Genomic DNA, 230,686 nt, shown 5'->3' on the forward strand with positions numbered 1-230,686 from the left:
CCTGGCGATCCAGCGCCTGGATCTGGTGATTTCCGACAGTCCGATGCCAAGTCATCTGGATATCAAGGGCTACAGCCAGAAACTGGGGGAATGCGGAATCAGCTTTTTCGCCACCCCGGCGTTGGCCGAACATCATGGGCAGGACTTCCCCCACGGCCTGCATGACGCACCGCTGCTGATCCCCGGGCCGGAGACAGTCGTGCGCAGCCGGCTGCAACGCTGGTTCGCTGAACAGCAGATCCAACCGCGCATCGTCGGTGAATTCGATGACAGCGCATTGATGCAGGCGTTTGGGCAATCCGGCAGCGGGATCTTCATCGGTCCCAGCGTGATCGCTGAAGAAGTCCAACAGCAATACGGGGTACAGGTGATCGGCCAGACCGATGCGGTGAGCGAGTCTTTCTACGCCATCTCCGTGGAGCGCAAGGTCAGCCACCCGGGCATCGTCGCGATCGCCGAGGGGGCGCGGCGCGAGCTGTTCAGCGCTTAGCGCTGCACACAGGCGGCGCGGGGCTTGAACGTCATCAGCAATAACGCCAGCAGGATCGACACCAGAATGAACCCGGCCGCGGCGAAACCGACCTTACCCAGCCCAAGGGTATCGATGACCCGACCGCCAACCATCGCGCCCAGGCCTATACCCAGGTTCGCCCCCGCGATATTCAGCGACGCGGCAAAGGCCGGAGCTTCTGGTGCGGCCTTCATCAGCCGGACATGGCTGACCAAAAACAGCGCCGCCTGGGTCACGCCCCATATGCCAAGGGCGGCGGCTAGCCCAAGAGTCGAATGGATACTCGGCACCAGCGCGACCATGCCGCCGATCATGAACAGGCAGAACACCATCGAGGCGATCAAGGGATGCCGGTCCACCGCGCGACCGCCCAGGGAATTGCCGAGCAGGCCTACCGCGCCAAAACCCATCAGGCACCAGCCCACCAGCGTGCCATCGAAGCCGGCCAGGCGTTCAAGGATATCCGCGAGGTAGGTGTAGGCGGTGAACATGCCGCTGAACACCAGGATCGACAACAACACATGCCCTTGCATCAACGGGCTGTGCAGGATCTTGAATTGCGAGCGAAAGCTCACCTGGTGTTGATGCAGGTTTGTCCTAGGCAAGTAGATGAACAGCAGCAGCGCCTTGGCGAACGCAATGACGGCCAGGATCGCAAAGGCGCTTCGCCAGCCGAATGCATCGCTGATCAGCGTACCCACCGGGATACCAAACACCGTGGCGCAGACGATACCGAAGCCGATCCGGGCGATGGCCCTCCCGGCGAACTGCGGCCCGACTATGTCCACTGCCGTTTCGCTGGCCAATGCCCAGAACACAGGCAAGCCTAGGGCCGGGATCAATCGGGCAACTGCCATGACCCAGATGTTGGGCGCCAGCGCCGCCAGGGTGTTGGCCAACGCGAACATCACCAGCACGCTGATAAACAATTTGCGCCGTTCAACCCGGGCGAACCAGGCGGTGAGGAACGGCCCGAACGCCGCGACAGTAAACGCAAACAGCGTCACTAACAGCCCCGCCTGGGGAATGGTGACGTGCAGGTCGCGGGCAATGGAAGGCAGCAGGCCGACGATGATGAATTCCGTGGTCAACACCGTAAAACCGGCGGCGGACAACAGGAAAATGGGTAACAGCATGCGCGACTCCGGGGAAAACGACGACACCAGCGATAGCCATAGGCCCGCTGGCGGTATTGGAAAGTGAGAAGGACAAAGCCTACCAGAATGTGCCCGTCAGAAAAACGTGCTCAAACATGGGGGTGACGGATCGTCACGGGTCCGTCAGATTTTTCGTCGGGCTGTGATAAAGTCCGCGACCTGCAAACGCTCTACCTTCTTTCGGTCCCGTCCATGTGGCCTGCCGGCTTATAGCCCCGTTCGGCTGACCGTTACACATAAAAAAATCAGAGATACCGTTATGACAGCTGTCTCCCCTTCTCCATTGCACCGCCTCAAAAGCACCGGCCTGGTCACGCAGATCATTATTGGCCTGATCGCCGGTATTGTCCTGGCATGGCTGGCGCCGGACCTGGCGAAATCCACTGAATTCATCGGCAAGGTTTTTGTGTCCGCGCTCAAGGCGGTGGCACCGATCCTGGTGTTCGTGCTGGTCATGGCCTCTATCGCCAACCATAAGCACGGCCAGGAGACCCATATCCGGCCGATCCTGTTCCTTTATCTGTTGGGTACTTTCGCGGCCGCGGTGGTCGCGGTCATCGCCAGCACGCTGTTTCCCTCCAGCCTTGTGCTGAGCACCCAGGACGTTGCGGTCACCGCACCGGGTGGCATCAGCGAAGTGCTGCAAAGCCTGGCGTTGAGCGTCGTTGACAACCCGGTCCGTGCATTGATGACCGGCAACTTCATCGGCATCCTGGCCTGGGCCATCGGCATGGGCATCGCCATTCGCCATGCCGGCCAAACCACGCGCACTGTGCTCGAAGACCTGTCCAACGGCGTGACCGTGATCGTGCGCCTGGTCATCCGCTTCGCCCCGCTGGGGATTTTCGGGCTGGTGGCCTCGACGCTCGCCACTTCTGGCTTCAGCGCCCTGCTCGGCTACCTGCATCTGCTGATCGTACTGATCGGTTGCATGCTGTTCGTGGCGCTGGTGGTCAACCCACTCATCGTGTTCTGGAAACTGCGTCGCAACCCTTACCCGCTGGTGTTTACCTGCCTGCGTGAAAGCGGCATCACCGCGTTCTTCACCCGCAGCTCCGCGGCGAACATCCCCGTGAACCTGGAGCTCAGCAGACGCCTCGGCCTGCATGAGGATACGTACTCGGTTTCGATCCCGCTGGGTGCGACCATCAACATGGCGGGCGCCGCCATTACCATCACGGTCCTGACACTGGCCGCCGTGCATACCCTGGGTATCGTGGTGGATATCCCCACCGCCGTGCTGCTCAGTGTCGTTGCCGCCGTCTGCGCTTGCGGTGCTTCCGGGGTCGCGGGCGGGTCGCTGTTGTTGATTCCCCTGGCGTGCAGCCTGTTTGGCATTCCCAGCGAAATCGCCATGCAGGTGGTCGCCGTAGGGTTCATCATCGGCGTGCTGCAGGATTCGGCTGAAACGGCGTTGAATTCGTCCACCGATGTCTTGTTCACGGCGGCGGCCTGCCTGGGTGAAGAAGAGCGGGCGCGGGGCGCGGCGTAAACGCTTGGTGGCCTGACAGCCAGCCATAAAAAAGCCCGGGACGGCTCCACCGCCCCGGGCTTTTTCATGCCTGCGGGAGTTAGAACGCGCCCATGTAATCGCGCTTGCCTACTTCCACGCCATTGTGACGCAACAATGCATATGCGGTGGTCACGTGGAAGAAGAACTGCGGCAAGCCGTAGGTCAGCAGATAATTCTGGCCAGTGAAGCGTTTCTCCTTCGGCGTGCCCGGACGGGTCACGATTTCGATGCCTTCCTTGCCGTCGATCTGCTGGGCATTGATGCCATCGATGAAAGCCAGCACCTTGGCGATCAATGCCTGCAGATCAGCGAAGGTGGTCTCGCTGTCGTCATACTTCGGCACTTCGATCTCCGCCAGGCGCGCGGACACGCCCTTGGCGAAGTCCACGGCAATCTGCACCTGGCGTACCAACGGGAACATGTCCGGGAACAGGCGCGCTTGCAAGAGCGCGTTCGGATCGATGTTCTTGGAGGTGGCGTGGGCCTCGGCCTTGTTCAAAACATCGCTCAGGGCATTGAGCATTTGCTTGAAAACCGGGACGGAGGCAGCGTACAGGGAAATAGTCATGGCGATCTCATGGAGTAATGGAAGGAAACGAATCAAACGTGGGCGATTATAGCCACGGCTTGTTGCGCACCTTGTCTTTTATTGCGCAAGGATTAGGCTAGGCGGCTTCCACAGCATAGGGAACGCGCGATGAGCATCGAAGAACAAAGCCCGGCCGAAGAACCGCGGCTCAACAGCACGGAAATCCGCATTCTTGGCGCCCTGATCGAAAAGCAGGCCACCAATCCCGAGACTTACCCCCTCACCCTCAACGCGCTGGTGTTGGCTTGCAACCAGAAAACCAGCCGCGAACCGGTGATGAACCTCAACCCAGGGCCAGTCGGCCAAAGCCTGCGAGCCCTGGAAGGACGTGGTTTCACCCGGTTGGTGATGGGCAGTCGCGCCGACCGCTGGGAGCACCGGGTCGACAAGGCGCTGGAACTGGTGCCGGCCCAGGTGATCCTGATGGGATTGCTGTTCCTGCGCGGCCCGCAAACCGTCAATGAGCTGCTGACCCGCAGCGGCCGCATGCATGATTTCGAGGACACCGAGCAGGTGGTGCATCAGCTGGAGCGCCTGATCGCTCGTGGCCTGGCGTTGCTGGTGCCGCGCCAGGCCGGCCAACGGGAAGACCGTTACATGCATGCCATGGGCGACCCGGCAGACATCGAGGCGATCCTCGCCGCGCGTCACCAGCCGACCGAACGCAGCGCGGCCGGCGGCGTATCGCTGGAGCGTATCGAAGAGCTAGAAGCGCGAATCGCGGCGCTGGAAGAACGGCTGGCACGATTGGAATGACAGGGCCTACACCGCTCGGGCAAACGCCACGGCCTTGTCGAATTGTTCCAGGTTGGGCCGAACGCCGGTGTACAGGACAAACTGCTCCAACGCCTGGATCGCAATGACCTCAAGGCCAGTGATCACCCGTTTGCCTTCCGCTCTGGCATGCACGATCAACGGCGTTTCCGAAGGAATCGCCACGACATCGAACACAGTGTCGGCGGCAGCGATGGCGGCGGGCTCGAATGCCAACAGGTCCGCTTCCGCCCCGCCGGTCATGCCGATCGGCGTGACGTTGATGAGCATCCGCGGCCGTCGGTCACCCAACTCGGCTTGCCATTCGTAACCCAGCGTGTCGGCCAGCGCTCGGCCGGTGGTTTCGTTGCGGGCAACGATCAAGCCGTTTGTATAGCCGCCGTCGCGCAAGGCGCTGGCGACTGCCTTGGCCATGCCACCGCTGCCGCGCAAGGCAAACGTTGACTCCTTGGGCACGGCATGGCTTTGCAACAGTTGCGCGATGGCGATGTAGTCCGTGTTGTAGGCCTTCAAATGACCATTGGTATTGACGATGGTGTTGATCGACTGGATGGCAGCGGCGGAAGGATCCAGCTCATCGACCAAGGCAATGCAGGCCTCCTTGAATGGCATCGACACACCGCACCCGCGGATACCCAGAGCACGGATCCCGCCCACTGCCCCGGCCAGGTCCTGGCTGGTGAACGCCTTGTAGTAGAAGTTGAGCCCCAACTGCTCATACAGGTGATTGTGAAAACGCAGGCCGAAATTGCCCGGGCGCCCCGATAGCGACATGCATAGCTGGGTGTCTTTGTTGGGGTTCATCTGCATGTGCGTCTCCTTCAAGCCACTTTCGGATGGACGGGAGTGTCGTCCCGACCGGTTCATCGATGATCAGACACCGTGCGCAGCGAACCGACTCGGTGTTCGTAAAAAAAATCTGTCGCAGACCTTACACAACCTTTACCCAACAGCGCCGCAAATCCTGGGAAAATCGCTGTCATAGCAAGTATCCCCGCGCCCTTATTCGGGTCTGTAGCAGGCCACAGGCGCCGGGGTCGGAACGAGGAAACGCCATGAAACGCAAACTCCCTATCATCGCCCTGCTCGTGGGGGCACTCGCGGTCACCGGCCAGGCATCCGCCCATGGTCGCGGTGGTTGGGAGGGGCCCGCAGTGTTCGGCGCCATCGTCGGCTCTGCCATTGTCGGCTCCGCGCTCATCAACCGAGACCGGCCGGTTTACGTACAACAGCCCGTCTACGTTCAGCCACAGCCGGTCTACGTGCAGCAACCTCCACCGGTCTACTACCAGCCACAGCCGGTGTATATCGAGCAGCCGATCTATTATCGCCCGGCCCCGGTGTATTACGGGCCACCGAGGGGCTATTACTACGGTCCGCCACGTGGGCACTACGGGCGCTGGTAAACGGCCCCTCTAAAGCGAAACAAAAAAACAGCCTGTGATTGATCATCGCAGGCTGCTTTTTGTTGGGCTGGGGTTTCGCCAAGGCTAGACGTGCTCACCGCTTTTCAATCGCACCGGGCCATGATCCCCAGTGGGATGCTCAGGTGCGGCTACGACGGGGATTTCGTTACCGTCGCAGTCGTGCAACTTGCCGTCGCTGAAATAGTCACCTTCCCGTAGCGCCGCCAGGTCCTGATAACGCAGCACCCGCTCGGTGCCGGCGGCGAATACCGATTGTTGATCGGAGTTGCCGGTGGTGAAGTGGTTGAAGGCCAGGTTCAACATGATGGCCATGATGGCCGATGAGCTGATGCCGGAGTGAAAGATCGTCGCGAACCAGCTCGGGAAATGATCGTAGAAGTTCGGTGCGGCGATGGGAATCATGCCGAAGCCAATGGACGTGGCGACAATGATCAGGTTGACGTTGTTGCGGTAATCGACCTTCGACAGCGTCCGGATTCCGCTGGCGGCAACGGTACCGAACAACACGATACCAGCGCCTCCGAGCACGGAGGTCGGCACGGCGGCGATTACCCGGCCCATGAAGGGCAACAGCCCAAGCACCACCAGGAACACACCCCCTGTCGCCACCACGAAACGACTCTTGATTCCAGTCACTGCCACCAGGCCGACGTTCTGGGCAAAGGCGCTCTGGGTGAACGATCCGAAGATCGGCGCGATCATGCTCGACAACATATCTGCTCGCAGGCCGTTGCCCAAACGCCGGGAATCGACCTTGGTGTCGATAATCTCGCCCACTGCCAGGATATCGGCCGAGGTTTCCACCAGCGTCACCATGATCACGATGCACATCGACAGAATCGCGGCGATATGAAAGGTTGGCATGCCGAAGTGAAAAGGTGTCGGGAAGCCGAACATTGGCCCCTCACCCACTGACGAAAAATCGGCCATGCCGAGGAACACCGCGATGACCGTACCGATGACCATCGCCAGCAGGATCGATAACCGCGAAATCGTCGCGCTGCCCATCTTGCTCAGCACCAGTACCAACACCAGGGTCACCGCGGCCAGGCCAATGTTGGCCATGCTGCCAAAATCCGGCGCATGGCTGTTGCCGCCCATTGCCCAGCGTGCCGCCACCGGCATCAACGTCAGGCCAATGGTGGTGATGACGATGCCGGTCACCAGAGGTGGGAAAAAACGCGTGATGCGGGAAAACACCGGCGTGATAAGCAGGCCGATCAAGGAGGCGGCAATCACCGCGCCGAGGATGGCCTGGAAGCCGCCCTCCCCACCGGTGCCGACAATTGCAACCATGGTTGCGACGCCGGAGAACGAAACGCCTTGGACCAGCGGCAGCTGGCAACCAAAAAACGGCAGGCCCAGGGTCTGCAACAACGTCGCCAGCCCCCCTGCAAACAACGAAGCCGCGATCAGCAGACCGATGTCGGCCGGGGACAACCCGGCCGCCTGGCCGATGATCAACGGCACCGCGACGATGCCACCGTACATGGTCAGGACATGTTGCAGGCCGTAAGCCATATTCGCGCCGACCCCGAGGTTTTCGTCCTCGGGCCGTGGGAGTGAAACATGGGGCGTTTTCATGGTTCGGGGGTTCCCTGTTTTTTGTTATGCGCACACTGTATTCAAAAGTCAGGACAAATGTCCATAGAGTTGTATACAACTTGTTGCGCATCCGTCGCTGACAGGGAATGCAATTGCTAAACCAAAACGCTCAAGGCATCACACCAACAGCCCTTCGATTGCGGGTCGCAGCAGTTCCCGGGGCGGCACCGTGAGGCTGAATTCATTTTCCAGCAACGTGATCAGCTCATCCGCGTCGTTGATGGTGCGTCGCTCACTTTCGTGCCCGATCCGGTGCACGGCATAGCTGTTGCCGTTGAGCGTCCTACGGAGTCCCTCACCGGTACGGGCGACCATCAGCCTTCCCATGAACGGTGATTCGGGATGGGAGCAGACGTACCAATTGCCCACGGTATAGTCGATTTCCTCCTGGCGTTGCAGGTCGAAAAGATACATCGGGCGCCATTCATCGCCGACCTGGGCGCGCAGCAGGTAGCCATCCGGGTTGACGTCGATGCGATACGGCTCATGGGGCGTGTGCTGGATATCGCGGCTATCCAGCAAAAGCGGCGCGGTGGGCACCATACCGCCGAAACCGACGTCGGTGATATAGCGCACGCCACTGAGCGTCACCACGCTCAAGCGATGGGTGCGCGCTGTCCAGGCGCCCTCGGCGGCGTTCATCACAACGCGTCCAGTGATGCCCTGGGCATCAAAGCCCAGGGTTTGCAACAGCGCCAGGAACAACTGGTTGAGTTCATAGCAATAACCGCCACGGCCCTGTTCGAAAACCTTCCGCTCGACGGATTCAAGGTCGATGGCGACCGGCTGGCGCAACAGTGTCGAGAGGGTTTCGAAGGGAAACTCGGCCGTATGGCGCTTTTGAAGCTGACGCAGCGTTTCCAGCGTTGGAGGCGGCGCCGTGTCAAAGCCCAGGCGTCGTAGATAGCGACCGGTGTCGCTCAGTCGAGGTTGGCTCATGGGGATGTCCTTTCCTGTCAAGGCAGGGCTTTGGGTTAGCGCGCTGCGATTGGGCAGGTATAAGGCATTTCCTTCCTACGGACAAATCCCACGAGTGCTTGGTCCGCTCGCCCCTTCAGCGTCGCTTGCGCGAAGACAAGCGAATCCAGGTAGGCGCATGGTCACTGGGATGCTCCTGGTTCCTGACCCAGGCATCCACGCCCGCGTCGCTCAGGTATGCACTGGCCACGGGGTTGAGCAGCAGGTGATCGATGCGCAGCCCGGAGTTCTTTTGCCAATGCTGGCGAAAATAGTCCCAGAACGTATAGATCCGCTCTTCTGGGTAGAGGTGACGCAGGGAGTCCGTCCACCCCTGGTCCAGCAGTCGTTGGTAGCACTCCCGGCTTTCGGGCTGCAACAACGCGTCCTTGAGCCAGGAGCGTGGGTTGTAGATATCCATGTCGGTTGGCACCACGTTGTAGTCCCCAGCCAACACCACCGGATGATCACTCGCCTGGAGTGCCTGCGCATAGTCGATCAGGCGCTCGAACCATGCCAGCTTGTAGTCGAACTTCGGACCGGGCTGGGGATTGCCATTGGGCAAATAGAGGCAGCCCACCAGCACGCCATGCACCGCCGCCTCCAGATAACGACTGTGACTGTCTTCCTCTCCTCCTGGCAGCCCGCGTCTACTCTCCAGGGGTTGCGCATCACGGGCCAGGATCGCCACACCGTTCCATGAAGCCTGGCCATGCCAGATCGATCCATATCCCACCGACTCCAACTCGGCGGCAGGAAAGTCCTTGTCCGCAGCCTTGAGCTCTTGCAGGCAGGCAATATCGGGTTTTTCCCGCTCCAGCCATTCCAGCAGGTTAGGCAACCGCGCCCGAATGCCGTTGATGTTGAACGTCGCGATCCGCAGGTTCTTCATGGGCGAATAATTCCTGAATGCCAAGACATAGCTGTGACCGGCGACAGGCCTCGGGGGTTGCAATCATTGCTCAGGAACCGGTTCTTGACATGGACTGGCTGCTTTCAAGCAAGGCAGCAAATGCCTGCTTGTCGATTGGCCGGCTAAGGAAATAGCCCTGCACTTCGTGGCATTCATCGGTGCCCAATGAACCCAATTGTGCCAGGGTCTCCACGCCCTCCGCCGTGACGGTCAAGCCCATCGCCTTGCCCAGGTTGATAATCGCCTGGACCACGGCGCGGTCGTTGCTGCTATTGCTCATCGAGGCAATGAAGCGCTTGTCGATCTTGATGCCGTCGAACGGGTATGTGCGCAGGTAGCCGAGGGATGAGTAACCGGTACCAAAATCGTCCATGTTCAAGCGCACCCCCAATTCCTTGAGCGCATTCATCACCTGGAGCGCGCCATCCACGTCGTTCAGCATGACGTTTTCGGTGATCTCCAGCTCCAGGCGACTCGCCGGGAAGTGGGTTTCGATCAATACCTGGCGGACATCCTCGACCACATCGCTGCGTTCGAATTGCGCCGGTGACAGGTTGACCGAAACCATCAGCGATCCCGGCCAGGTGAGCGCGGTTTCGCACGCCTCGCGCAGTACCCAGCGCGACAGCGGGACGATCAGGTCGGTTTGCTCGGCCAGCGGAATGAAGGCATCGGGGCTCAACAGACCCTGGGTTGGATGTTGCCAGCGCACCAGCGATTCCACCGCGACGATCTCTTGGCCGTCGACCGTGTAGCGAGGCTGGAAATGCAGGATGAATTCGTTGTTCTTCACCGCTTGGCGCAGGTCGTTTTCCAACTGACGACGATGCTGGATCTGATCGTTCATGTGCGAGGCGAAATAGCACCAGGTCTTTTTACCCTCGGACTTGGCCTGGTACAGGGCTATGTCGGCGCAGCGGATCAACTCGCCTGGTACGTAGCCTTGTCGTCGGCTCACGGCAACGCCGATGCTCGCACCAATGTGCAGGGAATGGGACTCGTAGTGGATCGGTTGCTGCAGGCTGTCGATGAGCCGCGTACAGAATCGGTCGATCTCAGTGGAGTGCTCCACGCCACTGAGCACTATCACGAACTCATCCCCTCCCAGGCGCGCCACCAGGTCCTGTTCACGCGTGCTGTCGCGCAGGCGCTGGGCGACTTCCAGCAACACAGCATCGCCCGCCGCATGGCCCAGGGAATCGTTGATCGGCTTGAAGTTGTCCAGGTCCACCATCAGCAGGGCCAACGGCGCGGAATGCTCCTTGGCGATCAACGCGTCGTCCAGGTGTCGCGCCAACTTGTTGCGATTCGGCAGTCCGGTCAGCGCATCATGCAGCGACAGATGCTGGACTTGAGCGTGGGCGGCCACCTCATCGGTGATGTCGCTGGCCGTGCCGCGATAGCCCGTCACGGTTGCCTTGTCCTGGATCGGTCGCGCCGAGACCCGACAGAATCGCAATTGCCCGGAATGATCGCGGTAAGAGCAGCGCAGGTTGCTGGCGTTCTGTTCTTCGACCAGGTTGCCCAGCCAGGAAGCAATGGGCAGGGTGTCGCAGAACAGCAACTGCTCGATCTCCTGGCCTAGCCACTGCTGGTCGGAAAAACCCGTGACGGCGTTAAAGCGAGCCGATAGATAGGTGATGCGTTGCTGGCTGTCGATCTCCCATATCCAGTCGGACGCCGCCTCGGCCACGGCGCGAAAACGTTCTTCGCTGGCCTCGAGCGCTTGTTTCGATTTTTCAAGGCTGTCGTAGCTGGCGTCCACCTGTCGAGCCGTGCGCATGGCATACCGGAAAAAATAGGCAGTGAGCAACGCCAGGATCAGCAATGCGCCTCCCAACGGCGGAGCCAGTGACCACAGCAAATGCTGGCCCGGCCGCTGCAGCTGCGATATCAAGCTGTAGCCGGTACTGTCCAACGGCACCGCGGGCTGGCCGGGCTCCAATGTGGTGTCTTTCACCAGGGTCAGGTCGGTCAGGCCGTAACCCATGCCCACCTTGCGCAGTTTCACCGGCGTCAGTTGGTCGACGAACAGGAGGATCGACGTCTCCCTGGCGTTGACCTGGGGACGTTCGTCGTTGGGCACAATCACCGAAGCCGTGACGACGGCCGGCCAGCCTTCGAACAAGGTGTAGCGGATCATCGGCCTGGTCAGGTCAGGTTGTGCCTGGAGCTCATCCACGAGGTCCTTCAGCGGCATATTCATGAACGACGCCGCGTCTGCCTGGACCTGCTGGCCCCGCACCACGGCATATTTGGTGCGCTCATGGTCAATGACAAACACACCTTCTAGTTCATCGTTGGTGAACAGGGTCTTGCCCATGTTCTGGTCGGCATAGGCCCACTGCACATCGACCTCGCCGCTTAGGTGCTCGTAGGCAGTGGTCCAGTAGGCGTAGCTGGTGATGTAGTTTTTCGTGGCTGTGATGCGATTATCGAGGGCACGCTGGATATAGAAGCGGGTCTCATCCACATCCTGTGCATCCAGCTTTTGCGCGATGTTGAACAGCGCGGCGACGGCCACCAGAACCCCCAGGACAAACAACACGCCAAGGGCCGCCACCAGGCGACGGGTGATCGGCGTATGACGCGAGACATCAGAGGGGGTATCGGCAGTGGTATCCATTGACCTGTTCCTATCCTTTCGGCGCTGGCTTCGCCGTGCAAAGGTCACGGCGTGAACCGCATCGGACCGTTGCGCTTTCTTAACCTTAGCAGCCATCGTCCAGCCAGATGATGAGCCCACAAGATTTGACGAAAGGGCCCACGCCTAGCCTGCATGTTGACCAATGGACCGTTATCCGCCGCCGATGATTCCAACGGATCTCAACGGTCGGAACGCTCCAGCGCATCCAGCGCGCCTTCCCTGGATAGGACCGCGACACAGTTGCGACCGCTGTGCTTGGCCTGATAGAGCGCAGCGTCCGCCCGTTGGATAAACACTTCGGTACTGTCCAGGCTGCTCGGCACGAAGGCATAGCAGCCGAGGCTGACCGTCAGGTAGCCAGAGGGGGAAGCGGAGTGGCTGATGTGCTTGTCGATGACACAGCTGCGGATCTGCTCGGCCAATGCCATGGCACCGTGCAGGTTGGTGTCGGGCAGCAGGACGGCGAACTCCTCGCCGCCGTAGCGCACCGCCAGGTCGGCCTTGCGATGACAGCAACTCTTGAGCACCTTCGCCACCTCGGCCAGGCAGTGGTCCCCCGCAACATGCCCATAGGTGTCGTTGTAGCGTTTGAAAAAATCGATGTCGAGCATGATCAGGCTCAGGGGGCTGCGCTGGCGAGCGCCTCGCCCGAATTCGATGTCCAGGGCACGTTCGAATAAACGCCGATTCGCCAGGCCGGTCAGGCTGTCGTGGGTGGCGATCAGCTCCAGCGCTTCCTGGGCCTTGCGCAAGTCTGCCTCGATCCGCTCGCTGTTGCGCACCTGGCGCACGAAGACCCAACCAAACAGGCAAACGCCCAACACCACCAAGGCCACGATAAGGCTGGACTGGAACGCCCTGTCGTACCAGCCCGCCAGGATCGCTTGTTCGGACATCGCGGCGGTCACCATCAGCGGATAAGCCTGCAGATGCCGGTGCCCATATAACCGGACGATGCCGTCGGGCGCCGGGCGGAGCACCGTATCGCCGGCGCCCATGCTTGCGTGCTGGTGTTCGTAAACGTACTCATCGGCAAGCGGACGACCGATCTGTCCCTCATCGAAAGGACGACGCGCCAGCAACGTACCGTCGGACAGCGCCAAAGACATTTCGCCTTTGGCGTCGAGACTGAAGCTTTTAAAGAATTGATCGAAATAGGACATCTTGATGCCGGCCAGCAGCACGCCCTGGAAGTTGCCCTTCTGGTCATTCAATCGACGGGAAACCGGAATGATCCATTCACCGTTCTGTCGGCTTCGAACCGCTGGGCCGACGTGGGCGATCAGCGAGGCGTTCTGCTGGTGGAACTTGAAATAGTCCCGATCGGCCACCCCCGCCCCCCTGTGCAGGTGTTCGAAAGAAGTAATGATCCACTGGCCGTTCTTGTCGAACAGGAACAGACCATGCAACTGCTCCAGGGACTGCACCCGCCGGGCAAATGTCTGGTGCAGGCGTGGACGTGTCGACGGACCGAACCCGTCGTTTTGAATCCAGTCGGCCAGGCTGGCAAGCGCCAGGTCGGCTTGCAGGAATGTGTCCTGGGCCTGTTGGGCCATGGCCCGGGTGAGGTTGGCCGAAGCGAGGCGCGCCGACTCCAGGTCATGCCGACGGGACTGCTCCAGTTGCAAGAAGAGCAAACCGCAGAGGCACAGGCACACGGCTGCGATGAACATCACTGCGGCCTTGAGCAAAGGCAGGCGTTTCAAGGCACCGCCAGGCGCATGGTTCGGATCGTGGATGGGGATAGGCAAGCGAAATCCTGGGGAGGGCAAAACAGTGAGCGAGTCGCTCAAAAGCCCCCAATAATCGCGAGCTTAGCGTACCGCTTGGGGGGCGGCAATTTGCCTTTAGGAGTAAGTCGATGGATGGCGCAATGGATCCAAAACAAGCCAAGCGCAAGGCACGCGCCGCGCCCGGAGAATAAATTTGAACGGCCCCTGGCCCACATGAACTAACAAAGTTCATGGCCCGGCCCGTGCCTTGCGCGAATCGGCCAGGGCACAACCTGAACAGCAATGGCACAGGTGATCCCGACCCATGGATTCAAGCTCTCTCGACATTTTTACCGACACCCAACTGCTCGGCATTTCCATCGCCAATTGGTTACTGGCACTCAGCGTGATGACGGTGAGTTTCATCGTTGCCAGAGCCGGCATCGGCTTCCTGTTGAAAAACGTACGGGCACGGGCGCAAAGGCCCGATGCCTACGTCAGCCATATTGCTGTCGAGGTCTTGTCCAGCACCAGCAACACCCTGCTATTGCTGGCCTCGATTCTGATCGGCATCGGTGTTCTGGACCTGCCGGAACGCTGGCTGGGTCGGGTCAGCAGCCTTTGGTTCGTCGTCGCCGCCTTGCAGGTGGGGTTATGGGCAAACCGGGCGATCGCCCTGGCCTTGCTGCACTATTTCGCGCGTCACAGCCACAGCGACATCCATCAGAAAAGCGCCTTGGCCACCTTGAGCCTCTGGGGCGCAAAAGTGTTCCTGTGGGCAGTGGTGCTGCTGGCGATGCTTTCCAACCTGGGCGTGAACATCACAGCATTCGTTGCCAGCCTCGGCGTTGGCGGCATTGCCGTAGCGCTCGCCGTGCAGAACATTCTCGGCGACCTGTTCGCCTCGCTGTCCATTGCCGTGGACAAACCCTTCGAAGTCGGCGACTTCATCGTGGTCGGTTCCCTGGCGGGCACCGTGGAACATGTCGGCCTGAAGACCACCCGGATCCGCAGCCTGGGCGGCGAGCAGATCGTCATGGCCAACGCGGGGATGATCAGCACCACCATCCAGAACTACAAACGCCTGCAGGAGCGCCGCATCGTCTTCGAATTCGCCCTGCCTCAGGAATGCTCGACCGAACAACTTCGGCAAGTGCCCGTCATCGTCGAAAACATCATCAGGGCCCAGGAGAAAACCCGCTTCGACCGCGCGCACTTTCGCGGTTTCGGCGAAAGCACGTTGGAATTCGAAACGGTCTACATCGTGCTGGACCCCAGCTACAACGTCTATATGGACATCCAGCAAGCCATCAACCTGGGGATGATGGACGAGTTCGCCAAGATCGGCGTGCGCTTCGCCATGCCGTCCCGCGCCGTGCACGTGGCTTCGTTGCCGGAGATGCCTGAGCAATTCGCCAGGGGGAACAGTGAAAGGATGCCGCTACGAACCGATGGGGCAGGCGCCAAGCATTAACCGTCAATTGCGCTTCCATGACCCAGCGCAAACGCCCACCCTGCCCCTTCGGCTAAGCTCAACCCATCACCACGACAGGGAATCGACATGAGCAAGGCAGACGAACTCGCAGCAAAGCTGAGGCAGGCCCAACGCGCGCCGGCCGACACTGACCATTGCGCCGACCTGGCGATTGAACACTGGCCTGGCCAGGTGTACGAGCTGTACCGCCAGATTGAAAGCTGGCTGGCGCCGGTCTGTGAGGCGGGCCTGGTTATCCGGCGTAACCCCACCCATGTGTTTGAAAGCCATTCCAGCGGGTCGACTTACAACTATGCCATCGACCAATTGGTGATCGAGGGCAATCACCGCCGTATCTTGCTCGACCCGATCGCTCGCTTTTCCCCCGATGCCGAGGGATGCATCGAAATCCATACGAAGGGATTGGAGCGCTGCATCCTGCGCACGGTGGGGATGCATGGCGAATCCCATTGGCATCTGCGGCCAACCGGCCAGCAGAAGCCCGAACCCGTGACCCTCGATGAAGACACTTTCCTGTCGTTCATCGAGGAAGGCTTGGGCCTTTAAGCACAAACGGGATTCAACGGATTGCCCGTTCTCAGAGTCGATTCGATTCAAATGCCGCATCAGGCCCGCTTTTGATTGGCGTCCCTGTTTGCCGGTCAATGAGGATCGCCATGGCATTGTCGATCTCGTCGGCGGCACGCTCCGCATGTTGGGCATCCGCCCAGGTCCAGTGTTGTTCGGACACCAGGCCGCCCACCGCCTGGGCGCATAACTCATCGCAACTGATGCCCATTTTTCCCGCAGCAGCTATTACCGCCAGAAGGGCCTGCTCCAAGGGTTGAATTCTCTCAGTAGACACAACTAACCAACTCGGTAGATAACGAGTCCAAAGTCTACCAAGATATCAATGTGCCACCAACCGCAGCCGCCCAACGGCTCCCAAGTCAACGCCCCGTGCTGTATGTCACGGTGGGCGACGCTTGTGTCGATGGTCGAGCCGACGCCCGAGCTGCCAGAATGGTGAGGATTGCGGCTACGACCAAGACCGCGGCACTGGTTTCGAAGGTCGCGCGATAACCGCTCAAGTCAAACAGCACGCCGCCCACCGTGGCCCCCGAGGCAATGGCGAGTTGAACGATCGCGACCATCAATCCACCCCCTGCCTCGGCATCGTCCGGCAACGTCCTTGCCAGCCAGGTCCACCAGCCCACAGGCGCGGCCGTGGCCACCAGGCCCCAGAGGCCGAGCAGTAAGGCTGTGATGGACGCGGAATCGCCGAACCCCACCAAGGCCAGGGCGATCGCGGCCATGAGCAGCGGGATGATGATCAGCGTGCGATACAGGCCTTTTTTGAGGAGCGCACCGATCAGGAAGGTGCCGAGCAATCCCGCCAGACCAATCGCCAGCAACATCAGCGAAAGCAACGAGACGTCCACCCGCGTCACGCTCTCCAGGAACGGCCGCAGGTAGGTAAACAACATGAACTGGCCCATGAAGAACGTGCTGACCGCCAGCATGCCCAACGCAACCGGCGCCCGGGCCATCAGCCTGAAAGGATTGGCGGCGCCCCGTTTCGCCTGGATGGGCATCGACGGCAGGCTCATCAGCAGCCATGCCAGGGCGAGCGCAGCGACGGGCACGATGCAGAAAAACGCACCACGCCAGCCGATGATCGCTCCCAGGAAACTGCCCAACGGCGCGGCCACGACCGTGGCCAAGGCATTGCCGCCGTTGACGATGGCAAGGGCCCGGGGGACTTTATCCTGCGGCACCAGGCGCATGGCCGTCGCCGCCGACAACGACCAGAAGCCGCCAATCGCAACGCCGATCAGTGCCCGCCCGACCATGAAAACCAGATAACTGGGCGCCAGTGCCGCCACCGTTCCGGAGATGATCATCAACAGCGTCAGCGCCGAGAGCAGCCACTTGCGTTCGATGCGCGCCGCGATCGACGCGATGAACAGGCTGGTGACTAACGCAAAGGCACCGGAAACGGCGATGCCCTGACCAGCCTGCCCTTCGCTGATGTGCAGGTCTGCGGCCACCGGTGTGAGCAGGCTGACCGGCATGAATTCCGAAGCAACGAGTGCAAAGGCCGCCAACGACATGGCGAGCACAGCGCCCCATGCAGGTTTGCCCTGTGGTTTTGGCAATGAGGTATCGGTCATGAAAATCCTGAAATTGCTTGATGGGCTCGGAGCCCCTCTCTTGGGTCTAGTGATTGCACCGAGCATGGACCCGGCGAGCGAGCGCCGTTCCGGATGAGCTTAATGTGACGTGCAGTTTTAACGACCGGCAAGGGCGACCGGTAGAACATTTCGCTGGAGTTCTTGCCCGATCCTGTGAACCCGCCTGTTTGCCATAGGCAACGCTTCGCTTGGCGGGGTAATGTTCTGCCTATAGCTCTCAATCCCGCAGATATCGACATGACCGCCCAAGACAGATCGCTCCAACAGAGGCTCGCCAACCTCATCGATAACCGGACGACAGGACCGGGCGACTTTGAAACGTCAATTGCCGGTCTTTGTTTTTTCCGCCGCGACGCCCCTGCCCCACCCATGACCTGCATGATCGAACCGAGCATCGTCCTCGTCGCCCAAGGGATGAAACAGGTGTGGATTGGGGGGCAGGCGTATGGGTACGACACCGCACGTTTCCTTATGACTTCGCTGGATATGCCTGCGAACTCGGAAGTGTTGGCCGCCAGCCCGCAACAGCCCTGCCTGGGGCTGGTCATGCGACTCGATTTGCGCATGGTGGCGGATCTGATCGCCCAGGGCAGCGTGATACCACGGGTCGAGCGCGCCGTCGGGATAGGTGCGGGGATCGGCACGGCCACCCAGGATTTTCTCGAGCCGTTCGTGCGCCTGCTGGCCCTGCTCGATGAACCCGACGCCATCCCGGTGCTGGCGCCCTTGATCCAGCGAGAAATTCACTATCGGTTGTTGATGGGCGACCAGGCCGCGCGGCTAAGGCAGATTGCCTCCGTCGACAGCCAAGGCTACCGGATCGCCAAGGCCATCGACTGGTTGAAGCTCAACTACACCGGGCCTGTCCGTGTGGAGGACCTCGCGTCGCGCGTGCAGATGAGCGCCCCGACGTTCCATCACCATTTCCGCCAGCTCACGGCTATGAGCCCACTGCAATACCAGAAATGGCTGCGGTTGAACGAAGCAAAGCGCCTGATGCTCAACGAGCACTTGGACGTGGCGAGCGCGGCCTACCAGGTGGGCTATGAAAGCCCCTCGCAGTTCAGCCGAGAATACAGCCGTCTCTTCGGCGCGTCCCCGAAGCGGGATATCGCGGCGTTGCGCAGGCCGGCAAATGCCATTAAAGCTGATTGACTCGTGGTGCCCGGCTCCACCTTGGCGACTCGGCCTCATCCTACGGGTCCGCCAGCGCAATACATTTGCGCGCCAGGATCAGGGGGATTGCATTGCACCTACACCAACCGCAAGCCAACCATGCGCAAGCCATGGAATACCTTGGAGCGCGCTTCGTTGTGCTCATCCGCCTGACACTGCGCGGTAATACTGCGTCATGTACTCCACGAACACGCGCACCTTGGCCGGCAGATGCCGGGCATGAGGGTAAAGCGCGTAGTAGTGCCGTTCCCCAAGGGTGTGCTCAGGCAGGATTCGCACCAGCCTGCCGGCCAACAGGTCATCTTGCACCGTCGCCAGGGTAAACGCGGCTATGCCGCCGCCTGCCAAGGCATAAGCGTGCAAGGCAGTGATGGTGTCTGTATGAAAAATGCCCTGGCAATCCAGACTGACGGGGCCTTCCCAGGCGCTGGTGAGCGTCCACTGAGGAGTCGCCCCATACGTCAGCAACCGATGCTCGTTGAGTTCGGCAGCACTGCGAGGCAAACCGCACTTGAACACGTAAGCCGGCGCCGCTACCAGCACCAGCGGTGAAACGCTGAGCAAACGGGCGACCAGGCTGCTGTCGGCCAAGGGCCCGCAAATCCGCAACGCGACGTCGAAGCCATCGGCCACCAGATCGACCAACGGATCAGAGCAAGACAAATCGATCTGGATCTCCGGATACCGCGCCTGGAAGGCCGGCAACCAATGCGCCAACTCCAAGGTGCCTACCACCAGCGGCGCGCTGATCCGAAGCAGCCCGAAGGGACGCTCGTGTTCCAGCGCGACGGCTTGGGACGCGGCATCGACTCGGTCAAGGATATCCACGCAGGCTGCGTAGTACCTTTCCCCTGCTGCCGTAAGGCTCATGCGGCGGGTATTGCGATTGACCAGACGCACGCCCAACGTGGATTCCAACTGATGCAAATGCCGGGAAACCGACGAGTGCGTGGTGTTCAGCCGCTCAGCTGCGGCTGAGAATCCCTGGGCCTCAGCGATGCAGCGGAACACACGCATGGCGAGCATCTGATTCATAGGGGGCTTAGCGCACCGGTAGCTTGACGATTTCGGCGGTGTTCATCACATCGCCGAACGTATCCTCAATCTCGGCGAGGGCAGCCTTGTGCAAGGCGTCCTTGTCGATCGATTCCCCATTGACCCGGGTAATCGCACGCGTAGCCGATGCATCGGCCGCCACCAACACGTTATAGCTCAGCGGTGCCGCATCCCGAGCAGCGCCCGCCACGCACGCATGGGTCATGAGGCCGGAGACGATCACGTTCTCGATACCCCCGGCTTTCAGACGCTTGTCCAGATCGGTACTGCCGAACACGCTGACGGTGTTTTTTTGCAAGACCGGGTCATTGGGCCTGGGCTGCATATCAGGATGGAATTTCACGGTTTCACCGTCGATGGCAAACACAGGGGAGCCGGCGGGTGCGATGTGCTGAACGTGGTAGACCGGCATTTGGTGTTCATCGGCGAATTCGATCAGCTTCCGGGCGTTGGCCAGCGCTGCCGGGCCGTCAGGGATCGGCATCTTACCGGTGAAGTATTCATTCTGAAAATCGATCACCAGTAACGCGGTTTTACCGGCAGGCAACTGGCTCACGGGCACTGCGCCAGACATTGCACGAATGGTTGGATGACTCTCGGCCGAGGCGCCGGCACTGGCGAGAACGCCTGAGAATACACAGGCGGTGAGCAATCGACGGGTAAAGCTTTGCATGGGCAGTTCCTTCTTTCATGGAGTGAATGAAGGGAATCCTAGGTGGATGGCTGGCGCCGGAACACAGCGCGGACGGCACAGAACTTGTTTGGAATCTGCACAAGTGAACCATGATCGAGCGCTCAGGACTGTCTACAGCCCCGTACCTCTGCCCCACTGCCCGCGATTATCCGCTTCCCCACTTTCTCCCCCACTTCCAATGCCTGCCCATCCCTCTGCTTGCCCTGCCGCGCCTGCCCCACCAGCTGAGGAATCAAACCCCCTTCCGGTAAGTGCTTCCAGAATCGCCCCGGCATGTGCTGGCGCAACGCGGTGGGGTTGAGCCTCGCCGGATTGAAGATGTGTCGATAATAGGTGCGCCACAATTCCGCGCCGGGATCTTCGGCGTGGCGGGCCCATTGTTGCCATTGCTCAGGGCAACGGCGTTGATAGTCCAGCGAATGCCCATCGAAACGAATGCCATCGCGGGGCGTTGCGATCAGCCAGCGTTGCCGGCCCAATCGCTCGGCAAAATGCCCGCTCGCGCTTTCAAGGATGTCGTGGGCGGGCTGGTGGAAAGCCACAAGATCCAACTGCAGTTGTTCGGCGACCGCCGGCGGCAGCGGTACGAAACGCACGAACGCATGAAGGTGATGGGCTTCGCGGCTGACCTGTTTGATACGCCGTTGCAATTCGCTGCCCAATCGATCGCCAGCGAGCATTGCGGTGCGGTCGCCATGGGCGACGCGCCAGAGCACTTCGTACAGCAGATTCCAGCGTTGTTCGCCCTGGTAGCGGCTGGCCTGTTCCAATTGCCCCAACAACCCCGCCGGCACGCGCGTCTGGAACGGCCCCGGGCCCTGTGGCAGCGGCGTCGGCACAGCCAGCAGGTCGGCGATCGGGCCCTGGGCCCATGTCACGTCGCTGGGGTCGATTCCGTGGCCCAGCAGCGTTCGGGCCTGGTCACGCCAGGTGCTGAAAACGTCGTCACAATCGAGGGCGATCATGCCCACAGCCCCATTTGCACCGGCCGCTGTGGGTCGCGCAAGCGCGCTCGGAGCAGCCCGCTGCGCACTTGGCCGTCAGCGGGGCGGTAATCGCTGGTCACGATAAACGGACGCGCCTTTTCCAACACGCAACGCAACTGCACCAAGTCGTCGTAGCGAATCCGCCGCTCCCTGCGCAGTGTCACCAGCCGCTGGACACTGCGCAGGCCGATGCCGGGAATGCGCGCGAGCAAAGCCGGCTCGGCGCGGTTGAGGTCGAGTGGAAACACATCACGATTGGCCAATGCCCAGGCCAGCTTGGGGTCGATGTCCAGGTCCAGGTTGGTGGATGTGCTCAATAGTTCGCCTGCCTTATAGCCGTAGCCTCGCATGAGGAAGTCGGCCTGATACAACCGATGCTCCCGCAGCAAAGGTGGCGCGGCCAGTGGCACGCTGGCGGGGCTCTCGGGGATCGGGCTGAAGGCGGAGTAATAGACTCGCCGCAGGCCGTAGCCCTGGTAAAGCGACTCGGCGTTGCTGAGGATGGCGTGGTCATCGGTGGCATCGGCCCCGACGATCACTTGCGTGCTCTGCCCGGCCGGGGCAAAACGAGGCGCCCGCGGCTCGCCCGCCACCGCCTGTTGGCCGTCGTGGATGGTGCCCATCGCCTGACGGATGGTAGCCAGTTGCTTCTCCGGCGCCAGGCGCTTGAGGCTGATCTCCGAGGACAATTCGATATTCACGCTCAGGCGATCCGCCAGCCGCCCGGCCTCTTCGATCAATAGCGGGTCGGCGTCGGGAATGGTCTTGAGATGGATATATCCACGGAACTGGTGCTCTTCGCGCAGCAACCGCGCGACTCGAACCAACTGCTCCATGGTGTAATCGGCCGAGCGAATGATGCCAGAGCTCAGGAAAAGGCCGCTGATGCAATTACGTCGATAGAAATCCAGGGTCAGCCGGACCACTTCTTCGGGTGAGAATCGCGCCCTCGGCACATTGCTGGAGCGGCGGTTCACGCAGTACTGGCAGTCGTACAAGCAGAAATTGGTCAACAACACCTTGAGCAGCGATACACAGCGACCATCCGGCGTGTAGCTATGGCAGATACCCATGCCATCCGTGGCCCCAAGCCCGTCCCGCCCCCGCGAACTGCGCTTGGGGGCGCCACTGCTGGCGCAGGATGCGTCATATTTGGCGGCATCGGCAAGAATGCCCAGCTTGGCAATGAGTTGCATGGAAAACACTCGAACACTGGATGCATGAACAGTATTCGCAGATGCGCCGTGTTGCAAGCTCCGTTGGTCAATCCAGCCGCCGAACCGACAGTGACAGATGGGCTCATTGGCTACGCGATGGGCTATAATCCGCTCACCCACGTGATTCGAGGTCCAACCCCATGGGCACTGTCAGCCTTGAAACAAAGAAGGCCTACGCAGCCAGGACTCGTAGGTCCAACTACGCAGCGAGCCTGCGCCTGGAGGGCTTCAAGGTGTCTTTCGAGGACGGCGAACGCAAGCTGCCATCCCGTGAAGACGTGTTGAAGACCTTCACCAAGACCCGAGCCTGATGCCCGACAAATATGGCGTCGGCGAGGACGCCTACTGCTATCCCGGCTCCACGGTCCTGCGCAACAAACTCGATATCCACGACGAACCCACCCTGGGCGAAGCCGAACAACAGCTTTCGGCGATCGCGGCGAGCAGTGTTGAATTCAACCCGCCCCCTTACAGCCTGGCTTACCTTCAGAACATCCATCACGCATTGTTCGCAGATCTGTTCGAATGGGCCGGACAGCTGCGGACCGTTGGCATGGCCAAGCAGGACACTCGCTTCTGCCAACCGGAATACATGGAGAAGGAAGCCGAAAAGATTTTCGCCCGCATAGCGGCAGCGAATTGGTTCGAAGCAATGGGCCGGGATGAACTCATAGTCGCCGTGGCGGACGCCTACTCCGATATCAACGTCATCCATCCCTTTCGTGAAGGCAACGGCCGCGCCCAACGCATCCTGTTTGAGCACCTCATCATGAATGTCGGGTTCGAAATAAGTTGGTGGGGAATCGAAAAAGACGAATGGATCAATGCCAATATCGCGGCTTATAACTGCGTGCTCGATCCCATGGAAACCGTTTTCAAGAAGTGTATTGGACAGCCGATACAATCTCGACCATAAGTTACCTGCGCTCTTTGCTTAAGCGATACATTCCGTGCCAGCCAACCCTGCCGAAAGACGATGTATGAACCAGACCGCCTCGTTCCCCCCGAATGAACGAGGCCGAGACTTTGTCGTGGGCGACGTCCACGGGCATTTCAAGCTTCTGGAAAGGGCCTTGGTGAAACTCGAGTTCAATACCGAAGTAGACCGGGTTTTTTCCGTGGGGGACCTCATCGATCGCGGTCCCGACTCAGAGGACGTATTGAATTGGCTTGGGCAACCCTGGTTTCATGCGGTACGCGGCAACCATGAGCAAATGGTTATCGATGGTATCTGCGGCCACGGAGACAGACACAGGCACATCCGCAACGGCGGCGCCTGGCTCTATGAGTTGAGCCCGACCACCCAGGAGCAACTTCTAGCAGCGTTTCAGCAACTTCCGATCATTATCGAAGTTAAGTTATCCGACGATAAAACAGTTGGGATAGTACATGCCCAAGCGCCAGCTGTCGGGCTTGAAAATGAATGGCAGAATGCGAAGGAAGCCATTACCGGAACGCGAGGAAAGCAGTCCGAACAACAAGCCTTGGCGCAAGCCCTTTATGCCCGGGACAAAATCGAACAGCAGGACCCGACTCCAATCAAAGGCATCCACGAAGTTTATGTCGGACATTCATCAGTCCCGCGCGTCACCCGCCTCGGCAATGTTGTCTACATGGATACTGGCTGCTCCTTTTCCGACGGAGCACTGAGCCTCATGGAAATCGGCAGCCAATCGGTTTTCAGCATAGGGATGACGCAGTGAATGGGTGGGCTGCCTAGTCCGGGGTGAATGCATTCGCTGCCGTCCCATACCTGATAAACTGTGCGGCCTCCGCATTTGCCTCCAGATTCCCATGCCTCTTCAAGAAACTTTGCGACAGTCCGTTTCCCGCCGCTTCAGCGTGGCCCCGATGATGGATTGGACCGACGCCCACTGTCGCTTCTTCCTACGCATCCTCTCCAAGCACGCCCTGCTTTACACCGAAATGGTCACCACCGGTGCCTTGCTCAACGGCGACCACGAACGCTTCCTGCGCCACCATGAAACCGAGCATCCGCTGGCCCTGCAACTGGGCGGCAGCGTCCCCGGCGACTTGGCGGCCTGCGCCCGAATGGCCCAGGAACATGGCTACGACGAGGTGAATCTCAACGTCGGCTGCCCGAGCGATCGGGTGCAGAACAACATGATCGGCGCCTGCTTGATGGGGCATCCGGAATTGGTGGCCGATTGCGTGAAAGCGATGCGCGACGCCGTGTCGATTCCGGTGACGGTCAAGCATCGGATCGGGATCAATGGTCGCGACAGTTATGAGCAATTGTGCGAGTTCGTCGGGACCGTGCGTGACGCCGGTTGCAACAGTTTTACCGTGCATGCGCGGATTGCGATCCTGGAGGGGTTGTCGCCGAAGGAGAATCGCAACATTCCGCCATTGCGCTATGACGTGGTGGCCCGATTGAAAGCGGACTTCCCTGAGCTGGAGATCGTACTCAACGGTGGAATCAAGACACTGGAGGCCTGCCACGAACATCTGCAAACGTTCGATGGTGTCATGCTGGGCCGCGAGGCGTACCACAACCCGTATCTGCTGGCCGAAGTGGACCAACAGTTGTTCGGCAGCACTGCGCCGCTCATTACTCGTGCCGAGGCCTTGGCACAGCTGCGGCCTTATATTGCCGATCACTTGGCACAAGGCGGTGCCATGCACCACATCACCCGTCACGTGCTGGGGCTGGGCACTGGGTTCCCGGGCGCGCGGCGGTTCCGGCAGTTGTTGTCGGTGGATATCCACAAGACCAAGGATCCGTTGGCCTTGCTCGATCAGGCGGGCCAGTTGCTGGAAGGGCGTTAACCATCACTTGCTTTGAACCTGCGCGCTGTTTTGGCATCGTATCTACCGGTAGTTGCCCCGGCCTTTCAAACACCCGTTTTCAGGTTGTTGCCGCTGGGGCCATCGATACCTCTTCACGCCCTTGAGTGGCTGCCGGCCCTCGGGTAATGTCAACGGACCCATAGGACAGAGCACGCTCATGACTTCCAAGCTGGAACAACTCAAGCAGTTCACCACCGTCGTGGCCGATACGGGCGACTTCGAAGCCATCGCCCGCATCAAACCCGTCGACGCCACCACCAACCCATCCCTGCTGCTCAAGGCTTCGGCCATCCACGGTTATGCCGAGCTGCTGAACGCTTGCGTGGCGGACTGCAAGGGCGACGTGGGCCTGGCCAGCGACCGCTTTGGTGTTGCGGTGGGCCAGGAAATCCTGAAAGTGATTCCGGGGCGCATTTCCACCGAAGTGGATGCACGCCTTTCGTTCGATACCGAAGCCATGCTCAAGCGCGCGCATCGGCTGGTCGATCTGTACGAAAAGGCCGGCGTTGGCCGTGACCGCGTGCTGATCAAGATCGCTTCGACCTGGGAAGGCATCCGCGCTGCCGAGAAACTGGAGCGCGAAGGCATCCAGTGCAACCTGACCCTGCTGTTCTCCTTCGCCCAGGCCGCTGCCTGTGCAGATGCCGGGGTTTTCCTGATCTCGCCGTTCGTGGGCCGTATCTACGATTGGTACAAGAAGGCCAACGGCAACGACTACACCGGCGCCGATGATCCGGGCGTGCAGTCCGTGACGCGCATCTATAACTATTACAAGGCCAATGACTACAAGACCGTGGTTATGGGCGCGAGCTTCCGCAACCTCAACCAGATCGAGCAATTGGCCGGTTGCGATCGCTTGACTGTCAGCCCTGAGCTGCTGGAGAAACTGGCCGCCGACGAAGGCAAGCTGGAGCGCAAACTGGCACCTGGGCAAGCTGGAGAAGCTCGCCTGAGCCTCAATGAGCCCCAGTTCCGCTGGTTGTCCAACGAAGACGCCATGGCGACCGAGAAACTGGCTGAAGGCATCCGTCAGTTCGCTCGTGACCAGGAGAAGCTGGAAGCGTTGCTGCAAGCCAAGCTTTGAGCTGATTCGCAAGGCATGCAAAAGGGCGAACCCTGATGGGTTCGCCCTTTTTTATGCGGCTCGGCCTGAGAAATCTGGCGTCTGACCAGGCCATTCGCAAGCAGGCTCGCGAAAGCGTCAGTCCGGCCTACGCAGGCTCAAGAATCAAGGCCGCTCCAGCGCATTCACCAAGTCATGGAACGCTTCGCGATTGGAGTCGTTCAGCCCCATGAGGATCTTGTGGGCTTCGAGTACCTTGATCCGCACTTCTTCCTCGGATTGGTCCTGGTCAGGCAGGTCGTCCAGGCAATCGGGGCATGGCACCGGATCGCCGACGATGTTGAACACCTGGTCGAAACCCATCGATTGCAGAAGACGGGTGATGTCGTTGTGGGTAGTGACGACAGTCGGCAGCAGGCCGACTTTCTGCCGCGACAGTATCGACAGCTTGGCCAGTAGGCCCAGCGTAGTGCTGTCGATGCTGCGGGTTTCGGTCAGGTCGATCACGATGGCGCTGAAATTCAGCGCGGTGAAGATCTTTTCTATTGTCGCATCCAGCGCCGAACACAAGGTCAGGCGCACCTCACCGACAAACTTCAGGACAAAAGTGCCGTCCTGCTCGGCGAACTGGATTCTACCGGTACTCATCAAAGGTTCCTGCTCAACACTAACAGGGCGATATCATCCGGCATCTCCCCTAGCGTGGCTAATCCAAACACTTGCCGCAGGCCTTCCAGGCTGCCGCCCGCTGCACTCACCCGCTCGGGCAAGGCCGCTTCTTTCTCTTTGAGTGTAGGCTCTGACAAAAGGTCCAGAATGCCATCAGACATCAGCGTCAGGCTGAATGTCGGTGGCAGCTCCAATACGTGGTCCTCATAGGTCGCCTCGTTGAACAGGCCTACCGGCAAACCACGCCCTTCCAGGTAACGAACACTGTCTGGTGTATATAACACAGGCAACGGCAGGTGACCGCCGATGCTATAGGTCAACAAACCAGTCTCCTCGTCGATGACTCCACCGACCATCGTGACGTGCTTGCCCAGCTTACAACTGATCAGGCCCCGGTTGATATGCCCAAGGACCTCCGAAGGCTTGAATTCCGGCAATGTACCGTTGCGCTTGGATTCGAACAGCAGGCGCGTGGTCATGAACTTCAGCAACACCGTGACGAACGCCGACGAAGCACCGTGCCCGGAAACGTCCGCCAGGTAGAACGCCACGCGACGCTCATCTACACGAAAATAATCGACGAAGTCCCCCGACAGGTACAACGACGGGATGATCTGATGGGCAAAACGGAAACCATCGACCGTCCAGGGGCTCACCGGCAGCATGTTCATTTGCACCTGGCGCCCGGCGTTCTGGTCCTCTTGCAACAGGTTCAGGCTGGCTTCGAGCTCGCGATTGGCGGTCTCCAGCTTTTCCCTGTAGCGCTGGTTCTCCACCAGCAGTCGCGAGCGATCCAGGGCTCGGCGCACCGAGTGCTCAAGCACCGCGAGGTCTTCGAGGGGCTTGATCAGGTAGTCCGCCGCGCCCAGGCGCAACGCCTCGACCGCGTCGTTCATCACACCCGCGCCCGAAACGACGATGACCGGGGTCTGCGACGACAGCTCGGTGACCTGGCGAATGAGTTCGAGTCCGCCCATCTGCGGCATGCGCAAGTCGCAGATGACCAGGTCGGGCTTCTCCTGCTCGAATACCTGAAGACCCTGTTGGCCGTTACTGGCCTGCAAGACGCTGAAACCACTGTCTTCCAAGTAGGCCGCGAGACTGGCTCGCACCACTTCGTCATCATCGATTATCAGCAGCGTGGCACTGGTTTTTGGCATGTGGGCAAACGGCGCCAGAATTAGGTTGGCGTAGCGGGCTTGGCGTTGGGCCTGCGCGCACTACTGGATTCGCTTTCTAGCCTCTCTGCCGTACCGGCTTCAGGCCTTCGCCCTACACACGGTTACACCAGAGGTGCCCTTCTAAGGCGCAGACGGTACTCCCATCCGCGGGGCGTTTCAAGCTCATGCGAATCGCCGCTTGCCGTCTTTATTTGTCAAAGCACGGAGAGTTATAAGAACCGAGCGAAGCGTAACTCAATGGAAGGACAAATCTGCGCTTGAACCCTACCAAAGCAAAGAAGGCGGCCATCTGGGCCGCCTCCGCAACTTACAATTGGAAATCAAAAATCATCTTCGACTTGACCATCCTTGACCTTGAATTCGCGGTTTTGCAGGAAGGCATTGCGGATGAACACATACTTGTCGCCGCTGACGAGCTTTTCCGCCGAGAGCAGGCTGGCACGGGTGTCGACGATGTTCAGGCCCCAGATCGAATTGCGGACCGAGACATTATCGATATAAGGGTAAGGGGTGGCGTAGCTGTCGACCCACTTGGCCGGCGCGTCACGCAGGGTACTCGGCCCCAGCAGTGGCAGCATCAGGTACGGTCCGCTGCCCAGCCCCCAATACCCGAGGGTCTGGCCGAAATCTTCGTCGTTACGTTGCAGGCCCATCTTGGTGCCCACGTCGAAAAACCCCAGGAGACCGAACGTGGTATTGAAAATCAAACGGGCTGTGTCGACTCCCGCAGCGGCCGGTTTGGCTTGCAACAGGTCGTTGGCCAGGTTGCCCACGTCACCGATGTTGCGAAACATGTTGTGGATGCCGTCTTCGAGGAATCGCGGCGTCACGTACTGATAACCCTGGGCCAGCGGTTTGAGCGCATAGGTATCAATGGTGTCGTTGAAGGTGAAGATTGGACGGTTGATGCTTTCCCATGGATCTTCTTCCGTGGCGGCCTGGGCGGCAAACGGTACCAGCAGGATACTGGCAGATAGACACAGCTGAGCTAGACGATGGCTCCAGCGCATAGGGAAAACTCCTTGGATTATTCAGGCAAGGGCGCCGAGCCCAGGCGGTAAGGCCGCTAGTATAAGACGGAAAACGTGGATAGGCAGCACTGAAGCAAGAAGCTCGCTGTAGGAATATTCCACAACTAACTCGCATCATGGTGCTGTCACCGGACTGTCATCCGCGCTCGCTAGGCTGCTGGTTATTTCAAGGACGTTCCCATGCCGCGCGCCGAAGCACTGCCCCTCCCTGCCCCCAGCCTTACCGCCGTACTGTTTGGCCTGAGTGGATGCCTGGTGGATTTCGGGGCGCGCGTACGCCAGCCAGGCACCCAGCCATCGGATCATGCCCATCCGACCCCAGGCGCGCTGGAAAGCCTGCAACGCTTGCAGCATCTGGATATCCCCTGCGCCTGGCTCGACGACCTGCCCCCCGCCGTCAGCCATGGCCTGGCGACTTCGTTGCCTACGTCCATCAAGGCGCCGCAACTTCCCGCAACGAATCAACCTTGGCCGGCGCCGCATGCCTGCTGGCAAGCCCTCATGGCGCTGAACGTCCAACAATTGGACGGCTGCGTGTTGGTGAGTGGCGAACCCAAGTTGCTGCAGTCCGGGCTCAACGCCGGGTTGTGGACCATTGGACTGGCGTCCTGCGGCTCATTGTGCGGGCTGTCCCCTTCCGAATGGCAAGCCCTGAGCCAGCAGGAACGGGAAATCAAACGGGCCAAGGCCACGGTGCAGCTCTTCAGCCTCGGCGTGCATTCGGTGATCGACCACCTGGGCGAACTGGACACTTGCCTGGCCGACATCAGCCTGCGCAGACAAAAAGGCGAGAAGCCCTGAGCCGGATCATGCAGGGTGCGTGAGTGTGGATTACTCTTAAGGCAGGCCAAGGACCTTTGACGCAGCGTCGCGGTCCATGTCTGTGCCTATCAATAAAGGGAGTACGCCAATGCCTGCCAGCCGGGAATTGCAAGAACAACTCGATACCTTGCGCGAGCAATTGGAACAGGACCCGCCGTTGTCCGAATTGGAGCGAGAGAATCTGCAAGAGCTCATGGTTCAACTTGAAGGCGAGATCCAGTTGGAAAATGCCCTTCAAAATCCCAGTTTGGCCGATGGCGTGAACTTGGCCGTGGAGCGCTTTGAAGTTGACCACCCGGGTATCGCGGGCACCTTGCGCAACATCATGCTGACGTTGGGTAACATGGGAATCTGAATGACCGGATGCAAAAGCCCCGCTGGCGATAGTGGGGCTTTTACTGTTGACCTACATATCCTTGAAGGGAGGTTTATTGACGAACCAAGCGCTGGTTCGGCAGCTGCACCTCGTCGGTACTGCGATACGGATTGATATCCAACCCACCACGCCGCACATACCGCGCATACACCGTCAGTTTCTCCGGCTTGAGCAAGCGCTGCAGGTCGAGGAAGATCCGCTCCACGCACTGCTCATGGAAATCCGAGTGCTGGCGAAAGCTGACGATGTAGGCCAACAAGCTCGCATGATCCAACGCAGCGCCGCGATACTCCACCGCTACGCTGCCCCAATCCGGCTGGCTCGTCACCGGGCAGTTGGACTTGAGCAAATGGCTGTGCAGGCTTTCCTCGACGATGCGCGAGTCATCGCAACGCAACAGTTCCGGGCGCGGGTGCTCATAGGAATCGACGCTGATGTCCAATTCGTCGATGCACGCACCGGGCAGCGCCACGATGCCTTCGTTTTCCACATCCTTGAGACTGCGGACCCGCACACCCACTGGCTTGCCGGCAGCCGCCGAAAGGTCCTGGCGCAAGGTCGCTTCCAGGCTCGCGGTGTCGGTGAATGGGGTCTGGTTCAACGAGTTCAAGTAAAGCTTGAAGGATTTGGACTCGATAATGTTCGGCGAATCCGCCGCGATGGCGAACTCGCCGATGGCCACCACCGGCTTGCCGGAAGGCAACAGCCAGGACAATTCGAAACAGTTCCAGAAATCTACGCCTTTGTACGGCAGGGTCTCGGCCGTCAGGCCCAGCTCCGCCCACTTCGCGGCGCGCGGAATCGGGAACAGCAATGACGGCGTGTACGTGGCGATGTATTCGCTGGATTTGCCCAGCGGCGAATGTTCGGCTGCGGGATGCATGACGGAAACCTGACTGAAGAATCAGCGGATTCTACCAGTCTTTGCCGCAGCCTTTGAGTGCTTACTGACTGACTGTCAGCTCGCCCCTCATGCCAGCCTGGTAATGGCCGGGAACATTACAGGCGAATTCCAGGCGCGTGGCCTTGCTGAAGGTCCAGGTCAGCTCGGCGGTCTTGCCCGGCTCCACCAGCACGCTGTTGGGATCATCGTGGCGCATCTTCGCCTCGCCGTGGCCCATGGCGGCATGATCCAACCCCGGCTTCATCGTGGTCGGCATCAACTGGCCGCTCTGCTGCATCTTGAGCATTTGCTTTTGGTGCTCCACGTGCGTTGCAGCGTTGCCGAGGTTGAACTCATGAAGCAGCTGGCCTTTGTTGATGAGTACGAATCGAACCGTCTCGCCGGCCTTGACGCCCAGCGCACCGGGATCGAACGTCATGTCGCCCATCACCACATCGATGCTGCGACCGGCCTTGGCCGCTGGCGCAGGCTGACCGAAATCAAAATGGCCCGGCGATGCCCACGACAGCGCACTGAGGGTCAATGCGCAAACAGCCAGGATCAAGCGTACTCCCATCAACATGTCCATACTCCAGTCAGATTCAGCGTGTGGGAAAATCCATCGTCGCAGGCCTGCCAGTCGGCTTACAACTCGATTACAACTTTGTCAGGTTGTGCCACGAACCCGCCTGCCGGACTCAATCCCGGTGGCGAGGGAGCTTGCTCCCGCTGGAGGGCGAAGCGCTCCCAAAATCCAAACGCTGCTTATCATTTCGATGAGTGAGATTTTTGGGCTGCGGCGAAGCCCAGCGGGAGCAAGCTCCCTCGCCACGTAAGCCGGTTCAGCCTCAAGAATACCGCAACGCCTGCGCCGGTTCGATTTTCGCCGCGCGCCACGCCGGGTACACGGTGGCGAGGAAGCTGAAGATGAACCCGGCAGAACAGATCAGCACCACGTCGCCACGCTGAAGCTCAGACGGCAGGTTGCTGACGAAATACACATCGGAACTGAAAATGTGCTGACCGCTGACCCGCTCCAGCCAACCCACCAACTCACTGACGTTCAACGCGGCGATCACGCCCAGCACGCCGCCAATGAGCGTGCCGACGATACCGATCACCGTTCCCTGGACCATGAAGATCGCCATGATCTGCCGCGGCGTGGCGCCGATGGTGCGCAGGATGGCGATGTCGGCGCCTTTATCGTTCACCACCATGATCAACGTGGCGATGATGTTGAACGCCGCCACCGCGACGATCATCAGCAACAGCAAGCCAATCATGGTCTTTTCCATTTTCATGGCGCTGAACAGGCTGCCCTGGGTGTGGGTCCAGTCGTCGGCCTTGTAGTTCGCGCCGAGACCGGTGGCGATGTCACCGGAAACCTTCGGCGCTGCGTACAAGTCCTTCACCGCCAGGCGCACGCTTTGCACCTGGTTCGGCTGCCAATGCTGCATCTGGGCGGCGTCGGCCAGGTGAATCAACGCCATGGAACCGTCCAGCTCGGCACCGACCTTGAACACACCGACCACGTTCAAACGCTGCATCCGTGGCGTGATGCCGCCGGGCGCAGTGCTGACTTCCGGCACGATCAGGGTCAGTTTATCGCCTACGTTCAGGCGGAAACGCCGGGCAGTGATCTCGCCGATTACCACGCCAAACTCCCCCGGTTTCAGGGCGTCGAGACGGCCCTGGACGATGTGCTGGGCGACGATGGAAACCTTGCCTTCCTGGGCCGGGTCCACGCCGCTGATCTGGATCGGCTGCATCGAACCTTTATGGCTCAGCATGCCTTCCATCTCGGTGAACGGAACGGCCGCGAGGACTTCAGGATTTTTCAATGCGGCGGCGGCCACTGGCTGCCAGTCATCGATCGGGTTAACGCCAACGATGGTGGCGTGCGGAACCATGCCGAGGATGCGCGAACTCATTTCGCGCTGGAAGCCATTCATCACCGACAACACGACGATCATCGCCAGTACGCCAAGGGCGAGGCCGATCATCGATGTCATGGAAATGAACGAGACAAAACGATTGCGGCGCTTGGCGCGGGTATAGCGCGTGCCGATGAAAATCGATAACGGTCTGAACATTCGTTGGGCACCGTATGAAAATAAAAGACCCGGCGCTTGCGACAAGCGCCGGGTTTCGGTCGATCAGATGGGCGTCAGGCAACCTTCCTGCAAGTGCAGGACGCGGTCCATCTGGCGGGCCAGGTTCATATCATGGGTCACCACCAGGAACGCCGTGCGCATCGAGGTGCTGAGCTCCAGCATCAAGTCCTGGATGCCCTGGGCGGTGTGGGAATCGAGGTTGCCGGTCGGCTCGTCGAGCATCACCAGGCCGGGCTTGTTGACCAGGGCGCGGGCAATCGCCACGCGCTGGCGCTCGCCACCGGACAGTTCGGCCGGCTTGTGCTCCAGGCGATGCCCCAGCCCTACCCGCTCCAACAGTGCAGTGGCGCGCTGACGGGCCTCGGGAATCGCCGTGCGACCGATCAACAGCGGCATGCAGACGTTTTCCAGGGCCGTGAACTCGGGCAGCAGATGGTGGAACTGATAGACGAAACCCAGGGAACGGTTACGCAACAGGCCGCGGGCTTTCTCATTCAATGCCGAGAGTTCTTCGCCCGCCAGCCAGACACTGCCGGCGGTGGGCGTATCGAGGCCACCGAGCAGGTTCAGCAAGGTGCTTTTGCCCGAGCCGGAAGTTCCGACGATCGCCACGCGCTCGCCGGGATGCAGCTCCAGCTGCAGGCCCGACAACACCACCACCGACTCCGGGCCTTCCTCGTAGGATTTGCCCAGGTCGCGGCAACTCAAGATTGCTTTTTCACTCATGCCCGACTCACTCATAACGTAACGCCTCCGCAGGCTGGGTGCGCGCGGCACGCCAGGCTGGATACAGGGTGGCGAGGAAACTCAGGATCAACGCGGCGCCGCAGACCATCAACACGTCATCGGCCTGCAATTGCGAAGGCAAGTAATCGATGAAGTACACGTCGGCGTTGAGAAACTTGTGCCCGATCAGGGTTTCGAGACCGGCAATCGCGGCGCTGACATTCAGCGCGGCGAACATTCCGACCAGGGCCCCGACGAACGTACCGATAACGCCGATGACGGTGCCCTGGACCATGAAGATGCGCATGATCTGCCCCGGCGTGGCGCCGAGGGTACGCAGGATGGCGATATCGCCTTTCTTGTCGTTCACCACCATCACCAGCGTCGAGATGATGTTGAACGCCGCCACGGCGACAATCAGCAACAGCAGCAGGCCGATCATGGCTTTTTCCATGCGGATCGCCTGGTACAGGTTGCCGTGTGTGCGGGTCCAATCGCGGGCGTAGTAACGGTCTTCGCCGAGTTGCTGGGCAATGTTCCAGGCAACACGTGGCGCCTGGAACAGGTCATCGAACTTCAATCGCAGGCCTTGGACCTGGTCCGGTTTCCAGCGATGCAGGCGGGCGAGATCCTGAAGATTGGTCACGCCCAGGTAGCCGTCCAGCTCGCCGGCGCCGACGTGGAAGATGCCTACCACGGTAAAGCGTTTCATGCGCGGGAACATGCCGCCCGGGGTGACGGTGACTTCTGGCGCGACGAAGGTCAGCTTGTCGCCGATGGCCACGCCGAGCTTGGCCGCGGCTTTGTCGCCGATCACGATGCCGAAGCTGCCTGGCGCCAGGTCGTCGAGTTTGCCCTGCTTCATGAAGTTGTCGATGATCGACACCTGCCGCTCCAGCCCGGGGTCGATGCCGTTGAGCAAGACCTTGGAAACCTTGCCGTCGTTGGTCAGCAGCCCCTGCATCTGGGTGAAAGGCGCCACGGCCAGCACCTGCGGGTTCCGCTTGACGTTGGCGGCCAGGCTCGGCCAATCGCTGATGGCTTCGCCGGTTTCGAGGGTCGCGTGAGGCACCATGCCCAGTACGCGGGTGCGCATTTCATGATCGAAGCCGTTCATCACCGACAACACGACGATCATCACGACCACGCCAAGGGCCAGTCCGATGATGGACGTCAGGGAAATGAACGATACGAAATGATTGCGACGCTTTGCACGGGTATAACGCGTGCCGATGAATACGAAGAGAGGTCTGAACATGTCGGGGCTTGTTCGGAGGGAAAAGGAACGTCCTTGTGGCGGGGGTCACAAACCAGCTTTACACTCAGACCACCGCCGCTACCATGGGTTCGCCATGTCGACATTAGATGAAGAAGATCGCCGCGAATACTACCGTATCGAGGACACGATCGCACTGGAAATTCGGCCCCTGTCCGTTCCTGAAGCCGCCAGCCAGGAAGTGTTGCAGGATGAGTCCCCATTGTTCAATCTGCTCAGCGAATTGCACCTGAGCGAATTCGAGTCACAGCACCTGTTGCGCCAGATCAGCGAGCGCGAACGCAGCATCGCCGCCTACCTGAAGGCCATGAACAAACGCATCGACTTGCTCAGCCAGGTCATCGCGGTGACCGTGCTTGGGGAAATCGGCGAACCACAGCCTGTGATCATCTCCGAAGGCGGCATTGATTTCCAATACCCCTCCCCCGTTGCGGTCGGCGCGCACCTGTCGATCAAGCTGGTGCTGATGCCCCAGGCCCTGGGCCTGTTGCTCCGAGCCCGCGTCACGCATTGCGATCCCAAGGGCGATGGCTACGACGTGGGAACAGAGTTTGAACACCCGACCGACGCCCAGCGCCAATTGCTGGCCCGCTACATCCTGCAAAAACAGGCGCAAGAACGGCGCCTGGCGCGGGAACTGAACGAATCTGGCATCAATAAGGAAGAACCGTGACCCTCATCTATGGCCACCGCGGCGCCAAGGGCGAAGCACCGGAAAATACCCTCACCGGGTTCCAGGAATGCCTCAAGCACGGCGTGCGCCGTTGCGAGCTGGACTTGCACCTGTCCATGGACGGCGAATTGATGGTGATCCACGACCCGACCCTCAAGCGCACCACCGATCGCCGGGGCAAAGTCGTCGAACACACCGCCGCCGAACTGGTGACCTACGATGCGCGCAAAGGTGGCCCAGGCTGGATCAAGCCGTGCCCGATTCCTCGGCTGGAAGAGCTGTTCGAGCAATGCGATTTCGAGCACTGGCAACTTGAAGTGAAAAGCGCGTCACGCACCCGCGCCGCCGCAACCGTGCTGGGCATTCGCGAGATGGCCCAACGCTTCGGGCTGCTGGATAAGATCACCATCACCTCCAGTTCCCGGGAAGTGCTCAAGGCGGCCCTGGACCTGACCCCGGACATTTCCCGCGGACTGGTGGCCGAATACGCCTGGCTCGACCCGTTGAAGGTAGCCCAGAGTTATGGCTGCGAGATTCTGGCGCTGAACTGGACCCTGTGCACGCCGGAACGCCTTATCAAGGCGCAGCGCCAGGGGCTGCATGTGTCGGTGTGGACGGTCAACGAGCCCGCGCTCATGCGCAGGCTCGCCGACTTTGGCGTTGACAGCCTGATTACAGACTTTCCCGGTTTGGCCACTGCCACCCTCGAGAATTGCTGAAATCGGTCTCCCCGGCCGGCTCAGGCCACCGGCCGGAGCCGCTCAAAAAAGCCGGTTGAGCCCGTCATAGGCGGCTACCCGATAGGCTTCAGCCATGGTCGGGTAGTTGAACGTGGTGTTCACGAAGTATTTCAACGTGTTCAGTTCGCCCGGCTGGTTCATGATCGCCTGGCCGATGTGAACGATCTCCGACGCCTGATAGCCGAAGCAGTGCACACCGAGCACTTCCAGCGTCTCGCGATGGAAGAGGATCTTCAGCATGCCTTGCGGCTCGCCGGCGATCTGTGCCCGCGCCATGCTCTTGAAAAAGGCCTTGCCCACTTCATAAGGCACCTTGGCCTGGGTCAGTTCCTGCTCGTTCTTGCCGATCGAGCTGATCTCCGGAATGGTGTAGATGCCAGTCGGTACATCGTTGACGAAGCGCCAGCTGCCGTTGTCGACAATACTGCCGGCGGCCGAACGGCCCTGGTCGTGGGCGGCACTGGCCAGGCTCGGCCAGCCGATCACATCACCGGCACCGTAGATATTCGGTACGCAGGTGCGGTAGTTCTCGTCGACCTCGATCTGGCCACGGCTGTTGACCTTTACGCCAATGTTCTCCAGGCCCAGGGTGTCCGTGTTGCCGGTACGGCCGTTGCACCAGAGCAAGGCGTCGGCCTTGATCTTCTTGCCAGACTTGAGGTGCAGGATCACACCGTTGTCGACGCCTTCCACGCGGTCGTATTCCTCGTTGTGGCGCACGGTAATGTTGTTGTTGCTGAAGTGGTAGCTCAAGGCCTGGGAGATTTCCGAGTCAAGGAAGCTCAGCAACTGGCCGCGGTTGTCCACCAGCTCCACCAGCACGCCCAGGCCGCTGAAGATCGAGGCGTATTCGCAACCGATCACCCCGGCGCCGTAGACGATGAGCTTACGTGGGGTGTGACCCAGGCTCAGGATAGTGTCGCTATCGTAGATACGTGCGTGGTTGAAATCGATATCAGCCGGACGATATGGGCGCGAACCGGTAGCGATGATGATGTGCTTGGCCACCAGCTTCTCGACCACGCCATTGCCACAGACTACTTCGACAGTCTGCTCGTCGGCGAAGCTGCCAGTGCCGAAGAACACATCGACACGGTTGCGAGCGTAGTAGCCGGTACGCGAGGCCACTTGCTTGGAGATCACCTTCTCGGCGCTCTTGAGCACGTCCGGAAAGGAGAACCAGCGCGGCTCGCCGATGGCCCGGAACATCGGGTTGGTGTTGAACTGCATGATCTGCCGGACCGAGTGACGCAAGGCCTTGGACGGGATGGTGCCCAAGTGGGTGCAGTTGCCGCCGACCTGCCGACGGCTGTCGACCATCGCCACTTTGCGCCCTGCCTTGGCAGCGTTCATTGCCGCGCCTTCCCCAGCAGGGCCGGAACCCAGTACTACCACGTCGTAGTTGTAGACAGCCATGCGTACTCCTCAGAACAGGCCGCGATGCCACGCTTGGCACCGACGGCTAAATCATGCCGACCGGCGACATGAAGGAACAATTTGGGGCCGGTTCACGCGCCCGGCCACAGTCTATAGAAGCGTCAACGCCGCGCACATTACCCCTTGGTCGCGTCGTAGGCTAGGGGGCGTTCTCAATTAGTTTCCCCACCGCGTTGTGGGTAAATTAATTGAGAATGCCCCCTTTGCCTGCGCTATTTCGCCACGGGAGCCTTTCAGCACCCTGTCATTGCATGACACTGATCTCAAGTACGCTTGGATCATGTGGCGAGGGAGCTTGCTCCCGCTGGGGTGCGTAGCGCCCCCTCCATTTTTGTGAGCGCTTCGCACTCAAGCGGGAGCAAGCTCCCTCGCCACGGTAATTCCACTTCAATGATCATTGGTTTTTTCCACGGGTCATCCGTTCAAAGATGTCGTTGGTGCGGCTGACGAAACGCTCCCCATCCCGCAATACGAAAAATACCCCGACGCCATGTTCCTGGGCATAGTCCCAACCTCGTTCAGGACCGAGAATCAGCAACAGCGTCGATAGTCCATCGGCCATCATCGCCGAAGGATGAATCACCGTGACGGACGCCAGGTTGTGTAGGACCGGCGCACCAGTACGCGCATCAAAGGTGTGGGAATAACGCTTGCCGCCCTGCTCGAAGTATTTTCGGTAATCACCTGACGTTGAAATCCCGTAGCCGTTGACCTCGATGACCCGCTCCGCCACTTGCCGGTCGTCCCGTGGTTCTTCCAGAGCGATGCGCCAGGGCGAACCATCCGGCTTGCGCCCGATAGCCTTGAGTTCACCGGTGGCTTCGGCCAGGTAGCTGTCGATGCCCAGGGCCTGAAGCCTGGCGGCGATGCGGTCGACGGCGTAACCGGCCGCGATGCTGTTGAAATCGACTTCCACCGCGGCGTCCTTGCACAGTTGGTCGCGCTCAATGCGCAGATGTCTATGACCTACGCGCTGACGAGTTTCAGCCAGGGCCTCGGCGCTCGGCATCTGTTCTTCCCGGGACTGCGGACCGAACCCCCACAGGTTCAATAAAGGCTCAACCGTCAAATCGAAGGCACCTGCGCTTTGCGAGGAGAGTTGCTCGCCCGCTCGGATCAGCTCGAGCACTGGCTCCGGCATCACTCGGCAACTATCAGCAGGCATCGTATTGAAACGCTCGATGTCCGAGTCACTGCGATAGGTGGACAACTGTCTATCTACTTCGGCCAGGATCTTTTCCACCTCGCCCTGCACCACTTTCGGACCGGGGGTAGCGACATGCCTGACGTACTGGATGGAATAGCGGCTGCCCATGGTCGGGCCGTCGAAGCGCTCCAAGGTGTCGCCGTTGCCGCAAGCGGATAACACGCCAGCAAGCATCACACCCCCTATCCATCGTCCAGTTAACAAATCTTCATCTCCCGACAAAACCGCGCCAGCCATTATGGGCTACAGACACGCGCAAAAAACCTGTGGGAGCGAGCTTGCTCGCGGCGGCGGGGGCTCATCGACAATGCGCTACCTGACACACCGCTATTACGAGCAAGCTCGCTCCCACAGGGGCTGCAGCGTTTTCATACATGATTTGCCAAAGTGGGTACTTAACCATGTCTTCCAACACGAGCAACGGCAAGGCGATTTTCCGCGTCGTCAGCGGCAACTTCCTCGAGATGTTCGACTTCATGGTCTACGGCTTCTACGCCACGGCCATCGCCAAGACATTTTTCCCAACAGACAGCGCCTTTGCCTCGCTGATGCTGTCCCTGGCCACGTTCGGCGCGGGATTCCTGATGCGTCCGCTGGGCGCGATTTTCCTCGGCGCCTACATCGACCGCCACGGCCGCCGCAAAGGCCTGATCATCACCCTGGCGATGATGGCCGCCGGCACGGTGCTGATCGCCTGCGTTCCGGGCTACGCCACATTGGGCGTGGCGGCACCGTTACTGGTGTTGCTGGGTCGATTGCTGCAAGGCTTTTCCGCTGGCGTGGAGCTGGGTGGGGTGTCGGTGTACCTGGCGGAAATTTCCACGCCAGGGCGCAAGGGCTTTTTCGTCAGTTGGCAGTCCGCCAGCCAACAGGCCGCGGTGGTGTTCGCCGGTCTGCTGGGGGTCGGTCTCAATCATTGGTTGAGCCCCCAGGAGATGGGCGAATGGGGCTGGCGCGTGCCGTTCCTGGTCGGCTGTCTGATCGTACCGGTCATCTTCGTGATTCGCCGCTCCCTGGAGGAGACGGCTGAATTCCAGGCCAGAAAACACCGCCCTACCTTGTCAGAAATTGTCCGCTCCATCGGTCAGAACTTCGGCATCGTATTGGCAGGCATGGCGTTGGTAGTGATGACCACAGTGTCGTTCTACCTGATCACGGCTTACACACCGACCTTCGGCAAGGCCGAATTGAACCTTTCGGACCTGGACGCGCTATTAGTCACCGTGTGCATCGGCTTGTCGAACTTCTTCTGGCTGCCCGTGATGGGCGCGTTTTCCGACAGGATCGGGCGTAAACCCCTACTGCTCGGTGCGACGATGCTGGCGATCCTGACCGCGTACCCAGCACTGTCCTGGCTGGTGGCGAACCCCAGTTTCAGCCATCTGCTGATCGTCGAGTTGTGGCTATCGTTCCTGTATGGATCCTACAACGGCGCAATGGTCGTGGCCTTGACGGAAATCATGCCAGTCGAGGTGCGTACCACTGGTTTTTCCCTGGCCTATAGCCTCGCCACCGCGACCTTCGGCGGATTTACCCCAGCGGCCTGCACCTACCTGATCCACGTGCTCGGCAACAAGGCTGCACCGGGAATCTGGCTCAGCGGCGCGGCGGTGTTGGGGTTGATTGCGACCTTGGTGCTGTTCAAGGGTAACCGGCATGAGCTGCGGACCGCCCAAGCTTCTGCCGTTAGTGGCGCCTGACAAATCCCAGGCAAAAAAACGCCCCGACAAGTCGGGGCGTTTTCACAAGCAGTTAACGCTTAGCGCGGGAATGCAGGCGGATTCACATCAGCCATGTCTTCCATCACGCGAACCACCTGGCAGCTGTAACCGAACTCGTTGTCGTACCAGACGTAAAGGACAACACGGTTATCCTGGACGATGGTCGCTTCTGCGTCGACGACACCGGCGTGGCGGGAGCCAACGAAGTCGGTGGACACCACTTCCTGCGAGTTGACGAAGTCGATTTGCTTATGCAGATCGGAGTGCAGCGCCATGTAGCGCAGGTAGTCGTTCATCTCTTCGCGAGTCGCGGCTTTCTCAAGGTTCAGGTTGAGAATGGCCATCGACACGTTCGGCGTCGGCACGCGGATCGCGTTACCGGTCAGCTTGCCGGCCAGCTCAGGCAGGGCCTTGGCTGCAGCAGTGGCGGCACCGGTCTCGGTGATGACCATGTTCAGCGCGGCGCTACGACCACGGCGATCGCCCTTGTGGAAGTTGTCGATCAAGTTCTGGTCGTTGGTGTACGAGTGAACGGTTTCGACGTGACCGTTGATGATGCCGAACTTGTCGTTCACGGCCTTGAGCACCGGCACGATGGCGTTGGTGGTGCAGGACGCGGCGGAGACGATCTTGTCGTCAGCGGTGATTTCGTTGTGGTTGATACCGTGAACGATGTTCTTCAGCTTGCCCTTGCCAGGCGCGGTCAGGACAACGCGGTCGATACCCGGGCACGCCAGGTGCTGGCCCAGGCCATCGGCGTCACGCCATACGCCGGTGTTGTCCACCAGCAGCGCGTCCTTGATGCCGTACTGGGTGTAATCCACCTCGGTCGGGTTCTTCGCGTAGATCACCTGGATCAGGTTGCCGTTGGCGGTGATGGTGTTGTTTTCTTCGTCGATGGTAATGGTGCCATTGAACGAACCGTGGACCGAATCGCGACGCAGCAGGCTGGCGCGCTTGGTCAGGTCGTTCTCGGCGCCTTTGCGCACGACGATGGCACGCAGGCGCAGGCCGTCGCCACCACCGGTTTTCTCGATCAGGATGCGCGCCAGCAGACGACCGATACGGCCAAAGCCGTAGAGCACGACGTCAGTGCCTTTGCGCGGCGAAGCGTTCTGTTGACCAACCACATCGGCCATCTCTTCGCGAACGAACTGCTCGGCGCTACGGCCATTGCCTTCGTTACGGAATTTGAACGCCAACTTGCCCAGGTCCACCGAAGCCGCGCCGAGCTTGAGCTCGCTCATGGCCTTGAGCAGGGGGAATGTTTCGTGGACGGAGAGTTCGCTGTCGTCGGAAGAACGGTGGCGAGCAAAGCGGTGGGCCTTGAGGATCGCGATGACAGACTGGTTGATCAGGCTGCGGCCATAGATCGAGCTCACCACATTGTTATTGCGGTAGAGCTGACCGATGAGAGGGATCATCGCTTCTGCGAGTGCTTCACGATCAATCCATTCACCAAGACACTGGTCGGGCTTCTGAGTCACGGTAACCTTCCACATGTAGGGGCTGAAAAAAGGGGCTACATTATGCCGCCGAGTCCTCTGCGGAGCAATGCGCGCCCGTCGCGCCGTGGTTTTGCGTTCTGACAGAGTAGTCCGCGACTGACAGCCGGGCACTTCCCCCGCTACAATTGTCGACTTTGTCGCAACGCTGGAGCTCAACCTTCCGTGCCCGTTCTGCGTCTTCCGCTTCTCCCTGCCGCGGCAGGTAAACAGCACTGGGGCAACCTGCCCGGTGCCGCCCTGAGCCTGGCTATCGCCGAGGCCGCCAGCGCTGCAAAGCGCTTCACCCTGTTGTTGACCGCCGACAGCCAGAGCGCCGAGCGGCTGGAACAGGAGCTGGGTTTCTTCGCCCCGGATTTGCCAGTGCTGCATTTCCCGGATTGGGAAACCCTGCCCTACGACCTTTTTTCGCCGCACCAGGACATCATTTCCCAGCGCATCGCCAGCCTCTACCGGCTGCCGGAGCTCAGTCATGGCGTTTTGGTAGTGCCGATCACCACAGCCCTACATCGCCTCGCACCGACTCAGTTCCTGCTGGGCAGCAGCCTGGTGCTGGACATCGGCCAGAAGCTTGACGTCGAGCAGATGCGCAGCCGGCTCGAGGCCAGTGGCTATCGCTACGTCGATACCGTTTACGAGCACGGTGAGTTCGCGGTCCGTGGCGCCCTGATCGACCTCTTCCCGATGGGCAGCAAATTGCCGTATCGCATCGACCTGTTCGATGACGAAATCGAGACCCTGCGCACTTTCGATCCGGAAAACCAGCGTTCCATCGACAAGGTCCAATCGATCCGCCTGTTGCCCGCCAAGGAATTCCCGCTGCAAAAAGACGCGGTCACCCGGTTCAAAGCGCGTTTTCGCGAGCGTTTCGACGTGGACTTCCGCCGTTGCCCGATCTTCCAGGACCTGAGCAGCGGAATCACGCCGGCCGGCATCGAGTATTACTTGCCGCTGTTCTTCGAAGAAACGTCCACGCTGTTCGATTATCTGCCCCAGGACACCCAGGTGTTTTCCCTTCCGGGCATCGAGCAGGCGGCGGAAAACTTCTGGAACGATGTACGTAATCGCTACGAAGAACGTCGTGTCGATCCGTCTCGCCCTTTGTTGCCGCCTGCCGAGCTGTTCTTGCCGGTGGAAGACTGCTTCGCCCGCCTCAAGAGTTGGCCCCGTGTGGTGGCGAGCCAGCAGGACGTGGAAACCGGCGCCGGGCGTGAACGCTTCCCTGCCAAGCCTTTGCCGGACCTGGCAATTGAAGCCAAGGCCACGCAACCGCTGGCGGCCCTGGCCGGTTTCCTCGACGGTTTCCCTGGCCGTGTGCTGTTTACCGCCGAGTCCGCGGGCCGCCGCGAAGTGTTGCTGGAGCTGCTCGAACGCCTGAAGTTGCGTCCGAAGACCGTCGACAGCTGGCCTGACTTTGTCGCGGGCAAGGATCGCCTGGCGATCACCATCGCACCGCTCAACGACGGCTTGATCCTTGACGATCCGGCCTTGGCCCTGGTGGCTGAAAGCCCATTGTTCGGCCAGCGTGTCATGCAGCGTCGTCGCCGGGAAAAACGCGCCGACGCAGCCAACGACGCAGTCATCAAGAACCTCACGGAACTGCGTGAAGGCGCGCCGGTGGTGCACATCGACCACGGCGTGGGCCGCTACCTGGGCTTGGCGACCCTGGAGATCGAAAACCAGGCCGCCGAGTTCCTGACCCTCGAATACGCCGAGGGCGCGAAACTGTACGTGCCGGTGGCCAACCTGCACCTCATCGCCCGCTACACCGGCAGCGACGACGCCTTGGCCCCGCTCCATCGCCTGGGCTCGGAAACCTGGCAGAAAGCCAAGCGCAAGGCCGCCGAACAGGTCCGCGACGTGGCAGCGGAATTGCTGGATATCTATGCTCGCCGGGCCGCACGCGAGGGTTATGCATTCGCGGACCCGAAAGCCGACTACGAAACCTTCAGCGCCGGCTTCCCCTTCGAAGAAACCGTCGACCAGCAGACCACCATCGAAGCCGTGCGCGCCGACATGCTCGCGCCCAAGCCCATGGACCGGCTGGTGTGTGGCGACGTGGGTTTCGGCAAGACCGAAGTGGCGATGCGTGCTGCGTTCATCGCCGTGCATGGCGGCAAGCAGGTGGCGATCCTGGTGCCGACTACCCTGCTCGCCCAACAGCATTACAACAGTTTCCGCGACCGCTTCGCCGATTGGCCGGTGACCGTGGAAGTGATGAGCCGCTTCAAATCCGCCAAGGAAGTAAACGCCGCCGTGGCCGACCTGGCCGAAGGCAAGATCGACATCGTCATCGGCACGCACAAGCTGCTGCAGGACGATGTGAAGATCAAGAACCTCGGGCTGGTGATCATCGATGAAGAGCACCGTTTTGGCGTACGCCAGAAAGAACAGCTCAAGGCCCTGCGCAGCGAAGTCGACATCCTGACCCTGACCGCCACGCCGATCCCGCGCACATTGAACATGGCCGTTTCAGGCATGCGCGACCTGTCGATCATCGCCACGCCGCCGGCCCGGCGCCTGTCGGTGCGCACATTCGTCATGGAGCAGAACAAGAGCACGGTCAAGGAGGCCTTGCTACGCGAGCTGCTGCGCGGCGGCCAGGTCTATTACCTGCACAACGACGTGAAGACCATCGAGAAGTGCGCCGCCGACCTGGCCGAGTTGGTGCCGGAAGCACGCATCGGCATCGGCCACGGACAAATGCGTGAGCGCGAGCTCGAACAGGTGATGAGCGACTTCTACCACAAACGCTTCAACGTGCTGATCGCCTCGACCATCATCGAGACCGGCATCGACGTGCCAAGCGCCAACACGATTATCATCGAGCGCGCCGACAAATTCGGCCTGGCCCAGTTGCACCAATTGCGTGGCCGGGTCGGACGCAGTCACCACCAGGCCTACGCCTACCTGCTGACACCGCCGCGCCAGCAGATCACCCCGGACGCGGAAAAACGCCTGGAAGCCATTGCCAACACCCAGGACCTGGGCGCCGGCTTCGTACTGGCCACCAATGACCTTGAAATCCGTGGCGCTGGCGAGTTGCTTGGCGATGGCCAGAGCGGGCAGATCCAGGCAGTGGGTTTCACCCTGTACATGGAAATGCTTGAACGGGCGGTCAAGTCGATCCGCAAGGGCGAGCAACCGAACCTCGACCAGCCCCTCGGCGGCGGCCCGGAAATCAACCTGCGGGTGCCAGCGCTGATCCCCGAGGATTACCTGCCGGATGTTCATGCACGCCTGATCCTCTACAAACGCATCGCCTCGGCCACCGACGAGGAAGGCCTGAAGGACCTGCAAGTGGAGATGATCGACCGCTTCGGCCTGCTTCCGGAGCCGACCAAGAACCTGATACGCACAACGCTGCTCAAGCTCAAGGCCGAGCAATTGGGCATCAAGAAAGTCGACGGCGGCCCCAACGGCGGCCGGATCGAGTTCGAGGCGCAGACCCCGGTTGATCCGCTGGTCCTGATCAAGCTGATCCAGGGCCAGCCCAAACGCTACAAATTCGAAGGCGCCACGATGTTCAAGTTCATGGTGCCCATGGAACGCCCGGAAGAGCGCTTCAATACCGTAGAGGCGCTGTTCGAGCGCCTCAATCCGACCACTGCTTGAAGGACGCCCAATGCGCCTGTTTCGCTCCTTGACGTTGTTGATGACGCTGATCGCTCCCCTGGCGGTTGCCGACGACTTGTACCAGGTTGAAATGATTCTGGTCCGCCAGAATGCCGAGCCGGCCATTATCAGCCGCGCCGCGCCGGAGGACTGGGATGCCGGCGCACAACGCCTGGGCGCGGACAGCCAGCGCACGCCGGCGATGGGCAACATCGTCGAGAAACTCAACGCCAGCGGTCAATACACCGTGCTGATGCACAAGGCCTGGCAACAGAACCTGGGCGAACAGGGCAGCAAGATTGCCGTCAGTGATGGCGCCGAGCAGTTCGGCCAGTTTCCCATCGAGGGCACCCTGGAACTGAAACTGGGCCGTTTCACTGACGTAGACGCCGACTTCTGGATCAACCAGATCGACGCCAATGGGCTGGTCACGGCCAGCGAGCGCTTGAAACAACAGAGCCATACCAAGAACGGCCAGCTGAACTTCCTCGATAACGGCCACCTTGGCTTGTTGATCAAGATCACCTCGTTGACTGCGCCTGCGCCTCGGCAGGCACCTGACGTCATTCCAGACTGATCGGCGCGCCCATGCCCTCGCCCCTGAGCAAACCGCTGGCACCTTCCTGGGTCAATCGATTCAAGGAACAAAGCCTGGAGCGTGGGCGCCGATACGCGCTGGAAAACCGCGTGAGGGTCGTCGAGGCCGGCGACAGCACCATCATCGCCAGCTGCGAAGGCTCGGGCGGCAGCGTCTACCGTCAGACCATTCGCCTCAAGGAGTCAGCCAAAGGCACATTGATCCTGCTAGACGCCGCGTGCTCCTGCCCGGTGCGCATCAATTGCAAGCATTGCGCAGCGGTGCTGCTGCAAGTTCAGGAAACCCTGGCCTACCCGGCCGCCGAAAAAGACGCGCAATTGCTGGAAAAGCTCCAGGCAGTGCTGGACAACCGCAGCCCCAAGGCCCCGCCGCAAGTCCTGGTGGAAAACGTGCAGCCGGTGCCACGGCTTTGGCTGGCAAGTGTCGAGTTCAGCGCCTTCGAGCCGCGCAACGGCAAGATGCAGCGTTATATCCAGCACCGCGCCGCCTTGTCCTTCAGTTATCTGGACGAGTACGTCAGCGGCCAGCGCAACACCGACGTACTGATTCGCCAGGAAACCCAGACGCTGCGGATAAAACGCCAGATCGAAGTGGAACAGTCCTACCGCGAGCAGTTGCGAATTCTTGGATTCAAGGTTGCGACCCGACAAAGCAAGGCTCTACCGGAGAGCGCTGGCGAACTGTACGAAATGGTCAACGACAGCGCCTGGCTGACCTTTACCCTCAATGACCTGCCAAAGCTGCGCACCCAGGGTTGGGAATTGCAGATTGATGAAGACTTCGGCTTCGACCTGACGGCGGTGGATGAGTGGTACGCCACGGTCGATGAGACTCCGGAGCGTGACTGGTTCGACCTGGAGCTGGGCATCATCGTCAACGGCGAGCGACTGAGCCTGCTGCCTATCCTGTTGAACCTGATGCGCTCGCATATCGAGCTATTCAACCCGGAACGACTGGCCAGGCGCCGCGATGACGAACTTATCCTGGTTAACTTGCCGCACCGGCCCAACTCGGAATTCGGCCCTCAGCAAGTTGCCCTGCCGTACGGGCGGTTGAAGCCCGTGCTGGCGACCCTCGGCGAGTTCTACCTGCAAGAGCCCGGCACCACCAAACTGCGCCTCAACAGCGCCGATGCCCTGCGCCTGAACCCATTGCAGGACATGCCGCTGCGCTGGGAAGGTGGCGAGCACATACGCAGCCTGGCCCAACGCCTGCGGGACATCAAGGACTACACCGCCACCGCCCCGCAGGGCTTGAACGCCACGCTGCGACCCTACCAGCTCGAAGGTTTGAGCTGGATGCAATCGCTACGACAGCTGGAAGTAGGCGGGATTCTCGCGGACGACATGGGACTGGGCAAAACCCTACAGACCCTGGCACACATTCTCAGCGAAAAAAAACGCTGGGCGCCTGGACCGACCGTGCATGGTGGTGATGCCGACGAGCCTGATTCCCAACTGGCTCGACGAAGCCTCGCATTTCACTCCGCAGCTCAAAGTACTGGCGCTGTACGGTGCCGGGCGCAAGAAACACTTCGAGCGCCTGGCCGATTACGACTTGATCCTGACTACCTATGCGCTGCTTCCCAAGGATGTCGAACGCCTCAAGGCGCAGCCGCTGCATGTACTGATCCTGGATGAAGCCCAGTACATCAAGAACCCCACCAGCAAAGCCGCCCAAGCCGCCCGGGAACTCGATGCCAGGCAACGGTTGTGCCTGTCCGGTACACCACTGGAAAACCACCTTGGTGAACTCTGGTCGCTGTTTCACTTCCTGCTGCCGGGCTGGCTTGGCGACGTCAAAAGCTTCAATCGCGACTACCGCGTACCGATCGAAAAGCGCGGCAGCGACGTACGATTGCAACACCTGAACGGTCGGATAAAACCCTTCTTGCTGCGCCGTACCAAAGAGCAAGTGGCGACGGAGCTGCCACCCAAGACCGAAATCATCCATTGGGTGGAACTCAGCGACGCCCAGCGGGATGTCTACGAGACGATGCGCCTGGCGATGGACAAGAAGGTGCGCGACGAGATCACCCGCAAAGGCGTGGCGCGCAGCCAGATCATCATCCTGGAAGCGCTGCTCAAGCTGCGCCAGGTGTGCTGCGATTTGCGCCTGATCAGTGATGCCACCCTGCCCACCCGCGGCAGCACCTCGGGCAAGCTCGACAGCCTGATGGAAATGCTTGAGGAATTGTTCGAAGAAGGTCGGCGGGTGCTGCTGTTTTCACAGTTCACCTCCATGTTGGCGCTGATTGAAGATGAACTGAAAAAACGCGGCGTGGATTACGCCATCCTCACCGGCCAGACCCGAGACCGACGCACGCCAGTGAAGGAATTCCAAAGCGGCAAGCGTCAGATCTTTCTGATCAGCCTGAAGGCCGGCGGCGTGGGCCTGAACCTGACAGAAGCGGACACGGTGATTCACTACGATCCTTGGTGGAACCCCGCCACCGAAAACCAGGCGACCGACCGCGCCTATCGCATTGGCCAGGAAAAACCGGTGTTCGTGTACAAACTGATTGCCCGCGGCACGGTGGAAGAAAAGATCCAGCTGCTGCAAAAAGAAAAGTCCGACCTGGCGGCCGGCGTGCTGGATGGGCGTGTGGCTGGGGATTGGAAACTGCAGAATGAAGACATCGAGGCGCTATTTGCGCCGCTGCCGGACAAGCTGGAGAAGCGCTGAAACTCCTGATTGTGGGAGCGAGCAGGCTCGCTCCCACAAGATCATTCTCCAATAAACCGGACTTTCTAGCCCGCCATCAACACCCGCGCCAGGGTCGACTTCACTTTACCCATTCCGTCATGCAGGGCCTGCTCGATCTCCGCCATGGTAATCACCGCAGTGGATTTGCCCGCCGCCGGGTTCACCACCAGCGCCAGGCAGGCGTAGTCCAGTTCCAGCTCACGGGCCAGCGCCGCCTCCGGCATGCCCGTCATACCGACGATATCGCAGCCATCGCGCTCCAGGCGTGCGATTTCGGCCACGGTTTCCAGGCGCGGCCCCTGCGTGCAGGCATAGACACCGTGACTGCTATAGCCGCAGCCTTCGGCAGCCAGGGCCGCAATCAATTGCTGGCGCAGCGATTCCGTGTAGGGGTAGCTGAAATCAATGTGGGTCACCGCCTCCAGGTCATCGGCGAAATACGTATGCTGGCGACCGCTGGTGTAATCGATCAACTGGTGGGGCACGCAAAAATGACCGGTGCCCATCGCGGCGTGGATCCCGCCGACGGCGTTGACCGCCAGGACCGCCTCGGCGCCCGCCTGCTTCAGCGCCCAGAGATTGGCGCGATAGTTGACCTGATGCGGCGGGAAACGGTGGGGATGGCCATGGCGTGCCAGAAACAACACCTCACGCCCGGCGTATTCGCCAATCTGCACCTCGGCTGATGGCGCGCCGTAGGGCGTCTCCACCGCCAGGGATTGGCGAATGGTCAGGCCTTCCAGCTGGGTCAGGCCGGTGCCGCCGATAATTGCGTAAACAGTCATCGAAACATCCTTAATCAATCAGTTGAGCGGCTTTCAACGCGCCGATCGCTGTCAACCAGCGCGGATCCTGACGGTACTCGGTACTGGCGAAGGCCTGGCCACGCATACGGGCAATCCGCGCCGACGGCGTGACCTTCAGGCGCTGGGCAGCGCTCAAGGCGAGCTCGGCGGCCGCGCGGTCGTTGCAGACCAGCCCCATGTCGCAGCCCGCGGCCAAGGCAGCCTCAATCCGACTGGCGGCATCGCCGACCACGTGGGCGCCGGCCATCGAAAGATCATCGCTGAAGATCACGCCATCAAACTGCAACTCGCCGCGTAGGACGTCTTGCAGCCAACGACGGGAGAACCCTGCCGGGCTGGCATCCACCTGGGGATAAATGACATGGGCGGGCATGACGGCCGCCAGCTTCTTACTCAGCTTGGTAAACGGTACCAGGTCGCAGGCTCGGATCTGTTCGAGACTGCGTTCGTCAGTAGGAATGGCGACATGGGAGTCTGCCTCGGCCCAGCCATGCCCCGGAAAATGCTTGCCTGTGGCCGCCATTCCCGCGGCGTTCATGCCACGGATAAACGCACCTGCCAGCAGTGTGGCGCGCTCGGGGTCGCCTTCGAAGGCACGACTTCCTACCACCGCGCTGCGTTGGTAATCGAGGTCCAGCACGGGGGCGAAGCTCAAATCGAGGCCGACCGCCAGCACTTCGGTGGCCATGATCCAGCCGCACTGCTCGGCCAAGTACTCGGCGTTCGGGTTATCGGCTATGGCCCGCATCGCCGGCAGACGCACGAAGCCTTGGCGCAGGCGTTGCACCCGGCCGCCCTCCTGGTCGACAGCCAACAACAGATCGGGGCGAATGGCCCGGATCGAGGCGCTCAGCTCGCGCACCTGGCGGGGATGCTCGATATTGCGGGCAAAAATGATCAATCCACCCACTTCGGGCTGACGCAACAGATGGCGATCTTCAGCCGTCAGCCAGGTTCCGGCGACGTCCACCATCAACGAGCCTTGAAGGGCACCAGTCATAACAGTTCCTTTTAATAACGAGGGACGCGCGCGATGCTGCATCCGCCACGGCACCGCCAGGCTGAAGGGCCGGCAGACCGCGCGGGCGAAGAATATTGAGACGAATTCAAAAGGAGAATCGGCATGGGCGGCTAGCTTAGCGGATGTAGCCATCCGCGCCCACCCGTGTGCCTATGCCTTGGCGAGCGCCGGCGTCGATTTGCTGCGCGGACGCAGCTGCGCGGCCGCCATTGCTTCATCGGTGACGCCGCTTTCGGCGCGCATGCCCGCTGCCAGGAACGGCACCATCAGGCGCATCACCTGCTCGATCGACGAATTCACGCCGAAGTCGGTCTCGGCGATAGCCCGCAGCGCCTTGATGCCCGACATGCTGAATGCCGCGGCACCGAGCATGAAATGCACGCGCCAGAACAATTCGATAGGTGGTATGCGCGGCGCGGCTTCGTTGACCAGCAGCATGTAGCGACGGAACACCTTGCCGTACATGTCTTCTAGATAGCGCCGCAAGTGCCCTTGGCTCTGGCTGAATGCCAGGCCCAGCAGACGCATGAATATGGAGAGGTCGTTACCGCTGCGTGGCTGGACCACGAGGGCTTGTTCGACCAGGATCTCGAGCAGCTCTTCCAGAGTGGGCTTGACGTCAGGCTTGGCCTGGCGACGCTCCAGCTCGCGATCGAGGCTGATACAGAACGGCCCTAGGAAGCGCGAAAATACCGCTTGGATCAGGGCTTTTTTCGAGCCGAAGTGGTAGTTCACCGCCGCCAGGTTCACCCCGGCCTTGCTGGTAATCAGACGCAAAGAGGTTTCGGCGAAACCTTTTTCCGCGAACAATTGCTCGGCAGCATCGAGAATGCGTTCAACGGTTTCCGACTGGGCCATGGCTACTCCGCCTGACAAACACTTGTTTGAAACATACGTTTCAGCCTGGGGCTTGTCAAGCCTGCCGGGGCATTTTGCGAACGTCCGGTCAGGTATTTAACCACACCTTTGGCGAGCTGTAGCACAGTCCCTGCCAGCGGTTCCATCAACCGTCTGGCAGCCTGGCGAAAAAGGAGGATTGCCAACTGACTCGTACTGTATATAATCCCAGTCACTGTATAAAAAGACAGAGCGATCGATATGCTAAAGCTGACGCCACGCCAAGCAGAGATTCTGGCCTTCATCAAACGCTGCCTAGAAGACAACGGCTATCCGCCGACCCGTGCGGAAATCGCTCAGGAACTGGGTTTCAAATCCCCCAACGCGGCTGAAGAGCACCTCAAGGCGCTGGCCCGCAAGGGTGCAATAGAAATGACGCCCGGAGCATCCCGGGGGATTCGCATCCCCGGCTTCGAAGCCAAGGCCGACGACACCACCCTGCCTATCATCGGGCGCGTGGCCGCCGGCGCGCCTATCCTCGCCCAGCAGCACGTCGAGGAGTCTTGCAACATCAATCCTTCATTCTTTCACCCGAGGGCCGATTATCTTCTGCGCGTGCACGGTATGAGTATGAAGGACATCGGTATCTTCGATGGCGATCTCCTGGCTGTCCACACCACCCGTGAAGCCCGTAACGGCCAGGTCGTGGTGGCGCGGATCGGCGATGAAGTCACCGTCAAGCGCTTCAAGCGCGAGGGCAGCAAGGTCTGGTTGATCGCCGAGAACCCGGAATTCGCCCCCATCGAAGTGGACCTGAAAGACCAGGACCTGGTTATCGAAGGCTTGAGCGTTGGCGTCATTCGCCGCTAAAGGAGGCTTTATGCAATTTCCTCTTACACCACAGCACACACAACTTCCGCTGTTCGAGGCATTCATGGCCCAACCGCTGGTTCCAGTCCTGAACGAGGTCATCGAGTCGCCCTGGAGCGTCGAACCCGAAGCCTTCAGCGAGCTGTCGTTGCGTGGTGCGGCGGGAAATTGCCTGAACCTGCTAGCGCCGATCCTGAGAGAACTGAGCCAGGACCAGGACGCTCGCTGGCTAACGCTGATCGCACCACCGGCCAGCGTAACGCAGGCCTGGTTGCGAGACGCTGGTCTCAATCGCGAGCGAATCCTGCTATTGCAGCCGCGCGGCAGCCAGAGCGCCCAGCAGTTGACCTGCGAAGCGTTGCGCCTGGGGCGCAGTCATACGGTGGTCAGCTGGCTCAATCCCTTGACCGCGACCGCGCGTCAGCAATTGATCAGCGCCGCGCGCACCGGCGATGCACAAAGCCTGAATATTCGATTGGGATAAACGCAGGGCTTCTCCAGGACAGAGAAGCCAGACCAGTCACATTACTTCAAAAGCCGACAAACGGGGATCAATGTAGAACCCGCGGCCCCTCTTCCTTGTTGAATTCGCCTTCAACCAGGCGACCTGCCATCTGGACACCCACGCTGAGCATCGCCTTGGCGACCTCGACATGTTGGCCCTGAAGAAACACCTTGGCATCCTCGGAGAAGTTCAGGGTAACCAGCGAACCCTCGTCTTCAGCCCGGCGCAGCTCAATGCGACCATCAGGAAGTTCGACAATTTCTAGAAAGGACGTAGGCATAAAAGTCTGTTCTCCACGAAAGGCGGGGATTATATAGTCATCGGCCAAGCTTCGCTCAGGATCTTGACCAAGCGTTACCGACGGCCATCACGTCAGCATTCGTTCAAGCCGTCACGGAACCGAATCGCCAGGCTTTTGAGATTCTGACGCCAGCTCTCCAACTCTTCCCGACTCAGCTCTGGCTCTGGTTCCTGCTCGTCAAGATTGACCGCGACAATCAACGGCTGGGTAACATCACCCTTCGGTTTACGCGGGGCCCGTGGCGGCTGGAATAACGCGGCATGAGCCTCCAGCAACTTGGCCAGCCAGGTCTCGCGGTTCTGCGCCAACTCGACCATTTCCGCCAGCTCGGGAATCGCAAGGCTGTCCAGTACTTCTGGCATCAGCATCAGTTCGGCCCGTGACGCATTCGCCTGGGGCAAGCGATAGAACCCGGCAATTTCGTGGCAAAGACCCAGCAAGGCGCCGTACAAATGAAACAGCACGGATTCACGCCCAGCCTGGACCAGCGCGGGAGCATTCATGGCGCGCCCATCCTCTGCCCTGGCAAGCGCTTCGAGCGACAGGCCGGCAAAATAAATCTTCTGATTGGTACGGGTGTAGAGTTCGTGGGCCATGGCGGCATTCTCCCCAACGAAATAAAAGCGTCACGCAGGTGCGACAGTGTCGTGGATCAACCGAAGCTACTGCAAGCCAAAAACTGAAAGGCCGCATGAAAACCCAAGGGTTGTCATGCGGCCTTTTGCTTACGCGGCGTTTAGAACAACGACTGAATCGCCCAGCGGGAGCAAGCTCCCTCGCCACGAGGATCGCGCAGATTCAAATCCTTTCGCCATCAATCAGCGCTTGTCTTCAACGGTCCACTTGCCACCGTCGTAGAACGCTTTCCAACCGGTAGGCTTGCCGTCAACCTCGGTCTGCACGTATTGCTCCTTGGTCTTGCGGCTGTAGCGGATCACCGCTGGGCGGCCATCCGGATCCTTCTGCGGCGCGTCGCAGAGGAAATGGTACTTCGGATCGATCTCATCCTTGTGCGGCAAGATCTCGATCACCAGCGGCGCCCGAGTCTCGCGATTTTTCGGAAACTGGCTGGCTGCCAGGAACAGGCCGGATGCACCATCACGAAGGATGTAGGTGTCGTTTACCTTCTCGCACTTGAGCTCGGGCATCTTCACCGGATCCATCTTCGGCGGCGCCGCGTCACCGCTCTTGAGCAGCTTGCGGGTGTTCTTGCAGGTCGGATTGGTGCAACCGAAGAACTTGCCGAAACGGCCGGTTTTCAGCTGCATTTCGCTGCCACACTTGTCGCATTCCAGGCTCGGACCTTCGTAGCCCTTGATGCGATAGGTGCCCTCTTCGATCTCGTAGCCGGCACAATCAGGATTGTTACCGCAGATGTGCAGCTTGCGCTTTTCATCCAGCAGGTAAGCATCCATCGCTGTGCTGCAGATAGGGCAACGGTGTTTGCCGCGCAGCACCAGGGACTCCGACTCACCTTCGTCGTCCGCGGCGATTTCGTCGCCTGGCACCAGGTTGACCGTCGCCTTGCAGCGCTCCTTCGGCGGCAGGCTGTAGCCCGAGCAACCCAGGAATACACCGGTCGACGCGGTACGGATCTGCATCGGACGCCCGCAGGTCTGGCATGGAATATCGGTCATGACCGGCTGGTTCGCCCGCATGCCGCTTTCCGGACTTTCGGCCACTTCCAGTTTTTTCTTGAAGTCGCCGTAGAACTCGTCGAGTACGTTTTTCCAGTCCCGCTCACCCTGGGCCACGTCGTCCAGGTTCTCTTCCATGCCAGCGGTGAAGCCGTAGTCCATCAGGTTCGAGAAACTCTCGGACAAGCGCTCGGTGACGATGTCCCCCATCTTTTCCGAATAGAAGCGACGGTTGTGCAGCGTCACGTAGCCGCGATCCTGGATGGTGGAAATGATCGCCGCATAGGTCGAAGGACGACCGATGCCACGCTTTTCCATCTCCTTGACCAGGCTGGCCTCGGAATACCGTGCCGGCGGCTTGGTGAAGTGCTGGGTCGGATCCAGCTTGATCAGCTTCATCACGTCGCCCTGGGCCATGTCCGGCAGGACGTCATCGTCCCCCGGCTTGGTGATCTGCGGCATGACGCGGGTATAGCCGTCGAACTTCAGGATACGGCCCTTGGCGCGCAGCTCGAAATCGCCAGCACCGACGCTGACCGTGGTCGACAGGTATTGCGCAGGTAGCATCTGGCATGCCAGGAACTGGCGCCAGATCAGCTCGTAGAGACGCTCGGCGTCGCGTTCCATGCCCGACAGCTTGCTTGGCTCGGTATTGGCGTCGGAAGGACGAATCGCTTCGTGAGCCTCCTGGGCGCCTTCCTTGCTGCTGTACACGTTCGGCGTATCCGGCAGGTACTTCTTGCCAAACTCGCTTTCTATATAAGTACGCGCCATCGCCACGGCATCGGCCGAGAGATTGGTCGAGTCGGTACGCATGTACGTGATGTAGCCCGCTTCGTACAGACGCTGGGCCATCATCATGGTCTTCTTCACACCGAAGCCCAGGCGGTTGCTCGCCGCCTGCTGCAAGGTGGACGTAATGAAGGGCGCCGACGGCTTGCTGCTGGTGGGCTTGTCTTCGCGCTTGACGATGCTGTAGCTGGAAGCCTTGAGCTTCTCCAGCGCTGCCATGGCCTGGGCTTCATTGAGCGGCTTGAAGGCTTCGCCTTTCTCGCGAGCCACTTCGAAACGCACGGTAGCGCCCTTGGCGGTACCGAGATCAGCATGGACTTCCCAATATTCTTCGGGATTGAACGCACGGATTTCCCGCTCGCGCTCCACCACCAGCTTTACCGCCACCGACTGCACACGACCGGCCGACAGGCCACGGGCGATCTTGGCCCACAACAATGGCGAGACCATGTAGCCCACGACGCGGTCAAGGAAGCGACGCGCCTGTTGGGCATTGACCCGGTCGATGTCCAGCTCGCCCGGCTGGGAGAAGGCTTCCTGGATAGCCTTCTTGGTGATCTCGTTGAACACCACGCGCTTGTAGCGGCTGTCATCCCCACCGATGGCTTCGCGCAGGTGCCAGGCGATGGCTTCCCCTTCGCGGTCCAAGTCCGTCGCGAGATAAATGGTGTCGGCGTCCTTGGCGAGCCGACGCAGTTCTTCGATGACCTTTTCCTTGCCCGGAAGGATCTCGTACTTGGCTTTCCAGCCGTGCTCCGGATCGACTCCCATGCGTGAGACCAGCTGCTTGCGCGCCTTGTCTTTCGGCGACAGCGCCGGCGCTTCACCAGCGGCCGCCTTGCCGCGCTTGGCGGCTGGCTCCTTGCTGGCGCTAGCCGAACCGCTGGTGGGCAGGTCTCGGATATGGCCGATACTCGACTTCACCACGTATTGGTTGCCCAGATACTTGTTGATGGTCTTGGCCTTAGCCGGGGATTCCACAATGACCAGCGATTTGCCCATGGATCAGAAAATTCCTGAATTCTAAAAAGTGAAAGGCGGTTGGCGCCTGACGCGGCACCGCTATATATAGTGGCTGCAAGGTGAGGTCAAGGGCGGGGTCGCCCTCACACTGGCCTCAAGACTTGGAAAAGATGCTCTCCTCGACCTGCACCAAAGCAAAGCGCGGCACTTGTTCGCCGTCAACTTCGACAGACTCCTGGAACATGCTCAACGGACGCACCCAAAAGCCGTAATCGCCATACAGGGCTTGATAGAAGACCACTTCTTCCTCGGTCTCGGAATGCCGCGCAACGCTGAATACGCGGTACTGCGGACCTTTGTAATGTTGGTAGAGCCCAGGTTGTATCGGCATGCGTTGGCCCTCACTCAAATTTTTTCAAAATAAAAACAAAATCTTTCTTTTACTAAACCCGAAAAACAAAAACCGGGGCACTTGGCCCCGGCTTCCATCAACGCAACGCTTAGACGCGTTCGAAGACAGTGGCGATGCCCTGGCCGAGGCCAATGCACATGGTGGACACCCCTAAAGTGCCGCCGTTCTGCTTCATGACGTTGAGCAGCGTGCCAGAGATACGCGCACCAGAGCAACCGAACGGGTGACCCAGGGCGATCGCGCCGCCGTGCAGGTTAACCTTCTCGTTCATCTTGTCGAGTACTTTCAAATCTTTCAGCACAGGCAGGGCCTGTGCGGCGAAAGCTTCGTTGAGCTCGAAGAAGTCGATATCGGAAATGCTCAGGCCCGCGCGCTTCAAGGCTTTCTGCGTAGCCGGTACTGGACCATAGCCCATGATCGCCGGGTCCACACCCGCGACAGCCATCGAACGAATCACGGCCATCGGCTGGATGCCCAGGTCCTGGGCACGCTGGGCCGACATCACGATCATGCACGAGGCACCGTCGGTGATCTGCGACGAAGTACCCGCCGTCACGGTGCCGCCCTTAGGATTGAAGGCCGGCTTCAAGGTCGCCAGGCTTTCCAGGGTGGTTTCCGGACGAATGGTTTCGTCGTAGTCGAACAGTTTCAAGAAGCCGTTCTCGTCGTAGCCCTGCATCGGGATGATTTCATCCTTGAACTTGCCTTCCACCGTCGCCTTGTGGGCGAGCTGGTGGGAGCGCACGCCAAAGGCGTCCTGCTGTTCGCGGGTGATGCCATGCATCTTGCCGAGCATTTCCGCGGTCAGGCCCATCATGCCCGAGGCTTTTGCCGCGTACAGCGACATGTGCGGGTTCGGATCGACACCGTGCATCATGCTCACGTGGCCCATGTGCTCGACACCGCCGACCACGAACACATCACCGTTACCGGTCATGATCGCCTGGGCGGCGGTGTGCAGCGCGCTCATGGACGAACCGCACAGGCGGCTGACCGTCTGGCCGGCAGCGGTGTGAGGGATCTGGGTCATCAGCGAAGCCATGCGGGCGATGTTCCAGCCCTGCTCCAGGGTCTGGTTCACGCAGCCCCAGATCACGTCCTCGACTTCGTTGGGGTCGACCTTGACGTTGCGTTCCAGCAGTTTGCTGATCAGGTGCGCCGACATGTCTTCGGCGCGAGTGTTGCGGTGCATGCCGCCCTTGGAGCGGCCCATCGGCGTACGACCGAAGTCGACAATCACGACGTCTCTAGGATTCAAGCTCATAAATGTTCTCTCGCTCTAGTCGTTGGGCGCTTAACCGAAGAAACGCTGGCCGTTCTTGGCCATTTCACGCAGCTTCGCGGTCGGGTGGTACAACGCGCCCAGATCAGCGTACTGGTCAGCCAGGGCAACGAACTCGGCCACACCGATCGAATCGATGTAGCGCAGCGCACCGCCACGGAATGGAGGGAAACCGATGCCGTAGACCAGACCCATGTCGGCTTCGGCGGCGGTTTCGACAATGCCGTCTTCCAGGCAACGCACGGTTTCCAGGCACAGCGGGATCATCATCCAGTTGATGATGTCCTCGTCGGTGACTTCGCGCTGCTCGTAGACGATCGGCTTGAGCACTTCCAGCACCGACGAATCGGCGACTTTCTTCTGCTTGCCGCGCTTGTCGGTTTCATAGGCGTAGAAGCCCTTGCCGTTCTTCTGTCCCAGGCGCTTGGCTTCGTAGAGCACGTCGACGGCGGAACGACGGTCGTCTTTCATGCGGTCCGGGAAGCCTTCAGCCATGACGTCGCGACCGTGGTGGCCGGTGTCGATGCCGACCACGTCCATCAGGTACGCCGGGCCCATCGGCCAGCCGAATTTTTCCATGATCTTGTCGATGCGCACGAAGTCCACACCAGCACTGACCAGCTTGGCGAAACCGCCGAAGTACGGGAACAGCACGCGGTTGACCAAAAAGCCCGGGCAATCGTTGACGACGATCGGGTTCTTGCCCATTTTTTTGGCGTAGGCCACGGTGGTGGCAATCGCCTCCTCGCTGGATTTCTCGCCACGGATCACTTCCACCAGGGGCATCATGTGCACCGGGTTGAAGAAATGCATGCCGACGAAGTTTTCCGGACGCTTGAGGGCTTTGGCCAGCAGCGAAATGGAAATGGTCGAGGTGTTCGACGCGAGGATGGTGTCCTCTTTGACCTTGTCTTCGACTTCAGCCAGAACCGCCTGCTTGACCTTCGGGTTCTCGACAACCGCTTCGACCACCAGGTCGACGTGGCCGAAATCGCCGTAGGACAACGTCGGACGAATGCCATTGAGCACTTCGGCCATCTTCGCGGCGGTCATGCGACCTTTGTCGACGCGACCGACCAGCAGCTTGGCGGCTTCGGCCAACCCCTGCTCGATGCCGTGTTCATTGATGTCCTTCATCAGGATCGGCGTGCCCTTGGACGCCGACTGATAGGCGATGCCGCCACCCATGATGCCGGCGCCGAGCACGGCGGCCTGTTTCACGTCACGGGCAATTTCGTCGTAGGCCTTGGCCTTTTTCTTCAGCTCCTGATCATTGAGGAACAGACCGATCAGGCTCTGGGCGGCAGACGTCTTGGCCAGTTTCACGAAACCGGCGGCTTCGACTTCCAAGGCTTTGTCGCGACCGAAATTCGCGGCTTTCTGGATGGTCTTGATCGCCTCGACCGGTGCCGGGTAGTTCGGGCCCGCCTGGCCGGCGACGAAACCTTTGGCGGTCTCGAAGGCCATCATCTGTTCGATGGCGTTGAGCTTGAGTTTTTCCAGCTTCGGCTGGCGCTTGGCCTTGTAGTCAAACTCGCCGCTGATGGCGCGCTTGACGGTTTCAAGGGCCGCCTCCAGAAGCTTGCCGGGTTCGACCACCGCATCCACGGCGCCGACTTTCAGCGCGTCTTCGGCACGGTTTTCCTTGCCAGCGGCAATCCACTCGATAGCGTTGTCAGCACCGATCAGGCGCGGCAGGCGCACGGTGCCGCCGAAACCCGGGTAGATGCCCAGCTTGACTTCCGGCAGGCCGATCTTGGCCGCGGTGGACATGACGCGGTAGTCCGCCGCCAGGCACATTTCCAGGCCGCCACCCAGTGCGATGCCGTTGATGGCCGCGACGGTCGGTACGTTGAGGTCTTCAAAGTCGCTGAAGATACGGTTGGCTTCGAGGTTGCCAGCGATCAGTTCGGCATCGGGCAGCTTGAAGTTGTCGACGAATTCGGTGATGTCGGCGCCGACGATGAACACGTCCTTGCCACTGCTGACGATCACACCCTTGATCGACGCATCTGCCTTGATAGTGTCCACGGCCTGACGCAATTCATTCAGGGTTAGACGGTTGAACTTGTTGACGGACTCACCCTTGAGGTCGAATTTCAGTTCGACGATGCCACTTTCAAGAGCCTTAACCGTGATGGCTTTACCTTCGTAAATCATCAACTGATCTCCACGATATGGAAGCTGAACAGTACACGTTGGACGCTGGCCCCTGGCTCCACATGGACATAACCGCCGATGCTACGCCAATTCGCCAGACACACCCGTCAACGCGATAGTCGGGTTCTGTAGGAACGTTCTGAAAATACAAACGCTCAATTCATACGCCCGTTTGATTTGGGTACGTCACCTTCACGGAATTTCCGACAATTGTCAATCGCCCTAAACAGGCGTTTGAACGGGACTCCGCAGTCATTTCCGTACCGCCTGGATCCGTAACACGACCTTGCATGAGCGACCATTCATAGAATCAATCATTAGAAAAGTCGCCCTAATTCCAGGCGCACCGGATTCAACCGACTAAGCTGGTGACAATATGATTGAGTACGCGGGGAACAGGACGTTTCGAAGCACGCCCTGGAAAGAATGGTTTTACCGGCCTGCCTGGCCAACCCGCCCGATGATGCTGTCGGGCTTTTTTACGCTCAGGCCAACGCCTTTAATACGGCAGAAATGTCCTGCAAAACACTGGCTTCGCCTTTCTCTCCCCAATACAGGGCGATCATTTGCCGGTCGGCCTCGACCTTATAGACATTGGCTGGCAATGCTCGGAAGTGGCCGAGCAACGCTTCATCCTGGCACACCTCCTGCCATTGGTTGACCCACACCCCTGGAGCCTTTTGCCAATAACTCCAGCTGGCCGGCTGGCTGCCCCGCCGGGCTCGGTGGTACTGCGCACAGGGGTTTGGTGGCTGCTGGCCAAGCCAATGGGGCCAGTCTTGCGGGGTCAATCGCATGGCCAGCCCGAGGCGTCGCGCCTCCATGCGAAGGGCTATACGCCCGCTCTGTGCGCGGGACGGTCGCAACCATGCCAGGGGGCTTAATACCACCAACAGGATTGACACCACTATCCAGACCGTCATATCTGTACTCCCGAATTCTGATGAGCCCATTGACCTGTATCGCCATCAATGCGCTTGAAACCAGCCATACTTACCGTATCGCCATTCTCTGGAGTGCTTTTCATGTACTACGAACACATCCTGGTCGCCGTCGACCTCACTGAAGAATGCGATCCCGTCGTCAAGCGAGCCCTCGCCCTTTGCGAAGGGCGGGACAACAAACTGTCGCTGGTGCATATCGTCGAGCCGATGGCGATGGCCTTCGGCGGTGACGTTCCGATGGATCTTTCCCAGTTGCAACAGCAGCAGTTCGACCAGGCCAAGGAACGCCTTGACCGATTGATCGTGAAATACCCTGCCTTGAAAAAGGAAAATAGCCACCTGACCTATGGCCAGCCGCGCCAGGAGATCCATCACCTGGCCAAGGAGCAAGGCTGCGACCTGATCGTGGTCGGCAGCCATGGCCGCCATGGCCTGGCGTTGCTGCTGGGCTCTACCGCCAACGACGTGCTGCATGGCGCGCCTTGCGATGTGCTGGCGGTGCACCTGGTCAAGCGCACCTGACCCTGGACCTTCGGGAGCGAGCAAGCTGGCTCCCACAAGGGATTGCGTTTCAAATAAAAAAATCCCGGCGTTCATTGCTGAATGCCGGGAATCTTCTCAACAGCGGATCAAGCGTCCAGCTCAGCCCAACGCTCGACCAGCGCATCCAGCTCAGCCTGCAACTGTTCCAGATGCGCGATTACCTTGGCGGTTTCGGCCGCGGGACGCTGGTAGAAGCCGGCATCAGCCATCTCGGCCTCCACCGCGGCGATCTGCTGCTCCTTCGCGTCGATATCACCTGGCAAGGCTTCCAGTTCACGCTGCAGCTTGTAGCTGAGCTTTTTCTTGGTCGGAGCCGGTGCGGCAGCGGCGGCAACCGGCGCCGGCTCGGCCTTGACGACCGCGGAGTTCAAGTCGGCCTTGCCTGATTTGCTCTCTGTCACACCCAGCAGGCGCGGCGAGCCGCCTTGGCGTAGCCAATCCTGATAACCACCGACATATTCGCGAACCAGCCCCTCGCCTTCGAACACCAACGTGCTAGTGACCACGTTATCGAGGAAGGCCCGATCGTGGCTGACCATCAGCACAGTGCCGTTGAACGTCAACAACACTTCTTCCAGCAGCTCGAGGGTTTCCACGTCCAAGTCGTTGGTTGGTTCGTCGAGCACCAGCAGGTTCGCCGGCTTACTGAACAACTTGGCCAGCAGCAGCCGTGCCCGCTCACCACCAGACAGCGCTTTCACCGGCGTACGGGCGCGCTGTGGGCTGAACAGGAAGTCGCCGAGGTAACTCAATACGTGGCGGCTCTGGCCATCGATTTCGATGAAGTCGCGGCCTTCGGCGACGTTGTCGATCACGGTTTTTTCCAAGTCCAACTGATGGCGCAACTGGTCGAAATAGGCGACGTCGATCTTTGTCCCCTCCTCCACTTTGCCGCTGGTCGGCACCAGGCCGCCAAGCATCAGCTTGAGCAGGGTCGTCTTGCCGGTACCGTTGGCGCCAAGCAGGCCGATCCGGTCACCGCGCTGCAGGACCATGGAGAAATCCTTGATCAGGAACGGGCCGCCCGGATGGGCGAAACTGACATCTTCCAGCACCATGACCTGCTTGCCCGACTTGTCGGCCGTCTCAAGCTGGATATTGGCCTTGCCGGTGCGCTCGCGACGTTCGCTACGCTCCACGCGCAATGCCTTGAGGGCGCGCACACGGCCTTCGTTACGAGTCCGCCGGGCCTTGATGCCCTGGCGGATCCACACTTCTTCCTGGGCCAGGCGCTTGTCGAACAAGGCGTTGGCGGTTTCTTCCGCCGCCAGCACCGCTTCCTTGTGCACCAGGAAACTGGCGTAGTCGCCGTTCCAATCGATCAGGCCGCCACGATCCAGTTCGAGGATGCGGGTCGCCAGGTTCTGCAGGAAGGAACGGTCGTGCGTGATGAACAGAACCGCCCCTTGGAAATCCTTCAGCGCTTCTTCAAGCCAGGCGATGGCACCGATGTCCAGGTGGTTGGTCGGTTCGTCGAGCAGCAAAAGGTCTGGCTCGGACACGAGGGCCTGGGCCAGCAGGACCCGACGACGCCAGCCGCCGGACAGCTCGGCCAAGGTCTTGTCAGCCGGGAGTTGCAGGCGGCTCAAGGTGCTGTCGACCAATTGCTGCAGGCGCCAGCCATCACGGGCCTCGAGGTCGTGCTGCACATGCATCAGCTTGTCCAGGTCGGCATCGGTGACGATGTTCTGGCTCAGGTGGTGATATTCGGCCAGCAGCGCGCCGACACCGTCCAGGCCTTCAGCAACCACGTCGAACACGGTCCGCTCGTCGGCTACCGGCAGCTCTTGGGGCAGCTCGCCGATTTTCAGCCCGGGCGCACGCCAGACGGAGCCGTCATCGGGCTTCTGATCCCCCTTGACCAGCTTCATCATGCTGGACTTGCCAGTGCCGTTGCGGCCGATGATGCACACCCGCTCTCCACGGGCGATCTGCCAGGACACCTTGTCCAACAACGGCATCGCGCCGAAAGCAAGGGACACATCGCTGAATTTGAGCAGGGTCATGAGCTTCTCCAAAAACCGGGCGCGCATTCTACCTGAGAAGAGACCTCGAAAGTCCGTCAATTTCGTCGTCGAAGCACTCTGTACTACAAATGTTGCGAAGTTGTGCCAACAGTCCCGCAAAGCTTTCGCCGGTTGCTGGCAAAAGGCTAAGCTACAGGCAAGTTACCCTGGGTTTCTCCCTGGGCTTGTCATGTTTATCTTTGCCCGGACGTATCATGCGCAGTCGCCTTTTCAGTGTTTTATCTTGTTTGTTTGTATGTGCCACTGCCGTTCAAACCGCCCATGCGGTGGATATTTCCACCCAGCGCCAGTACTACGACGAGGCCAAGCGCGCTCTGGCCAAAGGCGATTCCGCTCCCTACTTTCGCTACAGCCAGGCCCTGCGCGATTATCCGCTGGAACCGTACCTGGCCTATGACGAACTGACTGCGCGACTCAAGAGCGCGAGCAACGCCGAAATCGAAAAATTCCTCGCCGAACATGGCGACCTGCCCCAGGCCAACTGGATGAAGTTGCGCTGGTTGCGCTGGTTGGCCGAACGTGGCGACTGGGCAACCTTCGTCAAGTATTACGATCCCAAGCTCAACTTCACCGAGCTGGATTGCCTCAACGCTCAATATCAACTGAGCCATGGCCTTAAGGCCGAAGGTTATGCCAACGCCGAGAAACTATGGCTTACCGGTAAATCCCAGCCGACGGCTTGCGACGCGCTGTTCGGCATGTGGGCCGCGCAAGGCCAGTTGACCGAGCAGAAACGCTGGGAGCGCGCGAAACTGGCGGCCCAGGTACGCAACTATCCGCTGGCCAATAGCCTGATCAGCGGCCTGACCACCCTTGCCCCCCGAGGCAAGCTGTTGGTTGACGTCGCGCAAAAGCCCGAACTGCTCAACCAGCCTTCGCGCTTCATGCCCGCCGATGAGCCCATGTCCGATGTCGTCAGTCTTGGCCTGCGCCGCCTGGCCCGCCAGGACCCGGAAAAAGCCATGTCATTGCTGGAGGGCTATGCCAGCACCATGCGTTTCTCTCGGGACGAGAAGGTCGCCATCGCCCGGGAAATCGGCCTGACCCTGGCCAAGCGCTTCGATAGCCGCGCCCTGGATGTCATGACCAAATATGACCCGGAGCTTCGGGACGACACCGTATCGGAGTGGCGCTTGCGCCTGCTCCTGCGCCTCGCCCGCTGGGACGACGCCTACCAACTGACCCGCCGGCTGCCCGAATCGCTGGCGAGCACCAATCGCTGGCGCTACTGGCAGGCCCGTAGCCTGGAATTGGCGCAGCCACAGAACCCCGAAGCGCTGACGCTCTACAAGCATCTGGCTCGCGAGCGTGATTTCTACGGTTTCCTGGCCGCCGACCGGTCCCAGTCACCGTATTCGCTGGTGAACAAGCCGCTGCCCATGAGCCAGGCGCTGATCAACAAAGTCCGCAATACACCGGGCATACGTCGGGCGCTGGAATTCCACGCGCGTGGTCAAATCGTCGACGGACGCCGCGAGTGGTATCACGTCAGCCGCCATTTCAGCCGGGACGAAATGGTCGCCCAGGCGAAACTGGCCTACGACCTCAAGTGGTATTTCCCAGCCATCCGCACCATCAGCCAGGCCAAATACTGGGATGACTTGGATATCCGTTTCCCGATGGCCTACCGCGACACGCTGGTGCGAGAAGCCAAGATCCGCGGCTTGCACCCTAGCTGGGCGTTCGCCATCACCCGGCAGGAAAGTGCGTTCATGGACGACGCCCGCTCCGGTGTCGGCGCCAGCGGCCTCATGCAATTGATGCCGGCCACGGCCAAGGAAACCGCGCGCAAATTCAACATTCCCCTGGCATCACCGCAGCAAGTCTTCAACCCGGACAAGAATATCCAGCTGGGCGCGGCGTACCTGAGCCAGGTGCACAGCCAGTTCAACGGCAACCGCGTCCTCGCCTCCGCCGCCTACAACGCCGGCCCCGGTCGCGTGCGCCAATGGTTGCGCGGTGCAGACCACCTGAGCTTCGACGTCTGGGTCGAAAGCATCCCCTTCGACGAAACCCGCCAATACGTGCAGAACGTGTTGTCGTACTCGGTCATCTACGGCCAGAAGCTCAACTTGCCGCAACCGCTGGTGGACTGGCATGAGCGGTATTTTGATGATCAGTGAGTATTAGCGAGACGCTGTTCCTGAGAAGAAAAAAATGCCCGCATCGAAAGATGCGGGCATTTTTGGTCGGCTACTTGGTCTGTTGCTGGACCTTGTGGGAGCGAGCTTGCTCGCGATGGCGTCGGCACCTTCAACATGGATGCAAGCTGACCCACCGCTATCGCGAGCAAGCTCGCTCCCACAGGGGATTCGTGTGGACGCTGCGCTCAGTCGGCTGCCGAGTCCAAGCCAACGTTGAACTGCAACGCTGCCAACCGCGCATACAGCGCATTGCTTGCAACCAGTTCCTGATGGCTACCCACCGCAACCACCTTGCCTTGGTCCATCACCGCAATCCGGTCGGCGTTTTTCACCGTGGCCAGGCGATGGGCGATGACCAGGGTGGTACGGTTCTTCATCAGGCTGGGCAAGGCTTGCTGGATCAGGTGTTCACTTTGCGCGTCGAGGGCGCTGGTGGCTTCGTCCAGTAGCAGGATTGGCGCGTCCACCAGCAGGGCCCGGGCGATCGCCAGGCGTTGGCGCTGGCCGCCGGACAGCCCAAGGCCGCCATCGCCCAGGTGGGTCTGGTAGCCGTCAGGCATTTTTTCTATGAAATCATGGGCGTGGGCAATCTGCGCAGCCTCGCGTACCTGCTCGAATGTTGCTTGGGGATTGCCGTAGCGAAGATTTTCTTCGACCGTGCCGAAAAACAGTGCCGGGTTTTGAGAAACCAGGGCGAAATGACGACGCAGGTCCAAAGGGTCGACCGAGGTCAACGGCACGTCGTCGATCAGGATCCGCCCTTGCACCGGATCGTAGAAGCGCAGCAGCAGGTCATACACCGTTGACTTGCCCGCGCCGGATGGCCCGACGAGGGCCAGGGTTTCGCCGGCCTTGATGCTCAGGTCGAGGCCATCGACCGCATAGCTGTCCGGTCGGGAGGGGTAGGAAAAACGCACGCCTTCAAGGCGCAGGTCACCCCGCACCCGCTCCGGCAACGTCACCAGCCCTGTGACCGGTGGCTGGATAATGTTCTGCGAACGCAGCAACTCGGCAATGCGTTCCGCGGCGCCCGCTGCCCGTTGCAGCTCGCCGATCACTTCGCTGAGGGTGCCAAAGGCGCTGCCAACGATCAGGCTGTAGAACACGAACGCCGCGAGTTCGCCGCCGGAAATCCGCCCGGCGATCACATCCATGCCGCCGACCCAGAGCATCACCCCTACCGCACCCAGCACCAGCACGATCACCAGGGTGATCAACCAGGCCCGCTGGGCGATGCGCTTGCGGGCGGTGTCGAAGGCTTGCTCCACCGTCACGGAAAAACGTTGTTCATCTTGGACCTGGTGGTTGTAGGCCTGCACGGTCTTGATCTGGCCGAGGGTTTCGGAGACGTAGCTGCCGACGTCGGCGATGCGGTCCTGGCTCTGGCGCGACAAGCTGCGCACCCGTCGCCCGAACACCAGGATCGGCGCCAGGACCAATGGCAGGGCAATGACCACGATACTGGTCAACTTGGGGTTGGTGAAAAACAGCAGCACAATGCCACCAATCACCATCAAGGCGTTGCGCAGGAACAACGACAGCGACGAACCAATCACCGATTGCAGCAGAGTCGTATCGGCGGTCAGGCGTGACTGGATTTCCGAACTGCGATTGTTCTCGTAGAAGCCCGGGTGCAGATACACCAGGTGATTGAAGACCTGCCGCCGGATATCGGCCACCACCCGCTCACCGATCCATGACACGAGATAAAAGCGTGCAAACGTACCGATAGCCAGGCCCACCACCAGCACCATGAACAGGCCAATGGACTGATTGAGCAGATGCGGCGAACGGGTCATGAAGCCTTGGTCCACCAGCAGGCGGATCCCTTGGCCCATGGACAACGTGATACCGGCCGTGACAATCAGGGCCAGCAAAGCACCGGCGACCTGTTTGCGGTAAGGGGCGATGAAGCCGCTGGCCAGGCGTATTGCGCGGCGATGTCGTGAGGAAAGCATCGAGAGTGTCCGATAATGGAACAGGAAAAGATTGGCCATCAGTACCGAAACGCAGCGGAACCAAGTGGAATCGAAATGAGTCAGGTTAAATATGACCGCCGAGACTAATGCCTAGATGTTATCGGTCTAACGTCTGGCTGGAAACGCGAGTGTGTTTCTGGTTGAGTGGAGCTGTCGTCATGGACCTTCAAGGAGTGTCATGGCTCGGTCACCTGACGACATTACGATAGGCACGCAACCTGATGAGGAGACAGGCCATGTCCTTGCAACACAGCAGCGACGACAAGATTCAAGTAATCCGCACGCAACCGGACCAGTCCCTGGGCTGCTCGTTCATCGATGCCCAAGGGCGCGAAGTACCGATCACCGAAGACATGATCCAGAAAGCCTGCAGCGAGCTGGAGAAACGACTGGTCAAACCTGCCGAACAAAAGTGATACAGCCCGTCTTCAATTGAACCCGACCTTGATGTCGGGTTTTTTATGCCTGTTCACCGGGCTTAAACGATAGTAGCTCCCAGGGCCGTCACGATCTGCTGCAAGGCCGTCGACTGCCCTTCGATACGCACCTTCAAGCTGTCGATCTCCCGGCGTGGCGGGTAATGCTTGCGCAACGCATCAAACGCACTGCGCTGCTCAGCCACCGTACCGATCAAGCTGCGGCGAAAATCCGCATCGTCGCGGCGCGGGTCGTACACGCTCCGGCACAACACCGCCAGCGCCCAAGCCGGGTCGGTATCGGCATCCAGCGTGATGCCCCCGAGCCAGGGCCAGGGTAACAAGTCGGCCAGATCGACTTCGGCGGGCCGCCCAAGAAAGTCGCACAGGGCCTGGTAGATCTGCGCCGTGCCGCGCTGGCGACCGTCAAGGCTGTAGCCGGCAATGTGCGGGGTGGCGATCACGCAGAGGTCGGCCAGGTCCACGTCCACCGTCGGCTCCTGCTCCCAGACATCAAGCACCGCCTGGAGGTCTTCGCGCTCCAACAGCACCTCGCGCAACGCCGAGTTATCGATGACCGGGCCGCGCGCGGCGTTGATCAGCCAGGTGCCAGGCTTCAGGCTGTTCAAGCGATGCTCATCAAAAAGGTGCCAAGTCACGTGCTCACCCGTGCGAGCCAATGGCGTGTGCAGGCTGATGACGTCGCATTCCTCGATGATCTGCTCCAGGCTCACGTAGTCGCCGCCTTCGGCAGCGTGGCGAGGCGGGTCGCAGACTTTTACAGCCCAGCCCAGGCCCTTGAGCACCTCGATCAACCGCCCACCTACCTGCCCCGCGCCGACCACGCCAAACGTGCGCTGCGCAAGATCCGCGCCTTCGATCTCAGCCAGGGCCATAAGGCTGCCCAGTACGTAATCCACCACGCCACGGGCATTGCAGCCAGGCGCGCTGGCCCAGCGGATGCCGGCCTCGGCAAAATAATCCAGGTCCAGGTGATCAGTGCCAATGGTGCAAGTGCCGACGAAGCGCACCTTGCTGCCTTCCAGCAGGGCTCGATTGACCTGGCTGACCGACCGTACCAACAGCACATCGGCCTGCTCTACCAATGCCCGGTCAATGCCCCGCCCCGGCACCCGGCGGATCTCACCGAAACCTTGGAAAAATGCATCGAGCAGGGGAATGTTTTCGTCGGCGACGATCAGCATGGCAGAGCTCCTTTGGCGGGACGGGCAGTGTAGGCGTTCCTCGCCTCGATGGGCCAGCCCATTACGTCAGTGAACCCGTTTGTGGCGAGGAAGCTTGCTCCCGCTGGCCTGCGAAGCGGGCCCAAAAGGCAGGCGACTGCTGCGCAGTCGAGCGGGAGCAGGTTCCCTCGCAACAAGCATTCGTACGACTAAGCGAGCGATTACAAATCCACAACACAGGTTTTTTCCTGACCACTGCGTCAAGGCGTAGAATCCGCCGCCTTGCGTTTATCTTTTTCGGATGCTTGCCTCGTGAATCCTGCAATCGACACTCCTTCCGTCCTCTCTCGCCCCGCCCGGGTTCGCCTGGAGCTCAAGACGCTGCTCGCCCTCGCCTTGCCGATCATGGTGGCGCAATTGGCGACCACTGCCATGGGTTTTGTCGATGCGGTGATGGCCGGGCGGGTCGGCCCGCGGGACCTCGCCGCAGTGGCGCTGGGTAATTCGATCTGGGTGCCGGTATTCCTGTTGATGACCGGCACGCTGCTGGCCACTACGCCAAAAGTTGCCCAGCGTTTCGGGGCCGGCACGTTCGAACAGATTGGCCCCTTGGTGCGCCAGGCATTGTGGTTGGCCCTCGCGGTGGGGCTGGTCGCGACATTGGCGCTGTTCAGCGCCGAGCCGATCCTGCATGTGATGCAGGTCGATCCCGAATTGATCGGCCCTTGCATGGAATACCTGCGGGGTATAGGCACCGGGCTCCCGGCAGTGGCGCTCTATTACGTACTGCGCTGTTTCAGCGACGGCCTGGGGCGCACGCGACCGGCCATGGTGCTGGGGCTGTGCGGACTGGCGCTGAACATTCCGCTCAATTACATCTTCATCTACGGGCACCTGGGCGTCCCAGCCATGGGCGGGGTTGGCTGCGGCTGGGCCACCGCCATCGTGATGTGGTTCATGGCAGCGGGCATGGCGATCTGGACGTATCGGGCCCCAATCTATCAATCGAGCCGTCTGTTCGCCCGTTTCGACTGGCCGCAATGGTCGATGATCAAGCGCCTGCTGGGCATCGGCCTGCCGATTGGCATCGCGGTGTTTGCCGAGTCGAGCATCTTTGCGGTGATCGCCCTGCTGATCGGCAGCCTCGGCGCCACGGTGGTGGCCGGGCACCAGATCGCGCTGAACTTCAGCTCGCTGGTGTTCATGATCCCCTACTCCCTGGGCATGGCCGTGACGGTACGGGTAGGCCAGGCGCTGGGGCGTGGCCAGCCTCGAGAGGCGCGCTTCGCTGCGGGCGTCGGCATGGGCACGGCCCTGGCGTACGCGTGCCTGTCAGCGAGCGTGATGTTCGCGCTGCGCGGCCCCATCGCAGCGATCTACACAGCCGATCCGCGGGTGATCGAGGTCGCATCGATGCTGATCGTCTACGCGGCGCTGTTCCAGTTTTCCGATGCGATCCAGGTCACGGCGGCCGGCGCATTGCGCGGCTACCAGGACACCCGGGTGACGATGATCCTGACGCTCTTCGCTTACTGGGGCATCGGCTTGCCGGTGGGTTACGCCCTGGGCCTGACCGACAGGCTCGGCACCGCCAGTGGCCCAAGCGGATTATGGCAAGGCTTGATCGTGGGGTTGAGCTGCGCGGCGCTGATGCTGTCGATTCGCCTGGCACGCAGCGCGCGAGGGCAGATCCGCATCAGCCGTGCGACGGGTTAGGCGAGTTTCTTGCGGATCCAGTAGAGGTAGGTGCCGGCGTCCTCTTGCTGGGCCACCAGCTCGTGGTCCAGAAACACGCAGAACTTAGGGATGTCGCGGCGAGTCGAGGGGTCGGTGGCGATGACTTTGAGCAGGCCACCTGGGGCCAGGTCGCGGATATGCTGGTGCAACATCATTACCGGTTCCGGGCAATTCAGACCAGTGGCATCCAGCGTGCCGTCGATTGGCGCATCGTTCATTTCACTCATGATCTACTCCTGAAACTGGCGGGCATTGTCGCGCAATGTCGGCGTTCGGTCACCCCTGGTTCAACACTGCACCCTGTGGGAGCGAGCTTGCTCGCGATGGCGCCAGCACATCCAATATCGATGCAAACTGACCCACCGCTATCGCGAGCTCGCTCCCACAAGGGCTTCATTGGCTTTCGAGGACTAACGGGCCTTCGTTTTTTTGGTGTCCAACCGCCGCAGATGACACGTCACCTCCTCTCGGTCGTGGTACAGCTGCTTGCAGCCGATCTCGACCTGAATGCCCCGGGCCTTGAAACCCTCGGCGATGCGTTCGAGCAGGCGTTTCACCTCGGCGTAACGCTGTTTCATCGGCAACTTGAGGTTGACCACGGCCTCGCGGCAATGGCCCTCGCCGATCCACTCTTCCAGCATCGCCGCGTTGCGCGCCGGTTTCTCGACGATGTCGCAGACCATCCAGTCCACCGGCTGCCTGGGCTTGAACGTGAATCCGTCCGCCATCAAGTGCTGCACCAGGCCGGTGTCCATCAGGCTTTCGGCCATTGGGCCATTGTCGATGGCCGTCACCAGCATGCCACGGTTGACCAATTGCCACGTCCAGCCACCCGGCGCCGCACCGAGGTCCACACCGGTCATGTCGCTGTGCAGGCGTTCGTCCCACTGGTCCCGAGGAATGAAATGGTGCCAGGCCTCCTCAAGCTTGAGTGTGGAGCGGCTCGGCGCGTCCCGGGGGAACTTCAGGCGCGGGATACCCATCGGCCACATCGCTGAGTTATCCGCCTCAGCCATGCCAAGGAAGACTTCACGACCGCTCTTGAAGGTCAGCAGCAGGCGCGGCTTGCGCGGGTCGTCCAGCAGTTTCCCTGCCCCGCCCAAGGCCTTGCGCAGCGGGCCTTCGAACTTCTTGCAGAAGTTCGACAGTTCCTTGCCGTCGTTCGTGTCAACCACCTCCAGCCACAGGCTGCCACACGTCGGGAAGGCCGTCATGTGGGACAGAATGACGCTGATTCGGTCGGTCTCAGGCAGTTCGATGAACGTGCCACGCGCCCACTGCCGAGGAAAAATCAGATTGGCGAAACGTTGCCCGCGCATCAACCGCTCGGCGCCGTCCTCTTCGGTACAGACAAATTCGGCGCAGGCGCTGGCCGGCTTGGCCTTGGCGTACCCGGCGACGTTGAGCCGGGCCGCGTGTTCGGCGATCTCGGAACAGACCTCGCCTTCGAAGCCCGGCCGGCAGTGCATGAAAAGCGTGTTCATTGAAACTCCGTAGCAAAGCCTGTCACGAAAACCGGCGCATGATAGCGGAGTTCGGAACCGCGAACCTTGCTATACAGTCCAGTGATTAGTCATACGTTCAAAACAGGGCTAGGTTAAAGGCTCTGTCCGTTCCGTCAGTCCGTAGCCGTGCGGACTCAAAGGAGTGATTTCAATGCCGTCCATCGATAGCCTGAAAACCCTTAAAACATTGCAAGTCGACGCCAGGACCTACCATTATTTCAGCCTGCCGGACGCAGCGCGAAGCCTGGGCGACCTGGACAAGTTGCCGATGTCCCTCAAGGTTCTGCTGGAAAACCTGTTGCGCTGGGAAGATGACAAAACCGTCACCGGCACCGACCTCAAGGCGCTGGCCGGCTGGCTCAAAGAGCGCCGTTCCGACCGCGAGATTCAATACCGCCCGGCCCGGGTGCTGATGCAGGACTTCACCGGCGTCCCCGCCGTGGTCGACCTGGCGGCCATGCGCGCAGCGGTGGAAAAGGCCGGCGGCGATCCGCAGAGGATCAATCCGCTGTCACCGGTCGACCTGGTCATCGACCACTCGGTGATGGTGGACAAGTTCGCCAGCCAACAGGCCTTCGAGCAGAACGTCGACATCGAGATGCAGCGCAACGGCGAACGCTACGCCTTCCTGCGTTGGGGCCAGAGCGCGTTCGACAATTTCAGCGTGGTGCCACCGGGCACCGGCATCTGCCACCAGGTCAACCTTGAATACCTGGGCCGCACCGTATGGACCAAAGAGGAAGACGGTCGTCTCTACGCCTTCCCCGACACCCTGGTCGGCACCGACTCCCACACCACCATGATCAATGGCCTGGGCGTGCTCGGCTGGGGCGTCGGCGGTATCGAAGCGGAAGCGGCGATGCTCGGCCAACCGGTATCGATGCTGATTCCGGAAGTCATCGGCTTCAAACTCGTCGGCAAACTGCGCGAAGGCATCACCGCCACCGACCTGGTGCTGACTGTCACGCAGATGCTGCGCAAGAAAGGCGTGGTGGGCAAATTCGTCGAGTTCTATGGCGACGGTCTAGCCGACCTGCCATTGGCCGATCGCGCCACCATCGCCAACATGGCCCCGGAGTACGGCGCCACCTGCGGCTTCTTCCCCGTGGACGATGTGACGTTGGACTACCTGCGCCTGTCCGGCCGTCCGACGGAAACCGTGAAACTGGTGGAAGCCTACTGCAAGGCCCAGGGACTGTGGCGGTTGCCAGGGCAGGAACCGGTTTTCACTGACACGCTGGAACTGGACATGGGCAGTGTCGAAGCCAGCCTCGCCGGCCCCAAGCGTCCCCAGGACCGGGTGTCGCTGCCGAATGTCGGCCAGGCCTTCAGCGACTTCCTGGGCCTTCAGATAAAGCCCACCAGCAAAGAAGAAGGTCGCCTCGAAAGCGAAGGCGGCGGCGGTGTCGCGGTGGGCAACGCCGACCAGGTGGGCGAAGCGGAATATGAATTCGAAGGCCAGACCCACCGCCTGAAGAACGGCGCCGTGGTCATCGCGGCGATTACGTCCTGTACCAACACCTCCAACCCCAGCGTGATGATGGCCGCCGGATTGCTTGCGAAAAAAGCCGTGGAAAAAGGCCTGGCCCGCAAGCCTTGGGTGAAGAGTTCCCTGGCACCGGGCTCGAAGGTGGTGACCGACTACTACAAGGCCGCCGGCCTGACCGAATACCTCGACAAACTCGGTTTCGACCTGGTGGGCTATGGTTGCACGACGTGTATCGGCAATTCAGGCCCGCTGCCCGATCCGATTGAAAAAGCCATCCAGAAAGCCGACCTGTCCGTGGCGTCCGTGCTGTCGGGTAACCGCAACTTCGAGGGACGGGTGCATCCTTTGGTGAAAACCAACTGGCTGGCCTCACCGCCACTGGTGGTCGCCTATGCCCTGGCCGGCACCGTGCGCATCGACATCAGCAGCGAACCGCTGGGCAACGACCGCGAAGGCAATCCGGTGTACCTGCGGGACATCTGGCCGAGCAGCAAGGAAGTGGCCGACGCGGTGGCTCAAGTGGACACAAGCATGTTCCACAAGGAATATGCCGCCGTGTTTGCCGGCGACGAGCAATGGCAAGCGATCGAGGTTCCACAAGCCGCGACCTACGTCTGGCAATCGGACTCCACGTACATCCAGCATCCACCGTTCTTCGACGATATTGGCGGGCCTCCACCCGCGGTCAAAAACGTGGAGGGTGCGCGGGTCCTCGCTCTGCTGGGAGACTCGGTGACCACGGACCACATCTCCCCCGCCGGCAACATCAAGGCGGACAGCCCGGCCGGTCGCTACCTGCGCGAACAGGGCGTCGAGCCACGGGACTTCAACTCCTACGGTTCGCGACGGGGCAATCACCAGGTCATGATGCGAGGCACCTTCGCCAACATCCGCATCCGCAACGAAATGCTCGGCGGCGAGGAAGGCGGCAATACGATCTATATCCCCAACGGCGAACGCATGTCGATCTACGATGCCGCGATGTTGTACCAGGCCACCGGCACGCCATTGGTGGTGATCGCGGGTCAGGAATACGGCACGGGGTCAAGTCGAGACTGGGCGGCCAAGGGTACGAACCTGCTGGGAGTCAAAGCCGTTATCGCCGAAAGCTTCGAGCGTATCCACCGCTCCAACCTGGTGGGCATGGGCGTGCTGCCGTTGCAATTCAAGCTCGATCAGAATCGCAAGAGCCTGAACCTCACCGGCAGGGAAACTTTGGACATCCTCGGTTTGAGCGACACCGAGCTGACGCCACGCATGAACCTGCCCGTGGTCATTACCCGCGAAGACGGTAGCCAGGAACGGATTGATGTGTTGTGCCGGATCGACACTTTGAATGAAGTGGAATATTTCAAGGCCGGTGGCATCCTGCACTTTGTCCTACGGCAATTGATTGCAGGATAAAAAGAAGCGTCCTACGAAAACACCGCCTCAGATAGGCGGTGTTTTTGTATGGGCCTGCCTATAATCCCCGCCGGCTCTGCGAGCTTCGCCCGTTTTCCAGCCCCAAGGATTCGACATGCCCGCCCTACCCTGGCCCTACCTGGCCCTTCTCTCGATCGGCTATGGCTTCGCCCTGGTCTATGGCCACCTGGCCTGGACAGCGGCTATTTCGGTCGCGCTGCTGCTGTTCGCCGGGTATGCCGTTCGCCAGCGGCAGACGCCGGTCGGGCAGTTCCTCGGGCATTGCCTGTTCGCGGTGCTCGCGGTCGCGCTGGCCCTGCACTGGATGCCAGGCTTCTTCAACGGCAGGGCCATCGCGGCACAACGTTTTACCGATGATGCCGTGCGATTCGCCATGTACCTGAACCAGGACAAGCCACTGATCGGCTTCTGGTTGCTGTTGTTCTGCCCATGGATCATCGGGCGGCGCCCGTTTCGCTTGTCTGTCTATGCCACGGCCCTGGGCATGTGCATCAGTACGATCCTGGCCCTGGGCGGGGCCATGCTGCTGGGCATGATCAATTGGGCGCCTAAATGGCCAGACTCGGCCTGGCTGTGGGTCCTGAATAATCTTCTTCTGGTGACGTTGGTGGAGGAAGCGCTGTTTCGTGGCTATATCCAGGGAGGCCTGAGCCGGCGCTTTCAACACTTGCGCCATGGCGACAACCTCGCGTTACTGCTGGCCTCGCTGGTGTTCGGCCTGGTGCATGCCGGCGCCGGTTGGGAATGGGTGCTGCTGTCGGGGCTGGCCGGGATCGGTTACGGCCTGGCCTATCGATTGGGTGGCCTGGGTGCAGCGATAGCCACGCATTTTGGCCTCAACCTGCTTCACTTCACCCTGTTTACCTACCCGATGCTGGCGTGACACCGCCGGGAAGAATTATTTCAACAAAAAGCTGACGGTGCCGACAACCTTTCAAAGCCTTGCGGACTACCACACCATGCGTAACAACCAGCCTATTACACAACGCGAAAGGACCTTCCCGGCCCAGCAACGACTTATTTCCACCACCAACGCCAAGGGTGTGATTACCTACTGCAACGATGCTTTCATCGACATCAGTGGTTTTACAAAGGAACAATTGATCCATTCGCCGCACAACCTGGTGCGCCATCCCGACGTTCCGTCAGCCGTGTTCACCCACATGTGGAACACGTTGAAACAAGGCTTGCCATGGATGGGCATCGTCAAGAATCGCTGCCAGAACGGCGATCACTACTGGGTCAACGCCTACGTCACGCCCGTGTTCGAAGGCAATCAGGTCGTAGGCTATGAATCGGTACGGGTCAAACCCACCGCTGAGCAGATTACCCGAGCCGAAGCCCTTTATAAGCGCCTCAACCAAGGCAAATCCGCAGTGCCGGGCAGCGATAAATGGCTGCCGATGCTGCAGGACTGGCTGCCGTTCATCCTGGTCAGCCAGTTGAGTTTCGTTGTCGGCGCTTTTTTCACCTCTTCTTGGGGGTTTGCCCTCGCCGGCCTGCTGTCGGTGCCGTTGGGACTGCTGGGCCTGCAGTGGCAGCAACGCGGTATCAAGCGCCTGCTGCGCCTGGCCGAACAAACCACCTCGGACCCGTTGATCGCACGGATGTTCACCGATAGCCGCGGCGTCCAGGCACGCCTGGAGATGTCGATCCTGAGCCAGGAAGCCCGCCTCAAAACCTGCCTGACCCGCCTGCAGGACACTGCCGAGCACCTGAACGGCCAGGCGCGCCAATCCAGCGCGTTGGCCCACGACAGCTCCAGCGGCCTGGAGCGCCAGCGGGTGGAAACCGAACAAGTGGCCACCGCCATCAACCAGATGGCCGCGACCACCCAGGAAGTCGCCAGCCACGTGCAGCGCACCGCCGATGCCACCCAAGAGGCCAATCGCCTGACGGGACGCGGTCGCGACATTGCAGGCGAAACCCGCGAGGCCATCGAGCGACTGTCGGTCGTCGTGGGCGAGACCGGGCAGACCGTGACCCAGTTGGCCAAGGACAGCGATGAAATCGGTGGCGTGGTTGACGTGATCAAGGGCATCGCCGACCAGACCAACCTGCTGGCCCTCAACGCCGCCATCGAAGCGGCCCGCGCCGGCGAGATGGGACGCGGGTTTGCCGTCGTCGCCGATGAAGTGCGGCAATTGGCCCAACGCACCAGCGAGTCCACTGGGCAGATCCATGCATTGATCGCCAAACTGCAACAGACCGCCACCAACGCCGTGCAGACCATGGACGCCGGTCATCGCCAGGCTGAAGAAGGCGTTGCGCGGGTCATGGAAGCCGACCAGGCACTGGCGGGGATCAGCGAAGCGGTGGCACACATCACCGACATGACCACTCAGATCGCCGCCGCGACCGAGGAACAAAGTTCGGTGGCCGAGGAAATCAGCCGCAACATCAGTAACATCTCGGAACTGGCTGACCAGACCTCCGGGCAGGCCCACAGCTCGGCGCTGCTGAGCGAAGAACTGACCCGCACGGCCAACACGCAGTATTCGTTGGTGGAGCGGTTTAACCGCTGAGTTCAATTGGCGAACCAAAGGCCCGGGCAGCGAAAGCTTCCGGGTTTTTGTCGCCTGGCAGGCCGCTATCGCGAGCAAGCTCGCTCCCACAGGGGGTGTGGGGCGTTCATTCAAATGCATTCCAATGTGGGAGCGAGCTTGCTCGCGATGAGGCCATGACTGGCAGCATCAGTCTTGAGACACAAACCCGGCCACCGCCTGCGCCGCCGCCTCCAAATGCTGCTCATGACTAAACCCCGACGCCTTCAACGGCTTCAGATCATGATCCGCCGCCACCAGCCACATGACCTCGATGCCCGGTGACAACGTGTAGCCCTGCACCGCCTCCCGATTGCCCAACGCATCCCGCTCACCCTGGACGATCAAGGTTCGGGTCTTCAACGTTGCCAAGTGCTCGACCCGCGGTTTCTCCGGTTTGCCTACCGCGTAGAAGGGATAGCCCAGGCACACCAGCGCATCGGCGCCCAGCTCATCAGCCACCAAACTAGCCATGCGCCCGCCCATGGACTTGCCGCCAATGGCCAGCCGCCCAGCGACATAAGGCCGCACGGTGGCGTACACCTCTCGCCAGCATTCCAGCAGCTTTGGCGCAGGGTTCGGTGGACGCTTGCCGCCGTCCACGCGCCGCTGGGCCATGTAGGGAAACTCGAAGCGCAACACATTGACGCCCTGTGCACCTAGGCGGGTGGCCATTTGCGCCATGAAACCGCTGTCCATCGGTGCGCCGGCGCCATGGGCCAGGATCAGGGTCGGCGACTCGGCGCCAGCACCTGGCTTGGCGGCCGTCCACAGCCAACCATGTTCCGCCACGCATCGCGCCCATTGATCCCCGTCAATACTGGCCTTGTGCTGTTTGTCCATGCTTGCCTCGCTTTTAGTCTGCCTATAACTCCAGGCGAAGAACGCCGCACTGCCTTGCGCAGGCACTCACTTCGACTGAACCGTGGATGGGGAACCATGAACACTTCTATCAGTACCGCCTACAACTACAAGGTGGTCCGCCAATTCGCCATTATGACGGTGGTGTGGGGCATCGTCGGCATGGGACTCGGGGTTTTTCTCGCGGCCCAGTTGGTCTGGCCGCAGCTCAACTTCGATTTGCCTTGGACCAGCTTCGGCCGCCTGCGCCCGTTGCACACCAATGCGGTGATCTTTGCCTTCGGCGGTTGCGCGTTGTTTGCGAGTTCGTTTTATTCAGTGCAGCGCACCTGCCAGACAACGTTGTTCGCGCCGAAAATCGCCGCATTCTGCTTTTGGGGCTGGCAGCTTGTGATCCTGCTGGCGGCCATCAGCCTGCCGCTGGGCTACACCAGTTCCAAGGAATACGCCGAATTGGAATGGCCGATCGACATTCTGATCACCATCGTCTGGGTCGCCTACGCCATCGTGTTCTTCGGCACCGTGGCCAAGCGTAGGACCAAGCACATCTACGTCGGTAACTGGTTCTTCGGCGGGTTCATCCTGACCGTGGCGATCCTGCACATCGTCAACAACCTGGAATTGCCGGTGAGCCTGACCAAATCCTACTCGGTGTATGCCGGGGCCACCGATGCGATGGTGCAATGGTGGTACGGCCACAACGCCGTAGGCTTTTTCCTCACCGCAGGCTTCCTGGGGATGATGTATTACTTCGTGCCGAAACAGGCCGAGCGCCCGGTGTATTCGTATCGTCTGTCCATTGTCCACTTCTGGGCGCTGATTACGCTGTATATCTGGGCCGGCCCGCACCACCTGCACTACACCGCGCTGCCGGATTGGGCGCAATCGCTGGGGATGGTGATGTCGCTGATCCTGCTGGCGCCAAGCTGGGGCGGCATGATCAACGGCATGATGACCCTCTCGGGCGCCTGGCATAAATTGCGCAGCGACCCGATCCTGCGCTTTCTGGTGGTGTCCCTGGCGTTCTACGGTATGTCGACCTTCGAAGGGCCGATGATGGCGATCAAGACCGTCAACGCCCTCTCCCACTACACCGACTGGACCATCGGCCACGTACACGCCGGCGCACTGGGCTGGGTGGCGATGATTTCCATCGGCGCGCTGTACCACATGATCCCCAAAGTCTTCGGCCGCACGCAGATGCACAGTATCGGCCTGATCAACGCGCACTTCTGGCTCGCAACCATCGGCACCGTTTTGTACATCGCCTCGATGTGGGTCAACGGCATTGCCCAGGGCCTGATGTGGCGTGCGGTGAACGAAGACGGCACGCTCACCTACTCCTTCGTCGAAACCCTGGTGGCCAGCCACCCAGGCTTCATCGTGCGGCTGGTAGGCGGGGCGATCTTCCTCAGCGGCATGTTGCTGATGGCCTACAACACCTGGCGCACCGTGCGGGCCTCTCAGCCTGCCGAAGCCACCGTTGCCGCGCAGATGGCTTGAGGAGTCCGCGATGAAACACGAAACAATCGAAAAAAACGTCGGCCTGCTGATGCTGCTGATGGTCCTGGCCGTGAGTATCGGGGGCTTGACCCAGATCGTGCCGCTGTTCTTCCAGGACGTGACCAATAAACCGGTGGACGGCATGAAACCCTACACCGCCCTGCAGTTGGAAGGCCGCGACATTTACATCCGCGAAGGCTGCGTCGGCTGCCACTCGCAGATGATTCGTCCGTTTCGCGCCGAGACCGAGCGCTACGGCCACTACTCGGTGGCCGGCGAAAGCGTCTGGGATCACCCGTTCCTTTGGGGCTCCAAGCGCACTGGCCCGGACCTGGCCCGGGTCGGCGCGCGTTACTCCGATGATTGGCATCGCGCGCACTTGTACAACCCGCGCAACGTCGTGCCCGAATCGAAAATGCCGGCCTACCCGTGGCTCGTCACCCAAGCCGTCGACAGCAGCCACACCGAAGGCAAGCTGCGCGCCATGCGCACCCTCGGCGTGCCGTACACCGACGATGACATCGCAGGCGCGACGGCCACGCTCAAGGGCAAGACCGAAATGGATGCGCTGGTGGCCTACCTGCAAGTGCTTGGCACTGCCATCAAGAGCAAGAGGTGAGCCATGGTGCTTGAAATGAGTACCGGAATGATCCGCGGTCTGGGCACCGTCGTGGTGTTCATCGCTTTCATCGGCCTGGTCCTGTGGGTGTTCAGCAGCAAGCGCGGCCCGGAATTCGCCCAGGCACGCCTGCTGCCGTTTGCCGATGAGCCGCCCGCCGACCTCATCCCCCAAGACCCTGAACCAAGGAGTACCCGGTCATGACCACTTTCTGGAGTACGTGGATCTGCGTACTGACCCTCGGCAGCCTCATCGGCCTGACCTGGCTGCTGATCGGCACCCGCAAGGGCGAGACCAAGGGCAGCGTCGACCAGACCATGGGCCACAGCTTCGACGGTATCGAGGAATACGACAACCCGCTGCCGCAATGGTGGTTCCTGTTGTTCGCCGGCACCTTGGTGTTTTCCGTTGGCTACCTGATTCTCTATCCGGGCCTGGGCAACTGGAAAGGCATCCTGCCCGGCTACGACAACGGCTGGACCGGCGCCCATGAATGGGAAAAGGAAATGGCCAAGGCTGACGCCAGGTCCGGGCCAATCTTCGCCAGGTTCTCCGCGATGCCGGTGGAAGAAGTCGCCAAGGATCCGCAAGCCTTGAAAATGGGCAGCCGCTTGTTCGCTTCCAACTGCTCGGTCTGCCATGGCTCGGACGCCAAGGGCGCCTTCGGCTTCCCGAACCTTGCCGACAGTAACTGGCGCTGGGGCGGCAATGCCGAAACCATCAAGGCGACCATCATGGGCGGCCGCATGGCAGCGATGCCCGCCTGGGGCGACGTGTTGGGAGATGCCGGGGTCAGGAACGTCGCCGCGTATGTGCGACACGATCTGGCAGGCCTGCCGCTACCGGCGGACAGCGGTGCCGACCTGCAAGCCGGCCAGCAAGCGTTCAGCACCACCTGCGTCGCCTGCCACGGCGCCAACGGCCAGGGCACCGAAGCCATGGGCGCGCCGAACCTGACGCAACCGGCCGGCTTCATCTACGGCACCAGCCTGGCCCAATTGCAGCAGACCATTCGCCATGGTCGCCAAGGCCATATGCCTGCGCAGAATGAACTGCTTGGCAATGATAAGGTGCAACTGCTCGCGGCTTACGTCTACAGCCTGTCCCAGGGTGCCGGCACCGAGCGCCTGCAAGCGGAACACAAAAGCGAATAAATCCTGACCACACGAACAGCCGCGTTCATCTGGATGCGGCCGTTCCGTGCCCCTGCGCGACTCATTGTCGCACCCTGCCTTAGTCTTTCTTTCGGTTCCATGGAATCAGGTCTAAGCTTGCCTTTGCGTGTGCTGGCGACTGCCGGTTTCAGGTCGATCCGACCCGATGCGTTCGACAATCGTTCGACAAAAAGGCCGCAAAGGCAGGTGAATACCGGCTGTTGCGACAGTTGCCTGTCACCCCCCGAACGCCGTGTTTGAACACACCCCGTTACAACCGACCTGACCCCCTCGCCTCCTTCCTTTGTCGCGACATTTTGCCGAGGGCCAATTTTGTCCCTACACCGAACATGGAAAGGCCGCAGAATCAGCTTTGGAAAGCATTGACCCCGGTCATGGCGCGTTGCAATGACCCCCCGCTTTCTCCATACTTGCGACCGATTTTTATCCTAATAAAACACCCAAACCGTGGAACCTTAGAATGAGCACAGCAATCAGTCCGACTGCTTATAACTATAAGGTAGTCCGCCAGTTCGCCATCATGACGGTGGTCTGGGGGATCCTTGGCATGGGGCTCGGTGTCTTCATCGCCTCGCAACTGGTCTGGCCGGAGTTGAACTTCGATCTGCCATGGACGACATTTGGACGCCTGCGCCCGCTGCACACCAACCTGGTGATCTTCGCCTTCGGTGGTTGTGCGTTGTTTGCCACTTCTTATTACGTCGTGCAGCGAACCTGCCAAACGCGACTGATTTCCGACAGCCTCGCCGCCTTCACCTTCTGGGGTTGGCAAGCGGTGATCGTTGGCGCGATCGTGACCTTGCCAATGGGTTTCACCACCACCAAGGAATACGCGGAACTGGAATGGCCCCTGGCTATCCTGCTGGCCATCGTCTGGGTGACCTACGGTTTGGTGTTCTTCGGCACCATCGTCAAGCGCAAGACCAAGCACATCTATGTCGGCAACTGGTTCTACGGCGCGTTCATCGTCGTGACCGCCATGTTGCACATCGTCAACCACGCGTCCCTGCCGGTCAGCTTCTTCAAGTCTTACTCGGCCTATTCGGGCGCCACCGACGCGATGATCCAATGGTGGTACGGCCACAACGCCGTGGGCTTCTTCCTGACCACCGGCTTTCTGGGGATGATGTACTACTTCGTGCCGAAACAGGCCGAGCGTCCGATCTACTCCTATCGTCTGTCCATCGTGCACTTCTGGGCACTGATCACCCTGTACATCTGGGCCGGCCCTCACCACCTGCACTACACCGCGCTGCCGGACTGGGCGCAGTCCCTGGGCATGGCGATGTCGATCATCCTGCTGGCGCCAAGCTGGGGCGGCATGATCAACGGCATGATGACCCTCTCGGGCGCCTGGCATAAGCTGCGCACCGACCCGATCCTGCGGTTCCTGGTGGTGTCTTTGGCGTTCTACGGCATGTCGACCTTCGAAGGCCCGATGATGGCCATCAAGACCGTCAACTCCTTGAGCCACTACACCGACTGGACCATCGGCCACGTACACGCCGGCGCCCTCGGCTGGGTAGCGATGATTTCCATCGGCGCCATCTACCACATGATCCCGAAACTGTTCGGTCGCGCGCAGATGCACAGCACTGGCCTGATCAACGCGCACTTCTGGCTCGCGACCATCGGCACCGTGCTGTACATCGCCTCGATGTGGGTCAACGGCATTACCCAAGGCCTGATGTGGCGTGCGATCAACGATGACGGCACCCTGACCTACTCGTTCGTCGAAGCGCTGCAAGCCAGCCACCCGGGCTTTATTGTCCGTGCCCTGGGCGGCGCGTTCTTCGCCAGCGGCATGCTGCTGATGGCTTACAACGTATTGCGCACCGTTCGTGCCTCTGACCCGGCTGAAGCTGAAGCCGCTGCCAAGATCGCCGTTGTTGGAGCTCACTGATGAAGCACGAAGCAGTAGAGAAGAATATCGGCCTGCTGGCCTTCTTCATGGTTATCGCCGTCAGCATCGGCGGCCTGACCCAGATCGTTCCACTGTTCTTCCAGGACGTGACCAACAAGCCGGTCGAAGGCATGAAGCCGCGCACCGCCCTTGAACTCGAAGGCCGCGACGTCTACATCGCCAACGGTTGTGTCGGCTGCCATTCGCAGATGATCCGTCCGTTCCGCGCCGAGACCGAACGCTACGGCCACTACTCGGTCGCCGGTGAAAGCGTCTGGGACCACCCGTTCCTGTGGGGTTCCAAGCGTACCGGTCCGGACCTGGCCCGCGTGGGCGGCCGCTACTCCGACGACTGGCAGCGTGCGCACTTGTACAACCCGCGCAACGTCGTGCCTGAGTCGAAAATGCCGGCTTACCCGTTCCTCGTAGAAAACAAGCTCGACGGCAAAGACACCGCCAAGAAAATGGAAGTCCTGCGCTCCCTGGGCGTTCCCTACACCGACGAAGACATCGCCGGCGCCAGGGATGCCGTGAAGGGCAAGACTGAAATGGACGCGCTGGTGGCCTATCTGCAAGGCCTGGGCACCATCATCAAAAGCAAACGGTGATCTGGATGGATATCGGGATGATTCGTGGCCTGGGCACCGTCGTCGTGATGGTGGCCTTCATCGGCCTGGCTCTGTGGGTGTTCAGCCCCAAGCGCAAGTCGGAGTTTGACGACGCGACCTTGCTGCCGTTCGCGGACGATCCCGAAGCCATCAAGCACGTCGAGCAAGCTTCTAGGAGTAACAAAGAATGACTACGTTCTGGAGTCTGTACGTCACAGTCCTCAGCCTGGGAACGATCTTCGCCCTGACCTGGCTGCTGCTGTCGACCCGTAAGGGCCAGCGCAGCGAAGCCACCGAGGAGACGGTCGGCCACTCCTTCGACGGGATCGAGGAGTACGACAACCCGCTGCCGAAGTGGTGGTTCATGCTGTTCGTGGGCACCATCATCTTCGCCCTGGGCTACCTGGTGCTCTACCCCGGCCTGGGTAACTGGAAGGGCCTGCTGCCAGGCTATAACTACCTGGACACCGAAAAGCAGACCCCTTTTGCCAACGGCCAGACCGGCTGGACTGGCGTGCATGAATGGGAAAAGGAAATGGCCCGCTCGGATGCCAAGTTCGGTCCGATCTTCGCCAAGTTCGCTTCCATGCCGATCGAAGAAGTCGCCAAGGACCCGCAAGCCTTGAAGATGGGTGGCCGCCTGTTCGCTTCCAACTGCTCGGTCTGCCACGGCTCCGACGCCAAGGGTGCCTATGGCTTCCCCAACCTGACCGACGCCGACTGGCGCTGGGGCGGCGAGCCGGAAACCATCAAGACCACCATCATGGGCGGCCGTCACGCCGTCATGCCGGGCTGGGCTGCCGTGGTTGGCGAACAAGGCGTTGCCAACGTGGCTTCCTACGTCGTGACCGGCCTGCACGGTCGCAAACTGCCGGAAGGCGCCAAGGCGGATCCGGCCAATGGCCAGAAACTGTTCGCAGCCAACTGCGTGGCTTGCCACGGTCCGGCCGGCAAAGGCACGCCCGCCATGGGCGCACCTGACCTGACGCACCCGGCCGGCTTCATCTACGGTTCGAGCTTCGCCCAGCTGCAGCAGACCATCCGCTACGGTCGTCAAGGCCAGATGCCGGCCCAGGCCGACATGCAAGGCAATGACAAGGTCCACCTGTTGGCCGCCTACGTCTATAGCCTGTCACATGGCGAAAAGGCTCCGGCCGCTGACGCTCAGTAAAGCAACTTCCTGATACACGAAAGGCCCCGCCAATCCATTTGGCGGGGCCTTTTTTATCGGCCTTCGAAACATGTCGAGCCTGTTTCCCCTTGCCTGCACTTGGCGCCAGTAGTAACGTGCCTACATTCAGTTTCCATGGGGTACGCCACCATGTCCGTCACTACCATTTCCAGCCGCGAATTCAACCACGACACAAGTGGTGCCAAAAAAGCCGCCCGTGAAGGGCCGGTGATCATCACCGATCGTGGCAAGCCGGCCCATGTGCTGCTAAGCATTGAGGAGTACCAGAAACTGACCGGCATTGGCGCCAGTATTGTCGAGTTGCTGGTCATGCCCGACGCGTCGGATATCGACTTCGATCCCGAACGTGCCGTCATCACTCCCCGATCGGTCGACCTGTCCTGAATGTTTCTACTCGATACCAATGTCATCTCGGAGCTGCGCAAAACCCAAGCCGACAAGAACGTGCAGGCTTGGGCACGCAGCGTCCCCGCCCCCAGCCTCTACGTCTCGGCCATTACCGTGTTGGAGCTGGAAACCGGCGTCTTGCGCATCGAACGCAAGGACCCGGTGCAAGGCAGTCGCCTGCGCGCATGGCTGGACAACCACGTCATGCCCACGTTTGCCGGCAGGATTCTCGCCGTCGACCGCGCCGTTGCGCTTCGCTGCGCACGTCTTCACGCTCTCGACCGCAGCAATGAATGCGATGCTTTGATTGCCGCCACCGCGTTGGTTCACGGGCTGACCGTGGTGACCCGCAACGTGACGGATTTCCAGAGCAGCGGCGTGGCGTTGCTCAACCCTTGGTCAAGCTGATAACACAACGGACTCACCACTTAACGCCAGGGAGACAGGCGCAATGAAAGGCATCGAACCACCCAAGCATACAAGCGCCAGTTTGAGCATCGTCCATGTCTGACGCGCTCTGGGCTGCCCGCCTGGGCGACGCGCTGAACCACACTTCAATGATGGCCGACATTCTCGGCGGCGTGCTGGAGGTGGCGGCGAACATCGCGATCACTGCCGTGGCGACCGCCGCGGTGGTCGCCGCCACGGGCATTACCGTGGTCACTGGCGGCCTGGGCTGCTTCGTGCTCGGCCTGGTGGTGGGAACGGTGGTCGGCCTGGCCATGAGCAAGACCGGGGCCGATAAAGGCTTGAGCAATATATGCGAAGGCATCGGCAACGCCCTCTTTCCGCCCACGGTGCAGGCCAACATCCTCACCGGGTCCACCGACACCCTCACCAACAACATACCCGCCGCCCGCGCCGCCGGAGCGATTCAATCCCATGTCGCCCCGGCCGGCACCGAGCTCGAAGCCTCCGAGCCAGAAGAAGAACCCAGCTACCTGGACATGGCCGGGTCATTCTTCTCGCAGATGTGGCGTCCTACCGTCGCCACGCCCGCGCCGGGCGCCGTACCCAAGCCCGAAGACTTGGTCATCTGCACGAAGCACCCGCCGATGCCCCCGCAATTCATGGCCGAGGGCTCGGACAAGGTCACCATCAACGGCCAGCCCGCCGTGCGCAGCGGCGACCGCAGCACGTGCGACGCGACGGTGGTGTCGTCCGGGCTGATCTCACCGGACGTGACCATCGGCGGCGGTTCGGTGGTAGTGCGCGAGATCCGCAGCGGCAAGACCCCGGGCGTGGGGTTGGCGGTCACGGCGCTTTTGATGCTCAAGGGCGGCAAAGGCAAGTTCTTCAGCAAATTGCCCTGCATGTTGGTGGGCGGCGCGGTGTCCATGGCCGCCAGCAGTGCGGCGAACGCGGCTGCCAACGCCGCCCTGGGCTCGCCGAACCCGGTGCATGCCGCCACCGGCGCCAAGGTGCTGGGTGGTGATGAAGAGCTGGACTTCGTCTTGCCCGGCATCCTGCCGATAAACTGGCAGCGTTTCTACAACAGCCGCGACGAACGTCACGGCAGCCTGTTCGGAGCCGGGTGGAGCGTGAGCTATGAGGTAAAGGTCGAAATCCTCCCTCACCCCGACGGCGGCGAAACCCTGGTCTACACCGATGAACAGGCGCGCCCCATCGACATGGGCTCGATCCCATTGGGCGGCGCAGTGTTCAGCGCCGGCGAGGGTCTGGCCGTGCGCCGTCACGCGAACGGGCAATTGCTGATCGAAAGCGACGACGGCCTGTACCGTTTGTTCGAACCCACGCCGGTCAACCCGGCACACCTGCGCCTGAGCCAACTGGGTGACCGCAACGACAACCGTATCCACCTCGACTATGACGACGCCGGACGCCTGGTGCGGCTGCGCGACACCTTCGATCTGGTGCAGGTCGAGTTGATACGCGAAGGCGAACGCGTCAGCCGGATCGAACGTCTTTATCCTGATCAATCGCGGGAAGTGCTGGTCAGCTACGCCTACGACGCCGCATGCAACCTCGCCGAAGTACGCGACGCTGGCAACCAGATGCAACGGCGTTTCAGCTATGACGCCGGGCAGCGGATGGTCGAGCACCAATTGCCCACCGGCCTGCGCTGCTTCTATGAGTGGGCCTTGATCCAAAGCCAGGAATGGCGCGTGGTCCGGCACTGGACCGACGAGGGCGACGCCTACCAGTTCGACTATGACCTGCACGCCGGTATCACTCGCATCAGCGACAGCCTGCAACGCGTCAGCATTCGGCACTGGAACAGCCAGCACCAGATCATCCGGTTCAGCGACAACCTCGGCCAGACGTGGCTGTTCGAATGGAATGATGAACGTCAGTTGCTCAGCGCCACCGATCCACAAGGTGGCCTGTATCAGTTCAGCTATGACGATGCCGGCAATCTGATCAGCGAAACCGACCCGATGGGCCGCAGCGAATCCACCCTCTGGCTCGAACATTGGGCACTGCCGCTGGTGGACACCAACGCCGCCGGCCACAGCTGGAAATACCGCTACGATCAACGCGGCAATTGCACCGCGCAAACCGACCCGCGGGGGCACATCACCCACTATCGCTACGACGCCCACGGCCAGGTCGTGGAAATCATCGACGCCACCGGCAAAAACAAAAAGCTGCGCTGGAACCCGTTTGGGCAATTGGTTGAACACGTCGATTGCTCGGGTTATCCGACGCGTTTCAGTTATGACCAGCGAGGCTACCTGCAAACCATCACCGATGCCCTCGGCGAGCGCACCCAATTCAGCTACGACGCCCAAGGGCGCTTGCTCAGCAGCCAATTGCCGGACGGCCGCACCGAGCACTATCAGCGCGACACCGCAGGCCAACTCACCGGCTACACCGACCCGGCCGGGCACACCACGCTTTACCAGCACAACCGCCGCGGTCAGGTCCGCCAACGCACCGACGCCCAGGGCCGGCAAGTGCAGTTCGCCTACGACAGCTTCGGCCGGCTGCAAGCGCTGACCAATGAGAATGGCGAGAGCTACCGGTTTGCCTGGGATATCGCCAATCGGTTGAGCGAACAACAAGACCTGGATGGCAGCGCCAAGCGCTACGACTATGACCGCCTCGACAACGTCGCGGCAGTGACGGCGATGCCTGCACCGTACGGCACGGGCCTGGCGCTCATTCCCGAAATACCGCCGGCGCCCATCGTCCATCGCCTGGAACGCGATGCCGTGGGTCGGCTGATCGCCAAAGTCACCGACGATGGCCGCACTGAATACAGCTACGATCCGCTGGACCAACTCACCGCCGTCACCTTCACCGACCTGCAAGGCAACGCGCAAACCCTGAGCTTCGCCTACGACGCCCTCGGCCAGTTGCTCGCCGAAAACAGCGCCGCCGGCAGCCTGCAACACCACTACGACGAACTCGGCAACCTGATCCAGACCCAACTGCCCGATGGCCGCTGGGTCAACCGCCTGTACTACGGCAGTGGTCATCTGCACCAGATCAACCTCGACGGCCAGGTCATCAGCGACTTCGAACGCGACCGCCTGCACCGCGAAGTGCTGCGTACCCAAGGGCAGATCAGCACCCGCAGCGAATACGACCGCAGCGGTCGCCTGCGCACGCGACAACGCCGCCACAGCGGCCAACCCTCGCTGTTGCCGGCGGCGGTGCAAAAACACTTCGAGTACGACCCCGCCGACAACCTCATCGGCAAACTCGACCAGCAACCCGCCGCGCAACAGCGCCAGCTCCTGCACTACGACGCCACCGGTCGCATCATCGCCAGCCAGGACAGCCTGCACGGCCAGCGCGAAACCTTCACCTACGACGCCGCCGCCAACCTGCTGGACGGCCCGGCCCCCGGCGCCGGATTGGTGGTGCACAACAAACTGCTGACCTACCAGGACAAGCGCTACCGCTACGACGCCTTCGGCCGGATGATCGAAAAACGCAGCGCCAAACGTGGCGTGCAGCACTTTGCCTACGACGCCGAAAGCCGCTTGATCGAGGTGCGCAATGACAACGGCAGCGTGGTCAAAATGGCCTACGACCCGCTGGGCCGGCGCATCGAAAAAACCGAACACGACAGCCACGGCTACCCGCTGGGGGAAACCCGCTTCACCTGGGATGGCATGCGCTTATTGCAGGAAAGTCGATACAACCAGACTAGCCTTTATCTTTATACGGATAACACCTACGAACCCCTTGCGCGGATAGATGGATACGGTGCGCATCAGAAAGTCCGTTATTACCACAACGACCTGAACGGCCTGCCCGAACAACTCACAGAAGTCGACGGACGAAGCGTCTGGCAAGCTCGCTTTGAGGTGTGGGGTAACCCTCTTCAGGAAATTCGTGAACCCTACTTCATTGAAGAGCAAAACCTGAGGTACCAAGGACAGTATCTCGATCGAGAAATTGGGCTGCACTACAACGTTCTCAGGTTTTACGATCCTGACGTGGGTCGCTTCACTACGCCCGATCCAATAGGCTTGGCTGGAGGCCTAAATTTCTATGCCTATGCGCCCAACCCTATCGGCTATGCAGACCCTCTAGGCCTTGCAGTCGACCCGCTGATAAAACTGAAAGACCGTGGGTACACCGGCGTCACGAAGACACCTGGTGGAGGTCTCGACTATTCTGAAAGTAACGCGCTTTACAACAAAAAATCCGGCGTGAACCCAATCGTTAGAATTGAATACACTGGCGACTACGGGAAGGACTTCGAGGCCGCAAACAAGGCGGCCAAGTTGAGTCAAAAAACTACGCCATCCGGCCACGTATGGCACCACTTGGATGATTACGACCCGAAGACCAACACAGGCACGATGCAGCTCATCAAGCAAAACGCCCACAGCGGCATAAGCCATAACGGCGGTGTAGCTCAATACAAAGCAGCTACGGGCAAGGCCTACACCCACCCAGCTCGTTTCAAGAGCAGAACAAAAGGAGCATCCAAATGCGGCTGACCCTCGAAGAATCCGAACACGCCCTCTCTGTGCAAGAGTTGAATGAGTTCCAAGAAAAATTCAATGTGGAATTACCGACAGCCTTTAGGCAATTTTATCTAAAGCACAACGGCGGCGATTTGGCTGAGAGCAATAGCGAGAATGATTTTTTGCTGGGTGGATTCACTCCGATCAAATACGGACAAGCCCCTATCGAAACGGTCTATCGAGACTTGACGGACGACGTTCCGTCGTTAAAGCAAATGATCCCCTTTGCGTACGATCACGGTGGCAATTCCTTCCTCTTATCCGTTAAGGAGGCTGACTTCGGAAATATTTACCTGTACTTGATGGATGAAGAAGATCTGGCGTTCGTATGCGAATCATTTGAAGAATTCCTCGCTGAACTCACGGGTCAATAGAGCCATGCGTCATCGCTGGACAGGCTTAGTCTACACACGAGCCCGTGAAGCGATAGCCTCACGAGGCTCGCTCAGGTCTGCGCCATGAGTATGGAAATTCGCAAGCATCTGGAAGTGAAACTACTGGCGGCGCTGCAGCAAACAACGTCAGCCCAATTGGACCTGAAGGCCAGCAAAAACAAACTTGGCCTGCTCGCTGCCAAGGAAAAATTTGGGGAAATCTACGTTCAACACCTAACCAAGGCCGACGGCTATTACGCGGGGTTGGAGCTCTATACCTGCGAGGCCTTCAGCTTCTGCAAAGAGCAATCCCCGCCCTACGAGAGCCGCCTGCTGAATGCATCGTTTTTATCGAAGAGCTCCTTGTCGGAGCAAGCAAAACAATTCGGTGACGAGCCGGGGGGCATCATCAGGACCCCGTCCCCTCAAGCCATCAGCGCAACCGTCAAGAAAATAAGCGAACGGCTCGAGAAATTTTACCTGCCCAAGGCAGAGCACAGCGTTCTTGGCTCCCCCACATTAATCGATGACGTGTTGGCCGAGCCGGATAACTATGCGTTCCCATTCCTGACGATTGTCTTTGCAGCGCACAAAAATAATCTGAGCCTGGATTCGGATTTGCTCAAGAACGCTCTGGCCACTAAATCAATATTCGGAAACAAGTAGTTCGACTTGCCGCTTGCGAAAAACTACTAGGCGCAGGTTAAGCGCAAATTCCCGTGGCGAGGGAGCTTGCTCTTGCTGGGCTGCAGAGCAGCCCCAAAAAGGCAGGCGCATTCCTACAGAAAAAACGCTGCGCCACCGAGCGAAAGCAAGCTCCCTCGCACCGAATCCAGGGCATTACGAAGGCTTGTTTATTCTCCCTGCGCAATGCTTCCGACAAGCCACGAATCCTTGCGCCATTGCCTACAACTACGCCAGAATCCGCCCGCTTGTGCGCCTTGCCCATGGGTTCTATCGTTTCCCTGCCACTGCCCATCAGTGGTCGGGCTTGGCGGCCCGGTACACGAAAGGCGCAACAGCCCCCAATATGATTGCAATGTCTCTGGCATTTGGCACTCCTATGTTATGGCGGGTTGCGCAAGGATCCCTTCGGGGATGCCGGGTTCCTTTCGTGCCGGTCCGCCAACCTTGCGTAACCCGTCACCCCACCTGCTTGGCGGCAGACGGTGATGGTTCCTCTTACGAAAGGAGCTGCACCATGTTCAAAATTACACCGAATCCCCCCGAAACAGAGCGCATCTCTGCGTCCACTCAATCCAAAACGAAGAAACAAGACGAAGCAGAAAAGCGCGCCTTGGATTACTACCTGCTACCGAAACCGGAAAAGTCCGAAGATGCATCCAAACCGGACCTGCTCTTCATCGTGGCAAAAAACGCCGACAACGAATGCCTGCTCGCTAACCTCAGCGAAAACCTGGCATCCGCTGACGCGATGATCAGCAACCTAGCCTTCGACCTCGAAGGCCCCCGCCGCCACATCGCCCTCGGCATCCAGCAATTGATCGAACTGAGTTCAATGCTGGCCAGCCGTGTACTGGATAACGTCGACCCACGCTAGCTGCTACACCACCTCCGTGGCGAGGGAGCTTGCTCCCGCTGGGTGGCGAAGCCGCCCCAAAACAGACCGGCGCATCCCTACAGACACACCGCATCAGCCGGTTTACGACGGCTGCGCCGCCGAGCGGGAGCAAGCTCCCTCGCCACGGATCGCCTACACCTCAAAAGCAAGCGTGTAACCCGCCCTCACCAACCTGCAAGGCGACGTGCAAACCCTGAGCTTCGCCTACGACGCCCTCGGCCAGATGCGATTCAGCACGTCCAGTATGTGCGCAGTACAAAATCCGGAGCCACCTACAAGCTTGACTACCATCCAGGCGGCAGCCCTACCCAGCCCAACGTCCATGGAAATGATTATTGGAAGGTCTATAAAGTCAATAAAGCCGGTGAAGATGTTGTATTCGGCAGGATTGGACATAGTGACTTTAAAAATTATGACCCTCATAAAAGACTGACCCGTATACGTAAACGGCACGCTAATGAACGGTGGAACTTAAATGATTGATTTTGCAGCCGACATAAAATCCAAGCATTCAATTGCGAACATTTTATTGCAAGACAATATCTCGACCTACATGAATGAGCTCTATGAGCATCATAAAGTCGAGATAAAGAGCTACACGCTACCTGACGGTGAAACTAGAACAGCGTACGTAATCGATAGTACGCTCACCCTCTCGACCCTTCCTGACGGAACAATTTTTTCAATCGGCTGCAACGCGCGATACAAAGGGCTTTACCAAAATACGCTTTCCACAGGAATGCCTTTTGACCAGATAAAGAAGCTGACCGAACGCCAGCGCATATTTAATGGCATCATAATCCTCAACGAGGATTTTGGCTTCTGCTACGTCTTGCCAACACCTTATGACGAGATAGCTGACAGCATCGAAAACATACCGCCTACGCTAACGCTGGATGAAATTTACATATCCGACTTTTCTTCCTGGCTTCATAAACCGCAATAACATAAACCATCAAATTATCCGTCTGAATGCCAGCTAGAAAGAGGCAGCGCGGAACGCTGGCTGAGCACAAGATTTGAGGCGAAACGCAGATCCCCTGACGAGGGAGCTTGTTCACGCTGGGCGGCGAAGCCGCCCCCATCCAATCTCCGCCAATGCCATGCTCTGTCTATAGTCAATTGATCCAGGTCATGACTTGTTACATCCGCTACACCATTCGGCCCAGACACCCAACGCGACCAAAGGTCGCACCCTTGAGCCAGAGGGACAGGCGTATCATTGCGCCACTGCAACACCCTTTCTGACCGTGGTCGGCACGTACTGGCCTCGGCATTTTTCCACTGCCGTGGGATGCAATTGATGAGCAACCAGATTCCGGTACATGACGTTACCCCGCCTGCCAAAGACGCCAACAAAAGCGTCGACCTGTACGCCTCTCGGGAGAAAATCTACACCCGCGCCTTCACGGGCCTGTTCCGCAACCTGCGAATGGTTGGCGGGGGGTTTCTGTTCCTGCTGTATTTCGGCACGGTCTGGCTGAATTGGGGCGGTCACCAAGCCGTCTGGTGGAACCTGCCTGAACGCAAATTCTTTATTTTTGGTGCAACCTTCTGGCCCCAGGACTTCATCCTCCTCTCCGGCATGCTGATCATCGCCGCCTTCGGCCTGTTTTTCATCACGGTATATGCCGGGCGCGTCTGGTGCGGCTACACCTGCCCGCAAAGCGTCTGGACCTGGATCTTCATGTGGTGCGAAAAGGTCACCGAAGGCGACCGCAACCAGCGCATCAAGCTCGACAAGACGTCCATGAGCACCAATAAATTCCTGCGCAAATTCGCCAAGCACAGCCTGTGGCTACTGATCGGTTTCGTCACCGGCATGACCTTCGTCGGTTACTTCACCCCGATCCGCGAACTGGTGTTCGAGTTCTTCACCGGCCAGGCCGATGGCTGGTCGTATTTCTGGGTCGGATTCTTCACCTTGGCCACTTACGGCAATGCCGGCTGGCTGCGTGAACAAGTGTGCATCTACATGTGCCCTTACGCCCGCTTCCAGAGTGTGATGTTCGACAAAGACACCTTGATCGTTTCCTATGACCCGCGTCGCGGTGAAAGCCGTGGCCCGCGCAAGAAAGGCATCGATTACAAGGCCCTGGGCCTCGGCGATTGCATCGACTGCACCATGTGCGTCCAGGTCTGCCCCACCGGCATCGACATCCGCGACGGCTTGCAGATCGAGTGTATCGGCTGCGCAGCCTGCATAGATGCCTGCGACAACATCATGGACAAGATGGATTATCCGCGCGGGCTGATCAGCTACACCACCGAACACAACCTCTCGGGGCAAAAAACCCATAAACTGCGCCCGCGCCTGATCGGCTACGCCTTGGTGCTGCTGGCCATGATCAGCTTGCTGGTAACGGCGTTTTTCATGCGTTCGCTGGTGGGTTTCGACGTCAGCAAGGACCGCGTGCTGTACCGCGAGAACGCCGAAGGTCGGATCGAGAACGTCTACAGCCTGAAGATCATGAACAAGGACCAACGCGACCATACGTACGTCCTGGAAGCCGCCGGCCTGCCTGATCTCAAGCTCGAAGGCCGACGGGAAATCAAGGTCGCCGCCGGCGAGATCTACAGCCAGCCGGTCGAGTTGTCCAGCGCACCTGAACAATTGCCATCGAGCACCAACGAGGTGACCTTCATCCTCAAGGATGCCGATGACGAAAGCGTCCATGTTGAAGCCAAGAGCCGGTTCATCGGCCCACAGACTCGTTGAGAGAAATGAACATGCCTGCAGCAACTGCCACCAGCCCTTGGTACAAGCACCTCTGGCCGTGGATCATCATCGGTATCCTTGCCTGCTCGGTAACGCTGAGCCTGACCATGGTGACCATCGCGGTGAACAACCCGGATAACCTGGTCAACGACAACTACTACGAAGCCGGTAAAGGCATCAACCGCTCCCTGGAGCGCGAACTGCTGGCCCAGACCCTGCAATTGCATGCCAATGTGCAGCTGGACGACCTCACCGGGGAAGTCAACCTGCGCCTGGACGGCAACAGCCGTCCCCAGACCCTCGAACTGAGCCTGATCTCACCCACCCAGCCGGAGAAGGACCGCAAGATCGTCCTGACCCGCAACGACAGCGAACCTGGGCGCTACGTTGGCCAATTGGCAGACAAGGTCGAAGGCCGGCGCTTTGTCGAACTGCTGGGGGCACAGAACGAGAAGACCTGGCGCTTGTTCGAAGAAGAGCAGATCAACCACGAACAGGCCATCTTGCTCGGTGATGAACCGCTGCAAGGCGCTGAAGACCTGAAGAAATAAGCCGCTTTTATGCAGCAACCATGACCACCCCACGGCCCTGCTACCACTGCGCCCTGCCCGTCCCGCCCGGCAGTCGCTTCACCGCCGTTGTCCTCGGTGAAACCCGCGAGCTGTGCTGCCCGGGTTGCCAGGCGGTGGCCGAAGCGATTGTGGCCGGCGGTTTGGAAAGCTATTACCAGCATCGCAGTGAAGCATCGGCCAACCCCCAGTCCCTGCCGGTGCAACTGACCGAAGAACTGGCGCTGTACGATCGCCCTGACGTGCAGCAATCGTTCGTTCGCCATGAAGGCGAGCTTTGCGAAACCACCCTGCTGATGGAAGGCATCAGTTGCGCCGCCTGTGGCTGGCTGATCGAAAAGCACCTGCGCGCTTTGCCGGCGGTGGCCGAGGCGCGACTGAACCTGTCCAACCATCGCCTGCACGTCCGCTGGGCCGACGCCCAATTGCCGCTGAGCACCCTGCTCGCGCAATTGCGCCAGATCGGCTACGCCGCGCACCCGTACCAGGCCGACCAGGCTTGCGAACAGCTCGCCGCGCAAAACCGTCTGGCCCTGCGCCAGCTGGGCGTGGCTGGCTTGCTTTGGTTCCAGGCGATGATGGCGACCATGGCCACCTGGCCGGAATTCAACATCGACCTGAGCCCGGAGATGCACACCATCCTGCGCTGGGTCGCGCTATTCCTGACAACGCCCATTGTGTTCTACAGCTGCGCACCTTTTTTCAAGGGTGCCATGCGTGACCTGCGCACTCGCCACCTGACGATGGACGTTTCAGTCTCCCTGGCCATCGGTGGCGCGTACATTGCCGGCATCTGGACCTCCATTACCGGTGTCGGCGAGTTGTATTTCGATGCCGTCGGCATGTTCGCCCTGTTCCTGCTGGCCGGCCGCTACCTGGAACGCCGGGCTCGGGAACGCACCGCTGCGGCCACCGCCCAATTGGTGAACCTGTTGCCGGCCTCGTGCCTGCGCCTGGCGGATGACGGCCAGAGCGAGCGCATCCTGCTTAGCGAACTGCATACGGGCGACCGGGTGCTGGTGCAGCCCGGGGCTATCCTGCCCGCCGACGGCAGGATTCTCGAAGGGCAGTCCAGCGTCGACGAATCGCTGCTGACCGGTGAATACCTGCCGCAACCCCGCCAGGCCGGCGATGCAGTCACGGCGGGCACGCTGAACGTCGAGGGCGCGCTGACCGTTCAGGTATTGGCCTTGGGGCAGGACACTCGTTTGTCCGCCATCGTGCGCCTGCTGGAACGCGCCCAAGGCGAGAAGCCGCGCCTGGCGGAAATTGCCGACCGCGCCGCCCAATGGTTCCTGCTGTTCTCTCTGGTTGCCGCCTCCGCCATCGGCCTGTTGTGGTGGCATCTCGATGCTTCGCGCGCTTTCTGGATCGTCCTGGCGATGCTCGTCGCGACCTGCCCTTGCGCGCTGTCCCTGGCGACGCCAACCGCACTCACCGCTGCCACCGGCACCCTGCACAAACTCGGTTTGTTGCTGACCCGCGGCCATGTGTTGGAAGGCCTGAACCAGATCGACACGGTGATTTTCGACAAGACCGGCACCCTTACCGAAGGCCGCTTGGCGTTGCGCGCCATCCGCCCCCTGGCGGCGCTCGACAGCGATCAGTGCCTGGCCTTGGCCGCCGCCTTGGAGAATCGCTCCGAACACCCGATTGCCCGCGCCTTCGGCCGGGCGCCACTGGCCGCTGAGAATGTGCAGAGTTTTCCGGGACTTGGGCTTGAGGGCTTGGTGGGGGAACAGCGATTGCGCATCGGCCATCCCGGCTTTGTCTGCGACCCGAGTGGCGCCACCGTACCGGTGATGCCGGACGAACCTGGGCAATGGCTGTTGCTGGGGGATGATGCCGGGCCGCTGGCCTGGATTGTCCTCGACGACCGTCTGCGTACGGATGCCCCGGTCCTTGTCGCGGCCTGCAAGGCGCGGGGCTGGCGCACGCTCTTGCTGTCGGGCGACAGCTCGCCGATGGTCGCCAGCGTTGCCGCCGGACTGGGCATCGATGAGGCTCGCGGCGGTCTGCGCCCGGATGACAAGCTGGCCGTGCTGCAGCAGTTGCGTCAACAGGGCCGCAAGGTGCTGGTGCTCGGCGACGGCGTGAACGATGTGCCGGTACTGGCAGCGGCGGATATCAGCGTCGCCATGGGCTCGGCCACCGACCTGGCCAAGACCAGCGCCGACGCGGTACTGCTGTCCAACCGCCTCGAGGCCCTGGTTCACGCCTTCAGCCTCGCCCGGCGCACCCGTCGGGTCATCATCGAGAACCTGGTCTGGGCGGGGCTGTACAATGGCCTCATGTTGCCGTTCGCCGCCCTTGGCTGGATCACTCCCGTGTGGGCTGCGGCCGGCATGTCCATCAGTTCGCTGACAGTGGTCTTGAACGCGCTGAGGCTGACCCGCCAACCCAAGGTGCAGGTTCTTGATGCCACGCCCGATACCCGTCCGCAGCCGGCCTGAGCCGCGCGGGCATGGAGGTCCGACATGCCAGCTCTTTACGTAATGATTCCGGCCGCGCTGCTGATCGTAGCGATCGCCGTCTACATATTCTTCTGGGCCGTGGACAGCGGCCAATACGACGACCTCGACGGCCCGGCCCACAGCATCCTGTTCGACGAACAAGACCCGAATCATAAGGCCGCGGTGGAAGAAGCAAGCGGCGAGGCCCAGAAACCGGACGACAAGGCGCCGCCCCATGCTTGATCTGGCGCCGCTGTTGATATCGGCCGTTATCCTCGGCCTGCTCGGCGGCGGCCACTGCCTGGGCATGTGCGGCGGTCTGATGGGCGCCCTCACCCTGGCGATTCCCAAAGAACAGCGCAGCCGGCGTTTTCGATTATTGCTGGCGTACAACCTGGGGCGGATCCTGAGTTACGCCACGGCGGGCTTGCTGATCGGACTGGCCGGCTGGGCCGTCGCCAACAGCCCGGCGGCGATGATCATGCGGGTGCTGGCCGGTCTGCTGCTGATCGCCATGGGCCTGTATCTCGCCGGATGGTGGAGCGGCCTGACCCGTATCGAGGGGATCGGCCGGGGCTTGTGGCGACACATCCAACCCGTCGCCAACCGCCTGCTGCCGGTATCAAGCCTGCCACGGGCCTTGCTGCTCGGCGCGCTGTGGGGGTGGCTGCCATGCGGGTTGGTCTACAGCACCCTTCTCTGGTCCGCCAGCCAGGGCAATGCGCTGGACAGCGCGCTATTGATGCTCGCCTTCGGCCTGGGTACCTGGCCGGTGCTCCTCGCCACTGGCCTGGCGGCCGAGCGTGTCACCGCCCTGTTGCGTAAACGCAGCGTGCGCATGACCGGTGGGTTGTTGGTGATCGTCTTCGGCATCTGGACACTGCCGGGGCCGCATCAGCATTGGCTCATGGGCCATTGACCGAGTCGCGATGAGGCCATCATCGACCACACTCATTCGCTGTTGACGCAAATCAACACGCCCTTTTCCACGCCCCCCTAGACTCGCGACCATGCCAGCCTATCCGGGGAACGCCCGCATGCTCGACGCCATCCGTTGGGACTCAGACCTCATCCGCCGCTACGACCTGGCGGGACCACGCTACACCTCTTATCCTACTGCGGCACAGTTCGCCGGCCAGGTGGGCACCTTCGACCTGCTCCACGCCCTGCGCGACAGCCGCAAGGCACACAGGCCACTGTCGCTGTACGTGCACGTGCCGTTTTGCGCGAACATCTGCTACTACTGCGCCTGCAATAAAGTCATTACCAAAGATCGCGGTCGTGCCCACACCTACCTGCGACGCCTGGAGCAGGAAATCCAACTGATCGGCTGCCATCTGGCCCCCTCCCAGCGCGTGGAACAACTGCACCTGGGCGGTGGCACGCCGACGTTCCTGAGCCACGACGAGCTGCGCCAACTCATGGCCAGCCTGCGCAAGCATATGAATCTGGTGGACGACGATTCCGGCGACTACGGCATCGAAATCGATCCACGGGAGGCCGACTGGTCAACCATGGGCCTGCTGCGGGAGCTGGGCTTCAACCGGGTCAGCATCGGCCTGCAAGACCTCGACCCTGCCGTGCAGCGAGCCGTCAATCGCCTGCAGAGCCTGGAAGAAACCCGGGCGGTGATCGAAGCCGCCCGGACCTTGCAGTTCCGCTCGATCAACATCGACCTGATCTATGGCTTGCCCAAACAAACGCCGGAAAACTTCGCTCGCACGGTCGAAGAAGTCATCAGCCTGCAACCGGACCGTCTCTCGGTTTTCAATTACGCCCACCTGCCGGAGCGCTTCATGCCGCAGCGGCGGATCGATGGCCAGGACCTGCCTACCCCGGTGCAGAAACTGGCCATGCTGCAAGGCACCATCGAACAGCTGACCGCCGCCGGTTATCGCTACATCGGCATGGACCACTTCGCCCTCCCCGACGACGAACTGGCGATCGCCCAAGAAGAAGCGACCCTGCAGCGCAACTTCCAAGGCTACACCACCCATGGGCATTGCGACCTGATCGGCCTCGGCGTGTCAGCCATCAGCCAGGTCGGCGATTTGTACTGCCAGAACAGCAGCGACCTGACCCACTACCAGAACACCCTTGCCGACGGGCAACTGGCAACCAGCCGCGGGCTGGTGTGCAACGCCGACGACCGTTTGCGACGCGCCGTGATCCAGCAGTTGATCTGCCATTTCTCGCTGGCGTTCGCCGAGATAGAGCGAGACTTCAATGTCGACTTGCGCGGTTATTTTGGCTCTTTATGGCCGCAACTACAGACGATGGCAGCCGATGGGCTGCTCGAATTGACGCAGACCCATATCAACGTACTGCCTGCGGGGCGCCTGCTGGTGCGTTCTGTCTGCATGGTCTTCGACGGCTATCTGCAGCAACAAAACCGCCAACGTTTTTCCCGGGTCATCTGAGCGCGACACTTTGACGGGGACACCGCACTGGCCGGAGTTTGTGCGCTGGGTTACCCTTACGTCTTATGTGTGTTTTCCCACAAGGATTTAAGAAATGTCCGAGCCAGTCAAATCCCGCGCTCACAGCCAGGCCCATTGCAAGGATTGCAGCCTGGCCCCTCTATGCCTGCCACTTTCGTTGAATCTGGAGGACATGGACGCGCTGGATGACATCGTCAAACGGGGACGGCCGCTGAAAAAAGGTGAGTTCCTGTTTCGCCAGGGCGATGGCTTCGACTCGGTTTACGCAGTGCGCTCGGGCGCCCTGAAGACGTTCAACCTGAGCGACGGTGGCGAAGAGCAGCTCACCGGTTTCCATCTGCCCAGCGAGCTTGTGGGCCTGTCGGGCATGGACACCGAGACCCACCCGGTCTCGGCCCAGGCACTGGAGACGACTTCGGTGTGCGAAATTCCTTTTGATCGTCTCGATGAGCTGGCGGTGCAGCTGCCGCAACTGCGTCGACAATTGATGCGGGTGATGAGCCGGGAAATTCGTGACGACCAGCAAATGATGCTGTTGCTTTCGAAGAAAACCGCGGACGAACGCATCGCCACGTTCCTGGTCAATCTCTCGGCGCGTTTTCGTGCCCGCGGGTTTTCGGCCAATCAGTTTCGCTTGAGCATGTCACGCAATGAAATGGGCAACTACCTGGGCCTGGCCGTGGAAACCGTGTCCAGGGTGTTCACCCGCTTCCAACAGAACGCGTTGATCGCAGCCGAAGGCAAGGAAATTCATATTCTCGACCCGATCCAGCTCTGCGCCCTGGCCGGCGGCTCGGTCGAAGGCTGATGCGCTCGCGCGGCTGAGGCTTTCGCCCCGTCGCGCTATACTGCCGCGTTTGCAGCCAGCCAGGACACCTCGACGATGGTCTTCGACTCCTTCGACATCAAATCCCTGATCCGCCCCGTGATCGACTTCCCCAAGCCAGGCGTGATCTTTCGCGATATCACTCCGCTGTTCCAGTCGCCCACTGCCCTGCGGCTGGTCATGGACAGCTTCGCCCATCGCTATGTCGAGGCCGATTTCACGCACATTGGCGCGATGGATGCCCGGGGCTTCCTGATCGGCTCGATCCTGGCCTATCAGTTGAACAAGCCGCTGGTGTTGTTTCGCAAACAGGGCAAGCTGCCAGCCGACGTACTGGCCGAGGGTTACCAGACCGAGTACGGCGAAGCCTTTCTTGAAGTGCACGCCGACAGCCTGTGCGAAGGGGATTCGGTGGTGATGTTCGATGACCTGATCGCCACTGGCGGAACGTTGATCGCCGCCGCCAACCTGATCCGCCGCATGGGCGCCAGGGTCCATGAAGCCGCGGCGATCATCGACTTGCCGGAACTGCTCGGCTCCCAGCGCCTGGAAGACATGGGCATCCCGACGTTCTGCCTGACGCAGTTCTCCCTCAGCGAAAAATAACCTGGCCAAATCACATAACCCATTGTGGGAGCGAGCCTGCTCGCGATGGCGGTAGATCTGTCGATACCTATACTGGCTGACACACCGCTATCGCGAGCAGGCTCGCTCCCACAAGGGATTCGTGTTGCGGCTACAACGCGATTGGCTTGCGCCCGGCAAACGAATGCGCCAGCGTCCCGCCGTCCACCAACTCAAGCTCCCCACCCAACGGCACGCCATGGGCGATGCGGGAGGCGACCAGGCCTTTATTGCTGAGCAGTTGGGCGATGTAATGCGCAGTGGCTTCGCCTTCGACCGTCGGGTTGGTGGCGAGGATGACTTCGGTAAACGTGCCCGCCTCCTCGATCCGCGCCATCAACTGCGGGATGCCGATGGCTTCAGGCCCCAGGCCGTCGAGCGGTGACAGGTGCCCCTTGAGCACAAAGTAACGGCCGCGAAAGCCGGTCTGCTCCACCGCATAGACATCCATAGGCCCCTCGACCACGCAGAGCAGGCTGTCGTCCCGTCGCGGGTCGGCGCATTGCGGGCAAAGATCGTCCTCGGTCAGGGTGCGACACTGGCGACAATGCCCGACACCTTCCATGGCCTGGCTCAACGCCTGGGCCAGGCGCGAGCCGCCGCTGCGATCACGCTCGAGCAGTTGCAACGCCATGCGCTGGGCGGTTTTCTGACCCACGCCTGGCAAGGTTCGCAGGGCATCGATCAGTTGGCGGATCAAAGGGCTGAAGCTCATGGGGGAAACGTCCGACATAACAACGAGACGCGGTTTATACCCGCGCCTCCGATTAGCGTCAAATACTCAATCGCGCGCTACTCGCACCACCAACTTGCCGAAATTTCGCCCCTCCAACATGCCGATGAAAGCCTGGGGCGCATTTTCAAGACCATCGACCACGTCCTCGCGGAACTTGACCTTGCCATCGCGCACCCAAGGCGCCATGGCGCTGATGAATTCCGGCTGGCGGTCACCGTAGTCATCGAACACGATGAAACCCTGGATGCGCACGCGCTTGGTCAACAGCGTGCGTTGTAGTTGCGGCAGGCGATCCGGGCCAATTGGCGGCTGATGATCATTGTAGGATGCGATCAAGCCGCAAAGCGGGACGCGCGCCTTGGCGTTGAGCAGCGGCACGACCGCATCGAAGACCTTGCCGCCGACGTTTTCGTAATAGATATCGATACCTTGATCGCAAGCCCTGGCAAGCTCTTCGGCGAAATTCGCGCTTTTATGGTCAATACAGGCGTCGAAACCCAGCTCATCGACCACGTACTTGCATTTTTCGCCACCGCCGGCCACCCCCACCACCCGCAAGCCCTTGATCTTCGCCACCTGGCCAACCACGGAGCCCACGGCGCCCGACGCCGCCGCCACGACCAGGGTTTCCCCGGCCTTGGGCTGGCCAATGTCCATCAACCCCATGTAGGCCGTCATGCCCGGCATCCCCAACACCCCCAGCGCCATCGAGGGGCTGGGCAAGCCGGAAGGGATCGGAATGACATCGCGGCCATCGCTGATGCAGTGGCTCTGCCAACCCGTGGCCCCCACCACCAGATCACCCTCTTGGAATTTCGGATGCATCGAGCGCTCTACGCGGCTGACGGCACCACCGGTCATCACCTCATCGATCTGCACCGGCGCAGCGTAGGAAGGCGCGTCACTCATGCGCCCGCGCATGTAAGGGTCCAGTGACAGGAAGAGCGTCTTGAGCAGGATTTGTCCTTCGGCCAGATCGGGCAACGTCACGTGTTCAAGTCGAAAGTTTTCAGGGGTTGGCGCACCTTGGGGGCGCGAGGCCAGCACGATGCGCTGATTGGAAATCGATGACATGGAGGCGTCTCCTAGTTCGTTGAGCGTACACGTATAGGGAGCAGACCATTGCCTTGGGGGCGCGTTCGATGTTTATGCCGGGATAGCACGGTGCAGCCTGCTCCGGACGGCGTTCCGACGAAAGCAGTCGAACAGAGACCCCATTGCTCCTGCCAGAAACAAAAATGCCAGGCGCGATGCCTGGCATTGTGTGTAGCCCATCCCGAGCGCGATGGCGAATCAGAACGGCAGTTTCATGCCCGGCGGCAGCTGCATGCCAGCGGTCATGCCGGACATCTTGTCCTGGCTGTTCGCTTCGATCTTGCGCACTGCGTCGTTGACGGCGGCGGCGAACAGGGCTTCGAGCATTTCCTTGTCGTCTTCGCTCAGGCCTTCGACCACGCTCGGGTCGATGCTGACGCGCTTGATATCGTGGCGACCGGTCATGACCACCGTCACCATGTCGCCACCGGATTTGCCGGTGACTTCAGCGTTGGCCAGCTCTTCCTGCATCTTGGCCATTTTTTCCTGCATCTGCTGCGCCTGCTTCATCAGGCCGGCCATGCCACCTTTCATCATGGTAATCACCTCGAAAGTACTTGGATAAACAACGCGCCCGGCCTGCCCGGCCCGGCGCCTTCAGTTATGAGCCCTGGGTGACCGGGGCCTCGACAGGTTCGATAGTATCGTGACGGACCACGGCGCCGAACTGTTGCATCATCTGTTGGATGAACGGATCGTTCTGGATCGATTCCTCGGCTTCGCGCTGACGGTCGGCGCGGCGCCGGGACGCGGCCTGGGCCGGGGTTTCCTGCTCGGGCTTGATCAGCTCGATGGTCAACGTGAGAGTGCGCTGGTGGTACTGGTTCAGCGCATCGTTGAGGCGACGCTGTTGGGTTGCGTTGAACAGCGCGCTGTGGGCCGGATCCAGGTGCAGCAGCCAATGGTCGCCCTCGACCGAGATCAAGGTGCAGTTGGCGGCGATGCTACCGGTCATGCCACTGATCTGCAGCTTGGGGAACAGCTCCAGCCATTGCAGGGCCAGCCCAGTGGCGGGCATTGCCGCCGGTTCAGGTTCTGGCTCCGGTGCCGGTTCGGCGGCATGTTCGCTGGCCAGGTCGTCCAGGTAGCTGTAGGCCGAATCGATGTCCGGCTCGATGTAGTCCTCGTCCAGCGGCGGCTCATCGTCCAGATCGATGCCCGGCGTCGCGACCTCGACGTCGGCCACCGTCGGCTCCGGCATTGGCGCAGCCACCCACTCGGGTGCATCGGGCACCACGCTGTCGGGTGTCGGCAGGGGCATCGGCGGCAACTCGGGCTGCTCGGCGATGGTTTCCAAAACGGGCTCGACGGCGGGTTGCTGGACAACTTGCGGCTCGACCGGGTCGTTCCAAGGCAGGTCGATGACTTCTTCGGCGACGGGCTCGGGGAGCGCCTCGATGACCGGTTCGGGCTCTGGCTCAGGCGTGACGACAACAGGCGCCGGGGCCGGAATCGGCTGGGCTGCGGGCGCCACCGCCGTAGGAGCAGGAGCCGCTGCCGACGCAACAACGGGCGTGGCAGCCACTGGCTTGGCGGAATCAGCTGTGGCCTGGCTGATCCCCACTGGCTTTAGCGCTTGTCTCGGCGCGTCCGCGGTATCGGCCGGCCGGAACGCAAGCATTCGCAGCAGCACCATCTCGAAGCCGCCGCGCGGATCCGGTGCCAGTGGCAGGTCGCGACGGCCGATCAGGCCCATCTGGTAATAAAACTGTACGTCTTCGGCCGGCAGCGCCTGGGCCAAAGCCAACACGCGGTCCCGGTCGCCATGGCCGTTGTCGACCCCCTCGGGCAAGGCCTGGGCGATGGCGACACGGTGCAGCACGTTGAGAATCTCCGAGAGCACGCCATTCCAGTCCGGCCCCTGCTCGGCCAGGTGACGCACCGCTTCGAGCAATGCCTTTGCGTCCCCTTCGATCAGCGCAGTCAAAACGTCGTAGACCTGGCCGTGATCGAGGGTGCCCAGCATGGCGCGCACCTCGGCGGCCATGACCTTGCCTTCGCCGAAGGCAATGGCCTGGTCGGTCAGGCTCATGGCGTCACGCATCGAACCGTCGGCGGCTCGTCCCAGCAGCCACAGCGCATCGTCCTCGAACGGCACGTTCTCCACACCTAGCACATGGGTCAGGTGCTCGACGACCCGTTCCGGCGTCATGTTCTTCAGAGAGAACTGCAAGCAGCGCGACAAAATCGTTGCGGGAAGTTTCTGCGGATCGGTGGTCGCCAGGATGAATTTGACGTAGGGCGGCGGTTCTTCGAGGGTCTTGAGCAGCGCATTGAAGGAATGGCTGGAGAGCATGTGCACTTCGTCGATCAGGTAGACCTTGAAGCGCCCACGGCTCGGGGCGTACTGCACGTTGTCGAGCAGCTCGCGGGTATCCTCGACCTTGGTGCGGCTGGCGGCGTCGATTTCGATCAGGTCGACGAAACGACCTTCGTCGATTTCCCGGCAGACAGAACATTCGCCGCAAGGCGTCGACGTAATACCGGTTTCACAGTTCACGCACTTGGCGATGATCCGCGCAATGGTGGTCTTGCCCACGCCGCGGGTACCGGTGAACAGATAGGCATGGTGCAGCCGCTGGCTGTCCAAGGCGTTGATCAGAGCCTTGAGCACATGGGTCTGGCCGACCATTTCGCGGAACGAGCGCGGACGCCATTTACGTGCAAGAACCTGATAACTCATCGAAAACCGTCGCAACGAAGGAACATAAGCGGCTAATGCTAGCGGAGCAGGGACGAAATTGCATCCGGTGCGCTCGTCTAATCTGGCTAAGCTAGGTTCAGCAGCTCGGTTGTCGACAGTTTTTTGTACAGTCAGGAGAGTTTATGCGTTCGGCCATGGGGGCTTTGCTGTTGTTGGGGACGGGGTGTTTCGCTGATGAGGTTCCCTTGCGTTTTGCCGTCACCGATGGCTGGGCCATGCCCATGGTGCAGATCGACAGAGGCCGCCCGACCCAGGGCATTCTGCCGGACGTCATGACCAGCCTGGCGACCCAGGTGGGCATGCCTGCGCAATTCCATGTCCTGGCCCGCGCGCGGCTGGACAGCGCCATGGAGCAGGGCGAAATAGACATGCGCTGTTATGTCTCGCCTGATTGGGTGAAGGATGTTGGGGGCGATTATCTCTGGAGCGTCCCGCTGTTCTTCCAGCGCGATGTGCTTGTCGGTTCGCCCGGCGCTCCCGCTGCCATCACGCCGTCGGCACTCACACAACAGTCCATCGGCACCGTGCTGAGCTACAGCTACCCCACCCTGCAGCCATTGTTCGACAGTGGCCACCTGCGGCGCGACGACGCCCGCAGCCAGGATCAGGTGCTGGCGAAACTGCTGGCCCGGCGATACCGCTATGCGGTCAGCAACCAATGGGCGCTGGACTGGTTCAACCAGCGTCACAGCGCTGACCGACAGCTGCGCCAAGTCGCTGTCCTGCAGGAACAACAGTTGAGCTGCTATGTGCGCAATGATCCGAAGATTCCCGCACAGCGCATCCTGCGTACCTTGTCGAACATGAAGAGATCCGGGGAAATCGACGCGATCATCCAGCTTTATACTGGCCGCAACGAAGGGTTGCGGGACGGCGATGCGTCTCCATGATCAACGGGCCGGGCCTGGCGCTGTGGTGGCGCCCTGTGGATTCGTCAGCCATCGGCACGAGCGTGATATCGCAGAACAGGAAGGTATCTGGCAAACCTTGCGAACGAAGGCCTGGGGGCGTTAAGGAGGCAACCCCACCAGCCACACCCCGGCACACAATGTTCCCGCTGTGGCTGCTTCCTTCCGGATCTGACCAGGTTCACGGGTAATCGTTGCGGGGGGACCGATGGGGTCACCATAACGACGCCCGCCTTGCGGCGAGCCGCGCCATTGTACCTATCTGACAAGAAGTTACAACCGTTCGTGTCGGATTAAAAAAATCCATGAGGTTCAAGTACTTGCTATGGGAAGAACCTCTTTCGCAATCGCCTCGGCCATTCAGATAGAACCTACAACAGCACCTCATCCGCCCGGCCACCCTCCTCCTGGATCACCAGATGGATGAAATGCAGCTTGGTGATTACTGCCGCCGGTACGACGAATGGGTAGAAATCCGGCTGGCCCATGCTGCGCGAGAGTTCGTTGAGCATTCCGGCCAGTTCGATCCAGGCGTTGACGAATGAAAGGAACGCCTTGCCGCCCGCGTGCTCGGGGTCGAACAGGGTTTCGGGAGGAAATGGCTGGTAATCGAAATCCATTTCCCGCGCACTCATGCCGAAGCCGAGCGCCGTGTCGACGGCGTCCATCATGTGCAGGTAATGGGCCCAGGTTTCAGCCCAGTCCTCCCACGGGTGCATGGTGGCGTAGGCGCTGACGTAACGGGCCTGCCAATCCAGTGGCGCGCCTTGTTGATAATGCCGCTCCAACGCCTCGGAGTAGCTTGCGCGCTCATCGCCGAACAAGGCGCGAAACGGCTCCAGCCAGTGACTGTCGGCAACCAGCCGGTCCCAGAAATAATGGCCGACCTCGTGGCGAAAATGCCCGAGCAAGGTCCGATACGGCTCGTGCATCTGCTGCCGCACGTGCTCGCGGTGAGCATCGTCGGCTTCCTTGATGTCCAGGGTGATAAGGCCGCTGGCGTGCCCGGTCGTCGGCGGTTTCCCGTCGGGGTCGACGCCGATGAAATCAAAGGCCAGGCCGATGTTTTCGTCGGCGCTCTTGGGGATGACCGGCAAGCCGAGGGTAATCAGTTGCGCCACGAGGCGGCGCTTGGCGGTTTCGACCTTGCGCCAGCGCTCGGGGTTTTCCGGGATCGAGAGGTCAGGAATCGTGCGATTCAGGCTGCAGGCGATGCACAGTGTGTCGTGCCCGTTGGCTGGCAACAGCCAATTGCACGCCGCCGGGGTGTCGAGATTGGCGCAGCGGCGAAACAGTCCGGCCTGCGGGTCGACGTCCAGGAGCCAGGTATCAGGTTGCTCGCCGGGCTGAAGGGACGAAAGGCGGCTCTGCTCCGGCTGATACCCCAACGCCGCCAGGCACGCCAGGCATTGGCTGTTGCGAAAGAACAATGACTGGCCGCAGCGGCACGGCCAGACTTTGCTGTTGCGTGACCGATCACCCAGGAACGGCGCGGCGATGCGTGAGCTCAGTTGTTCGAAAAAGCGGTACATGGCGATCTCTCCCAGGAGCCTGCAAGACTAGATCACCTGATGCCCATGATCGTTCCAAAACGCTGTGTCATGACCCCGATAACCGTGGCGAGGGAGCTTGCGCCCCCGCCACAAAAGCCAAGCCTCAGAGCGCGACGCCATGCCCTGTCAAGAACTCGACAAACGCTTGTTCGTCGAGCACCTTGAGCCCCAGTTCATTGGCTTTGGTCAATTTCGATCCAGCGCCCGGCCCGGCCACCACGCAGTGGGTTTTCGCCGACACGGAACCGGCCACCTTCGCCCCCAGGCTTTCCAGCTTGTCCTTGGCGACATCGCGACTCATCAGCTCCAGCGAACCGGTCAGGACCCAGGTGTGCCCCGCTTCAGGCAAGCCCTCGACAACCTTCTTCTCGCTCCGCCAGTGCATGCCGAAATCCCGCAGTTGCTGCTCGGCAGCCAAGGCCTGTTCACGATTGGCGGCGATGGCGAAGAATTCGCGCACGGCGTTTGCCTGCTTTTCCGGCAACGCCTGGCGCATGTCCAGCCAGTCGGCATCCATGACGGCTTCGAGGGAACCGAACTTGTCCGCCAGTTTCTGCGCGCCGCCCGGCCCGACCGAAGGAATGTGCAGCTTGTCGAGGAAGCCTCCCAGGGTAGTACTGGCGGAAAATTCCGCGCTCAGTTCGCCCTGGTCCTGGATCTCCAGGCCATGGCGCAGCAGATCCTTGATGACCTGGCGATTGTGCGGGTCTTCGAAGAAGCTGTGGATCTCGTGGGCAACTTCCAGGCCGACATCCGGCAGGTACGTCAGCACCTGCGGCAGCGCCGCCTGCACGCGCTCCAGTGAACCGAGGGAGCGGGCCAGGACCTTGGCGGTCTCCTCGCCCACGTCGGGAATGCCGAGGGCGTAGATAAAACGCGCCAGGCTCGGCCTCTTGCTGTCGACAATCGCTGACAGCAGGTTCCTGCTCGACAGCTCGGCGAAGCCTTCCAGGTCGACGATCTGCTCGAACGTCAGCGCATACAGATCCGCCGGCGAGCCCACCAGGCCTTCGTCCACCAATTGTTCGACGCTCTTCTCGCCCAGCCCTTCGATATCCATGGCCCGGCGCGAGACAAAATGAATGATTGCCTGCTTGAGCTGCGCGCCACAGGCCAGGCGACCGACGCAGCGGTACACCGCGCCTTCGCTGACGGTTTCACGGCCCTTGCTGCGCTTGATCAGTTGCGTGCGTTCGACGTGGGAACCGCAAACCGGACATTGCTGCGGCACTGCCACCGGACGGGCATTGGCTGGACGACGCTCGGTGACGACTTGCACCACTTGCGGGATGACATCACCGGCTCGGCGAATGATCACCGTGTCGCCGATCATCAGGCCCAGGCGCGCCACCTCGTCCATGTTGTGCAACGTGGCGTTGGCCACCGTCACGCCAGCCACCTTGACCGGCTTGAGCCGCGCCACGGGCGTGACGGCGCCGGTGCGGCCGACCTGGAACTCGACGTCCAGCAGTTCGGTAAGCTCTTCGCTGGCAGGGAATTTGTGAGCGATAGCCCAGCGAGGCTCCCGCGCGCGAAAACCCAGTTCGCGCTGTGACGCGATGCTGTTGACCTTGAACACCACGCCGTCGATTTCGTAGGGCAGCGAACTGCGCCGCTCACCAATGTCACGGTAGTAATCCAGGCATTCGTCGATGCCGTGGGCCAGCTTCAGCTCGCGGCTGATGGGCATGCCCCAAGCCTTGAGTTGTTTGAGATTGCCAATGTGGGTATCGGCGATGTCCGACGTCACCTGGCCGATGCCATAGCAGCAAAACTCAAGGGGACGATTGGCGGTGATCCGGGAGTCCAACTGGCGCAGGCTGCCCGCGGCAGCGTTGCGGGGGTTGGCGAACGTCTTGCCGCCCGCCTCCAGCTGGGTGGCGTTCAAGCGCTCGAAACCGGCCTTGGACATGTACACCTCGCCGCGCACCTCCAGCACCGGTGGCCAGCCGCTGCCTTGCAACTTGAGAGGAATGTTGCGCACGGTGCGCACGTTGACGCTGATGTCTTCGCCCGTGGTGCCGTCACCGCGCGTCGCGCCGCGCACCAGCATGCCGTCTTGATACAACAGGCTGACCGCCAGGCCATCGAGCTTCGGCTCGCAACTGTATTCCACCGCCGCGCCGCCGCCGAGCAAATCGTCCATGGGCAGGTCGAGGCCTTCGGTCACTCGCCGGTCGAACTCGCGCAAAGTGGTTTCGTCGAACACGTTGCCCAGGCTGAGCATCGGGATTTCGTGACGCACCTGGCTGAAGGCCGACAGCGCCACGCTGCCGACTCGCTGGGTCGGGGAATCGCTCGTCACCAGCTCCGGGTGTTGTTCTTCCAAGGCTTTGAGCTCATGGAAAAGACGATCGTATTCGGCGTCCGGAATGGAAGGTTCATCGAGGACGTGATAGCGGTAATTATGCTGGTCCAGCTCGGTGCGCAGCTCTAGGATGCGGGTTTCGACGGCGCTCATGGTGTTCTCTCATAAAGCAAAAGAGCAGCCTGGGCTGCTCAATTTTCTCAAGACGTTGAGGGGTACTTCGCACCCCAGCGGGAGCAAGCTCCCTCGCCACAAGAGGCTCTCCAACCAAGGGGAGCCGGTCTCATCGCTCAACGCTTCTGGGTCAGCGCGCGGCGTTCGAATTCGACAATGCGCTGGCGGTAGTGCTCGATGGTCTGGGCCGTCAGCACGCTGCGTTGGTCGTCCTTCAATTCGCCGTTGAGCTCCTGGGCCAGCTTGCGCGCAGCGGCCACCATCACGTCGAAAGCCTGCTTGGGATGACGCGGGCCTGGCAGGCCCAGAAAGAAGCTCACCGCCGGCGTGCTGAAATGATCGATGTCGTCCAGGTCGAACACGCCAGGCTTGACGGCGTTGGCCATGGAGAACAACACCTCGCCATTGCCTGCCATGCTTTCGTGGCGATGGAAGATGTCCATCTCGCCAAAACGCAGGCCGCTTTCCAGGATGTTCTGCAACAGCGCAGGGCCCTTGAAGCCGGCCGGGTCGCGGCAGATCACGCTGATCACCAGCACTTCTTCGGCCTGGGCCTGTTCCCTGTCGCCGCTGGATGACTTGCTCTCGTCCGGGAAATCACCGTCACGGCTGTTGAAGCTCGGCCCGCCATCGAGGTCGAGGTTCAGGTTCAAATCACCCTGGGACGGTTCGCTGTTGCGCTTGCCGCGCTTGGAACCCGACTCCCGTGGCTCACGGGCAGGCGCGCTCATGGACGGCAAATCGTGTTCGTCCAGCTGCGGCTCCTTGTGGGTGTCCAGCACCCGGGGCGGGCCCAACAGCTCGGCGCTGTCATCCTCATCGGGGAGGTTCGACAGGCTGCGATCCAGGCGAAACTTGAGTTTGCCCTTGCCGCCGCGCATGCGACGCCAGCCGTCGAAAAGAATACCGGCAATGACAATGATGCCGATGACGATCAGCCACTCGCGCAGACCGATTTCCATTTAATCCCGTGCCTCTATAAAAATGCTGAAAAATAAGGGGCTTAGCTATTTGCAAACCGCTTTAAAACGTGGCGCCAACTCTATGTTCTGAATGGCGTTTTGCCCACGCATACGAAAAATTGACATTAAACTAGCACGACCAAAGATAACTTTACACCGTCTGTCGCATAGGCTTGTGCCCAATCTGTGAATTGAACATCAGCCCCAAGGGTAAAAAAACCCTACAGCGTTCAAAACATAAGCCCTGCGAGCCTTTGTTCAGGCGTCCACCATGGCCATGGCCTCCTCCACATCCACCGCCACCAGCCGCGAACACCCCGGCTCATGCATGGTCACGCCCATCAACTGGTCGGCCATTTCCATGGCGATCTTGTTGTGGGTGATGTAGATGAACTGCACCGTTTCGGACATTTCCTTCACCAGCCGTGCGTAACGGCCGACGTTGGCGTCGTCCAGTGGTGCGTCGACCTCATCGAGCATGCAGAACGGCGCCGGGTTCAGTTTGAAAATGGCAAAGACCAGAGCCAGCGCCGTCAGCGCTTTTTCGCCGCCGGAGAGCAAATGGATGGTGCTGTTCTTCTTGCCGGGAGGACGCGCCATGATTGTCACCCCTGTATCGAGTAGATCTTCGCCCGTCAGTTCCAAGTAGGCGCTACCGCCACCGAAAACTTTTGGGAAAAGCGCCTGCAAACCGCCGTTGATCTGATCAAAGGTATCCTTGAAGCGGTTGCGGGTTTCCTTGTCGATTTTGCGGATGACGTTTTCCAGGGTCTCCAGCGCCTCCGCCAGATCGTCGTTCTGAGCGTCCAGGTAACGCTTGCGCTCTGACTGCTGCTGGTACTCGTCGATGGCCGCCAGGTTGATTGCCCCCAGGCGCTGGATGCGCTGGGCGATGCGTTCAAGTTCTTCCTCGGCGTCCTTTTCGTTCGCCCCGGCCACCAGGGTGGCGAGCACGCCGTCGAGGTCGTAGCCGTCTTCCAGCAATTGGTCCTGCAAGGCTTTGCGCCGCACCGTCAAGGCCTGCCACTCCATGCGCTGCTGCTCCATCTGGCCACGGATCAGCTGCGATTGCTGCTCGGCCTGGCTGCGGCGCTTCTCAGCGTCGCGCAGTTCGCGGTCGGCATCCTCCAGGGCAATCTGTGCAGTCTTGAGTTCTTCGTCGACGCTCATGCGTTTGTCGAGCAACTCTTCGAGCTTGAGGCGCAGTTCTTCCAGTGGCGCCTCGCCCTCTTCCAGGTTGAGGCTCAACTGCTCACGCTTTTCGGTCAGGCGCTCGGACTGCATTTCCAGACGTTCCAAGGCCTGGCGTGTGGAATCGTGCTGGGCCCTGAGCGAGCCCAGGCGTACCGCCAGCTGATGGGCATGGTCTTTGTGCTGGCGCGCTTCCTGGCGCACGCGGTCCAGGCGTTCACGCAGGCTGTCGCGCTGGGCCAGCAGCAATTCACGCTGTTCGGTATCCACCGCCATCGCATCAAGGGCTTCTTGCAATTGCAGGCGCGCCTCGCCGATCTGTTCGTGTTCCAACGCCCGCTGCTCGCCCAACTCGGCGATTTCTTCGTCAAGACGGGTACGACGCAGGGCCAATTGTTCGACCTTGGCCTTGCCGGCAGACAGCTGCGCCTTCAGTTCGCCCTGCTGGCGTGCTTCATCTTGCAACAGCCGACGCAGGTGTTCGCGGCCGTTTTCCTGTTGGCGCTGTTGCGCCCGCAGGTTCTGTAGTTCGGTTTCCAGGGCTTCGACGCTGGCCTCGCGCTCTTCGCGCTCGGCGGCCAGGCGCTGGATTTCCTGGCCTCGGGCGAGCATGCCGCTCTCGGCTTCAGAGGCCCGGCGAACCCGCAGGAAATGCCGCCCGACCCAATACCCGTCGCGGCTGATCAGGCTTTCGCCGGCTGCCAATTGCCCACGCAAGGCCAAGGCGTGCTCGAGGCTGTCCACCGGCTTGACCTGCCCCAGCCAAGGCGACAGGTCGACCTGGGCTTCGACCTTGTCCAACAGACTGCCTGGCACCCGCACGCCGTCGCCGGCCGGGCTGAGCAGGCGCAGATCGCCCTGGCTGAAACCGGAAAGATCGAACCCAGCGAAATCATCCACCAGCACTGCTTGCAGATCGGCGCCCAGCACGGTTTCCACCGCCAGTTCCCAGCCGGCATCGACCTTCAAACCTTCGGCCAGGCGCGGGCGCTCGGCCAGGTGCTGGTCGCGCAGCCATTCGGCGGTGCCGGTGCCTGGGTCCAACGCGGCTTGCTGCAAGGCCTCCAGCGAGGCCAGCCGACCGTTGAGTCGCTGCAATTCGCCCTGGGCCTGTTGCTGGTTCTGCAAGGCCAGCTGCAAGGCTTGGCGCAGTTGTTCAAGGCGTTCGACCTGGGCATCTTCGCTGGCCTGCAGGTCTTCGAGGGTGGCTTCGCTGGTCGCCAGTTGCTCGCTCAGCTCCAGAATCGCGGCGTCTTCCGGATCCGCGGCGAGCAAGGCGCGCTCTTCAGACAGGCGACGCTGACGTTCGGCCAGGCGCTCCATGCTGGTTTCCAACTGCTGGATGCGCGACTGCTGGACTTCTGCCTGGCGCCGCGGCTCGGCCGAGGTCAGGTTGAAACTGTCCCACTGCTCTTGCCAACCATGCATGGTCAACTCGGCTTCTTCCAGGGCTGCGGCTGCCTCTTCGGCGGCGGCGCTGGTGAGTTCCTGCTCCGGCGTGAGCCGCTCCAGCTCCTCGCCGAGGGTCAGCAACAAGGTGCGATCGTGGCCCAGGTGGGATTCGGTTTCCAGGCGTGCGCGCTCAGCCTCCTTCAAATCTTCCTGCAACTGGCGCAGGCGCTGCTGGCCGTGCTGGATGCTTTGCTCGACCCTGGCAATGTCGCCTCCCACGGAATAGAAGCGCCCTTGCACCAGGTTGAAGCGCTCGGAAAGTTCATGGTGCCCGTCGCGCAGGCGCTCGATGGCGGCATCGGCGTTGCGCTGCTCGGCGACCAACGCTTCGAAGCTGACTTCCTGGTTGCCGATGATCGCCTCGCGCTGGCCCACCTGTTCGTTCAACGCCTGCCAGCGCAGGGCCGACAGTTGGGCCTTGAGCTGGCGCTCTTCGGCTTTGTATTCCTGGTATTTCTTTGCCGCCTCGGCCTGGCGATGCAGGCGTTCGAGCTGGCGCTCGAGTTCTTCACGCAGGTCAGTCAGACGCGCGAGGTTTTCGTGGGTACGGCGGATGCGGTTCTCGGTCTCGCGACGCCGTTCCTTGTATTTGGAGATACCGGCGGCTTCTTCGATGAAGTTGCGCAGGTCTTCGGGCTTGGCCTCGATCAGCTTGGAGATCATGCCCTGCTCGATGATCGAATAGCTGCGCGGTCCCAGGCCGGTGCCAAGGAAGATGTCGGTGATGTCCCGGCGACGGCATTTGGCGCCGTTGAGGAAATAGCTGTTCTGGCTGTCACGGGTCACTTTGCGGCGGATGGAGATTTCCGCGTAGGCCGCGTATTCGCCGATGAGGGTGCCATCGGAATTATCGAACACCAGTTCGATGCTGGCCTGGCTCACTGGCTTGCGGCTGGTGGAGCCGTTGAAGATGACGTCGGTCATCGACTCGCCGCGCAGGTTCTTGGCCGAGCTTTCGCCCATCACCCAGCGCACGGCGTCGATGATGTTCGACTTGCCGCAACCATTGGGCCCGACCACCGCCGCCATGTTGCTGGGGAAGTTCACCGTCGTCGGGTCGACGAAGGATTTGAACCCCGCCAGCTTGATGCACTTGAGTCGCACGTCAGGCCGCCGTCAGGGCCGAAACCACCAGATCGCAACTGCGCTGGGCGTAAGCCGTCAGCACAGTGCGGATCTGCGGCAGATCACGGGCCAGCACGGCCGCGAGCAGGCGCTGGAACAGGTCGAGGAATTCGCTCATTTCCGCCTTGCGCTGCTCAAGAGCCAGGAAATAGGCGCGGCTCATGGCCGGTTGCAGGTTTTCAACGGTTTCCTGCAGATAAGGGTTGTTGGCAAAGGGATAGGCTGCTCGCATCACGCTGAAGCTATCGTCGACGAACGTACGGATGTCCTGGCGCTCGTAGGCTTCCTTGAGGCGCTGCTGGATCGCCACGAACGGCGCCATGTCTGCCTGCTCTTTCCAACCATGCGCCACTGCATTGCCCAGCAGGATATAGAGCTCGCTCATCAATGCGCAAAGGCTGCGCACCTTGTGTTCGGTGAGCTCGGTGACGTGGGCGCCACGGCGCGGCAAGATGGCGATCAGGTGACGCCGCTCCAGGATCAGCAAGGCCTCGCGGACCGAACCGCGGCTGACATTGAGCGCCAGCGTAACCTTCTGCTCCTGGATGCGCTCTCCCGGCTTCATTTCGCCGCGAATGATGCGCTCGGCGAGATGATGGGCGATTTGCTCGGCGAGGCTGTCCGGGGCCTTGAACGTCATGGTTGTCCTTCAAACTCTTCAGATCTGCACAAGCGGCGCAGTGTAGCGCACTCAATACGTCATGGCGCAGGGCCTCCACCGGGTTTTGGCACGATATAAGCAAAATTTTTGGCGTCTTTCTGGAACAGATCCCTGTGGGAGCGAGCCTGCTCGCGAAGGTGCCGGGGCAGCTATGCATTTATTGACCGATATATCGCTTTCGCGAGCAGGCTCGCTCCCACAGGGTCAATACTCAGGTAGCAAGTTGTTTATCGACCAAACCGCTTTTCTTGACCTTTAAGTCAGAAAACAATTGACCGAAAAGTCAGAACTGCTAAATTCAGCTCACGTCGATACAACAATAATGAATCTGCGAGGCCTTCCGTGATCCAGTTTTTACTCAACCAGGAACTCCGTAGCGAGCATGCCCTGGACCCGAACCTGACCGTGCTCAATTACCTGCGCGAACACGTTGGTAAACCCGGCACCAAGGAAGGCTGCGCCAGCGGCGACTGCGGCGCATGCACCGTGGTGGTGGGCGAATTGGAGACGGACGCAGAAGGTGGCGAGCGTATTCGCTACCGCAGCCTCAATTCGTGCCTGACCTTCGTCTCGTCGCTGCACGGCAAGCAATTGATCAGCGTCGAAGACCTCAAGCACGATGGCCAGCTGCACAGCGTCCAGCAGGCGATGGTCGATTGCCACGGTTCGCAATGTGGTTTCTGTACCCCGGGCTTCGTCATGTCGTTGTTCGCCCTGCAAAAGAACAGCGAGCAGCCCGACGCCCATAAGGCCCACGAAGCGTTGGCCGGTAACTTGTGCCGCTGCACCGGTTACCGGCCGATCCTGGCCGCCGCCGACCAGGCCTGTTGCGCCAAGCAGCCCGACCAGTTCGACGCCCGTGAGGCCCAGACCATTGCCCGCCTCAAAGCCATCGCACCGACCGAGACCGGAGAACTCAACAGTGGCGACAAACGCTGCCTGGTGCCGCTGACCGTGGCCGACCTGGCCGACCTCTACGACGCCTACCCACAAGCACGGCTGCTGGCCGGCGGCACTGACCTGGCGCTGGAAGTCACCCAGTTCCACCGCACCCTGCCGGTGATGATCTATGTGGGCAACGTCGCCGAACTCAAGCGCGTCGAGCGTTTCGATGACCGCCTGGAAATCGGCGCGGCCACCGCGCTTTCCGATTGTTACGAGGCCCTGCAAGCCGAATATCCGGACTTCGGCGAACTGCTGCAGCGCTTCGCCTCGTTGCAGATCCGCAACCAGGGCACCCTGGGCGGGAACATCGGCAACGCCTCGCCCATTGGCGACTCGCCGCCCCTACTGATCGCCCTCGGCGCGCAGGTTGTGCTGTGCAAAGGCCAGACTCGCCGCACCCTGGCCCTGGAAGACTATTTCATCGATTACCGGGTCACCGCCCGCCAGGAAAGCGAATTCATCGAAAAGATCATCGTGCCCCGGGCCAGCGCCGAGCAAGCGTTTCGCGCCTACAAAGTCTCCAAGCGCCTGGACGACGACATTTCCGCCGTGTGCGCGGCGTTCAACCTGCGCATCGACAACGGCATGGTCCGCGAGGCCCGTGTGGCCTTCGGTGGCATGGCCGCGACCCCCAAGCGCGCCAAGCACTGTGAGGCCGCGCTGATCGGCGCGCCCTGGACCGACAGCACCCTCGAACGCGCCTGCGCGGCCCTGGCGGAGGATTTCACGCCCCTGTCGGACTTCCGCGCCAGCAAGGAATATCGCCTGCTCAGTGCCCGCAACCTGCTGCGCAAATATTTCATCGAACTGCAAACGCCCCACATCGAGACTCGGGTGACCGCTTATGTCTAATCATCACGCCGTAGAAAAGACCCAAGCCGAACTGGCGCAACTGTTCGCCCGCGACCTCACCACCGGCGTGGGCCGCAGCGTCAAGCATGACAGCGCCGCGAAGCACGTTTCAGGCGAGGCACAGTACATCGACGACCGCCTGGAATTCCCGAACCAATTGCACGTCTATGCCCGGCTCTCGGACCGCGCCCACGCGCGGATCCTGCGCATCGACACCGCGCCTTGCTACGCCTTCGAAGGCGTGCGCATCGCCATTACCCACCAGGACATCCCGGGCCTGAAGGACATCGGCCCGTTGCTGCCCGGTGACCCGCTGCTGGCGATCGACGATGTGCAGTTCGTTGGTCAACCCGTTCTGGCCGTTGCCGCCAGGGATCTCGAAACGGCGCGCAAGGCAGCCATGGCGGCCATAGTCGAATACGAGGACCTGGAACCGGTGCTGGATGTGGTCGAGGCGCTGCGCAAGCGGCATTTCGTGCTCGACAGCCATACCCACCAGCGCGGCGATTCAGCCACGGCGCTGGCAAGCGCCGAACATCGCATCCAGGGTTCACTGCACATCGGCGGCCAGGAACATTTCTACCTGGAAACCCAGATTTCCTCGGTGATGCCCACCGAAGACGGCGGCATGATCGTCTACTGCTCGACCCAGAACCCCACCGAAGTGCAAAAGCTGGTGGCCGAAGTGCTCGGCGTGTCGATGAACAAAGTGGTGGTGGACATGCGTCGCATGGGCGGTGGGTTCGGCGGCAAGGAAACCCAGGCCGCCAGCCCGGCGTGCCTGTGCGCCGTCATCGCGCACCTCACCGGCCAGCCGACCAAGATGCGCCTGCCCCGGGTCGAAGACATGCTGATGACCGGCAAGCGCCATCCCTTCTACATCGAATACGACGTCGGCTTCGACAGCACCGGTCGTCTGCACGGCATTGCCTTGGAACTGGCTGGCAATTGCGGCTGCTCGCCGGACCTGTCCGCCTCGATCGTCGACCGAGCGATGTTCCATGCCGACAACGCCTACTACCTTGGCGATGCAACGATCAACGGCCACCGCTGCAAGACCAACACCGCCTCGAACACCGCTTACCGTGGTTTCGGCGGCCCCCAAGGCATGGTCGCCATCGAAGAGGTGATGGACGCTATCGCCCGGCACCTGGGGCTCGACCCCCTGGCGGTGCGCAAGGCCAACTACTACGGCAAGACCGAGCGCAACGTCACGCATTACTACCAGACCGTCGAGCACAACATGCTCGAAGAGATGACCGCCGAGCTTGAACAAAGCAGCCAATACGCCGAGCGCCGCGAAGCGATCCGCCGCTACAACACAGGCAGCCCGATCCTGAAAAAGGGCCTGGCGCTGACGCCGGTGAAGTTCGGCATTTCGTTCACCGCCAGCTTCCTCAACCAGGCCGGCGCGTTGATTCACGTCTACACCGACGGCAGCATCCACCTCAATCACGGCGGCACAGAGATGGGCCAAGGCTTGAACACCAAGGTCGCCCAAGTGGTGGCCGAGGTGTTCCAGGTGGAAATGGACCGCGTGCAGATCACCGCGACCAACACCGACAAGGTGCCGAACACCTCGCCCACCGCCGCGTCTAGTGGCGCCGACCTGAACGGCAAGGCGGCGCAGAATGCCGCCGAAACCATCAAGCGGCGCCTGGTGGAGTTCGCCGCGCGGCAATACAAGGTCAGCGAGGAAGACGTGGAATTCCACAACGGCCACGTGCGGGTGCGCGATCACATCCTGACCTTCGAGGCACTGGTTCAACAGGCGTATTTCGCGCAGGTCTCGCTGTCGAGCACCGGTTTCTACAAGACCCCCAAAATCTATTACGACCGCAGCCAGGCCCGTGGAAGGCCGTTCTACTACTACGCCTACGGCGCGGCGTGCGCCGAGGTGATCGTCGATACCCTCACCGGCGAGTACAAGATGCTGCGCACCGACATCCTTCACGACGTCGGCGCCTCGCTGAACCCAGCCATCGACATCGGCCAGGTCGAGGGCGGATTCATCCAGGGCATGGGCTGGCTGACCATGGAAGAACTGGTGTGGAACGACAAGGGCAAGCTGATGACCAATGGCCCGGCCAGCTACAAGATCCCCGCCGTGGCTGACATGCCATTGGATTTGCGGGTCAAGCTGGTGGAAAACCGCAAGAACCCGGAAGACACGGTGTTCCACTCCAAGGCCGTGGGCGAGCCGCCGTTCATGCTCGGCATCGCCGCTTGGTGCGCCATCAAGGACGCCGTGGCGAGCCTGGGGGATTACCGGCATCAACCGAAGATCGACGCGCCGGCCACGCCGGAGCGGGTGTTGTGGGGGTGTGAGCAGATGCGGCAGTTGAAGGCTGTGAAGCCTGCGCAAGCCGAGGTCGAGTTGGCTTCACTTTAAACCGCGGCGCGGCCTTCGCGAGCAGGCTCGCTCCCACAGGGACCGCGTTGCAAATGTGGGAGCGAGCCTGCTCGCGAAAGCGGCCGAACAGACAACAGAGATGTCGAGGTGAACATGTACAACTGGATCAGCGCCCTCGCCGACCTGCAAACCCGCGGTGAACCCTGCGTGCTGGTGACGATCATCGAAGAGCTTGGCTCCACGCCGCGCAACGCCGGTTCGAAGATGGTCATCAGCGCCAGCCAGACGTTCGACACCATCGGTGGCGGTCATCTGGAATACAAGGCCATGGAAATCGCTCGGCAGATGCTCGCCAGCGGCCAGCAGAACACGCATCTGGAGCGTTTCAGCCTCGGCGCCAGCCTTGGCCAGTGCTGCGGCGGCGTCACCGTGTTGCTGTTCGAACCCATGGGGCAGGTCCAGGCGCAGATCGCCGTGTTCGGCGCCGGCCATGTCGGCCGGGCCTTGGTGCCGTTGCTGGCAAGCCTGCCCTGCCGGGTCCGCTGGATCGACTCGCGGGAGGCGGAGTTTCCTGAACAGTTACCCCATGGTGTGCGCAAGATCGTCACTGAAGAGCCATTGGATGAAGTCGACGACTTGCCCGCCGGCAGCTACTGCATCGTCATGACCCACAACCATCAGCTCGACCTGGAACTGAGCGCCGCGATTCTCAAGCGCAACGACTTTGCCTATTTCGGCCTGATCGGCTCGAAGACCAAACGGGTCAAGTTCGAACACCGCTTGCGGGATCGCGGCTTCGACAGCGGCACCCTGCAACGTATGCGTTGCCCGATGGGCATTGGCGAAGTCAAAGGCAAATTGCCTGTGGAAATCGCCATCTCCATCGCCGGCGAAATCATCGCCACCTATAACGCGGATTTCGGCCAGCACACCTCGCGCGCCGAACCCATTGCCAAGTTGCTGCCGGTTTCGCGCCGCAGCCAGCGTTAATCTTTTTATCGAGACAGACCATGCCCCTGACACGCAAAGCCTACCGCGCCGCCCTGCTCCACAGCCTCGCCGACCCGGTCGAAGTTGGCATCGAGGCGTCCTATGAATATTTCGAGGATGGCCTGCTGGTGGTGGAAAATGGCCAGATCAGCGCCATCGGCCACGCCCATGAGGTGCTGCCGACCCTGGCGGCGGATATCGAAATCGCCCATTACCCGGATGCGCTGATCACTCCAGGCCTCATCGATACCCATATCCACCTGCCTCAGACCGGTATGGTCGGCGCCTATGGCGAGCAACTGCTGGACTGGCTCAACACCTACACCTTCCCTTGCGAAAGCCAATTCGCCGACCCGGCCCACGCCGAGGCAGTGGCGGATATTTTCGTCAAGGAACTGCTGCGCAACGGCACTACCACGGCCCTGGTGTTTGGCAGCGTACATCCCCAATCGGTGAATGCTTTTTTCGAGGTGGCCGAGAAGCTCGACCTGCGCATGATTGCCGGCAAGGTGATGATGGACCGCAACGCCCCGGACTATCTGGTCGACACTGCCGAATCCAGCTACACCCAGAGCAAGGCACTGATCGAGCGCTGGCATGGCAAGGGTCGCCTGCACTACGCCGTGACGCCGCGCTTCGCGCCGACCAGCACCCCGGAGCAACTGACCCTGGCCGGCCAGTTACTCAGTGAATACCCGGACCTGTACATGCAGACCCACATCAGTGAGAACCTGCAGGAAGTGCAATGGGTCAAGGAATTGTTCCCGGAGCGCAAGGGATACCTGGACGTCTACGACCACTACCAGTTGCTCGGCGAACGTTCGGTATTCGCCCATGGCGTGCACCTGTGTGACGACGAATGCGCGCGCCTGGCCGAGACCGGATCGGCCATCGCCTTTTGCCCGACGTCGAACTTCTTCCTCGGCAGTGGCCTGTTCAACTTGCCGATGACGGAGAAGCACAAAGTGAACGTGGGCCTGGGCACGGACGTGGGCGGTGGCACCAGTTTCTCGCTGCTGCAAACCTTGAACGAAGCCTACAAGGTCATGCAACTGCAGGGCGCGCGGCTGAGCCCGTTCAAATCGCTGTACCTGGCCACCCTCGGCGGGGCCCGGGCCTTGCGCCTGGACGACAAGATCGGGACGTTGCAACCGGGAACGGACGCGGATTTCCTGGTGCTGGACTACAACGCCACGCCATTGCTGAGCTATCGCCTGAAGCAGGCCAAGGACATTGCCGAGCGGTTGTTCGTGCTGATGACGCTGGGGGATGACCGGACGGTGGCGCAGACTTATGCGGCGGGTCGGTTGGTGCACCAGCGGTAGGTTGTATTGCCTGCCGGGACGCTATCGCGAGCAAGCTCGCTCCCACAGTGGATTTGTGGTGTACACATAACCCTGTGGGAGCGAGCTTGCTCGCGATTGGCGGTATGACTGGTTCAACCCTCAGAGCTTGGCAGGCGAACGCCCCGGCTTCTTGCTCTGCAACAGGTGCGAGAACACCGCGTGCAAGTCATCCGACGCGCTTTCTTCGTCGAGGTTGAGCTTGCTGTCGATGTGGTCCATGTGATGCATCATCAGGTTCACCGCCAAGGCCGCGTCACGGGCCTCGATGGCGTCGATCAATTGGGTGTGTTCGTCATAGGAACAGTGCGAGCGGTTGCCGCTTTCGTACTGGGCAATGATCAACGAAGTCTGGGACACCAGGCTGCGCTGGAAACTGATCAGCGGTGCGTTTTTTGCCGCCTCGGCCAGTTTCAGGTGGAACTCGCCCGACAGCCGGATGCCGGCGCCACGGTCGCCACGGGAAAAACTGTCGCGCTCGTCGCTGACCATCTGCCGCAGCTCGGCAAGCTGCTCGGCCGTGGCGTGCTGGACCGCCAGCTCCGTGATCGCCTTCTCCACCATGCGCCGGGCGAAGAACACCTGGCGGGCCTCTTCGACACTTGGGCTGGCAACCACCGCGCCACGATTGGGCCTCAGCAACACCACGCCTTCATGGGCCAGGCGCGACAGCGCGCGGCGAATGATCGTGCGGCTGACCCCGAAAATCTCCCCCAGCGCCTCTTCGCTCAATTTCGTACCGGGCGCCAGGCGCTGTTCGAGGATGGCCTCGAAAATGTGCGCATAGACAATATCGTCCTGGGTTCCGCTGCGGCCGGCCTTGCCAGCTCGCGGTTGTTTCTTGAGGGGCTGCAACTGTTCGTTCATGGGCACTCGAGTCGGGAGAACTGCGGCGATTTAACCGTGACTGTAATACGGCACAGCGGGTCGCTGGCAAGTATCGCGTAAAAAACACGGCGATTGTACACAACCTCTGATGGCAACACGACTGTACGGCTGTTTGCGGACACGGCTGTATCGCGACCGGTCGGTGCGTTGAGTTTAGGCTTTAAACCCGAACCTGTGGCGCCACCCGCCCAGTCAATCTACAACAAGGACCGCCGCCCACCATGACCGAAGTCACGACCGCGCCACTTCGTCCATTGGCCGATACATCGCCCTCGGCCATCGTTGCCGGTTTCATCGCCATGATGACCGGTTACACCAGTTCCCTGGTGCTGATGTTCCAGGCCGGACAAGCGGCGGGCCTGACCACCGGGCAGATTTCCTCGTGGATCTGGGCCATCTCCATCGGCATGGCGGTGTGTTCCATCGGTTTGTCGCTGCGCTACCGCACGCCCATCACCATCGCCTGGTCGACACCCGGCGCGGCGCTGCTGATTACCAGCCTCGGCGGCGTAAGTTATGGCGAGGCCATCGGCGCGTACATCACCTGCGCGGTACTGGTCACGATCTGCGGCCTGACCGGCAGCTTCGAGCGCCTGGTCAAGCGTATTCCTGCCTCCCTGGCGGCGGCGTTGCTGGCAGGCATTTTGTTCAAGATCGGCAGCGAGATTTTTGTCGCGGCCCAGCACCGCACAGGTCTGGTGCTGGGGATGTTTTTCACCTACCTGATCGTCAAGCGCCTGTCGCCACGTTATGCGGTGCTGGCGGCACTGCTGGTGGGCACGGCGCTGTCGGGCGTGCTGGGGCTCCTGGATTTCAGCGGTTTTGCCTTGGAAGTCGCGACGCCGGTCTGGACCACGCCGCACTTTTCCCTGGCCGCCACCATCAGCATCGGCATCCCGCTGTTCGTGGTGGCGATGACCTCGCAAAACATGCCCGGCATCGCGGTGCTGCGCGCCGATGGCTACAACGTACCGGCCTCGCCGTTGATCACCAGCACCGGCATCGCCTCGCTGCTGTTGGCGCCGTTTGGCTCCCATGGCATCAACCTCGCTGCGATCAGCGCAGCGATCTGCACCGGGCCGCACGCCCACGAAGATCGCAACAAGCGCTACACGGCGGCCGTGTGGTGTGGAGTCTTCTACGGAATTGCCGGGGTTTTCGGCGCGACACTGGCGGCGTTGTTCGCGGCGCTGCCCAAGGAACTGGTGCTGTCCATCGCGGCGCTGGCCCTGTTCGGGTCGATCATCAATGGCCTGAGCATCGCCATGAGCGAAGCGAAGGAACGGGAAGCGGCGCTGATCACCTTCATGGTCACGGCGTCGGGGCTGACGCTGTTTTCCATCGGCTCGGCGTTCTGGGGGATTGTGGCGGGGGTGTTGACGTTGCTTATCCTCAACTGGCGCAACGCTTAAAAGCATCCCGAGCAGGCTCGCTCCCCCAGGGAACTTGTGTCGCTCACATAACCTTGTGGGAGCGAGCCTGCTCGCGAAAGCGGCCTGAAGGACGGCAATTACTTAACAGACAGGCACAAAAAAACCGGCACCTGTGAAGGTCGCCGGTTTTTTTAACATCAAGCCTTCGAATTGATCGGCTTTTCCGGATACCACACGTCCAGCAACGGGCTGACTTCAACGCTGGTCAGCTCAGGACGGGCCTTGAGCCAGGCTTCCACGGCAGCGCGCTGCTCTTCGGTAACCGAGCCACGCTTCTGCAGGCAAACCAGGCCGTAGTCGTCACCGCCGACATAACCCAGGCCGTTGGCTTCCATGGCTTCTTTCAGGAAAGCGTCGAGGAAAGCGTCAATAGCCTCATCGGCCAGATCTTCTTTGAAATCCAGGTTCAGTTCGAAACCCAGCTCTTGAAATTCATCCACGCATAGCTTTTTGCGCAGACGCTGGGAACGGTTAGTCGCCATTGAAACAATCCTCATAAGTAATAACGGCCGGCACTTTACCAGTTTGGTGCGTCGATTGCCCGACTCATCGGGCATCTGTGCCTACCGTCGGTAAAAAAATACCGCTTCGGCGGGCTTGGGCACGGCACAAGCCGTTGCGCCTTGGGGCATAATGCCGAACTTTCATGACCGTTGAGGACGTTCATTTTCATGTCCTCGTCTTTTCTCCCCTCGCCTGCAGGGTTTTACTTCACATGATCAAATCTTTGCGTCCACTGCTTCTGGCCAGCCTTCTTCTTCCCCTGGCCCTTCCGGTCTCCACCAGCGCTGCCACCATCAATACCGCCCTGTCGCCCAATGTGCAAAAGGCCCTCAAGAACAGCAAGCTGCAAGACAACGCCCTCTCCCTGGTGATGGTGCCGCTCAACGGCCCGGGCACCCCGACGCTTTACAACGCCGACGTCTCGGTGAACCCGGCGTCCACCATGAAGCTGGTGACGACCTACGCGGCCCTGGAAATGCTCGGGCCGAACCACCAGTGGAAAACCGAGTTCTACACCGACGGGACCCTCAGCGGCGGGATCCTCAACGGTAACCTGTACCTCAAGGGCGGCGGCGACCCCAAGCTGAACATGGAGAAGCTCTGGCTGTTGATGCGCGATTTGCGAGCCAACGGCGTGCAACAAGTCACCGGCGACCTGGTGCTCGACCGCAGCTTTTTCATCCAGCCGCAATTGCCCGAGTTCAACGACGACGGCAACGATGTGAACAAGCCCTTCCTGGTCAAGCCCGACTCGCTGCTGGTCAACCTGAAGGCCCTGCGCTTCGTGGCCCGCAATGACGGGGGCCGGGTGCTGGTGTCGGTGGAGCCTCCCATTGCCAACATCCGCATCGAAAACGTGGTCAAGGCCGCCAACTCCAAGCAATGCACCGGCGGCGTGCGCTACAACCCGGTGGCCCAGGCGGACGGCAGCATGACGGTGACCGTCAGCGGCCAGCTCGGCGAGGGTTGCAGTTCCCAGACCTACCTGTCGCTGCTTGATCATGCCACCTACACCGCTGGCGCCGTGCGGGCGATCTGGAAAGAACTGGGCGGCAGCATCCAGGGCAACGACCGCCTGGCCGCGACCCCGAAGAGCGCCAAACTGTTGGCCCGGGCGTTCTCCCCGGACCTGGCGGAGATCATCCGCGACATCAACAAATACAGTAACAACACCATGGCCCAACAACTGTTCCTGAGCCTGGGCGCGGAGTTTCGCAACGAGGCCGACGGTGACGACGCCAAGGCGGCGCAACGAGTGGTACGCCAATGGCTGGCCAAGAAAGGCATCACGGCGCCGCACCTGGTGATGGAAAACGGCTCGGGCCTGTCCCGCGCGGAACGGGTCAGCGCCCGGGAAATGGCGGCGATGCTGCAAGCGGCATGGCGCAGCCCGTACGCGGCGGAATTCGTCAGCTCGATGCCCATCGCCGGCACCGACGGCACCATGCGCAAACGCTTGAAGACCACTGCCATGGCGGGCGAAGCCCACATCAAGACCGGCACGCTGAACACCGTCCGCGCCATTGCCGGCTACAGCCGTGACATCAATGGCAATACCTGGGCGGTGGTGGCCATCCTCAACGATCCGAAGCCATGGGGCGCTTCCTCCGTGCTGGACCAGGTGCTGCTGGACCTGTATCGCCAGCCGAAACTGCCCCAGGCAGCGTCGCTGCTCTGAGCCAGGCCCCAACACCAACCCAATGTGGGAGCGAGCCCGGTCGCGATTCGGTTGACCAGCACACATCAATGCTGGTTGAGACACCGCTATCGCGAGCAAGCTCACTCCCGCAGCGGTTAGCGTGAAGCCATTATGCCAACTGCACCTCGACCCGATCCCGTCCTGCCTGCTTGGCCGCGTAAACCCCAGCGTCAGCCCGCAGCAGCAACGCATCGGCGCCTTCGCCGGCGCGCCAACTGGCCACGCCAAAACTGGCGGTGATGATGCCCACGTCGTCAATCGGCGCGCTGCGAAGACCATCCCACAACCCCAACGCCAGCGTGTAGGCGCTTTCGCTGTCGGTATCCGGGCATAGCACCACGAACTCCTCCCCGCCCAGCCGGCAAAACACATCGGTGCGGCGCAGTCGCTGGGTGATCCGCCGGCAGACCGCCTGCAACACCCGGTCCCCCACCGCATGGCCGTGCTGGTCGTTGATACGCTTGAAATGATCGATATCGAGCATGACCACCGTCAGCTCCCCGGAGCCACGTTCGACCCGGGTCATTTCCGCCGTCAGGCGCTCCTGAAAATAGCGCCGGTTGCGGATCCCGGTCAAGGCGTCGGTGACCGACAGCGCCCGCAGCTCTTCCTCGACGCGCTTGAGGTCCGAGATGTCGGAAATGTAGCCGTGCCATAACACGCCGCCGCCGGGCAACTGTTCGGGAGTCGCCTCGCCACGCACCCAACGCAGCCCGCGATGCGGCAGTTGCACCCGGTACTCCTCCCGCCAGGGGCTCAAGGTATCGGCCGAGGTGCGAATCGACGCGCGTACCCGTGCGCTGTCGGATGGATGGATACGCGAGAAAATCGCATCAGCGTGCCGCACCAGCACATCGGGCTCCAACTCATAAATGTCGCGGATGCCATCGCTGGCGTAGATCACACTGAACCCGCCGTTGAAATCCATCTTGAATTGATAGATGCCGCCAGGCACATGGGCGCTGAGTTTCTTCAACAGCAGATCCCTCGCCGCCAGCGCTTCGTGGACGCGCTTGCGCTCGGTGACGTCGATGCAGATCGCCAGGTGCCCGACCCATAATCCCTGCTCATCGAGCACCGGCGTGGCCAACATGTTGACCGTCAGGTGACTGCCGTCGCGGCGCACCAGGGTCCACTCACGAGCCTGTTGTCCACTTTGTTCGCCGCCCTCGAGCAACATCGCGTGGCATGTCGGGATCGGTTTGCCAAAGCGGGCCGCCAGTTGTGCGGCCCGGTGTTGCAACTCGCGGGGAACGTGGAGGCTCTCCAGGGTCATGCTTTGCAGGACGTCACAGCTGCGGTAGCCGAGCATCTGTTCGGCGCCGGCATTGAACGTAGTGATGACACCGCGCAGGTCGGTGGCGATGATCGCAACCTGGGTCGCGGCGTCGAGCACGCCCCGCAGTTGGCCGTGGGTGCCGCGCAGTTCCGACTCCCGGGCCCGCAATTCCCGGGTGCGCTGCTCCACCAGTGCCAGGGCCCGCTGCCGTTGGCTGACCAGCGTATAAAACAACGCGCTCAGTAACAGGCTGAGCAATGCGCCCAGCACTGTCAGGCTTGTCACGCTGGAATGGTTGCTCGACAGGAACAGGCGGCTGGGACGCAATTCGATCCGGAAGTCCCGGTCCGCGAGGCGCAGTAATCGGGTCGCTGCCAAATCGCTTTTGCCCGGCTGGTCCGACGTCTCGTACAGCACCTCCCCATGATCGCCATCGGATAGGTCGATCACACGCATCGACAGATTGTCGCGGCCTGGCGCAGGCAGGTCATCGGCGACCAACTGGCGCATGCTGACGGCGGCCACCACGTATCCGAACGGCTCACCGGCCAGATGCCGACTCACGGGGGCTGCGAGCACGACCCCGCGGGAAAAGGCCGGGTCGACCCCTATCAGGTTAACCGGTTGGGAAACCACCAGGGCGTTACGCTGGCGGGCCCGCTCCAGCGTCACACGGCGTAACGGCTGCGAAAGAAGATCCAGGCCCAGCGGCGAGCCATAGGACGGTTGGCTCTGGACGTACAGCACCGGAACGTATTCGTCCCGTTCGATGGCCGGGTGCAACATACCGGCTTCATCCTGTTCGCGAATGGTATAGGTGCCAGACACCTCGGCCCGCGCCTGTTGTTCAAACGGCTGCCGATCGTCCCGAAAGACCCGGGGCGCCCAGGCAAAGGCCCGGGTGCGCCGCAGCAGGGCTTCGGTGTAGCCATGGAACTCGCTGTTGGAAACCCCGGAGGAGTTGGCGAAGAAACGTCTCAGGCTGTCGAGGCGTTGCTCCTGATCCTGGAAACGTTCCTGGAGGCGGCTATAACGCTCTTCGGCTTGCAGTTCGAAGCGCTGGCGCAATTGCTGGTTGAACAGGTTCAGCGTGCCCCAGGCCAGCAAACCGGTCAGCAGCAAGCCCGTCATCAGGACCAGGGACGCCACTAGCCATGCCGAAACATCTTCACTGATAAAGCCCAGGATTCTGGGACGCACCTGATGTAATGCCATACACATAACTCAGAAAGGGACCAGGCATATGTACAGCCCCGGCCACAGCCTAGTTATAGCTATCTGCCATCACTTTAGCCAGCCCCAATGATGCCCGGGAGCCTTGTATTTCAAGGCTTCGCTGGATCCAATGCCTCGAGATCAGCGCGCCATGATTTTCCAGGCGCGGTGGATTTTGCCGTTGCGGGCGAAATCCGGGTCGATGGTCTTGGCGGTGATTTCCTCCACCGCATAACGCTCGGCCAGGTTTTCTTCGAGCTGGAACTTGCGGAAGTTGTTGGAAAAATACAGCACGCCGCCCGGCGCCAGGCGCGCCATCGCCAGGTCGAGCAGTTGCACGTGGTCGCGCTGCACGTCGAACACGCCTTCCATGCGCTTGGAGTTGGAGAAGGTCGGCGGGTCGATGAAGATCAAGTCGTACTCCTCGCGACTGGCTTCAAGCCAGGCCATGACGTCGCCCTGCTCCAGGCGGTTCTTGTCCGAAAAGCCATTGAGGGACAGGTTGCGCCGCGCCCAGTCCAGGTAGGTTTTCGACAAATCCACGCTGGTGGTGCTGCGCGCACCGCCCTTGGCGGCGTGGACGCTGGCGGTCGCGGTGTAGCAGAACAGGTTCAGGAAACGCTTGCCGGCTGCCTCCTTCTGGATCCGCAGGCGCATCGGCCGGTGGTCGAGGAACAACCCCGTGTCCAGGTAATCCGTGAGGTTGACCAGCAGCTTCACGCCGCCTTCGCTGACCTCGGTGAATTTGCCTTGGGCACTCTGGCGCTCGTACTGTTTGGTGCCGCTCTGGCGCTCGCGGCGCTTGATGACCACGCGGCCCTTGTCGACATTCAAGGCCTGGGGAATCGCCGCCAGCGCATCGAACAACCGGGCCGAGGCCTTTTCCGGATCGATGGATTTGGGCGCGACGTATTCCTGGACGTGTACCCAATCGTGGTACAGGTCGATGGCCATCGAGTATTCGGGCATGTCGGCATCGTAGACGCGATAGCACTCCACGCCCTCACGCTTGGCCCACTTGCTCAGCAACTTCAGGTTTTTCTGCAGCCGGTTGGCAAACATCTGCCCGCCTTCGCTCAGGCGCGCCTGCTCGATCACCGGGGCGGGTGCCGGGGCTGGCTTGATGGGGTTGCCGTTCTTGTTGTACTGGCGCTCCTGGGGGACATCCGGGGCCTGGTCGTAGGCGGATTGTTCACGCTCGGCCTGGCGTTGTTCCGGGGTGCGACGCTCGCCCGTGACGAACTGATCCGGCAGCACCTTGATCAACAGCAGCTTGCAGGGCAAGGCGCCGTTCCAGAACGAATACTGCTTGTGGCTGCGAATGCCCATGCGCTTGCCCAGGTCCGGCGCGCCGGTGAACACCGCCGCTTCCCAGTTGAGGCAGGCCTGGCGCAGGCGTTCGCCGAGGTTCTGGTAGAGATACAGCAGGCTGGCTTCGTCGCCCAGACGCTCGCCATACGGTGGGTTGCAGATCACCAGGCCCTTCTGGTTCTGGTCCGGGCGTGGTTCGAAAGTGGCGACTTCGCCCTGGTAGATCTTGATCCACTCGCTCAGGCCCGCGCGTTCGACGTTGTTGCGGCCCGGCTGGATCAGCCGTGGGTCGGCCTCGTAGCCACGAATCCACAACGGCGGCTTGGCCAGTCCGGCGGCGGCGCGCTCGGTGGCCTCCTCATGGAGCTTGCGCCACAGCGCCGGCACATGGCCGAGCCAGGCGGTAAAGCCCCATTGCTGACGACGCAGGTTGGGCGCCATGTCGGCGGCGATCATGCCGGCTTCCACCAGGAACGTGCCGACGCCGCACATCGGGTCGGCCAGCGCCCCGCCTTCAGCGGCAATGCGCGGCCAGCCGGCGCGGATCAGGATCGCGGCGGCGAGGTTTTCCTTCAATGGTGCGGCGCCTTGCTGCAAGCGATAGCCGCGCTGGTGCAGGCTATGGCCCGAGAGATCCAGGGAAAGGATCGCTTCGCCACGGTCCAGGCGCAGGTGGATGCGCAGGTCCGGGTTGAGCTTATCGATGGATGGACGGTCGCCCGAAGGGGTGCGCAATTTGTCGACGATAGCGTCCTTGACCTTCAAGGCGCCGAAATGGGTGTTGTCGATGCCCGAGCCGTGACCGCTGAATTCCACCGCCAGGGTGCCATCGGGCAGCATGTGGTCTTGCCAATCGACATCCAGTACGCCGTGGTAAAGGTCTTCAGCGTCCTTCATCGGGAAGCGCTTGAGCACCAGCAACACGCGGTTCGCCAGGCGCGACCATAGGCAGAGCCGATAGGCTGTCTCCATGTCAGCGCTGCCGCGAACGGCCGAGGTGTGCTCGCGCGCCTCTTCAAGGCCAAGCCCGACGGCTTCCTCAAGAAGCAGGCCTTCGAGGCCCTTGGGACAGGTGAGGAAGAGTTCGAAACGGTCGGACATGGGATTTCCAGAGCCTTTGGCTAAGTGGGCCGGGCAACGCATTGCCGGGCCGGGTTCAATCAGGTGCTTTTCTCAAGAGCACCCGCGTGGCACGAGCGTGTGCCGTTCCGTACTCGCCGCTCAGGTTCAAAGAGCTTAGATGCGTGTACAGATAAAAAAATTCTGTGCAACAAATTGTGAAAAGTCACCCCTTTCGTCGAATAGTACCCGAGTGCAACAGGGGGACATTCTCATCCGACCATGGCGACCGCCTTTCGGCGCAGGGCTGATCATACAGGGGTCTTGCTCAAAAGCGGGTGTTGAACATCATGTTACTTATCGCACTAGCATCTTTAATGTTACGTGCTTATGACAAAACGATCATTCCATCCGTGTGACGCTTTGGTTAGAACTCACCACAGGTTGACGTCGCAACGGCGTCAACACCTCGGCTCGTCACGCCGGCAACGAGCCGCCAACGGCAGAATGATTCTGCCCCGGCCTCAATAGAGGTCGACGCTAAGCAACAGTCAACAAGTGAGGGCAACACCCTATGAGAAGACTTAAGCGTGATCCGTTGGAAAGAGCATTTTTACGCGGTTACCAATATGGCGTTGGTGGTAAATCCCGTGAGCTTTGCCCCTTTACTCTACCGTCGGTACGTCAAGCCTGGATCAATGGCTGGCGGGAAGGACGCGGCGACAACTGGGACGGTATGACCGGCACTGCGGGTATCCATAGACTCAACGAACTTCACGCCGTCGGCTGACACAGGGCTTATTACTCAAGAACTCGACAACTTGACATCCAAACCGATTTAACCACGCACGTCCCATCCGGACGGCGGGCCACGGCCCAAGGGGCTCCTTCTGGAGCCCTTTTTAATGGCCGGGATTCGCGGATTTGAGCTGAAAACACTGGTGTGGCGAGGGGAGTTATCCCCTCGCCACAAATGGACCTCACCAACCTGAGGAATCACCCCAACGCCGCAATCGCATCCACCGCCTCTCGAATCAGCGCCGGCCCCTTGTAGATGAAACCCGAATAAACCTGCACCAGGCTTGCCCCAGCGGTGATTTTCTCGGCGGCATGCCGGCCTTCGGTGATCCCGCCCGCCGCAATGATCGGCAAGCGTCCCGCCAGTTCACCCGCCAGGATTTTCACGGTATGGGTGCTCTTGTCACGCACCGGCGCACCAGACAAACCGCCCGCCTCGTCACCGTGTTCCAGCCCTTCGACGCCTTCGCGTCCCAGGGTGGTATTGGTGGCAATCACCGCGTCCATGCCGGTCTCGATCAGGGCCTGGGCCACTTGGACGGTTTCCTCGTCGCTCATGTCCGGGGCGATCTTGATGGCCAACGGAACATGCCGGCCATGGATAACCGCCAGCTCCGCGCGGCGCCGGGCCAGGTCGGCGAGCAATTGCTTGAGGGAGTCACCAAATTGCAGGCTACGCAGCCCTGGGGTGTTCGGGGAGCTGACATTTACGGTGACATAGCTGGCATGGGCGTAGACCTTGTCCAGGCAGATCAGATAGTCGTCGACGGCGCGCTCCACCGGGGTGTCGAAATTCTTGCCGATGTTGATGCCCAGCACGCCCTTGTACTTGGCCGCCGCGACACGGGCCAGCAGGTGATCGACGCCCAGGTTGTTGAAGCCCATGCGATTGATGATCGCCTCGGCCTGAGGCAGACGGAACAATCGTGGCTTCGGGTTGCCCGGCTGTGGCCGCGGCGTCACGGTGCCGATCTCGACGAAGCCGAAACCCAGTTGCGCAAAGCCGTCGATGGCGGCGCCATTCTTGTCCAGGCCCGCCGCCAACCCGACCGGGTTGGGAAATTCCAGGCCCATGACCGTCACCGGCAGTTTCGCCGCAGCCTTGCACAGCAGACCGTTAAGGCCCAAGCGCCCGCCCGCGCCGATCAGGTCCAGGGACAGGTCGTGGGAGGTTTCCGGGGAGAGTTTGAACAGCAGTTCACGGGCCAGGGTGTACATGGGCGGCTTTGACTCGGGCGACGAAATGAGGCCGCGATTATAGCCGCGCAACGGCGTCGCAAGCGAGGCGCTCGCACAAAACCGCAGCGCTGGCATATGCCTTGCACCTTTTTGGTCATCAGCGCCCCATGCCAACGACGGAATGAGTGCCGCACTGTTTCAAAGGACAACGGCGTCGGCGTCCGGCCTTCCTTGGCCCGGACACGGCGCTTTTTGATGTGGAAGGTGATATCGATGAATGAAGTTCCAGCCACGCCCCTGGCCTGGGTCAATGGCAGCGATGCCCCGGAAAAAAGCGCGATCAATCTTGGCTTCATGGCCCTGAGCGACTGCGCCCCGGTGGTGGTGGCCGCCACCCAAGGCTTCGCCCAACCCTACGGCCTGACCTTGAACCTCAAGCGCCAGGCGTCCTGGGCTAACCTGCGGGACAAGCTGGTCAGTGGCGAAATCGACGCAGCCCACAGCCTGTACGGCCTGATCTATGCCGTGCACCTGGGCATCGGCGGCGTCGCGCCCACCGACATGGCCGTGCTGATGGGGCTGAACCAGAACGGCCAGAGCATCAACCTGTCCCACGGCCTCCAGGCCCAAGGCGTGACCAGTCCTGAGGCACTGGAACAGCACGTGCACCAAACTCGCCCGAAACTGACGTTCGCCCAGACGTTCCCCACCGGCACCCACGCCATGTGGCTCTACTACTGGCTCGCAGCCCAGGGCATTCATCCTTTATCAGATGTCGACAGCGTCGTGGTGCCGCCGCCGCAAATGGTCGCGCACCTGCAAGCTGGTCGTATCGACGGCTTTTGCGTGGGCGAACCCTGGTGCGCCAGCGCGGTGAAGCAGAACCTTGGTTTTACCCTGGCGACCACCCAGACGATCTGGCCCGATCACCCGGAGAAAGTCCTCGGCTGCACCCGCGCTTTCGTCGAGCAATACCCCAATACCGCCCGGGCATTGGTCATGGCGATCCTTGAAGCCAGCCGTTTCATCGAGCAAAGCGTCGAGAACCGTCGCAGTACCGCGCAATTGCTCAGCGCGCCCGAATACCTCGATGCGCCGCTGGATTGCATCGAGCCGCGCCTGCTGGGCATCTACGCCGACGGCCTGGGCAACAGCTGGCAGGATCCCCATGCCATGCGCTTCCACGGAGGCGGCGAGGTGAACCTGCCATACTTGTCCGATGGCATGTGGTTCATGACACAGTTCCGCCGCTGGGGCCTGCTGCGCGAAGACCCGGACTACCTGGCCGTCGCGCGCCAGGTCCAGCAACTCGAGCTGTACCGTGAAGCCGCTGCGACACTGGGCATGACGCCCCCAGGCCAGGACATGCGCAGCAGCCAACTGATCGACGGCACCACCTGGGACGGCACGGACCCGGCCGGGTACGCCCGCAGCTTCAAACTGCACGCCTTGAGCGATGCGGCTCCCCTTCTCGCCAGCCGCTGACAGGAGCCACGATTATGCTGCGTATCCTGCTGATCAACGACACCGCGAAAAAAGTCGGCCGCCTTAGAGCGGCCTTGATTGAGGCCGGCTTTGAAGTGATCGACGAATCCGGCCTGACCATCGACCTGCCAGCGCGCGTCGAAACGGTGCGTCCGGACGTGATCCTGATCGATACCGAGTCACCCGGACGCGATGTGATGGAGCAAGTAGTGCTTGTCAGTCGCGACCAGCCGCGACCGATCGTCATGTTTACCGACGAGCACGATCCGGATGTGATGCGTCAGGCCATCAAGTCGGGTGTGAGTGCCTACATCGTCGAAGGCATCCACGCCGCGCGCCTGCAACCGATCCTTGATGTCGCCATGGCGCGCTTCGAAAGCGACCAGGCCCTGCGCGCCCAACTGCTGGCCCGCGACCAGCAACTGGCTGAACGCAAGCGCATCGAACTGGCCAAGGGCATGCTGATGAAGATGAAAGAGTGCAACGAGGAACAGGCCTACACGCTGATGCGCCGCCAGGCCATGAGCCGCCAGCAGAAGCTGATCCAGGTGGCGGAGCAGATCATTGCGATGAATGAATTGCTTGGCTGAAAGCCTTGTAGTGCCTGGCCTGCCCCATTCGCGAGCAGGCTCGCTCCCACAGAATCGGTGAACGCCTCAAATCCCCATGTGGGAGCGAGCCTGCTCGCGATAGCCATCCCCCTCCCTCGGGTTGGCACAGATCTCGCTTAAGCAACCCCACAGGTAACCAACGGCGGTTGCCCCACCTACGACAAAGACGTCGCACACCCTCTTGCCACTCAGGCAATCCGGGTTGCGGCGTTTTTTTGTTTTGGTCCCGCGGGACCGGTGGTGCGACCACAGGCGGCGCACTGCTCAAAGCACTGACTCATTTCTCGAGACTTTTACAGCTGAGGTGCGCGATGAATTCAAGCTTCTGGAAATCCGGCCACACCCCGACATTGTTCGCGGCCTTCCTCTATTTCGACCTGAGCTTCATGGTCTGGTACCTGCTTGGCCCGTTGGCGGTGCAGATCTCTGCCGACCTGCACCTGACCACGCAACAGCGCGGCCTGATGGTCGCCACCCCGATCCTCGCCGGTGCCGTACTGCGCCTGTTCATGGGCCTGCTGGCCGACCGGATTTCGCCGAAGACCGCCGGCATGGTCGGTCAGGTGATCGTCATTGGTGCGCTGTTCTGCGCCTGGAAACTGGGCATCCACAGCTACGAGCAAGCGCTGCTGCTAGGCCTGTTCCTCGGTGTGGCCGGCGCTTCGTTCGCCGTGGCCCTGCCGCTGGCCTCCCAGTGGTATCCGCCGCAGCACCAGGGCAAGGCCATGGGCATCGCCGGGGCTGGCAACTCGGGCACCGTGCTCGCCGCATTGATCGCACCGGTCATGGCCGTGGCCTTCGGCTGGACCAACGTGTTCGGCTTCGCGCTGATCCCGCTGGTGCTGACCCTGGTCCTCTTCGCCTGGCTGGCCAAGAACGCCCCTGAGCGCCCCAAGGCCAAATCCATGGCCGACTACCTCAAGGCCCTGGGCGACCGGGACAGCTGGTGGTTCATGTTTTTCTATAGCGTGACCTTCGGCGGCTTCATCGGCCTGGCCAGCGCCCTGCCCGGCTACTTCAATGACCAATATGGCCTGAGCCCGGTCACGGCCGGCTACTACACCGCCGCCTGCGTCTTTGGTGGCAGCCTCATGCGCCCATTGGGCGGCGCCCTGGCGGACCGTTTCGGCGGCATCCGCACCTTGCTCGGCATGTACACCGTCGCGGCCGTCTGCATCGCCGCGGTGGGGTTCAACCTGCCAAGTTCCTACGCGGCATTGGCTTTGTTCGTCTGCACCATGCTTGGCCTGGGTGCGGGCAACGGCGCGGTGTTCCAACTGGTGCCACAACGTTTCCGTCGGGAAATCGGCGTGATGACCGGGCTGATCGGCATGGCCGGCGGCATCGGCGGCTTCGCCCTCGCGGCGGGCATGGGCGCGATCAAGCAGAGCACCGGCAGCTACCAGTTGGCGTTGTGGTTGTTCGCCAGCCTTGGTGTCCTGGCCTGGTTCGGCCTGCACGGCGTCAAGCGTCGCTGGAGAACTACTTGGGGTTCGGCCGCCGTCACCGCTGCTCGGGTCTGACCGCCCATCATGAGCCTGCAATTGAGTTTTGCCGAAGCCAGTGCCATCGGCCCACGGGAGGAGAACCAGGACGCCCTGCGCCTGGTGACCCCTGCCCCGGCCTTGGCCGCCAGCAAGGGTTACCTGTTCGCCATCGCCGACGGTGTGAGCCAATGCGCCGATGGCGGGTTGGCGGCGCGCTCTACTTTGCAGGCACTGGCGCTGGACTACTACGCCACGCCGCAAACCTGGGGCGTGGCCCAGGCACTGGACCGGCTGCTGTCGGCGCAGAACCGCTGGCTGCAGGCCAACGGTGGCGGGCAGCCGCTGCTCACCACCGTCAGTGCCCTGGTGCTGCGGGGCCGGCGCTTCACCCTCGCCCATGTCGGCGATTGCCGGGTCTACCGCTGGCACGCCGACAACCTGCAACGGGTCAGCGAAGACCATGTCTGGGAACAACAGGGCATGCAGCATGTGCTCAAGCGCGCCCTGGGGTTGGATCAGCACCTGATCCTCGATTTCCTGGACGGGGAGCTACACGAAGACGAAACCTTCGTGCTGCTCAGCGACGGTGTCTGGGCGGTACTCGGGGACACGGCCATCGCCGGCATCCTGCGCGACCAGCCGGACCTCAATCTCGCCGCGCAGACGCTGGTCAACGCCGCGCATCTGGCCGGTAGCCAGGACAACGCCAGCGCGCTGCTGGTGCGGGTCGATGCGGTGGGCGAAGCGAGCATCGGCGACGCGTTGATCCAATTGCAGCAGTGGCCCCTGCCACCTGCGCTGAAGTCGGGCCAAGTGTTCGAGGGCTGGCAGATCGAAGGCGCGCTCGGCCAGAGCCAGCAGTCGTTGCTCTACCGGGTACGCGATGGCCAGGGCCAACCCTGGCTGCTGAAAACCTTGCCCGGGCAGTTACGGGACGACACCCGGGCCGGCCAGGCGCTGCTATCGGAAGAATGGTTTCTCAAGCGGGTCGCGGGCAGGCAATTTCCGGAGGTGCATGGCGTGCCTCAGCGCCAGCATCTGTACTACGTGATGCGCGAATACCCGGGCGCGACCCTGGCCGAGCTGTTCAACCAGGGCGGTCCGCTGTCGCTGGCCCAATGGCAAGACCTGGCGCAGCGGTTGGTGCGAGCGGTGGGTCTGCTGCATCGAAGGCAGATCTACCACCGCGACATCAAGCCGGAAAACCTGCACCTGGGAGACGATGGCGAATTGCGCCTGCTGGATTTTGGCCTCGCGTACTGCCCCGGCCTGTCCGAGGACCAGGCCAACGTGCTGCCCGGAACGCCCAGCTACATTGCCCCGGAAGCCTTCGGCGGCAACGCCCCTACGGCGCAACAGGATTTGTATGCGGTCGGCGTGACCTTGTATTTCCTGTTGACGGGGCACTATCCCTACGGCGAAATCGAAGCCTTCCAGCGCCCGCGTTTTGGCGTGCCGATCAACGCCAGCCGCTATCGACCGGACCTTGCCGAATGGCTTGGACAAAGCCTGGAACGGGCCGTGGCGGCAGACCCCGCGCAGCGCTTTGAAACAGCCGAGGAATGGCTGTTGGTTCTGGAACAGGGCGAGCGGCGCAGCATGAGCGTAAGGCCCAGACCTTTGCTCGAGAGGGAGCCGCTGAAGGTCTGGCGGACGTTGGCGCTGGTGTCGTTGGTGGTGAATGTGGTGCTGCTGTTCCTGGTGTTTAACAGCTGAAATCCGGTCGCCCCCCATCGCGAGCAAGCTCGCTCCCACACTGGATCCTCAGTGGAAACAAAACCTGTGGGAGCGAGCTTGCTCGCGATGGCGGCCTGTCTACCACTACAAAGCTATCGGCCCCACGCTCCATTAGCGAGCAACACGCTTTGATTCGGTGCAATAAATTCCCCTCGGTTTCACCCGACCCGCCGATCACCCAACAAATCCGCGTTCCCGAAGCACTTGGCACAACCACTGCATAACCTCTCTCACCATACATAAAGCAACGCTTCAACGATGAAGGCGGTGCTTCCCGAGAGAACGGGACCAGGACAAAGGCGTCCTCGCTAGCTGTGCTAGCGGGACGCCTTTTTTTGTTTTCGAAAAATTGTCGAGCCAGCCTGACCGCCGTGATGAAACAGGCCTGAGCTTGCGGAGAACCCTGATGAAAAAACTCAAACTGGTAATGATCGGCAACGGCATGGCCGGGGTTCGAACCCTCGAGGAACTGCTCAAGTTGAGCAATGAGCTCTACGACATCACTGTGTTCGGCGCCGAGCCCCACGCCAACTACAACCGCATCCTGCTCTCACCCGTGCTCGCCGGGGAACAGACGTTCGAAGAAATCGTGCTCAACGACCTGAACTGGTATCAGGAAAACAACATCAAGCTGTTGCTCAACCGCAAGGTAGTAGAGATCGACCGGGTCAAGCGCCGGGTCATCGCCGAAGACGGCAGCGAAGCCGACTACGACCGCTTGCTCATCGCCACCGGTTCCACGCCGTTCATCCTGCCGATCCCCGGCAACACCCTCAATGGCGTGATCGGCTACCGCGACATCGCCGACACCCAGGCGATGATCGACACCGCCAAGACCCATAAACACGCTGTGGTGATCGGTGGCGGCCTGCTGGGCCTGGAAGCCGCCAACGGCCTGAAGCTGCGCGGCATGGACGTGACCGTCGTGCACATCGGCGAATGGCTGCTGGAACGGCAATTGGACAAGACCAGCGGCCAACTGCTGCAAACCGCCCTGGAAAGCCGTGGCCTGAAATTCCGTCTCAGCGAACAGACCCAGGCCCTGCATGACGCCGGCAATGGCCGTGTCGGCTCGGTACAGTTCAAGAACGGCGACGTCATTCCCGCCGACCTGGTGGTAATGGCCGCTGGCATCCGTCCCAACACCGAGCTGGCTGAAAAATCCGGCATCCCGTGCAACCGCGGGATCCTGGTCAACGACACGATGCAGACCTACGACCCACGCGTTTACGCCATCGGCGAATGCGCCAGCCACCGTGGCACCGCTTATGGCCTGGTGGCGCCGTTGTTCGAACAGGCAAAAGTCTGCGCCAACCACCTCGCGCAACTGGGTTTCGCCACTTACAAGGGGTCAGTCACGTCGACCAAGCTGAAAGTCACCGGCATCGACCTGTTCTCCGCCGGCGACTTCATGGGCGGCGAAGGCACCGAGACCATCACCCTTTCCGACCCGATCGGCGGCGTCTACAAAAAGCTGGTGATCAAGGATGACGTGCTGGTCGGTGCCTGTCTGTACGGCGATACGGCGGATGGCGGCTGGTATTTCCGCCAGATCCGTGAGAATCACGCCATCAGCGAGATCCGCGACCACCTCATGTTCGGCGAAAACGCACTTGGCGATGTAGGCCATCAGGGCCAGGACAAAGCCATGAGCATGGCCGACACTGCCGAAGTCTGCGGCTGCAACGGCGTGTGCAAGGGCACCATCGTCAAGGCGATCCAGGAACACGGGCTGTTCAGCGTCGATGACGTGAAGAAACACACCAAGGCCGCCAGTTCCTGCGGCTCCTGCGCCGGCCTGGTGGAGCAGATCCTGATCAACACCGTGGGCGGCGCGGCGGACGTCAAGCCGAAAAGCGAGAAAGCCATCTGCGGCTGCAGCGACCTCAACCACGGCCAGATTCGCCAGGCGATCCGCGACCAGCATCTGCTGACCATCGCCGGAACCATGAGCTACCTGAACTGGCGCACCCCGAACGGCTGCGCCACCTGCCGACCTGCGCTGAACTATTACCTGATTTCCACCTGGCCCGGCGAAGCCCAGGACGATCCGCAGTCGCGCCTGATCAACGAACGCGCCCACGCCAATATCCAGAAAGACGGTACCTACTCCGTAGTGCCGCGGATGTGGGGCGGCGTGACCAACCCGTCCGAGCTGCGGCGCATTGCCGATGTCGCCGACAAGTACAACGTGCCCATGGTCAAGGTCACTGGCGGTCAGCGCATCGACTTGCTGGGCATCAAGAAGCAAGACCTGCCCGGCGTGTGGAAAGACCTCGATATGCCGTCCGGCCATGCCTACGGCAAATCCATCCGCACGGTGAAGACCTGCGTGGGCAGTGAGTTCTGCCGCTTCGGCACGCAGAACTCCACCCAGCTTGGCATCGAGCTGGAACATGACTTGTTCAATATGTGGTCGCCGCACAAAGTGAAGCTGGCTGTCTCCGGTTGCCCTCGCAACTGCTCGGAAGCAGGCATCAAGGACGTAGGCATTATCGGCGTCGATTCCGGCTGGGAGATGTACATCGGCGGCAACGGCGGGATCAAGACCGAGGTCGCCGAGTTTTTCGTCAAGCTCAAGACCGCCGAAGAAGTACGCGAATACAACGGTGCTTTTCTTCAGCTGTACCGCGAGGAAGCCTTCTACCTCGAACGCACCGTGCACTACATGCAGCGGGTCGGCATGGAGCACATCAAGAAAGCGGTATTGGAAGACCCGGAGCGGCGCAAGGCCCTCAACGAACGTCTGAAGTTTTCCCTGTCCCTGGAACAGGACCCTTGGAAACAGCGGCTGGAACAGCCTCAACTGAAAAAAGAGTTCGAGGCCATCCCCGTGAAAAACCTGGAGGTGCCGGCATGAACTGGCTGGATATCTGCGCGTTGGACGAAATCAACGCCCTGGGCTCACGCATCATCCAGGGGCCGAAGGGCGATATCGCGATTTTTCGTACCAGCGACGATGAAGTTTTCGCACTCGACGACCGCTGCCCGCACAAGGGCGGCCCATTGTCCCAAGGCCTGATCTACGGCAAGCGCGTGGCCTGCCCGCTGCACAACTGGCAGATCGACCTGGAAACCGGCCTGGCCCAAGCCCCGGACGTGGGTTGCGCCCACCACCATGCGGCCCGGGTAGAGAACGGCCGGGTCATGCTGGCCCTGCGGGAAGCAAGCTCATGAGCCGCCAGACCACAGCCTCGACCTGCTGTTATTGCGGGGTCGGTTGCGGCGTGTTGATCGAGCATGACGGCGAGCGGATCCTCGGCGTCAGTGGCGATCCTGCCCATCCGGCCAACTTCGGCAAACTGTGCAGCAAGGGCTCGACGCTGCACCTGACCGGCGACCTCGCCGCCCGCGCGCTCTACCCCGAGCTGCGCCTGGGCAAAGGCCTGGCCCGGGCCCGCACCGACTGGGACAGTGCGCTGGATCATGCTGCCAGTATTTTCGCCGAGACCATCGCCGAGCACGGCCCGGACAGCGTGGCCTTCTACATCTCCGGTCAATTGCTCACCGAGGATTACTACGCCTTCAACAAACTCGCCCGGGCTCTGGTGGGCACCAACAATATCGACAGCAACTCGCGGCTGTGCATGTCCTCCGCCGTGGTGGGCTACAAGCGAAGCCTCGGCGCCGACGCCCCACCTTGCAGCTACGAGGACCTGGAACTGAGCGACTGCGTGATGATCGTCGGCAGTAACATGGCCTACGCCCACCCGATCCTGTTTCGTCGCCTCGAAGAAGCCAAATCCCGCCGGCCAGAGATGAAAATCATCGTCATCGACCCCCGGCGCACCGACACCTGCGACCTGGCGGACCTGCACCTGGCGATCCTGCCGGGCACCGACGTCGCATTGTTCCATGGGATTTTGCACCTGCTGTTGTGGGAAGACTGGATTGATCGCAGTTTCATCAAGGCACACACCGAAGGCCTCGCGGACCTGAAGAACCTGGTACGCGACTACACGCCCGCCATGGTCGCCCAGCTGTGCGGTATCAGTGTCGAGCAACTGCACCAATGCGCCGAATGGGTCGGCACCTCTCCCAGTTTCCTGTCGTTGTGGTGCATGGGCCTGAACCAGTCCACCGCCGGCAGCGCCAAAAACAGCGCACTGATCAACCTGCACCTGGCCACCGGACAGATCGGCCGTCCGGGCGCGGGCCCGTTTTCCTTGACCGGCCAGCCCAACGCCATGGGCGGCCGCGAAACGGGCAGTCTGTCCAACCTGCTGCCCGGTCATCGCGAAGTAGCCAACCCGGAACATCGCGCTGAAGTAGCCGATTACTGGGGCGTCGAACAATTGCCGGCAACCCCCGGCCTCAGCGCCATCGAGTTGTTCGAGCAGGTGCGCAACGGCAAGATCAAGGCGCTGTGGATCGCCTGCACCAACCCGGCCCAATCAATGCCTGACCAGGCCGCCATACGCGAAGCCCTGCAAGCCTGCCCATTCGTGGTATTGCAGGAGGCTTTCCGCACCACCGAGACCGCCACCTTCGCCGACCTGCTGCTGCCAGCGGCCAGTTGGGGTGAGAAAGAAGGCTCGGTCACCAACTCCGAGCGGCGCATTTCACACGTTCGCCGGGCAATAAACGCACCGGGTGAAGCACGTCCGGACTGGGCCATTACTGTGGATTTCGCACAACGCCTGGAAAAACGTCTGCGCCCTACCTCCTCAAGCCTGTTCGGCTTCGAAACACCGGCGCAACTGTTCGATGAATACAAGCAGCTGACCCGTGGTCGCGACCTGGACCTGTCCGGTATCAGCCACGCGCTGATCGATCAGCTTGGCCCCCAGCAATGGCCTTTCCGCGAAGGCGCTACGGTCGGCACCGCCCGTTTATACGTAGACGGCGTGTTTCCTACGGAAAGCGGCCGGGCTCGGTTTGTAGCCGACCCCTATCGCGCCGCCAAGGAATTGCGTGACGCGCGCTATCCGTTGACCCTGAACACCGGCCGCTTGCGTGACCAGTGGCACGGCATGAGCCGCACCGGCACCGCCGCGCAATTGTTTGGCCATGTCAACGAAGCGGTGCTCAGCCTGCATCCCGACGAGCTGCTTCGCCATCGCCTGCAAGCGGGCGACCTGGTCAGCCTCAAAAGCCGTCGCGGCAGCCTGATCGTGGCGGTGGACAGCGACGAAAGCGTGCGCCCCGGACAGGCATTCCTGCCCATGCACTGGGGCGACCGGTTTCTCAAGGGCGGGGTCAACGTCCTGACTCAACCGGCGTTCGACCCTTTGTCGAAGCAGCCGGAGCTCAAGCACAGCGGCGTGCGCCTGGAACCGGTGAACCTGCCATGGCAGCTTTTCGCCTTGGTCGAAGGCGATGTTCAACAGCATCTGGAGACTTTGCGTCCTCTGTGTGAGGCGTTTGCCTATGTCAGCCTTAGCCTTACCGGACGTGAACGTCCCGCATTGCTGATTCGCGCCGCCAGCGCTGCTGCGCCCGAACCGCAGCTGCTCCAGGCGATCGACGAGCAACTCGGCCTTATCGACGGGCCCGTCTTGGCCTATGACGATCCGCGCCGCTCCATTGGCAAGCGGGTGCGGATCGAAAACGGCCGCATCACGGCCATTCGGCTGGCCGGAGAAACCCTGGCTCGCCATTGGCTGCAGAACCTGTGGCTCGAAGGTCGCGCCGACGAGCAACTGCGGCGCTGGCTGCTGGCCCCCTTGAGCGCGCCACCGGGCAACACCGGTGCCGCCATGGGCGGCGGGAAAACCCTGTGCAATTGCATGAATGTCAGCCAGCGCGCGGTTTGCGCGGGTATCGAGCGCGGCCTGGATTTGCAGGGCCTGAAAAACGAACTGGGTTGCGGCACACAGTGCGGTTCCTGCGTACCGGAAATCAAACGCCTGCTGGTTGCCAACGCGCAACCGCTGGCGGCTATCTCGTGAGGAAAACACTATGAACGCAAAAGTCTGGCTGGTAGGTGCGGGTCCTGGCGACCCTGAATTGCTGACCCTCAAAGCCGTGCGCGCCATGGGCGAAGCCGACGTCGTGTTGATCGATGACCTGGTCAACGAGGCAGTGCTGGAACATTGTCCGGGCGCACGCATCATCGCCGTGGGCAAGCGCGGCGGTTGCCGCTCCACGCCACAAGCGTTCATTCATCGACTGATGCTGCGTTATGCCCGCCAAGGCAAATGCGTGGTACGCCTCAAGGGCGGCGACCCGTGCGTTTTCGGCCGGGGCGGCGAAGAAGCGCAGTGGCTGCGCGAACACGGGGTCGAGGTGGAACTGGTCAATGGCATCACGGCGGGTCTTGCCGGAGCCACCCAATGCGATATTCCACTGACCTTACGCGGCGTTGCCCGTGGCGTGACGCTGGTCACTGCCCATACCCAGGACGGCAGCAGCCTGAACTGGCAAGCCCTGGCCCAGGGCGGGACGACCCTTGTGGTGTATATGGGGGTGGCGAAACTGAGCGAGATCCGTGAGCAATTGCTGGCGGGCGGTATGGCGGCGAATACACCGGTCGCCATGATTGAAAACGCCTCCCTGCCCCACCAGCGCGACTGCCGCAGCGACCTGGCATCGATGGAAACCGACGCCAGCGCGTTTCAACTCAAGAGTCCGGCGATCCTGGTGATTGGTGCGGTGGCGGCTGCCGCTGAGCTTGCCACCTCCCCGCCTGCCTGGGCCCAGGTTTGCGCCCTCTAACAGACAAACCAAACCTGTGTGAGCGAGCTTGCTCGCGATGGCGGTGGTTAAGTCGCACATACATGGACTGACACACTGCCATCGCGAGCAGGCTCGCTCCCACAGGTCCTGCACAAGCCGTCCCATTAAATCCCAGACAAAGAAAAACCCGGCCTAAGCCGGGTTTTTCTAGTGCTGTGGGCTAATTACTTAGCTTGAGCTTCAACCTGCGCTTCTACGCGACGGTTGACTGCACGACCAGCTTCAGTGGCGTTGTCGGCAACTGGGCGGGATTCGCCGTAGCCAACAGACTGAACGCGGGACGATTCAACACCGTACTGGTTGGTCAGAACTTGCTTAACGGCGTTTGCACGACGCTCAGACAGTTTCTGGTTGTAAGCGTCAGGACCGACGGAGTCAGTGTGACCTTCAACAGTGGTGCTGGTGGATGGGTACTGCTTCATGAAATCAGCCAGGTTCTTGATGTCGCCGTAGCTGTTTTCTTTAACGACCGACTTGTCGAAGTCGAACTTGACGTCCAGCTCAACACGTACGACTTCAGCAACAGCTGGGCAGCCATCAGCGTCAACGGTTACGTTGGCTGGGGTGTCAGGGCACTTGTCGACGTTGTCGCACACGCCATCGTTGTCGCTGTCGGAGCAGACTTCAGCAGGTGCTGGAACTGGAGCAGCAGCTGGCTTGGAGCCGCCACCGAAGTTCACACCGATACCGACGCTAGGAGCCCACTCGGTGTCGCCCTGGTCGATGTTGTACTGAGCTTCAACGCCAGCACGGGCGTAGAAGTTGTCGGTGAAATACAGCTTGGCGCCGCCACCAACGTTGGCGAAGGTAGAACGGTTACGACCGTTGCTGCCATTCTGGTCGATGCTCTGGTCGGAGAAACCGGCCGAAACATAAGGACGCAGCATGTCGCCTGGGTTGTTGAAGTGGTACAGAGCGTCCAGAGCGGTGTTCGCGCCCTTGACGTTGGTGCCATCGTCGGTACGTGCGTTGTGCACTTCGTCGTAGGCCAGACGCAGTTCAACGTCGTCGGTCAGGAAGTAACCAACCGAACCGCCGAACAGGTTGCCGTTGTTCTTGAAATCACGAGCGCTGTCGAACATTTCTTTCTTGGCGAAGCCTTCGATTTCAACTGCGCCTTGGCCTTGTGCCAGAGCGCCGAACGAAGTGGCAGCAATCAAAGAACCAATGGCAAAGCCCAAGGTGTTTTTCAGTTTCATCCGTTAAATCCCCATCTGGTGATTGTGAAGCAGTCCCGCAAACCGGGGGACAACTCGGCGGCAAGTCTATCAGAACTTGCCTACACGTAAGAGATATTTGCGCTGAACTAAGTTTCAGCTATGCCCGCAAATTTCTCACGCAGCTTATCGAGCGCGCGCTTATAACGCATTTTTGTCGCGCTCAGACCCATGTGCATTATGTCTGCGATCTCCTGGAATTCCAGTTCTGCGACAAATCGTAGCACCAGAATTTCCCTGTCGATCGGGTTCACATAAACCAGCCAGCGATCGAGTCCACCCTTTTCCTCGGGCTTGGGCGCCTTTTCCTCGGACGCTTCCTCGAGAGGGTCAAGGCTCAACGCGTCCATCAACCGACGCTTTCGCCGCTCCTTGCGATACTGTGTGATGCATTCGTTGTAGGTGATGCTATATAGCCACGTCTTGAACTTCGATTTCCCCTCGAAGTTCTTCAAGCCGTACAGCACCTTCAACATCACCTCCTGACAGACATCATCAGCATCACGATCGTTCCCAAGATATCTTGCACAAACGTTAAATAATGTTCGCTGGTAACGGCGCATCAACTCTTCGTATGCGCGTGTGACGTGAAACAGCTCCGAATGCGCGCGCGCGACCAACTCCTCATCGGAGAGATCACGGGGGTCGTAGCGCGTGGATAGCGATTGGGGTTTGTTCAAAACAAGTCGGGCCGACAGTCTAGGTCAATGTGCGCCGCAGCCTGCGGTACCAGGCATTTTGCGGCGGCATACATTAGCAGGATTTGCCGGGTTAGCGGCTACTCACATGCTGTTCCAGCAGAATCCGATTGGACAGCGACACCAGCTCGCCTTCCTCGGTCAGCAATGTGGTCTTCACTGTGCCGATCTCTTCGATCTGGCCTTCGACCTCTCCAACACGCACTTGTTGCCCAACCTCGTAGAGCTCACGCACATAGATTCCCGCAAGAATCTGACCGGCGATTTCCCGGCTTCCCAACCCCATGGCCAGCGCAACCGCCAGACCAACGGTAATCAAGACAATCACGATCACATGGTTGAGCAGGTCAGTCTTGACCTCCAACTGGCTGATCGCGACCGAAATACTGATGATGATCACCAGGCCCTGGGCAATCCGTCCAAGTCCCGAAGCATAATCGAGCCCGACACCTTCGGCGGCGCCGCGCACCAGGCCGTTGGCCAGTTGCGCCAGCAACACGCCCACCAGCAACACCAAGGCAGCGCCGAACACCTTCGGCAAATACAGCGCCAGCATGTCCAGGGTCGCTGAAACGCGCTCCAGGCCCAGGGACTCAGCCGCGGAAACCAGGAATATAAGCAGCACGAACCAATAGACGATCTTGCCCACCAAGGTCGAGATCGGAACCTGGATGCCGCCACGGGACAAGAGCTTGGTCAGGCCGGTGCCGCCCATCAGGCGATCGAGGCCCAATTTGGCGAGCAGCTTGGACAGCAACGTGTCCAGCAGCTTGGCCACGACAAAACCCAACAACAGCACCACCAGGGCGCCGAAGAGATTGGGAATAAAGTTAGCTATCTTGGTCCACAACGCAGTCATTGCCGTGACGAGGCTCTGGGTCCAGAGATCAAGTTCCATATTCAGTCAGCCTTATCAGCGGTGCGAGTAACAGGTTTGCGACGGGAAACCGGCGAGACGTGGGCCGACCCGTTGTTCAGGGCGATCATCAGCGCTGGCACCCAACGGCCCAGCAGGCTGAACAGATCGCCGGCGCCCACCTGGCGGTTGGCGGTTTTGAGTACACGGCCCAGGCATGCATCGTCGTCCCGGCTGGACGGCGAGGCCTTGAGCATGTCGCGCAGAGACTGTTCAAACGGATCGTGCATACGCACCTCTGGTGATGTCTGTGGAAGACGCGATCAGATTTCGTCGGGTCACATGAAACCCCATCACACCCAACGCAAACGGCGAAACAGCCACCATTGCCCCAGCGCAACGCAGACCATCAGCAGGCAAGCGACGAGGAAACCATAGGGGCTCTCGGAAAACGGAATGCCGCCGACATTGATGCCCAGCAGCCCCGTGAGGAAACTCATCGGCAGGAAGATCCCAGTGATGATGCCGAAGCGGTACATGGTGCGGTTCATGCGCACTGAAAGGCGCCGGTCCTCGGCCTCCAGTACCAGCCCCACGCGCTCGCGAGTCAGTTCCAGCTCTTCGAGATAGCGGGTCAGGCTGTTGTTCAATTCATTCCAGTAGTCACCGTCGTCCTCGACGAACCAGGGCAACTTGATTCGCGACATCTGGCCGAAAATATCCCGTTGCGGCGCCAGGAATCGCTTCAGCCCGGCAGCCCGGCGACGGATGTGCAAAATGGCATCGTGCTCAGGCGTATACCGTTCGTCGGTATCGAGCTTTTCTTCCTCGGTGTCGACGATTTCCGACAGGCACGTCACCAGGTCCTGCACCTTATTGGTCAGGTACTGCGCCATATAAAGGATGAGTTCCGAAGCTGTCCGGGGCCCCTTGCCCTCGGACAGCTCGGCCAGCAGCTCATCGGTGGCGCGCAAAGGGCGCAGCCGCAGGGAAATCACTCGCTGCGCCGCCGCAAAGATGCGCACCGACACCATGTCTTCCGGCTCGGCCCCCGGATTGAGGTTGATCCCACGCAAAAACAGCAGCAGTTCGGCGTTGGGCAGCGGCAGCAGTCGTGGACGGGTGTTCTCTTCAAGCAGCAGATCGCAGTTGAATTCACTCAAACCACTGGATTTGCGCAGCCACGTATGGGTTTGCGGATGACTGCGGTCCCAATGCAGCCACAGGCTTTCATGGGCCTGCAGCTGCAGATCGTCAAGTTCGGTCCGGGCTATCGAACGCGCGCCACCTTTACCATCCAGCACCAGGGCATGCACCAGCCCCCATTGCGCGTTTTCTTCCTCGAACATCCTCATCCCTTATGGCTGCAACGCTTTATTCAGGCATCTTCAACGGGCTCGGCGAGACAATCACGCCGTTATTGTCCGCATAGACATATTCACCCGGACGGAACGTCACGCCAGCAAAGGTGACCGCCACATTGAGATCGCCGATGCCACGCTTGTCGGTCTTCATCGGATGGCTGGCCAGGGCCTGGACGCCGAGGTCGGTCTGGGCAATGACGTCGACGTCGCGGATGCAACCGTAGATCACCAACCCTTCCCAACCATTTTTCGCGGCCTTTTCCGCCAGCATGTCTCCCAGCAGCGCCCGACGCAGGGAACCGCCGCCGTCGACCACCAGCACCTTGCCGTCCCCCTTGAGCTCGACCTGTTCCTTGACCAGGGAATTGTCTTCGAAACACTTGATGGTCACTATCTCGCCACCAAAGGAATCGCGGCCGCCGAAATTGCTGAACATCGGTTCCACCACTTGCACGAGGTCTGGATAGGCATCGCACAGGTCAGGCGTGAGGTAATGGTTCATCGAACAACTCCTGTATGGGCTGGAACGTCGGGCTGAAGTGAACCGCTGTTTGTGACCGGAACAGCGGAACGCGTCATATCTTAGCCGCAAGCAGTCCAGAGCGAAATGCCCACCTCAGAGCCTTCGCGTCAAACCGCCTCCGCCAGGTGGGGTTGATCCGCCGGCAACGGTCCGCGCTGATCCTCCAGCCACCGAGCCACCAATGGCCAGACCTCGGCCTGGGCGGCTTTACTGACGAGCATTTCGACGTGGCCGAAATCATCGCCGAAGCCTTGTTCGCGCCCAAGGCAGACAAATTGCTTGTGCTCGGAACCGATCTGCTCGAACAGTTTGCGGCATGCCCAGGCAGGATCCTGCTGATCGCCGGCGGCGCTCACCGCCAGCACCGGCACCTGCACGTCGGCCAGGCCCGCCCACCAGTTTTTCTCGGCATCGCCGAAACGCCCGAACAGGCCATACCAGCGCAGGCTCTCCAGGGCCAGGCCGATGGGCTCATCTTCTGGGCCGCGCTTGAGCCTTGAACCGGACAAATGGGCGAAACGCTTGAGGATGAAGCGCCCGCTCCATTCAACCGGGGGAATTTTCAGTGGCCAATAGGTACGGCTGACCTGTGTACCAAAAAATGCCGCCGATGCAACGGCAGGCGCGCCCAGGTAATGGCCGCCCAAGGCCGCTGCCAGGGTGATGCCGCCCAGCGAGTGACCGATCCAATGGGGCACCTGCCCGCTCTGCTCGCGCACGAAGGCGCCGATGGCCGGCAAGTCATACCGGGCGTAGTCGGCCACGCGGTTGTTGCGGTAGCCCTGGTTTCGTTGGGATAAGCCATGCCCGCGCATTTCGGGAATCCAGACATCGAACCCCAACCGCGCCAGGTGCGCCCCCAGCCCCAGCCCCTTGGGCGAATACCAGAAGCGACGGTTGGAAAAATTGCCGTGCAACAGGATCACCGGGACACCCCGGGTTTCGCCGACATCGGCCATGCCCAGCCGGGTGACGGCCAGCTCGACGCTGTAGTCGGGGCTGTTACCGGGTTTCAAACGATAGACATCTTCGCTCAGATCGCCACGCCGCTCGGCGCTGATCAGGGCGACAGGAAATAGGTTGCTGCTGCTTTGCATGATCTTCTTGCACAAAAAAGGGCGGCTTCCAAATGGAGCCCGCCCTACTTCAAATCAAAAGGGGCCGGAAGACTGGCCGCCGGATACCACAAGGAATTACCCCGGCTTACATTACCGATCAGGCCCCTTCACTCGATCAGACCGCAGCCTGCCCCTCAGCCAGGAAGAACCAGGTTTCCAGTACCGAGTCCGGGTTCAACGAAACGCTTTCGATACCCTGCTCCATCAGCCACTTGGCCAGGTCCGGGTGGTCCGAAGGGCCCTGGCCGCAGATGCCGATGTACTTGCCGGCCTTGTTGCAGGCGGCGATAGCATTGGCCAACAGCTTCTTGACCGCCGGGTTACGTTCGTCAAACAGGTGGGCGATGATCCCCGAATCGCGGTCCAGACCCAAGGTCAGTTGGGTCAGGTCGTTGGAGCCGATGGAGAAGCCGTCGAAGAACTCGAGGAATTCTTCGGCCAGGATCGCGTTGGACGGCAGTTCGCACATCATGATGACGCGCAGGCCATTCTGGCCACGGGCCAGGCCGTTTTTCGCCAACAGGTCGACCACTTGGCTCGCCTCGCCGAGGGTGCGCACGAACGGCACCATGATCTCGACGTTGGTCAGGCCCATCTCGTTACGCACGCGCTTGAGGGCACGGCATTCGAGTTCGAAGCAATCGCGGAACGATTCGCTGATGTAGCGCGACGCACCACGGAAGCCCAGCATCGGGTTCTCTTCTTCGGGCTCGTAGAGTTTGCCACCGATCAGGTTGGCGTATTCGTTGGACTTGAAGTCCGACAGCCGCACGATGACTTTCTTCGGCCAGAACGCCGCCGCCAGGGTGCTGATGCCTTCCACGAGCTTCTCGACGTAGAAACCGACCGGGTCGTCGTAGCCGGCAATGCGCTTGTCGACGCTGTCCTTGATGTCCTGTGGCAGGCCGTCATAGTTCAGCAGTGCCTTGGGGTGCACGCCGATCATGCGGTTGATGATGAACTCCAGGCGGGCCAGGCCCACGCCGGCGTTCGGCAGCTGCGCGAAGTCGAAGGCACGGTCCGGGTTGCCGACGTTCATCATGATCTTGAACGGCAGCTCCGGCATGGCGTCCACGGAGTTCTTCTTGATGTCGAAGCCCAACTCGCCTTCGAAGATGTAGCCGGTGTCGCCTTCGGCGCAGGAAACGGTCACGCCCTGGCCGTCCTTGAGCAGTTCGGTGGCATTGCCGCAACCGACCACGGCCGGAATGCCCAGCTCACGGGCGATGATCGCCGCGTGGCAAGTGCGTCCACCGCGGTTGGTGACAATGGCGCTGGCGCGCTTCATCACCGGTTCCCAGTCCGGGTCGGTCATGTCGGAGACCAGCACGTCGCCGGCCTGGACCTTGTCCATCTCCGAGACGTCCTTGATGATCCGCACCTTGCCGGCGCCGATGCGCTGGCCGATTGCGCGGCCTTCCACCAGCACGGTGCCGGTTTCCTTGAGCAGGTAGCGCTCCATGACGTTGGCCTGGGTGCGGCTCTTCACGGTTTCCGGACGGGCCTGCACGATGTACAGCTTGCCGTCGTCGCCGTCCTTGGCCCACTCGATGTCCATCGGGCACTTGTAGTGCTTCTCGATGATCATCGCCTGCTTGGCCAGCTCGCTGACTTCGGCGTCGGTCAGGCAGAAGCGCGCGCGATCAGCCTTGTCGACATCGACGGTCTTGACCGAACGACCCGCCTTGGCTTCGTCGCCATAGACCATCTTGATGGCCTTGCTGCCCAGGTTGCGGCGCAGGATGGCCGGACGACCGGCTTCCAGGGTGCCCTTGTGGACATAGAATTCATCGGGGTTCACCGCGCCTTGCACGACGGTTTCACCCAGGCCATAGGCGCCGGTGATGAACACGACGTCACGAAAGCCCGACTCGGTGTCGAGGGTGAACATCACGCCGGCGGTGCCGGTTTCGGAGCGGACCATGCGCTGCACACCGGCGGACAGGGCGACCAGTTTGTGGTCGAAGCCCTGATGCACGCGGTAGGAAATGGCACGGTCGTTGAAAAGGGAGGCGAAGACTTCCTTGGCGGCTCGGATGACGTTTTCCACGCCACGGATATTCAGGAAAGTCTCCTGCTGGCCGGCGAACGAGGCGTCCGGCAAGTCTTCGGCGGTGGCCGAGGAGCGTACGGCGACAGCGATGTCGGGGTTGCCTTCGGAGAGCTTGGCAAAAGCCGTGCGGATTTCGCTGTTCAGCTTCTCGGGAAACTCGGCTTCCATGATCCATTGGCGGATCTGGGCACCGGTCTTGGCCAGGGCATTGACGTCATCGACGTCCAGGGCGTCGAGCGCATCGTGGATCTGCTGGTTCAGGCCGCTCAGTTCCAGGAAGTCACGATAAGCCTGGGCGGTCGTGGCGAAGCCACCCGGCACCGATACTCCGGCGCCCGCGAGCTTACTGATCATCTCGCCCAGGGATGCGTTCTTGCCCCCCACATGCTCTACATCATGGACGCCGAGCTTATCGAGGGAAACTACGTACTCTACCAAGGTGATCTCTCCACTGACTGTGTTGGAAAAGCTCAAGGTACCGGCGGCTCCAGGGGAGCGCTCACCGGCGATATGGCCTGGACCTGGAAAATAAGTGAGAATGCGGGCCACGGGCGGCCGGCAAATCGCGCCTATCATATCCAAGAATCGTGACTAGCTCACTAGCTTAAGGCCCAAGGCGCAAATGAAACGATCTGCTTTCTTTATCTCCGACGGCACCGGCATCACGGCCGAAACGCTGGGCCAGAGCCTGTTGGCGCAGTTCGAAAACATTACCTTCACCAAGCTGACACGCCCCTACATAGACAGCGTCGACAAGGCGCGGGCCATGGTACAGCAAATCAATAAAGCCGCCGAAAACGACGGTTTTCGCCCGATTATCTTCGACACCATCGTCAATCAGGACATCCGTGAGATTCTCGCAACGTCCAATGGTTTCATGATCGACATTTTTTCCACGTTCCTGGCGCCCCTGGAACAGGAACTGAGCGAACATTCTTCCTATTCGGTCGGCAAGTCCCATTCCATTGGTCACAACTCCAACTACATGGAGCGGATCGAGGCGGTCAACTTTGCGCTGGACAACGATGACGGCGCCCGCACGCATTATTACGACAAGGCCGACCTGATCCTAGTGGGTGTGTCGCGGTGTGGTAAGACGCCGACGTGTCTGTACATGGCGATGCAGTTCGGCATCCGCGCGGCCAACTATCCGTTGACCGAAGACGACATGGAGCGCCTGCAACTGCCCAATGCGTTGCGCGCCCACCAGCACAAACTGTTCGGCCTGACCATCGACCCGGACCGCCTCACCGCGATCCGCAACGAACGCAAGCCCAACAGCCGCTATTCGAGCTACGCCCAGTGTGAGTTCGAAGTGCGCGAAGTGGAAAACCTGTTCCGGCGGGAGAACATTCCCCATATCAACTCCACGCATTTTTCCGTGGAAGAGATATCGGCGAAGATCCTGGTGGAGAAAGGCGTGGAGCGGCGGTTCAAATAAAACCCGCAACACCACAAAGCCCTGCGGGAGCGAGCCTGCTCGCGATAGCATCACCTTGGTCTGACTGAAAGACCCAGTTGCCTGCATCGCGAGCAGGCTCGCTCCCACATGTGTCCGCGGTCTACTGCGCTAATGCCGCCTGCTCGTCCATCTTCTTGCGCAAACTCAACGGGCGCATGTCGGTCCAGACCTCTTCGATATACGCCAGGCATTCCTTCTTGAAGCCGCTTTTGCCGACCGTACGCCAGCCTTCCGGGATGGCTTTGTAGTCCGGCCAGATCGAATATTGTTCTTCGTGGTTGACCACGACCTGGAAGAGGATGTCCTCGCGATCGAATACTGAAGTCATGGTGTTTCTCCGTCATTGCTCAAGGTTCGCCGCGCCACGGGCGCAGCCAAGGTATGAAAGGAACGTACCGGGCCGAGGGAAAATTAGGCATCGGCCACGGCGGCTTCCAGGGCGCGCCGGAAAATGTCGGCGACCCGATCGATTTCCGTCGCCGTGATAATCAATGGCGGCAGGAACCGCACCACGCCGCCCTGTCGGCCGCCCAATTCCAGGATCAGCCCACGCTTGAGGCACTCGCGCTGCAAGCGTGGCGCCAGACGCGCATGCACCGGTGGGTGACCTTGGGTGTCCGGCACGCCCGCAGGGTCGACCAACTCGACGCCGAGCATCAGGCCGCGACCGCGAATATCGCCCATCTGCGGGAAATCCCGTTGCAGGATTAGCAAATGCTCGCTCAAGCGCTCGCCCATGGCGGTGGCGTGGGCCGGCAGGTCGTGTTCCACCAGATAACGCATCACAGCGCAACCGGCTGCCATGGCCATCTGGTTGCCCCGGAACGTGCCGGCATGGGCGCCCGGCGCCCAGGTGTCGAGCCAGTCGCGATACACCACGACCGCCAGCGGCAGGCTGCCGCCGATGGCCTTGGACAGCACGACCACGTCCGGGACGATTCCGGCATGCTCGAAGGCGAACATCTTGCCGGTCCGGCCGAAGCCACTCTGGATTTCATCGACAATCAACGCCACCCCGGCCTGCTCGGTGATCCGCCGCAAGCCACGCAGCCAGTCGAGGTCGGCCGGTACGACGCCGCCCTCGCCCTGCACCACTTCGACGATGACGGCCGCTGGCAATTGCACGCCGGCCTCCGGATCGTTCAGCAGGTTTTGCAGATAATGCAGGTTGGCCTTGACGCCTTCCGCGCCACCCAAACCGAACGGGCAGCGGTAATCGTAGGGATACGGCATGAACTGCACGCCGTTGCTGAGCAAGGCGCCCAAGGGCTTCTTCGGCCCCAGGTTGCCCATCAGGCTCAACGCACCCTGGCTCATTCCGTGATAGCCGCCCTGGAACGACAGCACCGTGCTACGCCCCGTCGCGGTACGTACCAGCTTGAGCGCCGCTTCTACGGCGTCGGTGCCGGTGGGGCCGCAGAACTGGATCTTCGCCTCGGCGACCAGGGCTGCCGGCAACAGGCCGAACAGATCCTGGACAAAGCGGTCCTTCACCGGCGTGGTCAGGTCCAGGGTATGCAGGGGCAGTTCATCGGCAAGCACTTGCCGGATCGCCTCGATCACCACCGGGTGGTTGTGCCCGAGCGCCAGCGTGCCGGCGCCAGCCAGGCAATCGATGAAAGTACGGCCCTCGACGTCTTCGACGTACAGCCCCTTGGCGCGCTTGAGCGCCAGGGGTATGCGTCGGGGATAACTGCGTGCATTGGATTCCTGGCGGTTCTGGCGCGCCAGCAACGGTGATTCGTCGAATTGGTAAAGCGTCTCGACCGGCGTGGAGCCGCCTCGTACTGTCGACGCTTCGATAGGACTTGTGACTGACATGTTCTCGACCCCGCAATGAGTGACCAAACGGCGCACCGGGCAGGTGCGCATTCGCAGCGCACATGCAGGTTTCCTGTTGTGGGAACGCATCAGCGAGGCACGGATTTACTGCCTCGGGCTATCTACTGAGTCAAAGAGGCTTGCAGCGGCACGGTCAGCTCGACCCGCAGCCCGTCCGGGCGGCTATCGAACTGCAAGCCGCAGCCGCATCGCTGAACGATGGCCTGGACGATCGCCAGCCCCAACCCGCAACCTTCGCTCTGCCCAGTGCGCCAGAAGCGCTGCGTCAGGTGCTGGACATCGTCGGCGGCAATGCCGGGCCCGTGGTCGCGTACCTGGAAACGCACGCGCTGGCCCACCATTTCCAGGTTCAGCTCGACGTCAGTATCGTCCGGGGTATGGCGCAAGGCGTTGTCCAACAGATTGCGCAGCGCGGCTATGGACAAGACCGCCGGCATCTGGACCGGCGCATCGGACAATTGCGGCGAGACATGCAGCCTGATTCGCTGGGGAGCGCCATTGGCCGCGTCCTGGATAGCCAGCCGCGCGACTTGCGCGGCATTGCATTGCACACCGTCGTCGAACGACAGGCTGCCCTCGACCCGGGCCAGCAACAACAATTGTTCCAGGGTACGGTGCAACCGATCGGCGCCCTCCTCCGCCCGCGCCAGGGACTGGTCGCGAGCGGCGCCGTCGGTCATGCGCGCCACCTGCAGGTGCGTCTTGATGGCGGTCAAGGGGCTGCGCAATTCATGGGCCGCGTCACCGGTCAGGCGGCGCTCACGTTCGATGGCCTTGCCGATGCGCAGCAGCAGCTGGTTCTGGGTTTCCAGCAAGGGTTGCAACTCGCTGGGCAACGGCTGGATCTGCAACGGCTCCAGGGAGTCCGCGTTACGCCGCGTCAACGCATCGCGCATGCGATTGAGCGGCGCCAAGCCCTGGCCGACGCCTAGCCACAACAGGCACAGGCAACCGAGCAACGCCACGCCGACCGGCACCGACGCCGCCAACAGCACCGACATGTTCAAGGCTTCGCGTTCAATCTGGCGGTCGGCGGTGGTGATACGCAAGTCGCCACGGGCCAGGGTGAAGCTGCGCCACGGCGCGCCATCGATCATCTGGTCATGAAAGCCCATCTTCTCGGCTTCCAGCGGTTGTCCCGGGGTGTCGTGGCTGCGTGCCAGGATTTCGCCCCGCAACGAGGTAACCTGACAAGCCATGCCCCCCGGGACGCTCAGTTGTTCGGCGCTGAAATGCGTACCCTCCCCCTTGCTGGGCACCGGCGGCAATTGCTCCAGCAGCCCGGCGACCATCTGTGCCGAGGCGACCAGGCGCTGATCGAGAGAAAACATCATCTGATTGCGCAGGTCGCTGAGCATCCACGCCGCCGCCAAGGCCCAGATCAGGGCAAATGCCGCGCCCAGGGTCAGGCTCAAGCGCAATCGCAGGCTCATCACTTGGAAGATTCCCCGCCGTCGGCCGGCCCCAGGCGATAGCCCAGCCCGCGCACCGTCTCGACAACGCCATTGCCCAGTTTGCGTCGCAGGTGGTGGATATGGACGTTGAGCGCATTGCTTTCCAGCTCGTCATTGAAGCCGTAGACGCTGTCCTTGAGTTGCTCGGTGGAGAGCACCCGGCCACGGCTGTGCAACAACGCCTGCAATAGCGCCTGCTCGCGCCGGGAGAGGTCAACCGGCTGGCCGTCCAGGGTGGTTTCCCGGCTGCTGGGGTCATACGTCAGGCGACCATGTTCGATCAGGTTGACGCTGCGCCCGGCAACGCGCCGCAACAACGTATGCAGGCGCGCCGCCAGCTCGCGCAGGTCGAAGGGCTTGAGCAGATAGTCATCGGCGCCGGCCTGCAAGCCGTCGACACGGTCGGTCACCGAGTCCCTCGCGGTCAGGATCAGCACCGGGATTTCCAGGCCCTGCTGGCGCAATTGCTTGAGCAGCTTGAGGCCATCTTCATCGGGCAAGCCGAGGTCCAGCACCATGACATCGAACGTCGCCACGCCGACCATGGCCCGCGCCGCCGATGCCGTGGCGACGTGCTCGACCGTCAGGCCTTGAGCCGTGAGCCCGGCCACGATGCCGCTGGCAATCAGCGCATCATCTTCGCATACCAATACGTGCATGAACGCTCCATGGGCAAAAGCCGCGATTGAACCAAGTGAACATTAAGGCGCAATTATGGCAGCCCGCAAAGCCGTGGGTGCGAGGCATACCAGTAACCGTTGGAAACATTCGAACCCATCGCCATACATATATACCGCACCCGAATGGACCGTCGCTTTTACTTTGGTACCCGCTGGACACATATTTTCCTTATTGAAGCAGGTATCCCAACATGTATACGCATACGAACGCGCTGCTCAGTTACGCCGACTTTGTCACCGCGATCCAAAACCTGGTCGACCATGTAAAAAAGCAACGAACAATGGCGACAAACGAGGGCCTGGAGTTATACAACCTGGGAGAATTCAACAGGGCGAAACTCCATCTATTGATAGCTGCCACGGATGGCAACAAAGAAGCGCAATATGCCTTGGCGGAGGTGCTGAGGCGTGACGCCGGAAACATGACCGAAGAGGCGCGAAACTGGTACCAAAAGGCTGCTGGTCAAGATCATTTCTACGCCCTGCTGCGACTGGCGGACGAAACGTCGTTGGCCAAGGCCAAGGCATTGGCTGAAGCCAACGCAGACCCGGCTGAGCGCCTGCTACAGCTTTACGAATTGACGGGGGACATCGAGTCGTTGAGAAAATCCGAGCGAGCCGGTTCCTCCGAGGCCAAATGTATCCTGGCTTACTTGTATGGAAGGGATGAAAAACTTGTCCCCTCCGGCCTCACCCCAACGGCTGAACAGACGAGACTCCTGCTGGAGGCCGCGATTGCGGGCTTGCCCAAAGCCATGGCGTGGTACCCCAGACTGTTAACAGTACGCGATAAGACAACCAGACGTGCCTGGTTGGAAAAGAGGCTTCAGCTCAATGATGTCAATGCCTTGCTGGACTACGCCTTTGCGATCTCGACGGAATACGACATGGACGAGGATGAACAGGAATACGGCTACGAAAAAGACCTTGTCAAAGCCTACGCTCTGCTCTGGCTGGTCAGTGATACAACGCGCCAATTCAAGCGCCACGCTGATACTGTCAAAAATCTCGCCCACCTCGAAGCGCAATTGACCGCGCAAGAAATCACCGACGCCAAGCAACAGGCCCAAGCGTGGAAACTGAGCCATCCCCCGATGTCCGAATACCGGTTAACCTATCAGGAATTTTGATTGGCCCGACGGGTGCCGGCACGTTTGTAGGCTGGCGTTAACTTAAGGTTAATCGCCAGCCGCCACTGTGCGCCTCACTCTCCTGGTTCTAAGGCTCTACCCCATGCGTCGATTGTTTTTGCTGTGGCTGTTTCTGATCTCGGGCCTGGCCCAGGCCGCCAATCCCTTCGAAACCAAGCCCGACTTCCTGCCGGTGGAAAAGGCATTCGTCTTTACTTCCGAACGCCTGGACTCCGGTGAAACCCAGTTGTTCTGGCAGATCGCCGACGGGTATTACCTGTATCAGCAGCGGCTCAAGTTCGATGGCCTGGCCGAAGCGCAGAAACCGAAGCTGCCCGAGGGCGAAGCCCACAGCGACGAGTTCTTCGGCGACCAGCAAGTCTACCGCCAGGCATTGGAGCTGAAGATTCCCGCCGGGGCTACCGGCAAGGTCAAGGTCGGTTTCCAGGGCTGCGCCGATGCGGGCCTGTGCTATCCGCCCCAGACCCAAATCGTAGATCTGGGCGGCGCCGCACCGGTGGCAAGCACTGGCGAGGCGCAAGACCAGGCGCTGGCCAACGGCTTGCAGCAGCGCGCGCTGGGCTGGAGCCTGCTGGTGTTCTTCGGCCTTGGGCTGTTGCTGGCGTTTACCCCTTGTTCGCTGCCGATGCTGCCAATCCTGGCGGGATTGGTGGTGGGTAGCGGCGCCGGGCCCCGGCGCGGCCTGGCGTTGGCCGGCAGCTACGTGATCAGCATGGCGATGGTGTACGCCGCCATGGGCGTGCTTGCCGCGCTGTTGGGAGCCAATCTGCAGGCATTGCTGCAACAGCCGTGGTTGCTGGGCACCTTCGCGGCCATCTTCGTTGTATTGGCACTGCCGATGTTTGGCTTTTTCGAACTGCAACTCCCAGCCGCCCTGCGCGATCGCTTGGAAAACGCCGGCCGCCAGCGCCGCGGTGGCAGCCTGGTGGGTGCCGGCGTTCTGGGAGCCCTGTCCGGTCTGTTGGTAGGGCCGTGCATGACTGCGCCGCTGGCCGGCGCGCTGTTGTACATCGCCCAGAGCGGCAACGCGCTGCATGGCGGCCTGATCCTGTTCACCATGGGTGTCGGCATGGGCCTGCCGCTGTTGTTGCTGGTGACCGTCGGCAATCGTTTCCTGCCCAAGCCAGGCGCCTGGATGAACCTGCTCAAGGGCGTATTCGGCTTCCTGTTCCTGGGTACCGCGTCGCTGATGATCCGCCCGGTCATCGACGGCTCGCTGTGGATCGGCCTTTGGGGCGCTCTGCTGCTGATTGCCGCTTACTGCGCCTGGCGCCAGACCCAGGGGTTCGGTCGCGCGCCCTATCTGTGGGGCAGCGTATCGCTGCTGTTCGGGTTGTGGGGAAGCCTGCTGGTGGTCGGGGCGGCGGGAGGCAGCGACGATCTGTTCAAGCCGCTGGAGGTCTACAGCGGTGCCCAGGGCAATGCGACTGCCCAGGCCCACGACGCCTTCATCACCGTCAGCGAGCCCGCCGCCCTGCAACGGGAATTGGACAGCGCCAAGGCCCAGGGCCAATGGGTCCTGCTGGACTACTACGCCGATTGGTGCGTGTCGTGCAAAATCATCGAGAAACAGGTGTTTGGCCGCGCCGAAGTCATGGCCGCGCTTAGCGACGTGCGCCTGCTGCGCCTGGACGTCACTGCCGACAACGCCGCCAGCCGAGCGCTGCTCCAGCGCTACCAGGTGCCGGGCCCGCCCAGCCTGCTGTGGATCGGGCCCGACGCAGAAGAACGCCGTGGCCAGCGCATCACGGGCGAGATCGATGCCAAAGGCTTCCTGGAGCGTTGGAACCTGACCCGGGATGCAGGCTGATGCTGACCTTTACCCTGGGCACCTTTGCCATCGCTATCCATCACCTCCTGTTGATCAGCGCGCTGGCATTGGCGACGTTCGTCGGCTGGCGAGTGGCCAAGCGCGGGGGCGAGAACCCCGAGTCGGTGCTGTTCGTGCTGTTTCTCCTCGGGCTGCTCGCCGCACGAACAGGTTTTGTCGTGGCGTACTGGAACCATTATCGGGACGACCTCTGGCAGATCGTCGATCTGCGCGATGGCGGTTTCCTTGCATGGCCGGGGATATTGGTGCTGTTGGCCGCGGCGCTGCTGTGGGCGCGGCGCCGACCGACCCTGCGCCGGCCATTGGGCTTTGGTGTGGGCAGCGGCCTGCTGTTCTGGCTGGTGGCGACAATGTCATTGACCATCTATGACCAAGGCACGCGGTTGCCGGAGATCGAGCTGCGCAACGCCGACGGCCAAACGGTGAAACTTACCGACTATCAGGGCGGGCCTCTGGTGGTCAATCTGTGGGCCACCTGGTGCCCGCCCTGCCGTCGCGAAATGCCGGTGCTGGAAGCCGCTCAACTGGAACGCCCGGACTTGACTTTCCTGTTCGTCAATCAGGCCGAAAGCATGCATAGCGTCAGCACTTACCTCGCCACCCAGGGCCTGAGCCTGCACAACGTGCTGTTCGACGGCAGTGGCCGTCTCGCCCAGGCCGTCGGGTCAATGGCCTTGCCGACGACCCTGTTCTACGGCGCCGATGGCCGCCTGCTCGGCAGTCACCTGGGTGAACTGTCGGAAGCCAGCCTGGCCCGCGCCCTGGAAAATTTCGAAACGCCGGGTCCAACCTCGGCGATCCCACCTTCTACAAGGAAACTGCCATGCCCCGCCTCCACCACCTGCTGACCCTGGCTTTCGCCGGCGCGTTGCTGCAGGCACCGCTGCTTCACGCCGAAGAATTGCCAGCGGCCATCAAGAAGATCGAAGCCAAGGGCGCGAAAATCGTCGGCACCTTCCAAGCACCGGACGGCCTGCGCGGCTACGCGGCGCAATACCAGAACCGTGGGATGGCGCTGTACCTGACGCCGGACGGCAAACACGTCCTGCTGGGCAACCTGTACGACGCCGACGGCAAGGACTTGAGCGCCGAACCGCTGCAAAAACTGGTCTATGCCCCGATGGCCAAGGAAATCTGGGCGAAAATGGAGGCCAGCAACTGGATCGCCGACGGCAGCAAGGACGCACCGCGCACCGTGTACCTGTTCAGTGACCCCAATTGCCCGTATTGCAACATGTTCTGGGAACAGGCCCGGCCGTGGGTCAAGGCCGGCAAGGTGCAGTTGCGCCACATCATGGTGGGCATCATCCGCGAAGACAGCCCCGGCAAATCGGCCGCCCTGCTCGCGGCCAAGGCGCCAGAAAAGGCGCTGGCCGACCATGAGAAAGCCGGCAAGGGCAGCTCCCTCAAGCCGCTCAAGGAAATACCACCGGCCATCCAGGCGAAACTGGACGCCAATCAGCAATTGATGGACGAGTTGGAGCTGTCCTCCACGCCAGCTATTTTCTACCTCGATGACCAGGGCGAACTGCAACAGCAGAAAGGCGCGCCGTCGTCGGACAAACTGGTGGAGATTCTCGGGCCTAAGTGATCCGGAACACTGAACTGTGGCGAGGGGATTTATCCCCTCGCCACAAAGTCAGTGCATCCGTTTCAGAAATCCCAACAACGCTTCAGTCACACATTCCGGATTCTCCAGGTTGGATATATGCCCCGCCTGCGCAATCAGCATGTGTTCGCAGCCGATCAGCTCGGCCATTTCCCGGGCCTCGGACGGTGGCCGCGGCTTGTCCTGGTCGCCACACATCACCAGCGTGCGCCTGGCATCCAGTTCAGGCAGGCGCGACAGGATGTCGTCCCGACCAAAAATGATCCGCCCCAACGGCACGATACTGTCCCTCAGGCGATCCGTTGGCAGCGCGGCCAAGGTGGCACGGAACTGCTGGTAGAGCGCCGACCGCGGATCGATGCCCGGCCGGAAGAAAATCGGCACGATGATATCCAGCAGCGGCTCGGGCACGCTGCCACTGGCCTCGATCTTGTCGAACAGTGAAAAATAATACTGGCGGGTCGGTTCCGGCTCTACCCCGACGTAGGTGTCCATCAACACCAGCGAACTCACTCGCTTAGGCGCTGCCAGCGCCAACCGCGCTCCCCACATTCCGCCCACCGACAGGCCGACCAGGTTGAAGCAGTCGATATCCAGGTGATCCATCAACGCCAGTGTCTGGCGGGACAGGTCGTCCAGTGAGGTCATGCCCTCGGGAAGTCGTCCGGATTGCCCGTGGCCCCATAGCTCCGGGACGATGACCCGATAGTGTTTCGACAGGGCATCGACCTGTGGCGCCCACATGCTCTGGTCCCACAAATAGCTGCTACCCAGCACCACTACCGGGCCTTGGCCCTGGTCCAGGTAATGGAGCGGTTGTCCGTCAATCGTTGCAAAGGGCATCGGTGACCTCCTTGTTTGGCAATGGAATGGCCCAGGGGAGACTGCCGTGACCCGCACTGAGCGTCAACCGCTGGGCTAAACCGCTTCGTAACGACCTGTAAGGTCTGACAGTAGATAAACGCAGCCACTGACGATAGCTCGACGGTTCGATCACAAAACCGCGACAAAAGTCTCGCCCCCCATCGCGAGCAGGCTCGCTCCCACATTTTGATCTCTGGACTCCGATCCATTGTGGGAGCGAGCCTGTCGCGATGAGGCCGCGACAGGCATCACAGCACTACAATCCCTCCAACTCCGCCATCAGATCATTCAACCGGTCCACTTTCTCCTCGGTCATTTCGCTGGCTTGCAACCCCGCAATGTATTCAGCCAATTGCTCCACGGTGCTGCACTCGAACATCGCCCTGAGCGGCACGTTGCGTTGCAAGGCCTTCTGCACGCGGGAGGCAATTTGTGTCGCCAGCAAGGAGTGCCCGCCCAGCTCAAGGAAATTGTCCCGCGCCCCCACCCGCTCGACCTTCAACACTTCGGCCCAGATATCCGCCAGGGTCTGCTCCAGCGCATTGGCGGGCGCCTGGTAGTCGTGGCCGTGCAACTGGCCGATTTCCAACGCCGGCAGCCCCTTGCGATCGAGCTTGCCGTTGGCATTGAGGGGCAAGCGGTCGAGCCACAGCCAGTGCAGCGGCACCATGTATTCGGGCAGCTCGCTGCGCAGGCGCTGTTTGATCCGATCCAGGCGTTCGCTCGGGCTGAGCGTCGAGTCGGCAGCAACCAGATAGCCCACCAGATGCTTGCCATTGACGCCCTCCTGCACCCCGACCGCCGCGTCGCGGACTTCGGGCTGCTCATGCAGCCGTGCTTCGATTTCCCCCAGTTCGATGCGGTAACCGCGGATCTTCACTTGATGATCGATGCGCCCGACGTATTCCAGCACGCCATCGCTGCGGCGGCGCGCCAGGTCGCCAGTGCGGTACAGCCGCTCGCCCGGCGCGCCGAACGGGTTGGGCACGAAGACCGGCGCCGTACGCAACGGATCGCCGACATAACCACGCCCCACTCCGGTGCCGGCGACGCACAACTCGCCCACCGCGCCCAACGGCACCAGTTCCAGCGCGCCGTCGAGCACGTACAAACGGTTGTTGTCGGTCGGCGTGCCGATGGGCAGGTAGGTGCCACGGGTCGAGGCCATGTCGACCCGGAAGAACGCCACATCATCGGAACATTCCGCCGGTCCGTAGGCATTCACTAGGGCGATGTCGGGGTAACGTACCAGCCATTGATGGGCCAGTTCCGGTGGCATCGCTTCGCCGGTGGGCAGCATCCAGCGCAAGCCATCCAGACCGGTGTGCTCCTGGGCGAGCATGCCCTGGATCAACGAAGGCACGCTTTCCAGCACGGTAATGCCCTGACGACCCACATGGTCCAACAGTCCTTGGGGATCGTGAGCGATGGCATTGGGCACGATGTCCACCCGGGCGCCGAACAACGGGGCGGCCAGGAACTGCCACACCGAAATGTCGAAGCTCTGGGACGCGGTCTGGGCGATCACGTCCGTTTCATCCAGCGCCAGGTACGGCACTTTGCTGAGCTGGTTGTTGAGCATGCCGCGCTGCTGCACCATCACGCCTTTGGGCAAGCCGGTGGAGCCAGAGGTGTAGATCACATAGGCGAGGTTGTCCGGCCCGCTGTAAACGCCAGGATTGTCCACCGCCGTATCACTGCCCTGGACGTCTTCCCAGACCAGCAGCTTCGGCCTCCCGGCACAGGCGAACTCTTCCAGCAAGGCCAACGCCTGTTCGCGACAAGCTCTCGTGCACACCAGCAACGGCGTGCGGCTCAGCTCGATGATGCGGCTCAGGCGTTGGCTCGGCAGGCCTGGGTCCAGCGGCAGATAACCGCCGCCGGCCTTGAAGCTGCCGATGATCATGCCCAGCAAGTCCAGGCCGCGCTCGGCCAGCAGCGCCACCGGCTGGTCGAGACCGACGCCCGCCTCGATCAGCCCATGACCGAGGCGGTTGCTGCGTTCGTTCAACGCGGCGTAAGTCCAGCTGTCGTCCTGGCAACTGGCGGCAATGCGTTGCGGATGAGCCGCCACCCGGGCCTCGAACAGCTCCACGTAACTCTGCTCCAGCGGATAGGCACGTTCGCTCTGGTTGCAGCCCTCGATGAGGAAAGTCTTTTCTTCAGACCCGATCAGCGCCAGCTCGGCCATGTCACCGTGGAAACCTTCGATCAGCGCCAGCAGCAATCGCTTGAACTCACCCAGCAGCCCCTGGACCGTCGACTCATTGAAGTAACGCTGGTCGTAGGACAGGTGCAGTCCGAGATCGTCGCCCGGGTAACACACCGCCGTCAGCGGGAAGTTGGTGTGGGTGCGCCCTGAATCCGAGGTGGCGTTGAGGCTCTGGGCGCGGTCCAGCACCGAGACTTCCACCGGCGCGTTCTCGAACACGAACAGGCTGTCGAACAACGGCTGGCCCTTGGGCAGTTCGCTGACCTCCTGGATGCTCACCAGCGGCAGGTATTCGTACTCGCGCAGTTGCATGTTGCTGTCCAGCAAACCGTTGAGCCATTGGCGCACGCTGCAACGCTGGTCATCCGACGGAATCTGCACTCGCAAGGCGACGCTGTTGATGAACAGCCCCACCGTGCGCTGCATGTGCGGCAGCTCCACCGGACGGCCGGCCACGGTGACGCCGAACAGCACGTCGCGATCGCCGCTGACCCTACGCAGCACCAAGGCCCACGCGGCCTGGGCGAAGGTATTGACGGTCAGCTGATGGGCCTGGGCCAGCTCGCGCAAACGCGCACCGTCTCGAACGTCGAGCCGGGTGTAGCAATCGCCGACGACCATGCCGCCGCTGTCACCGGCGTGCTCGCGCAGGAACGGTCGATCCGCGGGGATCGGCGTGGTCCGCTCGAAGCCTTGCAGGTTCTTCTGCCACCACTGCCGGGCTTCGGCCAGGCTCTGGTGTTGCAGCCAACCGATGTAGTCGCGATAGCGCGGCGGCACGGCCAGGTGGGGCTCGCGCTGTTCGCCAAGGGCCGTGTAGATTTCGAAGAAATCGTCCATCAGCAGCGAACGGCACCACGCATCGATGAGGATGTGGTGGTTGCTCATCATGAACCAGTAACGCGCCGCGCCAACCCGGATCAAGCGCAAGTGGAACGGCGCCTCGTTCAACAGATCGAAACCGGCCTCCCGTTCGCTCTTGAGCAGCGCCTGGAGTTTGGGCTCCTGGGCGTCGTCGGGTACTTGCGTCCAGTCGAGGTATTGCACCGGCGTGCGGCCGGGTTTGTGGATGACCTGCAGCATGTCTTCACCGACATTCCAGCAGAACGAGGCGCGCAAGGCTTCGTGACGGGCGATCACCGCCTGCCAGGCTTGGGCGAAACGCTGAGGGTCGAGTTCACTGTTGATGCGGTAGCGGTCCTGCATGTAGTACAGGCCCGTGCCCGGTTCCAGCAAGGTGTGCAGCAGCATGCCTTCCTGCATCGGCGTCAGTGGGTAGACGTCTTCGATCTCCGCGGCCGGCACCGGCAGGTTGTCCAGTTGCGCCTGGGTCAGTTTCGCCAGCGGGAAGTCCGACGGCGTCAGGCCGCCCGCCTCGTCCGTCAGGCAGTGTTCGATCAAGTGCTGCAGTTCGTCGAGGTAAGCGTTGGCCAGCACGGCGATGCTCTGGCGGTCATGGCGCTCGGCACTGAAGGTCCAGCGCAGCGCCAGTTCGCCGCCGCTGACCTGGCAGTCGAGGCTCAGCTCGTTGGGCAGCGGAGCGTCGGGGTCGTGAATCGCGCCAAGCGGCTCGTCCAGCGGTCGGAACAGCGCGTCCTGGCCGAGGGCATGGTCGAGCTGGCCGAGGTAGTTGAAAGTGACCATCGCTTGCGGCAGGCCGGCCATCGCCTCGCGGGTGCCGCTGTCTGTCAGGTAACGCAGCACGCCATAGCCGAGGCCCTTATGGGGCACGGCGCGCAGTTGCTCCTTGATGGCTTTGATCGAGGTGCCGATATCATCGGCCGATGGGCTCAGGCGCAGCGGATAGACACTGGTAAACCATCCCACGGTGCGGGTCAGATCGATGTCATCGAACAGCGCCTCGCGACCATGACCTTCGAGCTGGACCAACGCCGAATCGTGATTGCTCCAACGGCACAGCACCCGGGCCAGCGCCGTGAGCAACAGGTCATTGACCTGGGTGCGGTAGGCACTGGGCGCCTGTTGCAGCAATTGCCGGGTGCGCTCGGCGTCCAGGCGCAGGCTGACGATGTCGGCATGCCGTTCCTGCCGCCCGCCGTCGGGACGCGCGCAAGGCAGTGTCACCTGCGGACCACTTAACTGACCTTGCCACCAGCTCATTTCCTCGCGCAGGGATTCGCTACCGGCGTAGGCCCGCAAACGCGCGGCCCAATCACGCAAGGGGCTGGTCTTGGCTGGCATTTGCAGCGTTTGTCCGGCGACGCATTGGCGGTAAGCCGTTTGCAGATCGTCCATCAGCACCCGCCATGACACACCGTCCACCACCAGGTGGTGAATCGCGATCAGCAGGCGCTGCCGACCGTCCGGTAGCTGCGCCAGCACGGCCCGCAGCAGCGGCCCAGTCGCCAGTTCGAAGCCACGCTGAGCCTGGGCAAACACGGTTTCGCAGGCGTGCGGCGAGCCCACCGATACCGTTTCCAGCAGCGCTCCCTCGAACACTGGCTGATGCTCGGCGCGCCACTGACCGGCGCTGTTGCCAAAGCCCAGGCGCAAGGCGTCGTGCTGCTCGAAAACGGCGCGCAACGCTTGCTCCAGACCATCCGCTTCCAAGGGCGTGGTCGGCTCCAGCAACAACGCCTGGTTCCAATGTTCACGGTTGGGTATTTCGTTGGCCAAGAACCAGTGCTGGATCGGCGTCAACCCCGACTCACCGCTCAACAACCCTTGCTCGGCGCTCACCTGTTCGCTGCGAGTTGCGACCGCCGCCAGGGCCTGCACGGTCTGGTGCTGGAACAGGTCGCGTGGCGTGAAGTGGAGGCCCTGTTGCCGGGCCCGGCTGACGACCTGGATCGACAGGATCGAATCGCCGCCCAGCTCGAAGAAGTTGTCGTTGAGGCCGACCTGCTTCAGGTTCAGCACGTCGCACCAGATTGCCGCCAGCGCTTGCTCCAAGGCATTGCTCGGCGCCACGTATTGTTGGCGATTGAGCTCCGGATCCGGCATCGGCAAGGCGCGGCGGTCGAGCTTGCCGTTGGCGGTCAGCGGCATGCTCGCCAGCAGGATCAAGTGCGCGGGCACCATGTAGTCCGGTAGCTGCGCCCTGAGGTGGTTCTTCAACGCTTCGCGCAGCGACGCTTGCCCGGCGGCGTCCTGAGCGGCGATGTCGGTGGCCAGATAACCGGCCAGTTGCTTGCCGCCGGGCATGTCCAGGGCCAGTACCACGGCCTCGCGCACGGCATCGTGCTCCAACAAACGGTTTTCGATTTCCCCCAGCTCGATGCGGAAACCGCGAATCTTCACCTGATGGTCGATGCGTCCAAGGTACTCCACCTGGCCGTCGGCGCGCTGGCGCACCAAATCGCCAGTGCGATACAACCGTCCGCCATTGGCGGCAAACGGGTCGGCGACGAAACGCTCGGCGGTCATGCCCGGGCGCTGGTGATAACCCTGGGCCAGCCCGGCGCCGCCAACGTACAACTCACCGGTCGCGCCCTGCGGCACCAATGCCAGGTCGGCGTCGAGAATGTAGGCGACCCGAGCACCGATCACGCTGCCGATCGGCACGCTGCCGGCGCCCTCCTCCAGTCGCTCCGGGGCGAGGCTCGCCAGCGGCATGACCACGGTTTCGGTCGGCCCGTAGGCGTTGAAGAATAGATCCGGGCTGAATGCGGCGCGGATACGCTGCAAATGCTCGCCGGTCAGGGCCTCACCACCGGTGATGCACATGCGCACCGGCAGCGTCTGGCCCTGGGTCGCCAGCCATTGCGACAATTGGCTGCCATAGCTGGGGGTGAAACCGAGGATATTGATGCGGTGTTGGCGAATCAGGCCGCAGATTTCCTCGGCATCCCACTGGCCCTGAGCGCGCAGCACCACGTGGGCCCCGCTGAGCAAGGGCACCAGCAAGCGCTCGGTGGCGGCGTCGAAATTGATCGAATAGAAATGCAGCTCGCAGTCTTCGGGGCGCATGCCGAAGCGCTGGATCACCGCCTGGCAATGCATGGCGATTTCGCCGTGGGACACCACCACACCCTTGGGTTTGCCGGTGGAGCCGGAGGTGTAGATCAAGTAAGCCTGGTGTTGCGGCAGATTGATCAGCCCTGGTGACTGGTCGGGGTAATCCGCCACGGCCGCGCTGTCGTCTTCCAGGCACCAGCGCTGCACGCCTTCCGGCAGTGGGCCTAGGGCCTGGAACATGGCCCGATCGCTGAGCAACAGACCGACGCCGCTGTCCTCGATCATGTAGAGCAAGCGGTCCAGCGGGTATTCCGGATCCAGCGGCACGTAGGCGCCACCCGCCTTGAGGATCGCCAGCAAGCCGACGACCATTTCCAGCGAGCGCTCCAGGGCCAGGCCCACGCGAACCTGAGGCCCGACACCACGTTCGCGCAACATCCAGGCCAGGCGATTGGCCCGGCGTTCGAGTTCGCCATAGGTCAGGGTCTGCTCGGCGAACGTCAGCGCCGGCGCGTCCGGGCGCACCCTGGCCTGTTCTTCGAACAATGAATGGATGCATCGATCCAGGCGATGCTCGCCCGGTTCTTCGCCCAGACTCTCGAGCAACTGCCGCTGTTCGCCGGCCTCCAGCAACGACAGCTCGCTCAGCCGCCGGGCCGGATCCACCAACAGCGCTTCCAACAGGTTGCGCCAGTGCCCGGCCATGCGGGCAATGCGTGGCTCGTCGAACAAATCGGTGCTGTAGGTCAGGCAGCAACCCAGGCGCCGGTCCAGATCGGTGACTTCCAGGTTGAGGTCGAACTTGGTGGCCCGCGCATCGTTGACCAGATAGTCGACGCTCATGCCGGCCAGCGTGCGGCTTTGTTGGAATTCCCACCGCTGCACGTTGCACATCACCTGGAACAGCGGGTTGTACGCCGCGCTGCGCGGTGGCTGCAACGCTTCCACCAGATGATCGAACGGCAGGTCCTGGTGGGACTGGCCCTCGATCACGGTGTGGCGCACCTGCTCCAATAGCTCGCCAACGGACATCTGCCCGTCGAGTTGGCAACGCAGCACTTGGGTGTTGAGGAACGCGCCGATCAACCCTTCACTTTCCGGACGGATGCGGTTGGCCACCGGCGCGCCGATGCGCAGGTCGGTCTGGCCGCTGTAGCGATAAAGCAGCACGGCCAGGGCAGCGGTCACCGTCATGAAAAGGGTCAAGCCATGCTCGGCGTTGAAGGCACGAACCCGTGCGGCCAAGTCATCGCTGAGGTCGAAACGGAACAGTTCGCCGCGATGGCTTTGTACCGGCGGACGCGGGCGGTCCCCCGGCAATTCCAGCAAGGGATGTTCGCGGCCCAGCTGCGCGGTCCAGTAATCGAGTTGGCGTTGGCGCTCGCCGGATTCCAACCACTGGCGCTGCCAGGCGCTGTAGTCCAGGTACTGCACCGGCAACGGTTCCAGCGGCGACTCGCGATCATCGATAAAGGCTTCGTACAGCGCGCTTAGCTCCCGGGCGAAGATGTCCATCGCCCAGCCCTCGGTGACGATGTGATGCAGCGTCAGCACCAGGTAATGTTCGTGCTCGGCGGTCTTGACCAGGCATGCCCGCAGCAGCGGCCCGGTTTCCAGGTCAAAGGGCTCGTGAGCTTCGCTGTCGGCCAGTTGCTGCACCCGTTGCTGGCGAATGTCGGCGTCGAGCATGGAGAAGTCCTTCCAGTCCATGCGCAGGCCCGTCTCGTCGTGTACGTGCTGGCGAGGCACGCCGTCGACGCTCGGGAACGTGGTGCGCAAGGTTTCATGGCGCAGGATCAACGCCTGCAACGCCGCTTCGAAGCGCCCGACATCCAGCACCCCGCGCAGCCGCGCCATGCCACCGACGTTGTAGGCCGGGCTATGCGGTTCCATCTGCCAGAGGAACCACATGCGTTGCTGGGAATAGGACAACGGCACCGGTTGGCTGCGGTCGACTTTCTCGATCGGCGGCTGACGGTTGGTCCGGCCGCTGGCCTGGATCAACCGCACTTGCTCGGCGAACGCTCCCAGCTCACTGGCTTCGAACAACGCACGCAACGGCAGCTCGACATCGCAGGCCTGGCGCGTACGGGAAATGATCTGGGTCGCCAGCAACGAATGGCCGCCCAGGGCGAAAAAATCGTCCCTCAAGCCGACGCGGGCAAGGCCCAGCACGTCGCGCCAGATCGCGGCGATCTGCCGTTCGAGAGCGCTGGCCGGTTCGACGTGTTCGCGCACCTGCCATTGCGGCTCGGGCAAGGCACGACGGTCGAGCTTGCCGCTCGGGCTCAGGGGCATGGCGTCCAGGCGCAGCAGTTGGGCGGGCACCATGTAGTCAGGCAGCTCACTGGCAAGGGCGTTTTTCAAGCGCGCGGCCTGGACGATATCGTCTTCATCAAGGACTGCTGCGGTGTAATAGCCGATCAACTGCGGACCGGCCGCCGTATCGCGCACCAGCACCGCCGCCTGGGCGACGCCGTCCTGGGCCAGCAACCGCGCCTCGATTTCCTGAGGTTCGACGCGGAAACCGCGCAGCTTCACCTGCTGATCGAGGCGGCCGAGGTATTCGATGACGCCGTCGGCACCCCAGCGCGCCCGGTCCCCGGTCCGGTAGAGCCGCGCGCCCGCCAGCCCTTGGGGGTCGGCGACGAAGCGCTCCGCGGTCAACCCGGGGCGCCCGAGGTAACCCCGGGCCAGGCCCAGGCCACCGATGCACAGCTCACCCGGCACGCCGGCGGGCACGGGATTGAGTTCACTGTCGAGGATGCGGCACAGCACGTTAGTCAAGGGACGGCCGATGGGCGAGCGCTCGCCATCTTCTGCGGTGCAGTGCCAATGAGTGACGTTGATCGCGGTTTCGGTCGGGCCATAACGGTTGTGCAATTGCGCCGCCGGCAACTGCGCCAGCACCCGGTTACGCAATTCGGCTGGCAAGGCTTCGCCCCCGGAGAAAATCCGCCGCAGGCCGGTGCAACGGGCACTCAACGGCTCGTCGATAAACAGGCTGAGCAACGGCGGGACGAAGTGCAGCGTGGTTACGCCAAACTGCTCGACCAATTGAGCGATGCGGTGCGGGTCGCGGTGTTCCCCCGGGCCGGCCAGGACCAATCGGCTGCCAGCGATCAGCGGCCAGAAGCACTCCCACACCGACACGTCGAAACTGATCGGCGCCTTTTGCATCAACACGTCGGTTTCATCCAGCTCATAGGCGGCCTGCATCCACTGCAAGCGTTCAGCCAGGGCCGCGTGGGTATTGCCGACACCCTTGGGTTGGCCGGTCGAGCCGGAGGTGTAGATCACGTAGGCCAGATGATCGCCGTGCAGGTGCAACCGCGGCGGGTTGCTCGGCCATTGCTCCAGGTGCAGCGCATCCATGGCGATGACGCTGACGCCCTCGCAGGCCGGCAAGCGTTCGAGCAGCGCGGTTTGGGTCAGCAGCAGATCGACGCCGCTGTCGTGGAGCATGTAGGCCAGGCGTTCGCTCGGGTAATCGACATCCAGCGGCACGTAGGCGCCACCTGCCTTGATGATCGCCAGCACGCCAACAAGCAATTGCGGCGAGCGCTCGGCGGCAATCGCCACGCACACGTCCGGGCCCACGCCTTTGTCCCGAAGATAATGGGCCAGCCGATTGGCCTGGGCGTGCAATTCAGCGTAGTCCAGCGAGCCGCCATCCCACTGCAATGCCCTGCGTTGCGGTGTGAGCCGGGCCTGGTCATTAAGCAGTTCCGGGAGCCATTGCGTGGCGGGCGCGCAGGGTGCCGCCGCCCAACGCTGCTGCTGGGCGAGTTCATCGGCGCTCAACAACGGCAAATCGCCCAGGGCCTGCTGCGGATCAGCGCAGACCGCCCGCAGCAAACTGCAAAAGTGCTCGGCCAGGCGCGCGATGGTTGCCGCCTCGAACAACTCGTCTGCGTAGTCGAACGACAGTGTCAGCCGACCGTTGCGGTCTTCTTCGCTGTGCAACTGCAGGTCGAACTTGGCCTCGCGGCTGTGCCATGGCAACTCATCCGCCAACAGTCCCGGCAGACGCCGCAACGCGCCGAGGTCCCGCTGCTGGTGGTTGAACATCACCTGGAACAGACCTTGATCGCGAGCCTGGGGAAAGGCTTCCAACAGCTGTTCGAAGGGCAGGTCCTGATGGGCCTGGGCGGCGAGCGTCGCCTCCCGGGCCTGGGCCAGCAGCGCGGCGAAGGGTTGACGCGAATCGGTTTGCGCACGCAGCACCTGAGTGTTGATGAAAAAACCGATCAAGCCTTGGGTTTCCAGGCGCGGGCGGTTGGCGTTGGGTACGCCGACGCGAATGTCGGACTGACCGGTGTAGCGCTGCAACAAGGCCTGGAACGCCGCCAGCAACAGCATGAACACCGTCGCGTCATGGGCCTGGGCGATCTGGCGCAGAGCATCACTGAGTGACTTGTCCACGCGCAGGCTATGGCGCGAGGCGCTGCGACGCAGTTGGGCACTGCGCGGGTGGTCGGTGCCCAGCGCCAGGGTCGGGTGCTCGTCGCCCAACTGCTGTTTCCAATACGCCAGTTGGCGATCGGCTTCGCCCTGGGCAAGCCATTGCCGTTGCCAACTGCCGTAGTCGGCGTATTGCAGCGGCAACGGCGCCAGCGCGGCGATTTGTCCTTGGGACGCTGCGGCGTACAGTCGCGAGAATTCTTCGATCAAGACATTCATCGACCAGCCATCGGCAATGATGTGGTGCATCGTCACCAACAGCAGGTGATCGTCTTCCGCCAGGCGCAGCAAGGCGACCCGCAGCAGCGGGCCTTTTTCCAAGTCGAATTGAGTGGCTGCTTCGTCTTCGCGGATACGCTGGGCCTGGGCTTCGCGTTGATCGGTGGCCACGTCGCTGAGGTCGATCACCTGGAGATTGAACTCGCCGGCCGGATCGATCCGCTGCAGGGCCACGCCGTCGCGCTCCAGGAACCGTGTGCGCAAGGATTCATGGCGCTCGGTCAATTGTTGGAGGCTGGCGCGCAGCGCTTGTTCGTCCAACTCACCGCGCAGGCGCAGAGCGCCGGGGATGTTGTAGGCGCGGCTGGCAGGGTCCAGCTGCCAGGTCAGCCACAAACGGTTCTGGGCCAGGGACTGCGGCAGGGCTTCATCGCGCGCCAACGCTTTGATGGCGCCTTGGGCCTGGCCGCCGTCCTGTTGCAGATTTGCCACTGCCGTCGCGAACGCGTCCAGGGTTGGCGCTTCGAAGAGCAGGCGCAGGTTGAGTTCCAGACCAAGCACTTCACGCAGCCGCGCAATGACTTGGGTGGCTGCGATGGAATTGCCGCCCAACAGGAAAAAATGATCGTCGCCACGAACCCGCTCAACGTGTAGCTGCTCGCACCAGAGGCGGCCGATCAATTCTTGCAGCTCGGATGATGGCGCGGTTTCATCGCCGGTTTCAGCCTTGGCCGAGGGGAACCGTGCATAGCTGTCGAGGCTGGCGTCCGCCAACCGGGCGCGGCACGCCGAACGTTGCAGTTTGCCGCTGGACGTCTTGGGCAGCGCCCCCGGGTTGAGCAGCACCACCACGCTCGGCGCTTGCTGGCAGGCGTCGGCCACGGCCTGGCGAATCGCGTTGATCAAGGCGTCGGGGGGCAGGATCTTCTGTACGCTACGGCTGATTTCAGCAGCGATGCCGATGCCTTCCTCGCCCGCCTCATCGACGGCGAAGGCGGCAACCCGTCCTTTGCGCACCACTTCCACTTCCCGTTCGATGGTTTGCTCGATGTCCTGGGGGTAGAGGTTGTGCCCGCGCACGATCAGCATGTCCTTCAGGCGGCCGGTGATGTACAGCTCGCCTTCGCGCATAAAACCCAGGTCGCCGGTGCGCAGCCAAGTGCGGCCGTCATGCTGGACGAAGGTCTTGGCGCTGGCCTCGGGGTTGCGCCAGTAACCGTGGGCGATGCTCGGGCCGGCGGCCCAGACCTCGCCCACCTGGCTGTCGGCCAGCGGTTGCAGGGTGTTGGGTTCGACGATCAGCACCGCATGATCCGGCTGGCTCACGCCACAACTCATCACCGCGCAGCCCTGCCCCGGCTCGGCACGGTTTTGCGTCAAGGCTGCATCGTCCATGCGCATCGATGGGATGCCTCGGCCACGTGGCGTGCCGGCCACGAACAACGTCGCCTCGGCGAGCCCGTAGGAGGCCATGAAACGGTCGGCCGTGAAGCCGCACGCAGCAAATTTCCCGGCAAAGCGCTCCAGGCTGTCGAGGCGGATCGGCTCGGAGCCGGAATAGGCCACGCGCCAGCCACTCAGGTCGAGGCGGCTCAGGGCGGACTCACTGACCCGTTCGCTGCACAAGCGATAGGCGAAGTCCGGGCCGCCGCTGATGGTGCCGCCGTACTCGCTGATCGCTTCGAGCCAACGCAACGGCCGGGCGAGGAAATAGGCCGGCGACATCAGCACGCAAGGCACGCCGCTGAAGATCGGCTGTAGCAAGCCGCCAATCAGGCCCATGTCGTGGTAAAGCGGCAGCCAGCTGACGATGACATCGTCGGGGTTCACATCGATGCCGAAGCCACGGCGGATCAACAGTTCATTGGCGACCAGGTTGCCGTGGCTGACCTGCACGCCCTTTGGCAAGGCGGTGGAACCGGAGGTGTATTGCAGGAAAGCAATGTCATCGCGTTGCAGCTGCGGCGCTTGCCATTGCTCGGCGCGGGTCGGATCGAGCGTATCGACGCACAGCACCGGCGGTGCCGATTCGATGGCTTGCAAGGTGTCGCGCAGGTCAGCGGTGGTCAGCAACAGCCGCGGCTCGGCATCGGCGATGATCGACAGCAAGCGCTCCTGATGATGCCGACGGGAGGATTCCGGCGGATAGGCCGGTACGGCGATCACGCCGGCATACAGGCAACCGAAGAATGCCGCGACATAATCCGGGCCGCTGGGGAACAACAGCACCGCTCGATCAGCGAATCGGGCCTCGGCCTGCAAGGCGGCGGCGATGGTCCGGGCGCGTTGATCCAGGTCGCGATAACTCAACACCACGCCCTGCTCCGGGGTATCGGCCAGGAAGCGCAAGGCCACCTGATCCGGGGTCAACGCGGCGCGGCGCTGGAGTGCGTGAGCCAGGGTGCGGGGAAGTTCGAACGCGTCGGTCATGGGGGGTTCCTGCCTGAAATTCGGCTTGCAAGTGGTCACCCATGGGGACGGATAACACCGGCAAATAATTAGTCGGCGACCTTGTCCTCACGCGGGTGGCAGAACTGCAAGCCATCACGCGCCGCGGCAACGGGTCGCAGCTATCGGGCTGGACTTCCTTTCATCAATAATTCTTCTTCTCAATTGACAATAATTATCATTACGCCTAATTTGGCCGTCGATGTGTAGGACATGTCCGCCGGACCGGTCGTCCTGCTAACTATTTGCAGCAAGGTGAATTCCATGACGGAACAAGTATCCACAAGCAGGTGCGACTCACCGCTACTCCAGGCATTCGTCGATAACCGAACCATCCTGGTCAAGATCGCAGCGCGTATCACGGGCTGCCGGTCCCGGGCCGAAGATGTGGTCCAGGATGCGTTTTTCCGGTTGCAGTCGGCGCCCCAGATCACCTCGTCCTTCAAGGCCCAGCTCAGTTATCTGTTCCAGATCGTGCGCAACCTGGCCATCGATCATTACCGCAAGCAAGCGCTGGAACAGAAATACTCGGGGCCGGAAGAGGAAGGGCTGAACGTGGTGATCCAGGGTGCTTCGCCGGAAACGTCTCACATCAACTTCTCCACGCTCGAGCACATTGCCGAGGCCCTGACCGAGTTGCCGAGCCGCACCCGCTATGCCTTCGAGATGTATCGCCTGCACGGCGTGCCGCAGAAAGACATCGCCAAGGAGCTGGGGGTCTCGCCGACGTTGGTGAACTTCATGATCCGCGATGCCCTGGTGCATTGCCGCAAGGTGTCCGGGGTGCGTGGAGATACCTTCGCTCGGCGGTGATTCCGCGGGGCTGACCGAGCAAGCTCACTCCCACGCAAGCGTCGTCGCAGTGCATGTGGGAGCGAGCTTGCTCGCGATGGGGCCTTGAGAATTGCGGTGAGATTTACATCAACGAACACCGGTCAAAAAACCGCTCGCGCCCCAGGATCATCAGCGCCGCTCGCTTGTGCGGAAAGTCGAATTCCTTTTCGCAGTGGAAACACTGGTTGTGCAGATGCCCGATCATGCGGGCGTTGTCGGCCCGGGGCTCGGCCACCACGCGCTGGGTGCGCGGATCGTCCAGAAACAGATAGTGCACCAATGCCGACAGCCAGCTGGCGACCTTATGCGGGCCACGGTGTTGTTCCTCGCCCACCAACATGTGAATGCCACGGTCATAATCGTTGGCCTGGTAGAACGGCGCGATTCGATCCTCCTTGGCCCAGTAGGCCTCGAAATAGGCGAATGGCTCGTCGCTGAAACAGCCGATCAGCGTCAAGACCCGAGGGTCGTGCTGCAAGTTGCCCAGGTACTCCCGGTGCTGCTCCAGGCTACCCTCCTCCTGCCAGAAGCTGGCGACCCGAGGGCTGTTCTGCCAACGATTGAAACGCGTCAGGTCCTGCTCGATTTCAAGGGTTCGCAAGGACACCCAGGCGCCCAGCCGCGCGTCGAAACGCCGATACACCTCGCCCCGAGGCTTGATGGGCCGGCGAGGATGACGCTTGCCATCGGTGATGATCATCTGTTGCGGATAACTGCCACTGAACGACTCCCCCAGCCAGGGCTGCGGCAGTTGCCAGAACAGCGTACGTTCGCATGCGTATTCGTTGGGTTGCGCGGTGCCCACCAGCAGGCCGCTGAGCAACGCTTCACCAGGACGCTCGTCAAGATGCCAGACCAGGCACTGGCAGCCCGGATCCCGGGTAAACAGCCAATAGCAGGCCGCCCAAAGCGCCGGCCCCACCGGGCGCCCGTTGGTTTCCTGCAAATGCACGTGCAAGGGCGCGCCCCGTTCCAGGCGCAGCCGGATCAGCGGCGCGCCTTCGAGCATCAGGCTCAGGTGACGTTCGGTTTCATCGGCGCCCAGGCAGCGACCGCCGGGCAAGGGCAGCGTCGCTGCAGGATTGAGGTCAGGCATTGAAGGCTCACGTATTCGTCGGTAATCAACGTGTGACGTGAGCCGGAAGGGGAAATTTAGTGTCGCCTCAGTGGCGAGGGGTCGACACGAGCTCGATCTGGTAGGGCATGAAAATCTCCAACAGCTGCCCGCTGTCTCTCAACTTGCCCAGCAATTGCCCAAACGCCTCCCCGGAGATCGGCGCCTGGGGTCGCAGCAGCGCGAAATGGTGATAAATCTGGTCGATACGCTCGGACACGAGCAGTTGCGGAGCGACTTGAGGATTGCGCAGCAGATAGTCGCTGAGGTACGAACGGGTCACCAGCGCAACGTCCGCGCGCCCACGCAAGACCATTTGCAGATTGCTGTCATGGGAATACGTCAGCGTGGCGTTGAACTGGCCGATCAGGAACTTGGGATCGGCATTGAACTCGGCAAAAGCGTAGTGATAACCGCTGAACAGAGCCAGCCGCTTGGCCCGCAGGTCCGCGAAATAGCTCTGCTGGCGGTCAGGCAAACGCTGGGTCACGAAGATCTCCGCATCCTCCAGGCCCATGTCCACCGTGGTATGCGGCACATCCTGCCAACCCCAGTCAGGGTTTTCGAAGATGGCCATGTCGATCCGGCCTTGCTTGAAATCATTGAAGCGCCGCGGGATCGAGGTAGGGACGAGCACAAACTGGTAATCGGCCTGGGCGCGATTCAACGCCTCGACCAGTTCCGGTAGCAGGCCGGTGTCCGCACCTTTTTCGGGTCGAACGGTATAGGGCGGAAAATGTGCCGCACCGATCCGGACCAGCTGCGCCGCCTCGACGGGCAACATCCATAACAAGGCCAGAGCAGCCAGAACGCGCGAGGTCACCCCCATCGGCGAAAACGTCAAGATAACCACTCCCCCAGAAGTCCGTTCAATTTGTTCACGCTAGGCGGTTTCAGGCGCTTGGCCAGCCGCTGGTTTATCGTTTTCTTGCAATACCAGAATCAGCGCCTGGTCAGCCAATTGATCAAGGCTCAGGCTACCTCCGGCGCGAAACCAGGTGGAGGTCCAGGACAATGCACCTGTCAGGAAACGTCGGGTAACGAATACGTCCCCGCGAATATACCCGGCCTCCTTGGCCTCTCCCAGGACTTCAAGCCACACACGTTCGTAGATATCACGCAAGGCCAGCACTTGCCGCTGCCCTTCCTCGGACAAAGAGCGCCATTCGTAGACCAGCACCGCCATCGCCTCGCCGTTTTCCCCCGTGATCGATTGCAATTCACAGCGGATCAACGCCAGCACCCGCTCGCGAATGCTGCCGCCCTCTGCCAGGGCTGCCCGCATCATCGCGGTGTTGTAGCGGACGGTCTCTTCCATCACCGCCCACAGAATTTCGTCCTTGCTTTTGAAATGATGAAAAATACTGCCCGACTGAATGCCCACGGCGCTGGCCAGATCCCGCACCGTGGTGCGCTCGAAGCCTTTGTTGCGGAACAGGTGGGCGGCGGTCTGGAGCAGTTTGCCGCGAGCGCTGTCCGGATCGGTCAGTTGCCCGGCGTCGACCAGCTCACGCATCACGTCCAAGGCTTTTTGCTCGTTCACCTACTTTGCTCCTCAGTCGAACGATCAATGCGCGGCCACTCTCAGAATCGCAGTGACACGGCAATTTAAGCTGGCCGGGGCAACCAAGCAAGCGCTCGGGCGCAAGAACCTGCGCTCGGTCCTTCGTGTCGGCGCCTCACGATAGGGCTAGGCGCAAGCGCCGGGTTTGACTACGCTCAAACCCATCAGCACGTCGATACCGGGAACTCTGCAATGCCTCACTGGCTGGTGATTGATCTGGAGGCCACCACCGATGAAGGTGGCTGGCCGGTAACCGAAATGGAAATTATCGAAATCGGCGCGACCCTGGTGAATCGAGACGGCCGGGAAATCGATCATTTCCAGCGGTTCGTACGGCCGCTGAGGCGACCGCTGCTCACCCCTTTCTGTCGCTCGCTGACCCACATCAGCCAGGCCAACATCGACAGTGCCGGGCCTCTGACCGAGGTCTGGCCGGCGTTCGAACATTGGCTGGCGCCCTACCACCCCAACCTGGAAGGCTGGGTCAGTTGGGGCGACTACGATCGCAAGCAGCTGCTTCAGGAATGGCAGCAACAGCGATTGCACAGCCTCCTCGGCCAAGTGCCGCACATGAACCTCAAGCAACGTTTTGCCAAGGCCCGCCGGTTGGAACGACCGTTGGGGCTCAATAGCGCGCTGCAACTGGCCGGGCTGCAATTTTGCGGACAACAGCACCGCGCGCTCGAGGACGCCCGCAATACAGCGCGACTATTGCCTCTGGTGCTGACGGGCTGACCCGGCGTAGCAGATGACGGCCCGTGTGGCCTTGTGCATACTGGCCGGCCTTTTTCAGCCCTTTCTCGAGGAATCGCCCATGTTCAAAGTCAACGAGTACTTCGACGGCACCGTCAAGTCGATCGCGTTCGGCACTGCCGAAGGCCCCGCGACCATCGGCGTCATGGCACCGGGCGAATACGAATTCGGCACCGCCCAGCGGGAAATCATGCACGTCGTTTCCGGCGCCCTGACCGTGAAACTGCCTGACAGCACCGACTGGGAAACCTTCGCGGCCGGCAGCCAGTTCAACGTCCCGGCCAACAGCAAGTTCCAGCTCAAGGTCGCCGTCGACACGGCTTACCTGTGCGAATATCGCGGCTGAGTCGGACCGTAGCGAGGGCGCTTGCCCCCACGGCAAAAGCGATTGCGTGTTAAATGAAATGCCCGTGTCCAATGACACGGGCATTTTTTATTCCAGCACTTCGACCGGCATGCCCACTTCCAGGCTGCCATTACCGTCATTGACCAGGTTCTGCCCGAACATCGCACCGTCCGGGGTCGAACGGTACTGCAGCAACGTCGCGAAAGGCTCGCGCTGCGGATCGCGCTCACCGGTCTGCGGATCGATCGTGGTCATGATGCAGCGCGAGCACGGCTTGACCACGCGCAACTCAATATCGCCGATACGGATACGCTTCCAACCATCTTCGGCGAACGCCTCGCTGCCCTCGACCACCAGGTTCGGACGGAAACGCAGCATTTCCAGCGGGCGACCTACCCTGCCAGACAGGTCCTGCAATGAGGCCTGGCCGATCAACAGCAAGGGAAAACCGTCGGCGAAGGCCACCTTGTCATCGTCCTTGCCATACCCGGCGGCTGTGGTGCGGGCCAACTCCACTGGCACATGCACGAGCCGGGTAGGATTGCCGATGAACGCGCTGACCCAGGCAGCCGCCTCGTCGCCCGCATCCGGCACGCGCAACGTGTCGCGCCAGATGATCACGCCGCGCCGCTGTTCTTCGTGGGCAGGCGGCAACGGCACTTCGATGACGCCATGGCCCGGCGCACTGAGCGTAAGGCCACCCGCCTCGTTCCACAGCGCCGAAAGCTGGCTCATTTTCGCCACGGCTCGCTGGGTCAGGAACCGTCCGCTGGCCTCATCCACCAGCATCCAGCGACGATCACCGTCGAGCCCGAGCTTGTCCAGGCCAATCCCTTGGACCTGCTGCCCCTTGCCGGACTTCAACGGATAACGGTAAAGCGCACTCAGCCGCAACATGATCGACGTTCCTGGTGGCGAAAAAACGCAACCTTATACGAGCCGGTCGATGAAACAAACCCGGATTGGCTTCAGTCGAGCATCAACCGTTGGCGTACTACATCAACGAGCTTGTCCGGCTGGAATTTGGAGAGGAAATTGTCACAGCCGACCTTCTTGACCATCGAGTCGTTGAAGCTACCGGACAGCGAGGTGTGCAGCACCACATAGAGCCCACGCAGCCGCGGGTCGTTACGGATTTCGGTGGTCAGGCGATAGCCGTCCATCTCTGGCATTTCCGCGTCGGTGAAGATCATCAGCAACTTGTCAGTCATCACCTCGCCGGAATCAGCCCAGGCCTTGAGCATGTTCAACGCCTTCAAGCCGTCGCTGGCGATGTGCATCTTCACGCCCAACTGGCCCAGGGTATCGCGCAACTGGGAGAGCGCTACGTTGGAATCGTCCACCAGCAAGACTTCGCGACCACGGGCGCGCTCCAGCACCGGGTCTTCGAGTTTGTCTCGGGAAACCTTGGCGTTGTAGGGGACGATCTCCGCCAGGACCTTCTCCACGTCGATGATTTCCACCAACTGATCGTCCACCTTGCTGATGGCCGTCAGGTAATGCTCGCGGCCGGCGCTGGTCGGCGGTGGCAGGATGGCTTCCCAGTTCATGTTGACGATGCGGTCCACGCCCCCCACCAGGAACGCCTGGACCGAGCGGTTGTACTCGGTGACGATGATGGTGCTGTTCGGCCCGGGCACGAGCGGACGCATGCCGATGGCCTGGGACAGATCAATGACTGGCAACGTCTGGCCCCGCAGGTTGACCACGCCGCAGACGAAAGGATGGCGCTGGGGCATCAAGGTCAGCTTCGGCAGTTGCAACACTTCCTGGACCTTGAACACGTTAATGGCAAACAATTGCCGCCCTGCCAGGCGAAACATGAGAATTTCCAGGCGATTCTCACCCACCAGTTGGGTTCGCTGATCTACTGTGTCGAGAATGCCGGCCATCGATGACTCCTGGGCTTGTTCGGATGAATCTTGTAAAGGCTTATCGGCTGCCGGGGCCGGATCTTGACCCCGACACGAAATACTCCCTTCGGGGATTGATGTCACATTAACATCATGGTTTACTGGCGTTCCGTTTTCATCCGTTATTTTTTCGCTGCGCGACTCCGGTTTGCGCACGAAGTTCCCCTGCCTAAGGGATTCCCCTAGGCACAATCAGGTCCAACCTGATATTCGCGCTATCCAATAGCCATTAATGTGACGCCATTCTCATTGCTGAACGGAGTCAGGCTTTTGTGCGCCATCGCAGGACACCGAACCTCATGCCTTTCGGCTGATCCCGCCCGTGCAATCGTTTGCGAACAGCAGCCCTTTGCCGGATCGCATGGGCGCGCCGGGCGTATTGGTTCGTTGTCGGCCATGAGATCCAACCGTTCGCCACGCGCGATTTACTTTTCGCCTGACATGATGTTGTGGAGATAAGCATGCCGAACGATCGCAAGAATTGGAGCCAGCGCCTTCCTGAGTTCCTGGTCGAAGCCGAGACCCTCTTGGCCAAGTCAGAGGAATGCCTGAGCCACCTGCAATTGATCAGCAACGATAAAGACGCCATTGATTGCATGCTCAGCACGCTGCTGAAGCTGGCAAACAAGGCCGATGCGCTGGCGCTGGAGGCCGTTTCGGAGTTTTCACTGCATATCCACGGCTTGCTCAGCCATGCGCAGGACATGGAACTGCATGAGCAGGCGCTGGTCGCGCTCAAGGATTGTTTCACGCTCATGGCCTGGCAGCTGGAGCTGGTCGACCACACCACCGGCAAACTGGGCCTGGACAACAGCGAACAGACGTCGCTGATCGAAGCCTTCGCCTTCCAGGTGGGTCAGAGCCCTTGTCAGGCGTTACAACCACCGCGCCCGCTGGCATTGGTGCCCTACGCCCAGAAACAAGCATGAAGCTGCCTGTCGCTGCCTGGTGCCATGTGCCCGGCGCACGGAGCTTTCGGGCCGCCAAGCCGAGCGCGACCAACGATATTTGAAGTGGTACTATGTCTCGCGTCGTTCGCTTCAACCAGCCGCCGCCAACTGAAGCAATCCCCGACCTGAAACGTTTACCCGACCCGGCCCGTCAGATGCGCTGACCGGCTTGCCCGCAGCGAACACCCATTGGCTCCATCCGCTATGTACGCCAGCTTCAAGTCATTCATTTCCTGGCCACCTTCCCGAGAAAACGCCCGCCGGTTCACGCTGTTGCTGTGCATCTGCTCGACCCTCGGTTGTCTGTTGGCTTACCTGTCGGCCCTCACGGTGCCGTTGAGCTTGCTGGTGCTGAATGTCGCAGCCCTTGCCTGTGTCTGGATCCAGTATCGGTTGTCACGAAAATCCATCAAATTCCAGCCGCAGGAACTCGCTGACCGGCTGCTTGAGGTCCAGGAAAACGAGCGCCATCGCCTCAGTCGCGAACTGCACGACGACATTGGCCAATTGCTGACAGCGGCAAAACTGCAGAGCGAATGGCTCAAGCGTCGCATGCCGCAAGAGCTGCAAGGCCAATGCTCCGTGCTCAGCGAGACGCTGGAAGAAACGTTGAACAAGGTGCGCGACGTGTCGGCGATCCTCAATCCAAGGCAACTGACCAGCCTGGGGCTCGAAGCCAGCCTGCGCGCGCATCTGCTCAAGACCCTGGCTAATACCCCCGTAAACTGGAGCCTGGATTGCCAGCAACGCATGACGGGTATCCCGGAAGAAATGACAGTGGCGGCTTTTCGGATCACACAGGAAGCGGTCACCAACATCCTGCGCCACGCCCAGGCAAAAAACCTGCTGGTACGCCTGCAACGACTGCCCGAAGGGCTGACGCTGCTCATCAGCGACGACGGCCGGGGCTTTGTCCCCGCCATCCATCCCGCCCGCGAAGGGCAACGCGGCATGGCCGGCATGTCGGAACGGGTCGAACAACTGGGCGGCGCCCTGAAGGTAACCAGCGAGGCCGGCAAAGGCACGCATATCGAAGCTCGCTTTCCCTGGGCGCCTCGCACCCTGGAACGGGCCAGCAAGAATAAGGTTCTCCATTGACTTGTAATTTGCTTCTGGTAGATGACCATTCGCTGATCAGGGCCGGTGTGCGCGCCCTGGTCCTCGACCTGCCTGGCTACGCCGTGGTCGGCGAAGCCAATGACGGCGCCCAACTGTTGGAGCTGGTAGAACGACTGAACCCCGATATCGTGCTGCTGGATATTTCCATGAAAGACACCAGCGGCCTGCAAGCCTTGCAACAGCTCAAGCAGGTCCGCCCCCAGAGCAAGGTGTTGATCCTGTCAATGCACACAGACCCAGAGGTGATCATGCAGGCGCTGGAGTCCGGAGCCCATGGCTATCTGCTCAAGGACGCCACTCCCACCGAGCTGGAGCACGCCCTGGAAGCGCTGCGCAACAACGAACGCTACCTGAGCCCGGCCATCGCCCATACCGTGATCAACCAGGCACTGACCCGGGTGCAGAAACAGCCGCCCCATCCTGCCCCGACCCATAACCTGACGGCGCGTCAGCTGGAGATCCTGCGGTTGATCGTGCGTGGCAAGTCCACCCGGGAAATCGCCAACGGCTTGAGCCTGAGCATCAAGACCGTGGAAACCCACCGCGCCCAGATCATGAAACGCCTGCAAATCCATGACGTGGCGGGCCTGGTGCTGTTTGCGGTGCGCGAGCAGATCATCAGCCTGGACGATTGAGCAATCCGGGGGATCCCAATAGCGGCGAGTCCACCGGCAGATGCACCCGCAGTGCCTTGGGACGCAAGGTAAAACGCAGATCATCGACCTGTAGTGGTTCGCCATCCAGATTGATATCCAGTCCCTGGGCTACCTTGATTTCCACCCAGGGCAAGCGTGCCCGCACGAACATGTTGTCGATACCCAGGCCACCGGCCAGCAGGTCCTTCAGCGTGCTCACCACCTCCTGCGGCGCCGGCAGGATACTGATATCAAGCAGCCCGTCATCGGCCAACGCCTCCGGACACAACATGTGCCCCCCGCCGGCCTGCCGGCCATTGCCTATCCCCAGCGCCAGCAGATCGCCGCGCCATTGGAAACCAGGCCCTTGCAGTTCGCCATAGGCTGCACTCAGCTCACCGAACCTTGAAAGGCCGGTGAACAGATAGGCGGCCCCGCCGAGAATTTTCTTCAAGTCTTCCGAGGTGTTCGCTGTTACCTGGCTACCGAAGCCGCCCGTGGCCATGTTAAGGAAAATCCGCCCGCCGACCTCACCCAGATCGACCGCCCGAGGCTCAACCTCCAGCAAGTCCAGGGCCCGCTCCGGCTCCAGCGGGACACCGGCGGCCCGGGAAAAATCGTTGGCCGTGCCCAGCGGCAGCAATACCAGGCTGGCATCGCCAGAGTGCTGGGCAATGGCCTCGGCAATATCGCGCAAGGTCCCGTCGCCGCCACCGGCAATCAACTGGGTATAACCGGCCGCCAGTGCTTCCTCCACACATCGCCGGGCATCACCAGCTTCCCAAGTCAACCGGACCGCGAGGTCCCAACCCTGTTTGCGCTTGAGCATCACTGCGGCGCGAACCTCTTCGTTGAGCGCTTGCTTGCCATGCAGGATCAATAGCGCCTTGCCTTTGCTCATTGTTGTCTCCGTCATTGGAAAGAAGGTTCAGGAAATGGGACCGCTCATTCACTGGAAAAAGCCCAGCCTCCTTCAATTTATATGAAAAAGCATGGCGTTCGGGCCGATGCCACGAAGGTGGGGACAGCCTTCCCATGGCTTTTTCTTATTCAAAGAATTTTCTTACAAGACGTGGCGAATCAGCTCAATTGACCCCCTGGGCATATTGAGACACCTTGGCATTCTGTTGCGTTTAACCGGCAAACGATCATTTAGACAAGGATGTGTCACCCATGGATGGATATGTCACGGCCCGTAGAGGCCCGCTGAATCGCTCGATTAATCATGGCCACAGGGAAGGAACGTCCTATGCGCAGCCATGAATGCAAGGTGTCGCCCCGCCACTTCGTATCCTTCGGGAGCGAGCGGGCCGACGCCAAAAACGAAGGCAAAAGTTGCAGTAATCCCGCTGGAGGAATTGATTTGGAACCGCGCGTCGTTGAACTGGAAACCCACCTCAAGTACATCCGCAGGGACATGGATGAAATTCGTACCGACGTCAAGGCGGTTCGCCACCGACTTGCCTATCTGGCAGGCGCGGCGGCGGTGGTGGTCGGCCTGCTGGGGTGGGTCGCGAACAGCCGTTTCGATCAACTGGTGATGCTACTGTCGCGATGAAGGCAAAACCGCAACGGCCCGAGCCCAGCTCAGGCCGTCGCCAATGAATGCGATGCAGGACTAACCCAGCACCTCGCTCAAAGGAATGAAGCCCACTTCATCGCCTTCGACCAACGTCCGCTCTTCGAGGACCTCGACCAGTCCGTCGGCCCAAGCTGCGCTGCGCAGGACTCCCGAACTCTGGTTGCGATAGATGATTGCTCGACCATTTTCGATGCGGCCTCGCAAGTATTCGCGCCGGCTGCCAGCCTTCGGCCAGGCGAAACCGGCCGGCACCTTGAACTTGAGGGGCGCCACTGACTGAACGCCCTGGCGTCGCAACAGATAAGGCCGAGCCAACAACGCGAAGGTCACCAGCGTCGAAGCAGGGTTCCCGGGCAGGCCTATGACCGGCACGTCGCGAAAATGCCCAAATGTCAGGGGTTTTCCCGGCTTGATGGCAAGTTTCCACAGCGTCAGCTCGCCTTCCTCACGAAGGGCGATGCCCAGGAAGTCAGCCTCCCCCACCGATACACCGCCAGTCGACAGGATCAGGTCGACATCCGACAGTTGGGCCAGGCATTTGCGGGTAGTGGGCAGGTCATCGGGCAGGATACCTGCATCGATAACCTCGCATCCCAGGCGTTGCAGCCAACCACAGAGCAACACGCGATTGCTGTTGTAGATCTGGCCCGGCCCAAGGGGCTGGCCAGGCTCCACCAATTCATCGCCCGTGGACAGGACCGCAACGCGCACCCTGCGCACGACTTCCAACGATGCACATCCCAGGGAGGCCGCCAGCCCAAGCTCAATCGGGCCCAGGCGGGTGCCGGCACAAAGCACCCGTTCGCCAACGGTCGTTTCCTGCCCTTGAGGGCGGATATTCTGCCCGATCGCCAGGGGCTGGATGAACCGCACCCGCTGGTCATCCTCAAGCTCGACGTTTTCCTGCATCTCGACGCAATCGGCGCCGACCGGAATCGGCGCACCAGTGAAGATCCGCGCGCAGGTTCCCGCGACCAGGGGCTCCGGAGCCTGCCCGGCGAAAATCCGCTGGCTGACCACCAGTGGCTCGCCGCGCCAATCGGCCAGGCGTAACGCGTAGCCGTCCATGGCACTGTTGGGCCAAGGCGGCAGGTCGAGCGTCGCCACCAGATCTTCGGCGAGGATCCGCCCCTGCGCTTGCGCCAGTGAAACCCGCTCACGCTCGACGATTGGCGAAGCCGCCGCGCTTTGGAGCAAGCGCTCCAGCGCGACTTCGACGGCCATCAAGGCACCGGTCTTGCCCGGTTTACCCACGGGATTCACAAGGGGCCGCCTGTTTCAAATGGGCTACGAAGTTACACGGCCGGTGCCGCGCATCCAGTTGCTCGGCCAGTATGCCGTCCCATCCGGTGCGCACCGCATTGGTGGAGCCCGGCAAGCAGCACACCAGCGTCCCGTTGGCCAGCCCGGCCAGTGCCCGGGATTGAACGGTGGAGGTGCCAATGTCCGCCACGGATATCTGCCGGAACAACTCACCGAAACCGTCGACCTGCTTGTCCAACAGACACACAACGGCTTCTGGAGTACTGTCACGGCCGGTAAAGCCGGTCCCCCCGGTGATCAGCACCACCTGCACCACCTCGTCGGCAATCCAGGCGGCGACTTGCGCGCGGATCTTGTACAGATCATCTTTGAGCAGCACCCGGGCCGCAAGATTGTGCCCGGCTTCCGAGAGCCGGTCGACGAAGACCTGGCCCGACGTGTCGGTTTCCAGGGTACGGGTATCGCTGACAGTCAGCACCGCGATATTGAGCGGTACGAAAGGTACATCAGCCTTGGGTTTCATAGGCTCGTCCAGTTGTAGGGGAAACAGCCTGGTGTTATATCACAGCGCCCGATTTTTTCGCCCGTGTGGAGACACCTCATGACCTTGAACAATCCTCTGCCGCCCTGCTCCATCCTGCTCCTGGCGGGCGGACGCGGGCAACGGATGGGTGGACAGGATAAAGGGCTGCTGGAGTGGCAAGGCAGCCCATTGATTGCTCATCTGCATCGGCAGACCCGGGCCATGAGCGATGACTTGATCATTTCCTGCAACCGCAACCGGGAGCGTTACGCCGCGTACGCCGATCAGTTGGTGCATGATGACGAGGGTGATTTCCCCGGCCCGCTGGCAGGCATACGGGCGGGCCTGAGGGCGGCACGCCATCCGTATCTGTTGGTGTTGCCATGCGACGTGCCGCGAATCGACACCAGCCTGCTCGAAGGCATGCGGGAAACGGCAAGCCGACACCCGGACAAGCCATTGATGGTTCGTCATGGCGAACATTGGGAGCCGCTGTTGTGCGTCATCCCGCGAGCCTTGGCCAATGACTTCGAACAGGCATGGAAAGAAGGCGAACGCAGCCCCGGCCGGATCATGCGCACGTTGCACGCGGTCCCATTGCAATGCCCGGCCGACGATCCCCGGCTGGCCAATCTCAATACGCCGGAACTCCTAGCCCAGCACAAAGGCGTGTCAGATTGACACTAGCCAGGAACTTGCTCGCGATGTATACGTCTGAAGGTCAGTAACTTGAAGAAATCCTTTCGGAGAAACACCATGACTCAACGGACCCTCGCTACTTTCATGCTCGCGCTGGGCCTCGCCACTCTCGCCGGGTGCGCATCGCCAACAGTGATTACCTTGAATGACGGTCGCGAAATCCAGGCCGTCGACACGCCACATTATGATGAAGACAGCGGCTTCTACGAATTCGAACAATTGGACGGCAAGCAGACTCGCGTGAACAAGGATCAGGTTCGTACCGTTAAAGACCTGTGATCCTCAGCGTCAAAGCCAGATAAAGAAAAGCCCGCAATGGTTATTGCGGGCTTTTTTGTTGCCTGCTCGAACCGTCGGCTCGCTACCACCCCAACGAAATCCGACTTTCAAAGTCCCGTTCCTGCCCCGTAAGCGGATCGATGAAACGCACACCTCGAGCCAGCAGCTTGAGCGGATTGGCAAAGTCATCCACGGCGTCTCGCACCACGTCCGGATAGAACGGATCGTTACAGATAGGCGCGCCCAAGGCGTTCATATGGACCCGTAGCTGGTGTTTTTTCCCGGTGACCGGATACAGGCCGTAGCGCCATAGGTCCCCGTTTTTTTCAAGCACTTCCATGGCCGTTTCGGTGTTGGGCTCGCCCGCCCCCTCCTGCATGCGAAAAAAGGGTTCGCCATCGACCATCCGGCTTTTGTGTATGCGGGGAAACGTCAATCCGGGCAATGCGGGAGCGATGGCTTGGTAGAATTTTTCAATCCGTCGCGTTGGAAACAAGGCTTGATAACGCGAGCGGGTGTCCGGATTGGCTGAAAACAACACCAGCCCGGCGGTGTGCCGATCGATGCGGTGCAAAGGCACCAGTTGGGGATTGTCCAGGCGATGAATCAGCCGTCGCAACAAGGTCTGCTCAACGTACTCGCCCGCTGGGGTGACCGGCAGGAAATGTGGTTTGTCCGCCACGACCAGATGTTCATCGACATACAGAATCGACTCCATCACCGGGATCGGCTTTTCGTCCGGTACTTCCCGAAAGTAATGGACGCGCAAGCCTTCCCGGTATGGCAGGTCGGCGCGGATTGCCTTGCCCTCGGCGTCCAGCACCCGGCCTCGAGCGATGCGATCGAGCCACTGCTCGCGGCTGATCGCGCTGAAGTGATCGCACAGGCAATCCAATACCGTCTGCCAGGGGCCGGGCGGCAGGTAAAGCGTGCTGGCCTGATGCTGAGCTGCGGAAAACGATGGACCGGACATTAAAAAATTCTTCAGCCTGTTGCGGACTGGGCATTATCCGACAGTCACACGAGCCAGCCCAGCAATGATTGCCTCATGCAAGGATTGGCGCCGGCCTCGTCGCGGCCTCGGTGAACTCCTTCAGCCAGCGCAGCACCTCGACCGCCTCCCAGCGCCCCGGATCGTACAGCGCATACAACAGCCCCTGATAACCCACCACATCCAGCTGCTTGTGGTAGCCGGCACGCTGGAACAGCGCCTCGATCTCGGCAAAACATGTGTTGAAGTGAAGTTTATTGAAGGGCGTCTTGCCTTCGGTCACCAGCCCGTCCAGACGCAATTCCAGGACCGCCTCGCGCACAACGTCCACGGACATCCGGTTCACGCTGTTTTTCAGTTGTTCGACATTGACCAAGGGACCTACTCCAGATAACTGTATGGGCATACAGTAACCGAAGAACGTCTTTTCGCCAATCGCGACGTAGGGACCCAGCCGATGGAAGGTTCAACGTAAAAATGCAGCAACCCGGTCTGGATCGTCGAAGGGCCAGTCCAGTTCGGCGCCTGTATCAACCCTGCGCAGCACTGGAATGCGCAGCCCGTAGGCTTCGGATAAGGCCTCGCTTTCGGCGATATCCACCAACTCCACCAATAATCCATATTCGACGAAAGGCATCAGCACGCTCTCGGCGACTTCACACAGATGGCAACCCAGGGTGCCGAACAGCTGGCATTCAGGAAGCATGGCAGGTAGACCCAAAAAAGACAGTTCGCCATTCTAGGCCCACCTCACGCAACCGTCGAGCCGGCTAAAATGCCGCAGATTATGTCGGTAAAACGCTGATGCAAATCACTGTGCTGAAATGACTTTCCAGTGATGCTCAAGTTTTTTGTTGTTCTACGCTGGATCCAGCAAGCCCTGAAACGGAGTGTCTCTTGTACGCCAACCTGCTGATCATCCTTGCCTCGTCCCTGGTGGTCATCGCCCTGTTCAGGCGACTGCGCCTGCCGCCGGTACTCGGTTACCTGTGCGTGGGCCTGGCCGTCGGGCCCACTGCGCTGGACTGGGTCAACGACAGCGAAGAGCTGCCGGACCTGGCTGAGCTTGGGGTGGTTTTCCTGTTGTTTTCCTTGGGGCTGGAATTCTCGTTATCGAAAATGCTCGAGCTGCGTCGGGTGGTGTTTGGACTTGGCAGCCTTCAGGTCCTGGCTTCTGGGTTGCTATTGGGCGTGCTGCTGGCAAGCAGTGGTGTGCCGATGACGGCGGCCGTGTTGCTTGGTGCCGGGCTGGCCTTGTCGTCTACCGCCATTGTCAGCAAGGAACTGACCAGCCTGGGGGAAATCTTCACCAGCCACGGCCAGAACGCCATAGGCGTGTTGCTGTTCCAGGACGTCGTCGCCGTGTTGCTCCTGACCCTGGTGCCGGTATTTGCCGGCAGCAGCGAACACCCGTGGTATTGGGCGTTGCCGTTGACTCTGGGCAAGACCCTGGTGCTGTTTGGCGGCCTGTTGTTGGCCAGCCGACTATTGCTGCCACGGCTGTTCCATGAGGTGGCAGCCTCCCGGTCCGCCGAACTGTTCGTGCTGCTGGCCCTGGTGATCGTGTTGTTGACGGCATGGCTTACGCACCTGCTGGGTCTCTCCCCCGCCCTGGGAGCGTTCCTGGCCGGCATGCTGCTCGGAGAGAGCCACTACCGGCACCAGATCGAGGCCGATATCCGACCGTTCCGCGACATCTTGCTGGGGCTGTTCTTCGTCAGCATTGGCATGCTGATCGACCTGCAATTGTTTGTCGACGATGGCCTGTTGATCCTCGGGCTCACCCTCGCTCTGATGCTCATCAAGGGCAGCGTCGTGGCCGCCCTGGTGAAGTGGCGCGGCAGCGACGGCGAAACCGCCTGGCGCAGCGGCCTCGCCCTGGCCCAGGGCGGTGAATTCTGTTTCGCGCTGATGGCGCTGATGCAACAGAACCGACTCATGCCAGGGGATATCGGCGGCCTGCTATTGGCCGCCACCTTCTGCTCGATGCTGTTGACGCCGCTGTTGCTGCGCGCCGCACCCGGCCTGGCCGCGCGGCTGCACCGAAAACCCAACGAAGAGGCGCAACTGGACCAGATCAGCGCTCTCAATGCCGACTTGTCGAGTCACGTAATCATCTGCGGGTATGGCCGGGTAGGACAATCGATCGGGCGCTTTCTGCGCCGGGAGGGCTTGGCGTTCGTGGCCCTGGATGATGACCCGGTCATCATTCGTGAAGCGTCCGTCGGCGAACGATGCGTGCATTACGGAGACTCACGCAGAGCCGACCTGCTGGCCGCCGTAGGGCTGGGTCGCGCAAGGCTGCTGGTCATTGCAGTCGACAAGACGGACATTGCGATGACCGTGCTGAGGGAGGCCCGGCGGGTCAACCCGCAAGTGCCCATCCTCGTGCGCACCCGGGACGACAGCCAACTGGCCGAGTTGCAGGCAGCCGGAGCCACCGAGGTGGTTCCAGAACTGCTGGAATCGAGCCTGATGCTGGCCTCCCATGCGCTGATCATGCTCGGGCTGCCCGAACAGCGGGTGCGGCACCATGTGGATCAAGTCCGTCACGAGCGCTATGGCTTGCTCCATGGCTTCTATCCCGGCAATCAGGACAAGGAGCCCTAGCACAGGCTCAGTCCTGACTGACCGCTCCGATCTTGTGAATGGACAAGTCGGCCCCGTAGTACTCTTCTTCCTGAGTCAGCCGCAAGCCCAGCACCGCCTTGATCACACCGTAGACCGCGAAACCACCGACCAGGGCGATCAACACGCCGAGGGCGGTGCCGACGAACTGGCTGGCGAGGCTTACCCCGCCCAAGCCACCCAAGGCGTCCTGGCCGAAAATCCCGCAGGCGATACCGCCCCAGACGCCGCACAGCCCATGCAGGGGCCAGACGCCCAGCACATCGTCGATTTTCCACTTGCCCTGGGCCGCGGTAAAACACCAGACGAACAGACCGCCAGCAATTGCGCCGGTCACCAGGGCACCCATCGGATGCATCAGGTCGGAGCCGGCGCAGACCGCCACCAATCCGGCCAGCGGGCCGTTGTGCAGGAAACCGGGGTCGTTGCGCCCAACGACCAGTGCCGTCACGGTCCCGCCGACCATCGCCATCAACGAGTTGACCGCCACCAACCCACTCACGCCGGGCAAGGTCTGGGCGCTCATCACGTTGAAGCCGAACCAGCCGACGATGAGAATCCACGACCCCAGCGCCAGGAACGGAATGCTCGAAGGCGCGAAGGCCACCAGACGACCGTCCCGGTAACGCCCGTTTCGCGGTCCGAGCAGGAGCACCGCGGCCAGTGCCAGCCAGCCGCCCATGGCGTGCACCACCACGGAGCCGGCAAAGTCATGGAAGCTGGCACCAAAGTGCGCTTGCAGCCAAGCCTGGAAACCGAAATTGCCATTCCAGACCAGACCTTCGAAAAACGGATAGACGAACGCCACGATCAGCACCGTGGCGCATAACTGCGGGACGAACCGGGCACGCTCGGCTATCCCGCCAGAGATAATCGCCGGGATCGCGGCGGCGAACGTCAACAAGAAGAAAAACTTCACCAAACTGTAGCCGTGGTCGGCACTGAGAACTGCCGCCGGTTGCAGGAAAGTCACGCCGTAGGAAATCCAATAACCAATGAAGAAATAGGCCAGCGTCGATACCGCGAAATCGCTGAGGATTTTCGACAGCGCGTTCACCTGATTCTTCTGCCGGACCGTTCCTACTTCCAGAAACGCGAACCCGGCATGCATGGCCAGGACCATGACCGCGCCGAGCAGGATGAACAGCGTGTTGGAGCTATGGACCAGACCGTCCACAGCACTTTGCAGATTTTCCATGGTATTGGCAGACCTGAAGAAGTTGAAAAAGCACCGTGATGGTTCATCCCAGCCGGTCATGCACCAAGTTGAGACCGAACGACCGACCATAGGTGGGCAGCCGAACCGCTTTGGTGCATGAAACGCGACAACATGACGCCCCGCTTGGAGGTGCTTCGCCGGTTTTGATTATTTGGGTTAAGGTTTTCGGGCTTTCGCCCAGCTTCAGCGCACGGGCACACCTCGGCGCACCAGCACATGGCAAAGGGCGGAGCAAAAGTTGTACCAGTCAGTTTCACTGAACCTTCCGGTTGGGCTCATACTCGAACGCTTCAGACGTCACTTACGGAGATCCACCCTCATGGCCAGAACCCAGGCAAAGACTGCTCAAGAAACATTGATGGAAGATTTTCAGACGCTGGTCAAAGACACCGAACGATTGCTGGATCACACCGCCACGCTGGCAGGCGACCAGGCGGACGAACTGCGTGGCCAGATCCACGAAACACTGCTGCGCGCCCGCGAAACCCTTAAGTTGACCGAAGATTCAGTGCGTGAGCGCGGCCAGGCAGCCATGATCGCTACCGAAGAATACGTACAGGCCAATCCCTGGCAATCGGTCGGCATCGCGGCGGGCGTAGGCTTTTTGATCGGATTGTTGGCGACACGGCGCTGATCATGGGCATCGACGAATCCGGATCGCCCGAAACGGGCACTAAACCAACAGCGCGTCGCCTGGGCGCGGCATTCCTTGGATTGCTGCACAGCCACGTCGAGTTGTTCGGTATCGAACTGCAGGAACAAAAGGCTCGCACCGTCAGCCTGTTGTTATTCGCGGGGCTGGCATTGGTTTTCGGCCTGCTGTTACTGGTGGGGCTGTCGGCTCTGGTATTGATCCTGGTGTGGGATACCTATCGGTTAGCGGGCATCATCGGCCTGTGCCTGTTCTACCTGCTGGCGGCGCTGTTCTGCGGGCTTCGGCTCAAGGCAGCGATTTTTGATGAGTCCTCGCCTTTCCACGCCACTCTCGAAGAACTCGCCAACGACCGGGAGCGCCTGTTGCCATGAGTCGCCCAAATGCTCCTCAAGCCCGTACGCGGCAGGAAATGCGCAAGGCACTGGTGCGCCTGCGCATGGAGATGCATCGCCAGGAAATTCGTCAGGAAACGCGACAATTGCTGCACCCGTTGCAACGGGTACGCGGATTCACCCAGAGCTGGCACGAAGGGTTCGGCCTCAAGCACGCATCGCTTTGGGGCGTCGCCGCGGTGAGCCTGCTCGGCTTTCTCGGTGGCAAGCGAACCCGCAGTGGCCGCTCCGGTGGTTTGTCACGCCTGATCCGGCTGGCGACCGCCGTGCTTCCCCTGATCAAACTGGCCAAGAGTGCGCGCAAGCCTTGAGGCGAATCGACGGGCTCTTCCATCGAAGAGCCCTGTTCGACCGTCGACGCAGCAACACCCGGGCACAACTGATCGGGGTCCTGAGGCCTTGCAGGACGGCGCTCGAACCGGGAAGCTAGGACTTCGACTCATCAAACGGAGCAACCGGCCTTGGATTGGCACACCCTGCTGACGCGCGAACGCCTGGGAAAACCGCTGCACAGCCCGGAAGAGCTGGGCCGCAGTCCATTCCACAAAGACCACGATCGCATTATCTTTTCCGGTGCCTTCCGCCGCCTCGGGCGCAAGACGCAGGTGCATCCGGTTTCCAGCAACGACCATATCCACACGCGCCTGACCCATTCGCTGGAAGTCAGTTGCGTCGGCCGCTCCCTGGGTATGCGCGTAGGGGAAACCATCCGCGGCGCCCTGCCCGACTGGTGTGAGCCCAGTGATCTGGGCATGGTGGTGCAGTCGGCCTGCCTGGCCCATGACATCGGCAATCCACCGTTCGGCCATTCGGGCGAGGACGCCATCCGCTACTGGTTCCAACAGGCGGCGGGACGGGGCTGGCTTGACGCAATGAGCGAGGCCGAGCGCAACGATTTTCTCAACTTCGAAGGCAATGCCCAGGGCTTCCGCGTCCTTACGCAGCTCGAATACCACCAGTTCGACGGCGGCACCCGCCTGACCTATGCGACCCTCGGCACGTACCTGAAGTATCCCTGGACGGCTCGCCACGCCGATTCCCTGGGCTACAAGAAGCACAAGTTTGGCTGCTACCAGAGCGAACTGCCGTTGCTGGAGCAAATCGCCCATAAACTCGGCCTCCCGCAAATCGAGGATGAGCGCTGGGCAAGGCATCCGCTGGTCTACCTGATGGAAGCCGCGGATGACATCTGCTATGCGCTCATCGACCTGGAGGACGGCGTCGAAATGGACCTGCTGGAGTATCCGCAGGTGGAATCGCTGCTCCTGGACCTGGTGGGTGATGATCTGCCAGAGACGTACCGTCAACTCGGGCCGCTGGATTCGCGACGGCGAAAGCTGGCGATCCTGCGAGGCAAGGCCATCGAGCACCTGACCAACGCGGCGGCACGGGCATTCGTCGAGCAGCAGGAGGCGTTGCTCGCTGGCACGCTGCAAGGCGATTTGGTGGAACACATGCACGGCCCTGCCAAGCGTTGCGTATTAAACGCCAAGGACATGGCCCGCAAGAAAATTTTCCAGGACAAACGAAAGACCCTGAACGAAATCGGCGCCTACACCACGCTGGAGATCCTGCTCAACGGTTTCTGCGGCGCAGCCCTCGAACAACACGGTGGCCGTACGCCGTCGTTCAAGAATCGCCGGATTCTCGACTTGCTGGGCAATAACGCGCCCGATCCTCAAGGTTCACTTCACAGCGCCTTCCTGCGGATGATCGACTTCATCGCCGGCATGACTGACAGCTATGCAAGCGACATGGCACAGGAGATGACCGGCCGCACGCGCCAATAGCAGGCGATTGCAGCCGGCGATCGGTAGGGAAACGCGACCTGGCGCTCGCTTTGCAGCCTGCGCCTGGAGCCTTCCGGTTGTCAGCTCGTCATTTTCTGCCGCTGGGAAATAACGGCACAGTTTCTTTTCCCCAACTATTAAAAGCGCGGTTTTATATTCAATAAAATGTAAAACATGCCCTCCTCGCTCCACTTGCCTACCTGCCCCCCCTAAATACGTCGTGGTATCCCGCTTCTTTTTTTGTAGGAAACTTCTGAAATTGATCGTGCATGCCGGTCTCCCCGCACGAGTTAGCCTTAACTGGGCTAAGGTGCGCGCTTTATAAGAGCTCTAGGGGACTTTATTCATGAACTCCGTTTTCATTGTCGACGATCATCCGGTCATCCGCCTCGCTGTCCGAATGCTGCTGGAGCATGAAGGCTATAAAGTCGTCGGAGAAACTGACAATGGCGTCGACGCGATGCAAATGGTGCGTGAATGCATGCCGGACCTGGTCATCCTCGACATCAGCATTCCGAAACTTGACGGGCTGGAAATTCTCTCGCGCTTCAACGCCATGACCACGCCCCTCAAGACGCTGGTCCTGACGGCGCAATCGCCAACGCTGTTTGGCATTCGCTGCATGCAATCCGGGGCTTCCGGCTATGTCTGTAAACAGGAAGATCTCAGTGAACTGGTCAGCGCGATCAAAGCCGTATTATCCGGCTACAACTATTTCCCCAGCCAGGCACTTAACCCTATTCGTCCAGATGATCCACGCAGTTTCGAGTTGGACCTGTTCAAAAGTGTCAACGACCGGGAGTTGATGGTATTGCAACTTTTTGCCCAAGGTCGGACCAACAAGGAAATAGCCAAAGGCATGTTCCTTAGCAATAAAACTGTCAGCACTTATAAAAAACGACTCATGCAAAAACTCAAGGTGAAGTCCCTCGTCGACCTTATCGAAATGGCAAAACGCAACGCACTGGTGTGAGAAACAACAGAATGCTCAAATGCATAAGCCGCTACTTTTTGTTGTTAGCCGCAGGACTCAATGCAGGGCTCCTCCTGGCGACAACGAATGTGCCTCAGGCCTACTCGCTGCTGAGTCGCGCGGCCGCGGATCATATCGAGATCAGGCTCGACGATACCCAGCGCGCCTGGCTCAAGGAACGTCGCGAACTGATCCTGGGAACCTCCGCCCCGGATTATCCGCCTTTCGACCTTTCCAGCAGTGGCCGCGACTACGAAGGCATGACCGCCGATTATGCCGGAGTCATCGCCAAGGCGACCGGCCTGCCAATGAACGTACTGCGGTTCGATTCGCGGGAAGCCGCCATCGCCGCGCTCAAGGCCGGAGAAATCGACCTGCTCGGCACTGCCAACGGGTTCGAAGCGCAGAATTCAGGCGTCGCTCTTTCGGCACACTACGCTGTCGATCAACCGGTGCTGGTCACCCGGACGAATGAAAGCCGCCCGCTGAACGAAGACCTCAAAGGGCTGCGGCTCAGCATGGTCTATCACTACCTGCCGTTGGAGGACGTCAAACAGCTATACCCCACGGCCCGCATCAACACGTATCCCTCCTACCAGAACGCGATCAATGCCGTTGCCTTCGGCCAGGCCGATGTCTTTCTTGGCGACGCCATCTCCACCCACTACATGATCAGCAAGGGGTACTTGAACAACATCCGCATGGCCAGCTTTGCCAAACACGAGGCACACGGGTTCGGCTTCGCGCTCCGGGAGGACGACACCCGCCTGTTGGACATCGTCAATACCACGCTCAACCAGATTCCCATTGCCGAACAAGCGGCAATCTCCAAGCGCTGGAGGGCAGGCAGCGACCTGTACCTCGCCGAGCATAAAATCCAGCTGACCGACCGCGAACAGGACTGGCTGGCTAGGCACCCGGTGGTCCGGGTGGCGGTGAACGAAAGATTCGCGCCCTTTACTTTTTTCGACCCAGACGGGGATTTCCACGGCATCAGCGCCGACCTGCTGGAATTGATCCGCCTGCGCAGCGGCTTGCGCCTGGATATCCAGCGTTATCAGGACGATGACGAAATGATCGCCGCGGTCCTCGGCGGCAAAGCCGACGTGATCGCCGCGTTGCTGCCTGGCAGCGAACGACAGAAATCGCTGAAATTCAGCCGTCCCTACATGGACAGCTCGTTTGTATTGCTTACGCGCAAGCAATCCGACACACCGGCGACGCTGGACCAGTTCGGCGCGCGGAGCCTGGCCGTTACCAAAGGCAACCCCATCATCGAATGGCTACGCAGCCAGTATCCAGACCTGCGAATTATCGAAACCATCGATTCGCAGCATGCCGCCCAGTCGCTCGCCGAGGGGCAAGTCGACGGCAGCGTGAACGCGCTGGTCATGGCCAACTATTTCCTGGCGTCCCATACGCTGCAGGGCAAGCTGCAGATCAGCAGCACCGTCGGCACCCGCGACGCCATGTTCTCCCTGGCCACGGCCAGGAACGCGACGGAGCTGAGCGCCATCCTCGATAAAGCCCTGACCAGCATCGACCCCGATGAACTGGGCGTGATCGATAACCGTTGGCGCGGCTATATCCCGGCCGCGGAAAGCACATGGCGCACCTACAACCGCCTGTTTCTCCAGGTCGTAGCGGGGGCCGGCCTTTTGCTGCTGCTCTCACTGGCCTGGAATGCCTATATGCAACGGCAGATCCGCCAACGCCAGCGGGCGGAACTGGCCCTCAATGACCAGCTCGAGTTCATGCACGCCCTGCTCAACGGCACGCCCCATCCCATTTATGTAAGAGACCGGGACGGGGTCCTGCAAAGCTGCAACGACAGCTACCTGGAGACGTTCGACGCAAGACGCGAAGACGTGATCGGCAAGGACATCATGCCCGGGGCCATGAGCAACGCCTTCGAAGCGCTGGAGTACCAGGCCGATTATCGACGCGTCATGGCCCAGGGCACCGCACAGATCATCGATCGGCCCCTGCACATCGGTGACCGCAAGCTGACGATCTATCACTGGATACTGCCTTACCGTAACTCCGCGGCCCAGGTGCAAGGGATCATCGGCGGTTGGATCGATATCAGCGAACGGCGACAGCTTGTCGAGGATCTGCGAGCCGCCAAGGAACAGGCCGACGACGCCAACCGGGCCAAGAGCACGTTCCTGGCCACCATGAGCCATGAGATCCGCACCCCCATGAATGCCGTGATCGGCATGCTCGAATTGGCGCTCAAGCATGCCGACAAGGGCCAGATGGACCGCGCGGCGATTGAAGTCGCATACGAGTCGGCTTCCGGCATGCTCGACCTGATCGGCGATATCCTCGACATTGCCCGTATCGAATCCGGCCACTTGGGCCTTGCACCCGAACGGGTCGACCTCAAGGCGCTGGTGCAATCGGTCATGCGGGTTTTCGAAGGACTGGCCCGGCAGAAAAACCTGGCGTTGTCGTTGCGATTCGAGCCAACCGAGGGTAACCCGGACGTGCTGATGGACCCGTTGCGATTCAAGCAGGTGATTTCGAACCTCATCAGCAACGCCCTGAAGTTCACCGAGCAAGGTGAAGTGAATGTCAGCGTGAGGCTGTCACGCACGATCGGGGAAGACACCCTTCGAATGCAACTGGACGTGCGCGACAGTGGCATCGGCATCAGCCCCGCCGACCTGCAACGCCTGTTCGAGCCGTTTGCCCAGGTCGACAATGGCAACCGGATGGCCCGCAAGGGCGCTGGGCTGGGCCTGGTGATCAGCCGCCACCTGTGCCAGGTCATGGGCGGTGAACTGCACATGAACAGCCAACCGGGCGCAGGAACCCAGGTCCGGGTTTGCCTGCCCTTGGCCATCCTGCCCGACGCAAAGGCTCGCGCCCCCGTCGCGCCTGTCGTTGAAACAGCCGCCTGCGCGCTGAACGTCCTGGTCGTGGACGATCATCCGGCCAATCGCCTGTTGATGGCGCAACAACTGGACTACCTGGGTCATCACCACCATGTCAGCCATGACGGCGAACAGGGATTCAAGGCCTGGCAGGAGGGGAATTTCGACCTGGTCATCGCCGACTGCAACATGCCGGTCATGAGCGGCTACGAGCTCGCCGGAGCAATCCGTCGACACGAGGCCGAGCAACGGCGGCCGCCCTGCACCATCCTCGGGTTCACCGCCAATGCACAACCCGAGGAAAAACAACGCTGCAAGGAGGCGGGCATGGACGACTGTCTCTTCAAGCCCATCAGCCTGAGCGCCCTGCATCAGTGGATGAGCACGATCAAACCCGGCGGCCGCGCCCACGCTTTCAACGTTCAAAGCCTGCAGATGCTGACTGGCGGCGACCCTGTCTCCATCCAGCGTCTGCTGGCGGAACTGCTCAGCAGCAATCGCGCAGACCGCCAGGAGCTACTCGACGTCGCCCGAGGGGCAAACCCACAGGCGATCACCGAGACAGCACACAAGATAAAGGGTGTCGCCCGTATCGTGCAGGCGACTTCATTGATCCAGCTGTGCGAGACACTGGAGCAGGCCTGCCAACAAGGGCTCGCGCCGGAACGCATCGATGAATGCACGCATGCCCTGGGCCGGGCGATGAGCGAACTGGAGCAGGCCCTGGAAACAGAGATCGCCAAGGCAAAATAACCGGTGTTTACTATGCTGTTCGCTCAGCAGTGCGTAGCCGGGGGCGATCTCCCCCAACACTTGGAGTGATGGAAATGCCCAGCGCACCGCGTCCGCAAAAACGCCGGTTTCCCCTGCACGTTCATATCAGTGTGATGTTCACGCTGCTCTTGCTGCTGACCGGTGTGGTGCTGGGCGTCTTCAACTATCGGCAAACCACCCAGATCATCCTGTCTGGCAGCGAACAGCTGTTCAATCGAATCGAACAGGACGTGCGCCTGGACCTGTACGACACTTATGAACCGATCCGCCATCTGCTGGGCCTGCTGGCCCACTACCCGGCGACGCGCGAACCGGGGATGGCCCAGCGACTGACGCTCCTCGCCCCCTTCACCCAGGCACTGCGGGACAACCCGAACCTGGCATCGCTGTACCTGGGCGATCGCGACGGCAATTTCCTGATGGTCCGGCCTTTGGGCTCCGAGGCCTCGAAGACGGCGATCAAGGCACCGGCTGCCGCGCGCTACGAGGTCTGGACCATCGAGCGCACGGCTGACGAAGGCCAGGTGCTCTCCCAATCATTGTTCTACGATCAGGCCCTGGCGCTCATCGGTCGCCGCGACAACTCAGGCGGGACCTTCGATCCGCGCAGCCGCGGCTGGTTTCGCAGCGCAATGGACACCTCCGAACAAATCACCACCGAACCCTACGTGTTTTTTTCCAGCCGCAACATCGGCACGACCCTCGCCCGCCGCAGTGGCGATCAGGCCGTCATCGGCGCAGACCTCACCCTGGCCGCCCTCTCCCAGACGCTGGCCAAGCACAAAGTAACCGCCAGTACCGAGATTGTCCTGGCTGATCTGCAAGGCAACGCCGTGGGTTATCCCGACAGCGGCCGGCTGGTGACCGACAGTCAGTCGGCACGCTTGATCAAGGCGCGCGACTTGCACCCAGCCATTGCCGCCGCGCTCGACAACGACACTGATACGCCGCGCCTGGAGGCGGCGGGACGCGAGTGGATCGTTTCTCGCAGCCACATGCAGGAAGGCGGGCCGAAGGGCCTGGAACTGGCGTTGCTGGTTCCGGAAGACGAGTTGCTCGCCGGCGCCTATCGCATGCGCTGGCAAGGCGCGCTGATCACCCTCGCCACCTTGCTGCTGTGCCTGCCCTTGGGCTGGCTGACCTCCAGGATTTTGGTCAAGCCATTGCGGGCCCTGGTGCAAGAAGCCGATGCCATCCGCAGTTTCAATTTCCACTACCCGGTGTCCCGTCGCTCCCCCGTGTTGGAGATTGACCAACTGGGCGTTTCAATGGCCCGCATGAAGGAAACCCTGGCGAGCTTTTTCGAAATCACCGCCAGCCTGCGCGCCGAAACCCGCTTCGCCCCGCTACTGGAGCGAGTGTTGTTCGAGACCGTGAAAATTGGCCAGGCCCAGGCTGGCCTGATCTACCTGCGCGAAAACGATGGCGAGCACATCAAGCCCTGCGGACTGGTCATCGACGGTTCCCCTCGGGACCCGCAAACCTTCGCCCTGCGAGGTTACTCACTGGACGCTGCGGACAATCCCCAATGGCTTCGCGAGCTGGCCGTCGCGCAAACCCTTGTATCGTCCCTGGGTTTCGAACAGGCGGGCGATTTGCGCAGTGTCCTGCTTGCGCTGGACGCGCCACGGGTACACCTGATCGGCATCCGCCTGTGCAATCGTCACCAGGAAACCGTTGGCGCGCTGGTTCTGCTGATCACCGACACCGGCACCGAAGCGGACCTGGAAAAGCTCCAGCCGGATCGCATCGCCTTCCTGCAGGCCGTGTCCGGCACCGCGACGGTGAGCATCGAAAGCCAGCGCCTGCAAGCCAGGCAAAAACAATTGCTGGACTCGTTCATCCAATTGCTGGCCGGCGCGATCGATGCAAAGAGCCCCTACACCGGCGGCCATTGCCAGCGAGTACCGGCCCTGACGCTGATGCTCGCCCAGGCCGCCGCCGCCAGCCCGGCGCCGGCGTTCGAAAGCTACCGCCCGACCGAAGACGAATGGGAGGCGCTGCACATCGCGGCCTGGCTACACGACTGTGGCAAGGTGACCACGCCCGAATACGTGGTGGACAAAGCCACCAAGCTGGAAACCCTGAACGACCGTATCCACGAGATCCGTACCCGCTTCGAAGTCCTCAAGCGTGACGCCTGGGTCGACTACTGGCAGGCGCTGGCAACCGGAGGCGAACCCTCATCCCTGGCAGAGCAACGCGACGCGACACTGGCCGCCCTCGACGATGACTTCACCTTTGTCGCACGCTGCAACCTGGGCTCCGAAGCCATGGCCGATGCCGACCTGCAACGCTTGCAAACCATCGCCCGCCGCACATGGACCCGGACCCTGGACGATCGCCTGGGGGTTTCCTGGGAAGAAAACCGCCGCCAGGCGCGCACGCCCAAGCCGACATTGCCCGTGAATGAACCGTTGTTGATGGACAAACCCGAGCATCTGTTCGAGCGGCACGAGGCCGAGTTGATTCCAGAGGACAATCCCTGGGGCTTCCAGCTCGATGTGCCGACCTGGAAATACAACCGCGGCGAACTCTACAACCTCAGCATCACGCGTGGCACGCTGACCCGCGAAGAGCGCTACGTGATCAACCACCACATGGTCCAGACCATCCTGATGCTCAGCCAGTTGCCCTTCCCCAGCCACCTGGAAAATGTTGCGGAAATTGCCGGCGGCCACCACGAGAAAATGGACGGCACCGGCTACCCCAAGCGATTGAAGCGTGAGCAGATGAGCCTGCCGGCTCGAATGATGGCGATTGCCGATATCTTCGAAGCCCTGACCGCGGCCGATCGCCCCTATAAAAAAGCCAAGAAGCTGAGCGAAGCCCTGGGCATCATGGCCACCATGTGCCGTGACGCCCATATCGATCCCGAGCTGTTCGGGCTGTTCATCGAAGAAAGAATCTACCTGCGCTACGCCGAGGCGTTTCTCGACCCGCTCCAGATCGATGAAGTCGACCCGGGCGACCTATTGCTCAGGGCTGGATTGAAAGCATGATCAGCAATCGGTCAGGCGCAGGAATATCGCCGCCAACTGTTCGATACCGGCCTGGTCATGCTCGCTGAAGCGCGCCAGTTTGGGACTGTCCAGGTCCAGCACGCCGACCAGGCGCCCGTCCTTGACCAGCGGCACCACCAACTCGCTGTTCGAGGCGCTGTCGCAGGCGATATGCCCGGGGAACGCATGCACGTCCTCGACGCGCTGGGTCTGGCGGGTCGCCGCAGCGGCGCCACACACGCCGCGACCGAAGGGAATCCTTACACAAGCGATCTGCCCCTGGAACGGCCCCAGCACCAGCTCATCGTTGCGATTGAGGTAAAAACCGGCCCAGTTGAGGTCGTCCAGCTGACTGAACAGGAACGCCGAGAACTGTGCGGCGTTGGCGATGAAATCGCGCTCATCCGCCAGCAGCGATTGCAACTGTGCCGATAACAAGCCATAGCCTTCGAGGCCTTCGCCAGTGCTTTTCAAATCGATCATGCATCTTGCTCCAGCAATTTCAGGCCCACCCAATAACGGGCAAATTGATAGGCGCAACGTCCGTTGCGATTGCCGCGTCCGGTCGCCCAGCGAACCGCTTGTATTTCCAGCGCCTCGTCACGCTGCCAGGCCAGCCCGGCCTTCGCCGCGAGCTCGCCGATCCAATGCTCCACCACGTCGAGAAAATGCTCTTGGGTGAACGGATAAAACGACAGCCAAAGCCCGAAACGGTCAGACAAGGCAATCTTGTCCTCCACGGCTTCGCTCGGATGAAGCTCGCCGTCGACCCGCTTCCAGTTCTCGTTGTCGCTTTCCTTTTCCGGCACCAGATGACGACGGTTCGAGGTGGCATACAGCAGCACGTTGTCCGGGGCCTGTTCGAGGGATCCGTCGAGCACGCTCTTGAGTACGCGGTAGTCACCTTCGCCGGACTCGAACGACAAGTCATCGCAGAACACCACGAAGCGCTGGGGCAATTTCGCCACTTGCTCGACCACCCGAGGCAGATCGGCCAGATGATCGCGTTCGATCTCGATCAAGCGCAGGCCCTGGCCAGCATGTTCGGCCAGCAACGCACGTACCAACGAAGACTTGCCCGTGCCGCGCGAGCCCCACAGCAAGGCGTGGTTGGCAGGCATGCCATCGATGAACTGCCGGGTGTTGCGCCCCAACTGTTCGACCTGGCGATCAACGCCAATCAGGTCCGACAAGCGCATATCGAGGCTGACCTGGAGCGGCAGGAGAAAACCGCCGCGCCCGTCGCGCTGCCAACGGGCGGCCAGGGTCTGGTTCCAGTCGATGGCGGGCCGTGGCGCAGGCAAAAAGGGCTCGATACGGGTCAGCACCGCATCGGCGCGTTCAAGAAAAGCAATCAATCGGGCGTCCACGTCTTTTCCTCGGACAGGTTCACGGTAATGATGACGCTACAGCGACGAAACGACAAAGCCGATGGCGGGTCTGTTTCACACACTACATACCGGCCGCACCGATATTCAGAGATGATCAGCTATGCTTGACCGGCGAAGGGAAACGTAAGTGGTTCACCATTCCATGGACATCAGGTTCACCCAACGGTTGTCGTACAAACAGGCCCGACTGACCGTCCTGGTGGGTTTCGTGCTGGGTACTTTATTAAGCCTGGGACAGATCGGCATCGATTATGCCAGCGAAGACGCATCGATCAACCGTGAAATCCTCTCGCTGTTGGAAATCAGCCACAACCCGGCCTCGCGCATCGCCTACAACATCGACGCCGAACTCGCTCAGGAACTGGCCCTGGGCCTGTTGCGCTCGCCGGCCATCATCGGTGCCGAACTCATCGACAACAACAATACGGTCCTGGCCAGCGTCAAACGTCCCGAGCTGCAGAGCAACAATCGGTTCATCAGCGACTTTCTCTTTGGCGCCCAGCGCCAGTTCGAAGACCGGCTCTACCTGACCCATCTGCCCGGCGAGTCCCTGGGAGTGTTGCGGCTGGATGTCGACACCTATTCGTTCGGCAGTCGCTTCCTGCGCCGGGCCGAGATCACCCTGCTCAACGGTTTCGCTCGTAGCCTGATCCTGACCGGCCTGTTGCTGGCGCTTTTCTACGTCATGCTGACCAAGCCCTTGGTGCGGGTCATCCGCGAGCTGAGCAGCCGCGACCCCAGTAGCAGCGAACAGAGCCCACTGGAATGCCCCTCCGGCCACCAATACGACGAAATCGGCGTGCTGGTTTCAGTCGCCAACCAGCAGTTCGAAAATATCTCCACCGAGATCCAGCAGCGACGCACGGCTGAAAACCGCCTCACCGATTACCTGGCGCAATTGGAAAATATCGTTTCGGCGCGCACCGCCGAACTCAAGGCCATCAATGCCCGCCTCAGCCAGTCCAACGAAGAACTGGAGGTCGCCCGGCGTACCGCCTTGGACATGGCCGACACCCGTTCTGCATTCCTCGCCAACATGAGCCATGAGATCCGCACGCCACTCAATGGCCTGCTCGGTATGATCGCCCTGTCCCTGGATGGCCCACTGACCGCTGAACAGCAGCAACAGCTGTCGATCGCCCACGACTCGGGCAAAGTGCTGGTCGAGTTGCTGAACGATATCCTCGACTTGTCCAAGTTCGATGCCGGCCAGCTGGAGCTCGAACGCATCCCGTTCGACCTGGGTTCCCTGGTCGAAGACACCGCCAACCTGCTTTCACAAAATGCCGCCCCGAGCGTCGAACTGGCGTGCCTGATCGAGCCGCAGTTTCCCGCGCAGGTACTGGGCGACCCGACCCGCGTCCGCCAGATCGTCAGCAACCTGCTGTCCAACGCATTGAAGTTCACCCGCTTCGGCCGGGTCGATGTGCGCTTGAGCCAGTATGAGGGCGGCGTGCGGATCGAGGTCTGCGACACGGGCATCGGCATCCCCCAGGAGGCCCAGGCGCGGATCCTCCAGCCGTTCACCCAGGCCGGCGCAGGCATTACCCGCCAGTTCGGCGGCACCGGGCTGGGGCTGGCATTGACCTACAACCTCTGCGAAGCCATGCAGGGCCGGCTCACGATCAGTTCCGAGGCCGGCTTCGGCAGCCAGTTCTGTGCCGACCTGCCGTTGCCTTGCCACACCCCTGCCGTCCCCGTCGTACGCTTGCATGGCAACGTCGTGGCCATCACCACCGCGAACAGCGGGCTGGCCGAACTGCTGGGCATGTTGCTACCCGCCTGGGGATTGGATTATGTCCAACGTTCCGTGGATGACGGGCTGCTGGGGCTCAAGCCCGACATCCTGATCACCGATTGCCCGGAATGCCTGTTCAACCTGCGGCCGACCTTCGACGCCACCATTCTGCTGGTTACCGCCTATGGCAGTTTCATGCCCAGCGAAGAAGCGAGCGCCCTCGCCCCATTGCTGCAACAGGCCCGGCCGCTAGCGCGCCATGCGCTTTATCAGGTCCTGCGTCGCGCCTTGCAAAGCGAGGCGACCACGATCAATGAGGCGCAGATCGACGCATTGCCGCCCACCCTGCGTGCTCGTGTCCTGTTGGTGGAAGACAACCCCGTCAACCAGCTGGTGGCCAAGGGCATGCTGGTCAAACTGGGTTGTGAAGTGGTTGTCGCGGCCCACGGCGCCGAGGGCCTGGATCAGCTCGAACAGCGGGAATTCGACCTGGTCCTGATGGACTGCAACATGCCGGTCATGGACGGCTACGAAGCCAGCCGGCAGATCCGCCGCAGCGGGCGCTGGCCCGACCTGCCGATTGTCGCGCTGACCGCCAACGCCATGCCCGAGGAACGTGAGCGCTGTCGGGCCGCCGGCATGAGCGACTATTTATCCAAGCCGTTCCGTCGCGAAGAACTGGCCGCATTGCTGGACCAATGGGTGCCCACTACGTCAGCGCTTTGATCTGGGCCAACAAATGATCGAGGCCGTCACGCAGCTCTCCCACGCGATCCAGATCAATACCGCTGTCACACAGCAAGCGAGCCTTGAGCGGGCCGACCTGCTCACGCAAGGTCCGCCCGCGCTCCGACAGGCTCAAATGCACTTCGCGTTCATCACGTGCCGATCGTTGCCGCTGGACCAGCTCCAGTTGTTCCAGGCGCTTGAGCAACGGCGTCAGCGTGCCGGAATCAAGCAGCAAGCGTTCGCCCAGGGCTTTGACGGTCGGTTGCTCCGGCGGGCTCACCTGCCATTCCCACAGTACGAGCATCGCCAGGTATTGCGGATAGGTCAGGCCAAGCTGATCCAACATCGGCTTGTAACCCCGAATCACCGCCCGCGACGCGGCGTACAACTTGAAGCACAACTGGCTGTCGAGCTTCAGCGAATCGACTGACAGATCATTCATTTGAGCAGGGCTTCGATCTCGGCGGTGAGGTCTTGGGGCTTGGTGGTCGGGGCAAAGCGCTTCACCACTTGGCCGTCCTTGCCGATCAGGAACTTGGTGAAATTCCATTTGATGCCCTTGGACCCCAGCACCCCAGGTGCCCGCTGCTTGAGCTGCACGAACAACGGATGGGCATTGGCACCGTTGACCTCGACCTTCTTGAACAATGGAAAGCTCACGCCGAAATTGAGCTCGCAAAACTCAGAAATCGCCCCCTCGTTGCCTGGCTCCTGCTTGCCGAACTGATTGCAGGGAAAACCCAGCACCACCAGCCCCCGGTCCTTGTAGGACTGCCACAACGCCTCGAGCCCCTTGTACTGCGGTGTGAAACCACATTGGCTGGCGGTATTGACCACCAACACGGCCTTGCCGGAAAAATCGGCCAGGGTCTTTTGCTCGCCCTTGATGGTCGTGCACGGGATGCTTAGCAGATTGTCGGTCATGAGGGCAGCTCCTGAAGAGGTTGGGAGAATGAAGATAGCGACCAATTAAATTGCGTGCAATTTAATTCTCGGAACACCTCATGGATCATGATGCTGCTGTGACTGTTGTGATGAGCCATGGGTGTTGTGGCGAGGGCGCTTTCTCCCGCTCGGCGGCGCAGCCGTCGTAAACCCAGCTGACGCGGTCCGTCTGGCAAACAGCGTTGGGGCGGCTGCGCCACCCAGCGGGAGCAAGCTCCCTCGCCACAAAGGACCGCGTAGAACGTTACTCCCGAGGCACGAGATCCAGGCACACCGAGTTGATGCAATAACGCAGGCCGGTGGGCGGCGGGCCGTCGGGGAAGACGTGCCCCAGGTGCGCGTCGCATTTGGCGCAGACCACCTCGGTGCGGATCATGCCATGGCTGACATCCCGCACTTCCACCACCGCGCTGCCTTCGATGGGCGCATAGAAACTCGGCCAGCCACAGCCGGAATCGAACTTGGTCATCGAATCGAACAACGGCTCGTTGCAGCAGATGCAGTGGTAAACACCGTCGGTCTTGGTCCCGTTGTATTTGCCGGAGAACGGTCGCTCGGTGCCTTTGAGCCGACAGACGTTGTATTGCTCCGGGTCGAGCATTTCACGCCACTCTTCAAGGGTTTTCTGCAACTTTTCCATCGTCCTACCTCGGCAATTGAAAAAGCCCGATCCGACGCTTTTCCGCAGATCGGGCGGCACGTATGATTGCGCCTCGTCAGGTGCCAGTCTGGCAGCCACGTCATGCGCATTCAAATGGATTGTGGCGCATCTACCGCGTCCGGCCCGGGCACAGACGCAGGATCCCCAGTACGGTAGTTCACACGCCGCCTGGATCGTTCATTTTCGGGAACACATCGCCATGCAGGTCAGCAAATCGAACAAGCTCGCCAACGTCTGCTACGACATTCGCGGCCCGGTGCTCAAGCACGCCAAACGCCTGGAAGAGGAAGGCCACCGCATCCTCAAGCTGAACATCGGCAACCCGGCGCCCTTTGGTTTCGAAGCCCCCGATGAAATCCTCCAGGACGTCATCCGCAACCTGCCGACCGCACAGGGCTACAGCGACTCCAAAGGTCTGTTCAGTGCGCGCAAGGCCGTGATGCAGTACTACCAGCAGAAGCAGGTCGAAGGCATCGGCATCGAGGACATCTACCTGGGCAACGGCGTGTCCGAGCTGATCGTCATGTCCATGCAAGCCTTGCTCAACAACGGCGACGAAGTCCTGGTGCCGGCGCCGGACTATCCGTTGTGGACCGCTGCCGTGAGCCTGTCCGGCGGCAACCCGGTGCATTACCTGTGCGACGAGCAGGCGAACTGGTTCCCTGACCTGGCGGACATCAAGGCCAAGATCACCCCGAACACCAAGGCCCTGGTGATCATCAACCCGAACAACCCCACCGGCGCCGTCTATTCCAGAGAAGTGCTGCTGGGCATGCTGGAACTGGCCCGTCAGCACAACCTGGTAGTGTTTTCCGACGAGATCTACGACAAGATCCTGTACGACGATGCCGTGCACGTCTGCACCGCGTCCCTGGCGCCGGATCTCCTCTGCCTGACCTTCAACGGCTTGTCGAAGTCCTATCGCGTCGCCGGCTTCCGCTCCGGCTGGATCGCCATCTCCGGGCCCAAGCATCACGCCCAGAGCTACATCGAAGGCATCGACATGCTGGCCAACATGCGCCTGTGCGCCAACGTGCCGAGCCAACACGCCATCCAGACGGCATTGGGCGGCTACCAGAGCATCAACGACCTGGTCTTGCCCCAGGGCCGGTTGTTGGAACAACGCAACCGCACCTGGGAACTGCTCAACAACATCCCAGGCGTCAGCTGCGTCAAGCCGATGGGCGCCTTGTATGCGTTCCCGCGCATCGACCCGAAAATCTGCCCGATCCACAACGACGAGAAATTCGTCCTCGACCTGCTGCTTTCCGAAAAGCTGCTGGTCGTCCAGGGCACGGCGTTCAACTGGCCATGGCCGGATCATTTCCGTGTCGTGACCCTGCCGCGAGTCGATGACCTGGACCAGGCCATCGGACGCATCGGCAATTTCCTAAAGTCCTACCGCCAGTAGCCCGGTCAGCGTGCGAGGCCCCTCGCCTCGCACGCTGTCTGATTCAGCAACATATCCGATCTTTGCGCGCCGGCAGGCCTTCTACACTGGGAAACCAGCGACCTTAGGAAGAGGAAACTCAACGTTCACGGGGCAAGGGCGACAAATCTCGATTCCACGATCACTTTCAGAAAAGTCTTTCAAACATTTAGGACGCGTGTAGGACACAGTTTGAAATAGTAGGCGAGTTGAATAGCCTGCGGCAGCACCTTATATACCCCGCATAACGCTACATCTTTAGCATGAGGAGATTGCTACCACCATGATGCGCATCCTGCTGTTTTTGGCCACTAACCTGGCGGTCGTGCTGATTGCCAGCATCACCCTGAGCCTTTTCGGCTTCAACGGGTTCATGGCGGCCAACGGGGTTGACCTCAACCTCAATCAGCTGCTGATCTTCTGTGCGGTGTTCGGTTTCGCCGGTTCCCTGTTCTCGCTGTTCATTTCCAAATGGATGGCGAAGATGAGCACCGGTACCCAGATCATCAGCCAGCCGCGCACTCGCCACGAACAATGGCTGCTGCAGACCGTCGAGCAACTGTCTCGCGAAGCCGGTATCAAGATGCCCGAAGTCGGGATATTCCCGGCCTACGAGGCCAACGCCTTCGCGACCGGTTGGAACAAGAATGATGCACTGGTGGCGGTAAGCCAGGGCTTGCTCGAGCGGTTCTCACCGGATGAAGTCAAGGCGGTGCTGGCTCACGAGATCGGCCACGTGGCAAACGGTGACATGGTGACCTTGGCGCTGATCCAGGGCGTGGTGAACACCTTCGTGATGTTCTTTGCCCGCATCATCGGCAACTTTGTCGACAAGGTGATCTTCAAGAACGAAGAAGGCCAAGGCATCGCCTACTACGTGGCGACCATTTTCGCCGAGCTGGTGCTGGGTATCCTCGCCAGTGCGATCGTCATGTGGTTTTCGCGCAAACGCGAGTTCCGCGCCGATGACGCCGGCGCCCGCCTGGCCGGCACCAGCGCCATGATCGGCGCCCTGCAGCGCCTGCGCGCCGAGCAAGGTTTGCCAGTGCACATGCCCGACACCCTGAATGCCTTTGGCATCAACGGTGGCATCAAGCAGGGCCTGGCCCGCATGTTCATGAGCCACCCGCCGCTGGAAGAGCGGATTGACGCACTGCGTCGCCGTGGTTGATCGCTAGAGCCTCAAAAAGCAGCCCGCAGCAATGCGGGCTTTTTTTTGCTATTCCAAGCGCGGGGGCGGACTTTTCAACGATGGGGTCATTGATTGCACCCCACGACTGGATACCAGATATACCCGCTCATCCAGCCGCTTCACGCCCGCCTGCAAGAACTTCCAACTCTCGCCCAGCACATCCTGTTCGTGCAAGACCTGCAACTCCCAAGCCCCACCCAGCAACCGCTGCACCTCGTCATGCCCTACCGAAAACGGAGGTCCAGGCATCTCGTCCTGGTTGTAATCCAGCGTGATCACCAGCCCGACACAGTCCGGCATTATGCTCTGCAGATGGGCCGCATACCGCTCACGCATCGGCTCGGGCAAGGCGATCAATGCAGCGCGGTCATACAACGTCGCGCAATCGGCTACGTCCAAAGGCGTTAACGCAAAGAAATCACCGCAACGGATTTCAATGGCGCCGGCACGAAATATCTTGAAGGCGCCCTCCTCACTCACGTTCGGCTGGAGCTGATGTTCCTGGAAAAAATCAGTGACGGCTTTTTCCGACAGCTCAATCCCCCGTACGGAAAAACCTTGTTGCGCCAACCACAGCAGATCCAGCGTCTTGCCGCACAAGGGCACCAACACTCGCGTCTCTTCAGGCAACCCCAACTGAGGCCAGAAACGCCGCAGGTAAGGGTTCACTTCAGGCAGATGAAAGCCGATCTGGTTGGTTGACCAACGCTTGTGCCAAAACTCGGGGTCCATGGGGTTCGCTCCATAAATTCGATCAAAACAGCTTAAAACTTGTATTAGATTTCGATCGTTGACCTGACAGAAGATGACACATCTTAACCCTCAGGAGCCCGTCGATGCTGCCCAGCCTGTTTATCTCCCATGGCTCCCCCATGCTTGCCCTGGAGCCCGGCGAAAGCGGTCCGGCCCTGACTCGCCTTGCCGCGCAGTTGCCCAGGCCCAAGGCCATCGTCGTTGTCTCAGCTCATTGGGAGAGTGATGAGCTGCTGGTCAGCGCCAACCCACGGCCACGCACCTGGCATGATTTCGGTGGTTTTCCACCCGACCTGTACAAGGTGCAATATCCCGCCCCAGGCGATCCTCGGTTGGCAACACAGGTCGCCGACCTGCTCAACGCCACGCAGCTGCCGGCACGCCTCGACACGGGACGGCCCGCCGACCATGGCGTCTGGGTGCCGCTGTCACTGATGTATCCCGAGGCGGATATTGCGGTGGTACAGGTCTCTTTGCCTAGCCGTCAGGGGCCAACGCTGCAAACGCGGGTGGGCCGCGCATTGGCAAGCCTGCGGGAACAAGGCGTGCTGGTGATCGGCTCCGGGAGCATCACCCACAACCTGCGGGACCTGGATTGGAACGCCGGCCCCGACAGCATCGAGCCGTGGGCCAAGGCGTTTCGCGATTGGATGGTTGCCAGGCTGGCGTCGAACGACGAGACGGCACTGCATGACTACCGCCGCCAGGCTCCCCATGCCGTGCGCAGCCACCCCAGCGACGAGCATTTGTTGCCGCTGTATTTCGCCCGCGGAGCCGGTGGTACGTTCAGCGTTGCCCATGCTGGATTTACCATGGGGACGCTGGGGATGGACATTTATCGGTTCGACTGATCGCAAACCGAGTCGCGCCAATCGCGAGCAAGCTCGCTCCCACATTGGGTCTTCGGCGCTCAAAAATCCCCTGTGGGAGCGAGCTTGCTCGCGATTGGCCTCCCCGCCGCTCGCATTGAAAAGCGCCAAACGACAGGCAAAAAAAATCCCCGAACCAGTCGGGGATTTTTTCGTGCTCGATCAATCAACCCGTAGGTCGATCAATCCTCGCGGTAGCGACGCAGCTTGAGCTGCTTGCCGGCCACGCGGGTGTCCTTGAGCTTGGTCAGCAACTTCTCCAGGCCATCTTCCGGCAGTTCCACCAGGCTGAAGCTGTCACGCACCTGGATACGACCGATGGCTTCACGAGCCAGGCCACCCTCGTTGAGGATCGCGCCCAGCAGGTTCTTGGCGGCAATGCCGTCACGAGCACCCAGCGCGGTACGGCAGCGAGCACGGCCTTCGGCCAACGGGATCGGTGCACGACGCTCGCGATCACCACGGTCCGGACGATCGCCACTGCGCTCAGGACGGTCGCCACGCGGTGCGTTGTTCGGCACCAGTGGGCGTTCCTTCTCGATTGCAGCCAGGTTCAGCGCTTGGCCGTTGGTGGCCTTGCGCAACAGGGCAGCGGCCAGGGCACGTGGGGTGCAACCGATGTCGGCGGTCAGGCGATCGAGCAGATCACCGTGGGTCGATTCGGCGTCAGCCACCAGCGGCGACAGGCTGTTGGTCAGTTTCTTGATGCGGGCATCGAGAACGGCCTGGGCGTCCGGCAGGCGGACTTCAGCGACCTTCTGACCCGTCACACGCTCGATCACTTGCAGCATGCGGCGCTCACGCGGGGTGACCAACAACAACGCACGGCCTTCGCGACCGGCACGGCCGGTACGACCGATACGGTGTACGTAGGACTCCGGATCGTACGGCATGTCGACGTTGAACACGTGGGTGATACGCGGAACGTCCAGGCCACGGGCCGCGACGTCGGTCGCCACAACGATGTCCAGGCGGCCATCCTTGAGGGAGTCGATCACGCGCTCACGCTGGTTCTGGGCAATGTCACCGTTCAGCGCGGCGGCTTTGTAGCCTTTGGCTTCAAGGGCGCTGGCCAGGTCCAGGGTCGCTTGCTTGGTGCGCACGAACATGATCAGGGCGTCGAAGTCTTCGACTTCCAGCAGGCTGAGAACGGCGGAAGTCTTCTGGTCTGCGTGAACCAGCAGGTGAGCCTGCTCGATCGCGGTGACGGTCTGGGTCTTGCTCTGGATCTTCACGTGCTTCGGATCGCGCAGATGGCGTTCGGCGATGGCACGGATCGATTGTGGCAAGGTGGCCGAGAACAGGACGGTCTGGCGAGTCTCAGGCATGGCCTTGAAGATGACTTCCAGGTCGTCCATGAAGCCCAGCTTGAGCATTTCGTCCGCTTCGTCGAGAACCAGGTGGTTCACGGTGGCGAGGACTTTTTCGTCGCGACGCAGGTGGTCGCACAGACGGCCCGGGGTGGCGACAACGATCTGTGCGCCATTACGGATTGCTTTCAGTTGTGGGCCCATCGGCGCGCCGCCGTAGACAGCCACAACAGTCACGCCTGGCATTTGCTTGGCGTAGGTTTCGAAAGCGGTTGCAACTTGTAGCGCCAACTCACGAGTTGGGGCCAGGATCAGAGCTTGCGGCTCGCGCTTGGACGGATCAATGCGGTGCAGGATCGGCAGTGCGAACGCGGCGGTTTTACCCGTACCGGTTTGCGCCTGACCAATCATATCGTGACCGGCGAGAATGATCGGGATCGACTGCTGCTGAATGGCCGAAGGCTCTTCATAGCCGGTAGCGACTACTGCAGCGACAATATTGGGATGAAGTTCAAGAGCGGCGAAGCCGCCGATTTCCTGGGTCATGGGTCTGCCTCTAAGTGCATCCGCAAAGACCCATGCTCCAAAGCTGCGCATGCCGTGTTGAGACTCAAGAGTCGCCCTGGCAGCTTTGTCGGCGGGGATTTGCGAAAACGAATGAATGAAAAAGAACGTCGCGGAAGCATCCGTTGTGCGGACATGCAACCGAAGCTGGCTTCGGAATATTGCGCTACCTTGACGCGGCCCGGCTAAAGGCCGGCGCGCACTATACCGGAATTCGCCCAAAAAGGGAGCTTTTTTTACTGAAACACTGTTGTAGGGCTCGCGACCAAAAGCCTTGGGGCAGCCGGCTAAAACGGTTCACTTGCGCTGGCGTTCCCCTGTGGCGAGGGAGCTTGCTCCCGCTGGGTCGCGAAGCGGCCCCATCGATTCCAGACTACTGACCCAGGCGTCTGCTTCGCAGCCGAGCGGGAGCAAGCTCCCTCGCCACAAAAGCCCTTGCAGTTCTGATCACGTCGCCGGGCGGATGGCCTTGATCAGCGATTGCAACGAATACCCCAATCGTGGCGCCAGCCCTTCGGCCCGGGCAACCAAGCCTTGCATGTCCAGCGCCTGGTCCAGGTCCGCCGGCACGATCAGGATCACGTTGCCCTCCTTCACCGGCAATTCCCAATAGTGTCGGTGGTACAGGCCACGCAACAATGCCGCGCCCAGGGGCTTGCCGTCATCGGTTGCCCATTGATTGATCACTAGCCAGCCGCCCGGGTTGAGGCGCTTCTGGCAGTTTTCCAGAAAACCCCACGCCAGATGGCCTACGCCGGGGCCGACATCGGTATAGAGGTCGACAAAAATCAGATCGGCCGGCTCCGCCGTTTCAAGCAGTTCCAGGGCATCGCCGACGCGGATGTACAAGCGCGGATCGTCATCCAGCCCCAGGTATTCGATGGCCAGGCGCGGCACCTCGGGGCGCAGCTCGATCGCCTCGACATCTTCCAGCGGCAGAAACTTGAGGCAGGCCTGGGTCAAGGTTCCTGCGCCCAATCCCAGGAAGAGCGCGCTTTCCGGCTGCTCGTGACACAACGCACCGATGAGCATGGCGCGAGTGTAGTCGTATTCGAGCCAGCTGGGATCGGCCGTGAACACGCAGCTCTGCTCGATGGCATCGCCGAACTCGAGAAACCGGTAGTCGGCCACTTCGAACACGCGAATCATGCCGAACTCGTCGTGCACCTCGGCGAGCAAATGCTCGACGCGCTCCTCTGTCATTTCATCTCCTGATGTTGCCGGGCGGCCATGGGCCTGCCCATACGGGGCGAAGGCGCGATTGTCCGCGAAGCAAGCGGAGCAGGTCACGCACTAATTTGCTGATAACATGAGCGCCCGAGCGTAAATCACCTAGAGATCATGATGAGCCAACCCTGGAGCCCTGACAGCTGGCGCGCCCTGCCGATCCAGCAGCAACCCCGATACCCTGACGCGGCGCATCTGCAACGGGTCGAGCAGACCCTGGCCAGCTATCCGCCACTGGTGTTTGCCGGTGAAGCCCGGGAGTTGCGCCGTCAGTTCGCCGAAGTTACCCAGGGCCGGGCCTTTCTGTTGCAGGGCGGCGACTGTGCGGAAAGCTTCGTCGAATTCTCCGCCGCCAAGATCCGCGACACCTTCAAGGTGCTGCTGCAGATGGCGATCGTGATGACGTTCGCCGCCGGTTGCCCGGTGGTGAAGGTCGGGCGCATGGCCGGCCAGTTCGCCAAGCCACGCTCCGCCAATGATGAAACCATCGACGGCGTAACGCTGCCGGCCTACCGGGGTGACATCGTCAATGGCATCGGCTTCGACGAGCAAAGTCGTGTACCGGATCCGGAGCGGTTGCTGCAGTCCTACCACCAGTCCACCGCCACGCTGAACCTGCTGCGTGCGTTCGCCCAGGGCGGCTTTGCCGATCTGCACCAGGTGCACAAATGGAATCTGGACTTCATCGCCAACTCGGCCCTGGCGGAAAAATACAGCCACCTGGCCGACCGCATCGACGAAACCCTGGCCTTCATGCGCGCCTGCGGCATGGACAGCTCGCCACAACTGCGTGAAACCAGTTTTTTCACCGCCCACGAGGCGTTGCTGCTCAACTACGAAGAAGCCTTCGTGCGCCGCGACAGCCTGACCAATGACTATTACGACTGCTCGGCCCATATGCTGTGGATCGGCGACCGAACCCGTCAGCTGGACGGTGCCCACGTCGAGTTTCTGCGCGGGGTGAACAACCCGATCGGCGTCAAGGTCGGCCCCAGCATGAACCCTGACGACCTGATTCGCCTGATCGACGTCCTCAACCCGGACAATGACCCGGGCCGACTGAACCTGATCGCGCGCATGGGCGCCAACAAGGTTGGCGATCACCTGCCGCAACTGCTGCGCGCCGTACAGCGTGAAGGCAAGCAGGTGCTGTGGAGCTCCGATCCGATGCACGGCAACACCATCAAGGCCAGCAGCGGCTACAAGACCCGGGACTTTGCGCAGATCCTTGGCGAAGTAAAGCAGTTCTTCCAGGTCCATGAAGCCGAAGGGACTTACGCCGGCGGTATCCACATCGAGATGACCGGGCAGAACGTCACCGAATGCATCGGCGGCGCGCGCCCGATCACCGAGGACGGCCTGTCGGACCGCTACCACACCCACTGCGACCCGCGGATGAATGCTGATCAGTCGCTGGAGTTGGCGTTCTTGATTGCCGAGACCTTGAAGCAGGTTCGGCGGTGAGTCTGTAGGTCCTTCTTCACCGGTTCAATCGCCTCGCGAGCAGGCTCGCTCCCACATTGGATTTGCTGTGTCACAAAGGCTGTAGTCACCGCAAATCCCTGTGGGAGCGAGCCTGCTCGCGAAGGGGCCAGCTCAGTCACTGGTAATTTCAGCCAATGCCACCGCCAACCGAACCCCACCCTCCCGCTGGCAATTGAGTTGAACCCGCTCCAACCCCAACCACCGGGCCATGCTCCACAGATTCGCCGCCAGCGCCAGCATGCCCTCCTCGTCCATCCCGGGCACCTCTTCGTGCACGGCATGCACGGCCAATTGCCCCAAAGCCCGCTCCGCCCGCAAATCAACCCGGGCGGCAATTCGCTCGTTGTGTAGAAACGGCAGGACGTAATAGCCATACACCCGCTTGTGTACCGGCGTGTAGATCTCCAGGCGATAGCGAAAATCAAACAGCCGCTCGGTGCGACTGCGCTCCCAGACCAGCGAATCGAACGGTGACAGCAGCGCACTGGCGGCAACCTTGCGTGGAATTTTCACGAGGGGGCGACACCAGGCCGGCTGTTTCCAACCCTGGACCTGACAGCGCAGCAGTGCTCCGGCCTCTTCCAGTTCAGCCAGCCGCTCGCGGGCGTCCGCCGGGCTCAAGCGAAAGTAGTCGCGCAGATCCTTCTCGGTGCCAACCCCCAAGGCTTCGGCGGCATGAATCAGCAGTGTGCGCTGGGCCTGGGCTTCGTCCGGCAGCGGTTGCTGCAGGATCGAGGCCGGCAAGACCCGCTCCGGCAAATCATAGAGGCGCTCGAAGCCACGGCGCCCCGCCACCGTCACCTCGCCCGCCGCGAACAGCCACTCCAGCGCATGCTTCTCCGCGCTCCAGTCCCACCACGGCCCGGCCTTTTCCTGGCGCGTGGACAAGCTGCCCGCGCCAATCGCGCCCTGGTCCCGAACAGATTGCAGGACTCGACCGATCACGTCTTGCTGCTCGCGGCCGAAACGCGCCAATTGTTGGTAAATACCTTCGCCGCGCGCCGCCCGGGCCATGCGCCAGCGCATCGACGGATACATCGTCATCGGCAGCAGCGAAGCCTCATGCCCCCAATATTCGAACAACGTGCGACGACGCCCCTGGCTCCAGGCAGCTTGATCGAGCAAATCGCGATTGTAATGACCGAGGCGGGAGAACAGCGGGAGGTAATGCGAGCGCACCAACGCGTTGACTGAATCGATCTGCAGGACGCCAAGGCGTTCGATCAGGCGGTTGAGGCGGGAGGGTTGGACCGGCGCCGACGGTAGCCGCCCATCGAATCCTTGGGCGGCCAACGCCAGACGCCGGGCCTGTTTGAGGGTAAAGGACAGAGTCGCGGGCATGGAGATCTCCTTGTCTGCTCGCAACCTACCTCACCACTAAGCGGTTTGTGTAGGGAAGGATGGCTCATTTGTGCATTGGGTCATCCCAGAATGGCCGGACCACTTCTTTTTCCACGTCGGCACGGCTGACGCCGATGTCCTTGAGCGCCTCGTCGCTCAGGCCGGCAAGCAATTCACGTTCATGGTGCAATTCATACCAGCGGCTAAACTTGTGCAGCAGATCGCTGAGGGAAAACCGGTGGAATGAGTGCTTGTCTATCGATACATACCCTTTCTGACCTTTCATCGTCATGTCCTCCGTTGGGGGTAGCTCAAGTCTCGCGCCAAGGCTAAGATCAATCCAACGAATGTTTCTTATGCAATACATCTCGGAGATTGATCCATTGTCGAGTTACCCGAGCATCGATACGGAAGTGCTGCGGACCTTTGTCGCCATCGCCGATCAGGGTGGTTTCACCCGTGCCGGGGAATTGGTCAACCGTACGCAATCCGCGGTCAGCATGCAGATGAAGCGGCTGGAGGAAGACGTGTTGCAGCGTCGGCTGTTCGAGCGCGACGGGCGACAAGTAAAGCTCACCGCCGAGGGGCAGGTGTTGCTGGGTTATGCCCGGCGCATCCTCAAGTTGCACAGCGAAGTGTTCAATACCCTGCGCGAACCCCATATGGTCGGCACCGTCCGCATCGGCACACCGGACGATTATGTGATGCGCTTTCTGCCAGGCATCCTGCAGCGCTTCGCCCAGTTCTATCCGCTGATCGAAATCGAGGTGCATTGCGAATCATCCAAGCAATTGCTGCTGCGCCAGGACCTGGACCTGTCCATCGTCACTCGCAAGCCTGGGGATGAAATAGGCCAGTTGCTGCGCAAGGAACGTTTTGTCTGGGCCGAAGCGGCGTGCTTCAACACCCATGAGCAAACGCCCCTGCCGCTGGCTATGTTCAACAGCGATTGCTTCTGCCGGCAGTGGGCCTGCAATGCGCTGGACGCCATGGGACGCGATTACCGCGTGGCCTATAACAGCTCGAGCTTGTCGGCGATCATGGCGGTGGTAGGCGCGGGCCTGGCAATCACTGCGCAACTGGAAAGCCTGCTGACCCCTGACATGCGCGTCCTCGGCGAGGCCGAGAACCTGCCGGAGCTGCCCGAGGCCAGCATCATGCTGATCCGCAACCTGCACAATCCGTCGCCGATCACCGAATGCCTGGCCGAACACATCGTGGAAGGCTTCAAACTTTAAAGATGAGCAGTACGGCGCACAGCACCAGGAAACCGCAGAACAGCCCACGCAACAGTCGCTCCGGCAAGGCGTGGGCGACCTTCACGCCCCAGCTGATGCTCATCAGCCCACCGACTGCCAGCGGCACGCCGATCCACCAGTCCACTTCATGATGAAACGCATAAGTGACAAGGGTCACGCCGGTACTGGGCAAGGCCAACGACAGCGACAGGCCCTGGGCAACTACCTGAGTCGTGCCGAACACACTGGTGAGGAACGGCGTTGCGACAACGGCCCCACCCACACCAAACAGGCCACCCATCGTTCCTGAAGCCGCACCCAACACGCCGAGCCATGGCCAACCGTGGCGCATCTGCGCCGAAGCGGGCGCCGTGGTGGTGAACATTCGGATGAGGTTATATGCAGCCAAAACAACCAAGAACACCACGAAGCCGATGCGCATGCTTTCGGCGTCAATGCCCACGGCCCAGATAGAGCCGAGCCAGGCGAAGCAGAATCCCATGGACGCCAACGGCAGGACATGACGCAACTCGATGCGATTGCGCTGGTGATAACGCCACAGCGCCAGCATGACGTTAGGCACCACCATCACCAATGCCGTGCCCTGGGCAATCTGCTGGTCCAGGCCGAACCATACGCCCAGCACCGGTATCGCAATCAGCCCGCCACCGATGCCGAACAATCCCCCCAAGGTGCCCAACGCGGCGCCCAACAGCAAATACAGCACGACCTCGATCACAGACCACTCTCCCCTTAATCAGGGCGCCTATCCTACGCAGTTGCCGAGACCGAGGAAACGCAACACCTGATCAAGTCGTCAGAATTATCTGGTGCATTAAAGATTCGTCCGCTAGATTCGTAATCATCTTTGACGAAAGGTTTTGCCATGAGCACCCAACGCGACACCCCCGACCCTTGCGAAGCCCTTTTGCTGGACAACCAGGTCTGTTTCGCCCTGCACTCGACATCGCTGTTGATGACCAAGGTGTACAAGCCACTGCTCCAAGCCCTGGGCCTGACCTATCCGCAGTATCTGGCGATGATGGTGCTGTGGGAAAAAGACGGTTTGACCGTCGGTGAAATCAGCACCCGCCTGCTCACTGACCCGGGCTCCCTGACACCATTGCTCAAGCGCCTGGAGGCCGAGGGCCTATTGAGCCGCACCCGCAGCCGTGAGGACGAGCGCGTGGTGATCGTCGAGCTCACCGAGCAAGGCCGCGCCTTGCAGAAAAAGGCCCTCGACATCCCCCAATGCATCCTCGCCGCCAGCGGCCAGACGTTGGAGCAACTGAAGAAACTGCAGCATGATCTCCAGCAGTTGCGTGGGCACTTGCAAGACAGCCTCTAACTTCAGGAACACCGCCGGCTCTATGTGGGACCGAGCCTGCTCGCGAAGGCGCCGGCGAATCCAATACCCCTCCCCTTGACCTTCCGCCCTTCCCGTCAAAACCCCCCGCATCGAAAAATTTTCAACCCCATCGAACCGCTCTAGAACAGCCCCTCCAGCCATTTCCGGCTTGCCAATTCATATTCTCCGTAAAAATTTATCTTGCGCACAAATTATTAGCGCTATACATTCTCTCCACACCTACTTAGCGCGCAAACATTTAGCGCAAATAACCAACCGGAAAACGAGGCGCCCACCATGAAAACGCTCTACACCGCAATCGCAACTTCCACCGGCGGCCGTGACGGTCGTGCTATCTCCAGCGACAACATTCTCGACGTCAAACTCGCCACGCCAAAAGAACTCGGCGGCGCAGGCGGTGCGGCGACCAACCCTGAACAACTGTTCGCCGCCGGTTACTCGGCCTGCTTCATCGGCGCGTTGAAATTCGTCGCCAGCCAGACCAAACGCAAGATCCCAGACGACGCCTCTATCTCTGCCCATGTCGGCATCGGCCAGATTCCTGGTGGTTTCGGTCTCGACATCGACCTGCACATCAGCCTGCCGGGCCTCGACCAGGCCGACGCCCAGAGCCTCGTCGATGCCGCGCACCAGGTGTGCCCTTACTCCAACGCCACCCGCGGCAACGTTGATGTGCGTCTGCACGTGACCGTTTGATCTTCGCCCCTCGAACCTGAATTTAAGGAGATGCACATGAGCACTTTCAGCAAAACCCTGACCGGCGCCCTTCTCGCCCTGAGCGTTAGCAACGCTTTCGCCGACGGCATCGTCGAACACAACACCCAGGCCTTCCTCGACGCGCTGAACGCCGGCACCGGCAAGCCGCTGGAGCAGTTGTCGCCCAAAGACGCCCGCGCAGTACTGGTCGGCGCCCAGGCCGGTGTGAAGTTGACGCTGCCCAAGGCCGATGTCAGCGAGAAAACCATCAAGGTCGATGGACAATCGATCAGCCTGACCATCGTTCGTCCGGCCGGTATCAAGGGTGAGCTGCCCGTGTTCATGTTCTTCCACGGCGGAGGCTGGGTGCTGGGGGACTTCCCAACCCATGAACGCCTGGTTCGCGACCTGGTGGCGGGTTCGGGCGCCGTCGCGGTGTTTGTCAACTACACGCCCTCACCCGAAGCGCATTACCCGGTGGCGATCAACCAGGCTTATGCCGCAACCAAGTGGGTGGCCGAGCACGGTAAGGAAATCAATGTCGATGGCAAGCGCCTGGCGGTAGCGGGCAACAGCGTTGGCGGTAACATGGCTGCGGTCGTGGCGCTGATGGCCAAGGACAAGGGCACCCCGGCGATCCGCTTCCAAGCGCTGTTATGGCCGGTGACCGATGCCAATTTCGAGACGGCGTCCTACAACCAGTTCGCCGAAGGGTATTTCCTCAGCAAGAACATGATGAAGTGGTTCTGGGACAACTACACCACCGATGCCGGGCAGCGTAACGAGATCTATGCATCGCCATTGCGGGCAACCACCGCGCAGCTCAAGGGCCTGCCGCCCGCGCTGGTGCAGACTGCCGAGGCTGACGTACTGCGCGACGAAGGCGAAGCCTACGCCCGCAAACTGGACGCGGCCGGCGTGCCAGTCACGGCTGTCCGTTACAACGGCATGATCCACGACTATGGCTTGCTCAACGTCGTGAGCCAGGTGCCAGCGGTGCGCTCGGCGATGTTGCAAGCGTCCCAAGAACTCAAGGAACACCTGAAGTAACAGGGCCCCTGGGAGCAAGAATGAAAAAGCCCGACTCAATGGTCGGGCTTTTTCGTACAAAAGACTTCGCTTATTTAGCGCGGCCTTTGTAGGAACCGCCTTCGCGGGTATCGATCTCGATCATGTCGCCGATTTCGATGAAGTCAGCAACCGACAGCTCGGTACCGTTCTTCAGTTTGGCAGGCTTCATCACCTTGCCGGAAGTATCACCGCGAGCGGAGCCTTCGGTGTAGTCAACCTGACGCACGATGGTGGTCGGCAGTTCTACGGAAACCAGGCGGCCTTCGAAGAATACGGCTTCGCAGACGTCGGTCATGCCTTCTTCAACGAATGGCAGAACGCTTTCGATGTCTTCGGCGTTCAGTTCGTACATGGTGTAGTCAGTGGTGTCCATGAACGTGTAGGAGTCGCCGCTGATGAAGGACAGGGTCGCTTCTTTACGGTCCAGGATCACGTCGTCCAGCTTGTCGTCCGCACCGTAGACGGTTTCGGTCTTGTAGCCGGTCAGCAGGTTTTTCAGCTTGGTCTTCATGATCGCGCTGTTACGACCCGACTTGGTGAATTCAGCTTTCTGAACCAGCCAAGGATCGTTGTCGATACGAATCACGGTACCGGGTTTGAGTTCTTTACCAGTTTTCATTGCGAATATCCGAATTTGGATGGGATTTACAAAAATCTAGGCCGCGTATCATATCCAATTTCGGTAAAACTTCACCAGCGCCGTGGCGAGATCGGCTCGCGAGGCCTGTTCCAGGCACCATGCCTGGGCGTGTTCGGCCAGTTCACGCCGCGCTTCGCCAGTGGCTTTCCAGTGCTCGGCCATGTCCTGGCCGGCATTCCAGGCCCGCCAAAGACCGCTGATCGCTTTTTCCGCCGAAGCCGAAAGACCTTGGGTGTACAACGCGAGAAACGCTTCGAGCTTTTCCAGATGGACGTCTTCTTCCTGCTGGTAGATGTGCCAGAGCAACGGCAGCCCGGCCCATTGCGCACGTACGAACGAGTCTTCGCCACGCACCGCGTTGAAATCGCAGCACCACAGGAGCCGGTCGTAATCATCCTG

The 230,686-nt window shown here is 61.1% G+C and carries 192 protein-coding genes, 1 other RNA gene and 1 pseudogene (2 of these 194 cut by a window edge); 99 read left to right on the top strand and 95 right to left on the bottom strand.

Annotated elements, in window-relative coordinates; genetic code table 11:
• Positions 1 to 490: the 3' portion of a transcriptional activator NhaR gene (gene nhaR, locus J3Q04_RS16055; protein ID WP_420764639.1), read on the top strand. The gene continues 407 nt to the left of window position 1, outside the view; the window shows 490 of its 897 coding nt (coding positions 408–897); its start codon lies off the left edge, out of view; the stop codon is at positions 488 to 490.
• Here the strand turns inward: nhaR and J3Q04_RS16060 are convergent.
• The gene (locus tag J3Q04_RS16060) at positions 487 to 1,647 is read right to left on the bottom strand and encodes an MFS transporter (protein ID WP_434610638.1); all 1,161 of its coding nucleotides are present in this window, start codon (positions 1,645 to 1,647) and stop codon (positions 487 to 489) included. The two genes, nhaR and J3Q04_RS16060, sit on opposite strands and share 4 nt — an antisense overlap.
• 280 nt (positions 1,648 to 1,927) lie before the next feature.
• On the opposite strand from J3Q04_RS16060, the gene sstT reads away from it, so the two are divergent.
• The gene (sstT, locus tag J3Q04_RS16065; protein ID WP_420764641.1) at positions 1,928 to 3,160 is read left to right on the top strand and encodes a serine/threonine transporter SstT; all 1,233 of its coding nucleotides are present in this window, start codon (positions 1,928 to 1,930) and stop codon (positions 3,158 to 3,160) included.
• A gap of 79 nt (positions 3,161 to 3,239) precedes the next feature.
• On the opposite strand, the gene J3Q04_RS16070 is transcribed toward sstT, so the two are convergent.
• Complete coding sequence (locus tag J3Q04_RS16070) at positions 3,240 to 3,749, bottom strand: DUF1993 domain-containing protein (RefSeq protein ID WP_420764642.1); 510 nt, start codon at positions 3,747 to 3,749, stop codon at positions 3,240 to 3,242.
• Between the two features lie 129 nt (positions 3,750 to 3,878).
• Here J3Q04_RS16070 and J3Q04_RS16075 point away from each other — a divergent pair, with 129 nt between their 5' ends.
• Positions 3,879 to 4,526: a YceH family protein gene (locus J3Q04_RS16075; RefSeq protein WP_420764643.1), complete on the top strand. Its 648-nt coding sequence runs from the start codon at positions 3,879 to 3,881 to the stop codon at positions 4,524 to 4,526.
• 6 nt (positions 4,527 to 4,532) lie between these two features.
• On the opposite strand, the gene J3Q04_RS16080 is transcribed toward J3Q04_RS16075, so the two are convergent.
• Positions 4,533 to 5,354 (bottom strand): shikimate 5-dehydrogenase, encoded by an 822-nt coding sequence (locus J3Q04_RS16080; RefSeq protein ID WP_434610634.1) that lies wholly within the window; start codon positions 5,352 to 5,354, stop codon positions 4,533 to 4,535.
• A 245-nt stretch (positions 5,355 to 5,599) separates the two neighbouring features.
• Between J3Q04_RS16080 and J3Q04_RS16085 the strand changes: the two genes are divergently transcribed.
• On the top strand, positions 5,600 to 5,950 hold the full coding sequence (locus J3Q04_RS16085) for a hypothetical protein (RefSeq protein ID WP_039589121.1): 351 nt from the start codon (positions 5,600 to 5,602) through the stop codon (positions 5,948 to 5,950).
• Between the two features lie 84 nt (positions 5,951 to 6,034).
• Here J3Q04_RS16085 and J3Q04_RS16090 read toward each other — a convergent pair whose 3' ends face one another.
• The 5 genes from J3Q04_RS16090 to J3Q04_RS16110 all read right to left on the bottom strand — a co-directional run bounded on the left by J3Q04_RS16090 (position 6,035) and on the right by J3Q04_RS16110 (position 13,844).
• Positions 6,035 to 7,555 (bottom strand): nucleobase:cation symporter-2 family protein, encoded by a 1,521-nt coding sequence (locus J3Q04_RS16090; RefSeq protein WP_420764645.1) that lies wholly within the window; start codon positions 7,553 to 7,555, stop codon positions 6,035 to 6,037.
• Positions 7,556 to 7,693: 138 nt separating this feature from the next.
• Entirely contained in the window at positions 7,694 to 8,515 is an 822-nt protein-coding gene (locus J3Q04_RS16095; protein ID WP_434610630.1) for an arylamine N-acetyltransferase family protein, read from the bottom strand.
• A gap of 115 nt (positions 8,516 to 8,630) precedes the next feature.
• Positions 8,631 to 9,425 carry an exodeoxyribonuclease III gene (xth, locus tag J3Q04_RS16100; protein WP_420764647.1) on the bottom strand — a complete coding sequence of 265 codons (795 nt, stop codon included), beginning with the start codon at positions 9,423 to 9,425 and terminating at the stop codon, positions 8,631 to 8,633.
• Positions 9,426 to 9,495: 70 nt separating this feature from the next.
• A complete protein-coding gene (locus J3Q04_RS16105) occupies positions 9,496 to 12,072 on the bottom strand; it encodes a bifunctional diguanylate cyclase/phosphodiesterase (protein WP_434610628.1) in 2,577 nt (858 codons plus the stop codon).
• 200 nt (positions 12,073 to 12,272) lie between these two features.
• Positions 12,273 to 13,844 (bottom strand): sensor domain-containing diguanylate cyclase, encoded by a 1,572-nt coding sequence (locus J3Q04_RS16110; RefSeq protein WP_434610626.1) that lies wholly within the window; start codon positions 13,842 to 13,844, stop codon positions 12,273 to 12,275.
• A gap of 286 nt (positions 13,845 to 14,130) precedes the next feature.
• Here J3Q04_RS16110 and J3Q04_RS16115 point away from each other — a divergent pair, with 286 nt between their 5' ends.
• Both J3Q04_RS16115 and J3Q04_RS16120 read left to right on the top strand, forming a co-directional pair.
• The gene (locus J3Q04_RS16115) at positions 14,131 to 15,279 is read left to right on the top strand and encodes a mechanosensitive ion channel family protein (protein WP_434610624.1); all 1,149 of its coding nucleotides are present in this window, start codon (positions 14,131 to 14,133) and stop codon (positions 15,277 to 15,279) included.
• Between the two features lie 87 nt (positions 15,280 to 15,366).
• Positions 15,367 to 15,846: a hypothetical protein gene (locus J3Q04_RS16120; RefSeq protein WP_420764651.1), complete on the top strand. Its 480-nt coding sequence runs from the start codon at positions 15,367 to 15,369 to the stop codon at positions 15,844 to 15,846.
• Positions 15,847 to 15,877: 31 nt separating this feature from the next.
• Here J3Q04_RS16120 and J3Q04_RS16125 read toward each other — a convergent pair whose 3' ends face one another.
• On the bottom strand, positions 15,878 to 16,120 hold the full coding sequence (locus J3Q04_RS16125; protein WP_434610621.1) for a hypothetical protein: 243 nt from the start codon (positions 16,118 to 16,120) through the stop codon (positions 15,878 to 15,880).
• A gap of 109 nt (positions 16,121 to 16,229) precedes the next feature.
• Positions 16,230 to 17,453 (bottom strand): MFS transporter, encoded by a 1,224-nt coding sequence (locus J3Q04_RS16130; protein ID WP_434610619.1) that lies wholly within the window; start codon positions 17,451 to 17,453, stop codon positions 16,230 to 16,232.
• Between the two features lie 258 nt (positions 17,454 to 17,711).
• On the opposite strand from J3Q04_RS16130, the gene J3Q04_RS16135 reads away from it, so the two are divergent.
• Entirely contained in the window at positions 17,712 to 18,629 is a 918-nt protein-coding gene (locus tag J3Q04_RS16135; protein ID WP_434610616.1) for an AraC family transcriptional regulator, read from the top strand.
• Positions 18,630 to 18,791: 162 nt separating this feature from the next.
• Here J3Q04_RS16135 and J3Q04_RS16140 read toward each other — a convergent pair whose 3' ends face one another.
• The 4 genes from J3Q04_RS16140 to J3Q04_RS16155 all read right to left on the bottom strand — a co-directional run bounded on the left by J3Q04_RS16140 (position 18,792) and on the right by J3Q04_RS16155 (position 22,582).
• A complete protein-coding gene (locus J3Q04_RS16140; RefSeq protein WP_434610614.1) occupies positions 18,792 to 19,685 on the bottom strand; it encodes a LysR family transcriptional regulator in 894 nt (297 codons plus the stop codon).
• Between the two features lie 7 nt (positions 19,686 to 19,692).
• Complete coding sequence (locus tag J3Q04_RS16145; RefSeq protein ID WP_434610612.1) at positions 19,693 to 20,379, bottom strand: cysteine hydrolase family protein; 687 nt, start codon at positions 20,377 to 20,379, stop codon at positions 19,693 to 19,695.
• Positions 20,380 to 20,501: 122 nt separating this feature from the next.
• Entirely contained in the window at positions 20,502 to 21,371 is an 870-nt protein-coding gene (locus J3Q04_RS16150; RefSeq protein ID WP_434610610.1) for a TIGR03915 family putative DNA repair protein, read from the bottom strand.
• Complete coding sequence (locus tag J3Q04_RS16155; RefSeq protein ID WP_434563302.1) at positions 21,362 to 22,582, bottom strand: putative DNA modification/repair radical SAM protein; 1,221 nt, start codon at positions 22,580 to 22,582, stop codon at positions 21,362 to 21,364. The genes J3Q04_RS16150 and J3Q04_RS16155 overlap by 10 nt, the downstream gene beginning before the upstream one ends.
• 161 nt (positions 22,583 to 22,743) lie before the next feature.
• Between J3Q04_RS16155 and J3Q04_RS16160 the strand changes: the two genes are divergently transcribed.
• The 5 genes from J3Q04_RS16160 to tal all read left to right on the top strand — a co-directional run bounded on the left by J3Q04_RS16160 (position 22,744) and on the right by tal (position 26,498).
• Positions 22,744 to 22,914 carry a YhfG family protein gene (locus J3Q04_RS16160; RefSeq protein ID WP_085987050.1) on the top strand — a complete coding sequence of 57 codons (171 nt, stop codon included), beginning with the start codon at positions 22,744 to 22,746 and terminating at the stop codon, positions 22,912 to 22,914.
• Positions 22,914 to 23,519: a putative adenosine monophosphate-protein transferase Fic gene (locus J3Q04_RS16165; protein WP_434610606.1), complete on the top strand. Its 606-nt coding sequence runs from the start codon at positions 22,914 to 22,916 to the stop codon at positions 23,517 to 23,519. Before J3Q04_RS16160 ends, J3Q04_RS16165 begins: the two co-directional genes overlap by 1 nt.
• A 64-nt stretch (positions 23,520 to 23,583) precedes the next feature.
• Positions 23,584 to 24,306, top strand: a complete 723-nt coding sequence (locus J3Q04_RS16170) for a metallophosphoesterase (RefSeq protein WP_434610603.1) — start codon at positions 23,584 to 23,586, stop codon at positions 24,304 to 24,306.
• A 91-nt stretch (positions 24,307 to 24,397) separates the two neighbouring features.
• Positions 24,398 to 25,393, top strand: coding sequence for a tRNA dihydrouridine(20/20a) synthase DusA (gene dusA / locus J3Q04_RS16175; RefSeq protein ID WP_434610600.1), 996 nt, complete (start codon positions 24,398 to 24,400; stop codon positions 25,391 to 25,393).
• A 178-nt stretch (positions 25,394 to 25,571) separates the two neighbouring features.
• A complete protein-coding gene (tal, locus tag J3Q04_RS16180) occupies positions 25,572 to 26,498 on the top strand; it encodes a transaldolase (RefSeq protein WP_420764661.1) in 927 nt (308 codons plus the stop codon).
• A 144-nt stretch (positions 26,499 to 26,642) separates the two neighbouring features.
• On the opposite strand, the gene rssC is transcribed toward tal, so the two are convergent.
• The 3 genes from rssC to J3Q04_RS16195 form a co-directional block, all read right to left on the bottom strand.
• Entirely contained in the window at positions 26,643 to 27,125 is a 483-nt protein-coding gene (gene rssC / locus J3Q04_RS16185) for an anti-sigma factor antagonist RssC (protein ID WP_420764662.1), read from the bottom strand.
• A complete protein-coding gene (rssB, locus tag J3Q04_RS16190; protein ID WP_039589103.1) occupies positions 27,125 to 28,306 on the bottom strand; it encodes a two-component system response regulator RssB in 1,182 nt (393 codons plus the stop codon). Before rssB ends, rssC begins: the two co-directional genes overlap by 1 nt.
• A 341-nt stretch (positions 28,307 to 28,647) precedes the next feature.
• On the bottom strand, positions 28,648 to 29,337 hold the full coding sequence (locus J3Q04_RS16195; protein ID WP_420764663.1) for an MlaA family lipoprotein: 690 nt from the start codon (positions 29,335 to 29,337) through the stop codon (positions 28,648 to 28,650).
• 201 nt (positions 29,338 to 29,538) lie between these two features.
• On the opposite strand from J3Q04_RS16195, the gene J3Q04_RS16200 reads away from it, so the two are divergent.
• Positions 29,539 to 30,159 carry an HAD family phosphatase gene (locus J3Q04_RS16200; protein WP_434610597.1) on the top strand — a complete coding sequence of 207 codons (621 nt, stop codon included), beginning with the start codon at positions 29,539 to 29,541 and terminating at the stop codon, positions 30,157 to 30,159.
• A 109-nt stretch (positions 30,160 to 30,268) separates the two neighbouring features.
• Entirely contained in the window at positions 30,269 to 30,535 is a 267-nt protein-coding gene (locus J3Q04_RS16205) for a DUF4404 family protein (RefSeq protein ID WP_434610595.1), read from the top strand.
• A 73-nt stretch (positions 30,536 to 30,608) separates the two neighbouring features.
• On the opposite strand, the gene queF is transcribed toward J3Q04_RS16205, so the two are convergent.
• The 5 genes from queF to J3Q04_RS16230 form a co-directional block, all read right to left on the bottom strand.
• A complete protein-coding gene (gene queF, locus J3Q04_RS16210; protein ID WP_434610592.1) occupies positions 30,609 to 31,439 on the bottom strand; it encodes an NADPH-dependent 7-cyano-7-deazaguanine reductase QueF in 831 nt (276 codons plus the stop codon).
• 61 nt (positions 31,440 to 31,500) lie between these two features.
• Entirely contained in the window at positions 31,501 to 32,022 is a 522-nt protein-coding gene (copI, locus tag J3Q04_RS16215) for a copper-resistant cuproprotein CopI (protein WP_420764667.1), read from the bottom strand.
• Positions 32,023 to 32,287: 265 nt separating this feature from the next.
• Positions 32,288 to 33,532, bottom strand: coding sequence for a lipoprotein-releasing ABC transporter permease subunit (locus J3Q04_RS16220; RefSeq protein ID WP_434610589.1), 1,245 nt, complete (start codon positions 33,530 to 33,532; stop codon positions 32,288 to 32,290).
• Positions 33,533 to 33,595: 63 nt separating this feature from the next.
• Positions 33,596 to 34,279 carry a lipoprotein-releasing ABC transporter ATP-binding protein LolD gene (gene lolD / locus J3Q04_RS16225; protein WP_434563292.1) on the bottom strand — a complete coding sequence of 228 codons (684 nt, stop codon included), beginning with the start codon at positions 34,277 to 34,279 and terminating at the stop codon, positions 33,596 to 33,598.
• A 7-nt stretch (positions 34,280 to 34,286) separates the two neighbouring features.
• Entirely contained in the window at positions 34,287 to 35,537 is a 1,251-nt protein-coding gene (locus J3Q04_RS16230) for a lipoprotein-releasing ABC transporter permease subunit (RefSeq protein ID WP_434563290.1), read from the bottom strand.
• A gap of 94 nt (positions 35,538 to 35,631) precedes the next feature.
• On the opposite strand from J3Q04_RS16230, the gene J3Q04_RS16235 reads away from it, so the two are divergent.
• Positions 35,632 to 36,228 (top strand): PilZ domain-containing protein, encoded by a 597-nt coding sequence (locus J3Q04_RS16235; RefSeq protein WP_434563288.1) that lies wholly within the window; start codon positions 35,632 to 35,634, stop codon positions 36,226 to 36,228.
• A complete protein-coding gene (locus J3Q04_RS16240; protein ID WP_434610586.1) occupies positions 36,225 to 36,947 on the top strand; it encodes a glycerophosphodiester phosphodiesterase in 723 nt (240 codons plus the stop codon). The genes J3Q04_RS16235 and J3Q04_RS16240 overlap by 4 nt, the downstream gene beginning before the upstream one ends.
• A gap of 42 nt (positions 36,948 to 36,989) precedes the next feature.
• On the opposite strand, the gene sthA is transcribed toward J3Q04_RS16240, so the two are convergent.
• Positions 36,990 to 38,384, bottom strand: a complete 1,395-nt coding sequence (sthA, locus tag J3Q04_RS16245) for a Si-specific NAD(P)(+) transhydrogenase (protein ID WP_304553302.1) — start codon at positions 38,382 to 38,384, stop codon at positions 36,990 to 36,992.
• 415 nt (positions 38,385 to 38,799) lie between these two features.
• A complete protein-coding gene (locus J3Q04_RS16250) occupies positions 38,800 to 39,786 on the bottom strand; it encodes an FAD:protein FMN transferase (RefSeq protein WP_434611548.1) in 987 nt (328 codons plus the stop codon).
• 227 nt (positions 39,787 to 40,013) lie between these two features.
• On the opposite strand from J3Q04_RS16250, the gene J3Q04_RS16255 reads away from it, so the two are divergent.
• Positions 40,014 to 41,312: an MFS transporter gene (locus J3Q04_RS16255; RefSeq protein WP_434610584.1), complete on the top strand. Its 1,299-nt coding sequence runs from the start codon at positions 40,014 to 40,016 to the stop codon at positions 41,310 to 41,312.
• A 59-nt stretch (positions 41,313 to 41,371) separates the two neighbouring features.
• On the opposite strand, the gene J3Q04_RS16260 is transcribed toward J3Q04_RS16255, so the two are convergent.
• Positions 41,372 to 42,835, bottom strand: coding sequence for a glyceraldehyde-3-phosphate dehydrogenase (locus tag J3Q04_RS16260; protein WP_420764673.1), 1,464 nt, complete (start codon positions 42,833 to 42,835; stop codon positions 41,372 to 41,374).
• Between the two features lie 168 nt (positions 42,836 to 43,003).
• On the opposite strand from J3Q04_RS16260, the gene mfd reads away from it, so the two are divergent.
• The 3 genes and pseudogenes from mfd (at position 43,004) to J3Q04_RS16275 (ending at position 49,736) form a co-directional block, all read left to right on the top strand.
• Positions 43,004 to 46,453, top strand: coding sequence for a transcription-repair coupling factor (mfd, locus tag J3Q04_RS16265; RefSeq protein ID WP_434610582.1), 3,450 nt, complete (start codon positions 43,004 to 43,006; stop codon positions 46,451 to 46,453).
• 10 nt (positions 46,454 to 46,463) lie between these two features.
• Positions 46,464 to 47,030 (top strand): CsiV family protein, encoded by a 567-nt coding sequence (locus J3Q04_RS16270; RefSeq protein WP_420764675.1) that lies wholly within the window; start codon positions 46,464 to 46,466, stop codon positions 47,028 to 47,030.
• An 11-nt stretch (positions 47,031 to 47,041) separates the two neighbouring features.
• Positions 47,042 to 49,736: pseudogene (locus J3Q04_RS16275) on the top strand (DEAD/DEAH box helicase).
• Positions 49,737 to 49,801: 65 nt separating this feature from the next.
• Here J3Q04_RS16275 and J3Q04_RS16280 read toward each other — a convergent pair.
• The 3 genes from J3Q04_RS16280 to J3Q04_RS16290 all read right to left on the bottom strand — a co-directional run bounded on the left by J3Q04_RS16280 (position 49,802) and on the right by J3Q04_RS16290 (position 52,442).
• On the bottom strand, positions 49,802 to 50,542 hold the full coding sequence (locus J3Q04_RS16280; RefSeq protein WP_420764677.1) for an S-methyl-5'-thioinosine phosphorylase: 741 nt from the start codon (positions 50,540 to 50,542) through the stop codon (positions 49,802 to 49,804).
• 10 nt (positions 50,543 to 50,552) lie between these two features.
• The gene (gene nagZ / locus J3Q04_RS16285; protein ID WP_434610577.1) at positions 50,553 to 51,563 is read right to left on the bottom strand and encodes a beta-N-acetylhexosaminidase; all 1,011 of its coding nucleotides are present in this window, start codon (positions 51,561 to 51,563) and stop codon (positions 50,553 to 50,555) included.
• Between the two features lie 171 nt (positions 51,564 to 51,734).
• Positions 51,735 to 52,442 carry a TetR family transcriptional regulator gene (locus J3Q04_RS16290; RefSeq protein WP_434610574.1) on the bottom strand — a complete coding sequence of 236 codons (708 nt, stop codon included), beginning with the start codon at positions 52,440 to 52,442 and terminating at the stop codon, positions 51,735 to 51,737.
• A gap of 240 nt (positions 52,443 to 52,682) precedes the next feature.
• Here J3Q04_RS16290 and lexA point away from each other — a divergent pair, with 240 nt between their 5' ends.
• Both lexA and sulA read left to right on the top strand, forming a co-directional pair.
• Positions 52,683 to 53,291, top strand: a complete 609-nt coding sequence (gene lexA / locus J3Q04_RS16295; protein ID WP_420764680.1) for a transcriptional repressor LexA — start codon at positions 52,683 to 52,685, stop codon at positions 53,289 to 53,291.
• 10 nt (positions 53,292 to 53,301) lie between these two features.
• Positions 53,302 to 53,775, top strand: coding sequence for an SOS-induced cell division inhibitor SulA (gene sulA, locus J3Q04_RS16300; protein ID WP_434610571.1), 474 nt, complete (start codon positions 53,302 to 53,304; stop codon positions 53,773 to 53,775).
• A 67-nt stretch (positions 53,776 to 53,842) separates the two neighbouring features.
• On the opposite strand, the gene J3Q04_RS16305 is transcribed toward sulA, so the two are convergent.
• The 7 genes from J3Q04_RS16305 to J3Q04_RS16335 form a co-directional block, all read right to left on the bottom strand.
• Positions 53,843 to 54,076 carry a hypothetical protein gene (locus tag J3Q04_RS16305; protein WP_003183419.1) on the bottom strand — a complete coding sequence of 78 codons (234 nt, stop codon included), beginning with the start codon at positions 54,074 to 54,076 and terminating at the stop codon, positions 53,843 to 53,845.
• A 92-nt stretch (positions 54,077 to 54,168) separates the two neighbouring features.
• On the bottom strand, positions 54,169 to 54,693 hold the full coding sequence (locus J3Q04_RS16310; RefSeq protein ID WP_434563276.1) for a DUF6586 family protein: 525 nt from the start codon (positions 54,691 to 54,693) through the stop codon (positions 54,169 to 54,171).
• Positions 54,694 to 54,915: 222 nt separating this feature from the next.
• Positions 54,916 to 57,528, bottom strand: a complete 2,613-nt coding sequence (gene topA / locus J3Q04_RS16315; RefSeq protein ID WP_420764683.1) for a type I DNA topoisomerase — start codon at positions 57,526 to 57,528, stop codon at positions 54,916 to 54,918.
• Between the two features lie 115 nt (positions 57,529 to 57,643).
• The gene (locus J3Q04_RS16320) at positions 57,644 to 57,880 is read right to left on the bottom strand and encodes a DUF1653 domain-containing protein (protein ID WP_420764684.1); all 237 of its coding nucleotides are present in this window, start codon (positions 57,878 to 57,880) and stop codon (positions 57,644 to 57,646) included.
• Positions 57,881 to 57,989: 109 nt separating this feature from the next.
• A complete protein-coding gene (fadA, locus tag J3Q04_RS16325) occupies positions 57,990 to 59,165 on the bottom strand; it encodes an acetyl-CoA C-acyltransferase FadA (protein ID WP_420764685.1) in 1,176 nt (391 codons plus the stop codon).
• 30 nt (positions 59,166 to 59,195) lie between these two features.
• Positions 59,196 to 61,343, bottom strand: coding sequence for a fatty acid oxidation complex subunit alpha FadB (fadB, locus tag J3Q04_RS16330; RefSeq protein ID WP_420764686.1), 2,148 nt, complete (start codon positions 61,341 to 61,343; stop codon positions 59,196 to 59,198).
• 485 nt (positions 61,344 to 61,828) lie between these two features.
• Positions 61,829 to 62,266, bottom strand: a complete 438-nt coding sequence (locus J3Q04_RS16335) for a hypothetical protein (RefSeq protein WP_420764687.1) — start codon at positions 62,264 to 62,266, stop codon at positions 61,829 to 61,831.
• A 102-nt stretch (positions 62,267 to 62,368) separates the two neighbouring features.
• Between J3Q04_RS16335 and J3Q04_RS16340 the strand changes: the two genes are divergently transcribed.
• Positions 62,369 to 62,809, top strand: coding sequence for a universal stress protein (locus tag J3Q04_RS16340; protein ID WP_420764688.1), 441 nt, complete (start codon positions 62,369 to 62,371; stop codon positions 62,807 to 62,809).
• Between the two features lie 107 nt (positions 62,810 to 62,916).
• Here the strand turns inward: J3Q04_RS16340 and J3Q04_RS16345 are convergent, their stop codons facing one another.
• Positions 62,917 to 64,836: an ATP-binding cassette domain-containing protein gene (locus J3Q04_RS16345; RefSeq protein ID WP_420764689.1), complete on the bottom strand. Its 1,920-nt coding sequence runs from the start codon at positions 64,834 to 64,836 to the stop codon at positions 62,917 to 62,919.
• Positions 64,837 to 65,051: 215 nt separating this feature from the next.
• Between J3Q04_RS16345 and J3Q04_RS16350 the strand changes: the two genes are divergently transcribed.
• Positions 65,052 to 66,980, top strand: coding sequence for a transglycosylase SLT domain-containing protein (locus J3Q04_RS16350; protein ID WP_434610566.1), 1,929 nt, complete (start codon positions 65,052 to 65,054; stop codon positions 66,978 to 66,980).
• A gap of 206 nt (positions 66,981 to 67,186) precedes the next feature.
• Here J3Q04_RS16350 and J3Q04_RS16355 read toward each other — a convergent pair whose 3' ends face one another.
• A complete protein-coding gene (locus tag J3Q04_RS16355; protein WP_434610563.1) occupies positions 67,187 to 68,998 on the bottom strand; it encodes an ABC transporter transmembrane domain-containing protein in 1,812 nt (603 codons plus the stop codon).
• A 218-nt stretch (positions 68,999 to 69,216) separates the two neighbouring features.
• Here J3Q04_RS16355 and J3Q04_RS16360 point away from each other — a divergent pair, with 218 nt between their 5' ends.
• Positions 69,217 to 69,396, top strand: a complete 180-nt coding sequence (locus tag J3Q04_RS16360) for a PA1571 family protein (RefSeq protein WP_003199629.1) — start codon at positions 69,217 to 69,219, stop codon at positions 69,394 to 69,396.
• Positions 69,397 to 69,458: 62 nt separating this feature from the next.
• On the opposite strand, the gene pdxB is transcribed toward J3Q04_RS16360, so the two are convergent.
• Positions 69,459 to 70,601, bottom strand: a complete 1,143-nt coding sequence (pdxB, locus tag J3Q04_RS16365; RefSeq protein WP_434610560.1) for a 4-phosphoerythronate dehydrogenase PdxB — start codon at positions 70,599 to 70,601, stop codon at positions 69,459 to 69,461.
• Positions 70,602 to 70,892: 291 nt separating this feature from the next.
• Here pdxB and J3Q04_RS16370 point away from each other — a divergent pair, with 291 nt between their 5' ends.
• The gene (locus tag J3Q04_RS16370) at positions 70,893 to 72,296 is read left to right on the top strand and encodes an MATE family efflux transporter (protein ID WP_434610558.1); all 1,404 of its coding nucleotides are present in this window, start codon (positions 70,893 to 70,895) and stop codon (positions 72,294 to 72,296) included.
• Here the strand turns inward: J3Q04_RS16370 and tusA are convergent.
• Both tusA and rlmM read right to left on the bottom strand, forming a co-directional pair.
• The gene (gene tusA / locus J3Q04_RS16375; RefSeq protein WP_420764694.1) at positions 72,293 to 72,544 is read right to left on the bottom strand and encodes a sulfurtransferase TusA; all 252 of its coding nucleotides are present in this window, start codon (positions 72,542 to 72,544) and stop codon (positions 72,293 to 72,295) included. The genes J3Q04_RS16370 and tusA overlap by 4 nt on opposite strands.
• A gap of 183 nt (positions 72,545 to 72,727) precedes the next feature.
• Entirely contained in the window at positions 72,728 to 73,801 is a 1,074-nt protein-coding gene (rlmM, locus tag J3Q04_RS16380; protein WP_434610556.1) for a 23S rRNA (cytidine(2498)-2'-O)-methyltransferase RlmM, read from the bottom strand.
• Positions 73,802 to 73,973: 172 nt separating this feature from the next.
• Here rlmM and acnA point away from each other — a divergent pair, with 172 nt between their 5' ends.
• The 3 genes from acnA to J3Q04_RS16395 all read left to right on the top strand — a co-directional run bounded on the left by acnA (position 73,974) and on the right by J3Q04_RS16395 (position 79,261).
• Entirely contained in the window at positions 73,974 to 76,715 is a 2,742-nt protein-coding gene (gene acnA / locus J3Q04_RS16385; RefSeq protein ID WP_434610553.1) for an aconitate hydratase AcnA, read from the top strand.
• 115 nt (positions 76,716 to 76,830) lie between these two features.
• Positions 76,831 to 77,619, top strand: a complete 789-nt coding sequence (locus J3Q04_RS16390) for a CPBP family intramembrane glutamic endopeptidase (protein WP_420764697.1) — start codon at positions 76,831 to 76,833, stop codon at positions 77,617 to 77,619.
• A gap of 76 nt (positions 77,620 to 77,695) precedes the next feature.
• Complete coding sequence (locus J3Q04_RS16395) at positions 77,696 to 79,261, top strand: methyl-accepting chemotaxis protein (RefSeq protein WP_420764698.1); 1,566 nt, start codon at positions 77,696 to 77,698, stop codon at positions 79,259 to 79,261.
• Between the two features lie 168 nt (positions 79,262 to 79,429).
• Here J3Q04_RS16395 and J3Q04_RS16400 read toward each other — a convergent pair whose 3' ends face one another.
• Positions 79,430 to 80,122, bottom strand: a complete 693-nt coding sequence (locus tag J3Q04_RS16400; protein WP_434610549.1) for an alpha/beta family hydrolase — start codon at positions 80,120 to 80,122, stop codon at positions 79,430 to 79,432.
• 96 nt (positions 80,123 to 80,218) lie between these two features.
• On the opposite strand from J3Q04_RS16400, the gene ccoN (J3Q04_RS16405) reads away from it, so the two are divergent.
• The 23 genes from ccoN (J3Q04_RS16405) (at position 80,219) to J3Q04_RS16515 (ending at position 104,046) form a co-directional block, all read left to right on the top strand.
• Positions 80,219 to 81,643 (top strand): cytochrome-c oxidase, cbb3-type subunit I, encoded by a 1,425-nt coding sequence (ccoN, locus tag J3Q04_RS16405; protein ID WP_434563260.1) that lies wholly within the window; start codon positions 80,219 to 80,221, stop codon positions 81,641 to 81,643.
• Between the two features lie 10 nt (positions 81,644 to 81,653).
• Positions 81,654 to 82,262, top strand: coding sequence for a cytochrome-c oxidase, cbb3-type subunit II (gene ccoO, locus J3Q04_RS16410; protein ID WP_181286923.1), 609 nt, complete (start codon positions 81,654 to 81,656; stop codon positions 82,260 to 82,262).
• Positions 82,263 to 82,265: 3 nt separating this feature from the next.
• Positions 82,266 to 82,466: a cbb3-type cytochrome oxidase subunit 3 gene (locus tag J3Q04_RS16415; RefSeq protein ID WP_420764702.1), complete on the top strand. Its 201-nt coding sequence runs from the start codon at positions 82,266 to 82,268 to the stop codon at positions 82,464 to 82,466.
• Positions 82,463 to 83,416, top strand: coding sequence for a cytochrome-c oxidase, cbb3-type subunit III (ccoP, locus tag J3Q04_RS16420; RefSeq protein WP_434610546.1), 954 nt, complete (start codon positions 82,463 to 82,465; stop codon positions 83,414 to 83,416). Before J3Q04_RS16415 ends, ccoP (J3Q04_RS16420) begins: the two co-directional genes overlap by 4 nt.
• 481 nt (positions 83,417 to 83,897) lie before the next feature.
• A complete protein-coding gene (ccoN, locus tag J3Q04_RS16425) occupies positions 83,898 to 85,340 on the top strand; it encodes a cytochrome-c oxidase, cbb3-type subunit I (protein ID WP_420764704.1) in 1,443 nt (480 codons plus the stop codon).
• Positions 85,340 to 85,948 (top strand): cytochrome-c oxidase, cbb3-type subunit II, encoded by a 609-nt coding sequence (ccoO, locus tag J3Q04_RS16430; RefSeq protein ID WP_039589059.1) that lies wholly within the window; start codon positions 85,340 to 85,342, stop codon positions 85,946 to 85,948. The genes ccoN (J3Q04_RS16425) and ccoO (J3Q04_RS16430) overlap by 1 nt, the downstream gene beginning before the upstream one ends.
• A gap of 5 nt (positions 85,949 to 85,953) precedes the next feature.
• A complete protein-coding gene (locus tag J3Q04_RS16435; RefSeq protein ID WP_003183474.1) occupies positions 85,954 to 86,139 on the top strand; it encodes a CcoQ/FixQ family Cbb3-type cytochrome c oxidase assembly chaperone in 186 nt (61 codons plus the stop codon).
• Positions 86,136 to 87,119 (top strand): cytochrome-c oxidase, cbb3-type subunit III, encoded by a 984-nt coding sequence (ccoP, locus tag J3Q04_RS16440; RefSeq protein ID WP_434610543.1) that lies wholly within the window; start codon positions 86,136 to 86,138, stop codon positions 87,117 to 87,119. Before J3Q04_RS16435 ends, ccoP (J3Q04_RS16440) begins: the two co-directional genes overlap by 4 nt.
• A 150-nt stretch (positions 87,120 to 87,269) precedes the next feature.
• Positions 87,270 to 87,524 carry a type II toxin-antitoxin system Phd/YefM family antitoxin gene (locus tag J3Q04_RS16445; RefSeq protein ID WP_420764706.1) on the top strand — a complete coding sequence of 85 codons (255 nt, stop codon included), beginning with the start codon at positions 87,270 to 87,272 and terminating at the stop codon, positions 87,522 to 87,524.
• The gene (locus J3Q04_RS16450) at positions 87,525 to 87,935 is read left to right on the top strand and encodes a type II toxin-antitoxin system VapC family toxin (protein WP_434610540.1); all 411 of its coding nucleotides are present in this window, start codon (positions 87,525 to 87,527) and stop codon (positions 87,933 to 87,935) included.
• Between the two features lie 95 nt (positions 87,936 to 88,030).
• A complete protein-coding gene (locus tag J3Q04_RS16455) occupies positions 88,031 to 92,449 on the top strand; it encodes an RHS repeat-associated core domain-containing protein (protein ID WP_434610537.1) in 4,419 nt (1,472 codons plus the stop codon).
• Positions 92,440 to 92,850, top strand: coding sequence for an SMI1/KNR4 family protein (locus J3Q04_RS16460; RefSeq protein WP_434563250.1), 411 nt, complete (start codon positions 92,440 to 92,442; stop codon positions 92,848 to 92,850). Before J3Q04_RS16455 ends, J3Q04_RS16460 begins: the two co-directional genes overlap by 10 nt.
• An 84-nt stretch (positions 92,851 to 92,934) precedes the next feature.
• Positions 92,935 to 93,516: a hypothetical protein gene (locus J3Q04_RS16465; RefSeq protein ID WP_434610534.1), complete on the top strand. Its 582-nt coding sequence runs from the start codon at positions 92,935 to 92,937 to the stop codon at positions 93,514 to 93,516.
• A 535-nt stretch (positions 93,517 to 94,051) separates the two neighbouring features.
• Positions 94,052 to 94,411, top strand: a complete 360-nt coding sequence (locus J3Q04_RS16470; protein ID WP_434563246.1) for a DUF6124 family protein — start codon at positions 94,052 to 94,054, stop codon at positions 94,409 to 94,411.
• A gap of 496 nt (positions 94,412 to 94,907) precedes the next feature.
• Positions 94,908 to 95,378 carry a hypothetical protein gene (locus J3Q04_RS16475; RefSeq protein ID WP_434610532.1) on the top strand — a complete coding sequence of 157 codons (471 nt, stop codon included), beginning with the start codon at positions 94,908 to 94,910 and terminating at the stop codon, positions 95,376 to 95,378.
• 357 nt (positions 95,379 to 95,735) lie between these two features.
• Entirely contained in the window at positions 95,736 to 97,151 is a 1,416-nt protein-coding gene (gene ccoG / locus J3Q04_RS16480) for a cytochrome c oxidase accessory protein CcoG (protein WP_434610530.1), read from the top strand.
• An 11-nt stretch (positions 97,152 to 97,162) separates the two neighbouring features.
• Complete coding sequence (locus J3Q04_RS16485) at positions 97,163 to 97,702, top strand: FixH family protein (RefSeq protein WP_420764714.1); 540 nt, start codon at positions 97,163 to 97,165, stop codon at positions 97,700 to 97,702.
• A gap of 20 nt (positions 97,703 to 97,722) precedes the next feature.
• Positions 97,723 to 100,173: a heavy metal translocating P-type ATPase gene (locus J3Q04_RS16490; RefSeq protein ID WP_434610528.1), complete on the top strand. Its 2,451-nt coding sequence runs from the start codon at positions 97,723 to 97,725 to the stop codon at positions 100,171 to 100,173.
• 24 nt (positions 100,174 to 100,197) lie between these two features.
• A complete protein-coding gene (ccoS, locus tag J3Q04_RS16495) occupies positions 100,198 to 100,416 on the top strand; it encodes a cbb3-type cytochrome oxidase assembly protein CcoS (protein ID WP_420764716.1) in 219 nt (72 codons plus the stop codon).
• On the top strand, positions 100,409 to 101,092 hold the full coding sequence (locus J3Q04_RS16500) for a sulfite exporter TauE/SafE family protein (protein ID WP_434610526.1): 684 nt from the start codon (positions 100,409 to 100,411) through the stop codon (positions 101,090 to 101,092). The genes ccoS and J3Q04_RS16500 overlap by 8 nt, the downstream gene beginning before the upstream one ends.
• 118 nt (positions 101,093 to 101,210) lie before the next feature.
• Positions 101,211 to 102,593: an oxygen-independent coproporphyrinogen III oxidase gene (hemN, locus tag J3Q04_RS16505; RefSeq protein ID WP_434610524.1), complete on the top strand. Its 1,383-nt coding sequence runs from the start codon at positions 101,211 to 101,213 to the stop codon at positions 102,591 to 102,593.
• Positions 102,594 to 102,687: 94 nt separating this feature from the next.
• The gene (gene fnr / locus J3Q04_RS16510; protein ID WP_420764719.1) at positions 102,688 to 103,422 is read left to right on the top strand and encodes a fumarate/nitrate reduction transcriptional regulator Fnr; all 735 of its coding nucleotides are present in this window, start codon (positions 102,688 to 102,690) and stop codon (positions 103,420 to 103,422) included.
• 75 nt (positions 103,423 to 103,497) lie between these two features.
• On the top strand, positions 103,498 to 104,046 hold the full coding sequence (locus tag J3Q04_RS16515) for an adenine phosphoribosyltransferase (protein WP_434610522.1): 549 nt from the start codon (positions 103,498 to 103,500) through the stop codon (positions 104,044 to 104,046).
• Positions 104,047 to 104,176: 130 nt separating this feature from the next.
• Here J3Q04_RS16515 and recR read toward each other — a convergent pair whose 3' ends face one another.
• From recR to dnaX, 4 genes are all read right to left on the bottom strand, one after another.
• Positions 104,177 to 104,779 (bottom strand): recombination mediator RecR, encoded by a 603-nt coding sequence (gene recR / locus J3Q04_RS16520; RefSeq protein ID WP_181286939.1) that lies wholly within the window; start codon positions 104,777 to 104,779, stop codon positions 104,177 to 104,179.
• Between the two features lie 66 nt (positions 104,780 to 104,845).
• Positions 104,846 to 105,874: an NADP-dependent oxidoreductase gene (locus J3Q04_RS16525; protein WP_434610520.1), complete on the bottom strand. Its 1,029-nt coding sequence runs from the start codon at positions 105,872 to 105,874 to the stop codon at positions 104,846 to 104,848.
• 219 nt (positions 105,875 to 106,093) lie between these two features.
• Positions 106,094 to 106,432 (bottom strand): YbaB/EbfC family nucleoid-associated protein, encoded by a 339-nt coding sequence (locus J3Q04_RS16530; RefSeq protein WP_003183512.1) that lies wholly within the window; start codon positions 106,430 to 106,432, stop codon positions 106,094 to 106,096.
• Between the two features lie 64 nt (positions 106,433 to 106,496).
• Entirely contained in the window at positions 106,497 to 108,578 is a 2,082-nt protein-coding gene (dnaX, locus tag J3Q04_RS16535) for a DNA polymerase III subunit gamma/tau (protein WP_434610518.1), read from the bottom strand.
• Positions 108,579 to 108,721: 143 nt separating this feature from the next.
• Between dnaX and J3Q04_RS16540 the strand changes: the two genes are divergently transcribed.
• A complete protein-coding gene (locus tag J3Q04_RS16540; RefSeq protein WP_434610515.1) occupies positions 108,722 to 109,489 on the top strand; it encodes a substrate-binding periplasmic protein in 768 nt (255 codons plus the stop codon).
• A gap of 132 nt (positions 109,490 to 109,621) precedes the next feature.
• On the opposite strand, the gene ffs is transcribed toward J3Q04_RS16540, so the two are convergent.
• The 6 genes from ffs to J3Q04_RS16570 form a co-directional block, all read right to left on the bottom strand.
• An RNA gene (gene ffs, locus J3Q04_RS16545) (signal recognition particle sRNA small type) lies at positions 109,622 to 109,718 on the bottom strand.
• Positions 109,719 to 109,878: 160 nt separating this feature from the next.
• Positions 109,879 to 111,039: a zinc-binding metallopeptidase family protein gene (locus J3Q04_RS16550; RefSeq protein ID WP_420764724.1), complete on the bottom strand. Its 1,161-nt coding sequence runs from the start codon at positions 111,037 to 111,039 to the stop codon at positions 109,879 to 109,881.
• Between the two features lie 124 nt (positions 111,040 to 111,163).
• A complete protein-coding gene (gene ligA / locus J3Q04_RS16555; RefSeq protein ID WP_434610513.1) occupies positions 111,164 to 113,521 on the bottom strand; it encodes an NAD-dependent DNA ligase LigA in 2,358 nt (785 codons plus the stop codon).
• Between the two features lie 137 nt (positions 113,522 to 113,658).
• The gene (gene zipA, locus J3Q04_RS16560; RefSeq protein ID WP_434610511.1) at positions 113,659 to 114,504 is read right to left on the bottom strand and encodes a cell division protein ZipA; all 846 of its coding nucleotides are present in this window, start codon (positions 114,502 to 114,504) and stop codon (positions 113,659 to 113,661) included.
• Between the two features lie 258 nt (positions 114,505 to 114,762).
• On the bottom strand, positions 114,763 to 118,251 hold the full coding sequence (gene smc, locus J3Q04_RS16565) for a chromosome segregation protein SMC (RefSeq protein ID WP_434610508.1): 3,489 nt from the start codon (positions 118,249 to 118,251) through the stop codon (positions 114,763 to 114,765).
• A gap of 1 nt (position 118,252) precedes the next feature.
• Entirely contained in the window at positions 118,253 to 118,912 is a 660-nt protein-coding gene (locus tag J3Q04_RS16570) for a GntR family transcriptional regulator (RefSeq protein WP_420764728.1), read from the bottom strand.
• Between the two features lie 363 nt (positions 118,913 to 119,275).
• Here J3Q04_RS16570 and xdhA point away from each other — a divergent pair, with 363 nt between their 5' ends.
• The 4 genes from xdhA to guaD all read left to right on the top strand — a co-directional run bounded on the left by xdhA (position 119,276) and on the right by guaD (position 125,398).
• On the top strand, positions 119,276 to 120,730 hold the full coding sequence (xdhA, locus tag J3Q04_RS16575; protein ID WP_434610506.1) for a xanthine dehydrogenase small subunit: 1,455 nt from the start codon (positions 119,276 to 119,278) through the stop codon (positions 120,728 to 120,730).
• Positions 120,723 to 123,122, top strand: coding sequence for a xanthine dehydrogenase molybdopterin binding subunit (gene xdhB, locus J3Q04_RS16580; RefSeq protein ID WP_434610503.1), 2,400 nt, complete (start codon positions 120,723 to 120,725; stop codon positions 123,120 to 123,122). Before xdhA ends, xdhB begins: the two co-directional genes overlap by 8 nt.
• 114 nt (positions 123,123 to 123,236) lie before the next feature.
• Entirely contained in the window at positions 123,237 to 124,073 is an 837-nt protein-coding gene (xdhC, locus tag J3Q04_RS16585) for a xanthine dehydrogenase accessory protein XdhC (RefSeq protein WP_434563220.1), read from the top strand.
• Positions 124,074 to 124,093: 20 nt separating this feature from the next.
• The gene (gene guaD, locus J3Q04_RS16590) at positions 124,094 to 125,398 is read left to right on the top strand and encodes a guanine deaminase (RefSeq protein WP_434610500.1); all 1,305 of its coding nucleotides are present in this window, start codon (positions 124,094 to 124,096) and stop codon (positions 125,396 to 125,398) included.
• A gap of 120 nt (positions 125,399 to 125,518) precedes the next feature.
• On the opposite strand, the gene J3Q04_RS16595 is transcribed toward guaD, so the two are convergent.
• Positions 125,519 to 126,283 carry a GntR family transcriptional regulator gene (locus J3Q04_RS16595; RefSeq protein WP_420764733.1) on the bottom strand — a complete coding sequence of 255 codons (765 nt, stop codon included), beginning with the start codon at positions 126,281 to 126,283 and terminating at the stop codon, positions 125,519 to 125,521.
• Positions 126,284 to 126,525: 242 nt separating this feature from the next.
• Between J3Q04_RS16595 and J3Q04_RS16600 the strand changes: the two genes are divergently transcribed.
• Positions 126,526 to 127,716, top strand: coding sequence for a benzoate/H(+) symporter BenE family transporter (locus J3Q04_RS16600; RefSeq protein ID WP_434563216.1), 1,191 nt, complete (start codon positions 126,526 to 126,528; stop codon positions 127,714 to 127,716).
• Between the two features lie 158 nt (positions 127,717 to 127,874).
• On the opposite strand, the gene J3Q04_RS16605 is transcribed toward J3Q04_RS16600, so the two are convergent.
• A complete protein-coding gene (locus J3Q04_RS16605; protein ID WP_249875505.1) occupies positions 127,875 to 128,219 on the bottom strand; it encodes a YggL family protein in 345 nt (114 codons plus the stop codon).
• Between the two features lie 233 nt (positions 128,220 to 128,452).
• Here J3Q04_RS16605 and dacB point away from each other — a divergent pair, with 233 nt between their 5' ends.
• On the top strand, positions 128,453 to 129,919 hold the full coding sequence (gene dacB / locus J3Q04_RS16610; protein ID WP_420764735.1) for a D-alanyl-D-alanine carboxypeptidase/D-alanyl-D-alanine endopeptidase: 1,467 nt from the start codon (positions 128,453 to 128,455) through the stop codon (positions 129,917 to 129,919).
• A 130-nt stretch (positions 129,920 to 130,049) separates the two neighbouring features.
• Here dacB and J3Q04_RS16615 read toward each other — a convergent pair whose 3' ends face one another.
• Entirely contained in the window at positions 130,050 to 132,434 is a 2,385-nt protein-coding gene (locus J3Q04_RS16615; RefSeq protein WP_434610496.1) for a sensor domain-containing diguanylate cyclase, read from the bottom strand.
• 141 nt (positions 132,435 to 132,575) lie between these two features.
• On the bottom strand, positions 132,576 to 134,846 hold the full coding sequence (gene rlmKL / locus J3Q04_RS16620; protein WP_434610494.1) for a bifunctional 23S rRNA (guanine(2069)-N(7))-methyltransferase RlmK/23S rRNA (guanine(2445)-N(2))-methyltransferase RlmL: 2,271 nt from the start codon (positions 134,844 to 134,846) through the stop codon (positions 132,576 to 132,578).
• A gap of 532 nt (positions 134,847 to 135,378) precedes the next feature.
• Here rlmKL and rmf point away from each other — a divergent pair.
• Positions 135,379 to 135,594 carry a ribosome modulation factor gene (gene rmf / locus J3Q04_RS16625; protein WP_003223300.1) on the top strand — a complete coding sequence of 72 codons (216 nt, stop codon included), beginning with the start codon at positions 135,379 to 135,381 and terminating at the stop codon, positions 135,592 to 135,594.
• 206 nt (positions 135,595 to 135,800) lie between these two features.
• On the opposite strand, the gene J3Q04_RS16630 is transcribed toward rmf, so the two are convergent.
• Positions 135,801 to 136,820, bottom strand: a complete 1,020-nt coding sequence (locus J3Q04_RS16630; protein ID WP_434610490.1) for a quinone-dependent dihydroorotate dehydrogenase — start codon at positions 136,818 to 136,820, stop codon at positions 135,801 to 135,803.
• Between the two features lie 234 nt (positions 136,821 to 137,054).
• On the opposite strand from J3Q04_RS16630, the gene J3Q04_RS16635 reads away from it, so the two are divergent.
• The 8 genes from J3Q04_RS16635 to cobA all read left to right on the top strand — a co-directional run bounded on the left by J3Q04_RS16635 (position 137,055) and on the right by cobA (position 148,758).
• Positions 137,055 to 138,266, top strand: a complete 1,212-nt coding sequence (locus tag J3Q04_RS16635) for a CmpA/NrtA family ABC transporter substrate-binding protein (RefSeq protein WP_420764739.1) — start codon at positions 137,055 to 137,057, stop codon at positions 138,264 to 138,266.
• 14 nt (positions 138,267 to 138,280) lie between these two features.
• Positions 138,281 to 138,856, top strand: coding sequence for an ANTAR domain-containing response regulator (locus tag J3Q04_RS16640; RefSeq protein ID WP_420764740.1), 576 nt, complete (start codon positions 138,281 to 138,283; stop codon positions 138,854 to 138,856).
• Positions 138,857 to 139,188: 332 nt separating this feature from the next.
• Positions 139,189 to 140,400 (top strand): nitrate/nitrite transporter, encoded by a 1,212-nt coding sequence (locus tag J3Q04_RS16645; protein WP_025212688.1) that lies wholly within the window; start codon positions 139,189 to 139,191, stop codon positions 140,398 to 140,400.
• Positions 140,401 to 140,409: 9 nt separating this feature from the next.
• On the top strand, positions 140,410 to 142,080 hold the full coding sequence (locus J3Q04_RS16650) for a protein kinase domain-containing protein (protein WP_434610487.1): 1,671 nt from the start codon (positions 140,410 to 140,412) through the stop codon (positions 142,078 to 142,080).
• A gap of 427 nt (positions 142,081 to 142,507) precedes the next feature.
• On the top strand, positions 142,508 to 144,961 hold the full coding sequence (gene nirB, locus J3Q04_RS16655) for a nitrite reductase large subunit NirB (RefSeq protein ID WP_434610485.1): 2,454 nt from the start codon (positions 142,508 to 142,510) through the stop codon (positions 144,959 to 144,961).
• Entirely contained in the window at positions 144,958 to 145,278 is a 321-nt protein-coding gene (nirD, locus tag J3Q04_RS16660; RefSeq protein WP_420764744.1) for a nitrite reductase small subunit NirD, read from the top strand. The genes nirB and nirD overlap by 4 nt, the downstream gene beginning before the upstream one ends.
• Complete coding sequence (locus J3Q04_RS16665; RefSeq protein WP_434610483.1) at positions 145,275 to 147,992, top strand: nitrate reductase; 2,718 nt, start codon at positions 145,275 to 145,277, stop codon at positions 147,990 to 147,992. Before nirD ends, J3Q04_RS16665 begins: the two co-directional genes overlap by 4 nt.
• 10 nt (positions 147,993 to 148,002) lie before the next feature.
• The gene (gene cobA / locus J3Q04_RS16670; RefSeq protein ID WP_420764746.1) at positions 148,003 to 148,758 is read left to right on the top strand and encodes a uroporphyrinogen-III C-methyltransferase; all 756 of its coding nucleotides are present in this window, start codon (positions 148,003 to 148,005) and stop codon (positions 148,756 to 148,758) included.
• 185 nt (positions 148,759 to 148,943) lie between these two features.
• Here cobA and J3Q04_RS16675 read toward each other — a convergent pair whose 3' ends face one another.
• The 8 genes from J3Q04_RS16675 to ppsA form a co-directional block, all read right to left on the bottom strand.
• Positions 148,944 to 149,978 (bottom strand): OmpA family protein, encoded by a 1,035-nt coding sequence (locus tag J3Q04_RS16675; RefSeq protein ID WP_058542369.1) that lies wholly within the window; start codon positions 149,976 to 149,978, stop codon positions 148,944 to 148,946.
• Between the two features lie 107 nt (positions 149,979 to 150,085).
• Positions 150,086 to 150,676, bottom strand: a complete 591-nt coding sequence (gene sigX, locus J3Q04_RS16680) for an RNA polymerase sigma factor SigX (RefSeq protein ID WP_420764747.1) — start codon at positions 150,674 to 150,676, stop codon at positions 150,086 to 150,088.
• A gap of 91 nt (positions 150,677 to 150,767) precedes the next feature.
• Positions 150,768 to 151,592, bottom strand: a complete 825-nt coding sequence (locus tag J3Q04_RS16685; RefSeq protein WP_045155488.1) for a mechanosensitive ion channel family protein — start codon at positions 151,590 to 151,592, stop codon at positions 150,768 to 150,770.
• Between the two features lie 2 nt (positions 151,593 to 151,594).
• Positions 151,595 to 151,840 carry a CrfX protein gene (locus J3Q04_RS16690; RefSeq protein WP_420764748.1) on the bottom strand — a complete coding sequence of 82 codons (246 nt, stop codon included), beginning with the start codon at positions 151,838 to 151,840 and terminating at the stop codon, positions 151,595 to 151,597.
• 63 nt (positions 151,841 to 151,903) lie between these two features.
• Positions 151,904 to 152,899 (bottom strand): zinc transporter ZntB, encoded by a 996-nt coding sequence (locus tag J3Q04_RS16695; protein ID WP_420764749.1) that lies wholly within the window; start codon positions 152,897 to 152,899, stop codon positions 151,904 to 151,906.
• 25 nt (positions 152,900 to 152,924) lie between these two features.
• Positions 152,925 to 153,416: a ribonuclease E activity regulator RraA gene (gene rraA / locus J3Q04_RS16700; RefSeq protein ID WP_420764750.1), complete on the bottom strand. Its 492-nt coding sequence runs from the start codon at positions 153,414 to 153,416 to the stop codon at positions 152,925 to 152,927.
• Between the two features lie 128 nt (positions 153,417 to 153,544).
• Positions 153,545 to 154,534 carry an alpha/beta fold hydrolase gene (locus tag J3Q04_RS16705; RefSeq protein WP_434610480.1) on the bottom strand — a complete coding sequence of 330 codons (990 nt, stop codon included), beginning with the start codon at positions 154,532 to 154,534 and terminating at the stop codon, positions 153,545 to 153,547.
• Between the two features lie 136 nt (positions 154,535 to 154,670).
• A complete protein-coding gene (ppsA, locus tag J3Q04_RS16710) occupies positions 154,671 to 157,046 on the bottom strand; it encodes a phosphoenolpyruvate synthase (RefSeq protein ID WP_434611545.1) in 2,376 nt (791 codons plus the stop codon).
• 184 nt (positions 157,047 to 157,230) lie between these two features.
• Here ppsA and ppsR point away from each other — a divergent pair, with 184 nt between their 5' ends.
• Positions 157,231 to 158,049, top strand: a complete 819-nt coding sequence (gene ppsR / locus J3Q04_RS16715) for a posphoenolpyruvate synthetase regulatory kinase/phosphorylase PpsR (protein ID WP_420764752.1) — start codon at positions 157,231 to 157,233, stop codon at positions 158,047 to 158,049.
• Between the two features lie 121 nt (positions 158,050 to 158,170).
• On the opposite strand, the gene J3Q04_RS16720 is transcribed toward ppsR, so the two are convergent.
• The 4 genes from J3Q04_RS16720 to J3Q04_RS16735 form a co-directional block, all read right to left on the bottom strand.
• On the bottom strand, positions 158,171 to 158,398 hold the full coding sequence (locus J3Q04_RS16720) for an MbtH family protein (protein ID WP_434610477.1): 228 nt from the start codon (positions 158,396 to 158,398) through the stop codon (positions 158,171 to 158,173).
• 83 nt (positions 158,399 to 158,481) lie between these two features.
• Complete coding sequence (locus J3Q04_RS16725; RefSeq protein WP_434610475.1) at positions 158,482 to 159,891, bottom strand: aspartate aminotransferase family protein; 1,410 nt, start codon at positions 159,889 to 159,891, stop codon at positions 158,482 to 158,484.
• Between the two features lie 122 nt (positions 159,892 to 160,013).
• Positions 160,014 to 161,345 carry an ATP-binding protein gene (locus tag J3Q04_RS16730; protein ID WP_434610473.1) on the bottom strand — a complete coding sequence of 444 codons (1,332 nt, stop codon included), beginning with the start codon at positions 161,343 to 161,345 and terminating at the stop codon, positions 160,014 to 160,016.
• Entirely contained in the window at positions 161,345 to 162,025 is a 681-nt protein-coding gene (locus tag J3Q04_RS16735) for a response regulator (RefSeq protein WP_420764756.1), read from the bottom strand. Before J3Q04_RS16735 ends, J3Q04_RS16730 begins: the two co-directional genes overlap by 1 nt.
• A gap of 212 nt (positions 162,026 to 162,237) precedes the next feature.
• Here J3Q04_RS16735 and J3Q04_RS16740 point away from each other — a divergent pair, with 212 nt between their 5' ends.
• From J3Q04_RS16740 to dsbG, 4 genes are all read left to right on the top strand, one after another.
• On the top strand, positions 162,238 to 163,176 hold the full coding sequence (locus J3Q04_RS16740) for a sel1 repeat family protein (protein ID WP_420764757.1): 939 nt from the start codon (positions 162,238 to 162,240) through the stop codon (positions 163,174 to 163,176).
• Positions 163,177 to 163,279: 103 nt separating this feature from the next.
• On the top strand, positions 163,280 to 165,007 hold the full coding sequence (dsbD, locus tag J3Q04_RS16745) for a protein-disulfide reductase DsbD (protein WP_434610470.1): 1,728 nt from the start codon (positions 163,280 to 163,282) through the stop codon (positions 165,005 to 165,007).
• The gene (locus J3Q04_RS16750) at positions 165,007 to 165,876 is read left to right on the top strand and encodes a TlpA family protein disulfide reductase (RefSeq protein WP_434610468.1); all 870 of its coding nucleotides are present in this window, start codon (positions 165,007 to 165,009) and stop codon (positions 165,874 to 165,876) included. Before dsbD ends, J3Q04_RS16750 begins: the two co-directional genes overlap by 1 nt.
• Entirely contained in the window at positions 165,852 to 166,619 is a 768-nt protein-coding gene (gene dsbG / locus J3Q04_RS16755; RefSeq protein ID WP_434610466.1) for a thiol:disulfide interchange protein DsbG, read from the top strand. Before J3Q04_RS16750 ends, dsbG begins: the two co-directional genes overlap by 25 nt.
• 48 nt (positions 166,620 to 166,667) lie before the next feature.
• Here dsbG and J3Q04_RS16760 read toward each other — a convergent pair whose 3' ends face one another.
• On the bottom strand, positions 166,668 to 167,480 hold the full coding sequence (locus J3Q04_RS16760; protein WP_434610463.1) for an alpha/beta fold hydrolase: 813 nt from the start codon (positions 167,478 to 167,480) through the stop codon (positions 166,668 to 166,670).
• Between the two features lie 277 nt (positions 167,481 to 167,757).
• Positions 167,758 to 180,744 carry a non-ribosomal peptide synthetase gene (locus J3Q04_RS16765; protein ID WP_434610461.1) on the bottom strand — a complete coding sequence of 4,329 codons (12,987 nt, stop codon included), beginning with the start codon at positions 180,742 to 180,744 and terminating at the stop codon, positions 167,758 to 167,760.
• A 282-nt stretch (positions 180,745 to 181,026) separates the two neighbouring features.
• On the opposite strand from J3Q04_RS16765, the gene J3Q04_RS16770 reads away from it, so the two are divergent.
• On the top strand, positions 181,027 to 181,575 hold the full coding sequence (locus J3Q04_RS16770) for an RNA polymerase factor sigma-70 (protein WP_039589001.1): 549 nt from the start codon (positions 181,027 to 181,029) through the stop codon (positions 181,573 to 181,575).
• 103 nt (positions 181,576 to 181,678) lie between these two features.
• Here the strand turns inward: J3Q04_RS16770 and J3Q04_RS16775 are convergent, their stop codons facing one another.
• From J3Q04_RS16775 to J3Q04_RS16785, 3 genes are all read right to left on the bottom strand, one after another.
• Positions 181,679 to 182,692, bottom strand: a complete 1,014-nt coding sequence (locus J3Q04_RS16775) for a GNAT family N-acetyltransferase (protein WP_434610459.1) — start codon at positions 182,690 to 182,692, stop codon at positions 181,679 to 181,681.
• Positions 182,693 to 182,759: 67 nt separating this feature from the next.
• On the bottom strand, positions 182,760 to 183,554 hold the full coding sequence (locus tag J3Q04_RS16780) for a substrate-binding periplasmic protein (RefSeq protein ID WP_434610457.1): 795 nt from the start codon (positions 183,552 to 183,554) through the stop codon (positions 182,760 to 182,762).
• A 39-nt stretch (positions 183,555 to 183,593) separates the two neighbouring features.
• Entirely contained in the window at positions 183,594 to 184,253 is a 660-nt protein-coding gene (locus J3Q04_RS16785; RefSeq protein WP_434610455.1) for a TetR/AcrR family transcriptional regulator, read from the bottom strand.
• 213 nt (positions 184,254 to 184,466) lie between these two features.
• Between J3Q04_RS16785 and J3Q04_RS16790 the strand changes: the two genes are divergently transcribed.
• On the top strand, positions 184,467 to 185,009 hold the full coding sequence (locus J3Q04_RS16790) for an exonuclease domain-containing protein (RefSeq protein WP_434563176.1): 543 nt from the start codon (positions 184,467 to 184,469) through the stop codon (positions 185,007 to 185,009).
• Positions 185,010 to 185,088: 79 nt separating this feature from the next.
• Positions 185,089 to 185,373, top strand: a complete 285-nt coding sequence (locus J3Q04_RS16795; RefSeq protein WP_003183665.1) for a pyrimidine/purine nucleoside phosphorylase — start codon at positions 185,089 to 185,091, stop codon at positions 185,371 to 185,373.
• 87 nt (positions 185,374 to 185,460) lie between these two features.
• On the opposite strand, the gene J3Q04_RS16800 is transcribed toward J3Q04_RS16795, so the two are convergent.
• Positions 185,461 to 186,270, bottom strand: coding sequence for an MOSC domain-containing protein (locus J3Q04_RS16800; RefSeq protein ID WP_434610452.1), 810 nt, complete (start codon positions 186,268 to 186,270; stop codon positions 185,461 to 185,463).
• 71 nt (positions 186,271 to 186,341) lie between these two features.
• The gene (locus J3Q04_RS16805) at positions 186,342 to 187,265 is read right to left on the bottom strand and encodes a chemotaxis protein CheV (RefSeq protein WP_039588994.1); all 924 of its coding nucleotides are present in this window, start codon (positions 187,263 to 187,265) and stop codon (positions 186,342 to 186,344) included.
• Between the two features lie 482 nt (positions 187,266 to 187,747).
• Here J3Q04_RS16805 and J3Q04_RS16810 point away from each other — a divergent pair, with 482 nt between their 5' ends.
• The 3 genes from J3Q04_RS16810 (at position 187,748) to J3Q04_RS16820 (ending at position 189,990) form a co-directional block, all read left to right on the top strand.
• Positions 187,748 to 188,215 carry a hypothetical protein gene (locus tag J3Q04_RS16810; RefSeq protein WP_420764767.1) on the top strand — a complete coding sequence of 156 codons (468 nt, stop codon included), beginning with the start codon at positions 187,748 to 187,750 and terminating at the stop codon, positions 188,213 to 188,215.
• Between the two features lie 225 nt (positions 188,216 to 188,440).
• Complete coding sequence (locus tag J3Q04_RS16815) at positions 188,441 to 189,334, top strand: sensor histidine kinase (protein WP_434564091.1); 894 nt, start codon at positions 188,441 to 188,443, stop codon at positions 189,332 to 189,334.
• On the top strand, positions 189,331 to 189,990 hold the full coding sequence (locus J3Q04_RS16820) for a response regulator (protein WP_420764768.1): 660 nt from the start codon (positions 189,331 to 189,333) through the stop codon (positions 189,988 to 189,990). Before J3Q04_RS16815 ends, J3Q04_RS16820 begins: the two co-directional genes overlap by 4 nt.
• Here J3Q04_RS16820 and yegS read toward each other — a convergent pair.
• On the bottom strand, positions 189,974 to 190,891 hold the full coding sequence (gene yegS, locus J3Q04_RS16825) for a lipid kinase YegS (RefSeq protein WP_420764769.1): 918 nt from the start codon (positions 190,889 to 190,891) through the stop codon (positions 189,974 to 189,976). The genes J3Q04_RS16820 and yegS overlap by 17 nt on opposite strands.
• A 348-nt stretch (positions 190,892 to 191,239) precedes the next feature.
• On the opposite strand from yegS, the gene J3Q04_RS16830 reads away from it, so the two are divergent.
• Positions 191,240 to 191,548, top strand: coding sequence for a hypothetical protein (locus J3Q04_RS16830; protein WP_434563170.1), 309 nt, complete (start codon positions 191,240 to 191,242; stop codon positions 191,546 to 191,548).
• Positions 191,549 to 191,608: 60 nt separating this feature from the next.
• Here J3Q04_RS16830 and J3Q04_RS16835 read toward each other — a convergent pair whose 3' ends face one another.
• Both J3Q04_RS16835 and moaB read right to left on the bottom strand, forming a co-directional pair.
• A complete protein-coding gene (locus J3Q04_RS16835) occupies positions 191,609 to 192,796 on the bottom strand; it encodes a molybdopterin molybdotransferase MoeA (RefSeq protein WP_420764839.1) in 1,188 nt (395 codons plus the stop codon).
• A gap of 22 nt (positions 192,797 to 192,818) precedes the next feature.
• A complete protein-coding gene (gene moaB, locus J3Q04_RS16840) occupies positions 192,819 to 193,358 on the bottom strand; it encodes a molybdenum cofactor biosynthesis protein B (RefSeq protein WP_434610448.1) in 540 nt (179 codons plus the stop codon).
• Between the two features lie 78 nt (positions 193,359 to 193,436).
• Between moaB and mobA the strand changes: the two genes are divergently transcribed.
• Complete coding sequence (mobA, locus tag J3Q04_RS16845) at positions 193,437 to 194,039, top strand: molybdenum cofactor guanylyltransferase MobA (RefSeq protein WP_420764772.1); 603 nt, start codon at positions 193,437 to 193,439, stop codon at positions 194,037 to 194,039.
• Between the two features lie 75 nt (positions 194,040 to 194,114).
• The gene (locus tag J3Q04_RS16850; protein ID WP_039588986.1) at positions 194,115 to 194,336 is read left to right on the top strand and encodes a YgdI/YgdR family lipoprotein; all 222 of its coding nucleotides are present in this window, start codon (positions 194,115 to 194,117) and stop codon (positions 194,334 to 194,336) included.
• Positions 194,337 to 194,418: 82 nt separating this feature from the next.
• On the opposite strand, the gene J3Q04_RS16855 is transcribed toward J3Q04_RS16850, so the two are convergent.
• The 3 genes from J3Q04_RS16855 to J3Q04_RS16865 form a co-directional block, all read right to left on the bottom strand.
• The gene (locus J3Q04_RS16855; protein ID WP_434610445.1) at positions 194,419 to 195,309 is read right to left on the bottom strand and encodes a pseudouridine synthase; all 891 of its coding nucleotides are present in this window, start codon (positions 195,307 to 195,309) and stop codon (positions 194,419 to 194,421) included.
• A 73-nt stretch (positions 195,310 to 195,382) separates the two neighbouring features.
• Positions 195,383 to 195,703, bottom strand: a complete 321-nt coding sequence (locus J3Q04_RS16860) for a transcriptional regulator (RefSeq protein WP_420764774.1) — start codon at positions 195,701 to 195,703, stop codon at positions 195,383 to 195,385.
• Positions 195,704 to 195,793: 90 nt separating this feature from the next.
• Complete coding sequence (locus tag J3Q04_RS16865; RefSeq protein ID WP_420764775.1) at positions 195,794 to 196,033, bottom strand: glutaredoxin family protein; 240 nt, start codon at positions 196,031 to 196,033, stop codon at positions 195,794 to 195,796.
• Between the two features lie 191 nt (positions 196,034 to 196,224).
• Here J3Q04_RS16865 and J3Q04_RS16870 point away from each other — a divergent pair, with 191 nt between their 5' ends.
• Positions 196,225 to 197,937: a cation:proton antiporter gene (locus J3Q04_RS16870; RefSeq protein WP_434563164.1), complete on the top strand. Its 1,713-nt coding sequence runs from the start codon at positions 196,225 to 196,227 to the stop codon at positions 197,935 to 197,937.
• A 7-nt stretch (positions 197,938 to 197,944) separates the two neighbouring features.
• Here J3Q04_RS16870 and J3Q04_RS16875 read toward each other — a convergent pair whose 3' ends face one another.
• On the bottom strand, positions 197,945 to 199,153 hold the full coding sequence (locus tag J3Q04_RS16875) for an ammonium transporter (RefSeq protein WP_434563162.1): 1,209 nt from the start codon (positions 199,151 to 199,153) through the stop codon (positions 197,945 to 197,947).
• A gap of 340 nt (positions 199,154 to 199,493) precedes the next feature.
• Between J3Q04_RS16875 and J3Q04_RS16880 the strand changes: the two genes are divergently transcribed.
• The 7 genes from J3Q04_RS16880 to J3Q04_RS16910 all read left to right on the top strand — a co-directional run bounded on the left by J3Q04_RS16880 (position 199,494) and on the right by J3Q04_RS16910 (position 209,639).
• On the top strand, positions 199,494 to 199,808 hold the full coding sequence (locus J3Q04_RS16880; RefSeq protein WP_434610441.1) for a DUF883 family protein: 315 nt from the start codon (positions 199,494 to 199,496) through the stop codon (positions 199,806 to 199,808).
• 2 nt (positions 199,809 to 199,810) lie between these two features.
• Complete coding sequence (locus J3Q04_RS16885; protein ID WP_434563160.1) at positions 199,811 to 200,200, top strand: phage holin family protein; 390 nt, start codon at positions 199,811 to 199,813, stop codon at positions 200,198 to 200,200.
• Positions 200,197 to 200,532: a hypothetical protein gene (locus J3Q04_RS16890; RefSeq protein ID WP_420764780.1), complete on the top strand. Its 336-nt coding sequence runs from the start codon at positions 200,197 to 200,199 to the stop codon at positions 200,530 to 200,532. Before J3Q04_RS16885 ends, J3Q04_RS16890 begins: the two co-directional genes overlap by 4 nt.
• A gap of 150 nt (positions 200,533 to 200,682) precedes the next feature.
• Positions 200,683 to 202,011 carry a deoxyguanosinetriphosphate triphosphohydrolase gene (locus J3Q04_RS16895; RefSeq protein WP_434563156.1) on the top strand — a complete coding sequence of 443 codons (1,329 nt, stop codon included), beginning with the start codon at positions 200,683 to 200,685 and terminating at the stop codon, positions 202,009 to 202,011.
• 346 nt (positions 202,012 to 202,357) lie between these two features.
• The gene (locus tag J3Q04_RS16900; RefSeq protein WP_434610438.1) at positions 202,358 to 202,984 is read left to right on the top strand and encodes a response regulator; all 627 of its coding nucleotides are present in this window, start codon (positions 202,358 to 202,360) and stop codon (positions 202,982 to 202,984) included.
• A gap of 11 nt (positions 202,985 to 202,995) precedes the next feature.
• The gene (locus tag J3Q04_RS16905; RefSeq protein WP_434610436.1) at positions 202,996 to 206,616 is read left to right on the top strand and encodes a transporter substrate-binding domain-containing protein; all 3,621 of its coding nucleotides are present in this window, start codon (positions 202,996 to 202,998) and stop codon (positions 206,614 to 206,616) included.
• Positions 206,617 to 206,690: 74 nt separating this feature from the next.
• Entirely contained in the window at positions 206,691 to 209,639 is a 2,949-nt protein-coding gene (locus tag J3Q04_RS16910; RefSeq protein WP_434610434.1) for an HD domain-containing phosphohydrolase, read from the top strand.
• Here the strand turns inward: J3Q04_RS16910 and J3Q04_RS16915 are convergent, their stop codons facing one another.
• Both J3Q04_RS16915 and J3Q04_RS16920 read right to left on the bottom strand, forming a co-directional pair.
• Entirely contained in the window at positions 209,640 to 210,122 is a 483-nt protein-coding gene (locus tag J3Q04_RS16915; protein ID WP_434563150.1) for a GAF domain-containing protein, read from the bottom strand.
• Positions 210,119 to 211,009 carry an ATP-binding protein gene (locus J3Q04_RS16920; protein WP_434563148.1) on the bottom strand — a complete coding sequence of 297 codons (891 nt, stop codon included), beginning with the start codon at positions 211,007 to 211,009 and terminating at the stop codon, positions 210,119 to 210,121. Before J3Q04_RS16920 ends, J3Q04_RS16915 begins: the two co-directional genes overlap by 4 nt.
• A 163-nt stretch (positions 211,010 to 211,172) precedes the next feature.
• Between J3Q04_RS16920 and J3Q04_RS16925 the strand changes: the two genes are divergently transcribed.
• Positions 211,173 to 213,494, top strand: coding sequence for a response regulator (locus tag J3Q04_RS16925; RefSeq protein ID WP_434563146.1), 2,322 nt, complete (start codon positions 211,173 to 211,175; stop codon positions 213,492 to 213,494).
• On the opposite strand, the gene J3Q04_RS16930 is transcribed toward J3Q04_RS16925, so the two are convergent.
• From J3Q04_RS16930 to msrB, 3 genes are all read right to left on the bottom strand, one after another.
• A complete protein-coding gene (locus J3Q04_RS16930) occupies positions 213,478 to 213,939 on the bottom strand; it encodes a MarR family winged helix-turn-helix transcriptional regulator (RefSeq protein WP_434563144.1) in 462 nt (153 codons plus the stop codon). The two genes, J3Q04_RS16925 and J3Q04_RS16930, sit on opposite strands and share 17 nt — an antisense overlap.
• Positions 213,936 to 214,421, bottom strand: coding sequence for a glutathione peroxidase (locus J3Q04_RS16935; protein WP_420764789.1), 486 nt, complete (start codon positions 214,419 to 214,421; stop codon positions 213,936 to 213,938). The genes J3Q04_RS16930 and J3Q04_RS16935 overlap by 4 nt, the downstream gene beginning before the upstream one ends.
• 265 nt (positions 214,422 to 214,686) lie before the next feature.
• Positions 214,687 to 215,082 (bottom strand): peptide-methionine (R)-S-oxide reductase MsrB, encoded by a 396-nt coding sequence (msrB, locus tag J3Q04_RS16940; RefSeq protein WP_420764790.1) that lies wholly within the window; start codon positions 215,080 to 215,082, stop codon positions 214,687 to 214,689.
• 220 nt (positions 215,083 to 215,302) lie between these two features.
• Between msrB and J3Q04_RS16945 the strand changes: the two genes are divergently transcribed.
• Together J3Q04_RS16945 and htpX are read left to right on the top strand one after the other, a co-directional pair.
• Positions 215,303 to 216,514 (top strand): pyridoxal phosphate-dependent aminotransferase, encoded by a 1,212-nt coding sequence (locus tag J3Q04_RS16945; protein WP_420764791.1) that lies wholly within the window; start codon positions 215,303 to 215,305, stop codon positions 216,512 to 216,514.
• A gap of 301 nt (positions 216,515 to 216,815) precedes the next feature.
• A complete protein-coding gene (htpX, locus tag J3Q04_RS16950) occupies positions 216,816 to 217,703 on the top strand; it encodes a protease HtpX (RefSeq protein WP_003183732.1) in 888 nt (295 codons plus the stop codon).
• A gap of 48 nt (positions 217,704 to 217,751) precedes the next feature.
• On the opposite strand, the gene J3Q04_RS16955 is transcribed toward htpX, so the two are convergent.
• Positions 217,752 to 218,456: a thiopurine S-methyltransferase gene (locus J3Q04_RS16955; protein WP_434610428.1), complete on the bottom strand. Its 705-nt coding sequence runs from the start codon at positions 218,454 to 218,456 to the stop codon at positions 217,752 to 217,754.
• Positions 218,457 to 218,560: 104 nt separating this feature from the next.
• On the opposite strand from J3Q04_RS16955, the gene J3Q04_RS16960 reads away from it, so the two are divergent.
• Positions 218,561 to 219,328 (top strand): DODA-type extradiol aromatic ring-opening family dioxygenase, encoded by a 768-nt coding sequence (locus tag J3Q04_RS16960; RefSeq protein WP_434563140.1) that lies wholly within the window; start codon positions 218,561 to 218,563, stop codon positions 219,326 to 219,328.
• A 200-nt stretch (positions 219,329 to 219,528) separates the two neighbouring features.
• Here J3Q04_RS16960 and J3Q04_RS16965 read toward each other — a convergent pair whose 3' ends face one another.
• Complete coding sequence (locus J3Q04_RS16965; protein WP_030141884.1) at positions 219,529 to 221,202, bottom strand: DEAD/DEAH box helicase; 1,674 nt, start codon at positions 221,200 to 221,202, stop codon at positions 219,529 to 219,531.
• A 465-nt stretch (positions 221,203 to 221,667) separates the two neighbouring features.
• On the bottom strand, positions 221,668 to 222,423 hold the full coding sequence (locus J3Q04_RS16970) for a spermidine synthase (protein ID WP_434610425.1): 756 nt from the start codon (positions 222,421 to 222,423) through the stop codon (positions 221,668 to 221,670).
• Between the two features lie 141 nt (positions 222,424 to 222,564).
• Between J3Q04_RS16970 and J3Q04_RS16975 the strand changes: the two genes are divergently transcribed.
• The gene (locus J3Q04_RS16975) at positions 222,565 to 223,911 is read left to right on the top strand and encodes a class II 3-deoxy-7-phosphoheptulonate synthase (protein ID WP_420764795.1); all 1,347 of its coding nucleotides are present in this window, start codon (positions 222,565 to 222,567) and stop codon (positions 223,909 to 223,911) included.
• Between the two features lie 132 nt (positions 223,912 to 224,043).
• On the opposite strand, the gene J3Q04_RS16980 is transcribed toward J3Q04_RS16975, so the two are convergent.
• On the bottom strand, positions 224,044 to 225,273 hold the full coding sequence (locus tag J3Q04_RS16980) for a winged helix-turn-helix domain-containing protein (RefSeq protein ID WP_434610421.1): 1,230 nt from the start codon (positions 225,271 to 225,273) through the stop codon (positions 224,044 to 224,046).
• Positions 225,274 to 225,337: 64 nt separating this feature from the next.
• Entirely contained in the window at positions 225,338 to 225,559 is a 222-nt protein-coding gene (locus J3Q04_RS16985) for a DUF1127 domain-containing protein (protein ID WP_420764797.1), read from the bottom strand.
• A gap of 97 nt (positions 225,560 to 225,656) precedes the next feature.
• Between J3Q04_RS16985 and J3Q04_RS16990 the strand changes: the two genes are divergently transcribed.
• Complete coding sequence (locus J3Q04_RS16990; RefSeq protein ID WP_420764840.1) at positions 225,657 to 226,511, top strand: LysR substrate-binding domain-containing protein; 855 nt, start codon at positions 225,657 to 225,659, stop codon at positions 226,509 to 226,511.
• Here the strand turns inward: J3Q04_RS16990 and J3Q04_RS16995 are convergent.
• Positions 226,501 to 227,250, bottom strand: a complete 750-nt coding sequence (locus tag J3Q04_RS16995; RefSeq protein ID WP_434563136.1) for a sulfite exporter TauE/SafE family protein — start codon at positions 227,248 to 227,250, stop codon at positions 226,501 to 226,503. The genes J3Q04_RS16990 and J3Q04_RS16995 overlap by 11 nt on opposite strands.
• Positions 227,251 to 227,397: 147 nt before the next feature.
• Between J3Q04_RS16995 and J3Q04_RS17000 the strand changes: the two genes are divergently transcribed.
• The 3 genes from J3Q04_RS17000 to J3Q04_RS17010 all read left to right on the top strand — a co-directional run bounded on the left by J3Q04_RS17000 (position 227,398) and on the right by J3Q04_RS17010 (position 229,626).
• The gene (locus J3Q04_RS17000) at positions 227,398 to 227,859 is read left to right on the top strand and encodes a MarR family winged helix-turn-helix transcriptional regulator (RefSeq protein WP_434563134.1); all 462 of its coding nucleotides are present in this window, start codon (positions 227,398 to 227,400) and stop codon (positions 227,857 to 227,859) included.
• Between the two features lie 297 nt (positions 227,860 to 228,156).
• Positions 228,157 to 228,576: an organic hydroperoxide resistance protein gene (locus tag J3Q04_RS17005; RefSeq protein ID WP_434563132.1), complete on the top strand. Its 420-nt coding sequence runs from the start codon at positions 228,157 to 228,159 to the stop codon at positions 228,574 to 228,576.
• Between the two features lie 36 nt (positions 228,577 to 228,612).
• Positions 228,613 to 229,626, top strand: a complete 1,014-nt coding sequence (locus J3Q04_RS17010) for an alpha/beta hydrolase (RefSeq protein ID WP_434610417.1) — start codon at positions 228,613 to 228,615, stop codon at positions 229,624 to 229,626.
• Positions 229,627 to 229,696: 70 nt separating this feature from the next.
• On the opposite strand, the gene J3Q04_RS17015 is transcribed toward J3Q04_RS17010, so the two are convergent.
• Positions 229,697 to 230,266: an elongation factor P gene (locus J3Q04_RS17015; protein WP_007955690.1), complete on the bottom strand. Its 570-nt coding sequence runs from the start codon at positions 230,264 to 230,266 to the stop codon at positions 229,697 to 229,699.
• A 48-nt stretch (positions 230,267 to 230,314) separates the two neighbouring features.
• Positions 230,315 to 230,686 carry the final stretch of an elongation factor P maturation arginine rhamnosyltransferase EarP gene (gene earP, locus J3Q04_RS17020; protein ID WP_434610414.1) on the bottom strand. 762 nt of this gene lie beyond the right edge of the window, so 372 of the gene's 1,134 nt are visible here — the last part of the coding sequence; its start codon lies beyond the right edge, outside the window — the gene reads right to left on this strand; its stop codon occupies positions 230,315 to 230,317.

It is taken from the genome of Pseudomonas sp. D4-21 (genome assembly GCF_051132125.1).
Classification (GTDB): Bacteria; Pseudomonadota; Gammaproteobacteria; order Pseudomonadales; family Pseudomonadaceae; genus Aquipseudomonas.

Coding starts and splice junctions, on each gene's coding strand:
- J3Q04_RS16060 (WP_434610638.1), bottom strand. CDS start 1,647: ATGCTGTTACCCATTTTCCTGTTGTCCGCCGCCGGTTTTACGGTGTTG.
- sstT (WP_420764641.1), top strand. CDS start 1,928: ATGACAGCTGTCTCCCCTTCTCCATTGCACCGCCTCAAAAGCACCGGC.
- J3Q04_RS16070 (WP_420764642.1), bottom strand. CDS start 3,749: ATGACTATTTCCCTGTACGCTGCCTCCGTCCCGGTTTTCAAGCAAATG.
- J3Q04_RS16075 (WP_420764643.1), top strand. CDS start 3,879: ATGAGCATCGAAGAACAAAGCCCGGCCGAAGAACCGCGGCTCAACAGC.
- J3Q04_RS16080 (WP_434610634.1), bottom strand. CDS start 5,354: ATGCAGATGAACCCCAACAAAGACACCCAGCTATGCATGTCGCTATCG.
- J3Q04_RS16085 (WP_039589121.1), top strand. CDS start 5,600: ATGAAACGCAAACTCCCTATCATCGCCCTGCTCGTGGGGGCACTCGCG.
- J3Q04_RS16090 (WP_420764645.1), bottom strand. CDS start 7,555: ATGAAAACGCCCCATGTTTCACTCCCACGGCCCGAGGACGAAAACCTC.
- J3Q04_RS16095 (WP_434610630.1), bottom strand. CDS start 8,515: ATGAGCCAACCTCGACTGAGCGACACCGGTCGCTATCTACGACGCCTG.
- xth (WP_420764647.1), bottom strand. CDS start 9,425: ATGAAGAACCTGCGGATCGCGACGTTCAACATCAACGGCATTCGGGCG.
- J3Q04_RS16105 (WP_434610628.1), bottom strand. CDS start 12,072: ATGGATACCACTGCCGATACCCCCTCTGATGTCTCGCGTCATACGCCG.
- J3Q04_RS16115 (WP_434610624.1), top strand. CDS start 14,131: ATGGATTCAAGCTCTCTCGACATTTTTACCGACACCCAACTGCTCGGC.
- J3Q04_RS16120 (WP_420764651.1), top strand. CDS start 15,367: ATGAGCAAGGCAGACGAACTCGCAGCAAAGCTGAGGCAGGCCCAACGC.
- J3Q04_RS16130 (WP_434610619.1), bottom strand. CDS start 17,453: ATGACCGATACCTCATTGCCAAAACCACAGGGCAAACCTGCATGGGGC.
- J3Q04_RS16135 (WP_434610616.1), top strand. CDS start 17,712: ATGACCGCCCAAGACAGATCGCTCCAACAGAGGCTCGCCAACCTCATC.
- J3Q04_RS16140 (WP_434610614.1), bottom strand. CDS start 19,685: ATGAATCAGATGCTCGCCATGCGTGTGTTCCGCTGCATCGCTGAGGCC.
- J3Q04_RS16145 (WP_434610612.1), bottom strand. CDS start 20,379: ATGCAAAGCTTTACCCGTCGATTGCTCACCGCCTGTGTATTCTCAGGC.
- J3Q04_RS16155 (WP_434563302.1), bottom strand. CDS start 22,582: ATGCAACTCATTGCCAAGCTGGGCATTCTTGCCGATGCCGCCAAATAT.
- J3Q04_RS16160 (WP_085987050.1), top strand. CDS start 22,744: ATGGGCACTGTCAGCCTTGAAACAAAGAAGGCCTACGCAGCCAGGACT.
- J3Q04_RS16165 (WP_434610606.1), top strand. CDS start 22,914: ATGCCCGACAAATATGGCGTCGGCGAGGACGCCTACTGCTATCCCGGC.
- J3Q04_RS16170 (WP_434610603.1), top strand. CDS start 23,584: ATGAACCAGACCGCCTCGTTCCCCCCGAATGAACGAGGCCGAGACTTT.
- dusA (WP_434610600.1), top strand. CDS start 24,398: ATGCCTCTTCAAGAAACTTTGCGACAGTCCGTTTCCCGCCGCTTCAGC.
- tal (WP_420764661.1), top strand. CDS start 25,572: ATGACTTCCAAGCTGGAACAACTCAAGCAGTTCACCACCGTCGTGGCC.
- rssC (WP_420764662.1), bottom strand. CDS start 27,125: ATGAGTACCGGTAGAATCCAGTTCGCCGAGCAGGACGGCACTTTTGTC.
- rssB (WP_039589103.1), bottom strand. CDS start 28,306: ATGCCAAAAACCAGTGCCACGCTGCTGATAATCGATGATGACGAAGTG.
- J3Q04_RS16195 (WP_420764663.1), bottom strand. CDS start 29,337: ATGCGCTGGAGCCATCGTCTAGCTCAGCTGTGTCTATCTGCCAGTATC.
- J3Q04_RS16200 (WP_434610597.1), top strand. CDS start 29,539: ATGCCGCGCGCCGAAGCACTGCCCCTCCCTGCCCCCAGCCTTACCGCC.
- J3Q04_RS16205 (WP_434610595.1), top strand. CDS start 30,269: ATGCCTGCCAGCCGGGAATTGCAAGAACAACTCGATACCTTGCGCGAG.
- queF (WP_434610592.1), bottom strand. CDS start 31,439: ATGCATCCCGCAGCCGAACATTCGCCGCTGGGCAAATCCAGCGAATAC.
- copI (WP_420764667.1), bottom strand. CDS start 32,022: ATGTTGATGGGAGTACGCTTGATCCTGGCTGTTTGCGCATTGACCCTC.
- J3Q04_RS16220 (WP_434610589.1), bottom strand. CDS start 33,532: ATGTTCAGACCGTTATCGATTTTCATCGGCACGCGCTATACCCGCGCC.
- lolD (WP_434563292.1), bottom strand. CDS start 34,279: ATGAGTGAAAAAGCAATCTTGAGTTGCCGCGACCTGGGCAAATCCTAC.
- J3Q04_RS16230 (WP_434563290.1), bottom strand. CDS start 35,537: ATGTTCAGACCTCTCTTCGTATTCATCGGCACGCGTTATACCCGTGCA.
- J3Q04_RS16235 (WP_434563288.1), top strand. CDS start 35,632: ATGTCGACATTAGATGAAGAAGATCGCCGCGAATACTACCGTATCGAG.
- sthA (WP_304553302.1), bottom strand. CDS start 38,384: ATGGCTGTCTACAACTACGACGTGGTAGTACTGGGTTCCGGCCCTGCT.
- J3Q04_RS16250 (WP_434611548.1), bottom strand. CDS start 39,786: ATGCTTGCTGGCGTGTTATCCGCTTGCGGCAACGGCGACACCTTGGAG.
- J3Q04_RS16255 (WP_434610584.1), top strand. CDS start 40,014: ATGTCTTCCAACACGAGCAACGGCAAGGCGATTTTCCGCGTCGTCAGC.
- J3Q04_RS16260 (WP_420764673.1), bottom strand. CDS start 42,835: ATGTGGAAGGTTACCGTGACTCAGAAGCCCGACCAGTGTCTTGGTGAA.
- J3Q04_RS16270 (WP_420764675.1), top strand. CDS start 46,464: ATGCGCCTGTTTCGCTCCTTGACGTTGTTGATGACGCTGATCGCTCCC.
- J3Q04_RS16280 (WP_420764677.1), bottom strand. CDS start 50,542: ATGACTGTTTACGCAATTATCGGCGGCACCGGCCTGACCCAGCTGGAA.
- nagZ (WP_434610577.1), bottom strand. CDS start 51,563: ATGACTGGTGCCCTTCAAGGCTCGTTGATGGTGGACGTCGCCGGAACC.
- J3Q04_RS16290 (WP_434610574.1), bottom strand. CDS start 52,442: ATGGCCCAGTCGGAAACCGTTGAACGCATTCTCGATGCTGCCGAGCAA.
- lexA (WP_420764680.1), top strand. CDS start 52,683: ATGCTAAAGCTGACGCCACGCCAAGCAGAGATTCTGGCCTTCATCAAA.
- sulA (WP_434610571.1), top strand. CDS start 53,302: ATGCAATTTCCTCTTACACCACAGCACACACAACTTCCGCTGTTCGAG.
- J3Q04_RS16305 (WP_003183419.1), bottom strand. CDS start 54,076: ATGCCTACGTCCTTTCTAGAAATTGTCGAACTTCCTGATGGTCGCATT.
- J3Q04_RS16310 (WP_434563276.1), bottom strand. CDS start 54,693: ATGGCCCACGAACTCTACACCCGTACCAATCAGAAGATTTATTTTGCC.
- topA (WP_420764683.1), bottom strand. CDS start 57,528: ATGGGCAAATCGCTGGTCATTGTGGAATCCCCGGCTAAGGCCAAGACC.
- J3Q04_RS16320 (WP_420764684.1), bottom strand. CDS start 57,880: ATGCCGATACAACCTGGGCTCTACCAACATTACAAAGGTCCGCAGTAC.
- fadA (WP_420764685.1), bottom strand. CDS start 59,165: ATGAGCTTGAATCCTAGAGACGTCGTGATTGTCGACTTCGGTCGTACG.
- fadB (WP_420764686.1), bottom strand. CDS start 61,343: ATGATTTACGAAGGTAAAGCCATCACGGTTAAGGCTCTTGAAAGTGGC.
- J3Q04_RS16335 (WP_420764687.1), bottom strand. CDS start 62,266: ATGACGGTCTGGATAGTGGTGTCAATCCTGTTGGTGGTATTAAGCCCC.
- J3Q04_RS16340 (WP_420764688.1), top strand. CDS start 62,369: ATGTACTACGAACACATCCTGGTCGCCGTCGACCTCACTGAAGAATGC.
- J3Q04_RS16345 (WP_420764689.1), bottom strand. CDS start 64,836: ATGACCCTGCTCAAATTCAGCGATGTGTCCCTTGCTTTCGGCGCGATG.
- J3Q04_RS16350 (WP_434610566.1), top strand. CDS start 65,052: ATGCGCAGTCGCCTTTTCAGTGTTTTATCTTGTTTGTTTGTATGTGCC.
- J3Q04_RS16355 (WP_434610563.1), bottom strand. CDS start 68,998: ATGGCCAATCTTTTCCTGTTCCATTATCGGACACTCTCGATGCTTTCC.
- J3Q04_RS16360 (WP_003199629.1), top strand. CDS start 69,217: ATGTCCTTGCAACACAGCAGCGACGACAAGATTCAAGTAATCCGCACG.
- pdxB (WP_434610560.1), bottom strand. CDS start 70,601: ATGCTGATCGTCGCCGACGAAAACATTCCCCTGCTCGATGCATTTTTC.
- tusA (WP_420764694.1), bottom strand. CDS start 72,544: ATGAGTGAAATGAACGATGCGCCAATCGACGGCACGCTGGATGCCACT.
- rlmM (WP_434610556.1), bottom strand. CDS start 73,801: ATGAACACGCTTTTCATGCACTGCCGGCCGGGCTTCGAAGGCGAGGTC.
- acnA (WP_434610553.1), top strand. CDS start 73,974: ATGCCGTCCATCGATAGCCTGAAAACCCTTAAAACATTGCAAGTCGAC.
- J3Q04_RS16390 (WP_420764697.1), top strand. CDS start 76,831: ATGCCCGCCCTACCCTGGCCCTACCTGGCCCTTCTCTCGATCGGCTAT.
- J3Q04_RS16395 (WP_420764698.1), top strand. CDS start 77,696: ATGCGTAACAACCAGCCTATTACACAACGCGAAAGGACCTTCCCGGCC.
- J3Q04_RS16400 (WP_434610549.1), bottom strand. CDS start 80,122: ATGGACAAACAGCACAAGGCCAGTATTGACGGGGATCAATGGGCGCGA.
- ccoN (WP_434563260.1), top strand. CDS start 80,219: ATGAACACTTCTATCAGTACCGCCTACAACTACAAGGTGGTCCGCCAA.
- ccoO (WP_181286923.1), top strand. CDS start 81,654: ATGAAACACGAAACAATCGAAAAAAACGTCGGCCTGCTGATGCTGCTG.
- J3Q04_RS16415 (WP_420764702.1), top strand. CDS start 82,266: ATGGTGCTTGAAATGAGTACCGGAATGATCCGCGGTCTGGGCACCGTC.
- ccoP (WP_434610546.1), top strand. CDS start 82,463: ATGACCACTTTCTGGAGTACGTGGATCTGCGTACTGACCCTCGGCAGC.
- ccoN (WP_420764704.1), top strand. CDS start 83,898: ATGAGCACAGCAATCAGTCCGACTGCTTATAACTATAAGGTAGTCCGC.
- ccoO (WP_039589059.1), top strand. CDS start 85,340: ATGAAGCACGAAGCAGTAGAGAAGAATATCGGCCTGCTGGCCTTCTTC.
- J3Q04_RS16435 (WP_003183474.1), top strand. CDS start 85,954: ATGGATATCGGGATGATTCGTGGCCTGGGCACCGTCGTCGTGATGGTG.
- ccoP (WP_434610543.1), top strand. CDS start 86,136: ATGACTACGTTCTGGAGTCTGTACGTCACAGTCCTCAGCCTGGGAACG.
- J3Q04_RS16445 (WP_420764706.1), top strand. CDS start 87,270: ATGTCCGTCACTACCATTTCCAGCCGCGAATTCAACCACGACACAAGT.
- J3Q04_RS16450 (WP_434610540.1), top strand. CDS start 87,525: ATGTTTCTACTCGATACCAATGTCATCTCGGAGCTGCGCAAAACCCAA.
- J3Q04_RS16455 (WP_434610537.1), top strand. CDS start 88,031: ATGTCTGACGCGCTCTGGGCTGCCCGCCTGGGCGACGCGCTGAACCAC.
- J3Q04_RS16460 (WP_434563250.1), top strand. CDS start 92,440: ATGCGGCTGACCCTCGAAGAATCCGAACACGCCCTCTCTGTGCAAGAG.
- J3Q04_RS16465 (WP_434610534.1), top strand. CDS start 92,935: ATGAGTATGGAAATTCGCAAGCATCTGGAAGTGAAACTACTGGCGGCG.
- J3Q04_RS16470 (WP_434563246.1), top strand. CDS start 94,052: ATGTTCAAAATTACACCGAATCCCCCCGAAACAGAGCGCATCTCTGCG.
- J3Q04_RS16475 (WP_434610532.1), top strand. CDS start 94,908: ATGATTGATTTTGCAGCCGACATAAAATCCAAGCATTCAATTGCGAAC.
- ccoG (WP_434610530.1), top strand. CDS start 95,736: ATGAGCAACCAGATTCCGGTACATGACGTTACCCCGCCTGCCAAAGAC.
- J3Q04_RS16485 (WP_420764714.1), top strand. CDS start 97,163: ATGCCTGCAGCAACTGCCACCAGCCCTTGGTACAAGCACCTCTGGCCG.
- J3Q04_RS16490 (WP_434610528.1), top strand. CDS start 97,723: ATGACCACCCCACGGCCCTGCTACCACTGCGCCCTGCCCGTCCCGCCC.
- ccoS (WP_420764716.1), top strand. CDS start 100,198: ATGCCAGCTCTTTACGTAATGATTCCGGCCGCGCTGCTGATCGTAGCG.
- J3Q04_RS16500 (WP_434610526.1), top strand. CDS start 100,409: ATGCTTGATCTGGCGCCGCTGTTGATATCGGCCGTTATCCTCGGCCTG.
- hemN (WP_434610524.1), top strand. CDS start 101,211: ATGCTCGACGCCATCCGTTGGGACTCAGACCTCATCCGCCGCTACGAC.
- fnr (WP_420764719.1), top strand. CDS start 102,688: ATGTCCGAGCCAGTCAAATCCCGCGCTCACAGCCAGGCCCATTGCAAG.
- J3Q04_RS16515 (WP_434610522.1), top strand. CDS start 103,498: ATGGTCTTCGACTCCTTCGACATCAAATCCCTGATCCGCCCCGTGATC.
- recR (WP_181286939.1), bottom strand. CDS start 104,779: ATGAGCTTCAGCCCTTTGATCCGCCAACTGATCGATGCCCTGCGAACC.
- J3Q04_RS16525 (WP_434610520.1), bottom strand. CDS start 105,874: ATGTCATCGATTTCCAATCAGCGCATCGTGCTGGCCTCGCGCCCCCAA.
- J3Q04_RS16530 (WP_003183512.1), bottom strand. CDS start 106,432: ATGATGAAAGGTGGCATGGCCGGCCTGATGAAGCAGGCGCAGCAGATG.
- dnaX (WP_434610518.1), bottom strand. CDS start 108,578: ATGAGTTATCAGGTTCTTGCACGTAAATGGCGTCCGCGCTCGTTCCGC.
- J3Q04_RS16540 (WP_434610515.1), top strand. CDS start 108,722: ATGCGTTCGGCCATGGGGGCTTTGCTGTTGTTGGGGACGGGGTGTTTC.
- J3Q04_RS16550 (WP_420764724.1), bottom strand. CDS start 111,039: ATGTACCGCTTTTTCGAACAACTGAGCTCACGCATCGCCGCGCCGTTC.
- ligA (WP_434610513.1), bottom strand. CDS start 113,521: ATGAGCGCCGTCGAAACCCGCATCCTAGAGCTGCGCACCGAGCTGGAC.
- zipA (WP_434610511.1), bottom strand. CDS start 114,504: ATGGAAATCGGTCTGCGCGAGTGGCTGATCGTCATCGGCATCATTGTC.
- J3Q04_RS16570 (WP_420764728.1), bottom strand. CDS start 118,912: ATGACGTTCAAGGCCCCGGACAGCCTCGCCGAGCAAATCGCCCATCAT.
- xdhB (WP_434610503.1), top strand. CDS start 120,723: ATGTCTAATCATCACGCCGTAGAAAAGACCCAAGCCGAACTGGCGCAA.
- xdhC (WP_434563220.1), top strand. CDS start 123,237: ATGTACAACTGGATCAGCGCCCTCGCCGACCTGCAAACCCGCGGTGAA.
- guaD (WP_434610500.1), top strand. CDS start 124,094: ATGCCCCTGACACGCAAAGCCTACCGCGCCGCCCTGCTCCACAGCCTC.
- J3Q04_RS16595 (WP_420764733.1), bottom strand. CDS start 126,283: ATGAACGAACAGTTGCAGCCCCTCAAGAAACAACCGCGAGCTGGCAAG.
- J3Q04_RS16600 (WP_434563216.1), top strand. CDS start 126,526: ATGACCGAAGTCACGACCGCGCCACTTCGTCCATTGGCCGATACATCG.
- J3Q04_RS16605 (WP_249875505.1), bottom strand. CDS start 128,219: ATGGCGACTAACCGTTCCCAGCGTCTGCGCAAAAAGCTATGCGTGGAT.
- dacB (WP_420764735.1), top strand. CDS start 128,453: ATGATCAAATCTTTGCGTCCACTGCTTCTGGCCAGCCTTCTTCTTCCC.
- J3Q04_RS16615 (WP_434610496.1), bottom strand. CDS start 132,434: ATGGCATTACATCAGGTGCGTCCCAGAATCCTGGGCTTTATCAGTGAA.
- rlmKL (WP_434610494.1), bottom strand. CDS start 134,846: ATGTCCGACCGTTTCGAACTCTTCCTCACCTGTCCCAAGGGCCTCGAA.
- rmf (WP_003223300.1), top strand. CDS start 135,379: ATGAGAAGACTTAAGCGTGATCCGTTGGAAAGAGCATTTTTACGCGGT.
- J3Q04_RS16630 (WP_434610490.1), bottom strand. CDS start 136,820: ATGTACACCCTGGCCCGTGAACTGCTGTTCAAACTCTCCCCGGAAACC.
- J3Q04_RS16635 (WP_420764739.1), top strand. CDS start 137,055: ATGAATGAAGTTCCAGCCACGCCCCTGGCCTGGGTCAATGGCAGCGAT.
- J3Q04_RS16640 (WP_420764740.1), top strand. CDS start 138,281: ATGCTGCGTATCCTGCTGATCAACGACACCGCGAAAAAAGTCGGCCGC.
- J3Q04_RS16645 (WP_025212688.1), top strand. CDS start 139,189: ATGAATTCAAGCTTCTGGAAATCCGGCCACACCCCGACATTGTTCGCG.
- J3Q04_RS16650 (WP_434610487.1), top strand. CDS start 140,410: ATGAGCCTGCAATTGAGTTTTGCCGAAGCCAGTGCCATCGGCCCACGG.
- nirB (WP_434610485.1), top strand. CDS start 142,508: ATGAAAAAACTCAAACTGGTAATGATCGGCAACGGCATGGCCGGGGTT.
- nirD (WP_420764744.1), top strand. CDS start 144,958: ATGAACTGGCTGGATATCTGCGCGTTGGACGAAATCAACGCCCTGGGC.
- J3Q04_RS16665 (WP_434610483.1), top strand. CDS start 145,275: ATGAGCCGCCAGACCACAGCCTCGACCTGCTGTTATTGCGGGGTCGGT.
- cobA (WP_420764746.1), top strand. CDS start 148,003: ATGAACGCAAAAGTCTGGCTGGTAGGTGCGGGTCCTGGCGACCCTGAA.
- J3Q04_RS16675 (WP_058542369.1), bottom strand. CDS start 149,978: ATGAAACTGAAAAACACCTTGGGCTTTGCCATTGGTTCTTTGATTGCT.
- J3Q04_RS16685 (WP_045155488.1), bottom strand. CDS start 151,592: ATGGAACTTGATCTCTGGACCCAGAGCCTCGTCACGGCAATGACTGCG.
- J3Q04_RS16690 (WP_420764748.1), bottom strand. CDS start 151,840: ATGCACGATCCGTTTGAACAGTCTCTGCGCGACATGCTCAAGGCCTCG.
- J3Q04_RS16695 (WP_420764749.1), bottom strand. CDS start 152,899: ATGTTCGAGGAAGAAAACGCGCAATGGGGGCTGGTGCATGCCCTGGTG.
- rraA (WP_420764750.1), bottom strand. CDS start 153,416: ATGAACCATTACCTCACGCCTGACCTGTGCGATGCCTATCCAGACCTC.
- J3Q04_RS16705 (WP_434610480.1), bottom strand. CDS start 154,534: ATGCAAAGCAGCAGCAACCTATTTCCTGTCGCCCTGATCAGCGCCGAG.
- ppsR (WP_420764752.1), top strand. CDS start 157,231: ATGAAACGATCTGCTTTCTTTATCTCCGACGGCACCGGCATCACGGCC.
- J3Q04_RS16720 (WP_434610477.1), bottom strand. CDS start 158,398: ATGACTTCAGTATTCGATCGCGAGGACATCCTCTTCCAGGTCGTGGTC.
- J3Q04_RS16725 (WP_434610475.1), bottom strand. CDS start 159,891: ATGTCAGTCACAAGTCCTATCGAAGCGTCGACAGTACGAGGCGGCTCC.
- J3Q04_RS16730 (WP_434610473.1), bottom strand. CDS start 161,345: ATGAGCCTGCGATTGCGCTTGAGCCTGACCCTGGGCGCGGCATTTGCC.
- J3Q04_RS16735 (WP_420764756.1), bottom strand. CDS start 162,025: ATGCACGTATTGGTATGCGAAGATGATGCGCTGATTGCCAGCGGCATC.
- J3Q04_RS16740 (WP_420764757.1), top strand. CDS start 162,238: ATGTATACGCATACGAACGCGCTGCTCAGTTACGCCGACTTTGTCACC.
- dsbD (WP_434610470.1), top strand. CDS start 163,280: ATGCGTCGATTGTTTTTGCTGTGGCTGTTTCTGATCTCGGGCCTGGCC.
- J3Q04_RS16750 (WP_434610468.1), top strand. CDS start 165,007: ATGCTGACCTTTACCCTGGGCACCTTTGCCATCGCTATCCATCACCTC.
- dsbG (WP_434610466.1), top strand. CDS start 165,852: ATGCCCCGCCTCCACCACCTGCTGACCCTGGCTTTCGCCGGCGCGTTG.
- J3Q04_RS16760 (WP_434610463.1), bottom strand. CDS start 167,480: ATGCCCTTTGCAACGATTGACGGACAACCGCTCCATTACCTGGACCAG.
- J3Q04_RS16765 (WP_434610461.1), bottom strand. CDS start 180,744: ATGACCGACGCGTTCGAACTTCCCCGCACCCTGGCTCACGCACTCCAG.
- J3Q04_RS16770 (WP_039589001.1), top strand. CDS start 181,027: ATGACGGAACAAGTATCCACAAGCAGGTGCGACTCACCGCTACTCCAG.
- J3Q04_RS16775 (WP_434610459.1), bottom strand. CDS start 182,692: ATGCCTGACCTCAATCCTGCAGCGACGCTGCCCTTGCCCGGCGGTCGC.
- J3Q04_RS16790 (WP_434563176.1), top strand. CDS start 184,467: ATGCCTCACTGGCTGGTGATTGATCTGGAGGCCACCACCGATGAAGGT.
- J3Q04_RS16795 (WP_003183665.1), top strand. CDS start 185,089: ATGTTCAAAGTCAACGAGTACTTCGACGGCACCGTCAAGTCGATCGCG.
- J3Q04_RS16800 (WP_434610452.1), bottom strand. CDS start 186,270: ATGTTGCGGCTGAGTGCGCTTTACCGTTATCCGTTGAAGTCCGGCAAG.
- J3Q04_RS16805 (WP_039588994.1), bottom strand. CDS start 187,265: ATGGCCGGCATTCTCGACACAGTAGATCAGCGAACCCAACTGGTGGGT.
- J3Q04_RS16810 (WP_420764767.1), top strand. CDS start 187,748: ATGCCGAACGATCGCAAGAATTGGAGCCAGCGCCTTCCTGAGTTCCTG.
- J3Q04_RS16815 (WP_434564091.1), top strand. CDS start 188,441: ATGTACGCCAGCTTCAAGTCATTCATTTCCTGGCCACCTTCCCGAGAA.
- yegS (WP_420764769.1), bottom strand. CDS start 190,891: ATGAGCAAAGGCAAGGCGCTATTGATCCTGCATGGCAAGCAAGCGCTC.
- J3Q04_RS16830 (WP_434563170.1), top strand. CDS start 191,240: ATGCGCAGCCATGAATGCAAGGTGTCGCCCCGCCACTTCGTATCCTTC.
- J3Q04_RS16835 (WP_420764839.1), bottom strand. CDS start 192,796: ATGGCCGTCGAAGTCGCGCTGGAGCGCTTGCTCCAAAGCGCGGCGGCT.
- moaB (WP_434610448.1), bottom strand. CDS start 193,358: ATGAAACCCAAGGCTGATGTACCTTTCGTACCGCTCAATATCGCGGTG.
- mobA (WP_420764772.1), top strand. CDS start 193,437: ATGACCTTGAACAATCCTCTGCCGCCCTGCTCCATCCTGCTCCTGGCG.
- J3Q04_RS16850 (WP_039588986.1), top strand. CDS start 194,115: ATGACTCAACGGACCCTCGCTACTTTCATGCTCGCGCTGGGCCTCGCC.
- J3Q04_RS16855 (WP_434610445.1), bottom strand. CDS start 195,309: ATGTCCGGTCCATCGTTTTCCGCAGCTCAGCATCAGGCCAGCACGCTT.
- J3Q04_RS16865 (WP_420764775.1), bottom strand. CDS start 196,033: ATGCTTCCTGAATGCCAGCTGTTCGGCACCCTGGGTTGCCATCTGTGT.
- J3Q04_RS16875 (WP_434563162.1), bottom strand. CDS start 199,153: ATGGAAAATCTGCAAAGTGCTGTGGACGGTCTGGTCCATAGCTCCAAC.
- J3Q04_RS16880 (WP_434610441.1), top strand. CDS start 199,494: ATGGCCAGAACCCAGGCAAAGACTGCTCAAGAAACATTGATGGAAGAT.
- J3Q04_RS16885 (WP_434563160.1), top strand. CDS start 199,811: ATGGGCATCGACGAATCCGGATCGCCCGAAACGGGCACTAAACCAACA.
- J3Q04_RS16890 (WP_420764780.1), top strand. CDS start 200,197: ATGAGTCGCCCAAATGCTCCTCAAGCCCGTACGCGGCAGGAAATGCGC.
- J3Q04_RS16900 (WP_434610438.1), top strand. CDS start 202,358: ATGAACTCCGTTTTCATTGTCGACGATCATCCGGTCATCCGCCTCGCT.
- J3Q04_RS16905 (WP_434610436.1), top strand. CDS start 202,996: ATGCTCAAATGCATAAGCCGCTACTTTTTGTTGTTAGCCGCAGGACTC.
- J3Q04_RS16910 (WP_434610434.1), top strand. CDS start 206,691: ATGCCCAGCGCACCGCGTCCGCAAAAACGCCGGTTTCCCCTGCACGTT.
- J3Q04_RS16915 (WP_434563150.1), bottom strand. CDS start 210,122: ATGATCGATTTGAAAAGCACTGGCGAAGGCCTCGAAGGCTATGGCTTG.
- J3Q04_RS16925 (WP_434563146.1), top strand. CDS start 211,173: ATGGACATCAGGTTCACCCAACGGTTGTCGTACAAACAGGCCCGACTG.
- J3Q04_RS16930 (WP_434563144.1), bottom strand. CDS start 213,939: ATGAATGATCTGTCAGTCGATTCGCTGAAGCTCGACAGCCAGTTGTGC.
- J3Q04_RS16935 (WP_420764789.1), bottom strand. CDS start 214,421: ATGACCGACAATCTGCTAAGCATCCCGTGCACGACCATCAAGGGCGAG.
- msrB (WP_420764790.1), bottom strand. CDS start 215,082: ATGGAAAAGTTGCAGAAAACCCTTGAAGAGTGGCGTGAAATGCTCGAC.
- J3Q04_RS16945 (WP_420764791.1), top strand. CDS start 215,303: ATGCAGGTCAGCAAATCGAACAAGCTCGCCAACGTCTGCTACGACATT.
- htpX (WP_003183732.1), top strand. CDS start 216,816: ATGATGCGCATCCTGCTGTTTTTGGCCACTAACCTGGCGGTCGTGCTG.
- J3Q04_RS16955 (WP_434610428.1), bottom strand. CDS start 218,456: ATGGACCCCGAGTTTTGGCACAAGCGTTGGTCAACCAACCAGATCGGC.
- J3Q04_RS16960 (WP_434563140.1), top strand. CDS start 218,561: ATGCTGCCCAGCCTGTTTATCTCCCATGGCTCCCCCATGCTTGCCCTG.
- J3Q04_RS16965 (WP_030141884.1), bottom strand. CDS start 221,202: ATGACCCAGGAAATCGGCGGCTTCGCCGCTCTTGAACTTCATCCCAAT.
- J3Q04_RS16970 (WP_434610425.1), bottom strand. CDS start 222,423: ATGACAGAGGAGCGCGTCGAGCATTTGCTCGCCGAGGTGCACGACGAG.
- J3Q04_RS16975 (WP_420764795.1), top strand. CDS start 222,565: ATGAGCCAACCCTGGAGCCCTGACAGCTGGCGCGCCCTGCCGATCCAG.
- J3Q04_RS16980 (WP_434610421.1), bottom strand. CDS start 225,273: ATGCCCGCGACTCTGTCCTTTACCCTCAAACAGGCCCGGCGTCTGGCG.
- J3Q04_RS16985 (WP_420764797.1), bottom strand. CDS start 225,559: ATGAAAGGTCAGAAAGGGTATGTATCGATAGACAAGCACTCATTCCAC.
- J3Q04_RS17000 (WP_434563134.1), top strand. CDS start 227,398: ATGAGCACCCAACGCGACACCCCCGACCCTTGCGAAGCCCTTTTGCTG.
- J3Q04_RS17005 (WP_434563132.1), top strand. CDS start 228,157: ATGAAAACGCTCTACACCGCAATCGCAACTTCCACCGGCGGCCGTGAC.
- J3Q04_RS17010 (WP_434610417.1), top strand. CDS start 228,613: ATGAGCACTTTCAGCAAAACCCTGACCGGCGCCCTTCTCGCCCTGAGC.
- J3Q04_RS17015 (WP_007955690.1), bottom strand. CDS start 230,266: ATGAAAACTGGTAAAGAACTCAAACCCGGTACCGTGATTCGTATCGAC.